The following is a 220,976-nucleotide window of genomic DNA, read 5'->3' as shown; positions in this document are numbered from 1 at the left end:
GAACAGGGCTTGCCAGTCCTGCACCAGCGGGCCGCTGATTTGCACCATGACCTCGTGCCAATCGCAGGTGTCCTGGCCTGGGGTCCAGAACTCATCGGTGACACCGGTGCCACCGACAACGGCAACGTTCTGATCGATCAACAGCAACTTGCGGTGGTCACGGTAGAGGTTGCGCATCCAGCGCCGCCAGCGCAGGCGATTGTAGAAACGCAACTCGACGCCGGCATCGGTCAAGCGTCGGCGCAGGCCCAGGGTAAAGGCCAGGCTGCCGTAGTCATCGAACAGGCAACGCACCCGGACCCCGCGCTCGGCCGCTTGCACCAGCGCCTGGACCATCGCCTCGGCACAGGCGCCCGCCTCCACCAGATACAGCTCAAGTTCCACCTGCTGTTCGGCGCGGGCAATGCCCACCAGCATCTGCGGGAAGAAGTTCGGCCCGTCGATGAGTAATTCGAAGCGGTTCGCGCTGCGCCAAGGGAACACCGCGCCGCCCATGTCAGCGCGCCGTGAAAATCAGCACCGCACCCACCGGCACCGACAGGCTGATCGCGTCAAGGCCGGCGACTTTGCGCAGGGTTTCCACACCGGCAAGCAAATCAAAATCCTTGGCATGCAGCACCAGCGGCTCCAGGGTCACCACCTGGAAACGTCGGTCATCCAGGCGCGTGGCGAGCAATTCGGCGTTGTAGACCTGGGTCTTGCCGTGCAGGGTGACCGACAGCGGCAGGCGCAACTCCAGCTGTGCGCCGGTGGCCAGGTCATTGATTGGTTGCAGGTTGATTTGCGCGTTGATCAGCGCATCGGGATGGGTCTTGATCTGGAACAGGTCGTTGCGCATGCGTTCATCGCGCAGCGGGATGCCGCTGTTGACCGACTCCAGCTCGACTTCCAATTGCGCCGCGCCTTTGTCATCGACCTTGCCGTGCAGCACCAGGAAGCGATGGACTTCGGACAGGTCGGTGTTTTTAGTGGTGACGAACGACAGCCGTGAGGATTCGTTATCCAGGTACCAGGCGGCCTGCGCAGGCACGGCGATGGCGGCCAGTAGCAGGAAGGCCAGGGGTTTGAAGACGGATACGTTGAACATTAAACACTCGCGCGGAGAAAAACCTGCTCGAACAGTAGCAAAGACCCTTTGTAGGAGCGAGCGTGCTCGCGAAAATCGTCAACGCTAACGCGTGCATCCTGGATGCTCGCGGTGTGCTCAGGTTTTTCGCGAGCACGCTCGCTCCTACAAGGAGGGTGCCGCTTCAGGCCAGTGCGTGCTGCACGCCTTGCACGGTCGCCTCCAGGCTCGCCAGGTGCAAATTCAACACCCGCTCCACCGGCGCCTGGTGCATCGGCCAATGCAACGCCATGCTCCCCACCAATCGTCCATTGGCCCGTATCGGCAGCGCCACCGCGCGGATCAGGAACGGCAAGCGCACCGGATACTCCCAATACCCTTCGGTACGCTGGCCAAACCCCTGGTGCTGGGATTGTTCGCAAGCACGGTACTGATCGTCGGCCGCCACGTGCTCGCGACTGGCCAGGCGCTGCACTTCATCGGCAGCCAACTCGGCCAGGCACGCCTTGCCCATGGCCGAATGGAACAGGCTGGCATGCTGGCCGACGATCTGGCAGTTGTTCGGGTACAGCTTGCGCAGCACCGTGGGGATTGCACTTTCCATGACTTCCAGGCGCTCGCCGTCGAAGTTCGACAAGTCCGTCACCAGCCCCGTGCGCTCGCTGAGTTCCAGCAACCAGGGCGCCGCGCATTCCACCAGGCGGCGCTTGAAGCGTTGCTGGGTATCGCCGAACAAGCGCTGGGCGCTGATGCGATAACGCCGGTCACTCAGGCCGCGATAGATCCAGCCCTGCTCCTGCAAGGTCAGCAACATCCGCGACACCGTGGCCTTGGGCAGGCAGGTCAGGTAATGCAGTTCCTCCAGCCCCAGCGCCTGGTGTTCACCCAGCAGCTCGATGATCGCCAGTGCCCGCTCCACTGAACGTACAGTCCCTGTGTCGGCGTTGCTGCCCATGGCTTGATCTCCCGGTGGCTGATGGATGATCGAATTTCACAGCAAGATACAGGCCGTGCCCGCTCAGGCGTTCGCCTTCAAGCATTCTGGAGGCCGGCGCTGCACCCAGTGCGTCAGTTGTTCATGGGCATACGCCAGTTGCAGCACGGCGCGATCGGCCTGGGCCGGGCCAATGATTTGCAGGCCCATGGGCAGTCCCTGGGGGTTGAAGCCCACCGGCACACTCATGCTCGGCAGCCCCGCCAATGTCGGGCCGATGACCACCTCCATCCAGCGGTGATAGGTGTCCATGGTTTGCCCTCCAACGACGCGCGGCCAGGGCTGCTGTGCATCGAAAGGGAACACTTGGGCACTGGGCAATAGCAGAAAATCGTAACGTTCGAACAACTTGGCCAAGGCGCGGTACCAATCGCTGCGCGCCAAGGAGGCTTGATACACATCCGCCGCACTCAGGTCCAGGCCGCCCTCCACTTCCCACTGCGCTTCAGGCTTGAGCAACCCACGTTTTTGCGGGTCGGCATACGCCGCCCCCAGCGCGCCCTGCACCAGCCAATGGCGATGCACCAGCCAGGTGTGCCACAGGCGCGCCATGGAAAAGTCCGGCTGGCAGCTTTCCACTGCGCAGCCCAACGCGCTGAAATCGCCGAGGGCTGATTCACACAGGCCCAGCACGCCGTCGTCCATTGGCAGATAGCCGTTGTAGTCTCCCAGCCACCCCAGGCGCGCGCCCTTGAAGTCACGGGCCAACGGCGCGCCGAATACGCCGGGATCATCCTTGAGCGACAACGGCACCCGTGCGTCAAAGCCCGCCTGGATGCTCAATAACCGCGCCACATCCGCTACGCTGCGGCCCATCGGGCCTTCGGTGGCCAGTTGCTGGACAAACACCTCCGGCGCCGGCCCATGGGGCACGCGGCCCTGGGACGGGCGCAGGCCGAACACGTTGTTGAACGCCGCCGGGTTGCGCAGCGAACCCATCATGTCGCTGCCATCGGCCACCGGCAGCATGCGCAACGCCAGCGCCACCGCCGCCCCGCCGCTGCTGCCGCCGGCCACCAAGGCCGGATCATAGGCATTGCCGGTGGTGCCGAACACGCTGTTGTAGGTCTGCGAGCCCAGGCCGAATTCGGGCACGTTGCTCTTGCCGATGATAATCGCGCCACTGGTCCGCACCCGCGCCACGGCGATGGCGTCTTCAGCGGGAATCTGTTCGGCGAACAGCGGCGAGCCCATGGTCGTGCGCAACCCCTTGGTCGCCGCCAGATCCTTGATCGCCTGGGGCATGCCATGCATCCAGCCACGAGAGCGGCCCTGATCCAGCTCCCGGTCACAGGCCCGGGCCTCGGCCAGCACGTGCTCTTCGTCGCGCAATGACACCAGGGCATTGACCGACGGGTTGAAACGCGCGATCTGCGCCAGATAGGCCTGCATCACCTCATGGCAGGACACCTGCCGGGCGTGGATCGCCTGGGACAACGCAATTGCATCGAGCTCAACAATCTTCAAGGCTTCACTCCCTTGGTAAAGCGCGCCGGCGCTGCAGCCCTCGGCGCTTCATGCATGCAGTAAGTGCCCAGCAGCGTCAGGACGCAAGCGAACAGCACATAAAACGCCGGAGCCACTGGTGTACCCAGCTCCTTGCTCAGCCAGGTGACGATCAGCGGGGCAAAGCCGCCGAACACCATCACCGCCACGTTGTAGGCCACCGACACCCCGGTGGAGCGCACCTCGATGGGAAACTGCTCGGCCAGGGCCGTCGGCGCCGGGCCAAAGAAGCCGCCGATGGCGATGCACAACATCACTTGCATCACCAGCAGCCGCTCGATGGACGGCGCCGCCGCGACCCACACGTACAACGGGTAAACCATCACGAAAAACGCCAGGGTGAAACCCATCAACACCGGCCGCCGGCCCAGGCGGTCGGACAACAGGCCAGACAGCGGAATCACCACGGTCATCAGCGCCACGGCGAACATCTGCACCATCAATACCTGGTCCAGGGGCAGGCCGAGGTTCTTGTGGGCGAAGGTCGGCATATTCACCAGCACCACGTAGAACGACACCGTCGCCCCGCAGGCCAGGCCCATGCTCACCAGGATGCTGCGCCGATGGTTGCGCAATACATCCATCAGGCTTGGCGCCGGGCCGGTGGCCTGTTTGCGCGCTTCGATAAACTCCTCCGGGTCTTCCATGTGCCGGCGAATCCACAAGCCCACCGGGCCGATCAACAGGCCGAACACAAACGGCAGGCGCCAGCCCCACAGGTCGAGGGTTTCGGGGGTAAAGAAGTGCGTGACCAATGCCACCATCGCCGCGCCGCCAAACACTGCCAGGCACTGCCCGACCAATTGCCAGGAGCCGTACAAACCCTTGCGGTGGGCCGGTGCGCTTTCTACCAGGAAGGCCGTGGCGCTGGCATATTCACCGCCCGTGGCAAAGCCTTGGAGCATGCGCGCCACCACGATCAACAGCGGCGCGCCCATGCCGATGGCGGCGTAGTTGGGGGCAAACACGATCAGCGCGATGGACACGGTCATCAAGCGAATAATCAACTGCATCGCCGCCTTGCGGCCTTTGCGGTCGGCGTACATGCCGAGCAGAATGCCGCCCACCGGGCGCATGAAGAAGCCGACGCCGAAGGTGGCCAGGGCCATCAGCAGCGACGAATACTCATCGTCCGAAGGGAAAAACTGCCGGGCGATGATGCTGGCCAGAAAACCGTAGACGATGAAGTCGTACCACTCCAACGCGTTACCCACCACCGCCGCAACCACTTGCCGGGTGCGGGACACACCTTTTATTGAAGTCTGCATGAGAACACTCCATTCAACCTGTTGAGGAAAGGTCCAGCGGCAGGAAAAAGGCAGGGAGTCAGGCCGGTTTGAGCCAGCTCTCGGTCATGGCGCCCCAGTAGGCGGCACCGGTCAGCAGGATGTCGTCGTTGAAGTCATAGGCGGGGTTGTGGACCATCGGCCGCGAAACACCGTTGCCGATAAACAGGTAGCTGCCAGGGCAGCGCTGGAGCATCCAGGCGAAGTCTTCGCTGCCCATCAACTTGGGCGTATTGGCGTCGACCGCCGCTTCGCCGAGCAAGGCAATGCCGACCTGACGGGCGAACTCGGTTTCTGCGGCATGGTTGACCAGCACCGGATAGGCCGGGCGATGTTCGATCTGCGCGGTACAGCCAAAGCTCTCGGCCTGGGTCAGGATGATCGCCTTGACCCGCTCCAGCATCTGCTCGCGCACCGGTGCGTTGAGGGCACGCAGGCTCAGGCGCAACACCGCTTGCTGAGGGATCACGTTGGCCGCTTGCCCCGCTTGCAGGGCGCCGACGGTGACTACCGCCGCTTCCTGGGCATTGATGTTGCGCGCCACCACCGTCTGCAAGGCCATCACCGTACTGGCGGCGGCTACCAGCGGGTCGACGGTCAGGTGCGGCATGGAGCCATGGCCACCGACGCCTTCGAGGGTCACGGTGAGCAGGTCCTGGGAAGCCATCATCGGCCCGGTCCGCAGGCCCAGGTGGCCGGCGGGCAAGCCGGGCATGTTGTGCATGCCGAACAGCGCGTCACAGGGGAAGCGCTCCAGCAAGCCATCGGCGAGCATCGCTTCGGCGCCACCCTGGCCTTCTTCGGCCGGCTGGAAAATCAGGTTGAGGGTGCCGTCGAACTGACGCGTCGCCGCCAGGTAACGCGCGGCGCCCAGCAACATGGTGGTGTGACCGTCGTGACCGCAGGCATGCATGCAGCCGGCGTGTTGGCTGCTGTAGGCGACGCCGGTGTTTTCGATGATCGGCAAGGCGTCCATGTCGGCCCGAATCCCCAAGGTGCGCGAGCTGCTGCCATTGCGCAGCACGCCGACCACGCCGGTGTGGCCGATGCCGGTATGCACTTCATAACCCCAACTGCGCAGGGATTGGGCGACCAGGGCCGAGGTGCGGTTTTCTTCAAACCCCAGTTCGGGGTGGGCGTGGATATCCTGGCGCACGGCGTGCAGGTCGCTGGCGACATCGCTCAGCCAATCCAGGATGTGCTGGTGTGGGCTCATGGTGATTCTCCTCGCAGGCGGGTATTCCCGTTCTTTTTTGTGGCACTGCCACAGATAACCGCGATGGGCGTGCGAGGACAATCAAAGGTGGTTCCACCCTGTGGAACCTCAGGGCAACAGGCGACAGCCCTGGCGTTCGCCCAGCCATTGGGCGCTGTGGGTGCGGCCCAGTCCGCTGGCGGTGACCAGGCGCGAATCCGGATGATCGGCAAAGGCGCTGGTGGGGACATATTGCTTCACGTAGCCCAGGCAATAGCCCGCCGGGTTGCCCGCCACGTAACGGCAGGAGCAATACTCCTTGGCGGTGTAGGCAGCGATGATGTCGGGGAAGGCTTGCAGGTTGACGCGCTCATGCCAGACCCACCCCAGCAAGGCGAGCAACAGCAAGAGAAACAGGCTGATAAACGGACGCCGACGGATCATGGTTGCACCGCCGCGAGCACGCGTTTGAGCAGTTCGTTGTGGCGATAGCTGCCGTCACGGTCATCGCCGTAGCGCACGATCACCAGCTTTGCCTCGGGCAACACATATAACGCCTGGCCCCAATGCCCCAGCGCCGCGAAGGTATCGTCGGGCGCATCTGGCCAGGGCCGTGGGGTGCCTTGTGCCTCGCGGTTGAGCCACCAATGGCCACCCGGCACAGCACTGTCCTGCCCGGCCTGGTATTGCGCGACAGGTTGCCGGTTGAACGCGACCCAGTCCTTGGGCAGCAACTGCCGCTCGCCCCAGCGCCCGTCCCGTGCCATCAACAAGCCAATCCGCGCCAAGTCGCGGGCGGTCATGTAGGCATAGGACGAGGCGACAAAGGTTTCATTGGCGTCACTTTCCCAGGTCGCACTGCGAATCCCCAGGGGCGTGAACAACGCGGTCCACGGGTAATCGACATAGGCCTTGTGCCCGAGCATGCCCTTGAGGGCGGCGGACAGCAGGTTGCTGTCACCGCTGGAGTAGCGAAACGCCTGGCCCGGCGCGGCGAAGGGGGTGGTATCAGCGGCAAACTGCGCCATATCGGCGCGGCCACGTGTGTAGAGCATGGCCACTACCGAGGATTTCAGCGGTGCGTATTCGTAGTCTTCCTGCCAGTCCAGGCCTGAGGTCCAGTTCAGCAGGTGTGCCAGGGTGATGTTCGGGTGCTGTTTCATCGGCGGATAAAAACGCGCGGCAGGGTCGCTCAGTTTGAAGCGGTTCTCGCCGTAGGCAACGCCCAACACCGTGGCCATCAGGCTTTTGCTGATGGACCAGGTCAAGTGCGGCGTGGTGGCGGTAGTGGGGGCGGCGTAGTGTTCATAAATGACTTCGCCGTCCCGAATCACCAACAGCGCGTCGGTGCGGATGCCTGCGCGGGTGATGTCATTGCGTGCCGGGAACGCATAGTCCTCCAGCGCCTTGACGGCAGGGCCGGCCAATTGCGCGCCCTGGGGCCAATCCTTCGCCGGCCAGGCCTGGGCATGTGCGTTAGCAGTGAACAGCAGTAAGGCGACGCACAGCAGGCCTTTGACCATGGGCAAGCACTCGGGGGCATTCAAACCGGCGAGCCTAATGCAGATAAATGACGGTTTGGCGACAAGCCCGCTCCCACACACGCTCATCCCACAGTCAGCGGGGGGGTGGGTTCAAGGCTTTTTCCAGGCGTTTGGCCCGGGCGCTGGCGGCGAGGTCCAGCACGGCCTGGTCGCGCTGCCACATAGCGGCCCACTGCCCAGCAGCCATCGCGTCATTAACCTGCGGCTTCAGCGCCTCGAACTGTGCAAACAAGCCCCCCAGCAACACATGCCCCGCCGCCGAGGCCGTGGGCTGGCGAATGACCTCGGCGCAGCCGGCCAGCAACGCCAATAGCTGCAAACGCAGGGCCTGGGGCCAATCACACTCCTGGCCGATGCCATGCAGCCAGGCGGTCATCGCGCTCAATACATAGGTGTCCTCCAGCGTGCGGAAGGGTTTGACGTAATCGTCCCAACCATCCCCCGGCAAACGCTCGCAGGCGGCATGGTCGAGGTGGACGCGCCCGTGACTGATGTCGGGCATCAACGGGATCGCAGGCAAGGGCTCCACACGTACGCCGGGCTCGCCGGCCAACACCACCGCCAGGCTCAGGCGTGGTTTTTCACCAGCGGCCTCGCAGCGCGCGGCGATCAGCAGCCAGTCGGCCGCATCGCCGGCGGTGACGAAGTCCTTGCGCCCACTCAGGCGCAGGTCATCCAGGCGTGTCTGCATGTCCAGCGGGCGCAGGCTGCGCTGTTCGGTCGCACATAAAGCACCCAGGCTGTGGGGCGCGCTTGGCCATAACGCGCGCAAAGCGGCTTGATAGCCCACCAGAAACGCCAGGCCAGGCGTGGCCATCAGGCGCGCGCCCTGTGTTGCCAGCTCAAAGGGCGCCACCGGCCCCAGACGCTGTAATAAAACGCTGTAGCCCTCGGCCAGGTTGGCGTGGACGGGCAGTCGGTCAGGTCGATCGAGCAAAGCGTGCCAGGGCATGGAAGGCTCCTTGGGGGCTGTCATCTAAGCGTCACCGTAGATTCATGGAGATGACACCGGGGGTACATAGCCTGACTTTGCACAACAAAGTCGACTGGCCGCAACCCTGGCCGGCACCTGGAGACTCGCCATGACTCAGATCGCCCGCATCAGTGACACCGGCAATGAACGCCGTCTGCAAGCCGAACGCCTGATCGGCGCCCAGGCCTTGCAGGAAGCCCAGGCCCTGCGTTTCACCGTTTTCAGTGGCGAGTTCAATGCCAAGCTGAAAGGTGCGGAGCTGGGCCTGGACATGGATGACTATGATGTTCACTGCAGCCACATTGGCGTACGGGACTTGAACACTGGGCGACTGGTTGCCACCACCCGGCTGCTGGATCACCAGGCGGCCAGCACCTTGGGCCGGTTCTATAGCGAAGAAGAGTTCAGCCTGCATGGCCTGCTGCACCTGCAGGGGCCGATCCTGGAGATTGGCCGTACCTGCGTCGACCCGGCCTACCGCAACGGCGGCACCATCGCCGTGTTGTGGGGCGAGTTGGCTGAAGTCCTCAATCAGGGTGGCTACAGCTACCTGATGGGCTGCGCGAGCATCCCGATGCACGACGGTGGCATCCAGGCCCACGCGATCATGCAGCGCCTGCGCGAACGCTATCTGTGCAATGAACACCTGCGCGCCGAGCCGAAAAAACCCCTGCCGTACCTGGACCTGCCGTCCAACGTCATCGCCGAAATGCCGCCGCTGCTCAAGGCTTATATGCGCCTGGGCGCGAAGATCTGCGGCGAGCCATGCTGGGACGAGGACTTCCAGGTGGCCGACGTGTTCATCCTGCTCAAGCGCGACGAGTTGTGCCCGCGTTATGCCCGCCACTTCAAGGCGGCCATGTGATGGGCCGCCTGCGGGTCTACGGGCGGATCGCCCGCGTGCTGCTGGTGGTCGGCCTGGGCTTGAGCATGGCCGGTGTGTTTGGCCTGTTCGAACGCCTGGGCGTGGCCAATTCCATGGTGCGGCGCCAGCGCTGGTCGCGGTTTTTCATGGCGCGCCTTGGCAATGCCCTGCCCTTTCGCGTCACGGTGCACGGTGAACTGCCGCAACAACCGATGCTGTGGGTCAGCAACCATGTGTCGTGGACCGATATCCCGTTGCTGGGTATGGTCGCGCCGCTGTCCTTCCTGTCCAAGGCCGAAGTGCGCACCTGGCCGGTGGCCGGTTGGCTGGCGGCCAAGGCCGGTAGCCTGTTTATCCGTCGCGGCTCGGGTGACAGCCAATTGATCCGCAAGCAGATGACCCGTCACCTGCTGCAAAAACATCCGCTGCTGATGTTCCCGGAAGGCACCACCACGGATGGCCGCAGCCTGCGTACTTTCCATGGCCGGCTGCTGGCCAGTGCGATAGATGCCGACGTAGCCCTGCAACCGGTGGCTATCCGTTATTTGCGCGCTGGGCAGGTTGACCCGCTGGCGCCGTTTATTGGCGACGATGATTTGCTCTCGCACCTGATGCGCCTGTTTGCCAATGATCAGGGCGATGTGGAGATTCACCTGCTCAAGCCGATTGCCTGCGCCGGGCAGGAGCGTGCGGCGCTGGCGTATCAGGCGCAGCAGGCGGTGCAGAAGGCGTTGTTCGGCGAGGTGGCCCTGCCAGCAGAACCAAGGCAAATAGGAACATTGGCAGCTGCATGAGCCTCCCTGTAGGAGCGAGCTTGGCTCCGGGCGGCGTTCCGACGAAGAACCTGAGAGCGCCGCGATAAACCAGATGTGCTGCGTTATCGTTGACGTTCTTCGTCGGAACGCCGCCCGGAGCCAAGCTCGCTCCTACATAGAGGCAGTGTGTTGGGCGGCAAATACCTGCAACTGGGGGTAGAACACCCGGAAATCCTCGCTCAACGGCTCATACAGCACCCGCAATTCCTGCATCGCCTGGCCCAGTTCCTCGGGTTGGCTCAGGCGCCGGGAAATCCCCCGCAGCACTTGCTCCATCACCGCAAACTCGCGGTAGGAGCCCAGCCAGTCATCAGCCGCCATGTACGGCGCAATCTGCGCCAGGCGCCCCGGCAGCTGCGGTTCGGCCGCCAGTACCTGATAAACCTGGGAAGTAAAGCGCTCCAGCGGTTGATCGGCATACAGCGCCCAATCCCGCGCCAGGCAATGGTCAAAAAACACGTCGAGAACGATCCCCGCGTAACGCCGCCGCGTCAGGCTAAAGCGCGACAACGCCTGCCCGACCCGTGGATGGCTGTCGGTAAATCGGTCGATTGAGCGATGCAGTTGAATGGCCGCCTCGATTTGCGGGCGGTACTGGCCCTGCAGGCGGCCTTTGACGAAATCGCCATAGAGGCTACCCAGCAGTTGTGCAGGAAGTTGGCCGCCGAGGTGCAGATGTGCGAGATAATTCATAGTGCGCAGTCTAGCACTGCCCACATCGTATCGTTATAACCCGATATACCGATTTATCTGGTAACAAGATCAAAATCGTATTGGTATATCGGGATATGGCGATTTAAAGTTCGCCTCATCGCGATATAACGTTTTACCCACACCGAGCCCTGCCATGTCCATTGACCTCGACGAAATAATAAAAGCCCTGGCACACCCAGTACGGCGAGACATTCTCAACTGGCTGAAAGACCCGAAAGTGCAGTTCCCCGAGCAAGTCCACAACCACGAGTACGGCATCTGCGCCGGCCAGATCGACCAGCGCTGCGGCCTGTCGCAGTCCACCGTGTCGGCGCACCTGGCCACCCTGCAACGGGCGGGATTGATCAGCAGCCAGAAAGTTGGCCAGTGGCACTTTTTCCGGCGCAATGAAGATGTGATCCACGACGTTATCCAAGCCATCACCCAAGAACTCAGCCCACCGCAGTAAAGGATCCCACAATGCCTCTCTCGCTACTCATACTGGCCTTAAGCGCCTTCGCCATCGGCACCACCGAATTCGTCATCATGGGCCTGTTGCCCGATGTGGCGGCCGACCTCGGTGTGTCGATCCCTGGCGCTGGCTGGCTGGTGACCGGCTACGCCCTGGGCGTGGCCATTGGTGCCCCCTTCATGGCACTGGCCACCGCCAAGCTGCCGCGCAAGGCGGCCCTGGTAGCGTTGATGGGCATTTTCATCATCGGCAACCTGCTCTGCGCCCTGGCCAGTGACTACAACGTGCTGATGTTTGCCCGGGTAGTCACCGCGTTGTGCCACGGTGCGTTCTTCGGGATCGGTTCGGTGGTGGCCGCCAACCTGGTGCCGGCCAACAAGCGCGCCTCGGCGGTGGCTCTGATGTTTACCGGATTGACCCTGGCCAATGTGCTCGGTGTGCCCTTGGGCACCGCACTGGGCCAGGAAGCCGGTTGGCGTTCGACCTTCTGGGCCGTGACGGTGATTGGCGTGATTGCGTTGATCGGCCTGATCCGCTTCCTGCCGGCCAAGCGCGATGAAGAAAAACTCGACATGCGCGCCGAACTGGCGGCCCTCAAGGGTGCCGGGATCTGGTTGTCGTTGAGCATGACCGCATTGTTTGCCGCGTCGATGTTCACCCTCTTCACCTACGTCGCGCCGCTGCTGGGCGATGTCACCGGCATCTCGCCCAAAGGCGTGACCTGGACCCTGCTGCTGATCGGCCTGGGCCTGACCGTGGGCAACATCATCGGCGGCAAGCTGGCGGACAAACGCCTGGCGGCCACCCTGATCGGCGTATTCATCAGCATGGCCGTGGTGTCCACTGCCTTGACCTGGACCAGCGTCGCCATTATCCCCACCGAAATCACCCTGTTCCTCTGGGCCACCGCTTCGTTTGCTGCCGTCCCGGCATTGCAGATCAACGTGGTGACCTTCGGCAAGGCCGCGCCCAACCTGGTGTCGACCCTGAATATCGGCGCTTTCAACATCGGCAATGCCCTGGGCGCCTGGGTCGGCGGCAGCGTGATTGCCCACGGCTTCGGCCTGACCAGCGTGCCGTTGGCGGCTGCGGCCCTGGCGATCCTGGCGCTGGTGGTCACGCTGATCACGTTCCGCCAGAGCGGCGATGCCGACCTGGCCCCGGCCACTAACTAATCACTTAGAACAGACGAGTGTTTGCGATGACGACTATTTTCGATCCGATCAAACTGGGTGATGTGCAGCTGTCGAACCGCATCATCATGGCCCCGCTGACCCGCTGCCGTGCCGACGCCGGCCGCGTGCCCAATGCGCTGATGGCTGAATACTATGTGCAGCGGGCGTCAGCCGGGCTGATCCTCAGCGAAGCCACCTCGGTGACGCCGATGGGCGTGGGTTACCCGGACACACCGGGCATCTGGTCCAACGACCAGGTGCGCGGCTGGGCCAACATCACCAAGGCCGTGCATGACGCAGGCGGCAAGATTTTCCTGCAACTGTGGCATGTGGGGCGTGTCTCCCACACGTCCTACCTCGATGGCGAGAGCCCGGTGGCACCGAGCGCCATCCAGCCGGCAGGCCATGTCAGCCTGGTGCGTCCGTTGGCCGAATACCCGATCCCACGCGCCCTGGAAACGGCGGAAATCGCCGATATCGTCGACGCCTACCGCGTGGGCGCCGAGAACGCCAAGGCTGCCGGTTTTGACGGCGTGGAAGTGCATGGTGCCAACGGCTACCTGCTCGACCAGTTCCTGCAAAGCAGCACCAACCAGCGCACCGACCAGTACGGCGGTTCCCTGGAAAACCGTGCACGACTGTTGCTGGAAGTGACTGACGCCGCGATCGAAGTCTGGGGCGCCGGTCGTGTCGGTGTGCACTTGTCACCCCGGGCTGACGCCCATGACATGGGCGATGACAACCTGGCCGAAACGTTCACCTACGTGGCCAGCGAACTGGGCAAGCGTGGCATCGCGTTTATCTGCGCACGCGAGAAAGAAGCCGGTGACAGCCTTGGCCCGCAATTGAAAGCCGCGTTCGGTGGACCGTACATCGCCAACGAACGCTTCACCAAGGACAGCGCCAATACCTGGCTGGCCTCGGGCAAGGCCGATGCAGTAGCCTTTGGCGTGCCGTTTATCGCCAACCCGGACCTGCCGGCGCGCCTGAAGGCCGATGCACCGCTGAATGAAGCCAACCCGCAGACGTTCTACGGTAAAGGCCCGGTCGGTTACATCGACTACCCGACCCTGGCGCTCTGACCCAGCCCCTGTAGGAGCGAGCTTGCTCGCGAAGAACGTAAACGATAACGCCGTGCATCTGGTTAATTGCGGCGCTCTCAGGTTCTTCGCGAGCAAGCTCGCTCCTACAGAAAAGCAGAAAAGCAAAAGCCCCGGCTCGCGAGAGCCGGGGCTTTTTTATGCGTGCGGTCCTGTGGGAAACATTCCTTCACAGCAATGCAACAATATTGCTACAAAATACTTAGCCGGCTACCTTTCAACCCAGCGCCAGCGCGTATATAAAGTCACCCCACAAATAAGCCGCAAGGACGATTGACCGTCATTGGGCTTTACTGTTGACACAAGCGGGCACAATTACGCATTTTGTATCAATTGCGCAGGCTGGGGCTCAAACGCAGCATGTCCAGCCCTATATCAACCAGACGCTCGGCCTGCTGATACAGCTCAAAGCTGTCAGGCACCAGTAGCCACTGGCCAACAAGCCCGTTGATGTAGGCATGAATGCACACCGCCCCGCGCGCGGTGTCGAGGTTTTCCGGGAGTTGCCCGCGGTGGACTGCATTGCGCAGTGTCAGGCCGATACGCAGGTTGCACTCAAGGCTGTGGGTCTGGCGCTGACGGCGCATGTCGCACATTTCGTCGGTAAATTCGCACTTATGAAACAGGATCTCATTGATGCGCCGAGTTTTCGGGTCCAGGGCCACCTGATGAAAAAGATGGATCAGCAGCTTGCGCATGCAGCCCAGCGGATCTACCTCATCCTCGCTTTCACTGGCCCTGGCCAATTCGTCCAGGGGTTCGTGCAGCGTGTCGAGCAGTGCCTGCAACAGGTCCGACTTGTTGCTGAAGTGCCAATAGATCGCGCCCCGCGTCACCCCCGCCCGCGCCGCGATATCCGCCAGCGTAGTGCGCGCAACGCCGCGCTCATAAAAGGCTTGCTCGGCAGCTTCAAGGATCTGGCTGCGCGTCTCCTGAGCTTCCTCTTTGGTACGACGAACCATGGCAGTAACACCTCAATCAGGACACGAGCGGTGGTTGATAACCACCATCTGAATAATTATGGGACGACGCCTTCATGGGCATCGAACGTACTAGAATCGAGGCTTACAGCGTTGCTTTGTAAGGAATCCGCGAAGCCTGTCAAGAGTTTACAAACAACCATGAACGTAAGTATATTGCCTAGCAAGCTACTTATCTACTCAATGCCTGTTTTTTACCCTTCCACACTTCTTGTGCGCATTGAGCGCGCCTGACCCGAGGATCTTCATGCAACTTAAGCCAGCTGTTACCGCTCTGGTCACTGCCGTCGCCCTGGCATCGCTGCTCAGCGGATGTAAAAAGGAAGAAGCGGCGCCGCCCGCTCAAACCCCTCAGGTCGGCGTGGTCACTCTTCAACCTCAAGCCTATACCCTGACCTCCGACTTGCCGGGCCGCACCACTGCATTCCGCATCGCGGAAGTACGTCCCCAGGTCAATGGCATCATTCTCAAGCGCCTGTTCAAGGAAGGCGGCGACGTCAAGGAAGGCCAGCAGCTCTACCAGATCGACCCGTCGGTCTATGACGCCACCCTGAAAAGCGCCCAGGCCAACCTGCAACAGACCAAGTCGATTGCCGACCGCTACAAGCTGTTGGTCAACGAGCAGGCGGTCAGCCGCCAGGAATACGACACCGCCGTCTCCAACCGCATGACCTCGGAAGCCAACCTGCAGACCGCCCAGATCAACGTGCGCTACACCAAGGTGTTCGCGCCGATCTCCGGGCGTATCGGTCGTTCTTCGGTCACTGAAGGCGCACTGGTCAGCAACGGCCAGACCGACGCCATGGCGGTGATCCAGCAACTGGACCCGATCTACGTCGACGTTACGCAATCCTCCGCCGAGATGCTGAAACTGCGTCGCGACCTGGAAAGCGGCCAACTGCAGAAAGCCGGCGAAAACGCAGCCATGGTCAAGCTGACCCTGGAAGACGGCAGCGAGTACACCCAGCAAGGCCGCCTGGAGTTCTCCGAAGTGTCGGTCGACCAGACCACCGGTTCGGTCACCCTGCGCGCCGTGTTCCCCAACCCTGATCACACCCTGCTGCCAGGCATGTTTGTCCACGCCCAATTGCAGGCCGGTGTGAACAGCAAGGCGATCCTCGCACCTCAGCAAGGCGTGACCCGCGACATCAAGGGCATCCCGACTGCGCTGGTTGTCACCGCCGATAACAAGGTCGAACAGCGCGTGCTGGTCGCCAACCGTACCGCCGGCGCCTACTGGCTGGTGGAAAAGGGTCTGAATGCCGGTGACCGCGTGATCACCGAAGGCTTGCAGTTCATCAAGCCGGGCATTGAGGTCAAAGCGGTTGAGGCCAGCAACGCCAAGCCTGCCGGTACTGCTCCTGCCGCCGCTGGCAAAGGGGAGTAATTCATGTCGAAGTTTTTTATCAACCGCCCCATTTTCGCCTGGGTAATTGCCCTGGTGATCATGCTGGTCGGGGCCTTGTCGATCCTGAAGTTGCCCATCAACCAATACCCGGCGATCGCACCCACCGCCATTGATATCCAGGTGACCTACCCAGGCGCGTCCGCACAAACCGTGCAGGACACCGTGGTGCAGGTCATCGAGCAACAGCTCAACGGTATCGACAACCTGCGTTATACCGCCTCGGACAGTAACTCCGACGGCAGCATGACCATCACCGCGACGTTCAACCAGGGTACCAACCCGGACATCGCCCAGGTGCAGGTGCAGAACAAGCTGAACCTGGCGACCCCATTGCTGCCGCAAGAAGTGCAGCAACAAGGGATCCGTGTGACCAAGTCGGTGAAGAACTTCCTGATGGTGATCGGCCTGGTGTCCGAAGACGGCACCATGACCAAGGATGACCTGTCCAACTACATCGCCTCCAACATCCAGGACCCGATCTCGCGGACGGCTGGCGTGGGCGACTTCCAGGTCTTCGGTTCCCAGTACGCTATGCGTATCTGGCTGGACCCGGCCAAGTTGAACAACTTCAAAATGACCCCGGTGGATGTCAGCACCGCCGTGCAGGCTCAGAACGTCCAAGTGGCCACTGGCCAACTGGGTGGCCTGCCAGCCCTGCCCGGCACTCAGCTGAACGCCACGATCATCGGCAAGACCCGTCTGCAAACCGCCGAGCAGTTTGAAAATATCCTGCTGCGCGTGAACACCGACGGCTCCCAGGTGCGCCTGGGCGATGTCGCCCGTGTCGAGTTGGGCGGCCAGAACTACAGCATCAGCGCGCAGTTCAACGGCAAGCCGGCTTCCGGCATGGCGATCAAGCTGGCATCGGGCGCCAACGCCCTGGACACTGCCAAGGCGATTCGCGCCACGGTCGCGTCCCTGGAGCCGTTCTTCCCGCCTGGCATGAAAGCCGTGGTTCCGTATGACACCACCCCGGTGGTGACCGAATCGATTTCCGGGGTAGTCGATACCCTCGTCGAGGCGATCATCCTGGTGTTCCTGGTGATGTACCTGTTCTTGCAGAACTTCCGCGCCACCATCATCACCACCATGACCGTACCGGTGGTATTGCTGGGTACGTTCGGCATTCTTGCGGCCTTCGGTTTCACCATCAACACCCTGACCATGTTCGGCATGATCCTGGCCATCGGCTTGCTGGTGGACGATGCGATCGTGGTGGTGGAGAACGTCGAACGGGTGATGGCCGAGGAGCACCTGTCGCCCAAAGAGGCGACGATCAAGTCCATGGACCAGATCCAGGGCGCCCTGGTAGGTATTGCCCTGGTTCTGTCGGCGGTACTGCTGCCAATGGCATTCTTCGGCGGCTCCACGGGGGTGATCTATAAACAGTTCTCCATCACCATTGTGTCAGCGATGGCCCTCTCGGTACTGGTTGCCCTGATCTTCACCCCGGCCTTGTGCGCCACCATGCTCAAGCCGATCGACCCTGAGAAGCACGGCCAACCCAAGCGTGGTTTCTTCGGCTGGTTCAACCGCACCTTCGACCGTGGCGTACTGAGCTACGAGCGCGGCGTGGGCAACATGATCAAGCACAAGGCGCCTTCGTTCCTGGTGTACCTGATCATCTTCGCCGGCATGATCTGGCTGTTCACCCGTATTCCAAGTGCATTCCTGCCCGAGGAAGACCAGGGTGTGATCTTCGCCCAGGTGCAGACGCCGGTCGGTTCTTCGGCAGAACGCACCCAGGTGGTCATCGACGACATGCGCGCGTTCCTGTTGAACGACAAGGAAGGCGAGCCAGGCGAAGGCAAGGCTGTGAAGTCGGTATTTACCGTGAACGGCTTCAACTTCGCCGGTCGTGGCCAAAGCTCGGGCCTGGCGTTCGTCATGCTCAAGCCATGGGATGAGCGCGATGCCTCGACGTCGGTATTCGAGGTGGCCAAGCGCGCCCAGGGTTACTTCTTCCAGACCTTCAAGGACGCCATGGTATTTGCCATCGTGCCGCCTTCGGTACTGGAGCTGGGTAACGCCACCGGCTTCGACGTGTTCCTGCAGGACCAGGGCGGTGTAGGTCACGAAGCGTTGATGAACGCACGTAACCAGTTCCTCGGTATGGCCGCGCAAAGCAAGATCCTGGCTGGCGTTCGTCCCAACGGCGTGAACGACGAGCCGCAATACGAACTGACCATCGATGACGAGAAGGCCAGTGCCCAGGGCATCAGCCTGTCGAGCATCAACCAGACCCTGGCAATTGCCCTGGGGGGTAGCTACATCAACGACTTCATCGACCGTGGTCGGGTGAAGAAGGTCTATATCCAGGGCGACGCCTCAAGCCGTATGTCCCCTGAAGACCTGAACAAATGGTTCGTTCGCGCCGACGACGGAAAAATGGTGCCACTATCAGCAATTGCCTCTGGTAACTGGATCTACGGCTCGCCGAAACTGTCGCGGTACAACGGTGTACCGGCGATGGAAATCCTCGGTACGCCGGCGCCGGGCTACAGCACCGGTGATGCGATGGCGGAAGTCGAGCGCATCGCCAAGCAACTGCCTGCAGGTGTGGGCTATGCCTGGACCGGCCTGTCATATGAAGAACGCTTGTCCGGCTCCCAGGCACCTGCGCTGTATGCCCTGTCGTTGCTGGTCGTGTTCCTCTGCCTGGCAGCACTGTACGAAAGCTGGTCGATCCCGATTGCGGTGGTACTGGTTGTACCGCTGGGTGTCATCGGGGCATTGATGGCTACCAGCCTGCGAGGTTTGTCCAACGACGTGTTCTTCCAGGTGGGCTTGTTGGTGACCGTGGGCCTGGCCTCGAAGAACGCGATCCTGATCGTGGAGTTCGCCAAAGAACTGCATGAACAGGGCAAGGGCCTCGTCGAGGCGGCCGTGGAGGCCTCCCGCATGCGTCTGCGACCGATCATCATGACGTCCATGGCGTTCATCCTCGGCGTACTGCCGCTGGCGATCTCCTCGGGCGCAGGTTCAGGCAGCCAGCACGCAATCGGTACCGGGGTAATTGGCGGTATGATCACCGCCACCGTCCTGGCGATCTTCTGGGTGCCACTGTTCTTTGTGACCGTGTCTGCCATTGGCAGCCGCAAAAAAACTGACAAGTCCGATACACCGCACACATCTAAAGAGGCTGGCTAATGCGCAAGTCGCTACTTTCCCTGGCAGTCACGGCATTCGTGCTCAGTGGCTGCTCGCTGATTCCTGATTATCAGCAGCCTGAAGCGCCGGTTGCCGCCCAGTTTCCACAGGGGCCGGCGTATTCGGCGGCCCAGGCGCCGAGCCAGGCTGCTGCCGAGCAAGGCTGGAAGCAGTTTTTCCACGACCCGGCCCTGCAACAGCTGATCCAGGTTGCACTGGAGAACAACCGCGACCTGCGTGTCGCGGCGCTGAACATCGACGCCTTTGCCGCGCAGTACCGCATCCAGCGCGCCGACCTGTTCCCGGCCGTCTCGGCCAATGGCAGCGGCAGCCGCCAGCGCACTCCGGCACGGGCTTCGCAAACCGGCGAATCGAACATTTCCAGCTCCTACTCGGCCACCCTCGGGGTCAGCTCGTATGAGCTGGACCTGTTCGGCCGGGTGCGCAGCCTGAGTGAAGAAGCGCTGCAAAAGTACTTCGCGACCGAAGAAGCACGCCGCAGCACACAGATCAGCCTGGTGGCCAGCGTGGCCAATGCCTACCTGACCTGGCAGGCCGACAAAGAGCTGCTCAAGCTGACCCAGGACACCCTGGCGGCCTACGAGCAGAGCTTCAAGCTCACCTCGCGCAGCAACGAAGTCGGCGTGGCCTCGGCCCTGGACTTGAGCCAGGCGCGGACCTCGGTTGAAAGCGCCCGCGTCCAACTGGCCCGCTACACCCGCCAGGTGGCCCAGGACGAGAACAACCTGACCCTGCTGCTGGGCACCGGCCTGCCGGCGAATCTCGCCACCCAGCCGCTGTCCGATGACCTGTTGAGCGAAGTTCCACCAGGCCTGCCATCTGACCTGCTGCAACGCCGTCCCGACATCCTGCAGGCCGAGTACAACCTCAAGGCTGCCAACGCCAACATCGGCGCGGCACGGGCTGCGTTCTTCCCGAGCATCAGCCTGACAGCCAATGCCGGCACCCTGAGCCCGGACCTCGGTGGTCTGTTCAAGGGTGGTTCGGGCACCTGGTCGTTCGCCCCGCAGATCAACATCCCGATCTTCAACGCCGGTAGCCTGCGCGCAAGCCTGGACTACTCGAAGATCCAGAAAGAGATCAACGTCGCGACCTACGAGAAGTCGATCCAGACGGCATTCCAGGAAGTCTCCGACGGCCTGGCAGCACGTGCGACCTACAACCAACAGTTGCAGGCCCAACGTGATTTCGTCGCGGCCAACCAGGACTACTACCGCCTGGCCGAGCGTCGCTACCGTATCGGGGTCGACAGCAACCTGACCTTCCTCGATGCCCAGCGCCAGTTGTTCAGTGCCCAGCAAACGCTGATCACCGACCGCCTGGCCCAACTGACCAGCGAAGTGACCTTGTACAAGGCCCTTGGCGGCGGTTGGAATGAGCAAACGGCGAAGAATGAACCGCTGAAAGAAGAAGCGCCGAAGCTCAAGTTGTTCTGATCGGCGTAGCGACACAGGAAGCCCACCTTTTGGTGGGCTTTTTCATGGGCATACAGTTCCGTTCGATCACCGCCCAGAACCCGCCCTCCCCCGATTGAACCGCCCCCGCAACGCCCCGCACCATGGCCCGCACCTGCATAACCCCAATAACAACAGGTCCCACGCCATGAGCACTTTTCATCCTTGCCGGCTATTGCTGGCTACCGCTGTTGCCAGCCTTGCCTTGCCAGCCATCGCCCAAGAACACGGCTTTCTCGAAGACGCCAGCGCCAACCTCAACCTGCGCAACTTCTTCATCAACCGCAACTTCACCAACCCGACCAAGGCCCAGGGCGGCGCGCAGGAGTGGACGCAGAGTTTCATTCTCGATGCCAAGTCCGGCTTCACCCAGGGCACCGTCGGTTTTGGCCTGGATGTACTGGGCATGTACTCGCAGAAACTCGATGGCGGCGGCGGTTCCGGCGGCACTCAGTTGCTACCGCTGGACTATGATGGCAAGCCGGCCGACAATTTCGGGCGCCTGGGTGTCGCGTTCAAGGCGCGGCTCTCCAAGACCGAATTGAAAGTCGGGGAATGGATGCCGGTATTGCCGATCCTGCGCTCGGACGACGGCCGCTCCCTGCCGCAAACCTTGCGCGGCGGGCAGATCACCTCCAAAGAGATCGACGGCCTGACCCTGTATGGCGGCCAGTTCCGCGCCAACAGCCCACGTGACGACAGCAGCATGACGGACCTGTCGATGTTCGGTAAAACCGCCTTCACCTCGGATCGCTTCAACTTCCAGGGCGCCGAATATGCGTTCAACGACAAGCGCACCCAAGTCGGTGTATGGAATGCCCAGCTCAAGGACATCTACCGCCAGCAGTACCTCAACCTGATCCACAGCCAGCCGATTGGCGACTGGACCCTGGGCGCCAACCTGGGCTTTTTCTACGGCAAGGACGACGGCAGCGCCCGCGCAGGCAACCTGGACAACAAGACCTGGTCCGGCCTGTTCTCAGCCAAATACGGCGGCCACACCTTCTACGTCGGCCTGCAAAAACTCACCGGCAACAGCGCCTGGATGCGGGTCAACGGCACCAGTGGCGGCACCCTGGCCAACGACAGCTACAACGCCAGCTATGACAACGCCGAGGAAAAATCCTGGCAACTGCGCCACGACTACAACTTCGCCGCGCTAGGCGTACCGGGCCTGACCCTGATGAACCGCTACATCAGCGGCAGCAACGTGCACACTGCCACCGTCAGTGACGGCAAGGAATGGGGTCGGGAAAGCGAAGTGGGCTACACCGTGCAAAGCGGCAGCCTGAAAAACCTGACCCTGCGCTGGCGCAATTCCAGCATGCGCCGGGACTACAGCAACAATGAGTTCGATGAGAATCGATTGATTGTCAGCTATCCATTAACCCTGTTGTAGAACCTGCACGCTGCCTGCCTTGCACGAAGAAATGGGCCGCCCCTTACGGTCCCGCTGTTGCTGACATTGCGCCAAAGAGCAGAAACAAGGCCGTTGCTGAGCAGCAGCCAGGCATACACTTTCAGGCTCAGGAATAGGTCATGCGCAACGGGACACCCATTTCTTCGTTCAGTGTATTTTCAGTCAATGGCTTGGGGTTGCTGGTCGTAGGTTCGGTCGAAGGGTCACCATCAAAATCAAAGGGGCATCCCGTGTTTTCGAGCCCCATCGCCTGCCGCTCACTGTTGGGGATCATTGCTGAGCGCCCGCGAGGAAACTCCAGCGTAAAACCGGGAATAAACGTGCCATTGGCACCGTTCCAGGCGTGAGCCATCTCATGGTAAAGGCTGACAATCGGCGAGTAGGCCACCCCGTTTAACTCAGCTATTTGCGCTCGGTTATAGGCGATGACGGCACGATCTGCACGGGAACCCGCAAGGCCATCCTTCATGAAGCCCCATCTCGGATCGTCACCGATGACAGGCGCCCTTTCGTTGTTAAAGAGCTGCTTGAGCTCCTGGCTACCAAAGAGGTAGTGACTGCCCTCATCGTGGATATCTTCGATGAGCGTGACCGGGGCACCATTGCTTCTCGCCATGGCATCCATGTGCGCGAGCATGGCCTGGCCTTGGGGAGAACTGCGCAATAGCTCCAGGTCATCCTCGACCCGCTGTTTGAACTCGACAGAACCACGCACAGCAAAGGCTTGTGAGCCAACATCCTTAGGCGTCACGGCGCAGAAAACCGAGCCGCGAGAAGGATTGATCAAATCACTGTGCTTGCCATAGACAAGATCTCCCAGGCCATTGCGCCGAATGCTATCGCGGCCCGCGCCCGTATAAAACGTGCTGCGATCGTGCCCCACCATGACGTCATCCCCGGCCCCACCGCTCAAGACCGTATGACCATTACCCGCATACAGATGGTCATCCCCGCTGCCGCCATCCAGATAGCTGCGCTTACTGCCGGCGCCGGCGTACAACCGGTCGCGGCCCGGGCCACCATACATGACGTTGTTACCCGTACCGCCGATGAGTATGTCATCCCCTTCATTACCTTCGACGTAACCATTTGCGCTGCAAAGGTTCAAGGTGTCATTGCCCTTGCCGCCGAACAACCGGGTGCTGCCACCTCCGGCCTGGACTCGATCATCGCCATCACCGGCTTCGATGCGCACGGCCTGGGTGACATTGGCATCAATCAGCACCTTGTCATCGCCACCGTTTGTCCGGATCAGTAATTCCATGGCGTTGCCGTGTTTGTCATGGCTGGCGAAGAGGTAATCCCGGCCATTGACCCGAATACTCAATTGACCATCGGCACCCTGGCGTACATGCACATTATCTGCCGCATCAGCGGTTTCCAGGACCAGGCTACTGCCGAGTCGGTATGGGTTGGACACAGGGTCCAACTCCCACGTCAGCCGTGAACTTGCTTTGAGATTGCCATCATTGAAAAACGGCTGGATACGGGTCTCGAAGCGATTGTCTGGATCGTATTTAAGATGAGGTTCAGTCTCGGGTTCATAGGCGCTGGCCTGAAACACTGGTGTCTCGGGCTGAGTCGAGGTATTCCCCGTAAAGGGAGGCAATGTAAAGGGCTGTATCATGGAGTTTCTCCGGGAGAGTGGGTCGTCGATTGCCCCTGTTGGCAGCGCTGTTCCTGACGGTTTTCGCACCCTCGCAGAGGTGTTGTTTCTTTGGTCTCCCGTGTGAAAAGGTTCCTGCCAGGCCCCCCTAACTGCAACGAAGCATTGAGTTCCTCGCCTACGCAAGCCCCGTGCCCATTGAGTCATGGGCTTTTTGCTGTATGTTGCACCGACTCAGCGCCACTGCTCGTATCACGATGGCAAGGACGACATCCCTGGAACCCGGCCTTCATGAAACTCATCACCATCGTCTTATCGAGTTTGCTGACGACCCTGAGCCTCAGCGGTTGCATCAGCGCGCCCATCGCCCTGACCGAGCGCACCGAGCAACGCCTGATCGCACAGGCGCCGATTCGCTTTCTGCTGACCTTTGATGACGGCCCCAGCGCCTCGGGTTATGCCAATCCGAGCCGCTCGGTGATCCAGGACCTGGCCCACAACCCAGTGCAGCCAGGGATCAAAGCGATTTTCTTTTTACAGACCGACGCCTGGCGCGCCGGCGGCAGCCCGCGTGGGCGCAAAACCATGCAACGCGAGCATGCCGCTGGGCACATCCTGGCCTTTCACACCGCCACGCGCTGGCATAGCAATCATCGCCTGCTGAACGATCAGGAGTTGGAGCGCACCCTGAATCTGGGCGCTGCCAGCATTGCCTCGGTCACCGGCGTCGCGCCCAGCCTGGTGCGCCCGCCCTTCTGGAATTACGACAAGCGCACCTTCGCCGCCTATCAGCGCCACGGCATGCACATCTTGTTGACCGACTTGAGCGCCAATGACGGCAAAATCTGGGGGTTCAACGCCAGCCCCCGGCGACGGGCCAACCTGCTGCGGCAGCTGTCACTGGTGCGCGAGCGCATTGCCCTGGGCGAGTTGCCGACCGTAGACGGGGTGATCCCCGTGATGGTGACCTTTCACGACATCAACCGCTACACCGCCCGGCACCTGCAGGAGTACCTGCAAATCCTGATGGAGAGCGCCCAGGCCAATGGCCTGAAGACGGCGACCGAGCCGTTCTACACCGACCGTGCAGCACTGGAGCGCGGCGCCCTGGCGCGGACGGTAAAAGATGCCAGCGAGAGGGTGTACCTGCCGGGAGTGTGGAGCTGGGTGTGGGACGCCGACGCCCACTGATAGTGATACTTCCCCGTGCTGCCTGGGACGACTAAAGAGCCGGTCGCTGGCGAACCTGCCGATGACACAGACACACCCTATTTCGAACGGCAGGCTGTCGGTCTGCCGACCGATGCCGAGCCGTTCGACTTTGACGATGACCCCCTCACCCCGCCGACCTCAACCAATCCCGAACCGTTCACAGAGAGCGCTTTGCGTAAAGAAATGGGGCTTGTCCAGCGCAATAGCTATAGCTGACGCTCACCCATGGCCTGCTTTAGAACAGAAGATTAGCTGCGGGACTCGACACCCAGTTCATCCCACACCGACTCCGCCAGGTGAAACGTCGCGTTAGCCGCCGGGATCCCACAGTAGATCGCGCTCTGCATCACTACTTCCTTGATCTCGGCGCGGCTCACGCCATTGTTGGCGGCAGCGCGCAGATGCAGCTTGAGCTCTTCATTGCGGTTCATGCCGATCAGCATGGCGATGGTGATCAGGCTGCGGGTGTGCCGTGGCAAGCCCGGCCGAGTCCAGATATCCCCCCAGGCGTGGCGGGTGATCATTTCCTGGAACTCGCTGTTGAACTCGGTCAAGGCATTGAGGCTGCGGTCGACATGCGCATCGCCCAGCACTTCACGACGCACCTTGAGGCCATCGGCGTAACGTTGTTTTTCGTCCACAAGAGCGTCCTCAGCGAGCCAGCAGGAAAGTCAGTACCCGATCGCTGAACGCAGCACCGGCTTGTACGTTGGACAGGTGCGCTGCGTGGAACTCGGCGTATTCGGCGCCGCTCACCTGTTCCTGGATAAAACGGCTGCCAGACGGCGGCGTTACCGCATCTTCGGTTCCGGCAATAACCAGGGTCGGCACGGTGATCGACGATACTTGCTCACGCAAATCAGCATCTCGCACCGCGCCACAGTTGGCGGCATAACCTGCCGGATCTGTCGCGGCGAGCATGTCGGTAATCCGCTTGGCCTGTTCGGGATGAGCCTGGGCAAAATCAGCCGTGAACCAGCGCGCAATCGACGCATCACGCAATGCCACCATGGCCGCAGGGCCATCGCGCAAGACCATTTCGATGCGAGGGTTCCAGATGTCCGGGGTGCCGATTTTCGCTGCGGTGTTGCACACCACCAGTTTGAGCAAGCGTTCGCCCGCATTGATGCCCAGCCACTGGCCAATCAGGCCGCCCATGGACAAGCCGCAGAAATGCGCGCGTTCGATGTTCAGCGCATCCAGCAGCACCAGCACATCCCGCCCCAGCTGTTCGATGCTGTAGGGGCCTGCGGTGACCAGGGATTTGCCGTGGCCACGGGTGTCCAGGCGCAACACCCGAAAATGTTCGGTGAACGCCGGCATCTGTGTGTCCCACATCCGCAGGTCAGTGCCCAGTGAGTTGGACAACACCAATACCGGTGCACCTTCGGGGCCTTCCAGTTGGTAATTCAGTTCGCCATCGGCGAGTTGTACAGATCCCACAGCAGCCTCCTCAGGCAGAAAATGCAACGTGTTCGGTCACTGCGCGGCTGACCCAGGTTTGGGCCTGCCCCAGGTAGTGGGCCGGGTCGAGCAGACGATCCAGTTCAGCCGCCGACAGCTGAGCCGTGACTTGTGCCTCATCGGCCAGTACGGCGCGCAAATGGCGCTGCTCGGCGACGGCGCGTTTGCAGCATTGCTCCAATAAGTGATGGGCGGTTTCGCGGCCCAGGCGCTGGGCGAGCACGATACTGACGGCTTCGGCCAGCACCAGCCCCTGGGTCAGGTCGAGATTGTTGCCCATGCGTTGCGCGTCGACTTCCAGGCCCTCGCTCACTAGCAACGCCTGATGCAAGGCACCGGACACCAGGCGGCAGATTTCAGGCAAGGTCTCCCACTCGGCATGCCACAGGCCCAGGCTGCGTTCGTGCTCCTGGGGCATGGCGCTGAACATCGTCGACACCAGGCCAGGTACACGGGTGGCAGCACTGATCAGTACAGCGGCGCCCACCGGGTTGCGTTTGTGCGGCATGGTGGAAGAACCGCCCTTGCCCAGTGCCGAGGGTTCGAACACTTCCGCCGCTTCGGTCTGCATCAGCAGGCTGATGTCCCGACCGAGCTTGCCGAGGCTGCCAGCGATCAGGCCAAGAACGCTGGCGAACTCCACCAGACGATCACGCTGGGTGTGCCAGGGTTGTTCCGGCAGCGCCAGTTGCAACTCCGTCGCCAGGGCTTGCGCCACCGGTATTGCCTGTTCGCCCAACGCCGCCAAGGTACCGGACGCCCCGCCGAATTGCAGGACCAGCAGGCGCGGCTTCAACTCCACCAGCCGTTGGCGACTGCGCGTCACCGCCCCCAGCCAACCGGCGATTTTCATCCCCAGGGTCACCGGCGTGGCGTGCTGTAACCAGGTGCGCCCGGCCAATGGCACATCGGCATAGCGCTGCGCCTGGGCGGCGAGCACCGCGCCCAGCCGGGCCAGGTCTGTCTCGATCAACTCCAGCGCCCGCCGCAGTTGCAGCACCAGGCCCGTATCCATCACATCCTGGCTGGTCGCACCCAGATGCACATAGCGCTCGGCGCCGGCGTCTTCACTGGCAATCAACTTGCCCAGCGCCTTCACCAACGGAATCGCCGAGTTGCCTGCCGTGGCAATCGCCACGCCGAGTGCGTCCACGTCATACAGCGAGGCCAGGCACGCCTGGGCAATCGGTGCGACAGCGGCCGTCGGGATCAGCCCAACCCGGGCCTGGGCCCGGGCCAATCCGGCTTCGAAATCCAGCATGCCCTGCAAGCGTCCCTGGTCACAGAACACCTCGGCCATGCTGTCAGCGGTGAAATAAGCGTCGAACAATTGGTTGCTCGTGCGCAGCGTCATAACTCTTCCCTTACAGATCGTGGTGCAAGTACTCAGCCTGTTTCGGCAGGCGCAGGCTGAACAGGAACGCAATAGCCATCATGCCGGTCACGTACCAGTAGAAGGTGTTTTCCAGGCCGATGGACTTCAGGCCCAGTGCCACGTATTCCGCCGAACCACCGAAGATCGCGTTGGCCACCGCATAGGCCAGGCCCACACCGAGGGCGCGCACTTGTGGCGGGAACATTTCCGCTTTCACCAGGCCGCTGATGGAGGTGTAGAAACTGACAATCGCCAGCGCCAGGGTAATCAGCACAAAGGCCAGGAACGGGCTGGTTACGGTTTTCAGGGTCATCAGGATCGGCACCGTGCACAGGGTGCCGAGGGCGCCGAACCAGAGCATCGAGTTACGCCGGCCGATCTTGTCCGAGAGCATGCCGAACAGCGGTTGCATGCACATGTAGAGGAACAGCGCGCCGGTCATGATGTAGCTGGCGGTCTTGGCGTGCATCCCGGCGGTGTTCACCAGGTACTTCTGCATGTAAGTGGTAAAGGTGTAGAAAATCAGCGAGCCGCCAGCGGTGTAGCCGAGCACGGTGATAAACGCGGCCTTGTGATCGCGAAACAGCGCCCTGATGCTGCCAGCGTCTTTGTTTTCACGCATTTCCTGGCTGGTGGTTTCTTTCAGGGAGCGACGCAGCAGCAGCGAGATCACCGCCGCGACAGCGCCGATCACAAACGGAATGCGCCAGCCCCAGGCCCGTAGCTCTTCTTCGGTGAGCAGTTGTTGCAGGATCACCACCACCGACACCGCCAGCAGTTGCCCGCCGATCAGGGTCACGTACTGGAACGAAGCGAAGAAGCCGCGCTGGCCCTTGAGCGCGACTTCACTCATATAGGTCGCCGTGGTGCCGTACTCGCCACCCACCGACAGCCCCTGGAACAGCCGCGCCATCAGCAGCAGGGCCGGGGCCCAGGCGCCAATGTCTTTATAGGTGGGCAGAAAAGCGATGACCAGGGAGCCGGCGCACATCATCAGCACCGAGATCATCATCGAATTCTTGCGCCCGTGCTTGTCGGCGACCCGGCCAAACAGCCAGCCGCCGATGGGTCGCATCAGGAAGCCTGCGGCGAACACGCCAGCGGTGTTGAGCAGTTGCACCGTGGGGTCGTCAGAGGGGAAAAACGCTGGGGCGAAGTAGATGGCACAGAACGCGTAGACGTAGAAGTCGAACCATTCGACCAGGTTGCCGGAAGAGGCCCCGACAATCGCAAAAATCCGTTTGCTGCGCTCTTCTCCGGTGTAGTGACTGGTAGTTGTTGTCATGTTGTTTTCACTCGTGGGGAACGGGTTAGAGTCTAGACATACTTTGCAACAACCTCGTTCCGCAAGCAGACCTTTGGGGGGTGGGTTGCCCCTGTAGGAGCGAGCTTGCTCGCGAAAGACCCAAGGACACCGCGTTTATCCAGGAAACCTGCGTTATCGTTGAAGATTTTCGCGAGCAAGCTCGCCCCTACACGGGGGGCATCAGTAATCGAAAAACACCGTTTCTTCATCTGTCCCTTGAAGAATCACATTCCACTGATACACCCCCGACGCATCCGTCTTGGCCACCAATGTATGCCGCCGCTCTGCCGGCACACACGCCAGCAACGGGTCATCGCCATTCGCTGCCTCACCGTCGAAATAAATCCGCGTCAGCAAGTGCTTCACCAAACCACGGGCAAACACCAGCACCACCAGATGCGGCGCCTGGGTCGTGCCCTTGAGGCCCGGCACGCTACCGGGCTTGATGGTGCTGAAGCGAAACCGCCCCTGCGCATCCACCGGCACCCGGCCAAAACCTTCGAAATTGGGGTCCAGGGCTTTGTCCTGGTCATCCTCGGGGTGGTCATATTTGCCGGCGGCGTTGGCCTGCCAGACTTCCAGCATGGCATCGTTGACCACATCGCCATTGCCATCCACCACTTGTCCGGTGATCGCCACGCGCTCGCCGAGGGTGCCCGCATTGGCCAGGTCTTCGCGGTTCAGCCAGGTCAGGCCGATGTGGTAGTACGGCCCGACGGTGTGGGACGTGGTCGCATTAAGGGTCATGTCATTTCTCCATCGGCGTGGCGTCGCGGCCGCGCAGGACGATGTCCCAGCGGTAGCCGAGGGCGTAGTGCGGCACGGTCTTTTCCAGGTCGAAACGGGCGATCAGGCGTTCCTTGGCCGAGGTATCCGGCACGCAGTTGTAGATCGGGTCATAGGCCAGCAGCGGGTCGCCGGGGAAGTACATCTGGGTCACCAAGCGCGTCAGCACGCTGGGGCCGAACAGCGAGAAGTGGATGTGCGCGGGGCGCCAGGCGTTATGGTGGTTACCCCACGGATAAGCGCCGGGCTTGATGGTCTGGAACTGGTACCAGCCATCGGCATCGGTGACGGTGCGGCCAGTGCCGGTAAAATTCGGGTCCAGGGGCGCGTCGTGCAAATCGCGCTTGTGGTTGTAGCGACCGGCGGCGTTGGCCTGCCAGATCTCGACCAGGATGCCCGGCACCGGCAGGCCGTTTTCGTCCAGGACCCGACCGTGAATGATGATGCGCTCGCCTTGCGGCTCGCCATCGTGCTGGGCGGTCAGGTCGTTGTCTTTCTCGGCAATGCGTTCGGCGCCGATGGTCGGGCCGGTGATTTCCGACAGCGAATGGGGCAGAAACACCAACGGCTTGGACGGCGAACGCAGGTTCGTCGACTGGTAGGCCGGGTGCAGGTAATCAGGCTGAGTACCCGCTTGCGGGCGCCGATATCCGGGCTTGTCACTCATGGAGCAATCCTCTTTATTCTTGTCAGTCTCAAACGCGTTCGATCGCCAGGGCCAGGCCTTGGCCAACACCGACACACATAGTCGCCAAGCCTTTGCTGCCACCGGTTTTTTCCAGTTGATGCAGCGCGGTCAAGACCAGGCGCGCACCACTCATGCCCAGCGGATGGCCCAAGGCAATCGCGCCACCGTTCGGGTTGACCTGCGCCGCGTCGTCCGCCAGGCCCAACTCACGCAGCACCGCCAGGCCTTGGCTGGCAAAGGCTTCGTTGAGCTCGATCACATCAAAGTCGCTGACGGCCAGGCCCAGGCGCTCGACCAACTTGCGCACCGCAGGCACCGGGCCGATGCCCATCACACGGGGCTCGACCCCGGCACTGGCCATGCCCAGCACGCGGGCGCGGGCAGTCAAACCATGCTTTTTCACGGCTTCGGCGCTGGCCAGGATCAAGGCCGCAGCCCCATCGTTGACCCCGGAGGCGTTGCCGGCGGTGACGGTCTTGTCCGGGCCATTGACCGGCTTGAGCCTGGCCAGGGCTTCGAGGGTGGTGTCGGCGCGTGGATGCTCGTCGTGTTCAACCAGGGTCTCGCCTTTTTTGTGGGCGACCCGTACCGGCACGATTTCTTCAGCGAAGAACCCGGCGGCCTGGGCAGCGGCCGTGCGTTGCTGGCTGCGCAAGGCGAAGGCGTCCTGGTCGGCGCGCGAGACTTTATAGTCATCCGCCACGTTGTCGGCGGTCTGCGGCATGGCATCGACGCCGTACTGGGCCTTCATCACCGGGTTGATAAAACGCCAGCCGATGGTGGTGTCTTCCAGCTTCATATTGCGCGAGAACGCAGCGTCGGCCTTGCCCATCACGAATGGCGCACGGGACATCGACTCGACGCCACCGGCAATCGCCAGCTCCATTTCGCCACTGGCGATGGCGCGGAACGCGGTGCCGATGGCGTCCATGCCCGAGGCACACAGACGGTTGAGGGTCACGCCAGGGATGCTCGATGGCAAGCCGGCCAGCAGCGAAGCCATGCGGGCCACGTTGCGGTTGTCTTCGCCGGCCTGGTTGGCACAGCCGAGGAACACCTCGTCCACCGCGTTCCAGTCCACCGACGGGTTGCGCGCCATCAGCGCCTTGATCGGCAAGGCCGCCAGGTCATCGGCGCGCACGGTGGACAGGCCACCGCCGAAGCGGCCGATGGGGGTGCGGATGGCATCACAAATAAACACGTCGCGCATCAGGCTTCTCCTGGGGTTTGGCCATGGGCGGCGGCGGTACGGGCTTCAAGGTCGCGCAAGGCGTTCAGTTCGACCTCGGTCGGTTCGGCGCTGGTACCGAGTTGATCGGCAAAACGCACCGCCCAACCGGTGGCGGCGATTACTTGTTCGCGGGTCACGCCAGGGTGCAAAGCCGTGACCACGAATTCATGAGTGCCCTCCTCCGGCTCCATGATGCACAGATCGGTGATGATCCCCACCGGGCCTGCGCCTGGCAGGCCGAGGCGCTTGCGCGAGTCGCCGCCTTCGCCATGGCCTACCGAGGTGATGAAGTCCAGTTTGTCGACGAACGAACGGGACGACTGCTTGAGGATGATCAGTACGCTCTTGGCGGAGCCGGCAATTTCCGGCGCGCCACCGGCGCCCGGCAAGCGGACCTTGGGTTGGTGATAGTCACCGACCACGGTGGTGTTGATATTGCCGAAACGGTCGACCTGGGCCGCCCCAAGAAAACCGACGTCAATGCGCCCGCCCTGCAACCAGTAGCGAAAAATCTCACCGGTGGGTACGACGGTGTCGGCGGTTTCCGCCAACTCGCCGTCACCAATGGACAACGGCAATACCGACGGCTTGGCGCCAATCGGGCCGGACTCGTAGATCAGCACCACATCGGGGGAAGATGTCAGGCGTGCCAGGTTGGCGGCCTTGGACGGCAAGCCGATGCCGACGAAGCACACCGAACCGTTCTTCAGGCGGCGCGCGGCGGCGACGGTCATCATTTCATTGGTCGAGTAAGCCATTACTTGGCCTCCTGCGCGGCAGCCAGTTTGGCCTGGAATTGACTGAAGTCAGCAGTGCCGTGGATGTATTCATCGATCCAGGCGGTAAATGTCCCACGATCCCGAGCGATCGGGTCCCAGGCTTGATAGAAGCGATTGTCGCGTTCGGTGTAACCGTGGGCGTAGGACGGATGCGCACCACCCGGCACATGGCACACGGCGGTCAGGGCCCAGGTCGGTAGCACGCAGGCGTTCATTGGCGCGTTAAGGTCATCGACGATTTCTTCGACGGTGACGATGCAACGCTTGGCCGCCAACGCCGCCTCTTTCTGCACCCCGAGAATCCCCCACAACAGCACGTTGCCCTTGCGGTCGGCCTTTTGTGCATGGATCACCGTAATGTCCGGGCGCACCGACGGTACCGCCGCCAGCACTTCACCAGTGAAGGGGCAGGTCACGGTCTTGATCAACGGGTTGACCTTGGGCAGGTCGGAGCCGGCATACGCCCGCAGTACCGCGAACGGCAGGCCGGAAGCGCCGGCCACGTAGGCGTTGGCCAGGTCGGCATGGCTGTGTTCTTCGATCTCCAACGGTTGCGGCCATTGCTTCTCGACCGCGTCCCGCAGGCGATGCAGGGAGCCCACGCCAGGGTTGCCACCCCAGGAGAAAATCAGCTTGCGCGCACAGCCGGCCCCGATCAGTTGGTCGTAGATCAGGTCAGGCGTCATGCGTACCAGCGTCAGGTCTTTCTTGCCCTGACGAATGATTTCATGACCTGCCGCTGTAGGGATCAGGTGGGTAAAGCCTTCGAGCGCGACGGTATCGCCGTCATTGACGAACTGCTTTACCGCATCAGCCAGCGAAAGGATTTCAGCCATGGGGTTGGGCTCCCGATATAGGTCGAAAAAGACGCTGGAGGCAGCGCCGAAGTGCTTGAAGAGTAAGCCGGGGCAATGGGCCAAACAATCCGATAATCGACTATCCGTTCGATAATCGAACGGATTGTTGCCTAGCTATCTTTCAAGACGAACACGGTCAAATGTGGGAGCGGGCTTGCTCGCTCCCACATTTTTGAACCGTGTCCGCTTTAAGTCTCAGGTGGCGTCGGCGTGGCTGACGATGCCCTTGATCACCACCGCCGTGGTAGCGAGTGCCGCCGGAATCACCAGCGCCGTCAGCACCTGCTCGAAGTTCCAGCCCAACCCCAGCAAGGTGGCGCCCATCCACGCACCGAGGATCGCGCCAAAGCGCCCGATCCCCAGCATCCACGAGACACCTGTGGCACGTCCCTGGGTCGGGTAAAACCGCGCAGCCAACGAAGGCATCGCCGATTGCGCACCGTTGACGCACATCCCGGCAATCAACACCAGGGTCGCCAAGAGGGTGATGTTGCCCAGGCTCTGGCCCACGGCGTAGGCAAATACCCCGGCCAATAGGTAGAACGCTCCGATGACCTTGTGCGGATTGAACCGGTCCATGGCCCAGCCCACACCCACGGCACTGAGTACGCCGCCGAACTGGAACAACGCGCCAATGAAAGCCGCCTGCTCCATGCTGGCGCCGCTGTCGCGCATCAGGGTTGGCAGCCAACTGGTCAGCAGGTACACAATCACCAAGCCCATGAAGTACGTCAGCCACAGCAACAGGGTGCCGGCGCTGTAGGTGCCGGAAAAGATCACCGCGAACACGTTGCGCGCCTTGACGGTTTTCTGTTCCGGGACACTGAAGCTTGAGGCCTGGGCGACGATGGCCGGGTCGATGGGCGCCAGGGCCTTGCGCACCTTGTCCGTGCCGCGATTGCGCACCACCAGGTAGCGCGCCGACTCCGGCAACCACAGCACCAGCACGCCGACCAGAATCAATGGCAGGATGCCGCCGATCAGCAGCAGGCTGTGCCAGCCGAACATCGGAATCAGCTTGGCCGAGATAAATCCGCCACCGGCCATGCCCAGGTTGAAACCGCAGAACATGCTGGTCACCAGCAACGACTTGTGACGCTCCGGCGTGTATTCGGACAGCAATGTCGTGGCGTTCGGCATACCGGCACCCAGGCCCAGGCCGGTCAGGAAACGCAACACCAATAACTGATCAACATTGGTGCTGTAGGCCGAGGCCAGGCTGAAGGCGCCGAACACCAGCACGGCGCCCACCAGCACCATCTTACGACCAAAACGGTCAGCCAAGGGACCGGAGCCCAGGGCGCCAAACACCATGCCGATCAGCGCGGCACTCATCACCGGGCCGAGGCTGGCACGGTCAATCCCCCAATCCTGGGACAGCGCCGGCGCAATGAAGCCCATGGCCGCGGTGTCCAGCCCGTCGAGGAAGACAATCAGGAAGCACAGGATCACCACCCGCCACTGATAGCGGGACAACGGTTGTGCATTGATAAAGGACTGCACGTCCAGACACGTACCAACAGAAGGTGAAGGCTGATTCATTATTTTTATTTCCACACCGATGGGCGGGCGAACGACGGCGAGTCGTCATTATTATTGGGGCGAAACCGATGCCGCGACGGTAGGCGTCGTCGCGGTCAATGACGCTGCCGCGACATTAATGAGCCAGGGGAAACACCGTCAATTGCCCAGGCTGGGATCTGTGCGGTCACCGAACAGCTTACGCAAACAACTGGGCGCTCAGTTCCTGGCTGGCGCTCAACATGCTCGGCAGGAAGCGCTGCTCCAACTCGCTGCGACTGACCCGGCCGGCGTGAGTGCTGACATTGAGCGCGGCCAATACCTGGCCCGACGCGTCGTACACCGGTACGGCGATGGAGCGCAGGCCCTGCTCCAACTCCTGGTCGACGATGCACCAGCCCTGTTGCCGCACTTGTTGCAGACACTCCAGCAGTTCGGCGGGCGTGGTCAGGGTGCGGCTGGTCTTGGTTTGCAGCTCGGCATGATCGAGGTAGTCCTGCAACGACGCATCATCCAGGGCGGCCAGCAGGATCCGGCCCATGGATGTGCAATAGGCCGGCAGCCGTCCACCCACCGAGAGGTCCACCGAGATCAGGCGCTGGGTCGTGGCGGAACGGGCGATATAGAGGATGTCGTCGCCTTCCAGGGTCGCCATGTTGCAGGCTTCGTGCAGTTGCTCGCTCATGCGATCCAGATAGGGCTGGGCAGAAACCGCCAGGGGCGTGGAAGACAGATAGGCGTGCCCCAGGGTCAGAACCTTGGGTAGCAGGGAGTAGGTGCGCCCGTCCGTGGTGGCGTAGCCGAGCTTGATCAAGGTATGCAGGCAACGCCTGACGGCAGCGCGGGGGATTTCCGTGCGATGGCTGATCTGCGCGATGGTCAGGTGACGCTTGCGTTCCTGGAACGCCTGCACCACAGCCAACCCACGGGCCAGGGAGGTCATGAAGTCGGGGTCGCCGGTAAATGCCTGGATACGCTTGGCCGGTGATGCAACGATCGGCGGCGCCACTGAGGCGAAAGAGTTGCGCAATTGATCGTTCATTTCAGGTCCTTTCTCTTATTGTCGATCACCATTACAAGCTGGCCGGCAACGGATACACAAGGCAAGGCCGCCAACATTGGGCGATTATCGGACGGTCATTCGATAATCGCAATTTACTCCTGTGGGGCTGTTGAGCCCTGCCGGGCATCGACAGCCCTCCAGAATTTTCAAGGTGCCCAATTAACTGATGGGTATTAGGCGCAACGGCGTTGATTTAATTAATGCCCATTTACATTCAACTGTCACACACAGACTATTAGGCAAGTGTGGCGTCAAGTTCTCGACACTATTGGGTCACAACACACAAACAAAGTTGACGATTTTTAACTTGTTGGCGATAGTCTTATTCAAATACGCCGCTATAATGCACCGTACGATAAGGTCGAGTCGGCACCGAGAACGATCCGTGACGCCAGCGAACCTCGCTGTTGCCTTGTCTTGGCCTTGGTCGCAATTAAAGGGTGCTCAGTTCCACTGTCAGCCCATTATTGTGAAATAACAGAAAACTGTTGCTACGACAGCTGTTCTTGCCTCGTACCGTGGCCGTGTGCGGTAACAAAGTGGCATCGCGTTTCACTGCAATCAACTCAACTCATTTAGGTAACAATGTGACGAAAGACGAACTGCGCGCGGAACTTGAGCGCCAGGAACAACGTTACAAGGATGTTTACGGCGGGGAAGTCACCACCTACGCCGCCCAACCAGAACCTGAGCGCAAACCGTGGCGCAAACGGGCCAGTCTGCTCGACCAGGCTTTTGCCCAGGAAATCCAAAAGATCGAAAAGGACCTCAAGGCCGAAGAGCCATAAGCGCTGTCGGACTGAGCCTTCCTGACAAGTCATCGCCCTGCCAGCACCTCCTGGCAGGGGCGCCTTGGCTATGCCCGCCAATCGGCACCTTTCGCACCATCACGAAATTTCATACAGCCGTTTCAGACCGCTCCTCCCAATTGTCGCACCCTCCATCGACACGCCTATTCTTTATAAATCAATGAGTTGCCAAACCACCGAAATATCTGGTAGCCACACCCATCCTCCAAACTAATTCGTTGAAGAATGTTACCGGCGAGCAGCTAGTGCATAGATTACTGAGGTTTTCTGGCATAATCGCGCCCCCTTACGACCGGGTCATAAAACCTTCATGATCGATTTATTCAGCGGACTAGATGCTTGGGTTCTTGTGAGCCTGCTGCTCGCCCTCGCCTTTGTCCTCGCCTTCGAGTTCATCAATGGCTTTCATGACACCGCTAACGCGGTGGCCACAGTCATCTATACCAAAGCGATGCCGCCGCACCTGGCCGTATTCTTTTCCGGGGTGTTCAACTTCCTTGGCGTGTTGCTCGGCGGGGTAGGCGTTGCCTATGCCATCGTGCATCTGCTGCCGGTGGAGTTGCTGATCAATGTGAATACCGGCCATGGTCTGGCCATGGTGTTTTCATTATTAGCCGCCGCCATCACCTGGAACCTTGGCACCTGGTATTTCGGGATCCCGGCATCCAGCTCCCACACCCTGATCGGTTCGATCCTCGGTGTCGGCCTGGCCAATGCCTTGATCAACGACATTCCACTGGCGGACGGGGTCAACTGGCAGAAGGCGATCGATATCGGCGCCTCGCTGGTGTTCTCGCCCATGGCCGGCTTCCTGGTCGCAGCCCTGGTGTTGATTGGCCTTAAATGGTGGCGCCCACTGTCCAAGATGCACAAGACGCCGGACCAGCGCCGCAAGCTCGACGACAAGAAACACCCGCCATTCTGGAACCGCCTGGTACTGGTGATTTCCGCGATGGCCGTGAGTTTCGTGCATGGCTCCAACGACGGTCAGAAAGGTATCGGCCTGATCATGCTGGTGCTGATTGGTATCGTGCCCGCACAGTTCGTACTCGATCTGGGCAGCACTACCTACCAGATCGAGCGTACCCGCGACGCCACCCTGCACCTCAACCAGTTCTACCAGCGCAACCACGAAACCCTCGGTGAATTCCTCGCCCTGGGCAAAAGTGTCAAAGACGACCTGCCTGGCAAGTTCCGTTGCAACCCGCAACAGACCGAGCCGACCATCAACGCCCTTCTCGGCACATTGAAGGGTGTCTCCGACTACCGTTCACTGACTTCCGACCAGCGTATTGAAGTACGTCGCTACCTGCTGTGCCTGGACGACACCGCGAAGAAAGTCGGCAAGCTGCCCGGCCTTGAAGCCCGCGAGAAGTCAGACCTGGAAAAACTGCGCAAAGACCTGACCGCCACCACCGAGTACGCTCCATTCTGGGTGATCCTCGCCGTGGCCCTGGCCCTTGGCCTGGGCACCATGGTGGGTTGGAAACGTGTGGTACTGACCATCGGTGAGAAGATCGGCAAACAGGGCATGACCTATGCCCAGGGCATGTCGGCGCAAATCACCACGGCCACCATGATTGGCTTTGCCAACATCTTCGCCCTGCCGGTATCCACCACCCACGTTCTGTCTTCGGGTGTGGCGGGGACCATGGTTGCCAACAAAAGCGGCCTGCAAGGCGGTACGGTGAAAACCATCCTGATGGCTTGGGTACTGACCCTGCCTGCGACGGTGAGCCTGTCGGCCGGCTTGTTCTGGCTGGCCTCCAAGGCGCTGGGCAGCTAACAGCCCGCGCAATTGAAAAAGGCGTGACCTGCGAGGGTCGCGCCTTTTTTATGCGCCGATTTATCGACCCCCCTTGTAGAAGCCGGCTTGCCGGCGAAAAACTGGAAAGCAACGCGGGCCACCGGACACACCGCGTTATCGTTGACGATTTTCGCCGGCAAGCCGGCTCCTACAGGAATGGCTTCAAAATCCGGGCAAAAAAAAGGGCGACCGAAGTCGCCCAAAATGCCTTGCGTGCTCATGTAACCCGGAAAAACCTATGGTTTTTTACGCTTATTCGCGTCTTTCCAGATAAAAAAACCAAACCCTACAAAAAACAGCACCATGAGGCCGACAGTCAGCACCCCGGCGAAAACCACATTATCGAAAAACATGACCGGCCTCCTGCTCTTGCCCTGTTGCGATGGGGCTAAGTTAACCAAGAAGTCGGGAGGAGAAATTGACGGGGATCAATGTCGCCCGCAACGGGGCGTAAAGAAGGGGAATAACTGACCTGAATCAACAGATTCAGGTCAGTTCAGCGCTTTTTCGGTTTGTTTTTCGACTTTTTCTTCGCTTTGCCCAAGGGCATGGCCTGCTCGAACGCCTGGCGCACTTCATTAAGGCGCTTGTCATTGAGGTCATGGACCCGTTTGGCCCGTTCAGCATTCAGGTCGATCAGCTTGTCATCACTCATGGCATGGCTTACGTGGTGGCTGGAATGGCTCAATAATGCGGCCTGGCCCGCCCAAGGGTCAAACCTCGACGTCCACCCACAACCCCTGGCGGGGCGCGTCCTCGATCAGCGGCGCCACAGGCACCGTGTTATCGGCGTTGAGCTCATCACCGGGAATGGCCAAGTGCTGCTCGGGATCTTCATCGGCCTCACGCCGGCGTTTCTGCTGTTCCTGTTGGCGCCGTTGTTCTTCGCGCAGCATTAAGGTCGATTGTTCGGCGTCACGGTGCTTGAGGTCGATGGTGCTTTCGTTGGAGCTCGGTTGCGCGGGGACCACCGGTGGAATATCGGGTTTTGGGCGCACGGGGTCGAGTTGCGACGTGACCGGCACAACACTCAAGGGCAAGATCGGTGGCAGCATAATTATGGGTCTCCTGTCAGCAGGCTGTCGGCTGCTGCACCAACGACTTGAGGCTGGGGCCGCCAACTTGTGACCCAGTCGTCAGTCAGCCGTGCCCTGCCACCCGTCGAATCGTCCGCTTTCATCCCTGCAAGCGGAGTAGTTTTTGTCAGAGTCCTTTGGCTGGGGGCCTTGTTCCGTTAGAATAGTCGGCTTTTTCACGGCGGGAGTCAGGCAGCATGGCGCAGCAGTATCAACCGGGGCAACGCTGGATTAGTGACAGCGAAGCAGAGCTGGGGTTAGGCACCGTTCTGGCACAGGACGGGCGCTTGTTGACCGTGCTCTATCCGGCCACTGGCGACACCCGCCAGTACGCGCTACGGAATGCGCCCCTCACTCGCGTGAGGTTCTCGCCGGGTGACACCATCACCCATTTCGAAGGCTGGAAAATGACCGTGCGCGAAGTCGACGATGTCGACGGCCTGCTGGTCTACCACGGCCTCAATGGGCAGAACGAGCAGGTCACCCTGCCGGAAACCCAACTGTCGAATTTCATCCAGTTCCGCCTCGCCAGCGACCGTCTGTTCGCCGGGCAGATCGACCCGCTGGCCTGGTTCTCCCTGCGCTACCACACCCTGGAACACACCAGCCGCCAATTGCAGTCCTCGCTCTGGGGCCTGGGTGGTGTGCGTGCGCAGCCAATTGCGCACCAATTGCACATCGCCCGTGAAGTGGCTGACCGTATCGCACCACGGGTTCTGCTGGCCGACGAAGTAGGCCTGGGCAAGACCATCGAAGCCGGCCTGGTGATCCATCGCCAGTTGCTGTCCGGGCGCGCCAATCGCGTGTTGATCCTGGTCCCGGAAAACCTGCAGCACCAATGGCTGGTGGAGATGCGCCGGCGCTTCAACCTGCAGGTTGCGCTGTTCGACGAAGAACGTTTTATCGAAAGCGATGCCAGCAACCCGTTCGAAGACACCCAGCTTGCGCTGGTGGCCCTGGAATGGCTGGTGGACGACGAGAAAGCCCAGGATGCGCTGTTCGCCGCCGGCTGGGACTTGATGGTGGTCGACGAAGCGCACCACCTGGTCTGGCACGAAGAAAAAGCCAGCGCGCAATACCAGTTGGTTGAGCAATTGGCCGAGACCATTCCCGGCGTGCTGCTGCTGACCGCAACCCCGGAGCAACTGGGCCAGGACAGCCACTTTGCGCGCCTGCGCCTGCTGGACCCGAACCGTTTCCACGACGTCAAAGCCTTCCGCGCCGAGAGCGAAAACTATCGCCCGGTAGCCGAAGCCGTGCAGGAACTGATGGACAAGGGCCGCCTCTCGCCAGCCGCGCACAAGACCATCCTGGGGTTCCTCGGCGACGAAGGCGAAGCTCTGCTGGCCGCCGTCAACGATGGCGACACCGAAGCCAGCGCGCGCCTGGTGCGTGAACTGCTGGACCGCCACGGCACCGGCCGCGTGCTGTTCCGTAACACCCGCGCCGCGGTGCAAGGCTTCCCCGAGCGCAAGCTGCACGCCTACCCGCTGCCGTGCCCGGACGAGTACCTGGAGCTGCCGCTGGGCGAGCACGCCGAGTTGTACCCGGAAGTCAGCTTCCAGTCGCAGCCGGACATCGAAGAAGAAAACCGCTGGTGGCGCTTCGACCCGCGCGTAGAGTGGCTGATCGACCAGTTGAAAATGCTCAAGCGCACCAAGGTCCTGGTGATCTGTGCCCACGCGGAAACCGCCATGGACCTGGAAGACGCCCTGCGCGTGCGTTCCGGCATTCCGGCCACGGTGTTCCACGAGGGCATGAACATCCTTGAGCGAGACCGCGCCGCCGCCTACTTCGCCGATGAAGAGTTTGGCGCCCAGGTGCTGATCTGTTCGGAAATCGGCAGTGAAGGCCGCAACTTCCAGTTCGCCCACCACCTGGTGCTGTTCGATCTGCCGTCGCACCCGGACTTGCTGGAACAGCGCATCGGCCGCCTGGACCGGATCGGCCAGAAGCATGTGATCGAGCTGCACGTGCCGTACCTGGAAACCAGCCCGCAAGAGCGGCTGTTCCAGTGGTACCACGAAGCGCTGAACGCCTTCCTTAATACCTGCCCGACCGGCAACGCCTTGCAGCATCAGTTCGGCCCGCGCCTGCTGCCGTTGCTGGAAAACGCCGACGATGGCGAATGGCAAGGCCTGATCGACCAAGCCCGCGCCGAGCGCGAGCGCCTGGAAGCCGAGCTGCACACCGGCCGCGACCGCTTGCTGGAACTCAACTCCGGCGGCGCTGGCGAAGGTGATGCGCTGGTCGAGGACATCCTGGAGCAAGACGATCAGTTCACCCTGCCGATCTACATGGAAACCCTGTTCGATGCATTCGGCATCGACAGCGAAGACCATTCGGAAAACGCGCTGATCCTCAAGCCCAGCGAAAAAATGCTCGATGCCAGCTTCCCCCTCGGCGACGACGAAGGCGTGACCATCACTTACGACCGCAACCAGGCGCTGTCTCGCGAAGACATGCAGTTCATCACCTGGGAGCACCCGATGGTCCAGGGCGGCATGGACCTGGTGCTGTCCGGCTCCATGGGCAACACCGCCGTGGCCCTGATCAAGAACAAGGCGCTCAAGCCGGGCACGGTATTGCTCGAACTGCTCTACGTCAGTGAAGTCGTGGCGCCGCGCTCGCTGCAACTGGGCCGCTACCTGCCACCGGCAGCCTTGCGCTGCCTGCTGGATGCCAACGGCAATGACTTGTCGGGCCGAGTGTCGTTCACCACCCTGAACGATCAGTTGGAAAGCGTGCCACGGGCCAGCGCCAACAAATTCGTGCAGGCCCAGCGTGACCAACTGACGCCACGGATCAACGCCGGCGAAGAGAAAATCGCCCCGCGCCACGCCGAGCGTGTGGCCGAGGCACAACGTCGCCTCGCGGCAGACACCGACGAAGAGCTGGCACGCCTGACCGCCCTGCAAGCGGTCAACCCGACCGTACGCGACAGCGAACTGGTTGCCCTGCGCCAACAACGCGAGCAAGGCCTGGCCATGCTCGACAAGGCGGCGCTGCGGTTGGAAGCGATTCGGGTGTTGGTCGCGGGTTGATCCGCGCACTGCTCTGTTGAACAAGAAGGCCCGCGCAATGCGGGCCTTTTTTATTCATGTTGGATGTGTGCTGTGAGTCAGGGCCTCATCGCGAGCAAGCCCATGCAGTCACCTCAGCCTCAAGCAGTCACCGCAGGGCCCGACACCTCCACCACCCCCAAGCCATCCTTCATCCGCTTGGCATCGCGCACAAAACACCGCGAAGCCTGGAACAGAAACAGCATGGTCAGGAACAGCGCCACCGGAATCAGGTACATGGCGTCATGCAAACCCACGGCCTTGAACGCTTCGGTCATTTGTTCGGCACCCGCCGCGTACATCGCCGCATGGGCAAAGTGATCGGACAACGCCCCCACCACCACTGGCCCCATACCGCCACCCAGCAGATACAGGCCGGCAAAGAACAGCGCCATGGCCGTAGCCCGCAGGCGGGGCTCCACCACGTCCTGAATCGCCGTGTACACACAGGTATAGAAGTTATAGGCAAACAGCCAGCCCACACTGAACACCGCGACAAACACGCCAATCTCGATACGCCCCGCGTGCAGGGCCCAGGCGGTGCAGACCGTGGAAATAATCAGGCTGAACGCGGCAAACAGCAGCCGGCCGTTGGGGATACGTTGGTGAATCTTGTCGGCCACCAGCCCGCCCAGGGTCAGGCCAAACAAGCCGGTCACACCAACAATCACCCCGGTTGCCACCGCAGCTTCTTGCAGCGGCATCAGGAAGTAGCGTTGCAGCATCGGCACCAGGAACGAGTTGCAGGCATAGGTGGCAAAGTTGAAGCACAACCCGGCAAGCACCAGCCACAGGAAAGTCGGCACCGCCAGCACACGCCGGATCGGCCGGTCGACTTTCTCCTGGGAGACTTGCACGGTCTCGGCGGCGCCGCGCTTGGGCTCCTTGATGTAGAACATGAACACCGCGAGGATCAGCCCCGGGATGGCCGCGATAAAGAACGGTGCACGCCAACTGTCGAACGCCTGGACCATCGCGCCGATGGTAAAGAACGCCAGCAACAGGCCCAAGGGCAGGCCCAGCATGAAAATCCCCATGGCTCGGGCGCGGCGGTGTGCCGGGAACAGGTCGCCGATCAGCGAGTTGGCGGCGGGTGCATAACTGGCTTCGCCAATGCCGATGCCCATGCGCACCAGCAGGAAAGTCCAGAAACTGCCAACCATGCCGTTGACCGCCGTCAGCGCACTCCAGCTCGCCAGGCCCCAGCCCATCAGTTTGCTGCGCGAGCCGGTATCGGCCAGGCGCCCCAGGGGCAAGCCGGCAATGGCATAGACGATGGTGAACGCGGTACCGATGATGCCGAGCTGGAAGTCACTGAGGTGCCATTCCATGCGGATCGGTTCGATGATGATCGCCGGGATGGTGCGATCAAAGAAGTTGAACAGGTTGGCCAGGAACAGCAGGAACAGAATGCGCCAGGCATTCGCCGCTTGGGTCGAGTTCTGCATGGGTCCGTCTCTTTATTGTTATAGAGGCTCGATGCCGACGCATCCTGCCCGGAACCTGCAATCTAGTCAGGCGCGACCCAGTTGTCTGTAATGATTCGTAAAGCTGATAGGACGTAATTCCATCTGCAACAACAGCGTTTCGCGCCGACAAAAAAATAAGCACTGGCCCCCCTTCCCAAGCGCCTTGGCAGGAATAGAATAGCGAGCCTTCCGCAGTTCCCCCCCTTACCTCTTATTGATGACGTGCCATGTCCGATGCCAGTCCGTGTCTGAGTTGCGGTGCCTGTTGTTCATACTTTCGCGTGTCTTTCTTTTGGGGCGAATGCGCTTCATCAGGCGGCACCGTGCCCGATGACCTTGTAGTACAGATCAACCCCAGTCGGGTGGCGATGATCGGCACCGACCAAAAACCCGCCCGTTGCTGCAGCCTGGAAGGTGAAGTGGGCAGCGGCACACGCTGTTCAATCTACGAGCAACGGTCAAGCGTGTGCCGAGACTTCGAGTCGTCGTGGAGCCAGGGGGAAGTGAACGTCGATTGCGACGCCGCACGCGCCGCGTTTGGCCTGGCGCCACTGGAGCAGCCGCCTTACGAGTTTGAGCTGCCCATCAGCGCTTAGCACCATTGGCTATGATTGGCATGCCAAAATCGAAGCAATCAAAATGCCATTACTGCTTGCGATTCCGTTGAGCCTTCTATACTCGATTCCATAGGTCATCGCCGCGCGCAGTGACACGAGATGACTCTGTAACGGGACATGCTATGGAATGGCTGGGTCTGCATTTTTTTACCCCCCTTCCCGAGAGCGGGCAGCTAATACTCAATTGCACCCATAACCCTTTCCTGGTGCTACTGGCCTACTTGGTCGCCTGCGCTGCGGGCTTCGGTACCCTGGACATGGCCGAGCGTGTCGGCCACGTTGGCAACCTGACAGCACAACGCCGCTGGCGCTGGATCGGCGCCGGTTGCCTGGCTGGCGGAATCTGGTCGACTCACTTCATCAGCATGCTGGCGTTCCAGGCGCCCATCGCCATCCATTACGAACTGTTCATGACCTTTGCGTCATTGCTGATCGCAATGATCGCGTCGTTGTTTGCCATGCAAACCCTCAGTCATGCCCAGCTGCGCTTTAATCGGTACCTGGTGGCGTCCATCTGGATGGGCCTGGGCATCGCCCTCATGCATTACGTAGGCATGTCCGCCATGCGTTCCGAGGCGCAGGTGTATTTTTCAACAGGGCTGTTTGTGTTATCGGTGGCGATCGCCATCGGGGCTAGCCTCGCGGCCTTGCTGCTGTCCAGCTACCTGCGCAATGGCAGCGGCATGTTCCACCAACTGCTCAAGTACGGAGCCAGCCTGGTACTCGGCGCCGGCATTATCAGCATGCACTTCACCGGCATGGCCGCTATGCAATTGCTGGTGCCCAACGGCGCCATGCCCTCATTGCCAATCGACGACAACCCAACACAACTGGGCCTGTCGGTGGCCGTCATCACGTTGCTGGTGATCGGCAGCAGCATCAGCGCGGCCCTCGCCGACAAGAAGTTGCAACACAAGGAGCGGGACCTGCGTCGGGTCAATGCCTTGCTGACCGAGCTGGACCAGGCACGTGCGTCCCTGCAGCAAGTCGCTCATTACGATGCCTTGACCAGCCTGCTCAATCGTCGGGGCTTCAACCAGATCTTCGCCGAAAAACTCGTGGAGAAAAACCAGACCGGGGGCATGCTCGCGGTCATCTTCCTCGACATCGATCACTTCAAACGGATCAACGACAGCCTGGGCCACGACGCCGGCGATGAGCTACTCAAAGTCCTGGCCGGCCATATCAAGAGTTCGGTACGTAGCCACAATGATGTCGTGGCCCGGTTCGGCGGCGATGAGTTCTGCATCCTGATCAACATCCATCATCGCGACGAAGCGCGGCACATGGCCCAGCGCATCATGCAGAAAATGAAAGAGCCAATCGAACTGGCCGGCCGACGCATGGTGATGACCACCAGCATCGGCATCAGCGTGTTTCCCGAGGACGGAACCACCTGCGAGGAACTGCTGAAAACCGCCGACCTGGCGCTCTATCAATCCAAGGATGGCGGGCGCAACAGCCTGAACTTCTTCAGTTCCAACCTGAAAACCCGAGCCTTTCTAGAACTGCAGCTGGAAGAGGAACTGCGCAATGCACTGCGCAACCAAAAGGAACTGGTCCTGCACTACCAGCCGATTCTGGACCTGCGCAAAGGCAAGGTCACACGACTCGAAGCGCTGGTGCGCTGGCAACACCCGCAACATGGGCTGCTGGCCCCCGAGCGGTTTATCGGCATTGCCGAAAACAACGGCCTGATTGCCGAACTGGACAACTGGGTGCTACGCCAAGCCTGTGCCGACCTGGGCTGGTTGACAGACCAGGGTCATCCGGACCTGATCATGGCCGTCAACTGCTCGGCCTTGAACCTGTCCCGCGACGAACTGGCCGATGAAATCGAATACGCCTTGCGCAGCAGTGGCATCGCCGCCAGCCGCCTCGAACTGGAAGTGACCGAAAACGCCTTGATGGGCAACATCAGCAGCACCCTGATCCTGCTGCGACAAATCCGCGCGCTGGGTGTTGCGCTGTCCATCGACGACTTCGGCACCGGCTACTCTTCCCTCTCCTACCTCAAGCGCCTGCCCCTCAACACGCTGAAGATCGACCGCTCGTTTATCCAGGATATTCCAAAATCCACCACCGATATGGAGATTGTCCAGGCGATCATCGGCATGGCCCACACCCTGCACCTGCAAGTCATCACCGAGGGGGTAGAAACCCCGCAACAACTGGAGCTGTTGATCAAACATGGCTGCGATTACGTGCAGGGGTACCTGCTCAGTGCCGCGGTGCCGGCCAGTGAAATCAGCGCGGTGATCATGGCGCTTGACCAGCACCACCCGCTGACACCGTTAAGCCTGGCGGGCGGCAAAGACACATCGGCGGTTGTACGTCCCATCCGTTGAAGTGCAGATGACTTGGCAAATCGCCATCATTTTGATTAAAGAACGCCGACGAACGGCCGATTCATGAGAGTCCAGCGTCGCTTTTCCCTAGAAACAATAAGGTTAAGACCGCTCGCTGAGGCCTAAACGCACTGTAAAAGTCGCGAACTCTCACTCGGTGATGGCTCTTTGATGCTTTCCAGCCATCCGTCCAGGCACATGGCGCACAATGACTTCTAAAAATAATCCTGTTACTGCGGTATCCGACGTGTTGCTCACAGCTCCTGCGGAAAAGCCCTCAGGCCCAAAGTCATTGAACGGTCAACGTGCGCTGGCCACCCAGCAATACCTGTACTTCACCGAAACCAATACTGATCGCATCCTCGATAACCTCGACGGCCTGCGCGACATGGTGTTCCCGCGCCCGCTCCACCTTGAGGGTGACAGCGAGTTGCGCAGCGAGCAGGAATTTCCCTCGGTGTGCCTGATCGGCCTCGGGCGCTGCGGCTCCAACATTGCCCTGGATGTCGCGGAGCTGGTGTACAACGCCCGCAAGTTCTACTTGAACGAGTTCAGCACCGAAGAAAAGTCCTACGCTGAAAAGGGCTACAGCCCGGCCCAGTGGATCCGCAACAACTTGCGCCTGGGGGCCAACAAGGCCAGTAAACCGGTGTTCCTGGTAGAACCCTTGGTGATGCTCGGCGACCTCGACAAAGACATCGCCGGGCGGATCCGCTTTTCGCGCAAGGGTGAGAAAAGCGGCTTTTTACGCGACTACAGCAAGATGAAAATCATGGACCTGTCGGAAGTCCATGCCGGTGGCGCCGGTAACGCACCGATCCTCGGCCAGTACCTGGCCAAGATCATCCTCAATAAAGACACCCAGCGGTTTTCCAGCCCCGACTGGAAGATGATCCATTCGTACCTGATCGACTCCTGCGGCATCAAAGCCAACCAGTCGCGCCTGTACTTCTCGATTTTCAGCGCCGGTGGCGGTACCGGCTCGGGCATGGCCTCGGAGTTTGGCCTGGCCCAGCAACACTCGTACATGAACAAGACCTTCGACACCAAGCCCGCCGACGAGCACGACAGCAAGAGCGGCCACGCCTTTGTGTTCGAGCCGATCTTCACCAGCGGCATTTGCGTGCTGCCGAATATCTCCGACCACCGCAGTGAAATGTCCGAGGCGCTGCACATCAACGCCGGACGGTTGCTGTGCAAGTACCTGTCGGAGGAATGGGACTTTTCGTACAACTTCGACAATGAAGACAGCAGCGAAGCCAGCGTCAAAGGGCGTATTCGCCCATGGAACGCCATGATGCTGATCTCCAACGACATCATGCGTTACGCCGAAGAAAGTGATGATGGCAACATCCAGAACATTGACGTCAATGCCATGGAAAAACACGCCAACCAGTACATCTCACAGCAGATCTTCAACATTCTGACGGCCCAGGCGGTCACCACCGACTACGACCAGAACTATTTCCGCCGCGCCGGCATCGACATCGGCGAAACCATTCGCCTGGACGCCAACGACCTGTTCATGAGCCTGGCCGGGCCGGTGGCGATTGCCTATGCCGAATCCGTGGTCCCGGAAACCCCGCCGCCGTCGAATGACAAGTTCAAGGTGTTCGAAAAAGAACCGCAGCGCTTGAACATCGACGACCTGTTCTTCCGCTCCATCGACCTGCCCCACTTCAACAAGGTCACCCAGGCCATCGAAGGCATCAGCCTGCTGCCGATCGAGTCCAAGCGCTATCGGGCGTCGCTGGAGCAGTACAAGAATTCCGGCTACGACGCAGCGGCCCTGCATGACCTGCACTTCTTCAAGAACTGCTCGTCGGTGGTGTCCATCGTCTCCCTGCCCAAGGACTACAAGCTGTCCTATATGGACCTGAACCGGCTCAAGACTCACCTCAACAGCCTGTTCCCCAACACCACCCTCAAGCGTTACGCATTGGTAATCGGTGCTTCAGCCAACCTGTCGCTGACCACGCTGATCGCCAAGAGCCCGTGCCTGTCGGATGACTTCCTGACGTTGATCGTGGCCTTTATCAAACGCTGCTTTGCCCGCAACCCGTACCGTTTCGACGAGACCCTGGACAACTCGATCCTGGACTTCATCATCCACGAAGACTTCGACGAGGACCGTATCGACGAGTTGCTCAACGAATTCGAAAACCCGGCAAAGATCCTCGATACCAACTGGTACGCGATCAAGCCGATGTATGAGAAGAAGTACCGCGAGCTGATCAATGACAAAGAGAAGTTTGTCTCGATCAACGACATCCGTCTGTCGCGCGATTGCGTGAAGAAGGCGATCAAGTACTTGCGTGAGATCTACCGTCACAGGATTGGCAAGACTAAGGTGATCTCGTTGAATAACCATACCGGGAAGACCGCCTAGACCGAGGCGCGCCCTTCGCGAGCAAGCCCGCTCCCACAGCTGACCGAGTTCCACCCTTGGAATGCGGCCGAATGTGGGAGCGGGCTTGCTCGCGAAAGCGGTCTTACAGGCAACAAACCTCTACAAGTTCGCCACACCAAGAAACAATTCCCCAGGCACTTCGCGGCCCGCAAAACTGTTCCCATGACGTTTACGTCACCCTCGCCTGTGACCTTTCTTCACGGCCAGTTGCCATCATGGTGAAAGCGGTTACTCCGCTACACACTTCTAACCGGGAAAAACACGCATCATTTCGGTGCGCACATTTAATTCGATGCCCTTTCCTGGATCAGAATCCACGGTGAAACCACCACTGCCCACAGGCTCGGATCACGCTCCAGCAAGTCCAATGCCCGCGTCGCAGACACTTCGCCAAGACTCCCCGAGGCCAGCCAGGCGGCCACTTTGTCACGTTTGTCTTCGGCCATGCCCTCGGCGGCCTCGATCAAATCCAGGCCAGCCTCGACCCACAATAGGGCACCCTTGGCGAAGAACGGCTCAAGCTCCTTCCAGGAAATTTCCGCGGTTTCGCCGAGCAGCTTGGCATAGAGGGTGCTAGGTTCTTGCGTCATGGGAACTCACCTGAGGAAAAAATCGGCGCAATGATACCGTCGAGACTTCCCCAGAAAAACCCAGTAGCAATTGAGGCACCGATTGAAAGTGTCAGGAATGCCAAGGATTGCCCGAAACTCTGGCATAAGCCCGCCGCAATTCTGTCTTTTTCTTTCATTTAAGCGACACACCCGGCGTTTGCCCCCAGCTGCCAGCTTTTCAAGCGATCAACCGGCGCTCTACACTGTACCGGTACAGTTGCCAGGCCGCCGCCGGGGGGATATCCGAGATATCTGATCCGGTTCTGCAGCTCACAAGGCCGCTAGAACTATAAAAAATACAACAGTAAGAGTGGAGCACTATGAATAAGGCTACTAAGCAGATTTCCAAACTGTTTGCCGCTATGGTCCTGGCTGGGGTTGCCGGCCATTCGTTCGCAGCTGACACCATCAAGATCGGTATTGCCGGCCCCAAGACCGGCCCTGTGACCCAGTACGGCGACATGCAGTTCATGGGCGCCAAGCAAGCCATCAAGGACATCAACGCCAAAGGCGGTGTCAACGGCAAGATGCTCGAAGCCAAGGAATACGACGACGCTTGCGATCCTAAACAAGCCGTTGCCGTAGCCAACAAAGTGGTCAACGACGGCGTCAAGTTCGTGGTCGGCCACCTCTGCTCCAGCTCCACTCAACCCGCTACCGACATCTACGAAGACGAAGGTGTGATCATGATCACGCCTGCCGCCACCAGCCCGGATATCACCGCCCGTGGCTACAAGCTGATCTTCCGTACCATCGGCCTGGACAGCGCCCAGGGCCCTGCGGCCGGCAACTACATCGCCGACCACGTCAAGCCGAAGGTCGTCGCAGTACTGCACGACAAGCAACAATACGGTGAAGGCATCGCGTCTGCCGTGAAGAAGACCCTGGAAGAAAAAGGCGTGAAAGTCGCCGTCTTCGAAGGCCTGAACGCCGGCGACAAGGACTTCTCCTCGATTATCCAGAAGCTCAAGCAAGCCAACGTCGACTTCGTCTACTACGGCGGCTACCACCCAGAACTGGGCCTGATCCTGCGCCAGTCCCAGGAAAAAGGCCTGAAAGCCAAGTTCATGGGCCCGGAAGGCGTCGGCAACGACTCCATCTCGCAAATCGCCCAGAAAGCCTCCGAAGGCCTGCTGGTCACCCTGCCGAAATCCTTCGACGCCGACCCTGCCAACAAGGCAATTGTCGACGCACTCAAGGCTGACGGCAAAGACCCAAGCGGCCCGTTCGTGTTCCCAGCCTACTCGGCAGTTGAAATCATCGCTGGCGGCATCACTGCCGCGAAAAGCGAAGACACCACCAAAGTGGCCGAGGCCATCCACGCAGGCACCTTCAAGACCCCGACCGGCGACCTGAGCTTCGATGCCAAGGGCGACCTGAAGGACTTCAAGTTCGTGGTCTACGAATGGCACTTCGGTCAACCAAAAACCGAAGTTTCCCCTCAGTAAGCCAGGCGTTACTGGACAACAAGCCCACTGTGCAAGCAGTGGGTTTTGTTTTACGAGGTTTATGGGCCACGCACCCGCGATCCGGGCGCTGGTTCACCTGAAAATCTTAAAACCGTCACCAGCGGTTCGCTGGCAAATGCTTGGTGCAAATGTGCTCACAGAACACAGCACCGGGCTGGAAGATGACTCCACCAGTGAAATGCGTATCGGGTTTTTAGGAGCGCTGTAATGCCTGAGATCTATCATTTTTTCCAACAGCTGGTTAATGGCCTGACCATTGGCAGCACCTATGCCTTGATAGCCATTGGCTACACAATGGTTTACGGCATCATTGGAATGATTAACTTCGCCCACGGCGAGGTGTACATGATTGGTTCCTACGTGGCCTTCATTGCCATTGCCGGGCTGGCCATGATGGGTATCCACTCCCTGCCGCTGTTGATGACTGCCGCGTTCCTTGCGTCAATCGTCGTAACCAGTGCCTACGGCTACAGTATCGAACGCGTTGCGTACCGCCCCTTGCGTGGCAGCAACCGCCTGATCCCGTTGATTTCTGCCATCGGCATGTCGATTTTCCTGCAGAACACCGTATTGCTGTCCCAGGACTCCAAGGACAAGTCCATTCCCAACCTGATCCCGGGGAGCATTTCCTTCGGCCCAGGTGGCGCACAAGAAGTGCTGATTTCCTACATGCAGATCCTGGTCTTCGTCGTCACCCTGGTGGCGATGCTGGGCCTGACCCTGTTCATCTCCCGCTCCCGTCTGGGGCGCGCCTGCCGGGCCTGTGCCGAAGACATCAAGATGGCCAACCTGCTGGGCATCAACACCAATAACATCATCGCCCTGACCTTCGTCATCGGTGCCGCACTGGCCGCTGTCGCCGCCGTGTTGCTGAGCATGCAGTATGGCGTGATCAACCCCAACGCCGGTTTCCTGGTGGGCCTCAAGGCCTTCACTGCGGCGGTCCTGGGCGGCATCGGCAGTATTCCGGGCGCCATGCTCGGTGGGCTGGTGCTGGGTGTGGCCGAAGCCTTTGGGGCCGATATCTTCGGCGACCAGTACAAGGACGTGGTGGCCTTCGGTCTATTGGTTCTGGTGCTGTTATTCCGGCCGACCGGCATCCTGGGCCGTCCGGAGGTTGAGAAAGTATGAGCAGATATCTTAAATCGGCGTTTTTCAGCGCCTTGCTGGTATGGGCCGTGGCCTTTCCGGTACTCGGGCTCAAGTTGAGCATTGTCGGGATCAACCTTGAAGTACACGGCACCGGGCCAGTAACCCTGACCATCATTGCCCTGTGCTCGGTGCTGATGTTCCTGCGGGTGCTGTTCACCCAGCAGGTCGGGGCGCTGCTCAAGTCCAATCGTGGCCCGCTGGTATCGCCCAAGGTCAGCCAGTTCCTGACCCTGCCGCGCACCCAGCGCTACATCATCATCGGCCTGATCGTGGCCGCGTTGATCTGGCCATTCTTCGGCTCCCGAGGTGCGGTGGATATCGCCACCCTGATCCTGATCTACGTGCTGCTGGGCCTGGGCCTGAACATCGTGGTGGGCCTGGCCGGCCTGCTCGACCTGGGGTATGTGGGCTTCTACGCGGTGGGTGCCTACACCTACGCGCTGCTCTCGCATTACCTGGGCTGGAGCTTCTGGATCTGCCTGCCACTGGCGGGCATGGCGGCGGCGACGTTCGGTTTCCTGCTGGGCTTCCCGGTGTTGCGCCTGCGTGGTGACTACCTGGCCATCGTGACCCTGGGTTTTGGTGAGATCATCCGTCTGTTCCTGCGTAACCTCACCGACATCACTGGCGGCCCCAACGGCATCAGCAGCATTCCCAAGCCGACGTTCTTCGGCTTGTCGTTTGACCGCTCCGCTGCAGAAGGCATGCAGACCTTCCACGAGTACTTCGGGATTGCCTACAACCCGGTGAGCAAGGTGGTGTTCCTGTATCTGGTCGCCCTGTTGCTGGCCCTGGCCGCGCTGTTCGTGATCAACCGCCTGCTGCGCATGCCGATCGGGCGTGCCTGGGAAGCATTGCGTGAAGACGAAATCGCCTGCCGTGCGCTGGGCCTGAACCCGACCGTCATCAAGCTCTCGGCCTTCACCCTGGGCGCCGCGTTCGCAGGTTTTGCCGGTAGCTTCTTCGCCGCGCGCCAAGGCCTGGTGACGCCGGAGTCGTTCACCTTCATCGAGTCGGCAATCATCCTCGCCATCGTGGTATTGGGTGGCATGGGCTCGCAGTTGGGCGTGATTCTTGCGGCCATCGTGATGATCCTGCTGCCGGAACTGATGCGTGAGTTCAGCGAGTACCGCATGTTGATGTTCGGCGCCATGATGGTGCTGATGATGATCTGGCGCCCTCAAGGCTTGCTGCCCATGCAACGTCCCCATATGGAGCTGCGCAAATGAGCCGCGAGATCCTGAAAGTCGAAAACCTGAGCATGCGCTTCGGCGGCCTGCTGGCGGTCAATGGCGTGGCCCTGACCGTGAAAGAGAAGCAGGTTGTAGCGCTGATCGGCCCCAACGGCGCCGGCAAGACCACGGTGTTCAACTGCCTGACCGGCTTCTACAAGCCGGCCGGTGGCAGCATCCTGCTGGACGGCCAGCCGATCCAGGGCCTGGCCGGTCACGAGATCGCTCGCAAGGGCGTGGTGCGGACCTTCCAGAACGTGCGGTTGTTCAAGGACATGACAGCAGTGGAAAACCTGCTGATCGCCCAGCACCGCCACCTGAACACCAACTTCTTCGCGGGCCTGTTCAAGACCCCGGCGTTCCGCAAGAGCGAGCGCGAGGCCATGGAGTACGCCGCGTACTGGCTGGACAAGGTCAACCTCACCGAGTTTGCCAACCGGCCGGCCGGCACCCTGGCCTATGGTCAGCAACGTCGCCTGGAAATCGCCCGCTGCATGATGACCCGCCCGCGGATCCTCATGCTCGACGAACCGGCGGCAGGCCTCAACCCCAAGGAAACCGAAGACCTCAAGGCGTTGATCGGTGTGCTGCGTGAAGAAAACAACGCCACCGTGCTGCTGATCGAGCACGACATGAAACTGGTCATGAGTATTTCCGACCATATCGTCGTGATCAACCAGGGTACGCCGTTGGCCAACGGGACGCCGGAGCAGATCCGCGACAACCCGCAAGTGATCAAAGCCTATTTGGGGGAAGCGTAAATGCTGCAATTCGAAAACGTTTCCACTTTCTACGGCAAGATCCAGGCCCTGCACGACGTCAACGTGGAAGTGCGCCAGGGCGAAATCGTCACCCTGATCGGCGCCAACGGTGCCGGCAAATCCACCTTGCTGATGACCTTGTGCGGTTCGCCCCAGGCTCACAGCGGCAGCATCCGCTACATGGGTGAGGAACTGGTGGGCCAGCATTCAGCGGCGATCATGCGCAAAAGCATTGCTGTGGTTCCGGAAGGCCGTCGGGTGTTTGCCCGCCTGACCGTGGAAGAGAACCTGGCCATGGGTGGGTTCTTTACCGACAAGGGCGACTACCAGGAGCAGATGGACAAGGTGCTGCACCTGTTCCCTCGGCTCAAGGAGCGTTTCAGCCAGCGCGGCGGCACCATGTCCGGTGGCGAACAGCAAATGCTCGCCATCGGCCGTGCGCTGATGAGCAAGCCCAAGCTGCTGCTGTTGGACGAACCTTCCCTGGGCCTGGCCCCGATCATCATCCAGCAGATCTTCGATATCATCGAACAACTGCGCAAGGACGGTGTGACGGTGTTTTTGGTGGAGCAAAACGCCAACCAGGCATTGAAGATTGCAGACCGTGCCTATGTGCTGGAAAACGGCCGGGTGGTGATGCAGGGCAGCGGCGAACAACTGCTGACCGATCCGAAAGTGCGCGAGGCTTACCTGGGCGGCTAAAAACGGTTGCTGGATAAACCGGGTCTAACTGTGGGTGGGCTTGTGTGGGAGCGGGCTTGCCCGCGATGGTGGTGGGTCAGTCAAATATTTATTAACTGACCCACCGCCATCGCGAGCAAGCCCGCTCCCACATTTGCTTTGTGTGGTCCGATAAATTTGCGTTGTTTTCAAGTTTTCTTCGATCCCCTTGTAACAATCCCCTCCCCCCTTTCTCTAGTGGGGTAAGCAAGCACAAACGCTTCCTTACCTACCTCACTGCTGGAGAAACACCATGACCACCCGTTCTCTGTCCGCCGCCACCCTCGTCCTGGCCCTGGGTTCTGCCTTGAGCCTGAGCACCTTGACCACTGTTGCCCATGCTGACGACGCGAAGATGGAAAAATGCTTTGGCGTCGCCCTCAAAGGCAAGAACGACTGCGCCGCAGGCGCCGGCACCACCTGTGCGGGCACCTCGAAAACCGACTACCAGGCCAACGCCTGGAATCTGGTCCCTGAAGGCACCTGCGTGAAGATGGAAAGCAAAACCTCGCCGACCGGTTTTGGCCAATTGGAAGCCTTCAAGGCCAAGTCCTGAGCCCCCCGCCTGAGTACTGACGATGACGCTTTCATCCCTACCCAATGTCGCCCAGGCTCAGGCGCCCGGCCTTCCACGCCGGGCTGGGCTGGGACTCAAGAGCGAGCACTTGGCAGAAGTGCTCGCGACCCTGCCCGATATTGGTTTTTTTGAAGTCCACGCCGAAAACTACATGGTGGCCGGCGGGCCTTTTCATCACTACCTGGGATTGATCCGCGAACAGTACCCACTGTCGCTGCACGGCGTTGGCCTGTCCATCGGCGGCGAAGGCCCGCTGAACCAGGACCACCTTGCACGCCTGGCGGTACTGATAGAACGCTATCAGCCCCAATCCTTTTCCGAACACCTGGCCTGGTCCAGCCACGGCCCGGTGTTTCTCAACGATCTGCTGCCCCTGGCCTATGACGACGCTGCCCTCAAGCGGGTGTGCGAGCACATTGACCAGGTACAAACCACCCTCAAGCGGCGAATGCTGCTGGAGAACCCGTCGACCTACCTGCAGTTCCAACGCTCCACCCTGGATGAAACCGACTTCATCAGCGAAGTCATCCGGCGCACCGGCTGCGGTTTGCTGCTGGACGTGAACAATGTGTACGTGTCCTGCATCAATCATCAGCAGGATCCATTGGCTTACCTTGACGCCTTGCCATTGCACGCGGTGGGTGAAATTCATCTGGCAGGCTTTGCCGAAGACTCCGACAGCCTCGGTGACCGCCTGCTGATTGATGATCACGGTGCGCCCATCGACAACGCCGTATGGCACCTGTATCAGCAGGCACTGCAACGGGTCGGGCCGGTGGCCACGCTGATTGAGCGTGACAACGATGTACCGGCATTACACGTATTACAGGCGGAGGTCCAGCAAGCTGACCGGCACCTGCTGGCCGTGGCGGTGCACTCATGAATCTGCAGGAGGATTTTGCCAAGGCTCTCCTGGCGCCAGACCAGCCCTGCCCCGATGGCCTGTTCAGCAACAATGGCGCCGATCCCGCCAGTCGTTTTGCGGTGTACCGCAACAACGTCCACAGTTCGTTGATCAACGCCCTGCTCGACAGCTACCCCGTGACCCGGCAACTGGTGGGCGATGGGTTTTTCCGGGCCATGGCCGGGCTGTACGTCCAGGCGTATCCGCCCACCAGCCCACTGCTCAACGAGTACGGCAGTGACTTGGCCGACTTTATCCAGGGGTTCGCCCCCGCCGCCACTGTACCGTACCTGGCCGACGTCGCCCGGCTGGAGCGCTTGCGGGTCAATGCGTATCACGCCGCCGACACCCCTGTCGCTGACCCACAGGCCGTCATCAATCAACTGCAACAACTGCCCAGCCTGGGCAGCGTAAGCCTGCAATTGCATCCATCCGTTGCCACCCTGCAATCGAACTATGCCGTGGTGGCGTTATGGGCCGCGCATCAAACCACCGATAGCGTCGCCAGCCTTGATCCATGGCATGGGCAAAGTGCGCTGGTCCTGCGCAACGGCCTGGAAGTCGAAGTGTTCTGCATCGACGCCGGTTGCGTGACGTTTATCAACAGCCTGAACAACGCCTGGCCTCTGGAAATGGCGGTGGCGTATGCCCTGGATGCGTCCAGTGAATTTGACCTGCACCAATGCCTGGGGCTGCTGATCAGCCACCGCGCCATCACCCATATCAAGGTACAACCATGAACACTACCGCCCCGAGTCTGATTGCACGCGTCATTCAAACCTTCGAGAAAATCCCCTACAGCCTGATTGCCCTTGTCGCACGCTTTTCCATTGCGGCGGTGTTCTGGAAGTCCGGCCAGACCAAAGTCCAGGGGTTTGCTGTCGATCTGGTAGACGGCACCTTCGAACTCGGCGTACCCCACCTGGCCAACTCCACCGTGCCGTTGTTTCAAAGTGAATACCGGATACCGTTTGTGCCTGCAGAAGTGGCCGCGTACCTGGCCACGTTCGCCGAGCATTTTTTCCCGATCCTGATTTTGCTGGGGCTTGCCACGCGTTTTTCAGCCCTGGCACTACTGGGCATGACGCTGGTGATTCAGCTGTTTGTCTACCCCGACGCGTACCCGACCCACGGCACCTGGATCGCTTTGCTACTGGTGTTGATGGCCAAGGGGCCAGGACGGGTATCGATTGATCACTGGATTGCCCGGCGCTGGCGCTAAAGCCGGTCCAGTGCCTCACCGTTGCGCTTGAACCAGCCCACCAGGTAATCGGCCAGCACCTGGGTACGACGTGGTAGCCCGCCCTGATACGGATGGACCAGGTACATCGGCATGCTGCGGGTCTGATAATCACGCAGGAGCCAACGAAGCCGGCCGTCAGCCAATTCCATCTGCAACAGATAGGATGGCAGCCGGGCGATACCGGCCCCCACCAGTGCGGCCTTTTTCAGCAGGTTGTAGTGGTTGGAGGCAAAGGTGCCATCCACCCGCACCCGCAACAACTCGTGCTGCTGGTGATACAACCACTCCTCACGCCCACTGTAGTGGCTGTTGAGCAAGCAACGGTGGCCAACCAGGTCGGCCGGCGTCAGCGGCTCACCGTATTGCTCCAGATAGGCCGGGCTGGCACAGGTCATTTCATGCCAGGCCAACAGTGGCTTGGCAACCAGGCGCTCATCGTTGGCCACCTCTGAGCGCACCGCCAGGTCAAAACCGTCCCGGGCCAGGTCGCGATAGCTGTTGTTGAGATCCAACTCGATCTGCACCTGCGGATACCGCCTGGAAAAATCCAGCAACAGGCCATCGAAAAAAGTCTCACCCAAGGACACCGGAACCGTCATACGCACAGGCCCGGCCAAATCGTCCTTGAGCCGCGCCAATGCCTGTCGGGCACGCTCGACCTGAATTACCAGTCCCTGCGCCTGGGGCAATAGCGCTGCACCTGCGGCCGTCAGGCTGAGTCGCCGGGTCGTGCGGTGCAACAACACCACCGAAAACTGCGCCTCCAACTGGCTGATACGCTTGGACAACTGGCCCTTGCTGCAGCCCAGTTGCTGGGCTGCCAAGGTAAAGCTGCCGGCTTCGATCAACACCGCAAACGCCGCCAGATCATCCATTTCGCTCATGGATTGTTTCCATTTGAAAACCAAAGGTTGCCTATTAGTGCGCTTATCCGCAGAAAAAACCACTCTAGACTCAAGGCTCATCTGAGTATCTGGAGGAACGACACCATGAAAATCCTGTTGATTGGCGCCAGCGGCACCATCGGTTCTGCGGTCAAGACCGAGCTGTCCCAACGCCATGAAGTGATCACTATTGGCCGCAAGAGTGGCGACTTTCAGGTCGATATCAGCGACAGCGCGTCGATCCGCCAACTGTTTGCGCAAACCGGCAAGTTCGATGCACTGGTGTGCGCCGCCGGCAGCGTCAACTTCGTGCCCCTGGGCGAAATGGACGCCAGCCACTTCGACCTCGGCCTGCAAGACAAGCTGATGGGCCAGGTCAACCTGCTGCTGATAGGCCGCGAGTTCGCCAACGACGGTGCGTCGTTCACTTTCACCAGCGGCATCCTCAATCGCGATCCGATCCGCACCGGCGCCTCTGCCGCGCTGGTCAATGGCGCCATAGACGCCTTCGTGAAGGCTGCAGCGATAGAGTTGCCACGGGGTCTGCGCATCAACTCGGTCAGCCCGAACGTGCTGGTTGAAGCCATGGGTAGCTATGCCCCTTATTTCAGGGGTTTTAAGCCGGTTCCTGCGGCGGATGTGGCATTGTCCTACGCAAAAAGCGTTGAAGGTTTACAGACAGGGCAGACTTACATCGTTGGATGAATTCAACCTGTATTCCAGGCTTGTGATGCAGCGCCAGCCTGCGTAACGTGGCGGCACTTATCAGGAGACCCGATAATGCTTGCCGCCCGTATCCTTGCTCTGTTTGCCCTGCTGCCCCTGTTCGCCGCCTGCCAGGTGTTTGAAAACGATCCGGAGACGTCCTCCACTGCGGGCCTGACTCGCATGCAGGGCGAGTTGACGGCCATCGGCGACAAGTTGCTGTTCCAGCCCTGCCATGATCAGCGCAACTACGTGGTCAGCGATACCGGCGGCACCAGCATCCTCCAGGAAGCAGCGTCCCTGGCCGGCCAGCAAGGGGCGTTGTTTGCCGACTTGCGCGGCAAGTTCTCCGGGGTCGCCAGCGGTACCCAGGGCCAGGTTGACCTGCAACAGTTGTACCGCGTCGAACGCTCGACCTCAGCCTGTGACGACCCGGACTTCAAGCGCATGATCCTGCGCGCCAACGGGCATAAGCCAGCCTGGGCACTGAATGTGACCAACAAGGGCATGGTCCTGCAACGCGAAGGCCAGCCACCGTTGCCGGTGCCTTATGTGGAAGAGCAACTGGGTGATGGCCGCTTCAACCTCACCACCGAAGCCAACGGCCAGCAAATTGAATTGTGGGTCGCGCCCCAGCGCTGCATCGACAGCGTCAGCGGCAGCCTGCAACACATGAGCGCCGAACTTCGGATCAACGGTCAGGTACAGCGTGGCTGCGCGGCATTTGGTGGCTCACGGGACGACTGATTCGACCCTGCGCTGTTTTAGCATGACGGGAAAGCGCCGTTGGGGCTTATAATCGCCGGTTTGCAAAACCGCCGGCCCTACCAAACGCCGCATATCGGATCCTGTCATGCTACGAATCACCGAACTCAAGCTGCCCATCGACCATCCCGAAGAAGACCTGCGGCCTGCCATCGTGCAGCGCCTGGGCATCGCCAGTGATGATCTGCTCGATTTCACCCTGTTCAAACGCAGCTACGACGCGCGCAAGAAATCGTCGGAGCTGTGCTTCATCTACACCGTCGACCTTGAGGTCAAGGGTGAAGCCGCCCTGCTGCTCAAGTTCGCCGACGACCGCAATATCAATGCCGCGCCCGATGTCAGCTACAAGGTCGTGGGCCAGGCGCCGGCAGGCCTGAGCGAGCGGCCCATCGTTGTCGGTTTCGGCCCTTGCGGGATCTTTGCCGGGTTGTTGCTGGCGCAGATGGGTTTCAAGCCGATCATCCTCGAACGCGGCCGCGAAGTGCGCCAGCGCACCAAGGACACCTGGGGCCTGTGGCGCAAAAGCGTACTCAATCCCGAGTCCAACGTGCAGTTCGGCGAGGGTGGCGCCGGGACCTTTTCCGACGGCAAGCTCTACAGCCAGATCAAGGACCCGAAATTCCACGGGCGCAAGGTCCTGCATGAGTTCGTCAAGGCCGGCGCGCCGGATGAGATCCTCTATGTCAGCAAACCGCACATCGGCACCTTCCGCCTGACCGGCGTGGTGGAAAACATGCGCCAGCAGATCATCGCCCTGGGCGGTGAGGTGCGTTTCGAACAGCGGGTCACCGACGTGCTGATCGAAGATGGCCAGTTGAATGGCGTGGTGGTCGATAGTGGCGAGCAGATCCTCTCCAAGCACGTGATCCTTGCCCTCGGCCACAGCGCCCGCGACACCTTCCGCATGCTCCACGGTCGTGGCGTGTACATGGAAGCCAAGCCGTTTTCGGTGGGTTTTCGCATCGAACACCCACAATCGCTGATCGACGCCGCACGCCTGGGCAAGTATGCCGGGCACCCGAAACTGGGCGCGGCCGACTACAAGTTGGTGCACCACGCCAAGAACGGCCGTTCGGTGTACAGCTTTTGCATGTGCCCGGGCGGTACGGTGGTGGCAGCCACCTCCGAGCCGAATCGGGTCGTGACCAATGGCATGAGCCAGTACTCGCGTAACGAACGCAATGCCAACTCCGGGATCGTGGTCGGCATCACCCCGGAAGTGGACTATCCGGGCGGCCCGCTGGCCGGGATCGAGTTGCAGGAGCGCCTGGAATCCCACGCGTTCATCCTTGGCGGCAGCAACTACGAAGCGCCGGCGCAACTGGTCGGTGATTTCATCGCCGGCAAGCCGTCCACCACCATTGGCACTGTAGAACCGTCCTACAAGCCAGGTGTAGCCCTCGGTGATTTGGCCCTGGCCTTGCCAGACTTTGCCATCGAGGCCATCCGCGAAGCGCTGCCGGCCTTTGAGAAGCAGATCAAGGGCTACTCGCTGCATGACGCAGTACTGACCGGGATCGAGACTCGCACCTCGTCGCCGCTGCGGATCACCCGTGACGCGTCGATGCAGAGTTTGAATGTCAAAGGCCTGTTCCCGGCAGGCGAAGGCGCCGGTTATGCCGGTGGGATCCTGTCGGCAGGCGTTGACGGGATTCGGATTGCCGAAGCCGTGGCGCGCAACATCCTCGGAATCGAGGCCTGACAGTTCACTCGTAAACGACCCCTCTCTATTGTGGGAGCCGGGCTTGCCCGGCTCCCACAATGGTTTCCATACACAGGTTTTAGATATTGGCGCGCAGGACGCTGTCCGGCAATGGCTCGCCCCGCTCGACAGTGGCAGCCACCGCGTCAATCAACTCTTCCAGTTCATACCCCTGCCCGACCAGCCACGCATCGTCGTAATAGGTCGTGGCATAACGCTCGCCCCCATCACACAGAATCGCCACGATAGACCCCGACTCCCCCGCCGCCTGCATCTGCTGCGCGGCAATCAATGCGCCAATCAGGTTGGTGCCGCTGGACCCCCCGACCCGCCGTCCCAAGCGTTGCGCCAGATAATGCATGGCCGCCAGCGACAAGGCATCTGGCACCTTGACCATCGCATCGATCACCTTGGGCAAGAACGATGCCTCTACTCGTGGCCGGCCGATGCCCTCGATCCGCGAACCGCAGTCCAGGCGCAAGCTGGCATCACCGCTCTGGTAGTACTCAAAAAACACCGAACGCTCGGCGTCGGCGCACAACACCCGGGTGCAATGCTGGCGATAACGCACATAACGCCCCAGGGTTGCGGTGGTACCGCCGGTACCCGGGCTGGAAATCAGCCAGCTCGGCTCGGGATGCCGTTCGAAGCGCAACTGCTGGAAGATCGATTCGGCAATATTGTTGTTCGCCCGCCAGTCGGTGGCCCGTTCGGCGTAGGTGAACTGGTCCATGAAGTGCCCGCCACTTTCCTGCGCCAGGCGTTCGGATTCGGCGTAGATCTGCGTGGGATCCTGCACCAGGTGGCTCTTGCCGCCGTAAAAGGCGATCTGCGCAATCTTTTCCTGGGAGGTGGTGGCCGGCATCACCGCAATGAACGGCAGGCCCAACAAGCGCGCGAAGTACGCCTCGGAGATCGCCGTCGAACCGCTGGAAGCTTCGATCACTGGCGCGCCCGGTTTGAGCCAGCCATTGCACAGGGCATACAGGAACAAGGAACGGGCCAGCCGGTGCTTCAGGCTCCCGGTGGGATGGCTGGACTCATCCTTGAAATACAACTCGATTCCCGGCAAGCCCGGCAACGGTAGTGGGATCAGGTGGGTGTCGGCGCTGCGCTGGAAGTCCGCTTCAATAATGCGGATGGCCTCTCGGGCCCACGGACGGTGGTCGTTCATGCTCAGGTTCCATTAAGTTTTCAGGCTTGATCTTAGGGTGTTTCCTACACTGCACACAGATACAGTCATGACTCAATTCGATACATAATTGCCAGGCGTTGACGCAATCCATACAACGGCGCTTTTATATAACAAAAAAGAATATAACTTTTGTTTTAACAACTAACAGTACGGGTTAGGGTACGCCCCTATTGAACTTTGATTGGAGAGCATCCCTTGCCTCTGCGTAGCACGTTTACCCGTTTCTTCCAGCTCGAAGCGGCCAGTGGTCTGTTACTGATCGCTGCAGCCGCCTTGGCCCTGATCATCAACAATTCACCGCTGTCCTCGTTCTATAACAGCTTTCTTGAAGTGCCCGTCGCCGTCCAGATCGGCGCCCTGCAAATCGCCAAGCCCTCGCTGCTGTGGATCAATGATGGCCTGATGGCCCTGTTCTTCCTGCTGATCGGCCTGGAGGTCAAGCGCGAGTTGCTCGACGGCCACCTGTCCAAACCTTCCCAGGTCGTGCTGCCAGGCGCTGCGGCCATTGGCGGCATGGTGGTGCCGGCGCTGATCTACTGGGCACTGAACAAGGATAACCCGGCCGCCCTGGGCGGCTGGGCCATCCCGATGGCCACCGATATCGCCTTTGCCCTCGGGGTATTGGCGCTGCTGGGCAAGCGTGTGCCGGTGTCGCTGAAGCTGTTCCTGATGACCCTGGCGATCATCGATGACCTGGGTGCCATCATCGTCATCGCGATTTTCTACTCCGGCGACCTGTCCACCGCGTCGCTGGCAGGCGCCGGCGCCTGTCTTGTCGCCTTGATCGCCATGAACCGCCTGGGGGTGGTGAAGCTCGGGCCGTATCTGATCATCGGCCTGATCCTGTGGGTCTGCGTACTCAAGAGTGGTGTTCACGCGACCCTGGCTGGCGTCACCCTGGCGTTCTGCATTCCGCTGCGCACCAAGAACGCCGAGCCGTCGCCCCTGCTGGGCCTGGAACATGCCCTGCATCCCTGGGTGGCGTACGGCATCCTGCCACTGTTCGCCTTTGCCAACGCCGGCGTATCCCTGACCGGCGTCAACCTGGAGAGCTTCACCCATCATGTGCCAATGGGTATCGCCGCTGGCCTGCTGGTGGGTAAGACCGTCGGTGTGTTTGGCCTGACCTGGCTCGCGGTGAAAACCGGCCTTGCGGCCCTGCCGACCGGCGCCAATTGGGGCCAGGTCATGGGCGTGGCCATCCTGTGTGGCATTGGCTTTACCATGAGTCTGTTTGTCGGCTCGCTGGCGTTCCTGCCGGGCAGTAGCGAATACGCCGGGATGGACCGGATGGGCATTCTCACCGGCTCGATCCTTGCGGCACTGATTGGTTATGCCGTGACGGCGATGGCCAGTCGCAAACAGGCGACGGTCAACGCGTAACGCGCTCTGTTCACCTGAGCGCGCAATAAAAAACCCCGCCCGGTCACCCGGTCGGGGTTTTTCTTTTACCGCCTGCCAACCCTTAACGGGTAACGCGGCTGGTCCCATCAACGGTCATGATGCGCACGCGGTCGCCGATGCGGAAGATTTCGTTTTCCTGCACAGCCTGGACGTAGGCGCGCATGCTGCCGTCGTCTTCGCGCACGGTGATTTCAACACCCTGGGTGCGAGTCAGGCCTTCTTCGGTGGCCGAGCCCAGCAGGCCGCCAGCCACGGCACCGATAACGGCTGTCACGATGCTGCCACGACCGCCACCGATGGCACTACCGCCCACACCGCCGATAACTGCACCCGCTGCACCACCGATTGGGGTCTTGGTGCCTTCGATCTTGACCGGACGCAGGGACTCGATGGTGCCCATGCGTACGCTCTGTACGCGACGGGCTTCGTCACGGGAGTACGAGTCGCCGGTCAGGCTGGAGGCGCAGCCACCCAGCAGCAACGACATGGTGGTAAAGCAGGCAACCAGCAGAACAGACTTACGCATAGCATCAACTCCAAAGGACATATCTTTATTAGACTCCGCTGCTTGACGCCTGTCACGACACGGCCCGGAGAAAATTGCTTTCATTCAGCCCCAGTACAGACAGGCTGTATCGCGAAAATCGACGAACGGTAGCACCTGCCCCCAGACAAGGAATTTCATGGACTACTTCATTATTGTAGCGACTACCGCCGCCGGCCTGTATTTCCACTGGTGGCTGTACCGGCGGATCAAGCGCTGGATAGACCGCGACCTTGCGTTGTCCCTGGCAGGAGACGATCAGCGCAAGCGCATCTTTATGCTGCAACAGTTGGACCGCGCCAAGGCGGAGAAGGTCAAGCGTAAGGATTTGCCGCAGTGGCTGCAGGATGCAGCCCGGCAATATGTGGTCAAAGCCACAGAGTAGAAACTTCTTAGTGAAGGACGTGTAGGAGCCAGCTTGCCGGCGCCTACACGTGTGATGTCTTCAGGGCGCCAGTCGCTCGCGGGTCCAGTCGGCCCCCTGCAAACGATAGTTCAAGCGATCATGCAAACGGCTGGTCCTGCCCTGCCAGAACTCGATGCGCTCCGGCAGCAGGCGATAGCCGCCCCAATGCTCAGGGCAATCCGGCTGGGTATCGCTGAAGCGTTGCTCGGTGGCCTTGAGCAGGTCCTGCAACTCTTCGCGATCCCGAATCACCCGGCTCTGGGGAGATGCCCAGGCACCAATCCGGCTGCCCAGCGGACGCACCTGATAGTAGGCGTCCGACTCCTGGGGCGTGACCTTGACCACCCGCCCCTCGATGCGCACCTGGCGCTCCAGGGTCGGCCAGAAGAACGTCATGGCAGCAAAGGGGCGTGCCGCCAATTGCTCACCCTTGGCGCTCTGGTAGTTGGTAAAGAAGGTAAAACCCTGGGCGTCCAGGCCCTTGAGCAGCAGGATACGGCAGTGCGGACGGCCCTCCTGGTCCACGGTCGCCAGGGTCATGGCGTTGGCCTCCACCGGCGGTTGCTCGGTCTTGACCGCATCGGCGAACCACTGGTGGAACAAGGCAAACGGCTCGTCCGGGGCCTGGGCCTCGCTCAAACCGTCCCGTGTGTAGTCACGGCGCATATCAGCCAGTGCCTGGGTCATGCGGCTTTATCCTTCTTGCTCAACTGCTCAGTTTTTCGCCTGGTCGTTTGCCGCTACTTTTTTCGCAGGTGCTGCAGCCTTGGCGGCAACCGGCTTTTTCGCGGCGGGCTTGGCGGCCGTTTTTTTCGCGGTGGGCTTGGCGGCAGCCTTCTTGGCAGGTGCTTTCTTGGCGGCAGTGGCTTTCTTGGCGACCGGCGCTGGGGCAACTACGTCCTGTACCGCAACCAGTTCAGGTTTCGGCGGGTTTGGCGAGTTGTACTTGCTCAGCAGTGCCAGCATGGTGGTGCGCTGGGTGAACATGATTTCCATGCGACGGTTCAAGGCGCGGCCCTGGGTACTGTCGTTGGCGGCGCGAGGCATCAGGTCACCCATGCCACGCAACATCAGGCGATCCTGCTTCAAGCCACTGAGGCTGAAGATCGACGCAATGGACTGGGCACGTTCCTTGGTCAGGGGCTGGTTTTGTACGGTGTCGATGTGGCCCAGTACCAGCACGGCGGTCTTGGGATCGCTTTCAACGGCCTTGGCTACACGGGTGAACGGACCCAGGGTCACTGGCAGCAGCATCGCCGGGCGTTTCGGGTTATAGGAACCATCGACCGGGGCAATCACCACCAACACGTTATCGCGACGTTCCAGTTGCAGGTTGCTGTCCTTGATCGCAGCCCGCAGGCGCGGCTCGTAGTCGTCCAGCCAGGCTTGGGTGATTTTCGGATCTGGCATCGGGATGTTGGTCACATCGACTTTGCTCAGGGGTTTTGGCTTGCTTTCGAACGGCCACCACCATTTGGTGTCGGTTTCAGTCTTGGCGACCACCGGGGCAGTCGTCGGGGCAGGTGTGGCCGCCTTCAGATCAGCCTTGAGGTCAGCCTTTGCATCAGCCGCCTTGGCATCGGTTTTGGCAGTAACATCCTTGGCCGCCGACTTGTCGAACCCGAATGCCCACCAATGCTCGCCAGACGCATCATTTTGTGGAGTTTGTGCACAGCCAGTAAGAGTGAGGCAGAGCGCCAGTGCCAAGGACTTGTTCGATAACATGAGATATCCACAAAATGAGAAAATACAGGGGCCTGAATGACCCGTTAAACAGACGCTTCACAAAGTTTAAAGTAACAATACTTTTCCAGCGCCTTTTGTAGGTGCCTTTTTAACAAAAAAACACCAGACAGCAAGCTATTTACAGACAACCGGCCAATATTCTTACCAACTTTTGCGCACGTGGGTCCATAAGTACATACGGCCCCAGAGTATTGGTCACAAAACCAAATGCTACATCATGTTCCGGATCGGCAAATCCCACCGAGCCTCCGGCCCCAGGATGCCCAAATGCACGTGGACCAAGGCCAAACGTTGCATTGGGTACGCCAGGCTGATCCAACATGCAGCCCAGGCCAAAGCGGGTTTGCGTCAATAAGGTTTTATCCGGCCCGATACTGTGCTCACGGGTCAATTGTTCAAGCATATCGGCTTCCAACAAACTTCCGTCCAACAAACCACTATAAAAACCGGCCAAACTGCGCGCATTGCCATGCCCATTTGCCGCAGGCTGCTGCATACGACGCCACTCGGGTTTGTTAGTGCTGGTTAGTATAGAAGGTGGATTGGTAAACGCCCGGGTGCTCATTGCCGCGGGTTCTCGCAGGGTGACCTGCAACAAGCGCTGGGCTGCCTCATCGCCCATATTGCCTTTGCTCCTGGCAATGTGGGCTACACGATAAAACTCTTCGTCCGCCAACCCGACATGAAAGTCCAGGCCCAGCGGCCGGGCAACCCGGGCCACAATCGACTCTCCCGGCCCCCGCCCATCAGCGCGACGCAGCAGCTCACCAACCAGCCAGCCATAGGTGATGGCGGCGTAACCATGGCCTTCACCGGGCGTCCACCAAGGGGACTCGGCAGCCAAGGCCGCCGTCATCAAGGGCCAGTCATACAAGGCCTCGGCGGGCAATGTTTCGCGCAGCGCTGGCAACCCGGCCTGATGGCACAGCAGTTGGCGCAGGGTGATGTTTTCCTTGCCGGCAGCGGCAAACTCCGGCCAGTCGTTGGCAACCGGGGCGTCCAACTGCAATTTACCTTCGGCAACCAGTTGCAGAGCGGCAACGGCGGTGAATGTCTTGGTGCAGGAGAACAAGTTGGCGATGGTGTCGCTATGCCACGCCTCGGCACCATCCTTGTCGGCAGTGCCGGCCCACAGATCGAGGACGGTTTCGCCGCCAATCTGCACACACAGCGCCGCGCCGCGCTCCTGAGGGTCGTCAAACAGTGCGGCGAAGGCTTCACGCACCGCTTCGAATTGAAGCTCGTAATGACCCTGAATCTGCACCTGCACCCCCCTCGGAAAAGACCTACGTAAAGTGGCGCCCATTGTTCCAGTCATTACTGGGTTTGGGAACCCGCCGCTGCCTTGGCTTTTTCGGCTTCCCGGCCCAGTTGCCGGATCGCCGCCAGGTTGCTTTTACGCACACTCTCGACGAAGCCCTGGAACGGCACGTCGGTGATTCCCACCAGGCCGAAGTGACCATTTTCACCATCCAGCAAACGCCCGGTCACCGGCTGGTCGAGGTACTGGAACCAGTGCACGCCGACAATCGACGGCTCGGCCATGGCCTGCTTGAGGAAGGTCGCATAGGCCGGGCCGCGCAACTCTTCCCTGGCCAATTGCGTCACACCGCCCCAGAACGGACCACGGTCGGCCGAGCCAACGTTGAACTCGGTGATCAACACCGGTTTGTCCAGTGCGCGCAAGGCCGCAAAGTCGTAGCCGTCCTGAGGGGTCAGGGTGTACATATTGAAGCTCAACACATCGCAATATTGGGCGCAGGACGCCACGGCCTCCGGGGTACTGACCGCATAGCGTCCCCCCAGCAGCAACTGGTTGGGCGCATGCCATTTCAGCGCATCGGAGATGGTCTTGAAGTAGGCATCGGCGAAGGTTTTCTGGAAATACTGGAAATCGGCCTCGATTTCCGGGTGCTCGGCGTTCGGAACCGGCGGTTCGAAACCGGGATCTTCCATCAATTCCCAGCCAGCCAGGTGGATGCCCCAGGCTTTGGAAAGGCCCTCTTCGTTGCGGTACTTGTCGCGCAGTTGCTTGAGGAACGCACGCTTGGCCGGGACATCCGTGGTCATGCGCAGGGTGCCGTAGGCCAAGGCGTAGCGGGATTTCGCATCGTCGCCGGGACCGGCCCACGCCAGCTCGTTATCGGCAAAGAAGCCGATCAACCAGGGGTCGTCGCGATGGTCACGGGTGGCGATCGCCACGGCCCGCTCGGTGGCCATGGCAAAGCGCGGGTCGAAGGGGTCGGGCATGCCGCCCCACCAATCGATACCGGTGCTGATGCTGGTGTAGTCGCCAATGATCGACAGGGGCATGGTGTAAGGCAGGCGATCAGCATCACCCAATTGCGGGGCGCTCCAGTTGCCGACCGTGTTGAAACCCCAGGCTTGCAGGCGGTCCAGGGTGTGGCCGAGCCAGCGAGCCTGGTCGAAACCTTCGGTGCCATAAGTACGTTGCAGGTTGGCACCGTAGAAATCGTACCAGCGCCCCACATTGAAGCCGCGCCCAGCATCGGCACCATTGCCGCCACGGTTGTCGCCGCTGCCGTAATACTTGTCGAAGGGCTCACCCGCCTTGGGCAGTGCGCCAAACATCCATTCGCGCCCCGCGACGTAAGTCTGGCTGTTGTCCGGGGTCACGGTGTTGACGCCCAGGGAGTAGAACGGATGCCCCAGCGGTGTCACCAGGTACCAGCGCCCGTCACGCTTCTGGGTGCGGAAGAAACCGCTGGCCTCAAAGGCCGGGCCCTTGGTGCTGCCGCCAAACTTGTCCAGGGCGGCCTTGTCATGTTCCGCAAGCCAGCCTTTGAGCTGTTGCTGCTCCTTGGCGGCAGTGGCTTTCAACTGCTCGTCGCTGCTGACTTTTTCCGGCCAGCGCGCACGGTTGGACTGCCCATAGGCATCGACCAGCTCACTGTAGGCGGCCTTGAGCACTGGTTCGCTGTCCTGCACGCCAAAGCGTTCCAGCAGGATGCTTTGCGCTGCAACCGGCTTGATCATCGACAGGGTGACCGAAACCACCTGGCTGCGATCGATTTCACCCGCACTGCCGGCCAGCATCACGCGCTGACCGTCCACGGTGATCGGCATCGGCGGCCCGGCCTTCATGCCCTGGCTCAAGGGCGAGTTGGCTTGCAGCGGCACCAGCAGGGTTTGCGCAGGCCCCGCAGGCAAATCAATACGGCTGACCAGAGTCTTGCCGTCGCTGCTCTGCACCTTGACGTACAACGTCAGCGCCCAGTCCATCGCGCTCTGGATACGCAGGCTCATGGCACTCGATTGCGACCAGTCCCACACGCCGTTCTGCGGGCTGAGCACCAGGCTCGGCTCCGCCGCCGGGTTGAAGGTGATGCGGCGCAACACCTCGCCTTCCGGAGTCTGTTCGGCATTGTATTGCGGCAGGCTGGCGTCCTGGGTCGCCACCTTGACCACGTCGGCCGGCCGGACAAAGTTGAACAGCGTCTGTTGCCCGACCGGCGCGGCCAGCAATGGCGCAGCGAACAACAGGGCAAAAAGAGCAGGCAGCGTGCGGATCATACGAACAAGGTTCTCCCAATTCGGCCGGTGAATGGCCTGATGACATACATGAGATAGACCACGAAGTGGGCGAAATCGCCCACTGTGGATTAAGAAATTTCGCGCCGGAAAGGCGGCAGGGCATTCAGGATAGCCTTGCCATAGCGCTGGGTAACTAGGCGGCGGTCGAGCAAGGTGATGGTGCCCCGGTCTTCTTCGGTACGCAGCAAGCGACCACAGGCCTGGACCAGTTTCAACGAGGCATCCGGCACCGAGATTTCCATGAACGGATTGCCTCCGCGGGCTTCTATCCATTCGGCCAGTGCGGCCTCGACCGGATCGTCCGGCACCGAGAACGGGATCTTGGCGATCACCACGTGTTCACAGTAAGCCCCGGGCAAGTCGACACCTTCGGCGAAACTCGCCAGGCCGAACAGCACGCTGGAGTCCCCACCATCGACCCGCGCCTTGTGCTTGTTCAGGGTTTCCTGTTTCGACAGGTTGCCCTGGATAAACACCTGCTTGCGCCAGTCGCGGTCAAGGCCGTCGAACACGTCCTGCATCTGTTTGCGTGACGAGAACAGCACCAGCGTGCCTTTGGAACCCTCCACCAGCGACGGCAGGTCACGAATGATTGCCGCTGTATGGGCCGGCGCATCCCGTGGGTCGGCCTTGAGGTCCGGCACCCGCAACACGCCAGCGTCGGCATGATGGAACGGGCTGGGCACCACGGCGGTGACGGCTTTTTTCGGCAGGCCGGCACGCATGCGGAACCGGTCGAAGGTCCCGAGGGCCGTCAGGGTGGCCGAGGTCACCAAGGCGCCGTAGGCCACGTTCCACAGGTTGCGCCGGAGCATTTCCGCCGCAAGGATCGGGCTCGCGTTGACTTCGATATCGAACAACGCACCACTCTCCGACAGCGTCAGCCAGCGGGCCATGGGCGGATTGTCTTCCGGGTCTTCGACGGTGAAGGCAGTCCACAACTCCCAGTTGCCCTGGGCACGGGACAGCAGGCTGCCAAACAGCGGATACCATTCCTCGGCCTGGTTGCTGGCGATGCCAATATTGACCTCGCCGTCCATGCCTTCCTTGAGCAGGTCGGTCAGACGAGTGAATAAATCGGTCAGGCGCGAAAAACCCTTCTTCAACTCGACGCCCATCTCGCGCATATGCTCGGGGATCAGCCCGCCAACGAAGCGATGGCGTGGCCGTTCTCGGCCTTCAACGTCTTCGCCGGGCTTGAAGTCCGCCACCTGCTCGCAGGCGCTGAACATGAACTGTTGCTGGGTCTTGATCTCCCGCGCCAGCTCCGGCACCTGTTCGATCAGCTTGCCCAGGTCGCCCGGCAACGGATGCTGGGCCAGCAGCTTGGTGAGGTTCTTGGCGGTGGTTTCCAGCCAATCGGCAGTGGAACGCAGGCGGGTGTAGTGAGCGAAGTGGCCGATGGCCTTGTCCGGCAGGTGGTGGCCTTCGTCGAACACGTACAGCGTGTCGCGCGGGTCAGGCAGCACCGCGCCGCCGCCAAGGGCCAGGTCGGCAAGGACCATGTCGTGGTTGGTGACAATCACGTCAACCTTGCCCATGCCTTCGCGGGCCTTGTAGAAGGCGCACTGGCCGAAGTTGGGGCAATGACGGTTGGTGCACTGGCTATGATCGGTGGTCAGGCGCGCCCAGTCGGCGTCTTCCAGGGCATTGGGCCAGCTGTCGCGGTCGCCATCCCATTTATTGCCGGCCAGTTTCTCGATCATGCTGGTAAACAGCTTCTGGCTGGCTTCGTCGACTTCGATCTTGAAACCTTCTTCTTCGAACAGCGAGGCCGTGGCGGTTTGCGCATGGCCTTCCTGCAGCAACACATCCAGCTTGGACAGGCACATATAGCGGCCACGGCCCTTGGCCAGGGCAAAGGTAAAGCTCAGGCCGCTGTTGCGCATCAGGTCCGGCAGGTCTTTGTAGACGATCTGCTCTTGCAGGGCCACGGTGGCGGTGGCAATCACCAGGCGCTTGCCGGCGGCCTTGGCGGTGGGAATCGCCGCCAGGCTGTAGGCCACGGTCTTGCCGGTACCGGTGCCGGCCTCGACGGCCACGACCGCAGGGTCGCCGCTGCGCCGGCCTTCGTCGTCGGTGTCGATATCCCCGAGGACCTTGGCCACTTCGGCGATCATCAGGCGCTGGCCGTAGCGCGGTTTCAAGCTCTTGGCTTCGAGAAAACGCGAGTAGGCGCCCTGGATCGTGGTTTTGAGTTCAGTGCTGATCATGGATAGTCGGGCGCAAAAAACGCTGGATAAATTTTCAGTGGTTCGGATCGGCCGCTATCATACCCCGCTAATTAATCCCGCGCAGAACGGAGTACCTCAATGACCGTCTTTAGCCTTGCCTACACCCTGCATGTATTAGCCGCCCTGATATGGGTCGGCGGTATGTTTTTCGCTTGGATGATCCTGCGCCCGGCCGCTGTGGCGGCGCTTGAGGGGCCGGCGCGGCTGAAACTGTGGGCGAATGTGTTTCCGCGTTTTTTCGTGTGGGTCTGGGTGGCGGTGCTGATCTTGCCGATCAGTGGCGTCGGACTATTGCAACTGCGCTTCAGCGGGTTTGAAACCGCACCGCGTTATGTGCAGGTGATGATGGGGTTGTATGTGGTGATGACGGCGCTGTTTATCCGGATCCAGGCGTTGCAACTGCCTGAACTGCGCACGGCTGTGGCAGCCGAGGACTGGGCGACGGGCGCGCAGGTGCTGGGAAGAATCCGAAAGTTGGTGGGGATCAATCTGATTGTCGGGTTGGTGGTGGTGGCGATTGCCTCGGCTCGGCCGATGTTCTGAGGGTGTTCTTCAGGGCCTCATCGCGGGCAAGCCCGCTCCCATATTTTGAAGGTATTCACAAATCAAAGTGTGGGAGCGGGCTTGCTCGCGATAGCGTCAGCCCCAGCGAATCAAAGCCGCTGGATGGTCACTGAACCGGCAGGCCCCGCCGGCCCCGACTGCCCTTCGAGCCCCGGCCTGCCCTTCTCGCCCCCATCGGCGCGGTACACCAGGCAGCCCTTGGACTGCCCGCCCTTGCCCGGCTTGCCGGCAACACCTGGCAAGCCGCCAGCACCGCCATCAACCCAGACTTTGATCTGCTCGCGCGGATAATCCTGCGGCAACTCGATGCGCACTGCCGCACCCGCAGCGCCTGGCAGCCCGTCGCCGCCGTTGTCACCATTGGCACCACGCCCGGCCGAACCCCAGGTGCAACCCGGGTCTTCGCCATTGGCGCCATCCAGGCCGGCATAGCCTTGGGCACCCGTGCCCCCACGGGCATCAACCGACAGTTCATCCGCGCTCAACTGGGTGATCCGCAAGGTCAGGTCACGCCCCGGCTTGGCCGGTTTTTCATGGGTACCAGGCGCGCCACGGGAAGTGATCTGGCTGCCATGCTCCAACTGCGCATGCCGCACCTGCAATTGCAGGGCCGAGGCGCTGGGCACGATGGCAATCCGTGCCTCTCGCCCCAGATGCAGTTCGTCGACAGTGACCTGTGTGATATTCGCCGGAATCAACAAGGTGCCGTAGTCGGCCACTTCCAGGCGCTCCAGCTGCAGCACGCTGGTGCTGTTGGGCAGGCGCAGCAACGAGTGAGTCTCGACACTGACGCTTTCGGCCAGGGCAATGGGGCTGACCAGCAGGACCAGGAAAAAAACCTTACGCATGATTGGCATCCTTGTTGTCTTGATCATCAACAGCCGTAGGCGCAGGCAGGCTCTTTATATGGAACATCCCCAGCAACAGGATCAGCAGGCGGTCACGCCAGGGGTGGGCACGATGTTTGACGCTGGCGTTGAATAACACCAACTCCAGCAGATGGGTCAGCAACAGCAGGCTGCCGACGAGGTTGACCAACAGATGAAATGGATTGGTCAGAGGTTTGAACAGATTGACCAATACAACCGCCCAGAACAGCAACGCCAGCAACTTCCCCACTCGCAAAAACAGCTTCATGCCCCATGCCCCCTTGCACATTATTCTTTGGGCGCACAGTAACGAGTTCTACAGGCGATTTGCCAGTGAAGGATTAAAAAACTTGAGAAACGTACAACTTGGCGTCCTGATCGCCGAGACTTGTCGGAATCAGCCGTCAGAAATGCCCTTGGAGTCACCCAAGGGCATATCGCAAATGCCCTAGCGGTTGATCTGGATTTCCACGCGGCGGTTCAGGGCTCGCCCGTCAGCGGTTTTATTGTCGGCCACCGGATGGCTCTCACCGGCCCCGGTCACGGACACAAAGTTGCTGCGGGGCACACCGGAGTGGACCAGGTACTCGGTCACCGAATGTGCGCGCTTTTGCGAGAGTTTCTGGTTGTAGGCGTCTTTACCGACGCTGTCGGTATGCCCACTGACCCGCAGTTGCGCACTCGGTGCTTCCTGTTTGAGGCGCGTGGCAATCGTGTCGAGCTTGGTTTTATCGGCCGCCGTGAGCCTGGCCGAATCGAACTCGAAGTGCACGTCACGGATCACGATGGTCTCTTCCTTGACCACCACTACCTCTTCCACGACGACCACCTCAGGTTCCGGCGGGCAGCCATTGGCATCGACCTGCACGCCTTTGGGCGTGCCTGGGCACTTGTCACGGCTGTCCGGTACGCCATCGCCGTCTTCGTCACCGTCGCCATGCACCCAGCAATAGGCGCCGGCCATCCCGCCAATCAACAACGCGCCGCCGCCAGCCCATGACGAGCTTTCGGTAGCGCCAAGCGCGGCACCGGTGACGCCGCCGAGGGCTGCACAGGTGGGCCAGTCGGTTTTTTGCAAGCCTGCGCAACCTGTCAATACTCCGGTTAGCAGAACCAAGGGTAGAGCTGTCCGCATGATGCTCATTTGATTTCTCCTGAGGGGATCGGCCGCAAGCCGATGGGTGGAGTAAAGACCGCTCTTTTCATCTACGCCAGCCCGTAAAAGCCCGTATTCATTGGCCCAGGCTGCTTTTACCGAGCAACAAGCCATCACCCGCGCTAGGCCCGCACGCTCAAGCAGGCTAGTCTTCACGGTTCTGATGTGAGGATCTTCGATGACCGCCGGCAATTCTTCCCGTACGCCGCAGCAAGCACTGGCTGCCCTGCTTGATCGACAAGCCCCCAAACGCCTGCTGGTGTTGGGTGCCGGCCACTTCCCGGCGCTGGATGCGTTCAAGCAGGCACACCCTGATACGGTCGTCTGCGTCGCAGGGCCAGGACCATTGCCTGGCGAACTGGCCGCCCAGCGATTTGACCTGGCCCTGGTGGTCGACTGCCTGGAGCACCTGTCAAAACGTGCAGGGCTGGAGTTACTCGGTGGGGTACGCAACCTGAACGCGAGCCGCATCGCCGTCCTCGCCGACCTGGCTGCCTGCGGCTGGAAGGACACCGACTTTTTCTCCCTGGCCCTACAGACCAGCGAGCACTTTTGCCGCGACAATCAGGTACTGACGCTATTTACCTACGATCTGCTTGAATACAAACAAGTACCGGATTGGTTGAACGCTCGGTTCTGGGCCAACCCGGAAAATTTCGGAAAGTATTGGTGGTAACCATGAGTACATCCATTTGCCCTTGCGGCAGCGGCAACCTGTTGGACGCCTGCTGCGGCCATTACCACACCGGCCACCCCGCGCCCTGCGCCACCGCGTTGATGCGCTCGCGCTACAGCGCCTATGTGCTGGGGCTGGTGGATTATCTGGTGGCGACCACGCTACCGGCGCAACAGAGCGGCCTGGACCGTGACGCCATCGGTGCCTGGAGCGCCCAAAGCACCTGGCTGGGCCTGGAAGTGGAAAGCTCCGAGGTGTTTGGCGGGCAGCCTGAACACGCCTTCGTCACCTTTACCGCGCGCTGGCATGACAGCACCGGAGAACACAGCCACCGGGAACAGTCATCCTTCGTACAGAACGATGGGCGCTGGTACTTCATTGATCCCACGGTACAAGTGAAGGCCAGTCGCAATGATGCTTGCCTGTGCGGCAGCGGGCAGAAGTTCAAGAAGTGCTGTTCCAGCTATCTGTAAAATTCCGCTTCTTTGTAGGAGCGAGCTTGCTCGCGAAGAACTAAAGGGCATCGCGTTTATCCAGGCTACGTGCGTTATCGTTAACGTCTTTCGCGAGCAAGCTCGCTCCTACAGGGACCACGCCATGGTTAGCCGGTTACTCGCGTATAGCTGCCTGCTCGCAGTGACCGTTGGCCTCTCGGGTTGCGCGTCCTGGTTCGCCGATGACACGCCGCCACCGCAGATCCATCTGGTCAAGGTCGAATTGGTGCGCGCCAAGCTGCTGGAGCAGAAATTCAAACTGCACTTTCGTGTGGATAACCGCAGTGACTCGGACCTGACCGTGCGCGGCCTGATCTACAAGATAAGCCTGGCCAATGTGGAACTGACCGAAGGCGAGTCCAACGAATGGCTGACCATTGCGCCCCATGGCCGGGGATTTTTCAAAGTCACGGTGCGCACCAACCTGTGGCCGCAGGTGCGGGAAATCGCCGACCTGCTGAAAAATCCGGATCGTCCCATCCCCTATCGCCTGGAAGGTGAGTTGAAAACCGGATTATTCATCGGTAACGACGTGCACGTGATGCGCAATGACGAGATAATCCCCGGCGATTTTATTCCGGAGCGACACCAATGACTCAGCAACCCCATGTCCATGGTCCTGACTGCAACCACGATCACGATCACGATCACCACGATCACGACCATGGTCATGTCCACGGCCCGAACTGCGGCCATGCCCACCAGGAACCCGTGCGTAATGCCCTGAAGGATGTGGGCCGCAACGACCCATGTCCATGCGGCAGCGCCAAGAAGTTCAAGAAGTGCCACGGTGTCTGACACACCCCACGGAGCCGGCTTGCCGGCTCCTACAGTTCTATCGATAGACCCAAATATTTCATTGAATTTTCGGTAGTCGAACATTACCTATACCTACAGGCACATCATCGGGCGTCCTGCCCGCTCAAGCATCACCAATCCTGGAGAGCTTCATGATCGACCTGTATTACTGGACCACACCCAACGGTCACAAGATTTCGTTGTTCCTGGAAGAAGCCGGCCTGCCCTACGAGGTGCACCCGATCAACATTGGCCAGGGCGACCAGTTCAAGCCAGACTTCCTGAAGATCGCGCCCAACAACCGTATTCCCGCCATTGTCGATCAGCAGCCGAGCGACGGTGGCGCACCGATTTCCCTGTTTGAATCCGGTGCCATCCTGTTGTACCTCGCAGAAAAGACCGGCCAGTTCCTGCCCAGGGACCTGCGCGGTCGCCAGGAAGCGCTGCAATGGCTGTTCTGGCAAATGGGCGGCCTGGGGCCGATGGCCGGGCAGAATCACCATTTCAGCCAGTTCGCCCCGGAAAAAATCCCCTACGCCATCAAACGCTACGTCGATGAAACCGCCCGCCTCTATGGCGTACTGGACCGACGCCTGGCCGATCGCAGCTTCGTCGCCGGCGAGGCCTACAGCATCGCCGATATGGCGATCTACCCGTGGATCGTTTCCCACAAATGGCAGAGCCAGCGCCTGGAAGATTTTCCCCACCTGCATCGCTGGTTCAACCTGATCAAGGAGCGTCCGGCGACGGTGCGGGCCTATGATTGGGTGCAGAAGGTCAACCCGCCAAAATCCTGATCGTGCCCTGTAGGAGCCGGCTTGCCGGCGAAGATCGTTAATGAAAACGCTGAGTGCCTGGATAAACGTGGCGCCGGGTAGTTTTTCGCCGGCAAGCCGGCTCCTACAGGGATTTGAAAAAATTAGCATCGCCTCCCGCTTGCGTCGGTTCGCCGCGCTCACTAACGTAGCGCCTTTACTGACGTTACCCCCCGCAGGAGCTTTGCCATGGCCTCGCCAGCCCTCTCACGTTTTCTTCCCCGGTTCGGCGTTGCCGCGGCAGTGGCCAGTGCCTTGGGCCTGGCCGGTTGCCAGTCACTGAACAGCCAGGACACCCTGCCTCCCGTCTCCGGCGTACAGCCGCTCAAGGGCCTGGCGCAAAATGTTTCCGTACGACGCAACAGCCAGGGCATGCCGCTGATTGAGAGCAGCACGTTCCACGATGCGCTGTTCACCCTCGGTTATGTGCACGCCAGCGACCGGATCAACCAGATGGTCACCCTGCGCCTGCTGGCCCAGGGCCGTCTGGCGGAAATGTCCGGGCCGGATGTGCTGGATGTCGACCGTTTCATGCGTGCAGTCAACCTGAAGAAAAGCGCCAGCGAGCTGTACAACGCCTCGTCGCCGCGCCTCAAGCGCTTCTTCGAAGTGTATGCACGCGGGGTCAACGCCTACCTGTTCCGCTACCGCGACAAGCTGCCGGCAGACCTGGCCCAGACCGGCTACAAGCCCGAATACTGGAAGCCGGAGGATTCGGCGCTGCTGTTCTGCCTGCTCAACTTCAGTGAGTCGGCCAACCTGCAGGAAGAACTGTCCGCCCTGGTACTGGCGCAAAAAATCGGCGCCGACAAACTCGCCTGGCTGACCCCAAGCTACCCGGACGAGCCGCTGCCTGCGGCGGAGTCCGACAAGCTCAAGGGCGTCAACCTCGGCCAGATTCCCGGTCTCGCCACGCTCACCAGCATCAACGAGCGCCTCGGCAGCCTCAACACCCTCGGGGTTTCCACCTCCAGCAACTGGGCCATCGCCCCGCAACGCAGCCGCAGTGGCCGCAGCCTGCTGGCGAACGACCTGTCGACGCCAATGCAGGCGCCGTCCCTGTGGACTTTCGTACAAATCCGCGCGCCGAAATACCAGGCGGCCGGGGTGTCGATTGCCGGGATTCCTACCCTGCTGTCGGGTTTCAACGGCAAGGTGGCCTGGAGCATGAGCCAGGTGTCCGGCGATACCCAGGACCTGTTCCTGGAGAAGGTCAAACGCCAGGGCAGCGCGCTGTACTACGAACACAATGGCAAATGGCTGCCGACCATCGTGCGTAACGAAACCTTCTTCGCCAAGGGCCAGCGACCGATCCGCGAGGCGGTGTACGAAACCCGCCACGGGCCGCTGCTCAACAGCGCCCAGTCGCTGACCAGCGGTTATGGCCTGGCCCTGCAAACCGCCGACTTCAAGGATGACAAGAGCCTGGATGCGTTTTTCGACCTGTCCCGGGCGCAGAACGTGGAAAAAGCCTCGGACGCCAGCCGCGAGATTCGTGCGATCCCCCTGAACATGGTGTTTGCCGACGCCAGCAATATCGGCTGGCAGGTCACCGGGCGCTTCCCCAACCGCCGCGAAGGCGAAGGCCTGCTGCCGTCGCCAGGCTGGGACGGGCGCTTTGACTGGGATGGCTACGCCGACGCGATGCTGCACCCCTATGACCAGGACCCGCCACAAGGTTGGGTCGGCACGGCCAACCAGCGCACCGTGCCCCACGGCTATGGCATGCAACTGTCCAACTCCTGGGCCGCGCCAGAGCGCAGCGAACGCCTGGGGCAACTGGCCGGTAACGGCAAGCACGACAGCCGTAGCGTAATCGCCATGCAGTACGACCAGACCACGCTGTTCGCTGCCAAGCTCAAAAGCATGTTCCAGGCGCCGGGTATGGCCCAGCCACTGAAACAGGCGATCGATGCCCTGCCTGCTGCCGATCGGGCCAAGGCGCAGGAGGCCCTGGGCCGCCTGATGGCGTTCGACGGGCGCCTGGCCGCCACGTCGAGCGATGCTGCGATCTACCAACTGTTCCTGCAGGAAAGCGCCAAGCAGATTTTCCTCGATGAACTGGGCCCGCAAACCAGTGCCACCTGGAAAGCCTTTGTCAGCAACGCCAACCTGTCCTACGCCGCCCAGGCCGATCATCTGTTGGGGCGCGAAGACAGCCCATTCTGGGACGACCTGCGCACTGCGCAAAAAGAAGACAAACCGGTGATCCTCGCCCGCAGCCTGGCCGCTGCGATCACCGCCGGCGACAGCCTGCTGGGCGCAGATCACAAGGCCTGGCAATGGGGCAAATTGCACAGCTACACCTGGAAGAACACCAGCGGCCAGACCCTGCGTGGTCCGGTGGCGGCAGGTGGCGATCACACCACCTTGAATGCATCGCCCTACAACTGGGGGCAGGACTTCGCCACCACTCAGGTCCAGGCCCTGCGCATGATTGTGGATTTCGGCCAGGTGGAACCGATGATGGGCCAGGGCGGTATCGGCCAATCCGGCAACCCCGCCAGCCCGAACTATGCCAATGGCATCGATCCGTGGCTCAAGGCGCAATACTTGAGCTTCCCGATGCAGCCGCAGAACTTTGACAAGGTGTACGGCAAGACTCGATTGACTCTGGTCCCTGGGAAATAACCCCATATAGGAGCTGACGAGCCAGCTCCTACAGTTCGTGACCCGCCCGCACTGCAATGGTGCTGAAGATCTGTAGCGCCCGATATCGGGCGCTTACCACGTTGCCCTTCGCGTAATCCTGCCAATTTAAAAGACTGTTCAGAACTATGGTGCAGAAATTGCTACCTGGGATACGTCTGACACCGTTCAGTAACAGTCCTAATCGCGCCACAAGCGCTTATCTTGGTTTCCAGGGATTACTTAATGAAAAAAGCATTGCTGACCCTTTCTGCACTCGCGCTGTGCATGGCCGCCGGTACCGCCTTGGCCAAGGAATACAAAGAATTGCGTTTTGGTGTGGATCCTTCCTACGCGCCGTTTGAATCCAAGGCCGCCGACGGCAGCCTGGTGGGCTTCGACATCGACCTGGGCAATGCCATTTGTGCGGAGCTGAAGGTCAAGTGCAAGTGGGTGGAAAGCGACTTCGACGGCATGATCCCGGGCCTGAAAGCCAAGAAATTCGACGGTGTGATTTCCTCCATGACCGTGACCCCGGCCCGCGAAAAAGTCATCGATTTTTCCAATGAGCTGTTTTCCGGGCCCACCTCCTATGTCTTCAAAAAAGGCTCGGGCCTGAGCGAAGACACCGCATCCCTCAAAGGCAAAACGGTGGGGTATGAGCAAGGCACCATCCAGGAAGCCTACGCCAAGGCCGTGCTGGATAAGGCCGGGGTGAAAACCCAGGCCTATCAGAACCAGGACCAGGTCTATGCCGACCTGACGTCGGGCCGCCTCGATGCATCGATCCAGGACATGCTGCAAGCCGAACTGGGCTTTTTGAAATCGCCACAAGGCGCGGACTACGAAGTCAGCAAGCCGGTGGACAGCGAACTGCTGCCCTCCAAGACCGCCGTGGGCATCGCAAAAGGTAACAAAGAGCTGAAAGCCCTTCTGGATAAAGGTATCAAAGCGTTACACGATGACGGCACCTACGCCACCCTCCAGAAAAAGCACTTTGGCGATCTGAACCTGTTCAGCGGCAAGTAATGCTGCGGTGCCCGCTCCGGCAAGGGGCGGGCGCACGACCGATGGCCAAAGGCATACCCTATGTTTGAAGACCTGTTGCAGACCCTCGGGCTTGGCGCGTTCAGCCTGAAAGGGTTTGGCCCGCTGTTGCTGCAAGGTACCTGGATGACCCTCAAGTTATCGGTGCTGTCCCTGGCCGTCAGCGTCGTGCTGGGGCTGATCGGTGCCAGCGCCAAGCTGTCCAGCCTGGCGTTATTGCGCATTCCCGCACAGCTCTACACCACCTTGATTCGCGGGGTGCCGGACCTGGTGCTGATGCTGCTGATTTTCTACAGCCTGCAAACCTGGCTGACCGGGTTCACCGACTACATGGAATGGGAGTACATCGAGATCAACCCGTTCGGCGCCGGGGTGATTACCCTGGGCTTTATCTACGGCGCCTATTTCACCGAGACCTTTCGTGGTGCGATCCTCGCCGTACCCCGTGGCCAGTTGGAAGCCGCCACCGCCTATGGCCTCAAGCGCGGGCAGCGTTTTCGCTACGTAACCTTCCCGCAAATGATGCGCTTCGCCCTGCCGGGCATCGGCAATAACTGGATGGTGATGCTCAAGGCCACGGCGCTGGTATCAATCATCGGCCTGGCCGACGTGGTCAAGGCCGCACAGGACGCCGGCAAGAGCACTTACCAACTGTTCTTTTTCCTGGTGGTCGCGGCCTTGATCTACCTGGTCATCACCAGCGCCTCCAACCTCGTCCTGCGCTGGCTGGAAAGCCGTTACTCCGCAGGCGTACGGGAGGCGGTGCGATGATCGAACTGCTGCAGGAGTACTGGCGCCCCTTCCTCTACAGCGACGGTAGCCACATCACCGGCCTTGCCATGACGCTGTGGCTACTCACGGCCTCGCTCTGCATCGGCTTCGTGGTGTCGATCCCGTTGTCCATCGCCCGCGTCTCGCCCAGCCGCTGGGTGCGCTGGCCGGTGCAGTTCTACACCTATCTGTTTCGCGGCACACCGCTCTATATCCAGTTGCTGATTTGCTACACCGGCATCTACAGCCTTGCCGCCATTCGCGCGCAACCGGTGCTGGATGCGTTCTTTCGCGACGCAATGAACTGCACCCTGCTCGCATTCGCCCTCAACACCTGCGCCTACACCACCGAAATATTCGCCGGCGCCATCCGCAGCATGGCCCACGGCGAAGTCGAGGCGGCCAAAGCCTATGGCCTGAGCGGCTGGAAACTGTACGCCTACGTGATCATGCCCTCGGCCCTGCGCCGCTCATTGCCGTACTACAGTAATGAAGTGATCCTGATGCTGCACTCGACGACGGTAGCCTTTACCGCGACGATCCCGGACATTCTCAAAGTGGCCCGGGATGCCAACTCGGCTACCTTCCTGACCTTCCAATCGTTCGGTATCGCTGCGCTGATCTACCTGACCGTGACCTTTGCCCTGGTCGGTCTGTTTCGTCTGGCGGAGCGTCGCTGGCTGGCCTTTCTCGGGCCGAGCCATTAAGGAGCCCCTATGCGGCAACAGATTTATCCCCTCCTGGCGCCCGTGCCGGGCACGGCACGGCAGATCCACAGCTTCCATTTCGGGCCCGAGCAGGCCGAAGGCAAAATCTACATCCAATCCTCGCTGCACGCCGATGAACTGCCGGGCATGCTGGTGGCCTGGCACTTGAAGACCCGCCTGGCAGAGCTGGCGGCCGCCGGGCGCCTGCGCAGCGAAATCGTGCTGGTGCCCGTGGCCAACCCGGTGGGCCTGGAGCAGGTGCTGATGGATATTCCCCTGGGCCGCTACGAACTGGAGAGCGGGCAGAACTTCAATCGCCTGTTTATCGACCTCAGCGAAGAGGTCGGCAACCAGGTCGAAGGCCTGCTGGGGGATGATCCAAGGCTTAACGTCGCATTGATCCGCGACAGCCTGCGCCAGGCTCTCGACCGCCATGCACCGGTCACGCAACTGCAATCCCAGCGCCTGGTGCTGCAACGCCTGGCCTGTGATGCCGATATGGTGCTGGACCTGCATTGCGACTTCGAAGCCGTCGCCCATCTGTACACCACACCCGAGGCCTGGCCCCAGGTCGAGCCGTTGGCCCGCTACATCGGCGCCGAAGCCAGCCTGTTGGCCACCGACTCCGGCGGGCAATCCTTCGATGAGTGTTTCACCCTGCTCTGGTGGCAGTTGCAGCAACGTTTTGGCGAACGCTTCGAGATTCCCCTCGGCAGCTTTTCCGTGACCCTGGAGTTACGCGGCCAGGGCGATGTCAATCACGGCCTGGCCAGCCTCGACTGCCAGGCGATCATCGACTACCTGATCCAGTTCGGCGCCATCAGCGGCGAGCCTGCCCCGCTGCCCGACCTGCCCTACCCCGCCACGCCACTGGCCGCCGTCGAGCCGGTAGCCACCCCGGAGGGTGGCCTGCTGGTGTTCCACGCATTGCCAGGGGAATACCTGGAAGCCGGGCAGTTGGTCGCCGAGGTCATCGACCCCATTCACGACCGCGTCACCCCCATTCACAACCGCCACGCCGGCCTGATGTATGCCCGATCGTTGCGGCGCATGGCCACGGCCGGCATGGTCATTGCCCATATCGCCGGGCTTACGCCCTATCGCAGCGGCTATTTACTATCGCCTTGAGGATGCACGCCCCATGTACAAACTGACCGTTGAAGGCCTGCATAAAAGCTATGGCGACCATGAAGTGCTCAAAGGTGTTTCGCTCAAGGCCAAAAGCGGTGATGTGATCAGCCTGATCGGCGCCAGCGGCTCGGGGAAAAGCACCTTCTTGCGTTGCATCAACTTCCTTGAACAACCCAATGACGGTGCCATGAGCCTCGACGGCCAGCCAATCCGCATGGTCAGCGACCGCAACGGCATGCGCGTGGCCGACGAAGATGAGCTGCAGCGCCTGCGCACCCGTCTGGCGATGGTGTTCCAGCACTTCAACCTGTGGAGCCATATGAGCGTGCTGGAAAACATCACCATGGCCCCGCGCCGGGTCTTGGGGTGCAGCAAAAAGGACGCCGAGGCGCGTGCCCGGCGCTATCTGGACAAGGTGGGGTTGGCCGCACGGGTGGCCGACCAGTATCCAGCGTTCCTCTCGGGTGGCCAGCAGCAGCGGGTGGCTATCGCCCGCGCCCTGGCAATGGAGCCGGAAGTGATGCTGTTCGACGAGCCGACCTCAGCCCTGGACCCGGAATTGGTCGGCGAAGTGCTGAAGGTGATCCAGGGCTTGGCTGAAGAGGGGCGGACCATGATCATGGTGACCCACGAGATGAGCTTTGCACGCAAGGTATCGAGCCAGGTGCTGTTTTTGCACCAAGGCCTGGTGGAGGAGCATGGCGCACCGGAAGACGTGCTGGGCAACCCGAAAAGCGAGCGGCTGCAACAGTTTCTGACGGGACACGTGTAGGCGTCAGGCCACAGGTGCGGGAGGAGGCTCGTCCGGCAGGGTCGGAACGCCAGGTTCGGAGGGTTGTTCCGGGGTGTCGGGGTCTGGCTGGCCTGGAATGCCGCCGGCGGCGGGGTCGGCCATCAGGGACCAGGCCAGAACACCAATCTGATTGGGTTCCAGCCGGGCAAGTTCGGCGCTGATTCGCGGGTCGATCTTCATAGGGTACTCCTCAAGCGTGGCTCGGCGCGCTGTGCACGCGCCGAGGCAGTACACCCAATAGAGTGCCTGCCCGCTGACAAATTCCCTTGATCTGTAAGACGTTTCTATCAGGTGCGTGGCAGAGTGACGCCGCGCTGGCCCTGGTACTTGCCGCCACGGTCCTTATAGGACACTTCGCACTCTTCATCGGATTCGAAGAACAGCATCTGCGCCACACCTTCATTGGCGTAGATCTTGGCGGGCAAGGTGGTGGTGTTGGAGAACTCCAGGGTCACGTGGCCTTCCCATTCCGGCTCAAGCGGCGTCACGTTGACGATGATGCCGCAGCGCGCGTAGGTGCTCTTGCCCAGGCAGATGGTCAGGACGTTGCGCGGAATACGGAAGAACTCGACAGTGCGCGCCAGGGCAAAGGAGTTTGGCGGGATGATGCACACGTCGCTCTTCACATCGACGAAGCTCTTCTCGTCGAAGTTTTTCGGATCGACGGTGGCCGAGTTGATGTTGGTGAAGACCTTGAACTCATCGGCGCAACGCACATCGTAGCCGTAGCTGGAAACCCCGAACGAGATCAGGCGTTCGGCGCCTTCACCGCGCATCTGGCGCTCGACGAAGGGTTCGATCATGCCGTGCTCTTGCGCCATGCGGCGAATCCACTTGTCCGATTTGATGCTCATGGCGGGTGTCCTGAATAGCGAGGTGGAAAATTCTGTTGGGCATCTTACCGGGGCTGGCCTCGCGGTTCAAAGGACGCGGGGGTTTTTCTTGATTAAGTTGCGCCCGGTCACTGTCAGCCGTGTAGACCGGGCCCTGGCCCTGAATTGATGGCACGCGGGCCTGTAAAGGGCACCGCCAGTCACGAAAATAGAGAAACCTTCGGAAATACCATTGGCACGTTCCGGAAAAAGGGTTAAGGTGGCGCCACTGTGCTGCTTGTGTCACTGAGAATCTCTACACGATGTTGAATTTCGATCCAACCATCTCCAAGAATTTTTCCTGCTCTTTGCACTCAGTCTCGGCCAGGGCTTTTCCTGAGTCGCAGTTAACTTTGTCCAAGGAGATACACCATGTCTAATCGCCAAACTGGTACCGTTAAGTGGTTCAACGATGAAAAAGGCTTCGGCTTCATCACTCCACAATCCGGTGACGACCTGTTCGTTCACTTCAAAGCTATCCAATCCGACGGCTTCAAAAGCCTGAAAGAAGGCCAACAGGTTTCTTTCATCGCTACCCGCGGTCAGAAAGGCATGCAAGCTGAAGAAGTTCAAGTTATCTAACTTGTACTGACTTAGTCGAAAGAACCCCGCCCTTAAAAGCGGGGTTTTTTTATGCCTGCCATTCGACCGTTATGGTCGAGCATAAAAAATGTGGGAGCGGACTTGCTCGCGAATGCGGTGGATCAGTCAGTACATCTGTCGACTGATACTCCGCGTTCGCGAGCAAGCCCGCTCCCACATTGGGTCAAGCGTCGCTATTGAAACAACGACTCGCTCGACAGACCATTCTTCTCCAGGATCTCCCGCAAGCGCTTGAGACCCTCCACCTGGATCTGCCGCACCCGCTCACGGGTCAGGCCGATCTCCAGGCCAACATCTTCCAGGGTGCTGCTTTCATGGCCGCGCAGCCCGAAGCGGCGAATCACCACCTCACGCTGCTTGTCCGTCAGCTCTGAAAGCCACTGGTCGATACTTTGCGACAGATCATCGTCCTGCAACAGCTCACAAGGATCTGTTGGACGATCATCCGTCAGGGTGTCCAGCAGGGTTTTATCCGAATCCGGACCCAGCGAGACATCGACCGAAGACACACGCTCATTGAGACCCAGCATGCGCTTGACCTCGCCCACTGGTTTTTCCAGCAGGTTGGCGATCTCTTCAGGCGAAGGTTCATGATCAAGTTTCTGGGTAAGCTCACGCGCTGCCCGCAGGTAGACGTTAAGCTCCTTGACGACATGAATCGGCAACCGGATGGTCCGGGTCTGATTCATGATTGCCCGCTCGATGGTCTGGCGAATCCACCATGTCGCGTAGGTCGAGAAGCGGAAACCCCGCTCAGGGTCGAACTTCTCGACTGCCCGGATCAAGCCGAGGTTGCCCTCTTCGATCAGGTCCAACAGGGAAAGCCCACGATTGACGTAGCGTCGGGCGATTTTCACCACCAGTCGCAAGTTGCTTTCAATCATGCGCTTGCGCCCAGCCGGATCGCCCTTCTGCGACAAGCGCGCAAAAAAGACTTCTTCTTCGGGAGTGAGCAAGGGGGAAAAGCCGATTTCATTGAGGTACAACTGGGTCGCATCAAGCGCCCGGGTGTAGTCAATATACTTATGCTGTTTTAACGCTGTGGAGTTTTTGGACTTGGTGCGAACTGAAGGTACAGCGGGTCCCTCATTCGACATCGATTCCGTCCCGATGCCGGTCTCCATAAGGAGAACCTCATCGTCGATGTCAAACTCCGGCGCTTCTTTACTGAGAGCCATTGTTATAGTCCTTTGGTGAGTTCGACCTCAAGCTCAAGCGACGCCTTTATCCTTGGCAACGCTGGAGCCTGTTCCTTCTACGTGAGGGAACAGGCTGGCAACACATCAACGACGGGGTAGGAATTGCAGCGGATCTACAGGTTTCCCTTGGCGGCGAATCTCAAAGTGCAGTTTCACCCGGTCTGTACCAGTTGACCCCATTTCGGCAATTGTCTGTCCGACTTTGACCTGCTGCCCCTCCCGAACCAACAACCTGCGGTTATGACCGTAGGCACTGACGTAGGTATCGCTGTGTTTGATGATGACTAATTCGCCGTAGCCCCGTAAACCACTCCCGGCGTATACAACCGTCCCATCAGACGCAGCTAAAACAGGCTGTCCCAAATCCCCGGCGATATCAATGCCTTTATTCAAACTACCGTTTGAGGAGAATTTCCCAATAAGGATGCCATTTGAGGGCCATCCCCACCCCTTCGGTGCAGGCCCGGCAGGTGGCAACGGCGCGGGTGCCGGCTTGCTCGCAGCAGCCGGCGCAGCAGTGCCGGCGGGGCGCGTAAAGACCGTGGTTTTGCTGGAAGAGGAAGGCGAGGAACCGGATTTTGTCACAACTGCCGTAGGCGTTGAACCGGTGCGGCCATCGAAGCGAATGGTCTGCCCAGGATGTATCGTATAAGGCACAGGAATGTTGTTACGCGCGGCGAGCGCCTTGTAGTCCCAGCCATACCGGAAGGCGATCGAGAACATCGTATCGCCCTTGCGCACCACGTATTGCCCGGTCGTCACTGTAGGCCGTTGCGGTGCCGCATTATTGCGGTCGACGACCCGCGCCCCGCTGCCCGTGCTGGAGCAGGCGGCCAACAAGGAACTCAAGACAAGGCCAATCACCAGTCGCTGAAAGCTCGTTTTACTCATACGCTGCGCAATGACTGTGAGACTCACCCGCCGCTCCCTTTGTGGTGGCTGAAACATGAACGCCTGTATCAGGCTTGAAATATGCTGCAAGTATAACTGGCTGCCGGACTTTAACCGGCAACAAGGTAGAAACGAAAAATTCATCTCGTTTAATAACTACCCAACTTGATGTTGACTCAATGAACCCCGCTGTAAGACACATACCCAAGGATAGAATTCAGTATGCCGTCATAAATGATCAGGCCAATGGGCCATTGAGTAACGGAACGAAACGCACCGCCCCCAGAACATGCCGGGAAAAGCCTTCTTCTTCACGCACGATCAACATCAACTGTTGCACTTCGCCCGCCCCCACCGGAATCACCAGGCGCCCGCCCGGAGCCAATTGGTCGAGGAGCGCCTGGGGCACATCGGTGGCCACGGCCGTCACGATAATACCGTTGTAAGGCGCCAATGCCGGCCAGCCTTCCCAGCCGTCGCCCCAGCGAAAGACCACGTTGCGCAGGTTCAGCTCCACCAGGCGCTCCTTGGCCCGATCCTGCAGAACCTTGATCCGCTCGACGGAAAACACCCGCTCAACCAATTGCGAGAGCACAGCGGTCTGGTAGCCGGAGCCCGTACCAATTTCCAGCACTTTGTCCAATGGCCCCGCGGCCAACAACAGCTCGCTCATCCGCGCCACCATATAGGGCTGGGAGATGGTCTGGTTATGGCCAATGGGCAACGCGGTGTCTTCGTAGGCGCGATGGGCCAGGGCCTCATCGACAAACAGATGGCGCGGGGTTCGACGGATGACTTCCAACACCTGGGCGTTGGACAAGCCCTCTTCGTAGAGCCGCTGGATCAAGCGTTCACGGGTGCGTTGAGAGGTCATGCCGATGCCCCGGCGCAACAGGTCGTCCTGTTCACGAGCCATCAGCGCAGCCCCTCCAGCCAGGGATCGAGACCACCGAAGGCATCATTGAAGGTGCGATCAAGCTGTAACGGAGTAATCGAAACATAACCTTGCATCACCGCATGAAAGTCCGTGCCCGGCCCGCCATCCTCGGCGTCGCCCGCTGCGGCAATCCAGTAGCCCTCCCTGCCACGCGGATCGACCACCTTCAACGGTGCCGCCGCGCGCGCGCGATGGCCCAGGCGGGTCAACTGGATGCCGCGAATATGGTCCAGGGGCAGATTGGGGATATTGACGTTGAGCACCGTACGCGGCGGCAACACCAGAGTGCCGTGGGCCTCGACCAGCTTGCGCGCGAAATACGCCGCGGTCGCCAGGTTATCCACCTGCCGCGACGCCAGCGAAAAGGCGAATGCCGTGCGTCCCAGGAAGCGCCCTTCAAGGGCCGCCGCCACAGTGCCGGAGTACAACACGTCATCGCCCAGGTTGGCGCCCAGGTTGATCCCGGAAACCACCAGGTCCGGCTCATCGGCCAGCAAGCTGTTGATCGCCAGGTGCACGCAATCGGTCGGCGTGCCATTAACGCTGATAAAGCCGTTGGCCAGCGTCTGCGGGTGCAAAGGACGGTCGAGCGTCAGCGAACTGCTGGCGCCACTTTTGTCCTGGTCCGGGGCAACCACCACGCACTCGGCGTAATCCGCCAGCGCAGCATGAAGCGCGGCAAGGCCGGGTGCGGTGACCCCGTCGTCGTTAGATATCAGAATACGCATGGGCTGTCCGTCTGCCCCACCGGCACCAGATCAACAAGCTCGCGCACCAAGACAGTGGCGAAGCATCCGGCCGGCAGGACGAATTCCAATTGCAGAATGTCCAGCGAGGGATAATGCCACGTCAACCCGCCAATGGGCAGCCGCAGAATGCGACGTTCCTGGCTCATGCCGGCTTTGGCCAGCCAATCGCACAGGTCTGCTTCGCTCGCAGCGATGGCTTGCTCCAGTTCATGAGTGGCGCCAGTGGCGGGCGAATCGCCTTCACCCCATTGCGGGCCGGTGGGATGCAGGTCGAGGATCGCCAGGCGTGGATCGCTGCACTCCGCCTCCCCGGCCGGGAAGAAACTGCGACTGTCGGTGAATGCCAGCAGGTCACCGACCTGGGCCTGCTGCCACGAACCATCGGCAACCCGCGCCGCCAGCACTTTATTGAACACAAAACTGCGCGCCGTCGACAGCAGGCGCGAACGCACATTGCGCTGCTCCGGCAACGCCTTGCGGGCCGCCCAGTCGCGGGCATCGACGACGTTGCCGCCGTTATGGCCAAAGCGCTGGGAGCCGAAATAGTTGGGGATACCGTGCTTGGCGATCAATTGCAGGCGCGCATCGATCGCAGCCTGGTCGCCCGCCAGTTGGGTCAGGCGCAGGGTAAAACCGTTGGCCGCATGCGCGCCACGCTGCAACTTGCGTTTGTGGCGGGCGGTCTTGAGGATCTTCAGGGTGTCGTTTTCCGCGCCACTGAGGTCTGGATCGGCCTTGCCCGGCAGCTGCACGCTGAACCACTGGCGCGTCAGTGCCTGGCGATCCTTGAGGCCGGCATAGCTCACCGTGCGCAAAGGCACGCCGGCAGCCTTGGCAATGCGTCGCGCAGCCTCTTCGGTGTTCAGGCCGCGCTTTTCCACCCATAACCACAGGTGTTCACCCTCGCCGGTCAGCGGGATATCCAGCACTTCATCCACCTGGAAGTCTTCAGCAGTCGCCTTGAGCACCGCACTGCCCAGTGCCTCGCCATAGGCCCGCGGGCCCAACAGTTGCGCCTCGTTCATGCGCGCAGCAACAAAGCGACGGAGTGCACCGCGATGCCCTCTTCACGACCGGTAAACCCGAGTTTTTCGGTAGTGGTGGCTTTCACGTTGACTTGATCCAGTTCTATTTGCAGGTCAGCGGCAATCAGTGCGCGCATCGATTCGATATGCGGGGCCATTTTCGGCGCCTGGGCAACAATGGTGTTATCGACATTGCCGACCTTCCAGCCCTTGGCATGGATCAGGCCGACCACATGGCGCAGCAGCACGCGGCTGTCTGCGCCCTTGAAAGTGGGGTCAGTGTCCGGAAAGTGTTTGCCGATATCCCCCAACGCCGCCGCGCCGAGCAAGGCATCGCTCAAGGCATGCAGCACAACGTCGCCGTCGGAATGAGCCAGCAACCCATGGTGGTGTGCAATACGCACGCCGCCCAGGGTGATGAAGTCGCCTTCGGCGAAACGGTGCACATCATAGCCGTGGCCAATACGCATAAAAAAACGCCCCGATTTAATTCAGGGCGTGATTCTACCTACTTTTGCCGGACATTAACCGAGCAAAGCACGTCCATGATGACGCAAGTGGTCCTCGATGAAGCTGGCGATAAAGAAGTAGCTGTGGTCATAGCCCGGTTGCAGGCGTAACTCCAGCGGGTGGCCGGCAGTCTTGGCAGCTTGCTGCAAGGCCTCGGGCTTGAGCTGGTTGGCCAGGAAGTCGTCGCGATCGCCCTGATCCACCAGCAATGGCAGTTTTTCCGAGGCTTCGCTGATCAACACACAGGCGTCCCATTCGCGCCACTTGGAGCGCTCTTCTCCCAGGTAGCGAGAAAAGGCTTTTTGGCCCCAAGGGCAATCCATCGGGTTATTGATCGGCGAAAATGCCGACACCGACTGATAACGTCCCGGGTTACGCAAGGCACACACCAGTGCGCCGTGGCCGCCCATGGAATGACCACTGATGCCGCGTTTGTCGGAAGCCGGGAAATGCGCCTCAACCAATGCCGGCAATTCCTGCACTACATAATCATGCATCCGATAATGCTTGCTCCAAGGTTCCTGCGTGGCATTCAGGTAGAACCCGGCACCCAGGCCAAAATCCCAGGCATTGTCCGGGTCACCCGGCACACCCGGCCCACGGGGGCTGGTATCCGGCGCGACGATGATCAACCCCAACTCGGCAGCCATGCGTTGCGCGCCGGCCTTCTGCATGAAGTTCTCATCGGTGCAGGTCAGCCCCGACAGCCAGTACAACACCGGCAACTTGCCGCCCTGCTCCGCCTGGGGCGGCAGGTAGACGGCGAAGGTCATGTCGCAGCCCAGCACCTCGGAATGATGCTTGTAACGCTTGTGCCAGCCGCCGAAACTCTTCTGGCATGACAGATTTTCCAGACTCATGGCCGACCTCAGAAATGAATGACGGTACGAATGCTCTTGCCTTCATGCATCAGGTCGAACGCCTTATTGATATCTTCCAGGCCCATGGTGTGGGTGATGAAGGTATCCAACGGGATTTCGCCGGTCTGAGCCATCGCCACGTAGCTTGGCAACTCGCTGCGGCCACGCACGCCACCGAATGCCGAACCGCGCCAGACGCGGCCGGTCACCAGTTGGAACGGACGGGTGGCAATTTCCTGGCCGGCACCGGCGACACCGATGATCACCGACTCGCCCCAGCCTTTGTGGCAGCACTCAAGCGCTGCGCGCATCAGCTGTACATTGCCGATGCACTCGAAGGAAAAGTCCACGCCGCCGTCGGTCAAATCGACAATCACATCCTGGATCGGACGATCGTAGTCTTTCGGGTTGATGCAGTCGGTGGCGCCCAGTTGCCTGGCGATCTCGAACTTGGCCGGGTTGATATCGATGGCGATGATACGACCGGCCTTGGCTTTCACCGCACCGATCACAGCCGACAAGCCAATCCCGCCCAGGCCGAAGATAGCCACGGTATCGCCCGGCTTGACCTTGGCGGTGTTGATCACTGCACCGATCCCGGTGGTGACACCACAGCCCAGCAGGCAGACCTTTTCCAGCGGCGCTTCTTTAGGAATCTTGGCCACGGAGATTTCCGGCAGCACGGTGTACTCGGAAAAGGTCGAAGTCCCCATGTAGTGGAAAATCGGCTGCCCCTTGTAGGAAAAACGCGTAGTGCCGTCCGGCATCAGGCCTTTGCCCTGGGTCGCACGGATGGCCTGGCACAGGTTGGTCTTGCCCGACAGGCAGAATTTGCACTTGCCGCATTCCGGGGTGTAGAGCGGGATCACGTGGTCACCCACCGCTACCGAGGTCACACCCTCGCCAATCGCTTCGACCACTGCGCCGCCTTCGTGGCCGAGGATCGACGGGAAGATGCCTTCCGGATCCGCGCCCGACAGGGTGTAGGCATCGGTATGGCAAACCCCGGAAGCGACCACCCGCAGCAGGACTTCGCCAGCCTTGGGCATGGCGACATCCACTTCCACGATCTCCAGCGGTTTCTTGGCTTCAAAGGCGACAGCGGCGCGTGACTTGATCATCCGGGTTTCTCCAGGGGCTTGAAAAGTGAGACGGGCAGTGTAAAACATGGCCCACTGATTAATAATCCAGGCAAAAGCAAAACATTATTGCTACACAGGGATAATCAACATGCTGGAGAACCGCTGGGAAGGCATCGATGAATTCGTCGCCGTGGCCGAATGCAGCCAATTCACCGCCGCTGCCGAGCGCCTTGGCGTGTCCTCATCCCATATCAGCCGCCAGGTGGCACGCCTGGAAGAACGCCTGCAAACCCGCTTGCTCTATCGCAGTACCCGGCGCGTGACGCTGACCGAGGCCGGGCAGACCTTCCTACAGCATTGCCAGCGCCTGCAAGACGGGCGCGAAGAAGCCCTACGCGCCGTGGGCGACCTGACCAGCGAACCCAAAGGCATGTTGCGCATGACCTGCGCCGTGGCTTATGGCGAACGCTTCATCGTGCCGCTGGTCACCCGCTTCATGGGGCTGTATCCGCAATTGCGGGTGGACATCGAACTGAGCAATCGCCCGCTCGACCTGGTGCATGAAGGCCTGGACCTGGCGATTCGCCTGGGCCGCCTGCAGGATTCGCGGATGGTCGCCAGCCGCCTGGCACCCCGGCGCATGTACCTGTGCGCGTCGCCGTCCTACCTGGAGCGGTATGGACGCCCACATAGCTTGTCGGAGCTGAGCCGGCATAACTGCCTGATCGGCAGCTCGGATATTTGGCAGTTGGCCCAGGATGGGCGCGAGTTTTCCCAAAGGGTGCAGGGAAACTGGCGCTGCAACAGTGGGCAGGCGGTGTTGGATGCGGCGTTGCAGGGGGTCGGGTTGTGCCAGTTGCCGGATTATTACGTGCTGGAGCACTTGCACAACGGGGCGCTGGTTTCGCTGCTTGAGGCCCATCAACCGCCGAATACCGCAGTGTGGGCGCTATATCCGCAGCAGCGGCATTTGTCGCCGAAGGTGCGCAAGTTGGTGGATTACCTGAAGGAAGGGTTGGCTGGGCGAGCGGAGTATGGCGGGTGATCTGCTGGGGTGTCAGGCCCGGCCTCATCGCAGGCAAGCCAGCTCCCACACTTTGGACCGCATATACTTGGTGGGATGCGGTCAAGTGCCTGCGATAGAGTCAACTCGGTGTAACTGACTAGCGACGATTCGCCCACCGCAACCTGAGCCACTCCAAGTCTTCCGGCCGGGTCACCTTGATATTGTCCGCTCGCCCTTCAATCAGGCGTGGCGCCTGGCCGGACCATTCCATGGCCGAGGCTTCGTCGGTGATGACCGCATCGGCCACGAGGCTATCGGCCAAGGCACGGTGCAAGGCCCCAAGGCGAAACATCTGCGGCGTATAGGCTTGCCAGATCAGGCTGCGGTCAATGGTTTCCACGACCCGCCCGTGCTTGTCGACACGCTTGAGAGTGTCGCGGGCCGGTACGGCCAGCAAACCACCGACTGGATCGTCCGCCAGCTCCGCCAGCAACTTGTCGAGGTCCTCGCGGCTCAGGTTCGGCCGTGCAGCATCATGCACCAGCACCCAGTCGTCATCGCTGGCGCCCAGGGCATTGAGTTGCAGCAACGCATTGAGTACCGAGCCTGAACGCTGCGAACCACCGTCTGCGCGCTGGATACGCGGGTCGCCAGCGCATGCCAGGCTTGGCCAGTAAGGATCATCGACAGCCAGACTGACTACCAAACCCTTGAGGCTCGGATGGTCGAGAAAACAGCCAAGGCTGTGTTCGAGAATAGTGCGCCCGCCCAGTTGCAGATATTGCTTGGGACGGTCAGCAGCCATACGGGCACCGACGCCCGCGGCAGGAATCACGGCCCAGAAGGCCGGCAAACAGAAACTCATTGGGCCAACTGGTAGAGGGTTTCGCCCTCCTTGACCATGCCCAACTCATGACGAGCCCGTTCTTCAACGGTCTCCATGCCTTTTTTCAACTCAAGCACTTCGGCATCGAGCACACGGTTGCGCTCCAGCAACACCTCGTTCTCGGCGTGCTGTGCGGCAATTTGCTGGGTCAGGTCGGTTACCTGCGCCAGGCTGCCATTGCCCACCCAAAGGCGGTACTGCAGGCCAGCCAGCAGCAAGAGCAAGACGAGGAACAACCAATTGGGACTGCGCATCGAATATCGGGTATCCAGTGAAAAAAGACAGCCATGCAAAACTTTTGAAACAACTGATAGCACGAAGCCTGGAAGAACCAGGCTTGTGCTTGATAGGCATCAGATTAGTGCGCAAATTCACTCTACAGTGAGTTTTCCGACACAATCTGTTGTCTTTTTACCATCAACTACTCAGCCGCGAAACTCACCGCGACCGTTGTATTTGGCTTTACCGCCCAATTGCTCTTCGATACGCAGCAGTTGGTTGTACTTGGAAACGCGGTCGGAACGGCACAGCGAACCGGTTTTGATCTGGCCCGCCGAGGTGCCCACAGCCAGGTCGGCAATGGTCGAATCTTCGGTTTCGCCGGAGCGGTGCGAGATCACAGCCGTGTAGCCGGCAGCCTTGGCCATCTGGATGGCTTCCAGGGTTTCGGTCAGGGTGCCGATCTGGTTGAACTTGATCAGGATCGAGTTGGCAATCTTCTTGTCGATGCCTTCTTTCAGGATCTTGGTGTTGGTCACAAACAGGTCGTCGCCTACCAGTTGGACTTTTTCGCCGATCTTGTCGGTGAGGATCTTCCAGCCGTCCCAGTCGGACTCGTCCAGGCCATCTTCAATGGAGATGATCGGGTAACGTTCGCTCAAGCCTTTGAGGTAGTCAGCAAAACCTTCGGCGGTGAACACCTGGCCTTCGCCGGACAGGTTGTACTTGCCATCTTCGTAGAACTCGCTGGCCGCGCAGTCCAGGGCCAGGGTCACGTCGGTGCCCAGCTTGTAGCCAGCGTTGGCCACGGCTTCGGAGATCACTTTCAGTGCATCTTCGTTGGACGCCAGGTTCGGTGCGAAACCACCCTCATCGCCTACGGCAGTGCTCAGGCCACGGGCCTTCAGCACAGCTTTCAAGTGATGGAAAATCTCGGTGCCCATGCGCAGGCCTTCGGAGAAGGTCTTGGCGCCAACCGGCTGTACCATGAATTCCTGGATATCAACGTTGTTATCCGCATGCTCGCCACCGTTGATGATGTTCATCATCGGCACCGGCATCGAGTAGACACCCGGAGTACCGTTCAGGTTGGCAATGTGCGCGTACAACGGCAGGTCCTGATCCTGCGCAGCCGCCTTGGCAGCCGCCAGGGACACAGCAAGGATCGCATTGGCGCCGAGGCTGCCTTTGTTTTCAGTGCCGTCGAGCTTGATCATCGCGTGGTCCAGGGCTTTCTGGTCCAGCGGGTCCTTGCCCAGCAACAGGTCGCGGATCGGACCGTTGATGTTGGCTACCGCCTTGAGGACACCCTTGCCCAGGTAACGACTCTTGTCGCCATCACGCAGTTCCAGCGCTTCGCGCGAACCGGTGGAAGCACCGGACGGCGCGCAGGCGCTGCCGATGATACCGTTATCGAGAAGCACGTCGGCTTCGACGGTGGGGTTGCCACGGGAGTCGAGAACTTCACGACCTTTGATGTCGACGATTTTTGCCATTGTTGTAAACACTCCAAAGTTGACGAAAACGACGCAGCTGAAGGAAATCTTTTGACCGACCGCAAGGGTGGAACAACGGGGCAGGCTTGCAGACGACAAGGCTCAGGCCCTAAGGCCTGAGCATAAAGCGCGGAAAGTTTACCGGAGAAACGCGGGTTACGCGGTTTCTACCGTCGGAAAACTCTTGACCAGTTCGTCCAACTGCTTGAGCTGGGCCAGGAATGGCTCCAGCTTGTCCAGGCGCAGGGCGCATGGGCCGTCGCACTTGGCGTTGTCCGGATCGGGATGGGCTTCCAGGAACAGGCCGGCCAGGGACTGGCTGATGCCCGCCTTGGCCAGGTCCAGCACCTGGGCACGTCGCCCACCAGCAGAATCTGCGCGACCACCCGGCATTTGCAGCGCGTGGGTCACGTCGAAGAATACCGGGTACTCGAACTGTTTCATGATGCCGAAACCGAGCATGTCCACCACGAGGTTGTTGTAGCCAAAGCTCGAACCACGCTCGCAGAGGATCAACTGGTCGTTACCCGCTTCCACGCACTTGTTCAGGATGTGTTTCATTTCCTGGGGTGCAAGGAACTGGGCTTTCTTGATATTGATCACAGCGCCGGTCTTGGCCATCGCGACAACCAGGTCGGTCTGGCGCGACAGGAAGGCCGGCAACTGGATGATGTCACACACCTCGGCGACCACCGCAGCCTGCTCAGGCTCGTGGACGTCGGTGATGATCGGCACGCCAAAGGCTTGCTTGATGTCCTGGAAGATCCGCATGCCTTCTTCAAGGCCCGGGCCGCGATAGGAGGTCACGGACGAACGGTTGGCCTTGTCGAAGCTGGCCTTGAATACATAAGGGATACCCAGTTTCTCGGTAACCTTTACGTACTCTTCACAGACCTGCATCGCCATGTCGCGGCTTTCCAGTACGTTCATGCCGCCAAACAGCACCATGGGCTTGTCGTTGGCAATCTCGATGTCGCCTACGCGAATGATCTTCTGGGCCATCAGGTTTACGCCTTCTTCTGATGTTGCGTCAGTGCAGCCTTGACGAAGCCGCTGAACAACGGGTGACCGTCGCGTGGAGTCGAGGTGAACTCAGGGTGGAACTGGCACGCGACGAACCATGGATGATCCGGTGCCTCGACCACTTCAACCAACTTGCCATCACCGGAGCGACCGGAGATTTTCAGGCCAGCTTCCTTGATCTGCGGCAGCAGGTTGTTGTTCACCTCATAACGGTGACGGTGACGCTCGACAATCACGTCCTTGCCGTAGCAGTCGTGCACCAGCGAACCGGACTCCAGCAGGCAATCCTGTGCGCCAAGGCGCATGGTGCCGCCCAGGTCGGAGGTTTCGGTACGGGTTTCAACAGCGCCGGTGGCATCTTCCCACTCGGTGATCAGGCCCACGACCGGGTGGCCGCTGGTGTGATCGAACTCGGTGGAGTTGGCGTCTTTCCAGCCCAGCACGTTACGGGCGAACTCGATAACAGCCACTTGCATGCCCAGGCAGATACCCAGGTACGGCACTTTGTTCTCACGAGCGTACTGCACGGCGGTGATCTTGCCTTCCACGCCACGCAGGCCGAAACCGCCTGGAACGAGGATCGCGTCAACACCTTCGAGCAGCGCGGTGCCCTGGTTCTCGATATCTTCGGAATCGATGTAGCGCAGGTTGACCTTGGTCCGGTTGCTGATGCCGGCGTGGCTCATCGCTTCGATCAGCGACTTGTACGCGTCCAGCAGTTCCATGTACTTGCCGACCATGGCGATGGTCACTTCGTGCTCAGGGTTGAGCTTGGCGTCAACCACCGCTTCCCACTCGGACAGGTCCGCGCCATTGCACTGCAAGCCGAAACGCTCGACCACAAAATCATCCAGGCCTTGGGAATGCAGGATGCCCGGGATCTTGTAGATGGTGTCGGCGTCTTCCAGGGCAATCACCGCACGCTCTTCAACGTTGGTGAACTGGGCGATCTTGCGACGCGAGGAAATGTCGATCGGGTGATCGGAGCGGCACACCAGCACGTCCGGTTGCAGGCCGATGGAACGCAGTTCCTTGACCGAGTGCTGGGTTGGCTTGGTTTTGGTTTCGCCGGCAGTGGCGATGTACGGCACCAGCGTCAGGTGCATCAGCATCGCGCGCTTGGCGCCGACTTCGAAACGCAACTGGCGGATGGCTTCGAGGAACGGTTGCGATTCGATGTCACCCACGGTGCCACCGATCTCGACCATCGCTACGTCGGCATCGCCTGCACCCTTGATGATGCGGCGCTTGATTTCGTCGGTGATGTGCGGGATCACCTGGATGGTTGCACCCAGGTAGTCACCACGGCGCTCTTTGCGCAGCACGTGCTCGTAGACACGGCCAGTGGTGAAGTTGTTGTTCTGGGTCATGGTCGTGCGGATGAACCGCTCGTAGTGGCCCAGGTCCAGGTCGGTCTCGGCGCCGTCGTGGGTGACGAACACTTCACCGTGCTGGAACGGGCTCATGGTGCCCGGGTCGACGTTGATGTACGGGTCCAGCTTGAGCATGGTGACCTTAAGTCCCCGCGCCTCCAGGATGGCCGCCAACGAAGCGGAGGCAATGCCTTTCCCCAATGAAGAAACAACACCGCCCGTGACGAATATGTAGCGCGTCATGAAAAACCCTAGAAGTCTGCGTTAAAGCGGTCGGAGCCGCCGGGGAAAGCGAAGGAAGGCCGAAGCCCCCGATCACCTGCATTAATCACAGTGCACCTTTCAAAAAAACCGCCGCGTTGTGACAGACCAGCAATGGAACACCGGTACGTTGATCGCTACACATTTTTTGGAATCGCCCAGCAAAGACTGCTTGGTAATCGGCAACGACTGTGTTTCAGGAGAATCCACAGAAGTTGTATCAAGAAGGGAGCGTAGTCTACCGGAAAGGCGCTATCAGCTCAAACCTTGATCGCAGGTTGGTGGCGTCCAATGTAATTGCCAGTCATCCCCCTGCCCTGTCGAGGCCCTGGCCAGGTTGGCCACAGCCAGCAAACGGGAGCCTTGGTACAGCAGCGGCAATCTGCCACGGACAAAGCCCGGCACCGCACTTTCGTTGAGCAAACGCTTGAGGTCACGCCGGCCACGGCCTGGTACTTCCATGACTTCACCGCCCAGGCGGTAGCCAATGCTCAAAGGCCCATCAGGGGCACATCCGCTGAAATGCAGTTGGCCGTTGCCGGGTAACTGTAGTGGGTTTTGCGGGCGCGACCAGCTCAATGGACTGTCGGAAAACTCTGACCACTGGGTAGGCAACCACCAAATGCGATCGTTGCAACGGTGCAATTGGCCGTCGGCCAAACGCCAGATGGGTTGTGCATCCGCCTTGGCATCACGTAAGGCACTCCAGCCAACCCAGTGCTCGCTATCGGGCAAGCGTGTCAAAGGCGCCAGCCAGTACCGCAAGGCGTTGCGCTGCCGGGCGTCGGAAAGAGTGCGCAACGGTGCAATGCTCAACGATGGCAGCGCCAGCCACGAAAGCCCCGACGGCTGGTTGGCGGCCTGTACATCCAGTTGCGCCAACTCATCGAGCAGCCCCTGGGCCTCTGCCAAATGCCCGGTGGTACGCGCCAGGGCATTCACAGCCTGAGGCCAGCGTGCGGTGAGCAGCGGGAACAGTTGATGGCGCAGGTAATTGCGCGAGAAGCGTGGATCGCTGTTGGACGGGTCTTCGATCCAGGTCAACTGATGGTCGCGGGCGTAGGCTTCCAACTCGGTTCGCGATACGTCCAGCAACGGCCGCGCCAGCCCCCCCGCGCCCAAGGGACGCTGCGCCGGCATGCCGGCCAGACCGCGCACCCCAGCGCCTCGCAGCAGACGGAACAACAGGGTTTCAGCCTGATCATCACGGTGCTGGCCTGTGAGTAGCAACTCCCCTGGGCTGATCGCCTCGGCGAACGCCTGGTAGCGCGCATCACGAGCCGCACGCTCAAGACTTGCACCAGGCAGCACTTGCACATGCATGACGCGCAGCGCCACCCCTGCGGCACCACAGACCGCCTGGCAATGGGCTGGCCACGCGTCAGCCGCAGCCTGAAGGCCATGATGAACATGGATAGCCCGCAGTGGCGGCAGGGGTTGGGTTTTTGCCAGGTCGACGAGCAGGTGCAGCAGGACAGTGGAGTCGAGTCCACCGGAGTAGGCGATATGCCAGGCCGGGGCGTTGCGCCAGGGGGCGAGGGATTGCAGGAGTTTGGCGGGTAGAGCTGGTTTCATCGCACGTTACCGCCGCAAAACTGAAATACGGTAGCCAAGCATACACAAAGCAAATGTGGGAGCGGGCTTGCTCGCGATAGGGGTGTATCCGTCAGTTAATCTGGCACTGACACACTGCTATCGCGAGCAAGCCCGCTCCCACACAAACCCGAATCCATATGGCTATGCGGTACCTTACAGGCCGTAGCTCATCAAGCGCTCGTAGCGACGAGCCAGCAGCGCTTCGTTGTCGAACTTCTTGAGCATAGCCAGCTGTTCGCAGAGTTCGGCGCGAATGGTTGCAGAAACAGCGGCCGGGTCGCGGTGAGCGCCGCCCAGTGGCTCGGCAATCACTTTGTCGACAATGCCCAGGCCTTTGAGGCGATCAGCGGTGATCCCCATGGCTTCGGCAGCATCCGGGGCCTTTTCTGCAGTTTTCCACAGGATCGAGGCGCAGCCTTCCGGCGAGATCACCGCGTAGGTGGAGTATTGCAACATGTTCAACTGGTCGCAGACGCCGATGGCCAGCGCACCGCCGGAACCGCCTTCACCGATCACAGTCGCGATGATCGGGGTTTTCAGGCGCGCCATCACCCGCAGGTTCCAGGCAATCGCTTCGCTCTGGTTACGCTCTTCGGCGTCGATGCCAGGGTAGGCGCCCGGGGTGTCGATAAAGGTCAGGATCGGCATTTTGAAGCGTTCGGCCATTTCCATCAGGCGACAGGCCTTACGGTAGCCTTCCGGACGTGGCATACCGAAGTTGCGACGCACTTTCTCGCGCACTTCACGGCCTTTCTGGTGACCGATCACCATCACGGGCTGGTCGTCCAGGCGGGCAATACCGCCGACAATCGCCGCGTCATCGGAGAAGTGACGGTCGCCATGCAACTCGTCGAACTCGGTGAAGATGTGATCGATGTAGTCCAGGGTGTACGGACGGCGCGGGTGGCGGGCCAGGCGCGCGATCTGCCAGCTGGTCAGCTTGCCGAAGATGTCTTCGGTCAGCGTCTTGCTCTTGTCTTGCAGGCGCAAGATTTCATCGCCGATATTCAGCGAATTGTCATTGCCGACCAGGCGCAGCTCTTCGATCTTGGCTTGCAGGTCAGCGATCGGCTGTTCGAAATCAAGAAAATTCGGGTTCATAAGCGTCCGTCTTGGGTCGACGGCCAGGGAGTGCCAGGCCTGCCGGTGGTCTATTCGCGCCCTACCTTAAGGGAGAGGCGCGTCAAGGTCGAGATTAAATGTTGAGTCGAGGTCAGGGGCAAAACAATGGCCCTGACCGTCAACGGTATTGGAGGAAGACGTTGTCACGCCCGAACTGGTCACGCAATGCTTGAATCAAGCCATCGGCCGGGTCAATTCGCCACGTCTCGCCAAACTGCAACATCGCCTTGGCATCGCTGCCGGTGTACTCCATGGTCACCGGGCACGCGCCACGGTGGCGCTTGAGCAGATCCCCCAGCCAGCGTAGCTGATCGCCCTTGAGGGCTTCGGTTTTAACCTTCAGGCGCAGGCTTTCGGCCAGGTTGGTACGGGCATCTTCCATGCTCATCACGCGCTTGATCCGCAGGCGCAGGCCGCCGGAGAAGTCATCATTGCTGACCTCCCCCTCCACCACCACCATCGCGTCGGTCTGCAACAGCGACTGCGCGGAGTGGAAGGCGTCGGCAAACAGCGACGCTTCGATACGGCCCGAGCGGTCGTCGAGGGTGATGAAACCCATCTTGTCGCCCTTTTTGTTCTTCATCACCCGCAGGGCAATGATCATCCCGGCAACGGTCTGGGTATCGCGCGCCGGCTTCAGGTCGATGATGCGCTGGCGGGCAAAACGACGGATCTCGCCTTCATATTCGTCAATCGGGTGACCGGTGAGGTACAGGCCCAGGGTGTCTTTCTCACCCTTGAGGCGTTCCTTGAGGGTCAGTTCCTTGGCCTTGCGGTGATTGGCGTACACATCGGCATCTTCTTCGACAAACAGCCCGCCAAACAGGTCGGCATGCCCGCTGTCGTGGGTACGGGCGGTTTGTTCGGCAGCCTTGATCGCTTCTTCCATGGCGGTCAGCAGCACCGCGCGGTTACGGTCGATATTGGCCTGGTAGGCCTTCGGCTCGTCATGGAAATACGGCCCGAGGCGATCCAGAGCACCGCTGCGGATCAGGCCATCGAGGGTACGTTTGTTGATGCGCTTGAGATCGACCCGAGCGCAGAAATCGAACAGATCCTTGAACGGGCCGTCCTGGCGCGCCTCCGTAATCGCCTCGACCGGGCCCTCGCCCACGCCCTTGATCGCGCCCAGGCCATAGATGATGCGGCCCTCGTCGTTCACCGTGAACTTGAACTCCGAGGCGTTCACATCCGGCGCGTCGAGGCGCAGTTTCATGGTCCGCACTTCTTCGATCAAGGTCACGACCTTGTCGGTGTTGTGCATATCCGCCGAAAGTACCGCCGCCATGAACGGCGCCGGATAGTGGGCTTTCAGCCAGGCAGTCTGGTACGACACCAGGCCATAGGCGGCGGAGTGGGATTTGTTGAAGCCATAACCGGCGAATTTTTCCACCAGGTCAAAGATGTTACCGGCCAGGTCAGCGTCGATGTTGTTGGTGGCGCAGCCTTCAATGAAACCGCCGCGCTGCTTGGCCATTTCCTCGGGCTTTTTCTTACCCATGGCGCGACGCAGCATGTCTGCACCGCCGAGGGTGTAGCCGGCCATGACCTGGGCGATCTGCATCACCTGTTCCTGATACAGGATGATGCCGTAGGTCGGTGCCAGTACTGGCTTGAGGCCCTCGTACTGGTAATCGGAGTGCGGGTAGGCCAGTTCGGCGCGCCCGTGCTTACGGTTGATAAAGTCATCAACCATGCCCGATTGCAGCGGGCCCGGACGGAACAGGGCCACCAGTGCGATCAAGTCTTCCAGGCAGTCGGGCTTGAGCTTTTTGATCAGCTCCTTCATGCCGCGCGATTCAAGCTGGAACACCGCGGTGGTCTCGGCTTTTTGCAGCAGGGCGTAGGTTGGCTTGTCGTCCAGCGGGATAAACGCGATGTCCAGCGGCGCCTCATCGACCTTGGCCCGCTCGCGGTTGATCGTCTTGAGCGCCCAATCGATGATCGTCAGGGTCCGCAGACCGAGGAAGTCGAACTTCACCAGGCCGGCCGCCTCCACGTCATCCTTGTCGAACTGGGTTACCAGGCCACCGCCTTCTTCGTCGCAATAGATCGGCGAAAAGTCTGTCAGCTTGGTCGGCGCGATTACTACACCACCGGCGTGCTTACCGACGTTACGTACCACGCCTTCGAGCTTGCGGGCCATGTCCCAGATTTCGGCAGCTTCTTCATCGATCTTGATGAAGTCGCGCAGGATTTCTTCCTGCTCGTAGGCCTTTTCCAGGGTCATGCCGACTTCAAAGGGAATCATCTTCGACAAACGGTCCGCCAGGCCGTAGGACTTGCCCTGCACCCGCGCCACGTCGCGGATGACCGCCTTGGCCGCCATGGAACCGAAGGTAATGATCTGGCTTACCGCGTTACGCCCGTATTTTTCGGCCACATATTCGATGACCCGGTCGCGACCATCCATGCAGAAGTCGACGTCGAAGTCGGGCATCGATACCCGTTCCGGGTTCAGGAAGCGTTCGAACAGCAGGTCATATTCCAGCGGATCAAGGTCCGTGATCTTCTGCACATAGGCCACCAGCGACCCGGCACCCGACCCCCGGCCAGGCCCCACCGGCACGCCGTTGCTTTTGGCCCACTGGATAAAGTCCATTACGATCAGGAAGTAACCGGGGAACCCCATCTGGATGATGATATCCAGCTCGAAATTCAGCCGGTCGACATACACCTGGCGCTTGGCTTCGTAATCTTCAGTGGTGTCCTTGGGCAGCAGAACGGAAAGACGCTCTTCCAGGCCATCAAAGGACACCTTGCGGAAATACTCATCGATGGTCATGCCATCGGGAATCGGGAAGTTGGGCAAGAAGTGCTTGCCCAGCTTCACTTCAATATTGCAGCGCTTGGCAATTTCGACGGAGTTTTCCAGCGCCTCGGGCAGGTCACTGAACAGCTCGGCCATTTCTTCGGCACTTTTGAGGTATTGCTCTTCGCTATAGTTCTTCGAGCGACGTGGATCGTCCAGCGCCCGGCCTTCACCGATGCAGACGCGGGTTTCGTGGGCCTCGAAGTCTTCTTTCTTGATAAAGCGCACATCGTTGGTGGCCACCAGCGGCGCACCCAGCTTTTCGGCCAGGGCCACGGCGGCATGCAAGTGTTCTTCGTCGTTGGGGCGGTTGGTGCGCTGCACTTCCAGGTAGAAGCGGCCCGGGAAGACCTGCATCCACTCGCTCGCCAGTACCTCTGCCTCGTGCGGATTACCGCCGAGCAGCGCGATCCCGATCTCGCCCTCTTTAGCCGCCGACAGCATGATCAGGCCTTCGCTGGCCTCGGCAACCCATTCACGCTCGATGATGATCGAGCCATTGCGCTGGCCGTCGATGAAACCACGGGAAATCAGTTCAGTCAGGTTGCGATAACCCACGCCATTCATCGCCAACAGGCTGATACGGCTCAGGGCGTTGTCCGGGTCTTTGTTGGACAGCCAGAGGTCGGCACCGCAGATCGGCTTGATCCCGGCGCCCATGGCATTTTTGTAGAACTTGACCAGGGAACACATGTTGTTCTGGTCAGTGACCGCAACGGCAGGCATGTTCATGCCCACCAGGGTTTTGACCAGCGGTTTGATCCGTACCAGGCCGTCGACCAGGGAATATTCAGTGTGCAGGCGCAGGTGAACGAATGAAGCCGGCATAGTGATCCTGTCTAGATACGTGTGAAAACAACAAGGCCCGGATTGTACCGGGCCTTGAGTAAAACATCAGCCTGCGCCTAACGCTCGGCCAGGTTTTCGCGCGCCTCATAAGCCAGGCGTACCGGGGCAAACGAGCGGCGGTGGATCGGTGTCGGGCCCAATCGGGCCAGGGCTTCCAGATGAACGGGCGTCGGGTAGCCTTTATGGCCGCCAATGCCGTAGCCCGGATAGATCAATTCGAACGCCGCCATTTCACGGTCACGACTGACCTTGGCCAGGATCGAGGCGGCGGCAATCGCCGGAACCTTGCTATCACCCTTGACCACCGCTTCGGCCGGCATTGCCAGCTTCGGGCAGCGATTACCGTCGATCATCGCCAGTTTCGGGGTAATGTGCAGCCCCTCGACGGCGCGCTGCATGGCCAGCATCGTGGCGTGCAGGATATTCAGCTCGTCGATTTCCTCGACTTCGGCCCTGGCGATATACCAACTGAGGGCCTTTTCGCAAATTTCGTCAAACAGCTTTTCCCGACGGGCCTCAGTCAGTTTCTTCGAGTCGTTGAGGCCGAGGATCGGACGATTCGGATCCAGAATCACCGCCGCCGTGACCACCGCGCCGCACAGCGGGCCACGCCCTACTTCATCGACACCGGCAACCAGTTCGTGGGTTTGGGCAACCAGGCTGAAATCCAGGCCGATTTGCGTCTTCATAGGGTTTCCTGCTGGCGGCCGATCAAGGTCAACACGGCATCTGCTGCCTGGTTCGACGCATCACGGCGCAAGGTACGGTGAATTTCGTCAAACCCACGGGTCTGCTCTTCGCCACCGTCGATCAACGGCGCAATGGTCTGGGCCAATGCTTCGGGCGTTGCCGCGTCCTGCAACAACTCCGGCACCAACAAACGCTGGGCCAGCAGGTTGGGCAAGGAGATGTAGGGACTTTTGACCATGCGCTTGAGAATCCAGTAGGTCAGCGGCGCCAGGCGATAAGCCACGACCATCGGGCGTTTATAGAGCAAGGCCTCAAGCGTGGCGGTACCGGAAGCGATCAACACCGCATCGCAGGCGGCCAGGGCCAGGTGCGAGTGACCGTCGAGCAGTGTCAACGGCAGGTCGCGCCCCACCAACAAAGCCTCGATTTGTGCGCGTCGCTGCGGGCTGGAGCACGGCAGCACAAAACGCACCCCAGGCTTCAGGGCCTGCAGGCGTTCAGCCGCATCAAAGAACAGTGCGCCCAGACGACCGACCTCACCGCCACGACTGCCGGGCATCAACGCCACCAGCGGCCCCTCGGGCAAGCCCAGCTCGGCGCGGGCTGCGGCACGATCGGCCTGCAACGGGATGGTATCGGCCAGGGTATGGCCGACAAACCTTACCGGCACGCCCTTTTCTTCATAGAACCGTGCCTCGAAAGGCAGCAGGGTCAGCATCAGGTCGCAGCCTTCACGGATCTTCAAGACACGCTTCTGTCGCCACGCCCACACGGACGGGCTGACGTAATGCACGGTCTTGATCCCGGCCTGACGCAGCTTGAGTTCGATATTGAGGGTGAAGTCCGGTGCATCGATACCGATAAAGACATCCGGTTTCTCTGCAATCAGGGTCTGGATCAGCAGTTTGCGTCGAGCGAGCAGCTCGCGCAGGCGCCCGAGCACTTCCACCAGCCCCATGACCGACAAACGCTCCATGGGAAAGTAGGAAGTCAGGCCTTCGGCCTGCATCAATGGGCCGCCGACCCCGATGAACTCCACCGATGGATGCTGCGCCTTGAGCGCGCGCATCAGGCCAGCGCCCAATATATCGCCGGAAGCTTCTCCGGCCACCAATGCAATACGCAGTGTGACCATGATCAGCGGGTGATGCCGCGAGTCGATGCCTGGATCGAATCACGGAATATGGCAACTTCAGGAAACAACGCCGCCGGCTCAGCCAGCTCTGCCAGCGCCTGGTCAACCGTCAGGCCCTGGCGATACACCACCTTGTAGGCGCGACGCAGGGCATGGATTGCATCTTCGCTGAAACCTCGGCGGCGCATGCCTTCGAAGTTCATGCTGCGGGCTTCGGCAGGATTGCCAAATACCGTGACGAACGCCGGCACATCCTTACCAATAGCAGTACCCATGCCGGAAAAGCTGTGGGCGCCGATATGGCAATACTGATGCACCAGGGTGAAACCGGACAGGATCGCCCAGTCGTCAACGTGTACATGGCCGGCCAATGCAGTGTTGTTGACCAGGATGCAGTGGTTGCCAATCACACTGTCATGGCCGATGTGCGCATAGGCCATCACCAGATTGTGATCGCCCAGGGTGGTTTCTGCCCGGTCCTGCACAGTGCCACGGTGAATGGTCACGCCTTCACGAATGATGTTGTGATCACCGATTACCAGGCGGGTTTCTTCACCCTTGTACTTCATGTCCGGCGTATCTTCGCCTACCGAGGAAAACTGGTAGATACGATTGTGTTTGCCGATGCGGGTCGGACCCTTGAGGATCACGTGCGGCCCGATGACTGTTCCCTCGCCGATTTCCACACCTGCGCCGATGATCGACCACGGGCCGACCTCAACGTCGGCGGCCAGCACGGCCGTCGGATCGATGATTGCGCGAGGGTCAATCAAACTCATAGTTTGCGTTCCGCGCAGATAATTTCGGCGGAGCACACAGGTTTGCCGTCAACCGACGCCTGGCACTCGAATTTCCAGATCTGGCGCTTGCAGCTCACGAACTTGGCTTCCAGGATCAACTGGTCACCCGGGGTAACCGGGTTGCGGAAACGCAGTTTGTCGGAGCCCACGAAATAGTAAAGCGTGCCATCGGCAGGCTTCAGGTCGAGCATTTTAAAACCCAGGATACCAGCAGCCTGCGCCATTGCTTCGATGATCAACACGCCCGGCATGATCGGATGCGCCGGGAAGTGGCCATTGAAGAAGGGTTCGTTGATGCTGACATTCTTGTAGGCACGAATGCGCTTTTCCTCAACATTGAGCTCCACTACACGGTCCACCAGCAGGAACGGGTAACGGTGAGGCAGGTATTCGCGAATCTCGTTGATGTCCATCATTTCGGGGGGAAGCCTGTAATAAAGATTGGGAGCGCGCGGACTAAGGCACGCCCCTCTAGCAAATCAAGAAGGCAGTCTAGCTGCTGTGCACACTTGATATGGAAATGGTATCAGCCATCTGATGAAACATTACTGCCAGGGGTCACGTCCCCAACACGCTTTTCCAGATGTTTCAGGCGCCGCGCCATGTCGTCGAGCTGCCTTAAACGGGCCGCGCTCTTGCGCCACTCGGCCGCGGGTTGCATCGCCGTGCCGGAAGAATAGGCCCCAGGCTCGGTAATCGAATGGGTCACCATGGTCATGCCGGTAATGAAAACGTTGTCACACACATCGATATGGCCCACCAGACCGACACCGCCGGCCAGCATGCAGTGCTTGCCGATCTTGGTGCTGCCGGAAATGCCGACGCACGCAGCCATAGCCGTATGATCGCCAATCTGTACGTTGTGGGCGATCTGGATCTGGTTGTCGAGCTTCACACCATTGCCAATCACGGTATCGGCCAAAGCCCCGCGATCGACAGCAGTGTTGACGCCAATCTCCACATCATCACCAATCAGCACACCGCCAACCTGGGCAATCTTCTGCCAGATGCCCTTCTCATTGGCGAAGCCGAAGCCTTCGCCGCCGATCACGGCACCGGACTGAATCACCACACGCTGCCCGATACGCACATCGTGGTAGAGGGTCACGCGTGGTGCGAGCCAACCGCCTGCACCGATTTCACTGCGCGCACCGATAAAGCAATGAGCCCCTACCGTTACACCGGCGCCAATGCGCGCACCACTCTCGATCACCGCAAAAGCACCGATGCTCGCCGCAGGATCTACCTGTGCGTCATCGGCGATGACCGCAGAAGGATGTATGCCTGGAGCGGCCTTGGGTTTCGGGTCAAACAGGTGGGACACCCGCGCGTAAGCCGCATAAGGATCTGCCACCACCAGCGCATCCCCGGCAAACGTCTCGGCGTCAGCGGCCTTCAGCAATACTGCTGCGGCCTGGCTGTCGCCCAGGTATTTACGGTATTGGGGGTTTGCAAGGAAGCTCAACTGAGCTGGGCCAGCCTCCTGCAAGGTGGCTAGCCCAGTGATTTCTTTCTCCTTGGAGCCACGTAAGGTGGCCCCCAGGAACTCGGCCAACTCGCCGAGTTTGATAGTCGCGGTCATGGTTTACTTCAGCTGGTTCATGCGCTCGATCACCTGGCGGGTGATGTCGTATTGAGGCTTGACGTCGATCACGGCGCCACGCTCGAAGACCAGGTCAAAGGCACCTTTCTTGATGACTTCTTCCACAGCGCTGTCGAGTTTTGGCTTCAGTTGCTTGAGCATTTCACGGTCAGCAACAGCCTTGGCCTCGTTCAGCTCCTTGGACTGGAACTGATAGTCACGGGCCTTTTGCTTGAATTCAAGCTCCAGACGCTCGCGCTCGCCTTGCTGCATTTTATCGCCACCGGCGACCAGACGATCCTGAATACCCTTGGCACTGCTTTCCAGTGTCTTGAGCTTGGTCAGTTGTGGGCCGAATTTTTTCTCGGCATCCACGGCGTACTTCTTGGCCGCGTCGGATTCCAGCAGGGCCATCTGATAGTTCAGGACGGCGATTTTCATTTCGGCAAACGCCGGGGTTGCGACCAGCACGGTTGCCAGAAGAACCAATTGAGTCAACTTACGCACGATGCACTCCTACAGAATCCGTTGTCGTTATCTTGGGTCGGACGCTTAGAACGTCTGGCCGAGGGAAAATTGGAAAATCTGGGTTTCAGCGTTATCCGGTTTCTTGATCGGCATCGCCAAGGCGAAGCTCAATGGACCCAGGGCAGTAATCCAGGTCACACCTACACCCACGGAACTGGCCAGGTTACTCAGGCTGACATCGTTGCACTGAGTGTTGGACTTGATACCCGATGGGTTCCGGACCTGCTCGCACTTGGAGTCGAATACGTTACCCACATCCCAGAAGACCGAAGTACGCAGGGAACGCTGATCCTTGACGAATGGCAGCGGGAACAGAATTTCCGCACCACCTTGAATCAATACGTTACCACCGAACGGCAGCGGGTCGTTGTCGGAGTCAGCTACGGTGCCGGTATTACCGGTAATGCCAACACCACGGCTCGGCGTACCACGAGGGCCCAGGGTGCTGTCCTTGAAACCACGTACCGAGTTGAAGCCACCCGCGTAGTAGTTCTCGTAGAACGGCAGGCCGTCGGTCGAACCGTAGCCATCACCATAGCCCAATTCCGTGTGCAGGCGCATGGTGTAGTTATCGCTCAACGGCGTGAACAACTGGCCACGGTAGTCGAGCTTGAAGAACGACAGGTCGCTACCTGGGGTGGTGGCTTCCAGGGTCAGGCTCTGGGAGTGACCACGGGTGGCCAGCACGCCTTTGTTCAGGGTGGACTCGGACCAACCGGCCGAGGCCTTAAAGTTGAGGAACTTGTCACCTTCACGGCGGGTGAAGTCGAAGATCTCGTCCACGGTGTAGACACCGGTCTTGATTTCATCCTGCTGCGCAGTCAGGCCGAAGGTCAGGCGCGAGGTCTCACTGATCGGGTAGCCCACGTTGACACCGGCACCCAGGCTGTCGATCGCATAGCTTGCAACGTCGACGTCGAGGTCTTTGTAGTCGGTGGTGCGATAGAAGGCGTTGTAGCCCAGGCTCACGCCATCAGCAGTCCAGTAGGGGTCCACATAACCGAAGTTGTAGCGGCTCTGGTATTCGCTGCGGGTCAGGCCGATGGAAACCTTGTTACCGGTACCCAGGAAGTTGTTCTGGGTAATCGAGCCACCGAGGATCAGGCCGGCACTCTGTGCAAAACCGACGCTGGCGGTGATCGAACCGGACGCTTGCTCTTCCACGGCGTAGTTCACGTCAACCTGGTCATCCACACCCGGTACGGCCGGGGTCTCGACGTTGACTTCCTTGAAGAAGCCCAGACGCTCAAGACGAGTCTTGGACTGGTCGATCAGGTAGGTCGAAGCCCAGCCACCTTCCATCTGGCGCATTTCACGACGCAGCACTTCGTCCTCGGACTTGGTGTTGCCACGGAAGTTGATGCGGTTGACGTAGGCACGCTTGCCCGGATCGACGACAAAGGTGATGTCCACGGTATGGTCATCATCATGGGGGGTCGGCACGCCGTTGACGTTGGCGAAGGTATAGCCTTCGTTACCCAGGCGACGGGTGATCAGTTCAGAAGTGGTGGTCATCAGCTTGCGCGAGAACACCTGGTCCTTCTCAACCAGCAGCAGGGACTTGACCTGGTCTTCAGGCACTTTCAGGTCGCCGCTGAGTTTCACGTCACGTACGCGGTACTTCTCGCCTTCGTTGACGTTGACGGTGATGTAGACGTGTTTCTTGTCCGGCGTGATGGACACCTGGGTCGAAGCGATATCCATGTTGATATAGCCACGGTCCAGGTAGTAGGAGCGCAGACGCTCCAGGTCACCGGAGAGTTTTTCACGAGCGTACTTGTCGTCGTTCTTGAAGAACGACAGCCAGTTGGTGGTCTTGAGTTCGAACAGGTCGATCAGGTCTTCGTCGGCGAACTTGGTGTTGCCCACCACGTTGATGTGCTGGATCGCCGCCACGGTGCCTTCGTTGATGTTGACCTTCAGGCCGACACGGTTGCGCGGCTGCGGTACCACTTCGGTTTCCACGGAAGCGGAGTAACGGCCCTGGGCAACATATTGGCGTTGCAGCTCGTTACGTACGCCTTCGAGGGTGGCACGCTGGAAGATCTCGCCTTCGGCCAGGCCGGATTGCTTGAGACCCTTCATCAAGTCTTCAGTGGAGATCGCCTTGTTGCCTTCGATCTCGATACTGGCGACAGAAGGCCGCTCCACGACAGTGATGACCAGGACGTTGCCTTCACGACCCAGTTGGATATCTTGAAAGAAGCCGGTTTTGAACAGCGCACGAGTGGATTCCACCAGGCGACGGTCGTCAGCCTGTTCCCCAACGTTCAACGGCAAGGCGCCAAACACGCTACCCGCGGAAACCCGCTGGAGGCCGTTGACGCGAATATCGGAGATGGTGAAGGACTCGGCGTGAACTTCGGCGATCATCAATACGGTGAGAACCGCAGTTAGCAGCAGACGTTTCATGAAGTCCTTTCTTATTCCAACTGGCAATAAACAAACTGCCGCAAAATGCGGCAGATTCGCAATTCAGCGAAGCGTTACAGTCGTCCCAGATCGTTGACCAAGGCTAACAACATCACCCCGACCACCAAACTGATACCGATCTGTATCCCCCAACCCTGCACCCGATCCGACAAGGGGCGACCACGCACCCACTCGACGAGATAAAACAACAGATGCCCCCCATCCAATACTGGAATGGGCAACAAATTCAGAACCCCAAGGCTAATACTCAGATAAGCCAGGAAATTCAGGAAATCAGCAACACCCGACTGGGCAGAAGCGCCCGCCACTTTAGCAATGGTTATCGGTCCACTCAAGTTTTTTACCGAGAGCTCGCCGAACAACATTTTCTTCAGGGAATCGAGGGTCAGCACACTCATGGTCCAAGTGCGTCGCGCGCCCTCGCCAATGGCTGCCAACGGCCCGAAACTGACCTCCCTCACCATCGATGGCGGCCATTCGACACCTTTGACCCCGGCGCCCAGATACCCGCCGGCCGCCTTGGCCTCCCCACGCACCGCAAGCGTGACAGGGACGTCGATTTGAGCACCATCGCGCTCAACTTTCAGCACAATTTTCGTATCAGGACGTACACGAACCAGATCGACCACTTGCTGCCAGTCACCCAGTGCCTGGCCATCCAGGGCCAGCAAGCGGTCGCCGGTCTTCAGGCCGGCAGCCTGGGCTGGGCCCTTGGGATCGAGTTCTGCCAATACTGGCGGCAGTGCCGGGCGCCACGGACGAATGCCCAGGGACTTGATCGGATCAGGCTCGTCGGCGCCCTTGAGCCACTTGTCCAGCACCAGTTCACGCGGTGTCTCGGCTGTCGAGTCCTGCTCGCGCACCACCAGTTGCACCGTGCCGCTTTCGCCCAGGCGCCGGACCAATTGCAGATTGACCGCGCCCCAACCCGTGGTCGGCTCACCATCAATGGCAACGATTTCCTGGCCGGCGCTCAATCCGGCCTTGGCGGCAATACTGCCCGCCTCGACCGCACCGATGACCGGGCGCACCTGCTGGCTGCCCAGCATGGCCAGGACCCAGAAGAACACCATGGCCAGCAGGAAGTTGGCGATCGGACCAGCCGCCACGATGGCGATACGCTGACGGACGGTCTTGCGGTTAAAGGATTGATCCAGTTGATCAGCCGGCACTTCGCCTTCGCGCTCGTCGAGCATCTTGACGTAGCCGCCCAGGGGAATGGCTGCAATCACGAATTCGGTGCCGCGCCGGTCATGCCAGCGCAGCAGCGGCATACCAAAGCCCACGGAGAAGCGCAGGACCTTGACGCCACAACGGCGCGCCACCCAGAAATGACCAAATTCGTGGAAAGTGACCAGCACACCCAGAGCAACCAGGGTGCCGACAATCATATAGAGCGCACTCATCTAATCTCTCCGCATTCCAATCCAGCGCCTGGCGACTAACCCGCGTGACGCTTCAACCATTGCTCGGCCAAGACCCGGGCCTTGGCATCCGCCTCGAACACGGCGCCCAAATCATTCACGGCAACCACGGGCTCCAGGCTCAAAATTTCCTCGATGATACGCGCGATCTGTGGAAAACGGATGCGTCGATCCAGAAACGCGGCAACCGCCACCTCATTTGCCGCGTTAAGCATCGCCGGCGCGCTGTTGCCCGCCTCTGCTGCCTCACGCGCCAGGCGCAGGCAAGGGAAGCGCTGCTCATCCGGCGCTTCGAAATCCAGACGCGCAATGGCAAACAGGTCCAGGGGCGCAACACCGGAGTCGATACGCTCGGGCCAGGCCAGGGCATTGGCGATAGGCGTGCGCATGTCGGGGTTGCCCAACTGGGCCAGAACCGAACCGTCCACATAATCGACCAGGGAATGAATCACGCTTTGCGGATGAATCACCACCTCGACCTGTTCAGCCCGGGCATCGAACAACCAGCAGGCCTCGATCAGCTCCAGGCCCTTGTTCATCATGCTCGCCGAATCCACCGAAATCTTGCGCCCCATCGACCAATTGGGATGAGCACAAGCCTGATCCGGAGAAACGTGCTCCAGTTCAGCCAACGGTGTCTGACGGAACGGGCCGCCGGAGGCGGTCAGCAGGATGCGGCGCACGCCCACCTGGCTCAGGCCGCGGGCGAAATCGCCAGGCATGCATTGAAAAATCGCGTTGTGCTCGCTGTCCAGCGGCAACAGCACGGCACCGCTCTTGCGCACGGCTTGCATAAACAGCGCGCCGGACATGACCAGCGCTTCTTTATTGGCCAACAGGATCTTCTTGCCAGCATCGACCGCCGCAAGGGTTGGACGCAAGCCGGCGGCGCCGACAATGGCCGCGACCACGGTATCCACTTCAGAAGCGGCAGACACCTGGCACAAGCCCTCCTCGCCGACCAGCACCTGGGTCGACAACCCTGCTGCCCGCAGATCATCCTGCAAGCCACGAGCAGCAACGGCATCCGGTACCACTGCGAACTGCGGCACATGCCGAACGCACAGCGCCAACAGCTCGCTCAAGCGACTGAAGCCGGTCAGGGCAAACACCTGATAGCGCTCAGGGTGACGGGCAATCACATCCAGCGTGCTCAACCCGACCGAGCCAGTGGCCCCCAGCACGGTAACCTGCTGCAAGCGGCTCACGAGGTAGCCATCCACAACAGCACGGCAAAGACCGGGATCGCCGCCGTCAGGCTGTCGATGCGATCCAGCACACCGCCATGCCCGGGCAGCAAATTACTGCTGTCTTTGATACCTGCCTGGCGCTTGAACATGCTTTCGGTGAGGTCGCCGACCACCGAGATCAGCACCACCACTGCCGCCGCAATCAGCGCCAGAAGTATCTGTTTGACGCTCCAATCACGTACGACGCCGACAACAGCGGTAATCACCAGTGTCAGCACCAGACCGCCGTACACCCCTTCCCAGCTCTTGCCGGGACTGACTGCCGGGGCCAGCTTGCGCTTGCCAAAGGCACGGCCGGAGAAGTACGCGCCAATATCCGCGCCCCAGACCAACACCATCACCGCCATGATCAACCAGTTACCCAGGGCCATGTGCTTGATATAGACCAGTCCCTGCCAGGCCGGCAGTAGAATCAGCAGACCGATCACCAGCTTGCAGGCGACGCTGGACCACTGGCCACTGGTACGCGGGTAGGTCAACACCAGGAACGTCGCCAACGCCCACCACAGTACCGCAGCCCCCAGCACCCAAGGGGCGACATCCGGCAGGATATACATCAGGAACAGCAACAGCGCGACAATGGCGGCGTACACCACACGCGGCAATTGCTCGGCAAACCCTGCCAGGCGCGCCCATTCCCAGGCGCCCAAGGTCACGACCAGACCGATGAACAATGCAAAGCCTGCACCTTCGAGCAGGAAAAACCCGCACAGGGCGATTGGCAGCAGGATCAGTGCCGTGATGATTCGTTGTTTAAGCATTAAACCCGGGCTCCAGCTTCGATCTGCTCGCTCGTTTTACCGAAGCGACGCTGACGGGAAGCGAAATCGGCCAGCGCATTGCGCATGGCATCGTGTTTGAAGTCCGGCCAGAACAGGTCGGAGAAGTACAGCTCGGTATAGGCCAACTGCCACAACAGGAAGTTGCTGATGCGGTGTTCGCCACCGGTACGGATGCACAGGTCCGGCAACGGCAGGTCGCCGGTCACCAGGCAGGTTTGCAACAGCTCGGGCGTGATGTCTTCCGGGCGCAGATGGCCGGCCTGCACTTCACGCGCCAGGCGCTGTGCTGCCTGGGCGATATCCCATTGGCCACCATAATTGGCGGCGATTTGCAGGACGAAGCGGTTGCTGCCAGCCGTGATTGCCTCGGCTTCACGCATGGCCGCCTGCAGTTCCGGATGGAACCGCGAGCGGTCGCCGATGATGCGCAGGCTGATGTTGTTGTCGTTCAGGCGCTTGGCCTCGCGACGCAAAGCCTTGAAGAACAGGTCCATCAAGGCGCTGACTTCGTCGGCCGGCCGCTGCCAGTTTTCACTGGAGAAGGCAAACAAGGTCAAGACCTCGACCTTGGCCTCGGCACACACCTCGATCACGGCCCGTACAGCATCGACACCCGCTTTATGCCCGGCAACACCTGGCATAAAGCGTTTCTTCGCCCAGCGATTATTCCCATCCATGATGATCGCGACATGGCGCGGCACCACAGAGGGTACAGTCTGCTTGGTCTTTTCCATGAAGGCGTCCTGACCCCTTATACGGCCATCAGGTCCTTTTCTTTCTCTTCCGTGGCCTTGGTGATCTGGGCCTCGGCGTCCTTGGTCAGCTTGTCGATATCGGCGACGGCACGGCGCTCTTCGTCTTCGCTGATTTCCTTGTCCTTGACCAGCTTCTTCAGGTCACCCAGGGCATCACGACGGATGTTGCGCACGGCAACACGGGCATCTTCAGCCGCGCTGCGCGCCTGCTTGGTGAAGCCCTTGCGGGTTTCTTCAGTCAGGGCAGGCATGGAGATCAGCAGCAACTCACCCAGGTTGGTTGGGTTGAGGTTCAGGCCAGCGCTCTGGATCGCCTTGTCGACAGCGGCCAGCATGTTGCGCTCGAACGCCACGACCTGCAGGGTCCGGGAGTCCTTGACGGTAACGTTGGCAACGCCGCTCAGCGGAGTGTCGGAGCCGTAGTAAGGCACCATCACGCTACCCAGGATGCTTGGGTGGGCCTTGCCGGTACGAATCTGGCCAAATGCGTGGGCCAGAGACTCCAGGGTTTTTTGCATACGCGCCTGGGCGTCTTTCTTGATTTCGTTGATCATTGTTCGCCTTCCTCGATCAGAGTCCCTTCTGCGCCGCCGTGTACGATATTCAGCAGGGCGCCGGGCTTGTTCATGTTAAATACGCGCAGCGGCATCTTGTGGTCGCGGCACAGGCAGATTGCCGTCAGATCCATCACGCCCAGCTTGCGATCCAGCACTTCATCATAAGTCAGATGATCGAACTTCTCGGCATGCGGGTCCTTGAATGGATCAGCGGTGTAGACACCATCAACCTTGGTGGCCTTGAGCACTACGTCGGCATCGATTTCGATGGCGCGCAGGCAGGCAGCAGAGTCGGTGGTAAAGAACGGGTTGCCGGTGCCGGCAGCAAAGATCACCACCTCTTTGGCGTTCAGGTGGCGCATGGCTTTGCGACGATCGTAATGATCGGTCACACCAACCATGGAAATGGCCGACATCACGATGGCCGAGATATTGGCACGCTCCAGGGCGTCGCGCATGGCCAGGGCGTTCATCACAGTGGCCAGCATGCCCATGTGGTCGCCGGTGACCCGATCCATGCCAGCAGCACTGAGCGCTGCGCCACGGAACAGGTTGCCCCCCCCAATCACCAGGCCGACCTGGACACCGATGCCGACCAGTTGGCCGACTTCCAGTGCCATGCGGTCAAGCACCTTGGGATCGATCCCGAACTCTTCCGAGCCCATCAGGGCCTCGCCGCTAAGCTTGAGTAGAATGCGTTTATAGCGAGCCTGATAACCACTGCCCTGCTGAGCCATTGCGAATCTCTCCTGCGGCGTATTTTTAAAAAATTCTTGGCGAGCCGTTTACGGCTTGCGTTCACTCTAGCTGGACGCTGTCACAGCGCCATCGGAACACGGCTTTGTAAGCCAGTTCCAAAGGGAAGCCAAATAAAATTGAACATCCCATTTGAAAAGAGGCTGCGCGCGTGAGCGGGCAGCCTCTCTTGGGCGACAGTTGAAAACTGTCTTACTGCTTGGCGGCAGCCAGCTGGGCAGCAACTTCTTCAGCGAAGTTGTCGACCGGCTTCTCGATGCCGTCGCCTACTTTGAAGTAGGTGAAGGAAACGATTTCAGCACCGGCTTTCTTGGCCAGTTCGCCAACCTTGATTTCAGGGTTCTTGACGAACGCCTGCTCAACCAGGCTTGCTTCAGCCAGGAACTTGCTGATACGGCCTTTGACCATGTTCTCAACAATGTTTTCTGGCTTGCCTTTGATTTTTTCTTCGTTCAGCTGCAGGAACACAGCTTTTTCGCGCTCGATCGCTTCGGCAGAAACTTCCGAAGGCAGCAGGAACTCAGGGTTGCTGGCCGCTACGTGCATAGCGATGTCTTTGGCCAGCTCAACGTTGCCGCCCTTGAGGACAACTGCAACACCGATCTTGTTACCGTGCAGGTAACCACCAACAACATCACCTTCAACACGTACCAGGCGACGGATGTTGACGTTTTCGCCAACCTTGCCGACCAGTACCAGGCGATCGGCTTCTTGAGCGGCGATCAGCGGAGCGGCGTCAGTCAGTTTGTCGGCGAACGCTTTTTCAACGCTAGCAGCAACAAATGCCTTGAAGTCGTCCTGCAGGGCCAGGAAGTCGGTCTGCGAGTTCACTTCCAGCAGAACGGCGGACTTGCCGTCTTCTTTCAGAGCGATAGCGCCTTCAGCAGCGACGTTGCCTGCTTTCTTGGCAGCCTTGATCGCGCCCGAAGCACGCATGTCATCAATGGCTTTTTCGATGTCGCCGTCAGCCTTTTCCAGGGCTTTCTTGCAATCCATCATGCCTTCGCCAGTACGCTCACGCAGTTCTTTAACCAACGCTGCAGTAATTGCTGCCATTTTCAAATTCCTCTTGGATAGGTTTTCAACCATTCCACCCGACTTGTACGGGCGTTCAATTCTTCCCGAACCACCCTTGTTAACCGCTGCACGTTACAGATGCTGTAGCTGTGCCGCTCACAAATGGTTTTCGAGGTGGCAAAAAGGGGGCCAAGCCCCCTTTTTGCTTACTGAGTCAACGCCAGGGCGTCAATTACTCAGCTGCAGCGACCGGTGCTTCTTCAGCAGCGAACTCTACGGTGCCGCCGCCAACATTGTTGCGGCCACGGATTACAGCGTCAGCCATCGAACCCATGTACAGCTGGATAGCGCGGATTGCGTCATCGTTGCCTGGGATGATGTAGTCAACGCCTTCCGGGCTGCTGTTGGTATCGACTACGCCGATAACCGGGATGCCCAGCTTGTTGGCTTCGGTGATCGCGATGCGCTCGTGATCAACGTCGATAACGAACAGTGCGTCAGGCAGACCGCCCATGTCCTTGATACCACCCAGGGAACGATCGAGCTTTTCCAGGTCACGGGAGCGCATCAGCGCTTCTTTCTTGGTCAGCTTGGCGAAAGTACCGTCTTCGGCTTGCACTTCAAGGTCACGCAGACGCTTGATGGAAGCACGGATGGTTTTGAAGTTGGTCAGCATGCCGCCCAACCAGCGGTGATCGACGTACGGCGAACCGCAACGTGCTGCTTCTTCAGCAACGATCTTGCCAGCGGAACGCTTGGTGCCGACGAACAGAATCTTGTTTTTGCCCTGGGCCAGGCGCTCTACGAAAGTCAGAGCTTCGTTGAACATTGGCAGGGTTTTTTCAAGGTTGATAATGTGGATCTTGTTACGCGCGCCGAAAATGTACTTACCCATTTTCGGGTTCCAGTAACGGGTCTGGTGACCGAAGTGCACACCGGCCTTCAGCATATCGCGCATGTTGACTTGGGACATGATAGTTCCTTAATAAGTCGGGTTTGGCCTCCACGTATCCCAATGACCAACCAGCGGCATCAAGGCCTCCGGCACCCAGGTCATCGTGTCGACACGTGTGTGGATTTAAGCTTTGCGGGGTATCCCCGGAAAGCGGCGCATTTTATACCACAGCAACGACAAAAACGAAACCCGCAATCGCACTTACCTCCCGTCGTCGCCACCCAAGCCATTGAATCGGGTGAAAATACCCACACCTAATAGAGAGAAGCGATAGCCAGACACTCATGGTTTGCACCTTGCGTCTGTTAGAATCGCGTTTTTTGGGCTTGTGCGAACGTTGCACCTTTTTGTCGCACTCCCGTAAACCGTACTGATTTCAGCGCGTCGCGCTAGAGAGAGCCTGTATGACCGTTACCCTGAAAACCGCCGAAGATATCGCAGGCATGCGCGTTGCCGGCAAACTGGCTGCCGACGTTCTGGAAATGATTGCCGAACATGTCAAACCCGGCGTGACCACCGAAGCCCTGGACCGCATCTGCCACGACTATATTGTTGACGTGCAGAAAGCCATCCCTGCGCCACTGAACTACAAAGGCTTCCCCAAGTCGATCTGCACCTCGATCAACCACGTGGTCTGCCACGGGATCCCAGGCGACAAGCCGCTGAAAGACGGCGACACCCTGAACATCGACGTCACCGTGATCAAGGACGGCTACCACGGCGATACCAGCCGCATGTTCCACGTCGGCAACGTGCCGGTATGGGCCGAACGCCTGTCCCAGGTCACCCAGGAATGCATGTACAAGGCCATTGAACTGGTCAAGCCGGGCTGCCGCCTGGGCGATATCGGTGAAGTGATCCAGAAACACGCCGAAAAGAACGGTTTCTCGGTCGTCCGCGAATTCTGCGGCCACGGCATCGGCAAAGTGTTCCACGAAGAGCCACAGATCCTGCACTACGGCCGTGCTGGCACCGGTATGGAGCTCAAGGCAGGCATGACCTTCACCATCGAGCCGATGATCAACCAGGGCAAGGCCGACACCAAGGTACTGGGCGACGGCTGGACCGCCATCACCAAGGACCGCAAGCTCTCGGCACAGTGGGAACACACCCTGCTGGTCACCGAGACCGGCTACGAGATCTTCACCCTGCGCGCCGATGACACGATTCCCCGCGTTTCGGCCTGATGCTTGCAGCGGGCTTTCCAGATAGCAACGCTGTGACCTCCAGATAGATAGAAAGGAAAGCCGATCGATGCCCCAGGTGGATCCCGAACTCTTCGACCGTGGCCAGTTCCAGGCGGAACTGGCACTGAAGGCAAGCCCGATTGCCGCCTTCAAGAAGGCCATCCGCCAGGCCCGCGAGGTGCTCGACGAGCGCTTTCGCAGCGGTCGGGACATCCGCCGGCTGATCGAGGATCGCGCCTGGTTCGTCGATAACATCCTGCAAAAGGCCTGGGAGCAGTTCGACTGGAGCGAGGACGCCGATATTGCCCTGGTGGCCGTCGGCGGCTATGGCCGGGGCGAACTGCACCCCTACTCCGATATCGACCTGCTGATCCTGCTGGACAGTGCCGACCACGAGATCTTTCGCGATTCCATCGAGCGTTTTCTGACGCTGTTGTGGGATATCGGCCTGGAAGTCGGTCAGAGCGTTCGCTCAGTGGATGAATGCGCCGAAGAAGCCCGCGCCGACCTGACGGTGGTCACCAACCTGATGGAAAGCCGCACCATCTGCGGCCCCGAGCGCCTGCGCCAGCGCATGCTGGAAGTCACCAGTACCGCGCATATGTGGCCGAGCAAGGAGTTCTTCCTGGCCAAGCGCGCCGAGCAGAAAGCCCGGCATCACAAGTACAACGACACCGAGTACAACCTGGAACCCAACGTCAAGGGCTCGCCTGGCGGACTGCGGGACATCCAGACAATTTTGTGGGTGGCCCGTCGTCAGTACGGCACCCTGAACCTGCGGGCCCTGGCCGGCGAAGGCTTTTTGGTAGAGAGCGAAAACGCCCTGCTGGCCTCGTCCCAGGAGTTCCTCTGGAAAGTGCGTTATGCCCTGCATATGCTGGCCGGACGCTCCGAAGATCGCTTGCTGTTCGACCACCAGCGTTCCATCGCCGCCCTGCTGGGCTTCGAGGGCGAGGACGCGAAGACCAGCATCGAAAGCTTCATGCAGCAGTACTACCGGGTGGTCATGAGCATCGCCCAGCTCAGCGACCTGATCATCCAGCACTTTGAAGAAGTGATCCTGGCCCCCGAAGACGAAGCGCCGCCGCAACCGATCAACGCACGCTTCCAACTGCACGACGGCTATATCGAGGCGCGCAACGACTACGTGTTCAAGCGTACGCCATTTGCCATGCTGGAAATCTTCGTGTTGATGGCCCAGCAGCCGGAAATCAAGGGCGTGCGCGCCGACACCATTCGTTTGCTGCGGGAAAACCGTCATCTGATCGATGACGAGTTCCGCCACGACATCCGCAATACCAGCCTGTTTATCGAACTGTTCAAGTGCAAGATCGGCATCCACCGCAACCTGCGCCGGATGAACCGCTACGGCATCCTTGGGCGCTACCTGCCGGAGTTCGGCTTTATCGTCGGGCAGATGCAACACGACCTGTTCCACATCTATACGGTCGACGCCCACACCCTGAACCTGATCAAGCACCTGCGTAAGCTGCAATACACCCAAGTGTCAGAGAAATTCCCGCTAGCCAGCAAGTTGATGGCCAAGCTGCCCAAGCCTGAGCTGATCTACCTGGCCGGCCTGTACCACGATATCGGCAAGGGCCGGCATGGCGACCACTCGGAAATCGGCGCAGTGGACGCCGAAGCCTTCTGCCAGCGCCACCAACTGCCGCAGTGGGACAGCCGCCTGATCGTGTGGCTGGTGCAGAACCACCTGGTGATGTCCACCACCGCCCAGCGCAAGGACTTGTCCGACCCGCAGGTCATCCACGACTTTGCACAGATCGTCGGCGACGAAACCCGCCTCGACTACCTGTACGTGCTGACCGTCTCCGACATCAATGCCACCAACCCGACCCTTTGGAACTCATGGCGCGCCAGCCTGTTGCGCCAGCTTTATACCGAGACCAAGCGCGCGCTGCGCCGGGGCCTGGAAAACCCGGTGGATCGCGAAGAGCAGATCCGCCGCACCCAGAGCGCGGCCCTGGATATCCTGGTACGCGGCGGCAATGACCCGGATGATGTCGAACAGCTCTGGTCCCAACTGGGCGATGACTATTTCCTGCGTCACACCGCAGGTGACGTGGCCTGGCATACCGATGCCATCCTCCAGCAACCGGCCGACGGCGGCCCGCTGGTGTTGATCAAGGAAACCACTCAGCGCGAATTCGAAGGCGGTACGCAGATCTTCATCTATGCCCCGGACCAGCATGACTTCTTCGCCGTGACCGTGGCCGCAATGGACCAGCTCAACCTGAACATTCATGACGCACGGGTCATTACCTCCAGCAGCCAGTTCACCCTCGACACCTATATCGTGCTCGACACCGAAGGCGAGTCCATCGGCGACAACCCCGAGCGCGTGAAAAAGATCCGCGAAGGCCTGACCGAAGCCCTGCGCAACCCCGACGACTACCCGACTATCATCCAACGTCGGGTACCGCGCCAGCTCAAGCACTTCGCCTTTGCGCCACAGGTGACAATCCACAACGACGCCCAGCGCCCCGTGACGGTACTGGAACTCAGCGCACCGGATCGCCCTGGCCTGCTGGCACGGATCGGCGGGATTTTCCTGGAGTTCGACCTGTCGCTGCAGAACGCCAAGATTGCCACCCTGGGCGAGCGGGTCGAAGACGTGTTCTTTATTACCGACGCCGACAACCAACCCCTGTCCGACCCTGAATTGTGCCGCCGCTTGCAGGACGCCATCGTCGCGCAATTGAGCGTGAACCAGGAGCCCGGAGTCGAGCTGACGCGCCTGACCCTATGAACACCCGGCCAGTCCAGTGGAACCTGGCTTATGTGGGAGCGGGCTTGCTCGCGAATGCGGTGATTCAGTCAATGAAGCATCGACTGACACTCTGCTTTCGCGAGCAAGCCCGCTCCCACATTTGAATGGCTTTGCCTGGCAAGCCGCATGCTTTCAACCGAATTGAACGAGATTTGCGATGAACAACGCCCTGAACCAGCTGCAACCCTACCCGTTCGAGAAACTGCGTGCCCTGCTGGGTAGCGTCACGCCGAACCCGGACAAGCGCCCGATTGCCCTGTCCATCGGCGAACCCAAGCACAAATCCCCGGATTTCGTTGCCCAGGCCCTGGCCACCAACCTCGACCAGATGGCGGTGTACCCGACCACCCTGGGCATTCCCGCATTGCGCGAGGCGATTGGTGCCTGGTGCGAACGACGCTTCAACGTGCCCAAGGGCTGGCTGGACCCGGCGCGCAGTATCCTGCCGGTCAATGGCACCCGTGAAGCGCTGTTCGCCTTCACTCAGACCGTGGTCAACCGCGGCGACGATGCCCTGGTGGTCAGCCCGAACCCGTTCTACCAGATCTACGAAGGCGCAGCGTTCCTCGCCGGGGCCAAGCCGCATTACCTGCCGTGCCTGGATGAGAACGGCTTCAACCCGGATTTCGATGCGGTGACGCCGGATATCTGGAAACGCTGCCAGATCCTGTTCCTGTGCTCCCCAGGCAACCCGACCGGTGCCCTGATCCCCGTCGCAGTCCTGAAAAAACTGATCGCCCTGGCCGACCAATACGACTTCGTGATCGCCGCCGACGAGTGCTACAGCGAGCTGTACTTCGACGAACAGACTCCGCCGCCAGGTCTGCTCAGCGCCTGTGTGGAACTCGGTCGCCAGGATTTCAAGCGCTGCGTGGTGTTCCATAGCCTGTCCAAGCGCTCCAACCTGCCGGGCCTGCGTTCCGGGTTTGTGGCCGGCGATGCCGAGATCCTCAAGGCCTTCCTGCTGTACCGCACCTATCACGGCTGTGCGATGCCGGTGCAAACCCAACTGGCGAGCATTGCCGCGTGGCAGGACGAGGCCCATGTACTGGCCAACCGTGATCTGTACCGGGAAAAATTCGCGGCCGTTCTGGCGATTCTCAAGCCGGTGCTGGACGTACAGAACCCTGACGGTGGCTTCTACCTGTGGCCGAACGTCGAGGGTGACGACGCCGCATTCTGCCGCGACCTGTTCGTGGAAGAACACGTGACCGTGGTGCCGGGCTCGTACCTGTCGCGGGAAGTGGACAGTTTCAATCCAGGTGCCGGCCGAGTGCGCTTGGCACTGGTTGCGCCACTGGCCGAGTGTGTTGAAGCCGCAGAGCGAATTCGCAACTTCATCCAGCGTCGTCGTTGATCACCAGGGCCGCTCCCGTGCGGGAGCGGCCAACATCTGCACACCTTTGAGTTGGAACACAAAGGCTTGAAGCCCCCACCAATGGCTAACTGTTTTCAGCTGCTTGGTGCACGCTCATGACATTTACCATCTCGCCCGCCACGCCCTCCCAACAACCTCTCGGCGAACAATCGCAACTCACCGAGCCCCCTCTCACCAGAAACAAGCGCGGTGTCGCCAGCCCGGACAAAACCTGGCCGCAACATTCAGTGCTGAAGATCTCTTTGCTGAACATGACCGCAGAACAGAAGCAGGTCACCAAAGAGAACATCAACAAATGGGCGCCACACACCAACCTGTTCTTCAAGTTCACCGACAAGCCCGACGGTGATATACGCATCACTGCCAACAATAAAACCAAAGCCGCATGGTCACGGATCGGTACCGATGCGCAGCGCATACCCGCTCCAGAACCGACCATGAGCATTGGTTTTGACAGGCCGCCAGCCTCGGTGGCTACCACGATACAGCATGAGTTCGGCCACGCCCTGGGCTTGAAGCATGAGCACCAACACCCTGACCGCACGCTGGAACTCAATAAAGCGCAGATTTACAAAAAGTATAAGTCACTAGAAAAAGAACGATACGAGGCTAATCACGACATCATCAGGCCGTTCCCACGCCGCGAGGTCAAGCTCTCCACCTACGACCAAAACTCCATCATGCATTACGGTTTTTCCGAGTCATTAGTCAACGACGCAAAAGCGATTTCCAAGCCCACACAACTGTCCGAGAGCGATAAAAACTTTATCCAGTCACTTTATCCCGCAGATAACTCATTGCTGGGCAAGCTGCTCAATACCACCATCAGGAAACTGGTGAGTTCCTGACTCAATTGATATGCCCCACTTTTAACTCCCCCCGACAACCCTTCGGCGAGTAAAGAACATGAGCCTGATAACCCCACTATCTCCCAATATTCCCATCCACCACCCTGCCCGCCTCAGCGACAACACACCTCCCGAACGTGCAGCGCGAAAGAAAAGAGGCGTCGCAGACATCTCCGCACGCTGGCCGGCCGGCATTATTACAGTGGCCTTGGACTTGAAGGATAAAAAAAGCAAAGCCCTGGTAGTCGATGCACTCAAGGAGTGGGCCCATCACACGCCCGACCTGCGCTTTGAAGTCGTCGACGGGAAACAGGGGGATATTCGTGTCTCGGATGACGAGAACATAAAAGGCAACTGGTCCGACATCGGTACAGACGCATTATGGCGAGATAAAAACGAGCCCACCTTGCACCTGGACAGAACGGAAAACTCGAAGCAGTTTCGCGCAAATGCCTTGCATGAGTTCGGCCATGCCCTGGGCTTGCTGCATGAGCATCAACACCCGCAAAACACCCTGCAATGGAACAAACAAGCGGTGCATGACTATTTTGTCAGCGACGCCTACCCCGAAGAGATCGTTCAGAGACAAGTACTCGACCCCGTTTCCGGTCCCAACTTACAGATCACGCCTTACGACCCCAAGTCAGTGATGCACTATGCCTTCCCTGCACAATTGACCGAGAACGGGCATACAGGCTCTGAGAACATATCCCTTTCCAAAGGTGACCAGGAGGCGATCAGAAGGCTGTACACCCCCCAAATAACCGGGGCGAATTGAACAAGGCCGTTCGTGACTATTTCTGAGTACCCAGATTGGCCTCGCTCATATCCAGGTCTGCCAACACTTCCCGTAGCACGTCATCACCAATCTGGTGATGACGGCTCAGGCTATACAGCTCCAAGCGTTGCGCCCGCAGTGCCTTGAGGCGCAACTTGCGTTCCAGTTGGTCCATCTGCAGCGCCAGCGCCTGGGCTTCGGCCGAGTCGTTGAACACGTCAAGTTGATGGCGATACTCCGACATGATCCGCGCTTTGAGTTCGGCAGCCAATGCAGCCTGGGCAGCATCCTGGGGCTCGCTGGCTTCTTCGGCCTCCAGCGCATGAATGGCGGCCTCGGCGGTTTTTTTCCAGGCATCGCGGATCTCTCCGCGACGCTTGTCGTCCGGGCTTTTTTCAATCCCTCGCAGCAACAGCGGCAATGCAATGCAGGCCGCCACCAGTGACAGCAGAATCACCCCGGCGGCGATGAAAATCAGCAGATCGCGCTCCGGAAAAGCCTCGCCTGGCGCCAGCAGCAACGGCACCGACATCACACCGGCCAGGGTCACCGCCCCACGCACGCCGCCCACGGTCAACAGCCAGCAGGAACGCGCCGTCGGTACCAACGTCAACTCGCTTTTACCACGCAGGCGTCGCAGCAGGCCCGACAGGCGCCAGATGCTCTGCACCCAGATAAACCGCAACACCAGCAGCACCAGGAAAATTGCGACCACATCCAGGCAGCGATAGAACAAGGTCGGCCACAGGGTTGGCTCATGACTGACCACTGCCTTGATGATGTCCGGCAATTGCAGGCCCAACAGCAGGAAGATCAAACCGTTGAAGGCAAACTCCAGCAGCGACCAGACACTGCGGTTGAGCAAACGTGTACTGGTCTGGCGGGGCAACAGGTCCAGCCAGCTTTGCATCATGCCCGCCGCGACGGCCGACAGAATCCCCGAAGCGCCCAGACGCTCCGCCAGCACATAAGCGGCAAATGGCAACAGCAACATGAACACCACGTGTGTTGCCGGGTCATCCCAGCCCCGGGCAATCATCCAGGCCCGCAGGCGACCGACCAGCCAGCTCAACGCCACGCCCACCGCCAGGCCGCCTACCGCCACCAACACAAAAGTCAGGCTGGCATCGGCCAGGGAAAACACCCCGGTCAACGCTGCCGCAAGGGCGAACTTGAACGTCACCAGGCCCGACGCATCATTCATCAAGGCCTCGCCTTGAAGCATATGCATCAGGGGCGTGGGCAAACGGTTCTGAGAAATAGCCGACACCGCCACGGCATCCGTCGGTGACAATACGGCCGCCAGGGCGAAGGCCACCGGCAAAGGGATGCTCGGCAGCAACCAATGAATGAAGTAACCGGCACCCACCACAGTAAACAGTACCAAGCCCACCGCCAACGTCAGGATTGGCCCGCGCAGGCGCCACAGTTCGCGCTTGGGCATGCGCCAGCCATCGGAAAACAGCAGTGGCGGCAGGAACAGGAACAGAAACAACTCGGGGTCCAGGGCCACATGCAGCCCCAGGGTTGGCCAGGCCAGCAAGGCACCAGCGGCAATCTGCACCAACGGCAACGGCAGTGGGATAACACGCCCTACCAGACGCGAAACGCTGACCAGCATCAGCAGGATAAGAACGGTGTAGGCGGTTTGCATAACGCGGAGTTCCCAGACAATCGACTTACTACGACACACATCAGGCAACGGCGCGCCTTTGAAGTGCCATATTAGCCGCCTATGCTGCCGGCTGACCGTTGCACATAAGTCGCACCCGATCACGTAAGGCGTGACGAGCGGCACCGAAACCCTTCGGTCATGGCATAATCCGTGATCCTACGTTTCCATCAGCCCAAAGGGGGCAGTTCCTTGACCGATTCAAGTAAAACCTTGCACCTTTTCGGCATCAAAGCCTGCGACACCATGAAAAAGGCGCGCACCTGGCTTGATGAACACGCTGTCAACTATGAGTTTCATGACTACAAGACGGCCGGTATCGACCGCGAACACTTGACCCAATGGTGCAACGAGCACGGTTGGCAGGTGGTTTTGAACCGTGCAGGCACGACCTTTCGCAAACTCGAAGACGAACGCAAAGCCGATCTCGACCAGGCGAAAGCTATTGAACTGATGCTCGCACAACCCTCGATGATCAAGCGCCCGGTGCTCGATCTCGGTGACAGAACCCTGATTGGCTTCAAGCCAGATAGTTATTCGGCGGCCCTCAAGTAGGCCAGCCATTTCATTTTTGTAGAGGTAACAACATGTCCAATTCCCTGTTCAGCCTGGGCTTCGGCGTCGGCACCCAGAACCGCCAAGGTGCTTGGCTGGAAGTGTTTTACGCGCAACCGTTGCTCAATCCTTCGGCTGAAATCGTGGCCGCCATCGCGCCGATCCTCGGCTATAGCGAAGGCAACCAGGCCATCACTTTCACCATTGCCCAAGCCTCGCAACTGGCTGACGCCCTGAAAAATGTAGATGCCACCCAAGCCGCCCTGCTGACGCGCCTGGCCGAAAGCCACAAGCCGTTGGTCGCCACGCTGCTGGCCGAAGATGCTGCACTGACCTCTACCCCCGAGGCCTACCTCAAGCTGCATCTGCTGTCCCACCGCTTGGTCAAGCCTCACGGCCTGAGCCTGGCCGGTGTGTTCCCGCAACTGCCGAACGTGGCCTGGACCAGCCAGGGTGCGATCGACATCGGCGAACTGGCCGAGCGTCAACTGGAAGCGCGCCTGCGTGGCGAGCTGCTGGAAGTGTTCTCGGTGGACAAGTTCCCGAAAATGACCGACTACGTGGTGCCGGCTGGCGTGCGTATCGCCGATGCCGCGCGCCTGCGCCTGGGCGCTTACGTGGGTGAAGGCACCACCGTGATGCACGAAGGTTTCGTCAACTTCAACGCCGGTACCGAAGGCCCGGGCATGATCGAAGGTCGTGTATCGGCCGGCGTATTTGTCGGCAAGGGTTCGGACCTGGGCGGCGGTTGCTCCACCATGGGCACCCTGTCGGGTGGCGGCAATATCGTGATCAAGGTGGGCGAAGGCTGCCTGATCGGCGCCAACGCCGGTATCGGCATCCCGTTGGGCGATCGCAACACCGTGGAGTCCGGCCTGTACGTGACTGCCGGCACTAAAGTGGCGTTGCTCGATGAGCAGAACCAACTGGTCAAGGTGGTCAAGGCCCGCGAATTGGCCGGTCAACCAGACCTGCTGTTCCGTCGTAACTCCGAGACCGGTGCCGTGGAGTGCAAAACCCACAAGTCGGCCATCGAACTGAACGCAGCGCTGCACGCTCACAACTAAGCAGCGACTCGATGCCACCGGAACAGGCCGCGCTCGAAAACGCGGCCTGTTCATATGAGTCTTGAAACCATGCTTGTGCCCTCGCCCTGGCGCGCCGACTTCCCGGCTATCGCTACCTTGCAACGGCAAGACCAGACCTACCTGGACAACGCCGCCACCACGCAAAAACCTCAAGCCCTGCTGGACGCCCTGAACCATTACTACGCCAATGGCGCAGCCAATGTGCATCGCGCCCAGCATCTGCCGGGCGCCCATGCGACTCAAGGGTTCGAGGACAGTCGCAGCAAAGTGGCGCAATGGCTCAACGTCGGTGACAGCGGGCAGATCATCTTTACCCACGGCGCGACATCTGCGCTGAACCTCCTGGCCTATGGCCTTGAGCCCCTTTTCAACCCGGGCGATGAGATTGTCATCAGCGCCCTGGAGCATCACGCCAACCTGCTGCCCTGGCAGCAACTGGCCAAGCGTCGCGAGCTGAAGCTGGTGGTGCTGCCCCTCGATGACGAGGGTTTGATCGACCTACAAGCCGCAGCCCAGCTTATCGGCCCGCAGACCCGCTTGCTGGCGGTGAGCCAACTGTCCAATGTACTGGGCGTCTGGCAACCCCTGCCGCAACTGTTGGCGCTGGCCAAGGCCCACGATGCACTGACCGTGGTCGATGGCGCCCAGGGCATTGTCCACGGGCGCCACGACGTGCAGGCGCTGGGCTGTGATTTCTATGTATTTTCCAGCCATAAGCTCTATGGCCCGGACGGCGTCGGCGTGCTCTACGGCCGCACCGAAGCCTTGCATTTGCTCCGCCACTGGCAGTTTGGTGGCGAGATGGTGCAACAGGCGGATTACCACAGTGCCAGCTTCCGTCCCGCCCCCCTGGGCTTCGAAGCCGGTACGCCGCCGATTGCCGGGGTGATTGGCCTGGGCGCGACCCTGGATTACCTGAGTTCCCTGGATCAATCGGCGGTGATCGCCCATGAAGCCGCGCTGCACGACTATCTGCTGCGCGGTTTGCGGGCACGCAATGGCGTGCGCCTGCTGGGTGCGCCCCAAGTGGCCCTGGCCAGCTTCGTCGTCGAGGGCGTACACAACGCCGACCTCGCCCACTTGCTGACCGAACAAGGCATCGCCGTGCGCGCCGGCCATCACTGTGCGATGCCGCTGCTCAAACGCCTGCAGCTCTCGGGGGCAATCCGGGTGTCCTTGGCGCTGTACAACGATTCCGACGACCTGGAGCGCTTTTTTGAAGCGCTGGATCAGGCGCTGGACATGCTGCGATGAACTTGCCAGTGGATGCGCTGGCCGCGCTGCAAGCCTTTCAGGCCGTTGGGAGTTGGGAGCAACGCGCGCGAATGCTGATGCAATGGGGTGAGCGGCTGCCGGCATTGGCTGATGCCGATAAGGTCGACGCCAATCTGGTACAAGGCTGTGAAAGCCTGGTGTGGCTGGTGGGGCGACTGCACGACGGCCATTGGCAGTTTGCTGCCAGCAGCGAAGCGCGCTTGATTCGCGGGTTGGTGGCCTTGCTACTGGCGCGGGTCAATGGGCTGTCGGCCGACGAGTTACAAGCGGTCGACCTGCCCGACTGGTTCAACCAACTGGGGCTTTCCCGCCAGTTGTCGCCGTCGCGCAGCAATGGCCTGAACGCAGTCCTGCAACGCATGCGCGACTTGAGCCATACACAACACTAAATGTGGGAGCAAGCCCGCTCCCACATTTTTGACTGATGCAGGGTCGTGATATTTATGCAGGCTTGACCCGTTCCGAAGGCCTGCGCACCCCGGCCACAATCTTGTCCACCGCCTTGGTCGCCGCCACCATGCCGAACGTCGCGGTGACCATCATCACCGCGCCAAATCCGCCGGCGCAGTCCAACTTCACGCCATCACCGACAAAACTCTTCTGCAAACAGATGCTGCCGTCCGGCTTGGGGTAGCGCAGCTGTTCGGTGGAAAACACACACGGCACGCTGTAATGGCGGGTCACGGTGCGCGAGAACCCATAGTCGCGACGCAAGGTGGAGCGCACTTTCGAAGCCAGCGGGTCATTGAAGGTACGGTTCAGGTCGCACACCTGAATCAGCGTCGGATCAATCTGCCCGCCCGCGCCGCCGGTGGTGATGATTTGGATCTTGCGACGCTTGCACCAGGCAATCAGCGCCGCCTTGGCGTTGACCGCGTCGATGCAGTCGACCACGCAATCAATGTCAGGCGTGATGTACTCGGCCATGGTGTCGCGGGTCACAAAATCCGCCACCGCATGCACGGTGCAATCGGGGTTGATCGCGCGCAGGCGTTCGGCCATTACCTCGACCTTGGGCTTGCCCACCGTACTGTCCAGGGCATGCAACTGACGATTGCTGTTGCTGACGCACACATCGTCCAGGTCAAACAGCGAGATTTCGCCCACACCGCAACGGGCCATGGCTTCCGCCGCCCACGAGCCGACACCGCCCACGCCGACGATGGCCACATGGGCCGCTTTCAAGCGCTCCAGGCCGTCAATGCCATAGAGACGGGCGACGCCTGCAAACCGTGGATCTTCTGTACTCATGACCATTACCCCAAAAACCGGCGCGCATTATAGGGCTACGCAGCGATAAGTTCTAAGCTACAAGCTATAAGTAAAGAACTTACTCGTGCTTTCGCTGCCCAATGCCCGGTTTTTCCCGGCTTGCTGTACGGTCAGGGAAGGGCCGGTGTAGGATGCGCGCCGTTCGACACCTCCATTCGTTCCACACCCTTTGGAACCCGAAACAGCTATGTCATCGCGTAAATTTGGACTCAACCTGGTGGTAGTGCTAGCGATTGCCGCGCTGTTCACCGGTTTCTGGGCGCTGATCAACCGCCCGGTCACCACCCCCAACTGGCCACAGCAAATCTCCGGTTTTTCCTACTCGCCGTTCCAGCAAGGCCAGTACCCGCAGAAAGACCAGTACCCGACCGACGAGCAGATGCGTCAGGACCTTGCGATCATGAGCAAGCTGACGGACAACATCCGGACCTATTCGGTCGACGGCCCGCTGGGGAATATCCCCAAGCTGGCGGAAGAATTCGGCCTGCGGGTGACCCTGGGGATCTGGATCAGCCCGGACCTTGAGCGCAACGAGCGGGAAATCCAGCGCGCCATCGAGATTGCCAACAGCTCGCGTAGCGTGGTCCGCGTGGTGGTAGGTAACGAGGCGATCTTCCGCAAGGAGATCACCCCCGAAGAGCTGATTGTCCTGCTGGACCGGGTGCGCGCCGCCGTCAAAGTGCCCGTGACCACCTCCGAGCAGTGGCACATCTGGGAACACAACCCGCAACTGGGCAAGCATGTCGACCTGATCGCCGCGCACGTCCTGCCGTATTGGGAACATGTGCCGATGGCCCAGGCCGGGCAATTCGTCCTTGACCGCGCCAAGGATCTGAAGAAGACCTTCCCGAAAAAGCCGCTGCTGCTGTCGGAAGTCGGCTGGCCGAGCAATGGCCGGATGCGCGGTGGCGCGGACGCGTCCCCTGCCGACCAGGCGATCTACCTGCGTACCCTGGTGAACAAGCTGAATCGCCAGGGCTACAACTACTTCGTGATCGAAGCCTTCGACCAACCCTGGAAAGCCAGTGATGAAGGCTCGGTCGGCGCCTATTGGGGCGTGTTCAACGCCGCGCGCCAGCAGAAATTCAACTTCGAAGGCCCGGTGGTGGCGATTCCGCAATGGCGGGTGCTGGCCATCGGCTCGGTGGTGCTGGCGCTGTTGTCGCTGACCTTACTGATGATCGACGGCTCGGCCCTGCGCCAGCGTGGCCGCACCTTCCTGACCTTTATCGCGTTCCTGTGTGGCTCGGTGCTGGTATGGATCGGCTACGACTACAGCCAGCAATACAGCACCTGGTTCAGCCTGACAGTGGGTTTCCTCCTGGCACTCGGTGCGCTCGGGGTGTTTATCGTGCTGCTGACCGAGGCTCATGAGTTGGCGGAAGCGGTCTGGACCCACAAGCGCCGGCGTGAATTCCTGCCGGTTGAGGGGGATTCGGACTACCGCCCGAAAGTGTCGATCCATGTGCCCTGCTACAACGAGCCCCCCGAGATGGTCAAACAGACCCTCGACGCCCTGGCCGCCCTCGATTACCCGGACTACGAAGTCCTGATCATCGACAACAACACCAAGGACCCTGCCGTGTGGGAACCGGTGCGCGACTACTGTGAAACGCTAGGCCCGCGCTTCAAGTTCTTCCACGTCGCGCCCCTGGCCGGTTTCAAGGGCGGCGCGCTGAACTACCTGATCCCGCATACCGCCAAGGATGCCGAAGTGATCGCGGTGATCGACTCCGACTACTGCGTATCGCCGAACTGGCTCAAACACATGGTGCCGCACTTCGCCGACCCGAAAATTGCCGTGGTGCAATCGCCCCAGGATTATCGCGACCAGAACGAAAGCACCTTCAAGAAGCTGTGCTACGCCGAATACAAGGGCTTCTTCCATATCGGCATGGTCACGCGTAACGACCGTGACGCGATCATCCAGCACGGCACCATGACCATGACCCGGCGCTCGGTGCTCGAAGAACTGGGCTGGGCCGACTGGTGCATCTGTGAGGACGCCGAGCTGGGCCTACGGGTATTCGAGAAAGGTCTGTCGGCTGCGTACTACCACACCAGCTACGGCAAGGGCCTGATGCCCGATACCTTTATCGACTTCAAGAAACAGCGCTTCCGCTGGGCTTATGGCGCGATTCAGATCATCAAGCGCCACACCGCCAGCCTGCTGCGCGGCAAGGACACCGAACTGACCCGTGGCCAGCGCTATCACTTCCTCGCGGGCTGGCTGCCGTGGGTGGCCGATGGCATGAACATCTTCTTCACCGTCGGTGCCCTGTTGTGGTCGGCGGCGATGATCATTGTGCCAACGCGGGTTGATCCGCCGTTGCTGATTTTCGCGATCCCGCCGTTGGCGTTGTTCGTGTTCAAGGTCGGCAAGATCATCTTCCTCTACCGTCGCGCCGTTGGCGTGAACCTCAAGGATGCGTTCTGCGCGGCCCTGGCCGGATTGGCGTTGTCCCATACCATTGCCAAGGCGGTGCTGTATGGTTTCTTCACCACCAGTATTCCGTTCTTTCGTACACCGAAAAACGCGGATAACCACGGCTTCTGGGTCGCGATTTCCGAAGCCCGCGAAGAAATGTTCATCATGTTGCTGCTGTGGGGCGCAGCACTGGGGATTTACCTGGTGCAAGGCCTGCCGAGCAATGACATGCGCTTCTGGGTGGTGATGCTGCTGGTGCAGTCGCTGCCGTATGTCGCCGCGCTGATCATGGCGTTCCTGTCATCGCTGCCCAAGCCGGCAGCGGTGGTGGAGCCCGCCCCAGCGGCGTAAAAACTTGCGCAATCCACTAAACGGCGGCCTCTGGTCGCCGTTTTGCTATAAGATAACGGCCCTTTTGCAGAGCATGGCTCAGGCCCGCTCCCACATTGGATTTACGCCGCTTTACCACATTCGTCCTGCGCCCATAACACGCTTTCGGAGCTTCCCCATGACGGCCCACGCCGACCTTTCGCCGACCCTCCAACTCGCTATCGACCTGATCCGTCGCCCGTCGGTGACACCTGTCGACGCTGATTGCCAGAAGCTGATGATGCAGCGCCTGGGCGACGCCGGCTTTGCGCTTGAGCCAATGCGCATCGAAGATGTGGATAACTTCTGGGCCACCCACGGCAAGCACGAAGGCCCGGTGCTGTGCTTCGCCGGCCATACCGATGTGGTCCCGACCGGCCCGGTGCAAGCCTGGCAGAATGACCCGTTCGACGCGCTGATCGACGAGCACGGCATGCTCTGCGGACGTGGCGCCGCCGACATGAAAGGCAGCCTGGCCGCCATGCTCGTCGCCTCCGAGCGCTTCGTGAAGGACTACCCGGATCACAAGGGCTCGGTAGCCTTCCTGATCACCAGTGATGAAGAAGGCCCGGCCCACCACGGCACCAAGGCCGTGATCGAGCGCCTGGCCGCGCGCAAGGAGCGCCTGGACTGGTGCATCGTTGGCGAACCGTCGAGCACCACCCTGGTGGGCGACGTGGTGAAGAACGGTCGTCGTGGCTCCCTCGGTGCCACCCTGACCGTACGCGGCGTACAAGGCCATGTGGCCTATCCGCACCTGGCCAAGAACCCGATCCACCTGGCCGCCCCGGCCCTGGCCGAACTGGCCGCCGAACATTGGGACGACGGCAACACCTTCTTCCCGCCGACCAGTTTCCAGATCTCCAACCTCAATTCCGGCACCGGCGCGACCAACGTGATCCCGGGCGACCTGACGGCGGTGTTCAACTTCCGGTTCTCCACCGAGTCCACCGTCGAAGGCCTGCAACAGCGGGTCGCGGCGATTCTCGACAAACATGGCCTGGACTGGCATGTGGAGTGGGCGCTGTCGGGCCTGCCGTTCCTCACCGAGCCGGGCGCGTTGCTCGACGCGGTGTCGGCCAGCATCAAGGCCATCACCGGGCGCGAGACCAAGGCGTCCACCAGTGGCGGCACCTCCGACGGGCGCTTTATCGCGACCCTCGGCACCCAAGTGGTGGAACTGGGCCCGGTCAACGCGACAATCCATCAGGTCAACGAACGCATTCTGGCCAGCGACCTCGATGTGCTGACCGAAATCTACTACCAGACCCTGATCAAGTTGCTCGCCTGATGCTCGCTTGCCCCATTTGCAGCGCGCCACTCAATGAAGTGGACAACGGCGTGGCCTGCCCGACCGGGCATCGTTTCGACCGGGCTCGCCAGGGTTACCTGAACCTGTTGCCGGTGCAGCACAAGAACAGCCGTGACCCAGGCGATAACCTGGCGATGGTTGAAGCGCGCCGCGACTTTCTCAATGCCGGGCATTACGCCCCCGTGGCCAAACGCCTGGCGGCACTTGCCGCCGAGCGCAAGCCCCAGCGCTGGCTGGATATCGGCTGTGGCGAAGGTTATTACACCGCGCAAATCGCCGACGCCCTGCTGCGCGCCGATGGTTATGCCCTGGATATCTCCAAGGAAGCGGTCAAGCGCGCCTGCAAGCGCAACCCGACACTGACCTGGCTGATCGCCAGCATGGCCCGTGTGCCGTTGGCCGATGCCAGCTGCCAATTCCTCGCCAGTGTGTTCAGCCCGCTGGACTGGCAAGAAGCCAAGCGCCTGCTCAGCCCGGGCGGCGGTTTGATGAAGGTCGGCCCGACCAGCGGCCACCTGATGGAGTTACGCGAACGCCTGTACGACGAAGTGCGCGAATACACCGACGACAAGCATTTGGCCCTGGTACCGGATGGCATGAGCCTGCAACACAGCGAAGTCCTGGAGTTCCAACTCAGCCTGGCCGAGCCCAGGGACCGCGCCAACCTACTGGCGATGACGCCCCACGGCTGGCGTGCCAGTGCCGAGCGCCGCGCCCAGGTGATCGAGCAGGACGAACCGCTGCTGGTCACCGTATCCATGCGCTACGACTATTTCGTGCTTCAATAACCGACTTTCCGGGCATTCAATGCCCAACCTGAATCCGCGAATGGATTTTCGAATCCCGCAACGAGGAACATCCATGCGCCAACCCGATATCGAGATTTACCTCAAGGACGCCGACGTCGACTACAAGGCCATCGCTGCCTGGCTCGGCGCCGCCCTGGGGCCGTGTACTGACTGGGTACAAAAGGGCCAGACCTACAAGTGCAAGGCCGGCAACGTGCCTGTGACCTGGCTGCCCAAAGCCGTGGGCAAATGGAACAGCCTGTACCTGGAAAGCGACCAGACCCCGTGGGACGACGACATCGCCTGCGCGCGTGCCGCCTTTGCCGCACTGAACGTTGAAGTGCGCTGCGCGCCGGGGACGTGGGTCGAAGAGGAAGGTGAAGAAAGCGCCGATACCTGGATCCGCATCAGCGAAGACGGTGAAGAACAGATCACCTGGAAAACTGCCTGATCCTGACCTGTGAACCCAATCAAATGTGGGAGCGGGCTTGCTCGCGATAGCGGTCAATCAGTCAACCTCTACAGTGACTGACTCACCGCTATCGCGAGCAAGCCCGCGCCCACATGGATTCAGCAGCGGTGCAGAAATCTGCTTTAAAGACCGACTACATCCTCTGCCTGCAAGCCCTTCTCGCCGGTCACCACGGCGTACTCCACCTGCTGGCCTTCTGCCAAGGAGCGGTGGCCTTCACCACGAATGGCGCGGTAGTGTACAAACACATCCTTGCCATCTTCACGCTGGATAAAGCCATAGCCCTTGGCGTCGTTGAACCACTTCACATTACCGGTTTCGCGCGTTGTCATCTGTTTACTCCCACATGCTTTTTATTGTTGAGTCGCTCGCATTGAACTGCCGAGTATAAGACAGGCTCAAAAACGATCAACTCAAGTTTACATCGCTGCTTTTTTGCCGATTTTCGGCGAATACGGCACACTACCCGCCCGAGCGCCTGCTCGGTTTTTTCCACTCAAAGCAGCACGCCTATGACCCGCTCCCCGTTCCGCCGTCTGGTATTTGGCACCTTGCGCCGACTGTTGTACCTCTGGGTTCGCTCCGAGACGATCAACCAGTCGTCCCTCACCCTTAACCTGGACCGCAGCCGGCCGGTGTTCTACGTCCTGCAATCGCCCTCCCTGACCGAACTGGCCGTAGTGGATGCCGAGTGCACCAAGGCAGGCTTGCCGCGCCCGGTGCTGCCGGTGTCCGTTGGCCCATTGATGGAGCCGGCGGCATTCTTTTACCTGACCCCCGACCCGGACTGGCTCGGTCGCCAGGACAAGCGCGGCGCACCGCCGACCTTGACGCGCCTGGTCAACACCTTGACCGAACATGCCGAAGAAAATGCGCAGATCATCCCGGTCAGTGTGTTCTGGGGCCAGTCGCCAGCCAGTGAGTCGAGCCCCTGGAAACTGCTGTTCGCCGACAGCTGGGCCGTCACCGGGCGCCTGCGCCGTCTGTTGAGCATCCTGATCCTGGGGCGCAAGACTCGGGTGCAATTCTCCGCGCCAATCAACCTGCGTGAATTGATCGAGCACAATAAAGGCCACGAACGCACGGTGCGCATGGCCCAACGGATCCTGCGGGTGCATTTTCGCAACCTGAAGACCGCGGTGATCGGCCCCGATCTGTCCCACCGACGCAACCTGGTCAAAGGCCTGGTCAATATGCCGCTGGTGCGCCAGGCGATCCTCGATGAAGCCGAACGGGAAAATATCGCCCCGGAAAAAGCCAAGGCCCAGGCCCTGCGCTATGGCAACGAAATCGCCTCGGACTACACCTACACCGCGATCCGCTTCCTCGAAGTGGTCCTGAGCTGGTTCTGGAACAAGATCTACGACGGCATCAAGGTCAACAATATCGAGGGTGTACAAAAGGTCGCCCAGGGTTACGAAGTGATCTACGTGCCCTGCCACCGCAGCCATATCGACTACTTGCTGCTGTCGTACCTGCTGTTCAAGAACGGCCTGACTCCGCCGCACATTGCCGCTGGGATCAACCTCAATATGCCGGTGATCGGCAGCCTGCTGCGCCGTGGCGGGGCGTTTTTCATGCGCCGTACGTTCAAGGGCAACCCGCTGTACACCTCAGTGTTCAACGAATACCTGTACACCCTGTTCACCAAAGGCTTTCCGGTGGAGTACTTCGTCGAGGGCGGACGTTCACGGACCGGGCGCATGCTGCAACCCAAGACCGGGATGCTGGCGATCACCCTGCGCAGCTTTTTGCGCTCCTCACGCATGCCGATTGTGTTTGTACCGGTGTATATCGGCTACGAGCGGGTGCTGGAAGGCCGTACCTACCTGGGCGAGCTGCGTGGCGCGACGAAAAAGAAAGAGTCGATCTTCGATATCTTCAAGGTCATTGGCGCCTTGAAACAGCGTTTTGGCCAGGTGGCGGTCAACTTTGGCGAGCCGATCAAGCTGGCTGAGTTCCTCGACCAGGAACAACCAGACTGGCGCGCCCAGGAACTGGCACCGAACTACAAGCCGGCCTGGCTCAATGAAACCACCAACCGCCTCGGCGAGCGCGTGGCCCAGCACCTCAACGAGGCCGCCGCGATCAACCCGGTGAACCTGGTGGCGCTGGCGCTGTTGTCTACCAGCCGCCTGGCCCTGGACGACCAGGCCATGGCGCGGGTGCTGGACTTGTACCTGGCGCTGCTGCGCCGGGTGCCCTACTCGCCCCACACCACGCTGCCCGAGGGCGATGGCCAGGCCCTGATCAAGCACGTCAAGGACATGGACCTGCTGTCGGAACAGAGCGATGCCCTGGGCAAGATCCTGTATCTGGACGAGCAAAATGCGGTCCTGATGACGTATTACCGCAACAACGTGCTGCACATCTTCGCCCTGCCTGCGCTGCTCGCCAGCTTCTTCCAGAGCAGCTCGCGCATGAGCCGCGAACAGATCCTGCGCTACACCCGCGCGCTCTACCCGTACCTGCAGTCGGAACTGTTTATCCGCTGGTCCCTGGACGAGTTGGACGCCGTGGTCGATCAATGGCTCCAAGCCCTGGTGGAACAAGGCCTGCTGCGTTTTGAAAACAACATCTACCTGCGCCCGGCCCCCAGCTCACGCAACTTTGTACTGCTGACCCTGCTGTCCAAGAGCATTGCCCAGACCCTGCAACGCTTCTACATGGCCATTTCCCTGCTGCTCAACAGTGGCCAGAACAGCATCAGCGCCGAAGAGCTGGAAGACTTGTGCACGGTCATGGCCCAGCGCCTGTCGATCCTGCATGGTTTGAATGCCCCGGAGTTCTTCGATAAGAGCCTTTTCCGACATTTCATTCAGACGTTGCTGGAGCAAGATGTGCTGCGCCGCGATGAAGCCGGTAAGTTGAGTTACCACGACCTGCTCGGCGAGTTGGCCGAAGGCGCGGCCAAACGGGTGTTGCCGGCGGAAATTCGCCTGTCGATTCGCCAGGTGGCGTTGCACCGCAACGAGGAAACGTCCGCGCCGGACGCCGAGCCGGTCGAAACCCGCTAGATTTACCCAGGCGCCAGGGTGTTTCTGGCGCCGTTGACAAGGAGCTGTACCATGAAAAAAATCATTCTCCTGGGCCTGACCGCCCTGCTGGGAGCCTGTCACTCGATGAACCCTGCCCCTAAAGCCAGCCTTGATGGCGAAGTGTTCTACCTGCAACGCATAGCCCTGCCACCTACCGCGACCCTGAGCGTGAGCCTGCAAGATGTTTCGCTGGCCGATGCACCGGCCGTCACCCTGGCCGAGCAAAAAGGCCCGGTCAATGGCAAGCAGGTACCGCTGCCCTTCCACCTGAGCTACGACCCTGCACAGGTCAAGCCTGGCCACAGCTATTCGGTCAGTGCTCGCATCGAGCTGGATGGCAAGCTAATGTTTATCACCACCGAGCGCCATTCGGTGCAGTTGAACGGCCAGGATCCGCAGCCGCTTCGCCTGCGCGTTGACGCCGTTGCCCACTGATCCCGTCGACTAAAAGGAAGCGCCCATGCTCCGTACCTCTCTTCGCCTCACCACCTTGTGTGCCGGCCTGCTGCTCGGCGCAAACGCCATGGCCCTGTCCCTGGGCGATCTGTCCCAGGGCGACGCAACCGGTGGCCTCAAGGACGCACTGACCCAGGGCGCGCAGATTGCCGTCAAGCAACTGGGAGCTCCTGGTGGTTTCAGCAATAACCCCGAGGTCAAGATCGGCTTGCCCGGCAAGTTGGAAAAAGCCTCCGGCGCCCTGAAAATGCTCGGCATGGGCGATCAGATCACCCAACTTGAAGCCAGCATGAACAAAGCGGCCGAATCCGCCGTGACCCAGGCCCAGCCGATTCTGGTGAATGCCGTGAAAAACATGAGCGTGAACGATGCCAAGGGCATCCTCAGCGGCGGCCAGGACTCGGCGACCCAATACCTGGACAAAAGCAGCCGTGAGCAGATCCGCGCCAAGTTCCTGCCGATCGTCAAGCAATCCACGGACAAGGTCGGTGTCGCCCAGCAGTACAACGCACTCGCCAAAAAAGCCCCAATGGGCTTGCTCGGTGGCAAGGCCGACAGCGTCGAAAACTACGTGACTGAACAAGCGCTGGACGGTTTGTTCAAGATGATTGCCCAACAGGAAGAAAGCATTCGCCAGAACCCGGCAGCCGCCGCGACCAGCCTGGCAAAAAAAGTGTTTGGCGCGCTGTAAGTACGCTGCACCCAGCCTGCCGGACACAAAACACAAACGCCCCGAATAATCGGGGCGTTTGTGTTACTGCACGAGGGGTATGCACCTGGCCATCATCAGCCGTAGGTGATTTTTCCCTCGAACTTTACGCTATTAGAAAACGGCGGTTGAGCGTGGTGGTGGTGATGATGGCAGGGCGGAGGCTTGGATTTGCCCTTGCCCTTGCCGAAACCTTTCCCCATTTTGAAGCCCATCATCGGCATCATACCGATACCAATACCTATTCCACCCATCGCAAATAAGCCCATAGGTAACTCCTCACGGTTTAATAGAACCTAGTCCTGTGGCAACTCCGTCACCCAGAAAAAGGTACCTGCATTCCAGGTTTCCCTGAGTGGCAGATCCGCAAGAAACAGTTCCTAATCCTGTAGCCGATTTACGCAGGCTTATACCGACTTCGGCTTGACCCGGAACCACGCCGCATAAAGCGCCGGCAAAAACAGCAAGGTCAACGCCGTCGCCACAATCAACCCGCCCATGATCGCCACCGCCATCGGCCCGAAGAACACGCTGCGCGACAACGGGATCATCGCCAGCACCGCCGCCAGCGCCGTCAGCACAATCGGCCGGAAGCGCCGCACGGTGGCCTCGATAATTGCCTGCCACGGATCCAGGCCGGCCTTGATGTCTTGCTCGATCTGATCCACCAGGATCACCGAGTTACGCATGATCATCCCCGACAGCGCGATAGTCCCCAGCATGGCCACAAAACCAAACGGCTGGCGGAATACCAACAGGAACAGCGTCACGCCGATCAGCCCCAGCGGCGCGGTAAGGAACACCATGGCCGTGCGCGAAAAACTGCGCAGTTGTAGCATCAGCAAGGTCAGTACGACCACGATGAACAGCGGCACACCGGCCTTCACCGAGTTCTGCCCTCGGGCGGAATCCTCCACGGTGCCACCTACGTCCAACAGATAACCGTCCGGTAGTTCGGCACGCACCTCGGCCAGGGTCGGCAGGATCTGCTGGACCAGGGTCGCGGGTTGCTCCTTGCCGTAGATATCGGCACGCACAGTCACCGTCGGCAGGCGATTGCGATGCCAGATAATGCCTTCCTCGAAACCATACTCCAGGGTGGCAATCTGCGACAGCGCCACGCTGGTGCCGTTGTCGGTCGGTACCGCCAAGCTCGGCAGCAGCGACAACTCGGTGCGCTCATGCACGGTGCCGCGCAGGAGGATCTCGATCAACTCGTTGTCCTCCCGGTATTGGCTGACGCTGGAACCGGTCAGGGAACTCTGGAGGAATTTCGACAGGTTGGCCGTGCTCACGCCCAGGGCACGAGCACGGTCCTGATCGACATTGAGGTAGACGATCTTGCTCGGCTCTTCCCAATCCAGATGCACATTGGCCACATGAGTGTTTTCACGGACCTTGGCTGCAACTTTACGCGCCAGGGCCCGCACTTCTTCGATGTGCTCGCCAGTCACGCGAAACTGCACCGGATAACCAACCGGTGGGCCGTTTTCCAGGCGGGTAACCCGCGAGCGCACATCGGGGAATTGCTCGTTGAGGGTCTCAATCAACCAGGTGCGCAGGTTTTCACGCTCCTCGATGGTCTTGGCCAGTACCACAAACTGGGCAAAGCTGGCCGCCGGCAGTTGCTGGTCCAACGGCAGGTAGAAACGCGGTGAGCCGGTGCCGACATAGGCCACATAGTTGTCGATCCCCGCATGTTCCTTGAGCAAACCTTCGAGGCGCTTGACCTGCTCGGCGGTATTGCTCAGGGAGGTGCCTTCAGCCAGTTTCAGGTCGACCATCAGCTCCAGGCGTCCGGAGGCCGGGAAGAACTGTTGCGGGACAAAGCGGAACAGCGCCACCGAGCCGATAAACAGCAACACCGTCAGCACGATCACGGTTTTGCGGCGGCGCACGCACCATTCCACCCAGCGCCGTACGCGCTGATAGAACGGCGTGCCGTAGGGATCCGGGCCATCGGTGCCGTGCTTGGCTGCATGAATCTTCGCCAGATCTGGCAGGAGCTTTTCCCCAAGGTAAGGCACAAACACCACGGCCGCCACCCACGAGGCCAGCAGCGCAATGGTCACTACCTGGAAGATCGACCGAGTGTATTCGCCGGTACTCGATTGCGCGGTAGCAATTGGCAGGAAGCCGGCCGCAGTGATCAACGTGCCGGTCAGCATCGGAAACGCTGTACTGGTCCAGGCGAAACTGGCGGCTTTGAGCCGGTCGTAGCCTTGCTCCATCTTGATCGCCATCATTTCCACGGCGATGATCGCGTCATCCACCAACAAGCCCAGGGCCAGGACCAAGGCGCCAAGGGAAATCTTGTGCAGGCCGATCCCCAGGTAATACATGCAGGCAAAGGTCATCGCCAACACCAGCGGAATCGCCAGTGCCACCACCATGCCGGTACGCACGCCAAGGGAGAAGAAACTCACCAGCAACACAATCGCCAACGCTTCGGCCAGCACCTGGACGAATTCGCCCACACTGGTCTTCACCGCCGCTGGCTGATCCGACACCTTACGCAGTTCCATCCCGGCCGGAAGGTTCTTCTGCAGACGTGCGAATTCACCTTCCAGAGCCTTACCCAGCACCAGGATGTCACCGCCATCGCGCATGGCCACGGCCAGGCCGATCGCGTCGTCCCCCATGTAGCGCATACGCGGCGCGGGAGGATCGTTGAAGCCACGGTGAATCTCGGCCACATCGCCAATACGGAAGGTGCGATCACCCACGCGGATCGGGAAATTGCGGATTTCTTCGACCGTCTTGAAGTTACCCGACACCCGCAGTTGCACGCGCTCGCTCGGGGTTTCAAAGAAGCCGGCGGTGGACACCGCGTTCTGCTCCTGCAACGCCTGCTGCACCGCCGCCAGGGGCAGGCCGAGAGTGGCGAGCTTGAGGTTGGACAGTTCGATCCAGATCTTCTCGTCTTGCAACCCGAGCAACTCGACCTTGCCTACATCCGGCACCCGTTGCAGCTGGATCTGGATGCGGTCGGCGTAGTCCTTGAGCACTGCGTAGTCGAAACCCTCGCCGGTCAAGGCGTAGATATTGCCGAAGGTGGTGCCGAACTCATCATTGAAAAACGGGCCCTGGATATCCGGCGGCAGGGTCTGGCGGATATCGCTGATCTTCTTGCGCACCTGGTACCAGAGGTCAGGAATCTGCGCCGAGTGCATCGAGTCCCGGGCCATGAACGTAACCTGGGATTCGCCCGGACGGGAGAACGAGACAATGCGTTCGTACTCCCCGGTTTCCATCAATTTCTTTTCAATACGCTCGGTGACCTGGCGCGAGACTTCCTGGGCTGTAGCACCGGGCCAGTTGGTCTTGATCACCATGGCTTTGAAGGTGAACGGCGGGTCTTCGCTTTGCCCCAGTTTGGTGTAGGACAACGTACCGACAACAGCCAGCAACAGCATCAGGAACAGCACGATCTGGCGATTTCGCAACGCCCATTCGGAAAGATTGAAACCCATCGGGGACTACTCCTTGTTGGCCGCCAGATTCACCACCCGGTTGGAACGATCCACCGGGCGCACCTGCTGGCCCTCATGGAGCACATGGACACCGGCGGCAATCACCCAGTCGGACGGGCTCAGGCCTTCCAGCACCGGCACGTTTTTCTCACCGAACGCGCCGATACGCACGGCTGTGCGCTTGAGGGTGTTGTCCGGCTTGACCAACCAGACGTAGGACGCACCGTTCTCTGCACTGAGGGCAGACAACGGCACCGACAGGGGAATGACACCGTCGGCCTGTATGAAGACCCGCGCGCTTTGCCCCAGCTCTGCCGGGACTTTGCCGGCGTTGAAGGCCACACGGGCGGCAAAGGTGCGCGATTTGGGATCCGCCGCTGGCGACAGCTCGCGAATGCGCCCCTCGAAACGCTGTTCGGGTTGGCTCCACAACTCCACCGAGACCGGCTGGCCCACCTTGAAGCGGCCGAAGCTTTGTTCCGGGAAACTGATCAGTACTTCACGCTCGCCATCGGTGGCCAGGGTGAACACGGTTTGCCCGGCAGACACCACTTGCCCGACTTCCACCGCACGCTTGGCCACCACTCCGTCCTGGGGGGCGCGCAGCACGGCATACCCGGCCTGGTTGTTGGCCACGTCGAATTCGGCCTTGATCTGCTGCAAGCGCGCGACACCTGCGCGGTAGAGGTTTTCGGAATTATCGTACTGGGAACGACTGACCATCTGACGGTCCATCAGGGTCTTGTAGCGATCACGCTCGGCCCGCACCAGGCTCAGGTTGGCCTCGGCTGCCGTGACCTGGGCCCGCGTGGCCTGCAGCTGCAAGCGCACATCCTGGGGATCGAGCTCTGCCAGCGGTTGGTTGGCCTTGACGCGCTCGCCCTCCTCCACCAGCCGTCGACTGACTTTGCCAGCAATGCGAAAGGCCAGGTCCGGCTCATAACGGGCACGCACCTCGCCAGGATAGCTGTCCATTGCCAGCGCCGAGGGCTGCGGCTGCACCACCATCGCCGGGCGCACGGTGGTTGGGGGCACTTCTTCATGGCCGCAGGCGGCCAATAAAAAAGCCAGGCTGACAGGCAACGCGAGGGGCAGGAAAGTGCTGCGCATGCTGAAGGACCTTTCGCAAATGGTGCTTGGAGTAATTATACTGGTCAGTATGTTATTAATACCAAACTCACCAGTCCAGTATTAAAGTGAAAATGTCTGACAATCCTGTAAACACCAATAGCCCCGGGCGTCCCAAGGACATGGCAAAACGCCAGGCAATCCTCGACGCAGCGAAAATCCTGTTCTTGAGCAACGGTTATGCAAGCACCAGCATGGATGCCGTGGCCCTTGAGGCGGGCGTGTCAAAGTTGACGGTCTACAGCCACTTCACCGACAAAGAGACACTGTTCACCGCCGCCGTCGAGGCCAAGTGCGAAGCACAACTGCCGGTGATGTATTTCGAGCTGCCAGACGGCGTGCCGGTGGAGAAGGTGCTGCTGAACATCGCCCGTGGCTTTCACCTGCTGATCAACAGCGATGAATCAGTGAACCTGCATCGCCTGATGATGACGTCGGGCAATCAGGATCCCAAGCTGTCGCAGATTTTCTTCGAAGCCGGCCCCATGCGGATGTTGCAGGGAATGGAGCGCTTGCTGGGCAAGATCAACCAGAGCGGGGCGCTGAATATCGACAAACCGTTTACCGCTGCCGAGCACTTCTTTTGCCTGCTCAAGGGCACGGCGAATTTCCGCTTGCTGTATGGCTGTGGCGAACGCTTGAGCGAAGCGGCCGCCGAGGAGCACGTGCAGGAAGTGGTGGGGTTGTTTATGCGGGCTTATAGGGCTGACGCAGCGGCAAGCGTTTAGCGGCAAGCGCTTGTAGCTTAATTCTTGAGCGCTTTTTTAGGATAAATATCGTACCGGCTGGATTTGCCATCCAGCGCATGGCTCGGCTTGGGCCCATCGATGCACGGTGCCTTGCGCGGGCGCTTGACCACCACCCGATGGCTGGCCAGGGCCAATGCCGCGGCCAGCAGCGCCGGGGCATCCGGGTCGTCGCCCACCAGCGGGCGAAACAGGCGCATTTCCTTCTTCACCAAAGCGGTTTTCTCACGATGGGGAAACATCGGGTCCAGGTAGATCACTTGCGGTGGCTCACCTTCCCAGTTGCGCATGACCTCGATGGAGTTGCCCTTGAGCAAGGTCATCCGCGCCACAATCGGCGCCACTTCAAAATCATCTGCCGCACGCGCCAAGCCATCCTCAAGCAAGGCACCAATCAACGGCTGACGTTCGATCAGGCTCATCTCGCAACCCAGGCTGGCCAGCACAAACGCGTCCTTGCCCAGGCCAGCCGTGGCATCCAGTACTCGCGGGCGCACGCCTTGAGACACCCCCACGGCCTTGGCGATCATCTGCCCACTGCCCCCGCCATAGAGCCGGCGATGAGCTGCGCCGCCTTCGACAAAATCCACCCGCACCGCACCCGGTGCATCAGGCCCCAGCTGTTGCAGTTGCAAGCCATGCTCCCCCACTTGCAGGGAAAAATCGGCGTCTGCCAACTGTAAGGGCAGACCCAACTGCTCGGCCCAGTGCTCGGCACGGGCCTGGAAACCATCGGCCAGGGCCTCGACCCGAATGCGGCTGGCCGCAGGTTGTTCGCTCATCGTTTACTACGCTCAAAAATATTAAGGATCGGCAAACAGCGGCCGATAAAAAAGGATCAGGCATTTTGCCAGACCCTGAGCGTCGACCGAGAGAAATGTCAGACATTCATTCCCTATTCACCGGTGTACTGCCGACCCACAACCACTTCGGCCTGCGCAATACCCAAGCGCTGGCCGGCGTCAGTCATGTGTGGCAGGACTTCTTCGCCCGGGCGCTGGCCGAGCAGCTTGGCCAGGAGCCAGGTGCGCAGGTGGCCGCAGATCCGGTGCCGGTGGACGCCTCGGTCGAACCCAGCGCCGGCAGCGACCTGCTGACGCAAATCGTTACCCAGCGCCATTGCGATGTTCAGGACACCGAGATCGCCCCGCCTGAACCGCTGTTCCTGCCAATTGCCGAGTTCGAACTGCAATTGCTGCCACCGGCGGCCGTGCCGTTCCCCGAGGATGAAATCGTCGCCCAGCAGCGCCAGCAGAACTTCGAAAGTGGCTGGGTGCGGCCAATCGTGCTGACTGCCGGCCAGCCACTGCCCGAGCCCGGCCCTGCGCCGCAACCCAAGCCGCTGTTTCTGCCAATTGCCGAATTCGAACTGGACCTGCTGCCACCTGCGGCCAAACCGTACCCGCAAGAAGAATTGGTGCAGCAGCAAAAGGCCCTGGACTTCGACTGCGGCTGGGCGCGCCCGCTGATCCTGCAGAACCTGCGCCTGGCGGCTTGATCAGGTTACGCCTTCGCGTAGCACTCGCCATCCAGGTGATCTCACTCCACCCGCTAGACCGTGCAAGATGGCTTACGACCGCTTCGCGGCAAAACGCTGGCTCGCCCAAGCTCGGTAACGGCGACGACACTTACGTACTCGGCGCTTCCCCCTTGAACAACTGATTGGCCTGGCTGAACGGCATCGAGCGTTCGGTAAAGGTAAAGGTTCCCAGCTCCTGAACCTCCCGTGCGGCCCTGAAGAACTCGCCATAGGCAGCCAGGGCCATAGCCGAGCCGACGCTGATGCGCTTGACGCCCATCTCGCTCAATTGCACCACCGAGAGCTTGAGGCCACCGGACATCAACACATTCACTGGTTTGGGTGCCACCGCCCGCACCACCGCCAATACTTCCTCGGCACTGCGCAGGCCGGGGGCATATAGCACGTCGGCGCCCGCTTCAGCGTAGGCCTGCAAACGGCGAATGGTGTCGGGTAAATCCAGGCGACCATGCAGGAGGTTTTCCGCACGGGCCGTCAGCATGAAGGGGAATGGCAAGCTGCGCGCGGCGACGACGGCCGCTTCAATCCGCTCAACGGACAGGTCAAAAGGATAGATTGGATCGACCGCAATCCCGGTGGCGTCTTCTATGGAGCCACCAACGATGCCGGTAGCGGCGGCGCGCAACAGGCTCTGGGCGCAACCCTGAGGCGTATCGCTGAAGCCGTTTTCCAGATCCGCTGCCACCGGTAACGCGGTAGCCTGGACGATCATCTCAGCGTTGCCCAGGGTATCTTCCAGCGAAAGCGCACCCTCGGCATCCGGACGCCCAAGACTGAAGGCAAACCCCGCACTGGTAGTGGCCAAGGCTTCAAAGCCGAGGCTGGCGAGCATCTTGGCGGAGCCGGCGTCCCAGGGATTGGGCATCACGAATGCACGATCACGCTCGTGCAGGGCTCTAAAGGATTCGGCGCGAAGGGTTTGGGCATCCATGACTGACTCCAGGCACAAAAGAATCCTAGAGTAACCCCAACTGCTCCACCGCGGGCTCCCGATGCAGTTGCGCCAACGCCGGCAACCCCGGCAAACGCGCCATCAATTGCTGATGAAAGCGCATCGCCAACTGGGCCGCCAGGCGATTATCCGAGGTGTGCAGGAACACGTAGGGCGTTCGCCCCTCCTCGATCCAGCCCGCAACTTTCTCAACCCACGGCACCAGGAACGGATCGTTGGCCTCCAACTCTGGATGGCCGATAAAACGCACCTGGGGAAACTGCGTCAACGCGGCCGGACGCGGTGGCACCTTGGGCTTTTTCGATTGGGCATGGAGCACGGCGGCCGAGGTTGAAGTGCAACTGAACAAGGCCCGAGGGTCCAGGCAGATGCGCTCCACTCCACGGTCACGCAGCAGGCGGTTGAGGCTGCGCTCGGCTTCACCCTTGGCAAAGAAGTCGCGGTGACGCACTTCCACCGCCAGCGGGCGCTCCAGGCCGTCAATAAAGCCTGCCAACTCACCCAGGCGCTGTGGGGTGAAGCTGGCCGGCAGTTGCAGCCACAGCGGTGAAACCCGCCCGCCCAGCGGGCTCATCAAGCCGAGGAAGCTTTCGGCAGCGGGTAGTTGTTCGCGCAGGTCAGCGCTGTGGCTGATATCACCGGGAAACTTGGCGGTAAACCGAAAGTGCGCGGGCATGATCTCGGCCCAGCGCTGCACCGTCGCGACCGAAGGCCGCGCATAGAACGTGGTGTTGCCTTCGCAGGCATTGAACACCTGGCAATACAGGCCGAGAAAATCCGTGGTGCGGGCGTCCTGTGGGTACAGGTACTCGCGCCAGGCGTTTTCACTCCAGGACGGGCAACCGAGGAAATAAGGCAGCAACATCAGATGTGGATATCGAGCCCCAGCACTTCCATATCCCATTCGACAAAGCCGGCTGTGGTCAGGTAGCTGGCCAGGGCCGTGGCGACGTTCTTGCTCATGGAGCGCGGGAAGACCATGTCTTGCTGGCGGGCCGGAACGCCGCCGATACGCGCACCGCTGGCCCCTTGGGAACGTGCGGAAAGCGCCGCGCCCTGGGATGTTTCGGGCTGGACTTCAATAAAGTCGGGGGATTCTTCGACGGACTCATCTACCGTCACGTTCGCCTTGCGTGGCTTGCGCTTGAGGGGGTAGGACTGGGAGGAAAAGCCGTCTATACGCATGCATGCAGATCCGCGATCAATGATGGCAATTTAGCGGCACTTTCCTTGGCACGCAAATGCTCTGGTGATAACTAGAACACATAAATGAAGAAAGGTTTAAACACCCGGCCAAATTCTGACGATTGGTGAAATTCGCCGCTAAATCCCCGTTTTTTTGACGTCAAACAATCCCACGTTCGGCCTTGGTCTGCGCCACTTTATCGCGCAGGTATACCGGCGCGGCCTGGTCGGCGGGAATCGCCTCGCCGCGTTCCCAGGCAAAACGCGCCAGGGTCAGCAGGTCTTCGGCATGGGGCAGCATCGCGGCATCCTGGCCGACCGTGGGTACGGCGATGCGCTCGCCATAACCCCAACCTGTGCCGGCGCCAAACCAGTCACCCGTGGCCTCGGCCGGCAATGCAGTGGCCTCGGGTGGCTGCACGGCTTCGATACCCACCAGGCGCATCTCGCCGGCGGTCTCGCGGTAGCAGCCCCAATAGACCTCATCCATCCGCGCATCAATGGCTGCCGCGACTTGCTGCGCGCCATGCTCGCGCAGCGCGCGCTGGGCCAGCACGGCCAGGTTGGACACCGGCAATACCGGCCGCTCCAGGGCGAACGCCAGCCCCTGCACTACGCCAATAGCAATACGCACCCCCGTGAACGCACCCGGGCCGCGGCCAAAGGCGATGGCGTCCACCGCCGACAAAGTGGTGCCGGCATCGAGCAGCAACTGCTTGATCATCGGCAACAGCTTTTGCGCATGCAGGCGCGGGATCACCTCATAGTGGCTCGTGACCTTGCCGTCATGCAGCAGGGCAACGGAGCAAGCTTCAGTCGCGGTGTCCAGGGCCAGCAGGGTGCTCATCGGTGTGGGTGTCCAAATCGAAAAAAAGTTCGCCAGTATAAACAACAACGGCCCGCAAGCGGGCCGTTGAACATCAAGCCAATCGTCAGATCAGCTCAACGCTTGCATCACCTTGGCAGTGATGGCTTCAACCGAGCCCACGCCTGGGATGTGGCTGTACTTCGGCTTGCCCTGGGCTGCCGACAGCTTCTGGTAGAACTCCACCAGTGGCTTGGTCTGGGAGTGGTAGACCGACAGGCGATGACGCACGGTTTCTTCGGTGTCGTCTTTGCGCTGCACCAGGTCGTCACCGCTCACATCATCCTTGCCAGCCACTTTTGGCGGGTTGTAGACGATGTGGTAAACGCGGCCCGAGGCTTCGTGCACGCGACGACCAGCGATACGCTGGACGATCTCTTCATCTTCAACCGCGATTTCGATCACGGCATCCAGCTCAACGCCGGCTTTCACCAAGGCTTCGGCCTGGGGAATGGTGCGTGGGAAACCGTCGAACAGGAAACCGTTCTTGCAGTCGTCCTGGCTGATGCGTTCCTTGACCAGGTTGATGATCAGGTCGTCGGAGACCAGGCCACCGCTGTCCATCACGCTCTTGGCGATCAGGCCCAGTTCGGTGCCGGCCTTGACGGCTGCGCGCAGCATGTCGCCAGTGGAGATTTGTGGAATGCCGAACTTTTCAGTGATGAACTTTGCCTGAGTACCTTTACCGGCCCCGGGAGCTCCCAGCAGAATGACGCGCATCGATGTGCTCCTCAATTTTTTATAGAGATGACGCTCGGATTCGCCGCATGGGGCCAATCTCGTAGAATATGCTCGTAAAAATACGAATCCAGGCCGCCCAAACGGCCAAAGGCTGATCAAGATACACAGCGAGCCCTAACCACACAAGCCGCCAAAAGTCGGAAGAACCCGCACCACACAAGCCTTTTGGTCGCGGTATCCCTTGGTGCAACCCCGACACAAAACCGCCGGCACAGCCCTTTCGGGTCAGCCGGCGGTTTTGTCTGCAAGCCCTTGAGAACACGCGACAAATGTCAGCCGGTGTTACGCAGCCCGGCGGCAATACCGGCCACGGACACCAGCAGCGCCTGTTCCAGAGGGCTGTCCTGTGTCGCTTCCTGTTGGCGGGACCGGGCCAGCAGCTCGGCCTGCAACAGGTGCAACGGGTCGAGGTAGGTGTTGCGCAGGCGGATGAACTCCAGGGTATCGGGACTGTGGGCCAGCAACTGCGACTGGCCGGTCAGGCCAAGCACCACGGCGCACGCCTGCGACAATAGGTCGCGTAAATGCGCACCCAATGGCAGCAGGTCGGGCTGTACCAGACGCTCGTCATACAGCCGGGCGATATCCGCGTCAGCCTTGGCCAGGACCATTTCCAGCATGTCGATACGGGTGCGGAAGAACGGCCATTGTTCACGCATCTGCCCCAGCAACTCACCTTCGCCCCGCTCCAGCGCCTTGCTCAACGCCGCTTCCCAACCCAGCCAGGCCGGCAGCATCAAGCGGGTCTGGGTCCAGCCGAAAATCCATGGGATCGCCCGCAGGCTCTCGATCCCCCCGGCACGGCGCTTGGCCGGACGACTGCCCAGGGGCAGACGGCCCAGTTCCTGCTCGGGCGTGGACTGGCGGAAGTACTCGACGAACTGCGGATTTTCCCGCACCACCGCACGATAAGCACGGACGCCATCAGCCGCCAATTCATCCATCAAATGCCGCCAGGCCGGCGCAGGTGGCGGTGGTGGCAACAAGGTCGCCTCCAGCACTGCGGCCAGGTACAGATTGAGATTCTGCTCGGCGATATCCGGCAAGCCGAACTTGAAGCGAATCATCTCGCCCTGCTCGGTGGTACGGAAACGCCCTGCCACCGAACCCGGCGGCTGCGACAGAATCGCCGCGTGGGCCGGGCCGCCGCCACGGCCAACGGTGCCGCCGCGACCATGGAACAACAGCAGTTCCACTTGCTGCTCGCGGCAGATATCCACCAGGCGTTCCTGGGCCCGGTATTGCGCCCAGGCCGCAGCGGTGGTGCCTGCGTCCTTGGCCGAGTCGGAATAACCGATCATCACCTCCTGCGGACCTTGCAACCGCGCACGGTAGCCAGGCAACAGCAACAGGCGTTCGATCACCGGGCCGGCGTTGTCCAGGTCGGCCAGGGTCTCGAACAACGGCACCACGCGCATTGGCCGCTGCACCCCGGACTCCTTGAGCAACAACTGCACCGCCAGCACATCGGACGCCGCGCCCGCCATGGAGATGACATAGGAGCCAAGGGAGGCCGCCGGCGCGGCGGCAATTTCCTTACAGGTATTGAGCACTTCAGCGGTATCGGCCGAAGGCTTGAAATAGCCCGGCAACAAGGGGCGGCGGTTGGCCAGCTCCTTCATCAGGAAGGTGATGCGCGCATCCTCGTCCCAGTCTTCATAGCGACCCAGGCCCAGGTAATCGGTGATCTCGGTCATCGCCGCCGAATGCCGGCTGGAATCCTGGCGCACATCCAGGCGCACCAGGAACAGACCGAACGTTACCGCGCGACGTAGGCAATCAAGCAGCGGGCCGTCGGCAATTACCCCCATGCCGCAGGCGTGCAAGGACTGATAGCACAGTTCCAGCGGCTCCAGCAGGTCACGATTGTTTTGCAGTACATCGGCCGGCGCCGGGAGGCTGCTGGTCAACGCCGCATGCGCCCAATTGCGGGTGGCACGCAGGCGTTCGCGCAATTGCTTGAGCAACGCCCGGTAAGGCTCGACGCTATCACCGACCTTGGCCTGCAACTCGGGGCTGGCCCGCTGCATCGACAATTCGGACGCCAGGTGATCGATATCACGCAAGTACAGATCTGCCGCCATCCAGCGCGCCAGCAGCAGCACTTCGCGGGTGACCGGTGCGGTGACGTTGGGGTTGCCGTCACGGTCGCCGCCCATCCACGAAGCGAAACGGATCGGTGCCGCCTCCAGGGGCAGGTGCAAGCCAGTGGCGGCATGCAAGGCTTGATCGGCCTTGCGCAGATAGTTGGGGATGGCATGCCACAGCGAATGCTCGATTACCGCAAAACCCCACTTGGCCTCGTCCACCGGCGTGGGCCGGGTACGACGGATTTCTTCGGTGTGCCAGGCTTCTGCGATCAGGCGTTGCAGGCGTTGGCGAATCTGCTCGCGCTCGGCGCAGGTCAAGTCACGGTGGTCCTGCAGGGCCAATTGTGCGGCGATGGCGTCGTATTTCTGGATCAGGGTACGGCGCGCAACTTCGGTGGGGTGGGCGGTGAGCACCAGTTCGATGTCCAGGCGCGCCAACTGCCGGGCCAGGGACTCACTGCTATGGCCTTCACGTTGCAAACGCGCTAACAACTCGGGCAGCACCCGCGATTCGAACGGCGCCGGCTGGGATTCATCGCGTCGATGAATCAGTTGGTACTGTTCGGCGATATTGGCCAGGTTAAGGAACTGGTTGAACGCACGCGCCACTGGCAGCAGTTCGTCTTCCTGCAACTGATTGAGGCTGGCGCTGAGCTCTTCGCCAGCCGCCGCCTCCGTTGCCCCGCCACGGCGATCGGCCTTGGCGCCCTTGCGAATCTGCTCGATCTTGTCGAGAAACTCATCACCGTATTGTTCTCGAATCGTATTGCCCAGCAGTTCACCCAGCAGGTGAACATCTTCACGCAAACGTGCATCGATATCGCTCATCAGCCAATCTCCAGCCAGGAATCCGGGATGCTTTGACCTTCAAGAGTGCCGATCAAGGCGCGGTCTTACAAGCAATGTTCGGCAAGCCGGCTCCGACAACTTTGTGGGTTGCAGCTAGTCTCAAGGTTACGTCGACGCGTTATCCACGCCGCGACCGGTCACTCATCACCGCCCGCTACCCTGGGCTTTACTGAGGTTGCCATGAAAATCCGAGAACTGGCCCAGCAATGGGAAGAGACCGCCAAGGGTCGATTGACCAAGACCGAATATGCCATCCACCTGGATGTAGAGGCCGCCGCACGGCTGGCGGCCATCCGCGAGATGTACCCCAAGCGCAGCACCGAGGAATTGCTCGGCGAACTGATCGGCGCCGCCCTGGAAGAGCTGGAAGCCAGCTTTCCGTATATCCAGGGCCGGAACGTGGTGGCCACCGATGAAGAAGGTGATCCCTTGTATGAAGACGTAGGCCCGACGCCGCGTTTCCTGTCGCTGTCACGGCGCTATCTGCACGACATGTCGGCCATGCCTGACGATCAGAAGCACTGATAAACATCTGTTAAAACCACCAACCCCTTGAACTCCGGGCCTTTTATAGGCCCGGCATACCGCTGCACGTGGCAAAAGTTCCGTTTTTTAAACGCCGACCTCTTAGTCAGATTTGTTCAGATGTTTTTTCGGGCAAATCGCCATCTTTCGCTGAACTATTCAAAAAAGCCTCGGGTCACAGCCAGTAAGCCATCACTTGGAACAGGCGTTTGAAAAGGCATGCTGAGCTTCACCGCCAAACGCAGACGCTGAACACCGTAGATGGATTTGATGTTTTTCAGGAGTTATCCAATGGAGTTGAAGACGATGAAGACCAGCACTGCCAAATCCTCGTTTAACCATCTGCGCGGGCTCAAATTGGCCGCGTTGGCAATCGGTACCAGCTTCGTCCTGGCGGGCTGTGCCGGCAACCCGCCGACCGAGCAGTACGCCGTGACCCAATCGGCTGTGAACAGCGCCGTAAGCGCTGGCGGTACCGAATACGCGGCCGTGGAAATGAAGGCAGCCCAGGACAAGCTCAAGCAAGCCGAGCTGGCCATGCATGACAAGAAGTACGACGAAGCCCGTCGTCTGGCCGAACAGGCTGAATGGGATGCGCGCGTTGCAGAGCGCAAGGCCCAGGCGGCCAAGGCCGAGCTGTCGGTGAAGGATTCCCAGAAGGCTGTCGAGGAGCTGCGTAACGAAGGCATGCGCCCTGCTGTGATCCAGCAGAAGTAAGCACCGCCCTTGTTTGCATCGCACCCGAAATCGAATTGAAAGGACGACACCACTATGCGTAAACAATTGATGATCCCTGCCCTGCTGGCGATGAGCGTTGCACTGGCGGCTTGCTCCACCCCGCCGAACGCGAACCTGGAAAATGCACGGACCAACTTCTCGGCCCTGCAAGCCAACCCGCAAGCGACCAAAATCGCCGCCCTGGAAACCAAGGACGCCAGCGAATGGCTGGACAAGGCCGACAAGGCCTACCGTGACAAGGAAGACGAGAAGAAGGTCGACCAACTGGCCTACCTGACCAACCAGCGTGTTGAAGTAGCCAAGGACACCATCGCCCTGCGCGAGTCCGAAGCCAAGCTGAAAAACGCCGGTGACCAACGTGCCCGTGCCCTGCTCGAAGCCCGCGATGCGCAGATCAAGCAACTGCAAAACAGCTTGAATGCCAAGCAGACTGAACGCGGTACCCTGGTGACTTTCGGTGATGTGCTGTTCGCCACCAACAAGGCCGACCTGAAATCCAGTGGCCTGGTGAACATCAACAAACTGGCGCAATTCCTCCAGGAAAACCCGGATCGCAAAGTGATTGTTGAAGGTTACACCGACAGCACCGGCAGCGCGGCCTACAACCAGACCCTGTCTGAGCGCCGTGCCACTTCGGTACAGGTTGCGCTGATCAAGATGGGCGTTAATCCAAGCCGCATCGTGACTGCCGGCTACGGCAAGGAATACCCGGTTGCCGATAACGCCAGCGTTTCGGGCCGTGCCATGAACCGTCGCGTTGAAGTGACCATCTCCAACGACAACCAGCCGGTCAAGCCACGTTCTTCGGTGCAATAACCGACTGACGTCTACTGGCCTGAAAGCCTTGCCTGTGTCCCAGGCAAGGCTTTTTTTGCAAAAAAACACCTGTCGGCAGATTTCTTGCGATTAGCCGAAGTTGATCTTACTGTCGTTCTCTTGAGGCATCTGCATGCCTTGCTGTCCCTCGCCACTCATCTGCTTGCTCATAGGGCCTTGATCACCCTCCTCGCCGCCACCACTGCCGCCACTGCCCTGGGATCCGCCTGCGCCACCCGCACCGCCCAACAGTTGCGCCAGGAGTTTCTTCAGCGCTTCAGGGTCAATACCGCCCTGCTGTTGACCACCCTCGGCGCCCTTGCCGACCATATTGCCGGAATCACCCATGCCGGCGCCGCCGAAGTTGCCAAACCCGCTACCACCACCTACGCCACCAATACTCATAGTGATACTCCACTGAATTAAAGGGTTACTTGTCAGCAACGCTGACAACCCAATCAGTGGTGTCATACAGGATATGGTTCCAAAAACTACCGACCGGCTTACTCCTGCAATTGCGGGGTTTCCTGGCCCATGCAACGCACCGCCTGCTTCTTGTTATTCACCAGCACGCCCGTCAGGCCTTTTTGCTCGGTATCGAACAACACCAGCACACCGTCAACGCACTGCGCCACCTGGGGAGCCGGCGTGAGGGAGACTTTATAGTCCTCGCCAGGAACGGTCTTGAGCATGGTGAAGTCGCTGAGCAGCAACGCATCCTCGGGCTTGGCGAAGTGCAGGTAGCCGTAGTACCACAGGCAGCCGACGGTGCCGATGATGGTGCCGATGCCAGTGAGGATCAGGGGGATCATGTTGCGTTCTTCGCTCATTGCGGGCTCTCTGATGATTCAATGTTGGAATTGGGCGCCGCCGGGTAATTGGGAATTTCCCCCAGGCGACGCAAGCCATTGAAATGCTGCGGGTCGTCAAGATAACGCAGCATCACGGTTTGCCAGGTCTTGTCGGCAAAAGTCTGCACATGCCCACCCCGGGTCAGTTGCAGCACCCTGGGTGGCGGCGCAGCTTGATACAGGCGGATGCCGTTGGAAAGCGGCACGATCGGGTCATCCAGACTGTGGAACAGCAGTTTCGGCACGCCAGTCAGCTGTGGCATGGCGTGGATCGCACTGTCGGCGTCCGGTACCAGCCACGATAACGGCACCTGAAACGGCCATGTTAACCAGGAAGTGCTCAGGGCGAATTGCCCTACATCACGATAACTGGCGGGTACACCGTCCAATACCAGCGCCTTGAGCCGAGGCTGGCGCTCGGGATGGGCAGCCAGGTAATGCACGGCCAACGCCCCGCCCAGGCTCTGGCCGAGGACTATCAGCGGCTGGCCCTGGGTTGCGGGGGCCTGGTCGAGCCACTGGAAGGCCGCGTCCAGGTCCAGGTAGATGGCCGGCAACGAAGGTTTGCCTTCTGATACGCCATAGCCGCGATAGTCCAGCATCAGCACTTGATAGCCCTGGGCTGGCAGCCACCAACTGCCACCCAGGTGCCCGGCCAGGTTGCCACCGTTGCCGTGCAGGTGCAGCACCGTGCCCTTGAGCGGCACGCCAGGCTTGGCCGGCAGCCACCAGGCCCGCAATTTCAAGCCATCGGCGGTGGTCAGGGTGATGTCGCGGTATTCCAGGCGCGCCTGCTGTGGGGTAAACGGCAGGCCGGGCTCGGGGTAGAACAGCAGCGAGCTGCAGCCGTTGAGGGTCAGGAGCAGGCATAGAATGCCGAGGAGTCTCATCCGTTGAAACCTCGCAAATGGGGTTGGAAATCGACAGGCCGATGAAAATCAAAAGTGGGAGCGGGCTTGCTCGCGCCCACATTTTGACTTGGCCTCCTTCAGGGATATTGCTTAGAGGATATTGGAGTAATCCGCCTCGATCCGGTCCAGGCTCAGGTGGTTGAGGAAGTTGGAGAAGCACATCCACGCCGACAGCGCGTTCATATCGCGGAACTGGTCCGGCAGGTATTTGGGCGGGACCACCAGGCCTTCGTCCACCAACTGGCGCAAGGTGCGCATGTCTTCCAGGGTGGTCTTGCCGCAGAACAACAGCGGCACCTGCTCCAGCTTGCCTTTGCGCACGGCCAGTTGGATGTAGTTGTAGACCATGATAAAGCCCTTGAGGTAGGACAAATCCTTGGTAAACGGCAGGCCCGTCGGCGTCGAGCCACGGAACACCCGGCTGGCGTTGCCATAGCTCTCGGCCATTTCAAAGCCCTGTTCGCGAAAGAACTCGAACACCTGCAAGAAATCCGCGCCCTCTTCCACCATATGGATCGCACGGGTGCGATTGGTCAGCTTGCGCAGGCGGCTGGGGTAGGAGGCAAAGGTGATGATCTCCATCAGGATCGCCAGGCCTTCCTGAGTCACGGTCGAGGACGGCGGGCCCTTGGACAGGAACGTGCAGATCGGCTGGTTCTGGCCATTGAGCGTGGTGCCGACGTGGACCAGGCCTTCGTGGACTTCCAGGGCCCGCACATCGCGCTCGTTGAACATCGCATCGGCGCGGATCTTGATGTAGTCGGCCCCCGCCGCCGCGTCCGCGACGATACCGTCGGACTCAAATACGCGGATGGTTTCCTCGGCCTCGCCAAACACCTTGTTCAAGCGGCTTTGCAGCAGGCTCACGGCGTCCTTGGCAGTCAGGGTCTTGGCTTCGTCCTTGAGATCGCCACGGCCGTCGATGTTGTTCAGGTAATCGGAAAGCATCAGGCCCAGGTCGGCCAGGGTCGGGTCGCCGGCATGGAATGCATCGGACGCGGCGCCGTAGAGTTCCTGGGAAATCAGGCCGAAGTCCTCGGTGCCACGGGCTTCGAGCATGCGCACCACCATGCGGTACTCCTTGCACATGCGCCGCATGATTTGCCCGACCGGGTTGAACTGGCCCAACTGGCGGGTGATATCGCGCTCGATGTTCTGGAACTCCAGCTTCACCTTGCTCGAATCGAACGACAATGGCCGGTTCAGGTAATAGTCGCGGTCCACCGCCGGCATGTGCTTGCCTTTGCCCTGCAGGAACCCCTTGCGAATGTTGTCGTCCCACTTCACGGCGTCGAGGACGCGAATCGGTGTTTGCGCCAGCACAATGCGATCGGACAAGGTGCGTATCGTCTGCTGGTAATCGTCCACCCGGTGCTTCCTCTTTAAACGTTATTTGCCCACGCGCTGATAGCGCACGGCTTCGACAAACACATCGGCGTTGGCCGGGTCGTCCAGGTAAGCCAAGACCTGATTCATGGGGCTGTCGATCAATGTCCCGTCACCCTCGGCGGTTTCCACGCTGCTGCCAATCAGGATTTTCTGCGCGATGGCCTGGTTGACCGCCTCGGGATCGAGGTTATAGACCACCAGTTCGCGGGCATCATTCAATTCGAAGCCGGCAAGGATAAAATGCCCGCCGAGCTTGTCTGGCAGCGGCGCCGACAGGTACCAGCGGCTACCGTGGCGGGACACGCTGAACTCATACTCATCGCGCTTGACCGGCTCGGCCTGCGAGGTGCTCACCGCCTTGTAGCGATGCTGGCCCGTCCGGCTGATCTGCAGGTCGAGCGGCTCGCCCCAGGCATTGCGGCTGGCCCACTTGCCCAGCAGCGCGTCAGGGGCGGCCTCGCTGGCCGGCAAGGGCTCCTTGAAAGTCACCAAGCAGCCACTGAGCAACAGGAACGACATTGCGATCACCAGTACACGCCAAGCTTTCATCGGATACTCCAGCAATGAGCGATCGTCTGTAGGAGCGAGCTTGCTCGCGAAAAGCCTGAGGGCAACGCGGGGAGTCAGGTTCCCCGCGTCATCGTTAACGCCCTTCGCGAGCAAGCTCGCTCCTACATGGGTAGGTCCATAGTGCGGCAAAAACCTCAGACCGAAGCCAGCACCAAGTGCATGTAGCGCTTGAGAATTTCCAGCATCTCTTCACCGGTCAGCGCCTCGGGCTCGAACAGCAGGCCCTGATATTCCATCCGACTGATAATCGCCGTCAACACTTTGGCATCTTGCTGAGGTTCGCGGGAGCCCAGGACCTGGAAGAACTGGCAAGTGCCCTGCAACAAAATCTGCTGGTGAGAGCGCACCAACTCGCCCAGGCGCGGGTTCAACAAAGCCTCCTGGCGAAACGCCTGTTCGGCCATCAAGTACTCGCGACGGTTAAGCAGTTGGCGCAGGACGTAATCGGCGGTCAGGCGCGCAATATCATCCGCCAGTTGCGAGCGCGACTCGGCACTGCCGTCACCGTAGGCCACCATCTCGCGCAACAGGCCCTCGTTGCGCACCCACAACTTGCCCATGAACGCCGCACTGCGTTCCACATACTGGGCAAACGTGTCGGTAAGCAGATCGTCGATGTCCTTGAAATAGTAGGTGGTGGCCGACAACGGCACACCGGCCTCCGCCGCCACTGCCCGATGGCGCACCGCACGCACGCCATCGCGCACGACAATGCGCATGGCCGCGTCGAGAATATCCTGGCGACGCTGTTCACTGCCCTGGCGGCTGGCCTTGCGTCCCTGGTACTGAACACTTTCAGCCACGGCAGCCGCAATGCCAGCGGCGCCTTCTTGAGCCATTACGCGCTTCACGAAAGATCGTCCTCTCACTCAACAATAGTCTGGCGCCGTACGCTTGACGTTAGTACAGGCCACACAAAAAAGCCGCCTTATAAAAGGCGGCTTCGGGATTCGCTAAGGTTACGCTTGCGGCCGCATGTGCGGGAACAAGATCACATCGCGAATCGATGGGGAGTTGGTCAGCAGCATGACCAGACGGTCGATACCGATGCCCTCACCGGCTGTCGGCGGCATGCCGTACTCCAGCGCGCGGACGAAGTCAGCGTCATAGTGCATGGCTTCGTCGTCACCGGCGTCCTTGTCAGCCACCTGGGCCATGAAACGCTCGGCCTGGTCTTCCGCGTCATTCAACTCGGAATAGGCGTTGGCGATTTCGCGACCACCGATAAACAGCTCGAAACGATCGGTGACGTTCGGGTTGTCATCGTTGCGACGGGCCAGCGGCGAGACTTCGAACGGGTACTGGGTAATGAAGTGCGGCTGTTCCAGCTTGTGCTCCACCAGCTCTTCGAAAATCATCACCTGCAACTTACCCAGGCCTTCGAAGCCCAGCACCTTGGCGCCGGCTTTCTTGGCGATAGCACGGGCCTTGTCGATGTCGTTCAGGTCGTCAGCGGTCAGCTCAGGGTTGTACTTGAGGATCGAGTCGAACACCGACAGGCGCACGAACGGCTCGCCGAAGTGGAACACCTTGTCGCCGTACGGCACGTCGGTGCTGCCCAGGACCAACTGCGCCAGCTCGCGGAACAGCTCTTCGGTCAGGTCCATGTTGTCTTCGTAGTCGGCGTACGCCTGGTAGAACTCCAACATGGTGAATTCTGGGTTGTGACGGGTCGAGACACCTTCGTTACGGAAGTTGCGGTTGATCTCGAACACCTTTTCAAAGCCACCAACCACCAGGCGCTTGAGGTACAACTCCGGCGCGATACGCAGGAACATTTCCAGGTCCAGTGCGTTGTGGTGGGTTTCGAATGGCTTGGCTGCCGCGCCACCCGGAATGGTTTGCAGCATTGGGGTCTCGACTTCAAGGAAGTCGCGCGCCATCAGGAAGCTGCGAATGTGCGCGATCACTTGCGAACGCACGCGGAAAGTCTGGCGCACTTCTTCGTTGACGATCAGGTCGACGTAGCGCTGGCGATAGCGCTGCTCGGTGTCGGTCAGGCCGTGGTGCTTGTCCGGCAGCGGGCGCAGCGACTTGGTCAGCAGGCGCACGTTGGTCATTTCCACGTACAGGTCGCCCTTGCCGGAGCGGGCCAGGGTACCTTCGGCGGCAATGATGTCGCCCATGTCCCAGGTTTTCACCGAGGCCAGGGTTTCTTCCGAAAGGGTCTTGCGGTTGACGTAGACCTGGATGCGCCCGGTCATGTCCTGGATCACCATGAACGAACCACGGTTGAGCATGATGCGACCTGCCACCTTGACCGGGATCGCAGCTTCTGCCAGCTCTTCCTTGGTCTTGTCCGCGTATTGCTTCTGCAAGGCATCGCAGTAGTTTTCGCGGCGGAAGTCGTTGGGGAAGGCGTTACCCTTGGCGCGCTCGGCAGCAAGCTTTTCCTTGCGCAGGGCGATCAGGGAGTTTTCTTCCTGTTGCAGGGCTTGCGGATCGAGTTGTTGGTCGCTCATGTCTTTAAATATTCCATCTGGTTCGTTGTCCCCGGCCTGCGGCCGGGGATCGCGGGCAAGCCCGCTCCCACAGGGGTCGAGGAGTGTCAGCCAATCCCGCGTTGCATGTATTACAGGCCTGATTTCAGGCTGGCTTCCAGGTATTCGTCGATGTCACCGTCGAGCACCTTGTCGCAATCGCTGCGTTCGATGTTAGTGCGCAGATCCTTGATCCGCGAGGCATCGAGCACATACGAACGGATCTGGTGACCCCAGCCGATATCCGACTTGGTGTCTTCCAGCGCCTGGGACGCGGCGTTGCGTTTCTGCATTTCCTGCTCGTACAACTTGGCCCGCAGCATTTTCATGGCGGTGTCCTTGTTGGCGTGCTGGGAACGTTCGTTCTGGCAGCTGACCACGGTGTTGGTCGGTACGTGGGTGATACGTACGGCCGAGTCGGTGGTGTTTACGTGCTGGCCACCGGCACCCGAGGAGCGGTAGGTGTCGATGCGCAGGTCGGCCGGGTTGATCTCGATTTCCACCTTGTCGTCGATCTCTGGCGAGACAAAAACGGCGCAGAACGAGGTGTGGCGACGGTTGCCGGAGTCGAACGGGCTCTTGCGCACCAGGCGGTGTACGCCGATCTCGGTGCGCAGCCAGCCAAAGGCGTATTCACCCTTGATGTGCACGGTCGCGCCCTTGATACCGGCGACTTCACCGGCCGACAGTTCCATGATGGTTGCTTCGAAACCGCGCTTGTCAGCCCAGCGCAGGTACATGCGCAGCAGGATGTTGGCCCAGTCCTGGGCTTCGGTGCCACCGGAACCAGCCTGGATATCCAGGTAGGCGTTGTTCGGGTCCATTTCGTGGCTGAACATGCGGCGGAATTCAAGCTTGGCGAGGTTTTCCTCAAGACGGGCCAGCTCGGCGACGACATCGCCCACTGCGCCTTCGTCGTTTTCTTCGACGGCCATGTCCAGCAGGTCGCGGCAATCGCCCAGACCAGTGTTCAATTCGTCGAGGGTATCCACGATCTGCGCCAGCGCAGCGCGCTCGCGGCCCAGTTCCTGGGCGTATTCAGGTTTGTTCCAGACAGCCGGATCTTCAAGCTCGCGATTGACTTCGGTCAGACGCTCATGCTTTTGATCGTAGTCAAAGATACCCCCGAATAGTTTCGGAGCGCTCGGACAGGTCCTTGATGGTGTTAAGGATCGGGTTGATTTCCATGGCGGGCAGCACTCGTTGGCGAACTTTTGAAAGCCGGCGAGTATAACGGCAAAAGGCCGAAAACGGCAGTCCGCTTGGCCGAAAAGGCGGGGTTTGTGCGATATCCACAGCCCGATAAAGAGCAAATGTGGGAGCTGGCTTGCCTGCGATGCAGACGCCTTGGTGTATCAAGTAGACCGAGGAGACGCCATCGCAGGCAAGCCAGCTCCTACATTGGGTTGGCGGTGTTCTGTGGGTTATTCAATCCCCACCTGGTTGCGCCCATTATGCTTGGCCAGGTACAACCCCTTGTCCGCCGCCGAGATCAACTGCCGACAATCGGTCCCCAGCAGTGGCGTCATGGTCGCCAAACCAATGCTGATGGTCAGACTCGCACCATCGGCCGGGGCTATGTGCGGGATCTTCAGTGCCGCGACGGCCTGGCGCAGTTTCTCGGCCACCAGTCGCGCACCGCCAGGCGAAGTATTGGGCAGCACCAGGGCAAACTCCTCGCCCCCGTAGCGCGCCGGCAGGTCAGAAGGACGGCTGCTGGCATCGCGAATGGTCGCCGCTACCTTGCGCAATGCTTCGTCACCTTCCAGGTGGCCAAAGCTGTCGTTGTAGGTCTTGAAGAAGTCCACGTCGATCATCAGCAACGACAACTGGGTCTGGTCACGCATGGCGCGCCGCCATTCCAGCTCCAGGTACTCGTCGAAGTGCCGGCGGTTGGACAACCCGGTCAAACCGTCGGAATTCATCAAGCGTTGCAGCACCAGATTGGTGTCCAGCAACTGTTGCTGGCTGACCCGCAGCGCGCGATAGGCCGCGTCCCGCTGCAGCAGGGTCATGTACGAGCGCGAGTGGTAGCGGATGCGCGCCACCAGCTCGATATTGTCTGGCAGCTTGACCAGGTAGTCATTGGCCCCGGCGGCAAACGCGGCACTCTTGATCAGCGGGTCTTCCTTGGTGGAAAGCACGATGATCGGGATGTTCTGGGTCGCCGGGTGGTTGCGGTATTCACGCACCAGGGTCAGGCCGTCCAGCCCGGGCATGACCAGGTCCTGCAGGATCACCGTCGGCTTGATGCGGATCGCCTGGGAGATGGCCTGGTGGGGATCGGCACAAAAGTGGAAGTCGATATTCTCCTCATGGGCCAGACCGCGCCGCACGGCTTCGCCGATCATCGCCTGGTCGTCGACCAGCAACACCATGGCGGCGTTTTCATCGGTTTTGAAGTCGTCGAGCTGTAAATCATTCATTTGCGGTCACCTGAATTACTACGTGCAGGCCAGGACAGCGAGTTATATCGGTCATTTTGCGAATACCTCCAGCAATCGTGGCGCAATTCTGTCCAATGGGCGAATCTCAACAGCGGCATCAATCGCCGCCGCCGCTTTGGGCATGCCGTAAACTGCACAGCTCTGCTGATCCTGAGCGATGGTCAGATAGCCCTGCTGACGCATCAATTTGAGTCCCTGGGCTCCGTCGCGTCCCATGCCGGTCAGCAATACGCCGACGGCATCGCCGTTCCAGTGGCTGGCGACGCTCTCGAAAAACACGTCGATGGACGGCCGATAAATCTCGTTCACGGGCTCCGCCGTGTAGGCCAGCGTGCCGTTTTTCAGCAGCCGGATATGATGATTGGTGCCGGCCAGCAATACCACGCCGCTTTGTGGTGGTTCTCCCTCGCGCGCCAGACGCACCGGCAGGCCCGAGGCGCTGCTCAGCCACTCGGCCATGCCGGCGGCGAACACCTGATCCACATGCTGCACCAGCACAATGGCTGCCGCAAAGTCCCGAGGCAAGCCCTTGAGGAGGATTTCCAGCGCCGCCGGACCACCTGCCGAAGAGCCAATGGCCACCAGGCTGCGGCGCTTGCCCGTACTTCGCGGATGCACCGGTTCGGCCCGCACCCGGCTGCCGCGCTGGCCAATCAGCCAGCCAATGTTGAGGATCTTGCGCAGCAAGGGCGCTGCCGCCTCCTTGGCATCACCAACGCCCAGCGCCGGGGTGTCCACCACATCCAGCGCGCCATGCCCCATGGCTTCGAACACGCGGCTGACATTCTGCTGGCGATCCACGGTAACGATAACAATAGCGCATGGCGTCTCGGCCATGATCTGCCGAGTCGCCTCCACACCATCCATCACCGGCATGATCAGGTCCATCAGGATCAGATCCGGGGTCAACTCGGCGCAGCGTTGCACGGCTTCCAGGCCATTGGTGGCAACCCACACCACTTCATGGGCCGGCTCGAAGCTCAAGGCCCGACGCAGAGCCTCGACCGCCAGAGGCATGTCATTGACGATGGCGATCTTCATGCCCGGGCGCCTCCAATCAACTCCACCACTGCGTCCAGCAGGGCATCGTCATGGAAGCTGGCCTTGGCCAGGTAATAATCGGCACCGGCATCCAGGCCACGACGCCGATCTTCTTCACGATCCTTGTAGGACACCACCATCACCGGCAGCGATTGCAGGCGAGTGTCACGGCGCAACAGTGTGACCAATTCAATACCGTCCATGCGAGGCATATCAATGTCAGTAATCAGCAGGTCGAAGTCTTCGGAACGCAGAGCATTCCAGCCATCCATGCCATCGACGGCGACCGCTACGTCATATCCACGGTTAAGTAATAGCTTGCGCTGCAATTCGCGCACGGTCAGCGAGTCATCTACCACCAGAATGCGCTTGCGCGCGGCCTCGACGGTTTGCTGGGCGCGCCGGGCAATGCGCTCCAGGCGACCGGTGTTGAGCAACTTGTCCACCGAACGCAGCATGTCCTCGACATCGACGATCAACACCACCGAGCCGTCATCGAGCAGCGCACCGGCAGAAATGTCCTGCACCTTGCCCAGGCGATCGTCCAGCGGCAGCACCACCAGCGTGCGCTCACCGATAAACCGCTCCACGGCAATCCCGTACACCGCATCCCGCTCGCGGATCACCACGACCTTGAGGGTGTCCTGACTATTTTGCCCTGGCGGGCGCTGCAACAACTGGCTGGCTGCGACCAGACCGACATGCCGGCCCTCGTGCCAAAAATGCTGGCGGCCTTCCAATTGCACGATTTCGTCGGGTTCCAGGTCACACATGCGCTCTATATGGGCCAGGGGAAAGGCGTAGGCTTCTTCGCCGACTTCAACCACCAGGCTGCGCACTACCGACAAGGTCAGTGGTACTTCCAAGTGAAAGCGGCTGCCCTGCCCCGCCGTCTGCTCCAGCACCACTGCACCGCGCAATTGGCGGACCATGTGCTGCACCGCATCCAGGCCGACGCCGCGTCCGGAGACCTCAGTAACCTTGTCGCGCAGGCTGAAGCCCGGCAGGAACAGGAACGTCAACAGTTCCTCTTCGCTCAAGCGCAAGGCTGTTTCCAGCGGCGAGAGGTTGCGTTCGACAATACTGGCGCGCAGGCGTTCCAGGTCGACACCGTTGCCGTCATCGCTCAACTCCAGCACCAGCAGACCCGCCTGGTGCGAGGCGCGCAGGCGGATCAGGCCCTCGGCCGGCTTGCCCGCCAGCAGGCGCTGCTCGGGCATCTCGATGCCGTGATCGACGGCATTGCGCAACAAATGGGTCAGCGGCGCTTCAAGTTTTTCCAGTACATCGCGGTCAACCTGGGTCTTCTCGCCCTCGATTTCCAGACGCACTTGCTTGCCCAGGCTGCGGCCCAGGTCGCGCACCATACGCACCTGCCCCGCCAGCACATCGGCAAACGGCCGCATCCGGCACGCCAGCGCCGTGTCATACAGCACCTGGGCGCGTTGCCCGGCCTGCCAGCCGAACTCATCGAGCTCGGCGGTCTTTTCTGCCAGCAGCAACTGCGCTTCGCTCAGCAGGCGGCGGGCGTCGGCCAGGGCTTCCTGGGCTTCGAGGTTCAAGTCGAGGGTCTTGAGCTGCCCATCGAGGTTATCCAGGGCCCGGGCGCCGTTGCTTTGGATACGCTTGAGGCGTTGCAGGCTGGACAGGTACGGCTTGAGCCGCTGGGTTTCCACCAGGGATTTGCTGGACAGGTCCAAGAGACTGTTCAAGCGCTCGGCCGTGACCCGCAAGACGCGCTCGCCACCTTCGGTCATGTGTTTGCTCTGGCGTGGCGCATCACTGTGGATGGGCGCAGCAGCCTCCGGCTCCAGGGGCAGTAACAGCGATTCCTCAAGGGACGGCAGCGGTTGCGGAATAGGTGCGGGCGCAGGCACAACCTTGGCGGTCGGCTGTGACGGATCGAGCAAGCGCTCCATCAGCGCCACATACGCCTCGATATCGGCCGGGCCCACGGTATTGCCCGGCGTGGCGATGCGCATCAGCAGGTCAGTGCCCTGCAACAATGCGTCGATATGTTCGGGTTGCAGGTAGAGCCGGCTCTCCTGGGCGCTGACCAGGCAGTCTTCCATCACGTGGGCCACGCTGACGCCAGCGTCGACCCCGACAATCCGCGCCGCGCCCTTGAGCGAATGTGCCGCACGCATACAGGCTTCAAGCTGATCGGCCTGGGTCGGGTTGCGTTCCAGGGCCAGCAGGCCGGCGCTGAGCACCTGGGTCTGGGCATCGGCTTCCAGGCTGAACAGCTCCAGCAGCGAGGCATCGCGCATCTGGTCGGGGGTCATGTGAGGCTCCGGGTCACGGCAGACAACAGTTGCGCCTCGTCCAGCCAGCGCAGGCTGCGGCCCTTGAACTGCAACACGCCCTGGGTGTAGCGCGCACTGGCCTGGGTACCGGAGGCAGACGCCGCGCTGAGGGTGCGCTCATCAATGGCATGGATGCCATCCACTTCATCCACCGGCACCACCACCGGCCCATCCTGCGCAGCGATGATCAACATGCGCGGCATGATCCGCCCGCCACTGGGGCCGCCGGCGGTGCTGTCGAGCCCGAGCAACTCCACCAGGGACAAGCAAGCCACCAGTGCTCCGCGCACATTGGCAACCCCGAGCAGCGCCCGGGAGCGCTGGTGGGGCAAGGAATGGATCGGCTGCAACGGCGCCACTTCCACCAGGCAACGGGTGGCGATACCCAGCCACTCCTCGCCCAGGCGGAACATCAGCAATGAACGGGTGGCAATCTCATCGTCGGCTTCTGTGCTGGCGTTGGGGTGACGGTCTTCCTGCTGCAAGGCGTAACGATCCAGCAGGCGAGTGGCCGCTGCGGAATACACCGCACAGTTGCGACAGTGGATATGCTCGGCCAGCAACGGGCAGGATTTATCGCCATGGATCCCAATGCGGTTCCAGCAATCGTCGATGGCCTGGGTATCGGCTACCGTCAGGTCCAGGTCGGTGTCCGGGGATGCGGAGCTACTCATCGTTTACGCTCACTGTCAGCGGCTCGCTCGCTACGGGCGGCACGGGCTTGCAAGCGCCGTGCCCCCGCCGTATCGCCCTGGGACTCCAGCAACGCGGCCAGGTGCATCAAGGCCTGCGGATGCTGGGGTTCCAGGTACAAGGCTTTTCGATAATACCCCTGGGCTTCCAGGGCGCTACCCGCCACATCACTGAGCAAGCCCAGCCAGTAGAACACCTGGGCCGCCGGTGGATGGTTCTGCAGGTAGCGCTCGCAGGCAGCACGGGCCTCAAGGCTTTTGCCTTCATTGGCCAGGGTCGCGATCTGACCAAGCAGATCGGCGGCATCCGAGTGCTCGGGCGCAGGCTTGATCGGTACCACCGGCGCCGCGAATGCACTGAACGGTCGGGGTTTGGTGGGGATCGGTGCAGCACTGCGCTGGGGTACCGGAGGCGGTATTGGGGCAAAGACCGGCTCAGGCGCGACTTCGGCATGACGACTGAAGGCAAACGACTGCGGCACACCAATCGAGCGCATGCCCAGGCGCCCCAGCAGGCTGCCTTCGGCTGGGCCGATAAACAGCACACCCTCAACGTGAGTCAGGCCCTTGAGCACTTCAAACACCTGCTTCTGGGTTGGCTGATCGAAGTAGATCAACAGGTTGCGGCAAAACACGAAATCATAGGTCGGCTCATTGGCCAGCAATTGCGGGTCCAGCAGGTTACCCACTTGCAGCCGCACCTGTTCACGCACCCGGTCGGCGACGTGGTAGCCGTCCTCCTCAGCGCAAAAGTGCCGCTCACGAAACTCAAGGTCCTGGCCACGAAAGGAATTCTTGCCATACACCCCGCGCCGCGCCCGCTCCACCGACAGGGGGCTGACGTCCATGCCTTGCACCTTGAACTGGTGGGGCGAAAGGCCCGCATCGAGCAGGGCCATGGCGATGGAATAGGGTTCCTCACCGGTAGAGCACGGCAGGCTGAGAATGCGCAAGGCGCGCATGTGCTTGATCTCGCCCAGCCGCGTCACCGCCAGCCGCGCCAGGGTGGCAAAGGACTCGGGATAACGGAAAAACCAGGTCTCGGGGACGATGACCGCTTCGATCAGCGCCTGCTGTTCCTCACCACTGGTTTGCAGGCGCTGCCAGTACTGATCGGCACTCAGCCCCTGCAACGCCTGGCTGCGCTGGCGCACGGCACGCTCGATAATCGCTTCGCCCACCGAGGCGACGTCCAGGCCGATGCGCTCCTTGAGGAAGTCGAAAAAACGTTGGTCATTGCTCATCTCGCCTCCCCAACGCTCAGGTCGGGGGCAAACAGCAAGGCGCGGACCTCGGCGGTGAGCAAGTCACCCACCCCGATCCACTGCATCAGCCCCCGTTCGTCTTCGCGCACCGGCCCCAGGTAGGGCGCCTGGCGATTATCCAGGCCATAGGCCTGGAAATCCGCCGGATCGCAGCGCAGGGTGTCGGTGGCCTGTTCGAGGATCAGCCCCAGCCAACGCGACTCCAGCCAGGTTTCAGGCTGATAGTTGACCAGCACCAGCCGCGTACTGGTGCGGGCCTGGGCCAGCGTGCCAAAGGTCAGGGCGCTGAGGTCGATCACCGGCACCATGTTGCCGCGATGGGCAAAGATCCCGGCGACCCACATCGGCGCATGGGCGATGGGCTTGAGCGGCAGGCGCGGCAACACCTCGGCCACTTCCGTGGCCTTGAGGGCGTAGCGCTCGCTGCCGATATGAAACACCAGGAACAAGGCTTTTTTGGCTGCCGTCACGGCGCCGCGTTTCGCCGCTGGATCACTCATCAGACTTTGAAACGCGACACGCCGCTGCGCAGACCGACCGCAACCTGGCTCAATTCATCAATGGCAAAGCTGGCCTGGCGCAGGGACTCCACGGTCTGGCTGCTGGCATCGCCCAACTGCACCAGCGCATGGTTGATCTGCTCGGCACCGGTAGCCTGGGCCTGCATGCCCTCGTTGACCATCAGCACGCGCGGCGCCAGGGCCTGCACCTGGTGGATGATCTGCGACAGTTGCTCGCCCACTTGCTGCACTTCGAACATGCCGCGACGCACTTCTTCGGAGAATTTGTCCATGCCCATCACGCCGGCCGATACCGCCGACTGGATCTCGCGCACCATCTGTTCGATGTCATAGGTCGCCACGGCGGTCTGGTCGGCCAGGCGCCGCACTTCAGTGGCAACCACGGCAAAGCCGCGTCCATATTCACCGGCCTTCTCGGCCTCGATGGCGGCGTTGAGGGACAGCAGGTTGGTCTGGTCGGCCACTTTGACGATGGTCACCACCACTTGGTTGATGTTGCCGGCCTTCTCATTGAGGATCGCCAGCTTGGCATTGACCAGATCGGCGGCGCCCATCACCGAGTGCATGGTTTCTTCCATGCGGGCCAGGCCTTGCTGGCCGGAACCGGCGGCAACCGAGGCCTGGTCGGCGGCGGTGGACACTTCGGTCATGGTGCGCACCAGGTCCTTGGACGTGGCGGCGATTTCCCGCGAAGTGGCGCCGATTTCGGTGGTGGTGGCCGCCGTTTCGGTGGCGGTCGCCTGTTGCTGCTTGGAGGTGGCGGCAATTTCGGTCACCGAGGTGGTGACCTGCACCGACGAACGCTGGGCCTGGGATACCAGGGCAGTCAGCTCGGTCATCATGTCGTTGAAGCCGGTCTCGACCGCGCCGAATTCGTCCTTGCGCTCCAGGTTCAGACGCTTGCTCAGGTCGCCGGTGCGCATGGTTTCGAGGATATCGACGATGCGTTTCATCGGCGCCATGATTGCGCGCATCAGCAGCAGCCCGCACAGGGCGGCGGCGAGGACTGCCAGGAGCAGCGAAACGCCCATGCTGATTTTCGCCGCAGCCACGGCGTCATCGATGGCGGCGGTGGCTTCATCCGCGACCTTTTTGTTCTCGTTGATGATGTCGTTGAGCTTCAAGCGCCCTGCGGTCCAGGCCGGGGTCAGTTGCTCGTCGAACATCTTGACGGCCTCGGTTTCCTTATTGGCCATGTGCAATTCCAGCACCTGGGCCAGCACCTTGTTGTAGTTCTGGTGCAGGGCTTCGAAGGTATCGAACTCGGTGCGATCCTGATCGAGATTGATCGTACTGGCATAACTGGCCATGTGCTGCTCAAGGCGCTGCTCAAACGACTTGTATTCCTGCTTGTCGGCGTCAGAAACCCCCAGGTGCTCACGCAACCCGATCAGTTCCTGAGTCTGCAGGTAGCTGTCGACCCAGGCGCTGCGGATCATCGAACTGAAAAACACCCCTGGCACTGCGTCGTCGCGCACCTGGTTTTCACTCGCTTCAATCTTCAGCAACCGTGAGTACGAGACCACAACCATCAGCAGCATGATGGCGATAATGACCGCAAAGCTCGCCAAGATGCGTTGGCGCAAGGTCCAGTTCTTCACAGTATTTCCTCAAGGGCCGATCAAATGCCGAGGAGTATAGCTGAGGCAGTGCCATCATTTATCAATGGGTTGTGGGCCAGTTCTCAAGGAATACAAAAACACCCCGCAGCGCAGGCGCATACGGGGTGTCGGTAGAGCATGCTGCCGTTCACACGGTGGCTTGGCGCACCTGTTTTTCCAACTCGGCCTTGAGGCCGGGTTCCAGCTTGAGTTGACGGGCCAGCTCGTCAAGGTAGGACTTCTCCATGAAGTTCTCTTCGTCCACCAGCATGACGCTGGCGATATACATTTCGGCGGCCATTTCCGGCGTGCTCGCGGCGCGGGCCACATCCGTGGGGTCCAGGGGTTTGTTAAGTTCGGCATGCAGCCAGTGCTGCAGTTCCTGGTCATTGTCCAGCTTGACGAACTCACCTTCGATCAACGCGCGCTCGCGCTCGTCCACATGCCCATCGGCTTTGGCCGCTGCCACCAGGGCCTTGAGAATGGCCTGGCTATGCAGCTCGACCTGGGCCGGTGGCAGGCGGTCGAGGGTTTGCGGCTCGCCTTTGGGCGCGCCGGCCTGCTGGGCCTGCCAGTTGCCGTAGGCCTTGTAGGCAATCACGCCTAATGCTGCAAGACCACCATAGGTGAGGGCTTTGCCGCCAAACTTGCGGGCTTTTTTATTGCCCAGCAACAGGCCCATGGCCCCGGCGGCCAATGCCCCGCCACCCGCGCCGCCCAACAGGCTGCCAAGGCCGCCGCCACCAAGCAGGCCGCCGAGTGCACCTTTGTCATCGCCTTTACGTTGACCGCCAGCCTTGTTTTGCAGCATGTCCTGGCCGGACTTGAGCAACTGATCAAGCAATCCACGGGTATTCATTCATAGCCTCCAGAGACTTGGGTTCATAGGATCAATAGGCTCTCAGCGTAAAACTAAGTGCCAATATTCCTGGATATAGAGTGCTTCCAGATGTAACTCAACTGGGGTTGGGGTTGGGTACATATCCCCCTTTACCCCCCTGCTGACACGTCTTGTTTCATATGCAACGCCATCATCCCGCTATCAATCAATTTTCCTTCCCCATCGAACCCCTTAAGCTATCGGGTATCTGTTTAAAGTCCGCTGCGTTTGGCCGAAGGCATGTCCGAACCGTTATTTCTGATCCAGCACGCGCCAGGAACGGCCCGGGATTGCTCACCACAGGTTGTATTTATGCACCGCAGGAATTTGCTCAAAGCGTCCATGGCCATCGCGGCCTACACCGGGCTGTCGGCCAGTGGCCTGTTGGCCGCCCAGGCCTGGGCCGGTAATCGTGCAGCCGATGGCGACGCCAAGGCGTTCGACTTCGATTGGCTGAAGAGCCAGGCCAAGCAACTGGCCGGCAAACAGTATCAGGACACCAAGCAGGTACTGCCGCCCACCCTGGCGACCATGACCCCGCAAAATTTCAATGCCATCGGCTACGACGGTAATCATTCGCTGTGGAAAGACCTCAAAGGCCAGTTGGACGTGCAGTTTTTCCACGTCGGCATGGGCTTCAAGACCCCGGTGCGCATGCACAGTGTCGACCCCAAGACCCGCCAGGCGCGGGAGGTGCATTTCCGCCCGTCGCTGTTCAACTATGAAAAAACCACAGTCGATACCCAGCAGCTCAAGGGTGACCTGGGTTTTTCTGGTTTCAAGCTGTTCAAGGCCCCGGAGCTGGATCGTCACGATGTGGTGTCTTTCCTTGGCGCCAGTTATTTCCGCGCGGTGGATAACACCGGCCAGTACGGCCTTTCGGCCCGCGGCCTGGCCATCGACACCTACGCCAACAAACGCGAAGAGTTCCCCGATTTCACCCAGTTCTGGTTCGAGACGCCGGACAAGGACAGCACCCGTTTCGTGGTCTACGCCCTGCTCGACTCGCCCAGCGCCACCGGCGCTTACCGCTTCGACATCGACTGCCAGGCCACGCAGGTGGTGATGGCCATCGACGCCCATATCAATGCGCGTACCGCTATCCAGCAGATGGGCATCGCGCCGATGACCAGCATGTTCAGTTGCGGCACCCATGAACGGCGCATGTGCGACACCATCCACCCACAGATCCACGACTCCGACCGCCTGGCGATGTGGCGTGGCAACGGTGAGTGGATCTGCCGCCCGCTGAACAACCCGGCAAAGCTGCAATTCAATGCCTTCGCCGATAAAGACCCGAAAGGTTTCGGCCTGGTGCAGACCGACCATGAATTCGCCAGTTACCAGGACACCGTCGACTGGTACAGCAAGCGCCCGAGCCTGTGGGTAGAACCGACCACCGCGTGGGGTGAAGGCTCTGTCGACCTGTTGGAAATCCCTACCACCGGCGAGACCATGGACAACATCGTCGCCTTCTGGACCCCAAAGAAACCGGTGGCCGCCGGCGACTCCCTGACCTTTGGCTACAAGCTCTACTGGAGCGCCCTGCCCCCGGTCAGCACGCCGCTGGCACAGGTCAATGCCACCCGTTCCGGCATGGGCGGTTTCACCGAAGGCTGGGCGCCGGGCGAGCATTACCCGCCGGTCTGGGCCCGCCGTTTTGCCGTGGATTTCAAGGGTGGTGGCCTCGACCGCCTGCCCGCAGGCACCGGGATCGAGCCGGTGGTCACCTGTTCCCATGGTGAAGTGAAAGACTTCAGCGTGCTGGTACTCGACGACATCAAGGGCTATCGCATTCTCTTTGACTGGTACCCGACCAGCGACAGCGTGGAGCCGGTGGAAATGCGCCTGTTCATTCGCAGCAATGACCGGACCTTGAGTGAAACCTGGTTGTACCAGTACTTCCCGCCAGCCGCGGACAAGCGCAAGTACACCTGATGCATGCGTTCCCACGCTGGTTACGGCGTGGGAACGCCCCACCCGATTCAGAAACGCGAAATGCTCTTCATTGCCCCGATCAAATAGCGCATTGCCACTTGATCGTTTTCGGTCAAGGCACGGTACTGCTCAAGCAGTTGCGCCTCATCCGAGCTCAGCCGGCGGCCATGCAATGACAATTTGCGGCTGAAAAAAAGCGCCAGAACCCCTGCGACACCAATGGACTTGGCCATGGAATGTTTCTCCGTTTAATAAACAACAACTCCCGCCCCACAACTCTGTCCGCGAAGTGCAATACCTCAGCGAGCAAACTGACTGACTTCCTGGGCCAGAAGCCGTCTTACTTCAAGCGTAGAAACTATCCAGACGCTTGTGAGATTTTTTTAGAGCATTCACTTAAATAATTGCCTTGAAGCAAAAAGCTTGCAGAAAATTCTTACACCTCATAAATTGAGTGACCACTCAATTAATTAATGAGACCCAGCGTGCGCACCATTGATCCCCAGCAACGCGAAAGCAAACGCATGGCCCTCCTGGACGCCGCGTCCCAGTGTTTTGCCGAGGCGGGTTTTGTCGCCACGCGTACCGCTGACATCTGTGCCCTGGCCGGCATGAGCGCCGGCAATCTGTTCCACTATTTCGCCAGCAAGCACGAGGTGTTGCTGGCGCTGGTGGCCCGCGAAGGTGAAGAGATCCAACAGGCCATGGCACCGCTGGCCAAGGCGGCGGATCCAATGGCGCAGCTGCTGGCCTTCCTCGATCAGGTCTGCCAACTGGCCTGCGACCGCCACTACGCAGGCCTGGCGCTGGAGATCTCGGCCCTGGGGCATCGCGACGAAGCCGTGGCGCGCCTGGTGAAGGCCAATGACCGCGCCTTGCGTGACGGCCTGCAGGCACTGGTACTGGCGGCGGATAAGGCCGGGCAATTGCAGACCTCATTGAGCGCGCCAGAAGCCGCCAATTGGCTCGCCGCCCTGATCGACGGCATGTTCGCTCGCGTGGCTGCCGACCCGAACTTCCACCCCGCGCAACAGACCACGGTCCTGCAAGGCTTGGTGGTTCACCTTCTACAGGGGCGTTGAACATGCCATCAGTAACCAATGCACGCTTGATACAAGTCGACGCGTTACGCGGGTTTGCCCTGCTGGGCATTCTCAGCGTCAATATCTGGGCCTTTGCCGATCCCTATTACGCCTCGATCTCCAGCAACCCGGCCTACACCCGTTCACTCGATCATGGGGTGCGCCTGCTGGTGGCCTTGCTGTTCGAAACCAAGTTCTACCTGCTGTTCTCCTTTCTGTTTGGCTACAGCTTCACCCTGCAAATGGCTGCCGCCGAGCGTGCCGAGGCTGCATTTGTCCCGCGTATGCTGCGCCGGCAACTGGCACTGTTGGCGCTGGGCCTGGCCCATGGCGCCCTGCTGTACTACGGGGAGATTCTCTCCACTTATGCGCTGTTGGGCCTGGTGCTGCTGGCCGCGCGCAACCTGTCACCGGCCCGCGCCCGACGGTGGGCGATCAGGCTGGTGGTAGTCGCCTGTTCGACCTGGATGATCCTGGGGGTTTTGCAGGGATTGGCGGGCGAGGCCAGCAGCGCCACCAACGGTGACGCCTCGGACAAACTGGCAGCCTTTTCCGGCAGTGCCTGGCAGACCTTGCAGTTTCATAGCCTGCATCTGTGGGAAACGTTGCCGGCGTTGTGGCTGCTGCAAGGGCCGAGCGCCCTGGCGATGTTCCTGTTCGGCTATGCCGCCGGACGGCAACACTGGCTCGCCTCGCCGCCGGCCTGGAAGCTGCAACGCTTGCTGAAAGTCACTGCTCCCGTGGGCCTGTTCGGCGCCTTGATCTACGCCCTGGCAGCCGCCTACGCGCCCGGCGGCGGCCTGGAAACCTTTGCCTTCGGCCTCGGCCAACTGACCGCCCCGTTGCTCACCGCCACGTATTGCTTGTTGATGCTCGCACTGTTCAACACGCCTGGCGGCGCGCGACTGTGCACACTGCTGGCCCCCCTGGGCAAGATGGCCTTGAGCAATTACCTCCTGCAGTCGGCCGTGCTGGGGCTGCTATTCACCGGCTATGGTGCAGGCTGGATCAACCAAATCGAGCCATGGCTGCTGCTGCCAATCGCCGGTGTGATTTTTATCGGGCAGATGTGGCTGAGTGCGCGCTGGCTGCGCCGCCATCCCTACGGACCGTTCGAATGGTTGTTGCGAGCCGTGACTTTGCTGGCCTGGCCGAGCTGGCGGCGCAGCGAATAAACCTCAGGGGAGCGGGCGATGATAGGCAAGAAAAAACCCACCGCGATCAACGGTGGGTTTGGCTGACAAGCGCAAACAGTCAGTCGCGCAAGTCAGACTCATGGATCGGCTGGTCGCGGTGGGTGGCCCGCTGGTATTGCGCCGGCCAAATCGCCTTGCGCCCGCCCAGGTCGTCATCGGCATGCAGTGGCCAATACGGGTCACGCAACAGTTCCCGGGCAAGAAAGATGATATCGGCCTGATAGGTGCGCAGAATATGTTCGGCCTGGGCCGGTTCGGTAATCATCCCCACGGTGCCCGTGGCCATGCCGGACTCCTTGCGCACGCGTTCAGCGAAGCGCGTTTGATAACCAGGCCCGATAGGAATTTCTGCGTTGGCCGCCGTGCCACCGGAGGACACGTCGATCAGGTCGACGCCCAAGTCTTTCAGGCGGCGCGCCAGCTCCACGGTTTCGTCCGGGTTCCAGCCATCCTCCACCCAGTCGGTGGCCGAGACACGCACAAACAGCGGCAGCTCTTGCGGCCACACCCCGCGCACAGCCTCGGTAACTTGCAGCACCAGGCGGATGCGGTTTGCAAAGGAGCCGCCGTATTGATCCTGCCTCTGATTGCTCAGGGGCGAGAGAAACTGATGCAGCAGGTAGCCATGAGCCGCATGGATTTCCACCACTTTGAACCCGGCGCTCAAGGCACGCTTGGCGGCGGCCACGAAGTCAGCAATCACCTGTTGGATTTGCCCTTCATCAAGCTGTTTCGGCGCCGTGTGCTGCGGGTCGAAGGCTATCGGCGAGGGCCCAACGGGTACCCAGCCACCGTCTTCGGGCTTGACGCTGCCATGCTTGCCGAGCCACGGCCGATGGGTGCTGGCCTTACGCCCGGCGTGGGCCAGTTGAATGCCTGCCACCGCCCCTTGGGCGCTGATAAAGCGGGTAATGCGCTGCAGGGGTTCAATCTGGGCATCGTTCCACAGCCCCAGGTCCTGGGCGGTGATCCGGCCATCGGCGGTCACGGCGATCGCTTCGCTGAAAACCAACCCGGCGCCCCCGACAGCGCGGCTGCCCAGGTGTACCAGGTGCCAGTCATTGGCCAGGCCATCGACGGCGGAGTACTGGCACATCGGCGACACGGCAATGCGGTTGAGCAGGGTCAATTGGCGCAGGGTATAGGGTTCAAGCAACAGACTCATGGGGCACCTCTTCTCGTATCCGGTGGGCATTGGCTCCAGGGTTCTGTCTGACCGGTGCACGTGACGAGAAGATGAAAGGCCCGTCCCCTTCGGGCTAAAAACAGACGAGGTCACCAGACCAATCACACAGTGCTTAGAGACTAGTCGACAACCGGGGATTGCACAGGGTTCAGCGTGGTTCGATGTGGGCAATCATCAATTGCACGGTTTCCTGGCCACGGAATTCATTCACATCGAGCTTGTAGGCCAACTCTACCCAGCGAATGGTCGGGTTCGGCCAGACTTCGCGGTCGATACCAAAGGCAATGCCATCGAGTTTCACCGCGCCACACTCGCTCTTGAGCACCACCTTGAGGTGACGCTCGCCCACCACCCGCTGCTCCACCAGTTGAAACACCCCGTGAAACAGCGGCTCGGGAAAATGCTGGCCCCAAGGCCCGGCATTGCGCAGGGCGCGAGCCAGTTCCAGGTGAAACTCCTCCACCGCCAGGGTGCCATCGGACAACAGGCGCCCGGTAAGGTCTTCTTCACGCAGTTGCCGGCGTACTTCGGCGTCGAAGGCTTCGGCGAACAGCGGGAAGTTCGCTTCAGGCAAGGTCAAGCCCGCCGCCATGGCGTGGCCGCCGTATTTGGCGATCAGGTTCGGGTGCTGGCTGGCCACCACCGCCAGGGCATCGCGGATATGGAACCCCGGCACCGAACGCCCGGAGCCCTTGAGCAGACCGTCACCGGCATCGGCAAAGGCGATGGTCGGGCGGAAATAGCGCTCTTTCATACGTGAAGCCAGAATCCCGATCACGCCCTGGTGCCACTCCGGGTCGAACAGGCACAGGCCAAATGGCATCGACTCCACCGGCAAGTCCTTGAGCTGGGCCAGGGCTTCACGCTGCATGCCCTGCTCGATGGCCTTGCGGTCCTGGTTCATGCCATCCAGTTGCGCGGCCATTTCCCGGGCCTGGGCAAAGTCGCTGGTGAGCAGGCACTCGATGCCCAGGCTCATGTCATCCAGGCGCCCGGCCGCATTGAGTCGTGGGCCAAGAATAAAACCCAGGTCGGTGGAGGTGATACGTGCATGGTCGCGCTTGGCCACTTCGAGGATCGCCTTGATGCCTGGCCGTGCACGCCCGGCGCGGATACGCTCCAGGCCCTGATAGACCAGAATGCGGTTGTTGGCATCCAGCGGTACCACGTCGGCCACACTGCCCAGGGCCACCAGGTCGAGCAGCTCGCCGATGTTGGGCTGTGGCTGCTTGTCGTACCAACCCAGGCTGCGCAAGCGCGCACGCAAGGCCATCAGCACGTAGAAAATCACCCCCACGCCGGCCAGGGCCTTGCTGGGGAACGTGCATCCAGGCTGGTTCGGGTTGACGATGGCATCGGCCGCCGGCAGTTCATCGCCGGGCAAGTGGTGGTCGGTGACCAGCACCTTGAGCCCCGCCGCCTTCGCCGCCGCCACGCCTTCGACACTGGAGATGCCGTTGTCCACAGTGATCAGCAACTGCGGCTCACGCTGCAAGGCCACGGCAACGATTTCCGGGGTCAGGCCGTAGCCGTATTCGAAGCGGTTGGGCACCAGGTAATCGACATGGGCAGCGCCGAGCAAGCGCAGGCCAAGGGTGCCCACGGTGCTGGCGGTGGCGCCGTCGGCGTCGAAGTCGCCGACGATCAGGATGCGCTGGCGCTGCTCCAGGGCCGTCACCAGCAAGTCCACGGCAGCCTCGATCCCCTTGAGCTGCTGATACGGAATCAGCCGCGCCAGGCTTTTATCCAGCTCATCCTGCGAGGTCACGCCACGGGCGGCGTAAAGACGGGTCAGCAACGGTGGCAATTCACCGAGGAACGGCAGGACGGCGGGCAATGGGCGGGGATCGATACGCATGGGGTGATGGGGGCTTCTCTAGCTATAGATAAAAATGCTCATCCTGTAGGAGTGAGCTTGCTCGCGAAGAACGCATGGGCACCGCATTCATTCTGGATACCCGCGTTATCGTTGATGCCCTTCGCGAGCACGCTCGCTCCTACAGAGGGCGGTGTTGAGTATTAGCCGCGTTCGCCGACCAGCCACTGCAGCTGCACTTCGTGCTGGCCGCGGTCATCGGTGACGAAGATCGTGCCTTCGCTGATCATCACGTCCCACTTGATCACCCGCGGCATGTCCTTGGCCAGGGTTTCCAAAACTTCCTGGGGCACCGCAGCGATGTGTACGTTCTTCAGGTTATTGGCCACCGGCACCACCTTGCCTTCCCACACTCGCAGGCTGCCATAGGCCAGCAGACTGGTACGCTCGGTGCGACGCGAACACCAGGTCAGGCGGTCAGCATCGGGCTGGCCGACTTCGATCCAGTGCAAAACCCGATCATCCAGGCTTTTTTCCCACAGGGCTGGTTCGTCTACATCTGACAGTCCGCGACCAAACGACAACTGCTCGTTGTACCAAAGGGCGTAGGCCAGCAAACGCACGGTCATGCGTTCTTCGGTTTCCGAGGGGTGACGGGCGATGGTTTGCTTGACGCTCTCGTACACCGAACGATCGAGGTCGGTCAGGTTGAGTTCAAACTTGTAGGTCGTGGACGGCTGGGCCATGAACGGGCTTCTAGAGACAGGAAAAGGCGGCCAGTCTAACCGATGGCGAGGTCATTCAACGAATCCTGCGCTGTATCATCCTTATCCCTGCACCGCTCGCCTATGTTAAAAGGCAATACACACCTGCCCTGCGCTTGTAAGGATCCTCATGTCGTTTACCGCCAAACCGCTTGCCGGCCTGAAAGTCATCGAACTGGGCACTTTGATCGCCGGCCCGTTCGCTTCGCGCATTTGCGCCGAGTTCGGCGCTGAAGTGATCAAGGTCGAATCCCCCGACGGCGGCGACCCGCTACGCAAATGGCGCAAGTTGTATGAAGGCACGTCACTGTGGTGGTTTGTGCAGGCGCGCAATAAAAAGTCCCTGACCCTGAACCTCAAGCACCCGGACGGCCTGGCGATTCTCAAGCAACTGCTGGCAGATGCCGACATCCTGATCGAGAACTTCCGCCCCGGCGTGCTGGAAAAGCTCGGCCTGGACTGGAACACCCTGCACGCCCTGAACCCCAAACTGGTGATGGTACGGCTCTCCGGTTTTGGCCAGACCGGGCCAATGAAGGATCAACCGGGGTTCGGTGCGGTCGGTGAATCCATGGGCGGCCTGCGCTACATCACCGGTTTCGAGGACCGCCCGCCGGTGCGCACCGGGATTTCCATCGGCGACTCCATCGCCGCGCTGTGGGCAGTGATTGGCGCACTCATGGCCTTGCGCCATCGCGAGGTCAACGGCGGCCTCGGCCAAGTGGTGGATGTGGCGCTGTATGAAGCCATCTTCGCCATGATGGAAAGCATGATCCCCGAGTTCGATGTGTTCGGGTTTATCCGCGAGCGCACCGGCAACATCATGCCGGGGATCACCCCGTCATCGATCCATACCACCGCCGATGGCAAGCATGTACAGATTGGCGCCAATGGCGATGCGATCTTCAAGCGTTTCATGCAGGCCATCGGCCGTGAGGACCTGGCCAATGACCCGCAACTGGCCAGCAACGATGGTCGCGACAGCCGGCGTGACGAGTTGTATGGCGTGATCGACCGCTGGGTCAACGGCTTGCCACTGGCGCAAGTGGTGGAACAGTTGAACCTGGCCGAAGTACCTGCCAGCCGGATCTACAGCGCCGAAGACATGCTCGGCGACCCGCAATACCTTGCCCGGGAAATGTTCCTCAAGGCCCAATTACCCGACGGCAAGGATTTCAAGATGCCCGGCATCGTGCCCAAGCTTTCGGATACACCCGGCAGTTGCGAGTGGGTCGGGCCGGAACTGGGCGAGCACAATGGCGTGATCCTTCAATCATTGGGCTACGACAGTACCGCCGTGGCCCGTTTGCGCAAGGATGGCGCGATCTGATGCGGTTCGGAGCACGCTCAAGATAATGGCCGGCCGCTTCATCAGGGCGCTGCGGCGCTTGTGGCTCATCGCCCCGCTGCTCGGGGCCTGGCCGCTATCGAGCCTGGCACAGGAGACGTTGACCTGGGTGGTGCGCGACCTGCCGCCGATGACCATTTTCGAGGGTCCGAAACAAGGCCAGGGCAGCGTGGACAAACTGCTGGCGTTGTTGATCGAACGTCTGCCGCTTTACCACCACCAGATCCAGCACGTCAACCGCGCCCGTGGCATGCAAATGCTCCACGCGCCCTCCCTCACCTGTGATCCGTCGTTGCTGTGGACACCGGCGCGGGCCAAGACCATCGTCTTTTCCACCCCGGCCTTCGCCGTGTTGAGCAATGGCATTGCCATTCGCCGTAGCCAACTGGATGCCATGGCGCCGTATGTGGCTGACGGCACGTTCGATCTGGCGAAATTTCTTGATGGGCAGCAGTCCCGTCTTGGGGTGATCGCCGAACGCAGCTACGGCTCCGGCATTGACGAGCAGTTGAGCCACGCCGCACCGCTCAAGGTGACGCCCCACTACGGCAACGAAGCCCTCGGCAGTCTGTTGCAGATGCAGCGCCTGGGTCGGTTGGAGGCCGTGCTGGGGTACTGGACGGAAATCCGTTATCAGGCTGCACAACAGGGCCTTGATCCCCAGGACCTGCTGTTTTATCCCATCAGCGGCACGCCGCGTTATCAGCGCATCCATATCGCTTGCTCGAACTCCCCGCTGGGGCGTCAGGCCATGAGCCATATCAACCGCGAATTACAGAATATTCCACAGGAACCGTTACTCCAGTCCTACGCCAACGGGCTGGACCCGCTGATGCGCGAGCAATACCTCAGGGACAACCCGAGGTTTTTCAACGAAACGTCGCAACCTTGATAAATCCCAGGCAAAAAGAAACCCCGAACAGTGGGGAGACAACTCGGGGTTAAACGTGGCCTACAAAGACCAGTACAACAAGCTACAAGCACCGGAGCACAATGCTTGATCTTGTTGTTACATCGTCTGACTCACCCTCCTGTAGGAAGGTTCCAAAGATAAAAATTTCTTCATGCCTGGGCGGTGATGCGCGTCTGGGCAGCGTTGCGCAAGGCCGCAATCACCGAGGGTTCCAGGCGCCCTTCAGCGATTTTCAGGTCGCGGTGCAGGCAATCCACCACGTCCACCAGGGCGCGTTTGTCGCTCAATTGTGCGCGATCCACTTCGCGCTCGACCACGATAGCCCCCGTAGGGTTCTTCACCGTCACCAGACACTCGCCGTGTACACCCGAGGCAGTCAGCGTGACCTGATAAGGGCTCAGCGCTTCACCGAGCAATAGGCTGATACTTTCCATCTCGATCACCACTCAATCATGGGAGAAATAAATAACCACTACTGTAGGAGCGAGCTTGCTCGCGAAAGATTCAACAATAATGCGGGCATCTTGAATGAACGCGGTGTGTTTGAGTTTTTCGCGAGCAGGCTCGCTCCTACAGGTAAATGACCTTCGTGCGAAGCACAAAGTTCGCCTTTGAGCTGAGCCTATCGAGCATGCATGGCAAAGATGACAGAGAGAAAACAGCCGCCGACAGGCTAGAATCCCCTGATTATTGCCGGAGTCCACCGTGAGAGACGCGTCTGAACAGCCCTTGCGCATTATCATCGCCGACGATCATCCGATTTTCCTGATTGGTTTGCGTGCAGTGCTCGAACGCGACGCGCAGGTGCGCATCGTCGGCGAGGCCAACTCGCCCCAGGCCCTTACCGCCCTGCTGCAACACTGCCCCTGCGATGTACTGGTCACCGATTTCATGATGCCCGCCGAACCCCAGGCCGATGGCCTGCGCCTGATCGAACACCTGCGCCGGCATTACCCGGACCTGCCTATCGTGGTCGTGACCATGCTCAATAACGCCGGCCTGTTTCACTCGATCCTGGAGCTGGGGGTCATGGGTCTGTTGAGCAAGGCCAGCCTGGCCGATGAGCTGCCCGACGCCATCGCTCAGGTGCGCCAACAGCGGCCTTATGTCGCGCGCACGATCAATCAGGCGCTGGCCCTGGCCGGCCAGGTGGGAGCTGATCGCCTGCACTCACAGCAGCAATTGTCGCCTCGGGAGCTGGAAGTGATCCGCCTGTTGGCGGGGGGCAAGACGGTGGGCGAGATTGCCGCCCATCTCAATCGCAGCAAACAGACCGTCAGCGCGCAGAAAGTCAGCGCCATGCGCAAGCTAGGGCTGATCAGCGATGCCGCGTTATTCATCTATGTGCAGGAACACGGGCTGGCCTGAGATCAAAACATCACGGTAGGCGCCGCCGATTGCGCAACCCACGGTTGCAGCGCCTGGGCGCTCATTGGCCGGGCGATCAGGCAACCTTGCAGCCAGGCCGGCCCCAGTGCACAGACCGCATCACGGTCGGCAAGGGTTTCAATGCCGGTCACTACCACCCCCACCCCCAAATGCCCGGCCATGCTCATGGCCCCGGCAACCACCGCACACTTGCGCTCGTCGCCGGCCATCCCGCTGGCAAATGCCGGGGGGATTTTCAACTCGGTGAATGGCAACTCCAGCAAGCGTTGCAGGCTGGTGCCGCCGATGCCGAAATCGCCAATGGACAGCTTGCAGCCGATCATCCGCAGGCGCAGCAAACCCGTGAAGTGGGCACTGTCAGTCTTCAGGCGCGAGGTTTCCACCAGTTCCAGGGTCAGGTTGTGGGCGGGTACAGCGAAGCGTTGCAGCAGGCCTTGCAGGGTCAGTGCGAAGTGATCCAGCTCCAGCAGCCGCCCGGGAATATTGACCGCCACGGGCAAGTCCTTGCCTGTGTCCTGGGACATTTGAGCGCACAGGCGCAACGTCTCTTCCAGTACATACCAGGTGAAGGCTTCTTCCAGGCCGGCCAACTCCAGCACCGGCAGGAATTCGTGGGGCAACAACTGGCCTCGCTCGGGGTCTTGCCACCGTGCCAGCGCCTCCACGCCTTGCAAATCACCAGCCTGGCTGACGATGGGCTGGAACCACACACTGGCGTAGCGCTTGATTGCAGCCTCGCCGACCTTGGGCGCCAGCGGTGGTGCCTCGAACTCATTCATCCCAAGCATCTGCCGCACGCGCTCCCAGCCCAATGCCTGTGGGCTTGGCCGCAGGCGTTGCTGGCACGCAGCGAGCATTTGCCCAATCAACGTCGCCGAAGCCGGCTTGGGTGCGCAGCCCAGCACATTGAGCCCGGCCTGACGGGCCATGTTCGCCACCCCTTCCAATACATCAGGCTCGGCGTTGCTCAACAGGATCAACACCTGAGCCTGTCCGCGCTCGCCCAATTCGCGGATCAGTTCCAGGGAGTCACCTTGCTCCAGGTACAGATCGCAGATGGCAATATCCACCGGTCCCTTGCTCGCCAAAGACTGACGGGCAGCGTCAACGCTTTCGGCCGTCAACACGTTGAACACGTCATTGGCGTTAAGCATCTGGTGCAAGGCCATCAGCTGGAACGGATGATCTTCGAGGATCAGGACTTTAAGTGAGCGCATGGGAAACTTCTGTGAGCACGAGCGAGATTGCCCACACTACGCAATAGTTGGAGAGTTCCCCATAGGACGCGTCCTATTCTTGCACCTTCAGATAAGGCCGGATCTGCTGCTGCAATACCTGGATTGCCGTCGACAAGGCTTGCCAGCGCTGCGCCAGTTCATCATCCCGGTGTTCTCGCGCACTGGCCTCAAGGGCGATGCAGGCCTTGGCCAATGGCAACGCATCTACCAGGCAGCAAATGCCCTTGAGGCGGTGCAGGCTGGCCCGCAACTGCGTCAGGTCGTGCTCGGCCATGGCGCTGCCCAGCAGGTGGTGCTCATGCTCAAGGTTGTTCGAAAGCTCCTGCAACATGCTTTGCAGGATCGGCCCGTCGGCCTGGGTCATCTTGCGCAGGGCCTGCAGATCGAAAGCCCGCACAGCCGTGACCCGGGCCAGCACCTGAGTCCATTGCTCCAGCGTCACGGGCTTGACCAGCAGCACATCCAGCCCCGCCAATTGGCTGCGCCGGTCTTCGCCTTCCTGGGCGTCGGCGGTGCAGCCAACCAACGCGCAACGCGGGCGCTGCTCCTGGGCTTCTATCTGGCGAATGGCTTCGGCCAGGGCATAACCGGACATGCCCGGCATATGACAATCGGTCACCAGTACGTCAAACGCCTCGCTGCGCCAGCGCTGCAAGGCGGCCTCGGCGTTATCGAGGGCCACCACCTGATGCCCGAGGAATTGCAACTGCTGGGCCAGTACCAGGCGGTTGGCCGGCAGGTCGTCGACAATCAGCACCGACAATGCCCTACCCGCCGGCAGCAACGGCACGACGGCCGCAGGCTCAGGCAGATCATCACTGCCGACCCGGTCCAGGCGCAGGTCGATGCACACGGTGGTGCCTTCGCCCAGGGCACTGTGCAGGGTGATGTGCCCGCCCATCAGGTCCACCAGTTGCTGGCAGATGCTCAAGCCCAACCCGGTGCCGCCATGCTCGGCGGCTGTCAGTGGGCTGCCCTGGATGAACGGCTTGAACACCCGCGCCTGCTGTTCGACGCTGATGCCGGGGCCGGTATCTTCGACGCACAGGTGCAAGTATTCATGCCCCTCCCCATCCACTTGGCAGGCGACACGCAAACGCACCTCTCCGTGCTGTGTGAACTTGAGCGCATTGCCCAAAAGGTTATGCATGACCTGGCGCAGGCGCAGTGGGTCGAACCAGTAAAAGCCTTGCGCCTGGGGGTCGAAAGCCAGGGTCAGGTGCAAGCCCTTTTTCTGCGCGGTGGCTTCAAACAGCCGCTGGATACCCTCGAAGAAACCTTGCAGGTCGGTAGTCTGTGGCGCCAGTTGTAGGTGGCCAGCTTCGATCTTCGCCAGGTCCAGGCTGTCGCCCATCAAGGCGATCAGCTCGTGTGCCGAGCGGTGGGCAACCTGCAGCGCCTCGGAGACGGGAGTGCCCGAGGCCAGCGCACGCTCCTGTTCCAGCTCTAGCAGGCCGATGATCGCCGTCATCGGTGTACGAATCTCATGGCTGAGGTTCGACACAAAGGCACTCTTAGCGAAATTCGCGTCATCGGCGGCGCGGCGCGCATCCATCAGTTGGGTCTCCAGGACCTTGCGCTCGTTGATATCGACCCAACCACCGAGCAGCCCCTGCAACCGCCCCTGGGCATCATAGAACGGCACGGTCCACTGATAGACATGGGCGGTGCCGCCGTTGAAGTCCAACTGACGGTCGATAAACAGCGATTGCTGCGTGACCAACTGCTCCATGTGCCCCACATGCAGGCGCAAGGCCGTGGCGGCGGGCAGTATTCCACTCTCCGGCAGGGTCAGGCCCTGGATCTGCTCAAGCCGGGTGGCCAACTGCTGCTCATAACTTTTGTTGCACGTGACCAGACGGCCTTCGAGGTCACGCACAAACACCGGGTTGGGCATGCCATCGAGCAGCGCACGCTTGAACGCCAACTGGTCATTGAGCCGCTGCTCGGCCTCGACGCGCTGGCGAATCTGGCGCTTGAGCCGGCTGTTCCAGACCAGCGACACCAGGACAAACAGGATGGCCGTGGCGACCGTCCAATAGGCCCACGGCGGCACCCGCTGCCAGGCCGGCACCGGGACGGCCACTGCGCCCATCCAGCGCAAGCGCAGGGCACTCAACTCCGCCACCGGCATTGCTTCAAGGGCCTTGTTCAAAATACTCAGCAGCTCGGGATGGTCCTTGCGTACCGACAGGCTGTCGCTGGACCACTTGCCATCGACGCTGCGACCGGCGCGTAACTCATCGGCCGGATAACTCTGCACCTCCACTTCACTCTGGATAGTCGCTGCCGCATCACCCCGGGCCACCAGGGCGCGGGCCTCGGTGTAGTTGGGCACCAACCGCAGCCGGATCCCGGGGTATTCGCGACGGATATACGCTTGCAGCACATGCCGCGCCGGCAGCGCCAATACCTCGCCCGTCAGTTGGCTAAGGCTGGTCAGCGGCGGCGCATCCAGACGTTCGACAAACACCCAGCCGGCACCGCCAAACCCATGGCTGAAATCGAGAAAGCGCCGACGCTCGGTGTTTTCCACCAGGGTGGTACTCATGTCTGCGCCGCCCGTTTCCAGGAGTGCGAGGTTTTGCGCGGTGGAAAACACTTCCTCCATGACGAACTGCAAACCGGTCATGCGCGAGAGACGGTTGAGCAAATCGACGTTCAATCCGACCCAGCGGCCATCCTTGTCCTTGAACACATAGGGCGAGTATTGCTGGGACGCCACCACGACATGGGGATGGTGCAGTACCCAGGCCTGCTCGGCTGCCGATAAGGGGATGCGTTCGCCGGCAACGTCAACCCCAAGGCCGGTGGTCCAGCGGGCCAGGATCTCGCGGCGCACCGAGTCATCGATGCTCTGCAGCGCGCGGTCCATCATCTGGCCCAGCAAGGGGTCGGCCTGGCGCGTGGCAAAGGCAAAGCCAATTGGCGCCAGGCGGCTTTGCTCCTTGATCTGCATGCTCAGGTAAGGGCGCAGGGACTTGTAGGCACGCACGATCACTTCATTGCCGATAAAGGCATCCACATCGCCCTGCTCCAGGGCTTCCAGGCCGCTGTAGAGGTTGGGGGCCAGCATGATGTGGCTTTGCGGGTAGGCCGCATGCACGTTCTTGACGTTCGCGTAGCCGTCGAGCAACACCACCTTCTTGTCCTGGAGCGCGTCGTTCTGCGCGGCGTCGTCACCGCGCATCACCACCACCGAGCGGTCGGGCATATAGTCTGCGGTAAAGGCCAGGCCGGGCACGTCACGTTCGTAGCCATTGGCGCTGGTGAGGATGTCGATGCTACCGGCGCGCAAGGCCTCCACGGCCTGGGCCCGCTCGGCAAAGCCCATCACCTGCATCGGTACGCCGAGCCGGGCACCCACCAGGCTCAAGTAATCAGCGCTGATGCCCTGGTAGCGATTGCGATCGCGGGTGATATCAATCGGTTGGTAATCATCGATGGAGATCCCCACTTTCAACGTGCGGTGACGCGCCAGCCATTGCTGTTCGGCCGGGGCCAGGGTCATGGGTGACAGGGCGATAAACGCCGGCACCAGATTGAACGGCAGGCTGACGGCGGCCAGGCTGGCCGGCAGGTGGCCGAGTAGCAGCATGCTCAATAGGCACTGGTGCCATCGAATCGTGAACCGCACTGCGGGGGTTTCCTTGTGGGTTATTTGACGCGAAGCTCCCACAGGGGGAGTGCGGTGAGCGATGTACCCCAAATAAAAACGACGCTTCCCATTACTGGGTAAACGCCGTTTTTTCAAGCGAACAGCATTGGATCAGCCAGCTCTCAGAGCGGTTTCCCACGATTGCCATGTTGGCTGACAAACGCCTGGATGGCTTTCAGGTCGTTAGGCAGCACGGTGCAACGCTCTTCACGCTCGAACAGGTCCGCCAGGTGCGTCGGCAGTTCCAGGGCCTTGCCGACACCGGCCTTCTGCACCGCCTCGGGGAATTTCACCGGGTGGGCGGTGCCGAGGATGACCATCGGGATATCCAGGCTGCGGCGGCATTCACGCGCGGCCTTGACGCCAATGGCGGTGTGCGGGTCCAGCAGCTCGCCGGTCTGGGCGTAGACTTCGGCAATGGTCTCGCAGGTCTGGGCATCGTCCACGGCCAGGGAGTCGAACAACTTGCGGGTTTCGGTCCAGCGCTCCTGGTCGACGCTGAAACCGCCACCTTGCTTGAAGCTGTCCATCAGGCCGGCCAGGGCTGCACCGTTGCGACCATGCATGTCGAACAGCAAACGCTCGAAGTTCGACGAGACCATGATGTCCATCGACGGCGACAGGGTCGCGTGCAGGGTTTCCTTGACGTACTGGTTGCCGCTCATGAAGCGGTGCAGGATGTCGTTGCGGTTGGTGGCGACGATCAACTGGTTGATCGGCAGGCCCATGTTGCGCGCCAGGTAACCGGCGAAGATATCGCCGAAGTTGCCGGTTGGCACCGAGAACGACACCGAACGTGCCGGCCCGCCCAACTGCAGCGAGGCGTGGAAGTAGTAGACGATCTGGGCCATGATCCGCGCCCAGTTGATCGAGTTCACCGCCACCAGGCGCGTGCCCTTGAGAAAGCTCTGGTCGGCGAAGCTGGCCTTGACCATTTCCTGGCAGTCATCGAAGTTGCCTTCGACGGCGATGTTGTGGATGTTCTCGCCAAAGAGGGTGGTCATCTGCCGGCGCTGCACGTCCGACACACGGTTGTGCGGGTGCAGGATGAAGATATCGACGTTTTCGCAGTGCTTGCAGCCTTCGATGGCCGCCGAGCCGGTATCACCGGAGGTGGCACCGATAATCACCACGCGCTCGCCGCGTTTCTCCAGCACGTAGTCCAGCAGGCGACCGAGCAGTTGCAAGGCGAAATCCTTGAACGCCAGGGTCGGGCCGTGGAACAGCTCCAACACCCATTCGTTGCCATTCAACTGGCGCAACGGGGCGATGGCGTTGTGGGAGAACACGCCGTAGGTTTCTTCGAGAATCTTCTTGAAATCGGCATCGGGGATACTGCCGGTGACGAACGGGCGCATGACCCGGAACGCCAACTCGTGGTACGGCAGGCCGGCCCAGGAGGCGATTTCTTCCTGGGTGAAGCGGGGCAGGTTTTCCGGCACGTACAGGCCGCCGTCAGTGGCGAGGCCTGCGAGCAGGACGTCTTCGAAATTCAGGGCCGGTGCCTGGCCGCGGGTGCTGATGTAGCGCATAAAAGCAAACCTTCGGTTTGGGCTTCAAGCTTCAAGCCTCAAGCTGCAAGTTAGAGCGATTCGGCTCTTGCTTGCAGCGTGTGGCTGATAGCTTGCAGCTGCATTAATTAAGATGTTCGACGCGAATCCGTACCACCGGCCCGACCACGCCTTGCAGGGCTTCCAGTGCGGCGATGGCATCGTTCATGCGCTGTTCCAGCACGCGGTGGGTCAGCAGGATCATCGGCACCAGGCCGTCGTGTTCCTCGACTTCCTTCTGCATGATCGACTCGATGTTGATGCCGCGCTCCGAGAGGATGCTGGCCACCTGGGCCAACACGCCCGGATGATCCTTGGCCTGGATCCGCAGGTAGTAGGAGCTTTCGCAGGCTTCGATCGGCAGGATCGGGTGGGCCGACAGCGAGTCCGGCTGGAACGCCAGGTGCGGCACGCGGTTTTCCGGGTCGCTGGTCATGGCGCGGACCACGTCCACCAGGTCGGCAATCACCGACGAAGCGGTCGGTTCCATGCCGGCGCCGGCGCCGTAGAACAGGGTCGAACCAGCGGCATCACCGTTGACCATCACCGCGTTCATCACGCCATTGACGTTGGCAATCAGGCGATCGGCCGGAATCAGGGTCGGATGCACACGCAGCTCGATGCCCGCCTCAGTACTACGCGCTACACCCAGGTGCTTGATGCGGTAGCCCAGGGCTTCGGCGTAGTTCACGTCAGCAGTGGTCAACTGGGTGATGCCTTCGGTGTAGGCCTTGTCGAACTGCAGCGGGATGCCAAAGGCGATGGACGCCAGAATCGTCAGCTTGTGCGCTGCGTCGATGCCCTCGACGTCAAACGTCGGGTCGGCTTCGGCGTAACCCAGGGCCTGGGCTTCGGCCAGCACGTCTTCAAAGGTACGGCCCTTCTCACGCATTTCGGTGAGGATGAAGTTGCCGGTGCCGTTGATGATCCCCGCCACCCAGTTGATGCGGTTGGCCGACAGGCCTTCACGGATCGCCTTGATCACCGGGATGCCACCGGCCACTGCCGCTTCAAACGCAACGATCACGCCCTTCTCACGGGCCTTGGCGAAGATTTCATTGCCGTGCACGGCAATCAGCGCCTTGTTGGCGGTGACCACGTGCTTGCCATTCTCGATGGCCTTGAGTACCAGCTCACGGGCGACGGTGTAGCCGCCGACCAGTTCAATGACGATGTCGATTTCAGGGTTTGTGGCCACGTCGAAGACATCGTTGGTAATCGCAATACCGGTTGTTTGGTACTGAGGCTTTGGCGTACGCATGGCAATTTGTGCCACTTCAATCCCACGCCCTGCACGGCGGGAAATTTCCTCAGCGTTACGCTGAAGTACGTTCAAGGTACCGCCACCGACGGTCCCTAACCCACAGATGCCTACTTTGACCGGTTTCACTGAAGCACTCCCCATGAAACGGCCGACTCAAGGTCGGCCGTGAAAACAGCCGCACAACTGCGGCTCGCTATTGATGACCCGTTGATTTGTCGCGGGTCTGACCGTCAAAGGCTCGACGATACTGCTTATTTGGCACCCAACGCCAGTTTGGCGATTTGTGGTGCCGGCTGGTAGCCCGGAATGACCTGGCCGTCAGCCAAAACGATGGCCGGCGTACCGTTCACGCCAATCGACTGGCCCAGGGCGAACTGCTTGGACACCGGATTGGCACAGGCGGCAGCCTTGATGTCCTTGCCATCGACCATCTTGTCCATGGCGGCTTTCTTGTCAGCCGAACACCAGACCGCTTGCAACTGCTTGTCGCCCGGCGAACCCAGGCCCTGGCGCGGGAACGCAACGTAGCGTACTTCCACACCCATCTTGTTCAGCTCAGGCACTTCGGCGTGCAGCTTGTGGCAGTACGGGCATGTGGTGTCGGTGAATACGGTGATGTGGGTCTTGGTTTCGCCAATGGCCGGGTACACCACGGTTTCTGCAACCGGAATACCGTTGATCAACTTGGACACGCCCAGGCGTTCGGCCTTCTCGGTGAGGTTGACCGGTTTGCCGTCTTTCAATTGGAACAGGTAGCCCTGGACGATGTACTGGCCGTCGGCACTGGCGTAGAGCACGCGGCTGCCCTTGAGCTTGACTTCATACAGGCCGGCCATCGGGCTGGCGCTGATGCTTTCGACCGGGGTTTCGAGTTGGAGGCTTTCCAGACTCTTACGGATTGTCTTCTCGGCGGCGTCATCGGCGACGGCAAAGGTTGAGACCAACGCAATAGCTGCGGCGGCAAAAATCTGGGTCAAGCGCATGGGAACTCCTGAAGGCAGATGCAGGGACGAAGGCCAGGACGCCGATCTGGAAACACGGCTCGGGACCGTCCCCTTTGCAAACCGGCAAAGCCTACCACAATTGGGCGCCAGGGCAGACGCCAGCGGCCAAATTGGGACCTGTCAGCCCCGCGGGTGATGTTTGGCATGCAGGTCCTGCAACCTTGCACGTGCCACGTGGGTATAAATCTGCGTGGTGGACAAGTCGCTATGACCCAGCAACATCTGCACCACGCGCAAATCCGCGCCATGGTTGAGCAGATGCGTGGCAAAGGCATGGCGCAGGGTGTGGGGGGACAGCGACTTGCCGATCCCGGCCACCCTGGCCTGGTGCTTGATGCGGTGCCAGAAGGTCTGGCGGGTCATCTGTTCGCCGCGCAGGCTGGGGAACAGCACGTCACTGGGGCGCCCGCCGAGCAGTTCACTGCGGGCGTCGCGCATGTAGCGCTCGACCCACACAATCGCCTCTTCGCCCATGGGTACAAGGCGCTCCTTGCTGCCCTTGCCCATCACCCGCAGCACGCCCTGGCGCAGGTTGACCTGTTCCAGGGTCATGCTGATCAATTCGGTGACGCGCAGGCCGCAGGCGTACAACACCTCCAACATGGCGCGGTCGCGCTGGCCGATGGCTTCGCTCAAGTCCGGGGCGGCCAGCAGGGCTTCGACATCAGCCTCCGACAGGGATTTAGGCAAAGGCCTACCCAGTTGTGGCATATCGACTTGTAGAGTGGGGTCGACGGCTATCAGCTTTTCACGCAATAGATAGCGATAAAAGCCACGCACTCCTGAGAGGAATCGCGCAGTGGAGCGTGGTTTGTAGTTTTGCTCTACGCGCCAGGCCAGATGATCGAGGATCAAGTCGCGCCCGGCATGGCTCAGCTCCAGGTTTCTCTCCAGCAGCCAGCCATTGAACAAGGCCAGGTCGCTGCGATACGACTGGCGGGTGTTGTCCGACAGGCCTTTTTCCAGCCAGAGGGCATCGAGGAAACGGTCAATCAGAGGATGGTCGATAGCAGGCATGGGCACTCAGGCAGCGCTGGCACGGGGCTTTGCGCAAAATATTCGTGAACTGTTACGTAGACCACTAGTCTTTCATAGCCTGCAACTTCAAGGAACAGGGAGCTTCAATGAACGAACAACAGATTCTGTTGGCCTTTGGCGGTATTGGCGCGGCGGCATTGGGCTGCCAATGGCTGGCCTGGCGCCTGAAACTGCCGGCGATCCTGTTTCTACTGCTGACCGGAATCCTCGCCGGCCCGGTGCTGGGCTGGCTCGACCCGCAGGAAATGTTCGGACCGTTGTTAATGCCGCTGGTGTCCCTGGCGGTCGCGCTGATTTTGTTTGAGGGCAGCCTGACCCTGCACCTGTCGGAGTGGAAAGAGATCGGCAGCGTGGTACACCGCCTGGTCACCGTCGGCGCGCTGTCGACCTGGGCGGTGATCACCGTCGCGACCCATTGGCTACTGGGTTTTGACTGGATGCTGGCCTTGCTGTTCGGCACGCTGACCCTGGTGACCGGGCCGACGGTGATCGTACCGATGCTGCGGGTGGTCCGGCCGAAAGCCTCGATCGCCAATATCCTGCGCTGGGAAGGCATTGTCATCGACCCGATTGGTGCGCTGCTGGCGGTGGTGGTCTACAGCTTTATCATCGCCCGTGCTTCCGGCGACGGCTTGAGCCATAGCCTGCTGACCTTTGCCGGGGTGATTGCCTGCGGCAGCGCGTTCGGCATTGCCGGCGGCTGGGCGCTGGGGCAGATCATGCGCCGGCAATGGCTGCCCGAATACCTGCACAACCTGGCAACCCTAGCTGCGGTGCTGGGGATCTTCATCGCGTCCAATCAAGTGATGCACGAATCCGGCCTGCTGGCGGTGACGCTGATGGGCATGTGGATGGCCAATATGAAGGGCGTCGACGTGCGGCATATCCTGCACTTCAAGGAAAACCTCAGTGTCTTGCTGATTTCCGGGCTGTTTATCTTGCTGGCCGCGCGCCTGGACCTCAACGCCCTGATTGCCCTGGGGCCATTCGTGTTGATCCTGCTGCTGATCATTCAGTTCATTGCTCGCCCCTTGAACGTGGCACTGTCGACCTTTGGCTCGAACCTGAACTGGCGGGAACGGGCATTGCTGGCGTGGATTGCCCCGCGTGGGATTGTGGCGGCGGCGGTGTCGGCAATTTTTGCAATCCGCCTGGATGAAGCCGGCCATGAAGGTGCATTGCTGCTGGTGCCACTGACCTTCGCGGTGATTATCGGCACGGTGGTGCTGCAAAGCGCCACTGCACGGCCATTGGCGCGCCTATTGAAAGTGGCTGAGCCGGCGCCGAGTGGCTTTCTGATTGTCGGTGCCAATGCTCCTGCGCGCATCCTGGGCAAGGCACTCCAGCAGTTGGGCAGCCGGGTGCTGCTGACCGACTCCAGTTGGGAAAACATCCGTGCCAGCCGCATGGAAGGCCTACCCACTTACTTCGGCAACCCGGCCTCGCAACATGCCGAATCCCACTTGGACCTGGTGGGCCTTGGCCACCTGCTGGCGCTGTCACCCTCGGGCGAGCTGAACACCTTGGCCGCCATGCGTTTTCGTCATGAATTCGGTCATCGGCTGTTTGCCCTGGCGAGCAGCCAGGAAAGCCGACGCACCGACAAACACCGGGCCAGCGGTGAGCATCGCGGGCAGCTACTGGGCAGCCAACCGCTGAGCTACACCAAACTGGCGAGCTTGTTGGGGCAAGGTGCCGAGCTGTACAGCACTAACCTGACCGAGGGTTTTGGCTGGGATGACTATCAGACGCTGCATGGCGAGCGAGCGACGTTGCTGTTTGCCCGCGATACCAACGGCTGGGTGCATGTGGTGACCCCAGAGAGCAGCTTGAAGCCGGTGGCGGGCTGGACGTTGTTGGCGGTAATCCAGCCAAGTTGAACACGCTGTAGGCGCTGCCAAGCCTCGCCGAGGCTCGACAGCGCCTACATGTGAATGTCGTCAATTCGAGCAATGAATTTGCCACAGATTTTTGTCAAATCGCAGGCACAAAAAAGCAGCCCGTAGGCTGCTTTTTTCTGCATCGGGAAGCTGGACTTAAGCCAGTTTTTCCTTGATGCGAGCTGCTTTACCGGACAGGTCACGCAGGTAGTACAGCTTGGCTTTACGTACGTCACCGCGACGTTTAACGGCCATGCTGTCGATTTGCGGGCTGTAGGTCTGGAAAGTACGCTCTACGCCAACACCGTTGGAGATTTTACGAACAGTGAAAGCACTGTTCACACCACGGTTACGCTTGGCGATAACGACGCCTTCGAACGCTTGCAGACGCGAACGGTCGCCTTCCTTCACTTTCACCTGAACGACAATGGTGTCGCCCGGGGCAAAGGTAGGGATCTCTTTGGTCATCTGCTCTGCTTCGAGTGCAAGGATGATTTTGTTAGTCATGCTGTGCTCCTAAGGTAAATCGTCGGATTTACCATCGATACGTTGTTAACTATCGTCCCGCCCGAGGATGTATTCCTCAAGCAGCTTCTTCTCTTCTCCAGAAAGCGAGCGGCTTTCCAGAAGATCGGCGCGTCGTTCATAGGTCCGACCAAGGGACTGCTGTAAACGCCAACGCCGGATGTGTGCGTGATTGCCACTTAGCAATACGTCGGGAACACGCTGATCCGCATACACCTCCGGTCGGGTGTAGTGCGGGCAATCCAGCAAACCATCCGTGAAGGAATCTTCCTCCGCGGAGTCCGCATGCCCTAAAGCTCCAGGCAGCAGTCGTGTAACCGCATCTATCAGGACCATCGCCGGCAGCTCACCGCCAGACAAGACATAGTCCCCAATCGACCACTCTTCATCGACATGAGCTTCAATAAAACGCTCGTCAATGCCTTCATAGCGACCGGCAATCAGGATCAATGCTTCCTCATTCGCCAGACCGCGTACCGCCGACTGATTAAGCTGGCGGCCTTGAGGGGACAGGTAAATTACCTTCGCCTTCTCCCCGGCTGCTGCCTTGGCCTGAACCAGGGCGTCTTCCAGGGGCTTGATCTTCATCACCATGCCCGGGCCACCGCCAAATGGGCGATCGTCCACAGTGTGATGTCGATCCGTCGTGTAGTCTCGCGGGTTCCAACAGGTAAGCTGCAAGAGCCCCTGTTTCACCGCCCGACTGGTGATGCCGTACTCGCTGATGGCGGAAAACATCTCGGGAAACAAACTGATCACTTCAACGCGCAAGTTAGCCACGCTTAGAAGTCCGCATCCCATTCCACCTTCATCTCGCCCGCTGCCAGGTCGACGGCCAACACGCATTGCTCGGTATAGGGCAACAGGCGTTCGCGATCATCCAGGCTGCCAGCGCAAGGCTTGACCACCATTACATCATTGGCGCCGGTTTCCAGAAGATGATCGATTTTCCCGAGCAATTGCCCAAGTTGATCAATGACCTTCAGACCTTCCAGCTGGTACCAGTAGTACTCGCCATCGGTCAATTCAGGGAACAGGTTGCGCGGCACGCAGATCTCATAACCGGCCAGAAGACGCGCTTCTTCACGATCATCGAGACCCTTGAGCTTTGCGACCAGGAACTTGTCGTTCCCGCGTCCACTGACCAGCTCGACCTGTTTCACACTACCTTCGCGCTTGAGCGTCCAGGTCTTGTACTGCAACAGGTTTTCAGTCGGATCAGTAAAGGAATACACCTTCACTTCGCCGCGAACGCCATGAACAGAATAAATCTTGCCGATAACGATCAAATCATCAGCAACAGCTGGCGTCGCGTTCATATTGCTCAGGCTGCGGCCTTAGCCGAGTCCTTCAACAACTTGGCAACACGCTCGGAAGGCTGTGCACCAACGCTCAGCCAGTAGGCTACGCGCTCTTGGTTCACGGACAGACGAACTTCTTGACCACGAGCAACAGGGTTGAAGAAACCAACCTGTTCCTTGTGCGAACCGTCACGCGGGTTGCGGCTGTCGGTTACGGTCAAGTGGTAAAACGGGCGCTTTTTGGAGCCGCCAAGGGCAAGACGGATTGTTAGCATGTGAACATCGTTCCTGTAGTCGGTGCTGCAAATCTAAATGCACAGCGGGCATGGGTGCCCGAAAGGCCGCATATTCTAAGGAATATCCGGACTTTTGCAAATGTCTTTTTCCGGCACCTGACCGCGCGCCATTCAGATCTGCTATAGAGCCGTCGGTTAAAACGGCGAGTCAGCTCCCGCCAACGGCGGGTTTGCTGGAGATCCCACATCCCTGTGGGTCTGCGCAAGAGCAAGCCCTTGCGCGAATTCTTTACATTTTAGGCATGCCACGGCCGGGCATCATGCCACCCATGCCGCGCATCATTTTGGCCATGCCGCCTTTGGCCGAGAATTTCTTCATCATCTTCTGCATCTGCTTGTGCTGCTTGATCAAGCGACCGATGTCCTGCACCTGGGTGCCGGAACCCATGGCGATCCGACGCTTGCGCGAACCGCTGATCAGCTCAGGGTCGCGGCGCTCGGCCGGGGTCATGGAGTTGATGATGGCTTCCATCTGCTTGAACTGCTTCTCTGCCGCACCCTGGGCATTGCCCATTTGCGCCAGGTTCACACCGCCCATGTTCGGCAGCTTGTCCATCAGGCCGCCAAGGCCGCCCATGTTCTTCATCTGTTGCAACTGGTCGCGGAAGTCTTCGAGGTCGAAGCCCTTGCCCTTCTTCAGCTTCTTGGCCAGTTTGTCGGCCTTGTCCTTGTCGAGGGTCTGCTCGGCCTGCTCGATCAGGCTGAGCACGTCGCCCATGCCGAGGATCCGCGAGGCAATCCGCTCAGGGTGGAACGGTTCGAGCGCTTCGGTCTTCTCGCCCATGCCGATGAACTTGATCGGCTTGCCGGTGATTGCGCGCACCGACAGTGCGGCACCGCCACGGGCATCACCGTCGACCTTGGTCAGGATCACGCCGGTCAGCGGCAGTGCATCGCCAAAGGCCTTGGCGGTGTTGGCCGCGTCCTGGCCGGTCATGGCGTCGACCACGAACAGGGTTTCTACCGGGTTGATCGCGGCATGCAGCGCCTTGATCTCGCCCATCATCTCTTCATCGATGTGCAGGCGACCGGCGGTATCGACGATCACCACGTCGATAAACTTGAGCTTGGCTTCTTTAATAGCAGCGTTGGCGATGTCGACCGGCTTCTGGCTCAGGTCGGACGGGAAGAATGTCACGCCGATTTCACCGGCGAGCATTTCCAGCTGCTTGATCGCGGCCGGACGGTATACGTCGGCCGAGACCACCATCACGGATTTTTTCTTGCGCTCTTTAAGGAAGCGCGCCAGCTTGGCAGCGGTGGTGGTTTTACCCGCACCCTGCAAACCGGCCATCAGCACAACGGCCGGCGGCACGGCGCTGAGGTTCAAATCTTCGTTGGCCGCGCCCATCAGGCTTTCGAGTTCGGCCTGGACGACCTTCACAAAGGCCTGGCCCGGCGTCAGGCTGCGGGACACTTCAGTGCCGACCGCACGTTCCTTGACCGAGTTGACGAAGTCCTTGACCACAGGCAAGGCGACATCGGCTTCCAGCAACGCCATGCGCACTTCGCGCAGGGTGTCTTTAATATTGTCCTCGGTCAGCTTGGCCTTGCCGGTGACATGGCGCAGCGTCTGCGAGAGACGGTCAGTCAAATTTTCAAACATGCGCGATCCTTTCAGGCCCTATTCATCGAAATGCATTGGTAGACCGAGGTAATGGCGGCCCAGGCTGTGATAAATCGCTATTAAAAACAGCGCTCGGCGAGCCTGCGGCGTGGGCAGGTCGCGGATTATAGCGAAGACTGTCGCCATGCACACCCGCTGTCTGGCCCGCTGGTCTTTCGTGGAACGCAGGTGTGTGCCAAACTCATCGGCTTTCGGGCTTGCCTAACAGGATTTATGCTCCCTTTGTCACCCAGTTTGCTACCCAGTCTCGCCGCCGCACTCTTGTATGCCGCTGCGACCCTCTATCAGGGCACCCGCCTGGCCCAACGCGCCAGGGCGGACAAACGCCTGCTGGCCGGGCTTGGCGTGCTCGCCCTGCTGGCCCACGCTGCCAGCCTGTTCACCCACCTGATGACCCCGGTGGGCCTGGGCCTGGACTTTTTCAGCGCCGCCAGCCTGATTGCCGCCGCCGTGATTGCCTTGACGCTGCTGGCCTGCGCGCGGATCCCGGTAGAAAACCTGCTGTTGTTGCTGTTCCCCCTGGGCATGCTGACGGTGCTGCTGGCGCAATTCGCCCCCACCGGCACGGTGCAGGTGATTGACGAGGAGCCGGGCATCCTCGCGCATATCCTGCTGTCGATCCTGGCCTATGGCATGTTCACCATTGCGGTGTTCCAGGCCTTGCTACTGCTGTTGCAGGATCACCAGCTCAAGCACAAGCACCCGTCCGGGCTGATCAAGAACTTCCCGCCGCTGCAGACCATGGAAAGCCTACTGTTCGGCTTCCTCTGGGCCGGCTGGACGCTGTTGTCGCTGTCGCTGATTTCCGGCTGGCTGTTCGTCGAGAACCTGTTCGCCCAGCATCTGGTACACAAGACCCTGCTGGCATGCCTGGCCTGGGTGGTGTTCAGCGTGCTGCTGTGGGGCCGTAACCGCCTCGGCTGGCGTGGGCACAAGGCAATCCGCTGGACCCTGGCCGGCTTCTGCCTGTTGATGCTGGCGTATTTCGGCAGCAAGCTGGTTCGCGAATTCATCCTGCATATCTGACGGGCAGCGATTATGGACAATTTGCCCCTTGAGCCCATGCTCGCGGTAGTGGCCCTGCTGGTCTTATGGTCGGCACTGTTTACCGCCATCGAAGCGGCCCAGCACCACTTGCTGGCCTTGCGCCCCGGCACGCGCCAGGGTGACAAGGCCGCCGCCCGCCTCAGCTTCCCCCGCAACAGCCTGATCCTGTGCAATACCCTGTGCCGTGCGGTGGTGGTGATCCTCTGCACCCTGTTGGCGATCTATGCCTGGGCCGAAAACGGTCCCTGGCTCGGCTGGCTGATCTCCAGTGCGCTGCTGCTGGTGCTGGCCGACTACCTGCCCCGCACCCTCGCCACCCGCTATCCACATGCAGTGCTGGGGTTTGGCAATACACTGCTGGGCATACCGCTGAAAATCCTCTACCCCCTGGCCTGGCTCCTCAATGGCATCAGTTTGCTGCTGCTGCGCCCTTTCGCCCGCAAGTCCGGGGTCGTCAAGAACAGCGACGAGCCACAGCCCGACCACGCCGACGAGCAGGCCACGGACGACAGCGAAGACCGTGCCCCGGGCATGCCTGGCATCCATGCCCTGGACAACATCACCGTCAATGACATCCTGGTGCCGCGCAGTGAAGTCGACGGCATCAACCTCGACGACCCCATCGAAGACATCATCGAACAACTGCGCACCTCCCAGCGCACACGGCTACCGGTGTTCCACAGCGATATCAACCAGGTCGAGGCGGTGCTCAACACCCGGCAGATCCAGCATCTGTTGCCCGATGCCAGCCTGACCAAGGACGCCCTGCTGGCAGCCTGCCATGAACCGTACTTCGTCCCGGAAAGCACGCCACTGCAGCTGCAGCTGCTCAATTTCCACAAACAGCAACGCCGCCTGGGCATGGTGGTGGACGAATACGGCGAAGTGCTGGGCATCGTCACCCTGGAAGACATCCTGGAAGAGATCGTCGGCGAATTCGAAAGCGAACAGAGCCTGGACAACCCGCTGATCCAGGCCCAGCCAGACGGACGTTATGTGATTGACGGCGCGGTATCGATCCGTGAATTGAACAAGTGCCTCGGTTGGCACCTGCCCAGCGATGGCCCCAAGACCCTCAACGGCCTGGTGACCGAAGCCCTGGAGACCATTCCCGATTGCGCGGTGTGCCTGAAAATCGGTCGCTACCGCCTGGAAATCCTTGAGACCGAGGACAACCGGGTGAGCAAGGTGTTGATCTGGCATATCGGTTCGGCACCGATAGCCAACTGACTCACCGTGGATGGGCCCGCTCCCACATTTGATCTCTTTACCCCCAAAGACCGCGCTCCAGCCCTTGTTTGCAGCGCAAACCCCTTCCTATAATCGATCCAGCTTACCCAAGCCCCGCCCGACCGCGTGCTATCCGCACTGAGCGTGTCCAGGCATCGTTTTATCGAGTCTGACCGGCACTCGCTCCCATCCCGAGTCGATGCCGCGCACTGCCCTGATCCCTGGGTGCAAGACCAATAACAATCCGCGCCAAAGGCGCAATGACCATCAGGGATACCTCAATGAGCACCACCTATGACGAGGCCGCGCCCGCCGCCCCGACCAACTCGACCAGCCGGGTCGCGACCGCGAGCATCATCGGCACGGCCATCGAGTTCTACGACTTCTATATCTATGCCACGGCCGCCGCACTGGTAATCGGCCCGGTGTTCTTCCCGCAGAGCTCCGGCACCGCGCAGATGCTGGCAGCGTTCCTGACCTTCGGTATCGCGTTTATCGCCCGGCCACTGGGCTCGGCGCTGTTCGGGCACTTCGGTGACCGTATCGGGCGCAAGTCGACCCTGGTCGCCTCTCTTTTGTTGATGGGCGTCTGTACCACGTTGATCGGCTTGCTGCCCGGCTACGACTCCATTGGCGCCTGGGCGCCGATCCTGCTCTGCGTATTGCGTTTCGGCCAGGGCCTGGGCCTGGGCGGCGAATGGGGTGGCGCGGCCTTGCTGGCCACCGAGAACGCGCCCAAGGGCAAGCGCGCCTGGTTCGGCATGTTCCCGCAATTGGGGCCTTCCATTGGTTTCCTGGCGGCCAACGGGCTGTTCCTGATCCTGGCCATGAATCTGGACGACGAACAATTTCGCAGCTGGGGCTGGCGCATTCCGTTCCTGCTCAGCGCAGCGTTGGTGATGGTCGGCCTGTATGCGCGCCTGAAGCTGCATGAAACCCCGGTGTTCGCCAACGCGGTCGCCAAGGAAAAACCGGTGAAAGTGCCGCTGGTGGAACTGTTCAGCCAGCATTGGCTGCAGGTGCTGCTGGGCGCGGCGGCGATGGTGGTGTGTTATGCGCTGTTCTACATCACCACGGCATTTTCCCTGAGTTACGGTGTGAGCACCCTGGGCTACAGCCGCGAAACCTTCCTCGCCCTGCTGTGCTTTGCCGTGTTGTTCATGGGCGCCGCCACGCCGCTGGCAGCCCTGGCCAGTGACCGTTATGGGCGCAAACCGGTGTTGATAGTCGGTGCGGTGCTGGCGATTCTTTCCGGCTTTACCATGGAACCGCTGCTGACCCATGGCTCGACTTGGGCGGTGGCGTTGTTCCTGTGCCTGGAACTGTTCCTGATGGGTGTGACATTTGCACCGATGGGAGCGTTGTTGCCGGAATTGTTCCCGACACGCGTGCGTTATACCGGGGCTTCGGCGGCGTATAACCTGGGCGGGATCGTAGGGGCTTCGGCCGCACCGTTTTTCGCGACCAAACTGGTGGCGATGGGTGGGCTGAGTTATGTCGGCGGGTATGTGTCGGCGGCAGCGTTGCTCAGCTTGATTGCGGTGCTGTGCCTGAAAGAGACGCGGGATAATGATTTGAACAAGGTCGCCTGATAGACCGCTATCGCGGGCAAGCCCGCTCCCACATTGGGAATGTATCCAAATGTGGGAGCGGGCTTGCCCGCGATGCTTTTAGAGCTCTACAACCACCGCCTGTGAGGCACGGGTCGCCTTGGCCCGGGCAGCCTCGATCGACTCATCCCGCGCCAACGCCACGCCCATGCGGCGCTGGCCATTCACTTCTGGCTTGCCGAACAGACGCAGCGCGGTATCCGGCTCGCTCAAGGCGGCACCGAGATTGGCGAACGCAGTCTGGGTCGATTGCCCTTCCACCAGAATCACCGCCGACGCCGACGGCCCGAACTGGCGGATCAACGGAATCGGCAGGCCGAGGATCGCCCGCGCGTGCAGGGCAAACTGCGACAAGTCCTGGGAAATCAAGGTCACCAGGCCCGTGTCATGCGGGCGCGGCGAGACTTCGCTGAACCACACCTGGTCGCCCTTGATGAACAACTCCACACCAAACAGGCCACGACCGCCCAACGCCTCGGTCACAGCCTTGGCGACGCGCTCGGATTCGGCCAGGGCCACCGGGCTCATGGCCTGGGGCTGCCAGGACTCTTGATAGTCGCCCTTCTCCTGACGGTGACCGACAGGTGCGCAGAAAGTGGTGCCGCCGACGTGACGCACGGTCAGCAGAGTGATTTCGTAGTCGAAGTCGATAAACCCTTCGATAATCACCCGGCCCTTGCCGGCACGCCCGCCTTCCTGGGCGTAGTCCCAGGCTTTCTGTACATCGTCGGCACTGCGCAACAGGCTCTGGCCCTTGCCCGACGAACTCATCACCGGCTTGACCACGCAAGGGAAGCCCAGGTCTTCGACGGCCTTGCGGTAGTCTTCCACGGTGTCGGCGAAGTGGTACGGCGAGGTCGGCAGATCCAGCTCTTCAGCAGCCAGGCGACGAATGCCTTCACGGTTCATGGTCAGCAGCGCCGCACGGGCGGTAGGGATCACGGTGAAACCTTCGGCTTCCAGCTCCACCAGGGTACCGGTGGCGATGGCTTCGATTTCCGGCACGATGAAGTGCGGTTTTTCAGCCTCGATCACCGCCCGCAGGGCCGCGCCGTCGAGCATGTTGATCACATGGCTGCGATGCGCCACTTGCATGGCCGGCGCGTTGGCGTAGCGATCCACGGCAATCACTTCAACGCCCAGGCGCTGCAGTTCGATTACCACTTCCTTGCCCAGTTCACCGCAGCCACACATCAATACGCGGGTCGCGGTTGGCGACAATGGAGTTCCGATTCGGGTCATCTCAGGTCCTCAGGGGAGCGGATCAGGGGGAGAAAGGCCGGCATTTTACATGAACGGCAGCAATTGGCCTCAGTTGGCGAGCCGCTGGCGACGCAAACGCCAGGCCATCGCCAGCCACACCACGGTGACCCCGGCAAATTTCGAGGCCAGTGCAGTGCCGACCACCGCTGGCGTCAGGGCGCCAATCAGGCCGAAAAAGATAAAGGTATCGAGGGGAATGCTCAGTGCCGAGCTGATCCACAGGCGGTCATGCAACGGTCGCTTGGTGATGCTGAAGACCAGCCAGTCAATGCACTCGGACACTGCGAACGCCGTGGCGCTGGCCAGGGCGATGGACGGATCGGAGGTGAGGTAGGACAGCACCAATGCCGCGAGCATGGCGATGATCGCCCCGTGGCCGAAGCGCGTTTGCACCATGTCCCGCAGGATAAACACCAGGCCACCCCAGGCGGACCAGATGACGTCCAGGTGCGGGGCGGTGGAAAAGGCGAAGTTGATCAGCACGACGCTGCTGATGTAGGCGATCAGGAAGAGCATGGGGCGAGGGACCTGTGGGTAATGCGCACAGGGTACACAATTAAAGGGATGTCGTCTGGAAGGGCCCCTTCGCGAGCAAGCCCGCTCCCACATTTTGAAATGCATTCCAATGTGGGAGCAGGCTTGCTCGCGATAGCGGTCTATCAGCCGCCAGATTTACCAGGAATCATCCATACTACCCCGCTGGCCAGCGCCCGCTCATGACACAACCCCAGTACCACCCGCCGCTCGGCGTTGTCCATGCGGCTCCAACGGGTGATTTCGTCGACATTGCGCTGGCAACCGGTGCAGATATCGTCGTCATCCAACGCACAAATGCTCACGCAGGGCGAGGCGACAGGGCGTTCGACTGCACTCATTCTTCCTGCTCGACCAGATCACGGGCATAGCGCTGGGAGTTATGCACATAGTGCGCAGCACTGGCCTCAAGCATGTTTTTCTGCTGCTCGGTCAATTCCCGCACCACCTTGCCGGGCGAGCCCATCACCAGCGAGCCGTCAGGGATTTCCTTGCCCTCGCCGATCAACGAATTGGCGCCGATGATGCAGTGCCGGCCGATTTTTGCACCGTTAAGAATCACCGCGTTGATGCCGATCAGGCTGTAGTCGCCAACGGTGCAACCATGCAGCATCGCGTTGTGCCCCACCGTCACCCCAGTGCCCAGGGTCAGCGGGTAACCCATGTCGGTGTGCATCACGCTGCCGTCCTGCACGTTGCTGTTCTTGCCGATCAGGATCAGTTCGTTGTCGCCACGCAACACCGCGTTGAACCAGACGTTGGCCCCCTCCTCCAGCTTGACCTTGCCTACCAGCGTGGCATTGGGCGCCACCCAACTGTGCGGATGGGTCTCGACGCGGGCATCGCCCAGGCGGTATTTCATGGTCTTCCCTCACGGCTTGCCATTCAAACGATGGCTTAAGTATTGATAAAGCTTTTTGGCGGACGGTGCAGGCTGATGTCGGCATCGTCATAGAGCAGGTTGATCAACTCGACGATCATGATCGCCGTCAGTCCCCAGATCTTGTACTCACCGAACCGATAGCTGGGCACATACCAACTGCGGCCCTGGTAATCGATACGGTGGGTATGCTCGCGTGGGTCCTGGCGGAAAAACTCCAGGGGCACGCTGAATACCGCGGCAATCTCGGCATCGTTGGCCAGGTACTCGACGTAATCGGGAATCACCCCCACATACGGGGTCACGCGGATGCCGTGCAGGGAGATCAGCGGGCTCAAGGGGCCGATCACTTCCACCAGGCCCGGTGGCAGGCCGATTTCCTCTTCGGCCTCGCGCAACGCGGTGAACACCAGATCAGGGTCTTCGGGGTCGCGGCGCCCACCCGGGAACGCCACTTCGCCGCCATGGGTCGACAGGCCGCTGGCACGCAGGGTCAGGATCAGCTCGGGTTCGTCACTGCGGGTAATCGGCACCAGTACGGCGGCCTCAGGGAAACGGCCGTCAGTTTCCAGCGTGCGTGGTGTGTGATTGCTTACCCGGCGAAGTAGCTCGTCCAGCATGAGTCATCTCGATCTGTTGGCTACCTTGCATCATGCACCAAAGCGTACGGGTGCCCAACCCCAAAACCCTGGCGGTGTCGCTAAACGACAACTTGCAGGCCACTGCCCTGCACGCCAAGATAGGCGCAGTCCCCAGGAACCCAAGCATGAACTTCTGCAGCCAGTGCGGTAAACCGGTCACCCAGCGCATTCCCGAAGGCGACGCACGCCTGCGTTATGTGTGTGACCACTGTCAGACCATTCACTATCAGAATCCCAATATCGTCGCCGGCACCCTGCCGGTCTGGGGCGACCAGGTGTTGCTGTGCCGGCGCGCCATCGAACCGCGCCTGGGCTTCTGGACCCTGCCCGCAGGTTTTATGGAGAACGGCGAGACCGTCGAACAGGGCGCCATGCGCGAAACCCTGGAGGAAGCCTGCGCCAGGGTGCGCAACCTGAATATCTACACGCTGATCGATGTCCCGCACATCAGCCAGGTGCATATCTTCTACCGGGCCGAACTGATCGACCTGGACTTTGCCGCCGGCCCCGAGAGCCTGGAAGTCAGGTTGTTCGACGAAGCCGACATCCCTTGGTCCGAGCTGGCTTTCCGCACGGTCAGGCGTACCTTAGAATGCTTTTTCGCCGACCGTCGGCAACAGGTGTTCCCCGTGCGCAGCGAATCGGTGCCGCCCCTGACTCAACCGGCGCAATAAGCCTTTATACGGATATCGTTCCAATGCGTTGGTTGCTTGCCCTGCTCTGCCTGTCGTTCGCCAGCCTGTCGTGCGCCACCACCCTGCAAACCCTGGGCGGTAAACCCGTCGAGAAGATCCTGGTGCTCAAGTCTGCCCATCAGTTGCAACTGATCAACGACGGCAAGCCACTCAAGACCTACCGCATTTCCCTGGGCAAGAACCCCAAGGGCCACAAGCTGATCGAAGGCGACCGCCGCACCCCGGAAGGCTTCTACTGGATCGACTGGCGCAAGACCAGCGACCGCTTCAACCTCTCCATGCATATCTCCTACCCCAACATCAGCGATGCCGCCCGCGCCCGTCGCGAGGGGGTCAAGCCCGGCAGCATGATCATGATCCACGGCACGCCAGACAGTGAGGAATACCCCGAACAGTGGTTCCACACCCTGGACTGGACCGACGGCTGCATCGGCATGCGCAATGTCGACATGCGCGAAGTGTGGAACCTGGTCAAGGACGGCACGATGATCGAGATCCGCCCGTAACCTTCGACCGTTCGTAAAATAATTCAAAAAAAACCTGCCTCCCCCACAGCCCCTGCCGGTGAATACCATTTCACTGCCAGGGGCTGCGTCTTTCTGCGCGCGATAAAGACCTCTCTAATACCACTTGATACCAGGCACCTTTAAGGTGCTTGAAAACAGGCATCTGCGCGCTTTTGGCAGCATTGACATGGTATTTAAGTGGTATTAATTTCCGGCCAATACCGGGCGACAACACTCCAATAACCGCATCGGAAACCTACAGATGAATCCTATCCAGGCCCTGCGCCCCGACGACAAACAATCCACGCCGCTTTATCTGCAACTGGCCCGCAGCCTGGAAGCAGCGATTCATGCCGGGCAATGGAAATCCGAGCAGGCCTTGCCCTCGGAACGCGTGCTCAGCGAGCAACTGAGCATTTCCCGGGTGACTGCCCGCAAAGCCCTCGAAGTGCTGTTCGCCCAAGGGCTGATCCGTCGCAACCAGGGCTCCGGCACCTTTATCACGCCGCGCCTGGAACAACCGCTGTCGCGCCTTTCGGGGTTCAGCGAGATGCTGCGGCTCAAGGGTTTTGTCCCCGGCTCCCAGTGGCTGGAGCGCGAAATCACCCCGCCGACCCACGAAGAGCTGATCCGCCTGTGCCTGTCGCCCACCGACAAAGTGGCGCGCCTCAAGCGCCTGCGCAAAGCCGATGACACCGTCATGGCCATCGAGATGAGCGCCCTGCCGGCCTCGCTCATTCCCAAGCCCCAGGCCATCGGCTGCTCGCTCTATGAACACCTGGAATCTATCGGCAAACCGGTGGTGCGCGCCCTGCAGCATATCCAGGCAATCAACGCCTCGGACGAATTCGCCGCCCTGGTGGGCATCGCCCCCGGCACCGCCATGTTGCTGATGACCCGGGTCGGCTACACCGCCGACAACACGCCGATCGAGATCACCGACACCTACTGCCGCAACGATTACTACGACTTTGTCGCAGAGCTGCGTCGATACGACTTTGCCGCCGAGTTGCGGCCTTAGAGAACTGCCATGTCCGAAGACAATATCCTCACGCCCCACGGCTGGATTCGCGGCCGCCTGGTGCACCACGAAGGCAAAGTCAGCGCCGTCGAAGGCGTGCCTTGCGATCCGGCCGACAACGATCTGCCCTACTTGCTGCCGGGTTTTATCGACCTGCATGTGCACGGCGGTGGCGGCAAGGACATCATGGAAGGCCGCAGCGCCTTCGAGACCATCACCCGCACCCATGTGCGTTTCGGCACCACTTCGCTGCTGGCCACCACCATGACTGCCCCGGTCGAAGAAATCTCCCGGGTGCTCGGCGAGCTCGGCCAGTTCTGCGAACAGCGCCCGGCCGGCAGCGCCCGCGTGCTGGGGGTGCATCTGGAAGGCCCCTACATCAACCCGGGCAAACTCGGCGCACAGCCCAACTTCGCCCACACCGCGTTGATGGCCGAGGTCGAGGAGTATTTGCGCCTGGCACCGATCCGGGTGATCACCATTGCCCCGGAAATCGCCGGCCATGACGGCCTGATCCGCGCCCTCAGCCAGCGCGGGGTGCGCATGCAGATCGGCCACACCCTGGGCAGCTATGAAGAAGGCGTCGCCGCCCTGGCCGCCGGCGCGACCAGTTTCACCCATTTATACAACGCCATGAGCCCGCTGCATCACCGCGAGCCGGGCATCGTCGGCGCGGCATTGGCCCATGCGACCTACGCAGAACTGATCCCGGACCTGCTGCACGTGCACCCCGGCGCCATGCGCGTAGCCCTGCGCTCGATCCCATGCCTGTACTGCGTCACCGACTCCACCGCCGCCGCCGGTATGCCCGACGGTGAATACAAGCTGGGCAGCCATACCGTGACCAAATGCCTGGGCGGCGTACGCCTGGCCGACGGCACCCTGGCCGGCAGCACCCTGACCATGGATCAGGCGCTGCGCAACCTGGTGAAGATCGGCCTGCCTATCAACGAAGCCTCACAGCGCCTGTCGCAATTTCCTGCGGACTATCTGGGCCTGGAACAACGCGGCCGCCTGCAACCCGGCAGCTTTGCCGACTGCGTGCGCCTGGACCGCTCCCTGCACCTCACCGACGTAATGGTCGAAGGAGAAACCATTGACTTCAAAAATGCTTGAAGAGGCCCTGTCCTCCTGTGAGGCCGTCGCGGCCCAATTGCAATGCCTCGACCCGCTGCTGGCCGAGGTCGCCGGCCGCCTGCGCCGCCAGCCACCGCAAGTGGCAATGACCGTCGCCCGTGGCAGTTCGGACCACGCTGCCAGTTACTTCGCCTACCTGGCCATGCAGCACGTGGGCATTCCGGTGGCGTCGTTGCCGATGTCCGTGGTGACGCTGTCGCAGGCGCCGCTGAAGGTCAGCGGCCAGGCGGCCTTCGGTTTTTCCCAGTCGGGGCAGAGCCCGGACCTGGTCAACAGCCTGCGCCTGCTGCGCAAACGCGGCGCGTTGAGTGTGTCGCTGGTCAACGCCGAGGACTCGCCCCTGGAGGCCGCGTGTGAGTTCCATGTACCGCTGTGCGCCGGCCCCGAGCGCAGCGTGGCCGCGACCAAGAGCTTTATCGCCACCTTGAGCGCCAGCGCCCAGTTGGTCGGGCACTGGAATCAGGAAGATGGTCTGCTCGAAGCCTGTCACGCCTTGCCCGCCGGCCTGCGCGAAGCGGCGACCCAGGACTGGAGCCTGGCCATCGACGCCCTGCGCGACTGCCAACGCCTGATGGTCATCGGCCGTGGCGCCGGGTTTGCCATCGCCCAGGAAGCCGCGCTCAAGCTCAAGGAAACCTCGGCGATCCAGGCCGAAGCCTTCAGCAGCGCCGAAGTGCGCCACGGGCCGATGGCGTTGATCGATGACAACTACCCGCTGCTAGTGTTCGCCCCACGCGGCGCCGAACAGCCGGGCCTGCTGACCCTGGCCACGGAAATGCGCCAACGCGGGGCCCGGGTACTGCTGGCCGCGCCCGACGATATCGCCGAACGCGATCTGACCTTGAGCCGCGCCGAACACCCGGCCCTGGACCCGATCCTGGCGATCCAGAGTTTCTATGTGATGGCTGCAGGTTTGGCCCAGGCCCGGGGCATGGACCCGGACCAGCCCCGCCACCTGAGCAAAGTCACTCGCACCCATTGAGTTGATTGCCGCGTTTTCCTGATGAGTACCGTGCCCATGTCCAACAATAACAATGACCTCACCCTCAGCGCCCCCCTTAGCGGACCGGTGCTGACCCTGGGCAACGTTCCAGATGAAGTGTTCGCCAGCGGCGCCATGGGCGACGGGATTGCCATCGACCCCCTCAACGACTGCCTGCATGCGCCGTGCACTGGCGTGGTGATCCATGTTGCCCGTACCGGCCACGCCCTGACCATCCGCGCCGACAATGGCGCCGAGGTGCTGCTGCACGTGGGCATCGACACCGTCCAACTGCAAGGCGAAGGCTTTGCCTTGCAGGTCAAGGAAGGTACGCGGGTGAGCAACGGGCAAGCCCTGGTGCGCTTTGATCTGGACCGCATCGCCCGCCAGTGCAAAAGCCTGGTCAGCTTGATCATCCTCACCAATGGCGACCAGTTCGAAGTGCGCCCGGTGGCGTTGAATACAGTGAAGGTCGGCGAGGCATTGCTACGCATCGTCGCGCGTCAGGCTGGCGTCGTGCAGGCCGCGGTGGCCGACACCTCCCAGGCGCATGCCAGCGCCAGCGTGCGCATCACCCATCGCGGCGGCCTGCATGCACGCCCCGCCGCCCTGATCCGCAAGACCGCCCAAGGTTTCAGCAGCCAGTCGCAGCTGCATTTCGCCGGCAAATCAGCGTCGTGCGACAGCCTGATCGGGTTGATGGGCCTGGGCATCGGTGAGCAGGACGAGGTACAGGTCACCTGCCTGGGCAAGGATTGTGATGCGGCGTTGCAGGCACTGCTCGCAGCGTTATCCGTCGCCCCCCACGAAGCAGTGCATGCCCCGGTGATCGTCACGGCGCGCCCGGTCAACCGCGAAGCCGGCGTATTGCAGGGCGTCTGCGCCGCTCCTGGCCTGGTCTGCGGGCCGCTGTTGCGGCTCAACACCATCGAGTTGCCGCAAGACCCGGGCAACCACGTGCGTGATGAACAATTGCAACACCTGGACAGCGCCCTGGAACAGGTACGCGGCGAAATCCGCAACACCCTGGAGCACGCCCGCCAGCGCAAGGCCGTCGAGGAAGAAGAGATCTTCGCCGCCCATCTGGCCCTGCTGGAAGACCCGACACTACTGGACGCCGCCACTGGCGCCATCGAACAAGGCAGCGCCGCCACCCATGCCTGGCGCAATGCAATCCAGGCCCAATGCGCAGTGTTGCTGGGCTTGGGCAAACCCTTGTTTGCCGAGCGCGCCAACGACCTGCGGGATTTGCAGCAACGAGTACTGCGCGCATTGCTGGGCGAGGCCTGGCATTTCGAGTTGCCAGCAGGCGCCATTGTCGTCGCCCATGAATTGACTCCCTCGGACCTGCTGCAACTGAGCGCGCAAGACGTGGCCGGTATCTGCATGGCCGAAGGCGGCGCCACCTCCCACGTGGCGATCCTGGCCCGGGGCAAAGGTTTGCCGTGCGTAGTGGCATTGGGCGGCGAAGTGCTGGATGTACCGCAAGGCCAACGGGTGGTGCTGGACGCTGCCAATGGCCGCCTCGAACTGCACCCTGACGAGGCACGACACGCCGAAGTCCATCAGATCCGCGATGCGCAAAAACTCAAGCGCCAGCAGCAACAGACCCTGGCCCGGACGCCGGCCCAGACCCTCGACGGCGTGGGTGTCGAAGTCGCCGCCAATGTGGCTTCCAGCAGCGAAGCACAGCTTGCCTTTGCAAACGGCGCCGACGGCGTTGGCCTGCTGCGTACCGAGTTCCTGTTCGTTGACCGCCACACCGCGCCCGATGAACAGGAACAACGCCTGGCCTATCAGGGCGTGCTGGATGCCATGGGCGACAAGTCCGTGATCATCCGCACCATCGACGTCGGCGGCGACAAGCAACTCGATTATCTGCCGCTGCCCGCCGAGGCCAATCCGGTGCTGGGCCTGCGCGGTATCCGCATGGCCCAGGTGCGCCCGGAACTGCTCGACCAGCAACTACGCGCACTCCTGCAAGTCAGCCCTCTGGCCCGCTGCCGGATCCTGCTGCCGATGGTCAGCGAAGTCGACGAGTTGCTGCACATCCGCCAGCGCCTGGATGAACTGTGCGCCGAACTGGAACTGACCCAACGCCCGGAACTGGGAGTGATGATCGAAGTACCGGCCGCCGCGCTGATGGCCGAACAACTGGCCGAACATGCGGACTTTTTGTCCATCGGCACCAATGACCTGTCGCAATACACCCTGGCCATGGACCGTGACCACGCCGGCCTGGCCGCCCGGGTCGATGCCTTGCACCCGGCGCTGTTGCGCCTGATTGCCCAGACCTGCGCAGGCGCGGCGAAGCATGGCCGGTGGGTCGGTGTGTGTGGCGCCCTGGCCTCTGACCCGCTGGCCACGCCGGTGCTGGTTGGCCTGGGGGTGCGCGAGCTGTCCGTGAGCCCGCCACAAATTGCCGAAATCAAGGATCGCGTACGCCATCTGGACGCCGCGCAATGCCGGCAACGGAGCCAGGAATTGCTCAACCTGAGCAGCGCCAAAGCCGTTCGCCAAGCCTGTCACCACCACTGGCCGTTGAGCTGACAACAACAAGAAAAAGGAGACTCGCCATGTACCAACTGTTTATCGAAGGCCTGCAACGCCTTGGCCGTGCGCTGATGCTACCCATCGCGATCCTGCCGATTGCCGGCCTGCTGCTGCGCCTGGGTGACACCGACCTGCTGAACATCGCGGTGATGCACGATGCCGGGCAAGCGATCTTCGCCAACCTGGCGCTGATCTTCGCCATCGGCATCGCCGTGGGTTTTGCCCGCGACAACAACGGCACGGCCGGCCTTGCCGGAGCCATCGGTTACCTGGTGATGGTCTCCACGCTCAAGGTGATGGACAGCACCATCAACATGGGCATGCTGGCCGGGATCGTCAGCGGTCTGATGGCCGGCGCGCTGTACAACCGCTTCAAGGACATCAAGCTGCCGGAGTACCTGGCGTTCTTCGGCGGGCGGCGGTTTGTGCCGATTGTCACCGGGTTTTCGGCGGTGGGCCTGGGAGTGATTTTCGGGCTGATCTGGCCGCCGGTGCAGCACGGCATCAATAGCTTCGGCGTGCTGCTGATGGAAAGCGGCAGCCTCGGCGCCTTTGTGTTCGGCGTGTTCAACCGCTTGCTGATCGTCACCGGGCTGCACCATATCCTCAACAACATGGCCTGGTTTGTATTCGGCAGCTTCACCGACCCGGTCACCGGCGCGGTGGTCACGGGCGACCTGACCCGCTACTTTGCCGGCGACCCGAAAGGCGGCCAGTTCATGACCGGAATGTTCCCGGTGATGCTGTTCGGCCTGCCCGCCGCGTGTCTGGCGATGTACCGCAACGCCCTTCCAGAGCGGCGCAAGATCATGGGCGGGATCTTCCTGTCGATGGCCCTGACCTCATTCCTCACCGGGGTCACCGAGCCGATCGAATTCGCCTTCATGTTCCTCGCACCGTTCCTGTACCTGCTACATGCGCTACTCACCGGGTTGTCGATGGCCGTCACCAACCTGCTGAATATCCACCTGGGCTTTACCTTCTCCGGTGGGTTTATCGACATGGTGCTGGGCTGGGGCAAGTCCACCAATGGTTGGCTGGTCTTCCCGGTGGGCCTGGCTTACGCGGTGATCTACTACAGCGTGTTCAACTATTGCATCCGTCGCTTCAACCTGAAAACCCCTGGCCGTGAAGATATCCAGGTGGCGCAGGCCGAAGCCATGACCGACAACCAGCGCGCTACCGCCTACATCCGTGCCCTGGGCGGTGCCGACAACCTGCTCAGCGTCGGCGCCTGCACCACACGCCTGCGCCTGGATATGGTCGATCGCAGCAAGGCGGTGGATGCAGAACTCAAGGCCCTGGGCGCGATGGCAGTGGTGCGTCCCGGCAACGGCGGCAGCTTGCAAGTGGTGGTGGGGCCAATGGCTGACAGCATTGCCGATGAAATTCGTCTGGCCATGCCTGCATCCAGCCAGCTCGCGTCGCCATCCGTCGCTCCTCTCCCTCAAGCCAGCACCGTTACACCGTCACACGCCGAGCAATGGCTAAATGCACTGGGCGGCGCAGACAATGTGTTGCTGTTGGATTGTGTAGCCATGACCCGCATTCGCCTGCAACTGGCCGATGACCAGATGCTGTCAGAGCAGCAACTCAAGGCCCTGGGGTGCCAGGGTATCAGCCAGCTCGACGACGGTATCTGGCACCTGCTGGTGGGCGAATCGGCACAGGGTTTGAGCACTGCACTCAAGGCCCTGGCCAGCCGCAACACGGTGCGCACCGGCGCCTGACGCCGCTACTTATCTACTGCCCTGCCAAAGGCGCGACTCCCCATGCTGCGGGTTCTTATCCCCAGCATGGAGAACGTACTTGTGAGCACATCAACCCAAGCCTTTGAAGGCATCAAAGGCAACCTCAATCAGATCGGTCATCACCTGCTCGACGTCAAAGCATCACTGTTGCCCGCACATAAACCATCAGTCGAACTGGCTTATCTGGAAAAAACCAACGCCATCCTGACGAACTACCGGCAGCAGTTCCTGCGCAAGGGCCGGGCTCTTTATCAATCACTCAAACAAAGTGACCTGCCCCAACAGCTGGCTTCGCTCAAGACCACGCTCAACGCACACCTGCAACAGCTCGACCTCTACGAGCAAATCGATGGAAAACCCTGCAAATCCTTCATGACCTTTGAGGCAGGCTTCACCGCCCTGGCCAATGAGACGACCCTCAGCACCCAGGACCGGCTGTTGCACCCACACCAGCAAGCCATGCTGGAGCGCGTGCCGCTGGGCAGCACCCTGCGCCCTGGCTTCTACGCCTTGACCTTGCGCTATCAGGAGCGGCCCATCGAACTGGCCGGGGCCTTTGTCCTGACCGAAAAATCCAGCCCGCAAATCACCGACCTGTCGCCCATGCCGGCCGTTGGCGAAGTCATGCTGTTCACCCCTACCCGTGGGATTGAAGCCTTTGGCTCTCTGCCTCAATTGAATACGCATTTACAGCGGGGCATGGACGACTCAGCGCAGCGGCACGCCTTCATGCAACTGTTACCGGTGCGCTACCACGACATCACACCCGGTGCGATCTGGCCGCTGGAGCTGACGCCCATCAACGACAGGCCTTTGTTCGAACACACCTATAACGCCCTGATCAACAAGCGCACCGAAGACATCGACCACGCGCTGAACCTCGTGGGCAACCCCGAACAGGCCATGGATAAGTTGATCAACGCACTGGATCAAGCCATCGTGGCCTCGCTGCCCGACCTGACTTCACGCCTGGCGTGGCGCGCCCAACGCCTGCTGGAACGTTACCTGCGCCATAGCGCCCCAGACTGGTACCGCAGCGCCAGCGATGCTCGCCGAATCACGCTCGCCGGCCACCTGGCGGAGTACAACGCAGCCCGCGAGAACCTGCTTGATCTGCTGGGCCCGGTCACCACGCCACAAACCCTGGCCCGTTATCAAGTCCTCGAACGACTGAGCGACGAGCTGGATATCCACGACCT

Annotated in this window: 206 protein-coding genes and 3 pseudogenes (1 of these 209 only partly in view); 85 read left to right on the top strand and 124 right to left on the bottom strand. The window is 60.7% G+C overall.

Translation table 11 applies throughout. From position 1 onward, the window contains the following. The 9 genes from BFQ03_RS14270 to BFQ03_RS14230 form a co-directional block, all read right to left on the bottom strand. On the bottom strand, positions 1–495 hold a 495-nt coding region (locus BFQ03_RS14270; protein ID WP_239695245.1), incomplete at its 3' end, for a phospholipase D-like domain-containing protein. Between the two features lies 1 nt (position 496). Then, positions 497–1,087 carry a YceI family protein gene (locus tag BFQ03_RS14265; protein ID WP_032857995.1) on the bottom strand — a complete coding sequence of 197 codons (591 nt, stop codon included), beginning with the start codon at positions 1,085–1,087 and terminating at the stop codon, positions 497–499. 163 nt (positions 1,088–1,250) lie between these two features. After that, positions 1,251–2,021, bottom strand: a complete 771-nt coding sequence (locus tag BFQ03_RS14260; protein ID WP_065943378.1) for an IclR family transcriptional regulator — start codon at positions 2,019–2,021, stop codon at positions 1,251–1,253. A gap of 63 nt (positions 2,022–2,084) precedes the next feature. Further along, positions 2,085–3,527: an amidase gene (locus tag BFQ03_RS14255; RefSeq protein WP_065943377.1), complete on the bottom strand. Its 1,443-nt coding sequence runs from the start codon at positions 3,525–3,527 to the stop codon at positions 2,085–2,087. Further along, positions 3,524–4,834: a citrate-proton symporter gene (locus tag BFQ03_RS14250; protein WP_032858001.1), complete on the bottom strand. Its 1,311-nt coding sequence runs from the start codon at positions 4,832–4,834 to the stop codon at positions 3,524–3,526. Before BFQ03_RS14250 ends, BFQ03_RS14255 begins: the two co-directional genes overlap by 4 nt. A 58-nt stretch (positions 4,835–4,892) precedes the next feature. After that, on the bottom strand, positions 4,893–6,068 hold the full coding sequence (locus BFQ03_RS14245) for a M20 aminoacylase family protein (RefSeq protein ID WP_065943376.1): 1,176 nt from the start codon (positions 6,066–6,068) through the stop codon (positions 4,893–4,895). 108 nt (positions 6,069–6,176) lie between these two features. After that, positions 6,177–6,491 carry an amidase gene (locus tag BFQ03_RS14240; RefSeq protein WP_065943375.1) on the bottom strand — a complete coding sequence of 105 codons (315 nt, stop codon included), beginning with the start codon at positions 6,489–6,491 and terminating at the stop codon, positions 6,177–6,179. After that, positions 6,488–7,570 carry a serine hydrolase domain-containing protein gene (locus tag BFQ03_RS14235; protein ID WP_032858009.1) on the bottom strand — a complete coding sequence of 361 codons (1,083 nt, stop codon included), beginning with the start codon at positions 7,568–7,570 and terminating at the stop codon, positions 6,488–6,490. Before BFQ03_RS14235 ends, BFQ03_RS14240 begins: the two co-directional genes overlap by 4 nt. Before the next feature lie 94 nt (positions 7,571–7,664). After that, positions 7,665–8,543 (bottom strand): acyl-CoA dehydrogenase middle domain-containing protein, encoded by an 879-nt coding sequence (locus tag BFQ03_RS14230; RefSeq protein WP_065943374.1) that lies wholly within the window; start codon positions 8,541–8,543, stop codon positions 7,665–7,667. 130 nt (positions 8,544–8,673) lie between these two features. Here BFQ03_RS14230 and olsB point away from each other — a divergent pair, with 130 nt between their 5' ends. Both olsB and BFQ03_RS14220 read left to right on the top strand, forming a co-directional pair. Then, positions 8,674–9,429 (top strand): L-ornithine N(alpha)-acyltransferase, encoded by a 756-nt coding sequence (olsB, locus tag BFQ03_RS14225; protein ID WP_032858013.1) that lies wholly within the window; start codon positions 8,674–8,676, stop codon positions 9,427–9,429. Then, on the top strand, positions 9,429–10,223 hold the full coding sequence (locus BFQ03_RS14220) for a lysophospholipid acyltransferase family protein (RefSeq protein WP_032858015.1): 795 nt from the start codon (positions 9,429–9,431) through the stop codon (positions 10,221–10,223). The genes olsB and BFQ03_RS14220 overlap by 1 nt, the downstream gene beginning before the upstream one ends. A 132-nt stretch (positions 10,224–10,355) precedes the next feature. Here BFQ03_RS14220 and BFQ03_RS14215 read toward each other — a convergent pair whose 3' ends face one another. After that, the gene (locus tag BFQ03_RS14215) at positions 10,356–10,937 is read right to left on the bottom strand and encodes an acyl carrier protein phosphodiesterase (protein WP_032858018.1); all 582 of its coding nucleotides are present in this window, start codon (positions 10,935–10,937) and stop codon (positions 10,356–10,358) included. A gap of 154 nt (positions 10,938–11,091) precedes the next feature. Between BFQ03_RS14215 and BFQ03_RS14210 the strand changes: the two genes are divergently transcribed. From BFQ03_RS14210 to BFQ03_RS29820, 4 genes and pseudogenes are all read left to right on the top strand, one after another. After that, a complete protein-coding gene (locus BFQ03_RS14210; RefSeq protein WP_032858020.1) occupies positions 11,092–11,406 on the top strand; it encodes an ArsR/SmtB family transcription factor in 315 nt (104 codons plus the stop codon). Positions 11,407–11,417: 11 nt separating this feature from the next. Continuing rightward, positions 11,418–12,584, top strand: a complete 1,167-nt coding sequence (locus BFQ03_RS14205; protein ID WP_032858023.1) for an MFS transporter — start codon at positions 11,418–11,420, stop codon at positions 12,582–12,584. A gap of 26 nt (positions 12,585–12,610) precedes the next feature. Beyond that, a complete protein-coding gene (locus BFQ03_RS14200; protein WP_065943373.1) occupies positions 12,611–13,666 on the top strand; it encodes an alkene reductase in 1,056 nt (351 codons plus the stop codon). Between the two features lie 22 nt (positions 13,667–13,688). Continuing rightward, positions 13,689–13,775 (top strand): annotated as a pseudogene (locus BFQ03_RS29820) (outer membrane lipoprotein carrier protein LolA); the annotation flags it as partial. A gap of 238 nt (positions 13,776–14,013) precedes the next feature. Here BFQ03_RS29820 and BFQ03_RS14195 read toward each other — a convergent pair. Then, a complete protein-coding gene (locus tag BFQ03_RS14195; RefSeq protein ID WP_032858025.1) occupies positions 14,014–14,646 on the bottom strand; it encodes a TetR family transcriptional regulator in 633 nt (210 codons plus the stop codon). A 265-nt stretch (positions 14,647–14,911) separates the two neighbouring features. Here BFQ03_RS14195 and BFQ03_RS14190 point away from each other — a divergent pair, with 265 nt between their 5' ends. From BFQ03_RS14190 to BFQ03_RS14175, 4 genes are all read left to right on the top strand, one after another. Continuing rightward, the gene (locus BFQ03_RS14190) at positions 14,912–16,051 is read left to right on the top strand and encodes an efflux RND transporter periplasmic adaptor subunit (protein ID WP_065943372.1); all 1,140 of its coding nucleotides are present in this window, start codon (positions 14,912–14,914) and stop codon (positions 16,049–16,051) included. 3 nt (positions 16,052–16,054) lie between these two features. Then, on the top strand, positions 16,055–19,222 hold the full coding sequence (locus BFQ03_RS14185) for an efflux RND transporter permease subunit (RefSeq protein ID WP_032858028.1): 3,168 nt from the start codon (positions 16,055–16,057) through the stop codon (positions 19,220–19,222). Then, positions 19,222–20,679: an AdeC/AdeK/OprM family multidrug efflux complex outer membrane factor gene (gene adeC / locus BFQ03_RS14180; RefSeq protein WP_032858031.1), complete on the top strand. Its 1,458-nt coding sequence runs from the start codon at positions 19,222–19,224 to the stop codon at positions 20,677–20,679. The genes BFQ03_RS14185 and adeC overlap by 1 nt, the downstream gene beginning before the upstream one ends. A gap of 166 nt (positions 20,680–20,845) precedes the next feature. Continuing rightward, positions 20,846–22,096, top strand: a complete 1,251-nt coding sequence (locus BFQ03_RS14175; RefSeq protein ID WP_065943371.1) for an OprD family porin — start codon at positions 20,846–20,848, stop codon at positions 22,094–22,096. Positions 22,097–22,223: 127 nt separating this feature from the next. On the opposite strand, the gene BFQ03_RS14170 is transcribed toward BFQ03_RS14175, so the two are convergent. Then, positions 22,224–23,744, bottom strand: a complete 1,521-nt coding sequence (locus BFQ03_RS14170; protein WP_083204850.1) for a M91 family zinc metallopeptidase — start codon at positions 23,742–23,744, stop codon at positions 22,224–22,226. 270 nt (positions 23,745–24,014) lie between these two features. Between BFQ03_RS14170 and BFQ03_RS14165 the strand changes: the two genes are divergently transcribed. Both BFQ03_RS14165 and BFQ03_RS29040 read left to right on the top strand, forming a co-directional pair. Further along, entirely contained in the window at positions 24,015–24,914 is a 900-nt protein-coding gene (locus tag BFQ03_RS14165; RefSeq protein WP_065943370.1) for a polysaccharide deacetylase family protein, read from the top strand. Positions 24,915–24,938: 24 nt separating this feature from the next. Beyond that, positions 24,939–25,151 (top strand): annotated as a pseudogene (locus BFQ03_RS29040) (M91 family zinc metallopeptidase); the annotation flags it as partial. Between the two features lie 32 nt (positions 25,152–25,183). Here BFQ03_RS29040 and pcaC read toward each other — a convergent pair. The 11 genes from pcaC to pcaR all read right to left on the bottom strand — a co-directional run bounded on the left by pcaC (position 25,184) and on the right by pcaR (position 35,984). Beyond that, positions 25,184–25,576 carry a 4-carboxymuconolactone decarboxylase gene (pcaC, locus tag BFQ03_RS14160; RefSeq protein WP_065943369.1) on the bottom strand — a complete coding sequence of 131 codons (393 nt, stop codon included), beginning with the start codon at positions 25,574–25,576 and terminating at the stop codon, positions 25,184–25,186. Between the two features lie 10 nt (positions 25,577–25,586). Then, positions 25,587–26,378, bottom strand: coding sequence for a 3-oxoadipate enol-lactonase (gene pcaD, locus BFQ03_RS14155; protein WP_065943368.1), 792 nt, complete (start codon positions 26,376–26,378; stop codon positions 25,587–25,589). 10 nt (positions 26,379–26,388) lie between these two features. Next, positions 26,389–27,753 (bottom strand): 3-carboxy-cis,cis-muconate cycloisomerase, encoded by a 1,365-nt coding sequence (locus BFQ03_RS14150; RefSeq protein ID WP_065943367.1) that lies wholly within the window; start codon positions 27,751–27,753, stop codon positions 26,389–26,391. Positions 27,754–27,763: 10 nt separating this feature from the next. Beyond that, positions 27,764–29,059 carry an MFS family transporter gene (locus BFQ03_RS14145; protein WP_065943366.1) on the bottom strand — a complete coding sequence of 432 codons (1,296 nt, stop codon included), beginning with the start codon at positions 29,057–29,059 and terminating at the stop codon, positions 27,764–27,766. Between the two features lie 201 nt (positions 29,060–29,260). Next, positions 29,261–29,827: a protocatechuate 3,4-dioxygenase subunit alpha gene (pcaG, locus tag BFQ03_RS14140; protein WP_032858045.1), complete on the bottom strand. Its 567-nt coding sequence runs from the start codon at positions 29,825–29,827 to the stop codon at positions 29,261–29,263. 1 nt (position 29,828) lies between these two features. Further along, positions 29,829–30,533, bottom strand: a complete 705-nt coding sequence (gene pcaH / locus BFQ03_RS14135) for a protocatechuate 3,4-dioxygenase subunit beta (RefSeq protein WP_032858047.1) — start codon at positions 30,531–30,533, stop codon at positions 29,829–29,831. Between the two features lie 28 nt (positions 30,534–30,561). After that, the gene (pcaF, locus tag BFQ03_RS14130; protein WP_175403902.1) at positions 30,562–31,767 is read right to left on the bottom strand and encodes a 3-oxoadipyl-CoA thiolase; all 1,206 of its coding nucleotides are present in this window, start codon (positions 31,765–31,767) and stop codon (positions 30,562–30,564) included. After that, positions 31,764–32,543 (bottom strand): CoA-transferase subunit beta, encoded by a 780-nt coding sequence (locus BFQ03_RS14125; protein ID WP_032858050.1) that lies wholly within the window; start codon positions 32,541–32,543, stop codon positions 31,764–31,766. Before BFQ03_RS14125 ends, pcaF begins: the two co-directional genes overlap by 4 nt. Further along, the gene (locus BFQ03_RS14120; protein WP_029297076.1) at positions 32,543–33,400 is read right to left on the bottom strand and encodes a CoA transferase subunit A; all 858 of its coding nucleotides are present in this window, start codon (positions 33,398–33,400) and stop codon (positions 32,543–32,545) included. Before BFQ03_RS14120 ends, BFQ03_RS14125 begins: the two co-directional genes overlap by 1 nt. Positions 33,401–33,616: 216 nt before the next feature. Beyond that, positions 33,617–34,963, bottom strand: coding sequence for a 4-hydroxybenzoate transporter PcaK (locus tag BFQ03_RS14115; RefSeq protein WP_032858057.1), 1,347 nt, complete (start codon positions 34,961–34,963; stop codon positions 33,617–33,619). Positions 34,964–35,141: 178 nt separating this feature from the next. Then, entirely contained in the window at positions 35,142–35,984 is an 843-nt protein-coding gene (gene pcaR, locus BFQ03_RS14110) for a pca regulon transcriptional regulator PcaR (RefSeq protein ID WP_032858059.1), read from the bottom strand. Between the two features lie 608 nt (positions 35,985–36,592). Between pcaR and BFQ03_RS14105 the strand changes: the two genes are divergently transcribed. Continuing rightward, complete coding sequence (locus tag BFQ03_RS14105) at positions 36,593–36,793, top strand: hypothetical protein (protein ID WP_029297082.1); 201 nt, start codon at positions 36,593–36,595, stop codon at positions 36,791–36,793. A 331-nt stretch (positions 36,794–37,124) separates the two neighbouring features. After that, positions 37,125–38,600, top strand: a complete 1,476-nt coding sequence (locus BFQ03_RS14100) for an inorganic phosphate transporter (protein WP_032858061.1) — start codon at positions 37,125–37,127, stop codon at positions 38,598–38,600. On the opposite strand, the gene BFQ03_RS31085 is transcribed toward BFQ03_RS14100, so the two are convergent. From BFQ03_RS31085 to BFQ03_RS14095, 4 genes are all read right to left on the bottom strand, one after another. Continuing rightward, the gene (locus tag BFQ03_RS31085; protein ID WP_139115692.1) at positions 38,597–38,842 is read right to left on the bottom strand and encodes a hypothetical protein; all 246 of its coding nucleotides are present in this window, start codon (positions 38,840–38,842) and stop codon (positions 38,597–38,599) included. The two genes, BFQ03_RS14100 and BFQ03_RS31085, sit on opposite strands and share 4 nt — an antisense overlap. A gap of 15 nt (positions 38,843–38,857) precedes the next feature. Next, positions 38,858–38,974 carry a cytochrome c oxidase subunit CcoM gene (ccoM, locus tag BFQ03_RS31080; RefSeq protein ID WP_029297086.1) on the bottom strand — a complete coding sequence of 39 codons (117 nt, stop codon included), beginning with the start codon at positions 38,972–38,974 and terminating at the stop codon, positions 38,858–38,860. Positions 38,975–39,117: 143 nt separating this feature from the next. Then, on the bottom strand, positions 39,118–39,276 hold the full coding sequence (locus BFQ03_RS30250; RefSeq protein ID WP_175403900.1) for a hypothetical protein: 159 nt from the start codon (positions 39,274–39,276) through the stop codon (positions 39,118–39,120). Positions 39,277–39,334: 58 nt separating this feature from the next. After that, complete coding sequence (locus tag BFQ03_RS14095; RefSeq protein WP_029297088.1) at positions 39,335–39,676, bottom strand: hypothetical protein; 342 nt, start codon at positions 39,674–39,676, stop codon at positions 39,335–39,337. Between the two features lie 218 nt (positions 39,677–39,894). Between BFQ03_RS14095 and rapA the strand changes: the two genes are divergently transcribed. Further along, on the top strand, positions 39,895–42,741 hold the full coding sequence (gene rapA, locus BFQ03_RS14090; RefSeq protein ID WP_032858064.1) for an RNA polymerase-associated protein RapA: 2,847 nt from the start codon (positions 39,895–39,897) through the stop codon (positions 42,739–42,741). A gap of 119 nt (positions 42,742–42,860) precedes the next feature. Here the strand turns inward: rapA and BFQ03_RS14085 are convergent, their stop codons facing one another. Next, entirely contained in the window at positions 42,861–44,207 is a 1,347-nt protein-coding gene (locus tag BFQ03_RS14085) for a spinster family MFS transporter (protein WP_065943365.1), read from the bottom strand. 248 nt (positions 44,208–44,455) lie between these two features. Between BFQ03_RS14085 and BFQ03_RS14080 the strand changes: the two genes are divergently transcribed. The 3 genes from BFQ03_RS14080 (at position 44,456) to BFQ03_RS14070 (ending at position 49,582) form a co-directional block, all read left to right on the top strand. Then, entirely contained in the window at positions 44,456–44,824 is a 369-nt protein-coding gene (locus BFQ03_RS14080) for a YkgJ family cysteine cluster protein (RefSeq protein WP_032858069.1), read from the top strand. Positions 44,825–44,967: 143 nt separating this feature from the next. Beyond that, on the top strand, positions 44,968–47,193 hold the full coding sequence (locus BFQ03_RS14075) for a putative bifunctional diguanylate cyclase/phosphodiesterase (RefSeq protein WP_065943364.1): 2,226 nt from the start codon (positions 44,968–44,970) through the stop codon (positions 47,191–47,193). Positions 47,194–47,401: 208 nt separating this feature from the next. Then, entirely contained in the window at positions 47,402–49,582 is a 2,181-nt protein-coding gene (locus BFQ03_RS14070; RefSeq protein ID WP_032858072.1) for a hypothetical protein, read from the top strand. A gap of 305 nt (positions 49,583–49,887) precedes the next feature. Here the strand turns inward: BFQ03_RS14070 and BFQ03_RS14065 are convergent, their stop codons facing one another. Both BFQ03_RS14065 and BFQ03_RS30245 read right to left on the bottom strand, forming a co-directional pair. After that, positions 49,888–50,193, bottom strand: a complete 306-nt coding sequence (locus BFQ03_RS14065; RefSeq protein WP_032858075.1) for a DUF2288 domain-containing protein — start codon at positions 50,191–50,193, stop codon at positions 49,888–49,890. Beyond that, positions 50,190–50,351 (bottom strand): hypothetical protein, encoded by a 162-nt coding sequence (locus tag BFQ03_RS30245; protein WP_167360813.1) that lies wholly within the window; start codon positions 50,349–50,351, stop codon positions 50,190–50,192. The genes BFQ03_RS14065 and BFQ03_RS30245 overlap by 4 nt, the downstream gene beginning before the upstream one ends. A 183-nt stretch (positions 50,352–50,534) precedes the next feature. Here BFQ03_RS30245 and BFQ03_RS14060 point away from each other — a divergent pair, with 183 nt between their 5' ends. The 9 genes from BFQ03_RS14060 (at position 50,535) to BFQ03_RS14020 (ending at position 58,251) form a co-directional block, all read left to right on the top strand. Then, positions 50,535–51,662 (top strand): branched-chain amino acid ABC transporter substrate-binding protein, encoded by a 1,128-nt coding sequence (locus BFQ03_RS14060; protein WP_032858077.1) that lies wholly within the window; start codon positions 50,535–50,537, stop codon positions 51,660–51,662. 228 nt (positions 51,663–51,890) lie between these two features. Continuing rightward, positions 51,891–52,814 carry a high-affinity branched-chain amino acid ABC transporter permease LivH gene (livH, locus tag BFQ03_RS14055; protein ID WP_032858079.1) on the top strand — a complete coding sequence of 308 codons (924 nt, stop codon included), beginning with the start codon at positions 51,891–51,893 and terminating at the stop codon, positions 52,812–52,814. Then, complete coding sequence (locus BFQ03_RS14050; RefSeq protein WP_032858082.1) at positions 52,811–54,064, top strand: high-affinity branched-chain amino acid ABC transporter permease LivM; 1,254 nt, start codon at positions 52,811–52,813, stop codon at positions 54,062–54,064. Before livH ends, BFQ03_RS14050 begins: the two co-directional genes overlap by 4 nt. Further along, positions 54,061–54,828, top strand: coding sequence for a high-affinity branched-chain amino acid ABC transporter ATP-binding protein LivG (gene livG / locus BFQ03_RS14045; protein ID WP_032858084.1), 768 nt, complete (start codon positions 54,061–54,063; stop codon positions 54,826–54,828). The genes BFQ03_RS14050 and livG overlap by 4 nt, the downstream gene beginning before the upstream one ends. Further along, positions 54,829–55,530: an ABC transporter ATP-binding protein gene (locus tag BFQ03_RS14040; protein WP_029297115.1), complete on the top strand. Its 702-nt coding sequence runs from the start codon at positions 54,829–54,831 to the stop codon at positions 55,528–55,530. A 271-nt stretch (positions 55,531–55,801) separates the two neighbouring features. After that, positions 55,802–56,104 (top strand): BufA1 family periplasmic bufferin-type metallophore, encoded by a 303-nt coding sequence (locus tag BFQ03_RS14035; RefSeq protein WP_032858087.1) that lies wholly within the window; start codon positions 55,802–55,804, stop codon positions 56,102–56,104. 22 nt (positions 56,105–56,126) lie between these two features. Beyond that, complete coding sequence (locus BFQ03_RS14030) at positions 56,127–57,008, top strand: MNIO family bufferin maturase (protein WP_065943363.1); 882 nt, start codon at positions 56,127–56,129, stop codon at positions 57,006–57,008. Further along, on the top strand, positions 57,005–57,769 hold the full coding sequence (locus BFQ03_RS14025) for an HvfC/BufC N-terminal domain-containing protein (protein ID WP_065943362.1): 765 nt from the start codon (positions 57,005–57,007) through the stop codon (positions 57,767–57,769). Before BFQ03_RS14030 ends, BFQ03_RS14025 begins: the two co-directional genes overlap by 4 nt. Beyond that, the gene (locus BFQ03_RS14020) at positions 57,766–58,251 is read left to right on the top strand and encodes a DoxX family protein (RefSeq protein ID WP_032858094.1); all 486 of its coding nucleotides are present in this window, start codon (positions 57,766–57,768) and stop codon (positions 58,249–58,251) included. Before BFQ03_RS14025 ends, BFQ03_RS14020 begins: the two co-directional genes overlap by 4 nt. Here the strand turns inward: BFQ03_RS14020 and BFQ03_RS14015 are convergent. Next, positions 58,248–59,156, bottom strand: coding sequence for a LysR family transcriptional regulator (locus BFQ03_RS14015; protein ID WP_032858096.1), 909 nt, complete (start codon positions 59,154–59,156; stop codon positions 58,248–58,250). The genes BFQ03_RS14020 and BFQ03_RS14015 overlap by 4 nt on opposite strands. Before the next feature lie 105 nt (positions 59,157–59,261). On the opposite strand from BFQ03_RS14015, the gene BFQ03_RS14010 reads away from it, so the two are divergent. The 3 genes from BFQ03_RS14010 (at position 59,262) to BFQ03_RS14000 (ending at position 62,328) form a co-directional block, all read left to right on the top strand. Continuing rightward, positions 59,262–59,861 (top strand): short chain dehydrogenase, encoded by a 600-nt coding sequence (locus BFQ03_RS14010; RefSeq protein WP_032858098.1) that lies wholly within the window; start codon positions 59,262–59,264, stop codon positions 59,859–59,861. Positions 59,862–59,936: 75 nt separating this feature from the next. Then, positions 59,937–60,608 (top strand): COG3650 family protein, encoded by a 672-nt coding sequence (locus BFQ03_RS14005; RefSeq protein WP_032858100.1) that lies wholly within the window; start codon positions 59,937–59,939, stop codon positions 60,606–60,608. Positions 60,609–60,714: 106 nt separating this feature from the next. Continuing rightward, positions 60,715–62,328: an NAD(P)/FAD-dependent oxidoreductase gene (locus BFQ03_RS14000; RefSeq protein WP_065943361.1), complete on the top strand. Its 1,614-nt coding sequence runs from the start codon at positions 60,715–60,717 to the stop codon at positions 62,326–62,328. A 79-nt stretch (positions 62,329–62,407) separates the two neighbouring features. Here BFQ03_RS14000 and BFQ03_RS13995 read toward each other — a convergent pair whose 3' ends face one another. Then, positions 62,408–63,502 (bottom strand): PLP-dependent cysteine synthase family protein, encoded by a 1,095-nt coding sequence (locus BFQ03_RS13995; protein ID WP_065943360.1) that lies wholly within the window; start codon positions 63,500–63,502, stop codon positions 62,408–62,410. Positions 63,503–63,718: 216 nt separating this feature from the next. Here BFQ03_RS13995 and nhaA point away from each other — a divergent pair, with 216 nt between their 5' ends. Continuing rightward, on the top strand, positions 63,719–64,906 hold the full coding sequence (gene nhaA / locus BFQ03_RS13990) for a Na+/H+ antiporter NhaA (RefSeq protein WP_032858105.1): 1,188 nt from the start codon (positions 63,719–63,721) through the stop codon (positions 64,904–64,906). An 82-nt stretch (positions 64,907–64,988) separates the two neighbouring features. Here the strand turns inward: nhaA and BFQ03_RS13985 are convergent, their stop codons facing one another. Further along, positions 64,989–65,453, bottom strand: coding sequence for an outer membrane lipoprotein (locus BFQ03_RS13985; protein WP_029297142.1), 465 nt, complete (start codon positions 65,451–65,453; stop codon positions 64,989–64,991). 157 nt (positions 65,454–65,610) lie between these two features. Between BFQ03_RS13985 and BFQ03_RS13980 the strand changes: the two genes are divergently transcribed. Continuing rightward, positions 65,611–65,856 (top strand): hypothetical protein, encoded by a 246-nt coding sequence (locus BFQ03_RS13980; RefSeq protein ID WP_032858107.1) that lies wholly within the window; start codon positions 65,611–65,613, stop codon positions 65,854–65,856. A gap of 60 nt (positions 65,857–65,916) precedes the next feature. Here BFQ03_RS13980 and pdxH read toward each other — a convergent pair whose 3' ends face one another. The 5 genes and pseudogenes from pdxH to dinG form a co-directional block, all read right to left on the bottom strand. After that, the gene (gene pdxH, locus BFQ03_RS13975) at positions 65,917–66,564 is read right to left on the bottom strand and encodes a pyridoxamine 5'-phosphate oxidase (RefSeq protein ID WP_065943359.1); all 648 of its coding nucleotides are present in this window, start codon (positions 66,562–66,564) and stop codon (positions 65,917–65,919) included. A gap of 27 nt (positions 66,565–66,591) precedes the next feature. Next, positions 66,592–67,602, bottom strand: a complete 1,011-nt coding sequence (locus tag BFQ03_RS13970; RefSeq protein ID WP_065943358.1) for an OmpA family protein — start codon at positions 67,600–67,602, stop codon at positions 66,592–66,594. 139 nt (positions 67,603–67,741) lie between these two features. Then, positions 67,742–68,887, bottom strand: coding sequence for a serine hydrolase domain-containing protein (locus BFQ03_RS13965; protein ID WP_065943383.1), 1,146 nt, complete (start codon positions 68,885–68,887; stop codon positions 67,742–67,744). 77 nt (positions 68,888–68,964) lie between these two features. Beyond that, positions 68,965–71,157, bottom strand: a pseudogene (locus BFQ03_RS13960) (beta-galactosidase); the annotation flags it as partial. An 89-nt stretch (positions 71,158–71,246) separates the two neighbouring features. Beyond that, positions 71,247–73,391 (bottom strand): ATP-dependent DNA helicase DinG, encoded by a 2,145-nt coding sequence (gene dinG / locus BFQ03_RS13955; protein ID WP_032858113.1) that lies wholly within the window; start codon positions 73,389–73,391, stop codon positions 71,247–71,249. Positions 73,392–73,490: 99 nt separating this feature from the next. Here dinG and BFQ03_RS13950 point away from each other — a divergent pair, with 99 nt between their 5' ends. Further along, complete coding sequence (locus tag BFQ03_RS13950; RefSeq protein ID WP_032858115.1) at positions 73,491–73,955, top strand: CopD family protein; 465 nt, start codon at positions 73,491–73,493, stop codon at positions 73,953–73,955. A gap of 110 nt (positions 73,956–74,065) precedes the next feature. On the opposite strand, the gene BFQ03_RS13945 is transcribed toward BFQ03_RS13950, so the two are convergent. From BFQ03_RS13945 to BFQ03_RS13935, 3 genes are all read right to left on the bottom strand, one after another. After that, positions 74,066–74,824 carry a collagen-like triple helix repeat-containing protein gene (locus BFQ03_RS13945; protein WP_065943357.1) on the bottom strand — a complete coding sequence of 253 codons (759 nt, stop codon included), beginning with the start codon at positions 74,822–74,824 and terminating at the stop codon, positions 74,066–74,068. After that, positions 74,817–75,113 (bottom strand): DUF1145 domain-containing protein, encoded by a 297-nt coding sequence (locus BFQ03_RS13940; protein ID WP_032858117.1) that lies wholly within the window; start codon positions 75,111–75,113, stop codon positions 74,817–74,819. The genes BFQ03_RS13945 and BFQ03_RS13940 overlap by 8 nt, the downstream gene beginning before the upstream one ends. Positions 75,114–75,293: 180 nt before the next feature. Beyond that, the gene (locus tag BFQ03_RS13935) at positions 75,294–75,989 is read right to left on the bottom strand and encodes a PA1041 family peptidoglycan-binding anchor lipoprotein (RefSeq protein ID WP_065943356.1); all 696 of its coding nucleotides are present in this window, start codon (positions 75,987–75,989) and stop codon (positions 75,294–75,296) included. A 190-nt stretch (positions 75,990–76,179) separates the two neighbouring features. On the opposite strand from BFQ03_RS13935, the gene BFQ03_RS13930 reads away from it, so the two are divergent. The 11 genes from BFQ03_RS13930 to BFQ03_RS13880 all read left to right on the top strand — a co-directional run bounded on the left by BFQ03_RS13930 (position 76,180) and on the right by BFQ03_RS13880 (position 85,840). Next, complete coding sequence (locus BFQ03_RS13930; RefSeq protein WP_032858119.1) at positions 76,180–76,677, top strand: DUF6231 family protein; 498 nt, start codon at positions 76,180–76,182, stop codon at positions 76,675–76,677. A 2-nt stretch (positions 76,678–76,679) separates the two neighbouring features. Beyond that, a complete protein-coding gene (locus BFQ03_RS13925) occupies positions 76,680–77,150 on the top strand; it encodes a YchJ family protein (protein ID WP_032858120.1) in 471 nt (156 codons plus the stop codon). Between the two features lie 124 nt (positions 77,151–77,274). Then, complete coding sequence (locus tag BFQ03_RS13920) at positions 77,275–77,766, top strand: LEA/WHy family protein (protein WP_032858121.1); 492 nt, start codon at positions 77,275–77,277, stop codon at positions 77,764–77,766. Continuing rightward, on the top strand, positions 77,763–77,969 hold the full coding sequence (locus BFQ03_RS13915; protein WP_065943355.1) for an SEC-C metal-binding domain-containing protein: 207 nt from the start codon (positions 77,763–77,765) through the stop codon (positions 77,967–77,969). The genes BFQ03_RS13920 and BFQ03_RS13915 overlap by 4 nt, the downstream gene beginning before the upstream one ends. 152 nt (positions 77,970–78,121) lie before the next feature. After that, on the top strand, positions 78,122–78,766 hold the full coding sequence (locus BFQ03_RS13910; RefSeq protein WP_065943354.1) for a glutathione S-transferase N-terminal domain-containing protein: 645 nt from the start codon (positions 78,122–78,124) through the stop codon (positions 78,764–78,766). Between the two features lie 207 nt (positions 78,767–78,973). Continuing rightward, a complete protein-coding gene (locus BFQ03_RS13905; RefSeq protein WP_032858124.1) occupies positions 78,974–81,415 on the top strand; it encodes a penicillin acylase family protein in 2,442 nt (813 codons plus the stop codon). Positions 81,416–81,658: 243 nt separating this feature from the next. Beyond that, entirely contained in the window at positions 81,659–82,441 is a 783-nt protein-coding gene (locus tag BFQ03_RS13900; RefSeq protein ID WP_032858125.1) for a transporter substrate-binding domain-containing protein, read from the top strand. A gap of 60 nt (positions 82,442–82,501) precedes the next feature. Next, positions 82,502–83,230, top strand: a complete 729-nt coding sequence (locus tag BFQ03_RS13895) for an ABC transporter permease (protein ID WP_065943353.1) — start codon at positions 82,502–82,504, stop codon at positions 83,228–83,230. Beyond that, complete coding sequence (locus tag BFQ03_RS13890; RefSeq protein WP_032858129.1) at positions 83,227–83,937, top strand: ABC transporter permease; 711 nt, start codon at positions 83,227–83,229, stop codon at positions 83,935–83,937. The genes BFQ03_RS13895 and BFQ03_RS13890 overlap by 4 nt, the downstream gene beginning before the upstream one ends. Before the next feature lie 9 nt (positions 83,938–83,946). Beyond that, the gene (locus BFQ03_RS13885) at positions 83,947–85,065 is read left to right on the top strand and encodes a succinylglutamate desuccinylase/aspartoacylase family protein (protein ID WP_065943352.1); all 1,119 of its coding nucleotides are present in this window, start codon (positions 83,947–83,949) and stop codon (positions 85,063–85,065) included. Between the two features lie 13 nt (positions 85,066–85,078). Beyond that, positions 85,079–85,840, top strand: coding sequence for an ABC transporter ATP-binding protein (locus BFQ03_RS13880; protein ID WP_032858133.1), 762 nt, complete (start codon positions 85,079–85,081; stop codon positions 85,838–85,840). Positions 85,841–85,843: 3 nt separating this feature from the next. On the opposite strand, the gene BFQ03_RS13875 is transcribed toward BFQ03_RS13880, so the two are convergent. Together BFQ03_RS13875 and dcd are read right to left on the bottom strand one after the other, a co-directional pair. Beyond that, positions 85,844–86,041, bottom strand: a complete 198-nt coding sequence (locus BFQ03_RS13875) for a hypothetical protein (protein ID WP_032858134.1) — start codon at positions 86,039–86,041, stop codon at positions 85,844–85,846. A 107-nt stretch (positions 86,042–86,148) separates the two neighbouring features. After that, positions 86,149–86,715, bottom strand: a complete 567-nt coding sequence (gene dcd / locus BFQ03_RS13870; RefSeq protein ID WP_003219273.1) for a dCTP deaminase — start codon at positions 86,713–86,715, stop codon at positions 86,149–86,151. Between the two features lie 390 nt (positions 86,716–87,105). Here dcd and BFQ03_RS13865 point away from each other — a divergent pair, with 390 nt between their 5' ends. Beyond that, positions 87,106–87,315 carry a cold-shock protein gene (locus tag BFQ03_RS13865; RefSeq protein ID WP_002554837.1) on the top strand — a complete coding sequence of 70 codons (210 nt, stop codon included), beginning with the start codon at positions 87,106–87,108 and terminating at the stop codon, positions 87,313–87,315. A 194-nt stretch (positions 87,316–87,509) separates the two neighbouring features. Here the strand turns inward: BFQ03_RS13865 and rpoS are convergent, their stop codons facing one another. The 8 genes from rpoS to BFQ03_RS13825 form a co-directional block, all read right to left on the bottom strand. Further along, the gene (rpoS, locus tag BFQ03_RS13860; RefSeq protein ID WP_032858137.1) at positions 87,510–88,514 is read right to left on the bottom strand and encodes an RNA polymerase sigma factor RpoS; all 1,005 of its coding nucleotides are present in this window, start codon (positions 88,512–88,514) and stop codon (positions 87,510–87,512) included. 105 nt (positions 88,515–88,619) lie between these two features. Next, positions 88,620–89,453 carry a peptidoglycan DD-metalloendopeptidase family protein gene (locus tag BFQ03_RS13855; protein ID WP_032858339.1) on the bottom strand — a complete coding sequence of 278 codons (834 nt, stop codon included), beginning with the start codon at positions 89,451–89,453 and terminating at the stop codon, positions 88,620–88,622. A 211-nt stretch (positions 89,454–89,664) separates the two neighbouring features. After that, on the bottom strand, positions 89,665–90,300 hold the full coding sequence (locus BFQ03_RS13850; protein ID WP_175403901.1) for a protein-L-isoaspartate(D-aspartate) O-methyltransferase: 636 nt from the start codon (positions 90,298–90,300) through the stop codon (positions 89,665–89,667). Positions 90,301–90,341: 41 nt separating this feature from the next. Continuing rightward, on the bottom strand, positions 90,342–91,091 hold the full coding sequence (surE, locus tag BFQ03_RS13845) for a 5'/3'-nucleotidase SurE (protein ID WP_029297237.1): 750 nt from the start codon (positions 91,089–91,091) through the stop codon (positions 90,342–90,344). Next, positions 91,079–92,137 (bottom strand): tRNA pseudouridine(13) synthase TruD, encoded by a 1,059-nt coding sequence (truD, locus tag BFQ03_RS13840; RefSeq protein ID WP_065943350.1) that lies wholly within the window; start codon positions 92,135–92,137, stop codon positions 91,079–91,081. Before truD ends, surE begins: the two co-directional genes overlap by 13 nt. After that, the gene (ispF, locus tag BFQ03_RS13835; protein WP_012722614.1) at positions 92,134–92,607 is read right to left on the bottom strand and encodes a 2-C-methyl-D-erythritol 2,4-cyclodiphosphate synthase; all 474 of its coding nucleotides are present in this window, start codon (positions 92,605–92,607) and stop codon (positions 92,134–92,136) included. The genes truD and ispF overlap by 4 nt, the downstream gene beginning before the upstream one ends. Positions 92,608–92,661: 54 nt before the next feature. After that, the gene (fghA, locus tag BFQ03_RS13830; RefSeq protein WP_065943349.1) at positions 92,662–93,507 is read right to left on the bottom strand and encodes an S-formylglutathione hydrolase; all 846 of its coding nucleotides are present in this window, start codon (positions 93,505–93,507) and stop codon (positions 92,662–92,664) included. An 8-nt stretch (positions 93,508–93,515) separates the two neighbouring features. Further along, on the bottom strand, positions 93,516–94,628 hold the full coding sequence (locus tag BFQ03_RS13825; RefSeq protein ID WP_032858146.1) for an S-(hydroxymethyl)glutathione dehydrogenase/class III alcohol dehydrogenase: 1,113 nt from the start codon (positions 94,626–94,628) through the stop codon (positions 93,516–93,518). A 109-nt stretch (positions 94,629–94,737) separates the two neighbouring features. Between BFQ03_RS13825 and BFQ03_RS13820 the strand changes: the two genes are divergently transcribed. After that, positions 94,738–95,634 (top strand): LysR substrate-binding domain-containing protein, encoded by an 897-nt coding sequence (locus tag BFQ03_RS13820; protein WP_032858147.1) that lies wholly within the window; start codon positions 94,738–94,740, stop codon positions 95,632–95,634. A 118-nt stretch (positions 95,635–95,752) separates the two neighbouring features. On the opposite strand, the gene ispD is transcribed toward BFQ03_RS13820, so the two are convergent. From ispD to rpsB, 23 genes are all read right to left on the bottom strand, one after another. Then, entirely contained in the window at positions 95,753–96,460 is a 708-nt protein-coding gene (gene ispD / locus BFQ03_RS13815) for a 2-C-methyl-D-erythritol 4-phosphate cytidylyltransferase (protein WP_032858149.1), read from the bottom strand. After that, the gene (gene ftsB, locus BFQ03_RS13810; RefSeq protein ID WP_029297251.1) at positions 96,457–96,735 is read right to left on the bottom strand and encodes a cell division protein FtsB; all 279 of its coding nucleotides are present in this window, start codon (positions 96,733–96,735) and stop codon (positions 96,457–96,459) included. The genes ispD and ftsB overlap by 4 nt, the downstream gene beginning before the upstream one ends. A gap of 171 nt (positions 96,736–96,906) precedes the next feature. Further along, a complete protein-coding gene (eno, locus tag BFQ03_RS13805) occupies positions 96,907–98,196 on the bottom strand; it encodes a phosphopyruvate hydratase (RefSeq protein WP_032858151.1) in 1,290 nt (429 codons plus the stop codon). A 156-nt stretch (positions 98,197–98,352) separates the two neighbouring features. Continuing rightward, positions 98,353–99,198 (bottom strand): 3-deoxy-8-phosphooctulonate synthase, encoded by an 846-nt coding sequence (gene kdsA / locus BFQ03_RS13800; protein ID WP_010212442.1) that lies wholly within the window; start codon positions 99,196–99,198, stop codon positions 98,353–98,355. Between the two features lie 5 nt (positions 99,199–99,203). Next, entirely contained in the window at positions 99,204–100,835 is a 1,632-nt protein-coding gene (locus BFQ03_RS13795) for a CTP synthase (RefSeq protein WP_029297256.1), read from the bottom strand. Between the two features lie 273 nt (positions 100,836–101,108). Continuing rightward, positions 101,109–102,428 (bottom strand): tRNA lysidine(34) synthetase TilS, encoded by a 1,320-nt coding sequence (gene tilS, locus BFQ03_RS13790; RefSeq protein ID WP_065943348.1) that lies wholly within the window; start codon positions 102,426–102,428, stop codon positions 101,109–101,111. Positions 102,429–102,602: 174 nt separating this feature from the next. Beyond that, positions 102,603–103,550, bottom strand: a complete 948-nt coding sequence (locus BFQ03_RS13785; protein ID WP_032858155.1) for an acetyl-CoA carboxylase carboxyltransferase subunit alpha — start codon at positions 103,548–103,550, stop codon at positions 102,603–102,605. A gap of 139 nt (positions 103,551–103,689) precedes the next feature. Beyond that, positions 103,690–107,211, bottom strand: a complete 3,522-nt coding sequence (gene dnaE / locus BFQ03_RS13780; RefSeq protein ID WP_032858156.1) for a DNA polymerase III subunit alpha — start codon at positions 107,209–107,211, stop codon at positions 103,690–103,692. Positions 107,212–107,288: 77 nt separating this feature from the next. Further along, entirely contained in the window at positions 107,289–107,921 is a 633-nt protein-coding gene (gene rnhB / locus BFQ03_RS13775) for a ribonuclease HII (RefSeq protein WP_065943347.1), read from the bottom strand. Beyond that, positions 107,918–109,060, bottom strand: a complete 1,143-nt coding sequence (gene lpxB, locus BFQ03_RS13770; protein ID WP_162237634.1) for a lipid-A-disaccharide synthase — start codon at positions 109,058–109,060, stop codon at positions 107,918–107,920. Before lpxB ends, rnhB begins: the two co-directional genes overlap by 4 nt. Beyond that, positions 109,060–109,836 carry an acyl-ACP--UDP-N-acetylglucosamine O-acyltransferase gene (gene lpxA, locus BFQ03_RS13765; RefSeq protein ID WP_032858160.1) on the bottom strand — a complete coding sequence of 259 codons (777 nt, stop codon included), beginning with the start codon at positions 109,834–109,836 and terminating at the stop codon, positions 109,060–109,062. Before lpxA ends, lpxB begins: the two co-directional genes overlap by 1 nt. Then, complete coding sequence (gene fabZ / locus BFQ03_RS13760; RefSeq protein ID WP_029297270.1) at positions 109,833–110,273, bottom strand: 3-hydroxyacyl-ACP dehydratase FabZ; 441 nt, start codon at positions 110,271–110,273, stop codon at positions 109,833–109,835. The genes lpxA and fabZ overlap by 4 nt, the downstream gene beginning before the upstream one ends. A 110-nt stretch (positions 110,274–110,383) precedes the next feature. Then, the gene (lpxD, locus tag BFQ03_RS13755) at positions 110,384–111,439 is read right to left on the bottom strand and encodes a UDP-3-O-(3-hydroxymyristoyl)glucosamine N-acyltransferase (RefSeq protein ID WP_032858161.1); all 1,056 of its coding nucleotides are present in this window, start codon (positions 111,437–111,439) and stop codon (positions 110,384–110,386) included. Between the two features lie 3 nt (positions 111,440–111,442). Beyond that, a complete protein-coding gene (locus tag BFQ03_RS13750) occupies positions 111,443–111,946 on the bottom strand; it encodes an OmpH/Skp family outer membrane protein (protein ID WP_003219314.1) in 504 nt (167 codons plus the stop codon). A 45-nt stretch (positions 111,947–111,991) separates the two neighbouring features. Continuing rightward, on the bottom strand, positions 111,992–114,379 hold the full coding sequence (bamA, locus tag BFQ03_RS13745; protein WP_032858162.1) for an outer membrane protein assembly factor BamA: 2,388 nt from the start codon (positions 114,377–114,379) through the stop codon (positions 111,992–111,994). Between the two features lie 74 nt (positions 114,380–114,453). Further along, positions 114,454–115,806 (bottom strand): sigma E protease regulator RseP, encoded by a 1,353-nt coding sequence (gene rseP, locus BFQ03_RS13740; RefSeq protein ID WP_029297276.1) that lies wholly within the window; start codon positions 115,804–115,806, stop codon positions 114,454–114,456. 35 nt (positions 115,807–115,841) lie between these two features. Beyond that, the gene (ispC, locus tag BFQ03_RS13735) at positions 115,842–117,032 is read right to left on the bottom strand and encodes a 1-deoxy-D-xylulose-5-phosphate reductoisomerase (RefSeq protein WP_032858163.1); all 1,191 of its coding nucleotides are present in this window, start codon (positions 117,030–117,032) and stop codon (positions 115,842–115,844) included. After that, entirely contained in the window at positions 117,029–117,835 is an 807-nt protein-coding gene (locus BFQ03_RS13730; protein WP_032858164.1) for a phosphatidate cytidylyltransferase, read from the bottom strand. Before BFQ03_RS13730 ends, ispC begins: the two co-directional genes overlap by 4 nt. Further along, positions 117,835–118,590 (bottom strand): polyprenyl diphosphate synthase, encoded by a 756-nt coding sequence (gene uppS, locus BFQ03_RS13725; protein WP_029297283.1) that lies wholly within the window; start codon positions 118,588–118,590, stop codon positions 117,835–117,837. Before uppS ends, BFQ03_RS13730 begins: the two co-directional genes overlap by 1 nt. 17 nt (positions 118,591–118,607) lie before the next feature. Next, entirely contained in the window at positions 118,608–119,165 is a 558-nt protein-coding gene (gene frr, locus BFQ03_RS13720) for a ribosome recycling factor (RefSeq protein ID WP_065943346.1), read from the bottom strand. Continuing rightward, on the bottom strand, positions 119,162–119,905 hold the full coding sequence (gene pyrH / locus BFQ03_RS13715; RefSeq protein WP_019692086.1) for a UMP kinase: 744 nt from the start codon (positions 119,903–119,905) through the stop codon (positions 119,162–119,164). Before pyrH ends, frr begins: the two co-directional genes overlap by 4 nt. Positions 119,906–120,116: 211 nt before the next feature. Continuing rightward, complete coding sequence (gene tsf / locus BFQ03_RS13710; protein WP_003172264.1) at positions 120,117–120,980, bottom strand: translation elongation factor Ts; 864 nt, start codon at positions 120,978–120,980, stop codon at positions 120,117–120,119. 193 nt (positions 120,981–121,173) lie between these two features. Then, positions 121,174–121,914, bottom strand: a complete 741-nt coding sequence (rpsB, locus tag BFQ03_RS13705; protein WP_029297291.1) for a 30S ribosomal protein S2 — start codon at positions 121,912–121,914, stop codon at positions 121,174–121,176. A gap of 386 nt (positions 121,915–122,300) precedes the next feature. Between rpsB and map the strand changes: the two genes are divergently transcribed. From map to BFQ03_RS13680, 5 genes are all read left to right on the top strand, one after another. Then, entirely contained in the window at positions 122,301–123,083 is a 783-nt protein-coding gene (gene map / locus BFQ03_RS13700) for a type I methionyl aminopeptidase (protein WP_032858167.1), read from the top strand. A gap of 67 nt (positions 123,084–123,150) precedes the next feature. After that, positions 123,151–125,853, top strand: a complete 2,703-nt coding sequence (locus tag BFQ03_RS13695; protein ID WP_032858169.1) for a [protein-PII] uridylyltransferase — start codon at positions 123,151–123,153, stop codon at positions 125,851–125,853. 178 nt (positions 125,854–126,031) lie between these two features. Next, on the top strand, positions 126,032–127,231 hold the full coding sequence (dapC, locus tag BFQ03_RS13690) for a succinyldiaminopimelate transaminase (RefSeq protein WP_032858171.1): 1,200 nt from the start codon (positions 126,032–126,034) through the stop codon (positions 127,229–127,231). 116 nt (positions 127,232–127,347) lie between these two features. After that, positions 127,348–128,100, top strand: a complete 753-nt coding sequence (locus BFQ03_RS13685) for a M12 family metallopeptidase (RefSeq protein ID WP_050593309.1) — start codon at positions 127,348–127,350, stop codon at positions 128,098–128,100. Between the two features lie 58 nt (positions 128,101–128,158). Then, positions 128,159–128,878 (top strand): M12 family metallopeptidase, encoded by a 720-nt coding sequence (locus BFQ03_RS13680; RefSeq protein ID WP_065943345.1) that lies wholly within the window; start codon positions 128,159–128,161, stop codon positions 128,876–128,878. A 16-nt stretch (positions 128,879–128,894) separates the two neighbouring features. On the opposite strand, the gene BFQ03_RS13675 is transcribed toward BFQ03_RS13680, so the two are convergent. Continuing rightward, a complete protein-coding gene (locus BFQ03_RS13675; protein WP_032858173.1) occupies positions 128,895–130,532 on the bottom strand; it encodes a Na+/H+ antiporter in 1,638 nt (545 codons plus the stop codon). Positions 130,533–130,796: 264 nt separating this feature from the next. On the opposite strand from BFQ03_RS13675, the gene BFQ03_RS13670 reads away from it, so the two are divergent. From BFQ03_RS13670 to BFQ03_RS13655, 4 genes are all read left to right on the top strand, one after another. Then, positions 130,797–131,105, top strand: a complete 309-nt coding sequence (locus BFQ03_RS13670; RefSeq protein WP_229689212.1) for an arsenate reductase — start codon at positions 130,797–130,799, stop codon at positions 131,103–131,105. Positions 131,106–131,137: 32 nt separating this feature from the next. Next, entirely contained in the window at positions 131,138–132,172 is a 1,035-nt protein-coding gene (dapD, locus tag BFQ03_RS13665; protein WP_032858174.1) for a 2,3,4,5-tetrahydropyridine-2,6-dicarboxylate N-succinyltransferase, read from the top strand. Positions 132,173–132,241: 69 nt separating this feature from the next. After that, on the top strand, positions 132,242–133,447 hold the full coding sequence (locus BFQ03_RS13660; RefSeq protein ID WP_065943344.1) for an aminotransferase class V-fold PLP-dependent enzyme: 1,206 nt from the start codon (positions 132,242–132,244) through the stop codon (positions 133,445–133,447). Then, positions 133,444–133,857, top strand: coding sequence for a SufE family protein (locus BFQ03_RS13655; RefSeq protein ID WP_065943343.1), 414 nt, complete (start codon positions 133,444–133,446; stop codon positions 133,855–133,857). The genes BFQ03_RS13660 and BFQ03_RS13655 overlap by 4 nt, the downstream gene beginning before the upstream one ends. A gap of 52 nt (positions 133,858–133,909) precedes the next feature. Here BFQ03_RS13655 and tcdA read toward each other — a convergent pair whose 3' ends face one another. Further along, complete coding sequence (gene tcdA / locus BFQ03_RS13650) at positions 133,910–134,725, bottom strand: tRNA cyclic N6-threonylcarbamoyladenosine(37) synthase TcdA (protein WP_065943342.1); 816 nt, start codon at positions 134,723–134,725, stop codon at positions 133,910–133,912. A 202-nt stretch (positions 134,726–134,927) separates the two neighbouring features. Between tcdA and BFQ03_RS13645 the strand changes: the two genes are divergently transcribed. The 4 genes from BFQ03_RS13645 (at position 134,928) to BFQ03_RS13630 (ending at position 140,088) form a co-directional block, all read left to right on the top strand. After that, on the top strand, positions 134,928–137,519 hold the full coding sequence (locus tag BFQ03_RS13645) for a glycosyltransferase (protein WP_065943341.1): 2,592 nt from the start codon (positions 134,928–134,930) through the stop codon (positions 137,517–137,519). A 157-nt stretch (positions 137,520–137,676) separates the two neighbouring features. Continuing rightward, positions 137,677–138,828, top strand: a complete 1,152-nt coding sequence (gene dapE, locus BFQ03_RS13640) for a succinyl-diaminopimelate desuccinylase (protein WP_029300128.1) — start codon at positions 137,677–137,679, stop codon at positions 138,826–138,828. Continuing rightward, complete coding sequence (locus BFQ03_RS13635) at positions 138,828–139,637, top strand: putative RNA methyltransferase (RefSeq protein ID WP_065943340.1); 810 nt, start codon at positions 138,828–138,830, stop codon at positions 139,635–139,637. The genes dapE and BFQ03_RS13635 overlap by 1 nt, the downstream gene beginning before the upstream one ends. A 73-nt stretch (positions 139,638–139,710) precedes the next feature. Next, positions 139,711–140,088 (top strand): hypothetical protein, encoded by a 378-nt coding sequence (locus BFQ03_RS13630; protein WP_012722582.1) that lies wholly within the window; start codon positions 139,711–139,713, stop codon positions 140,086–140,088. A 143-nt stretch (positions 140,089–140,231) separates the two neighbouring features. Here the strand turns inward: BFQ03_RS13630 and BFQ03_RS13625 are convergent, their stop codons facing one another. Continuing rightward, positions 140,232–140,441: a cold-shock protein gene (locus BFQ03_RS13625; protein WP_003189131.1), complete on the bottom strand. Its 210-nt coding sequence runs from the start codon at positions 140,439–140,441 to the stop codon at positions 140,232–140,234. Between the two features lie 180 nt (positions 140,442–140,621). Here BFQ03_RS13625 and plsB point away from each other — a divergent pair, with 180 nt between their 5' ends. From plsB to BFQ03_RS13610, 3 genes are read left to right on the top strand one after another with little or no spacing between them, the layout of a single operon-like run. Further along, positions 140,622–143,126, top strand: a complete 2,505-nt coding sequence (plsB, locus tag BFQ03_RS13620; RefSeq protein ID WP_065943339.1) for a glycerol-3-phosphate 1-O-acyltransferase PlsB — start codon at positions 140,622–140,624, stop codon at positions 143,124–143,126. 51 nt (positions 143,127–143,177) lie between these two features. Then, positions 143,178–143,582 carry a YbaY family lipoprotein gene (locus tag BFQ03_RS13615; protein ID WP_029300136.1) on the top strand — a complete coding sequence of 135 codons (405 nt, stop codon included), beginning with the start codon at positions 143,178–143,180 and terminating at the stop codon, positions 143,580–143,582. Between the two features lie 25 nt (positions 143,583–143,607). Then, positions 143,608–144,294: a DUF4197 domain-containing protein gene (locus tag BFQ03_RS13610; protein WP_065943338.1), complete on the top strand. Its 687-nt coding sequence runs from the start codon at positions 143,608–143,610 to the stop codon at positions 144,292–144,294. A gap of 95 nt (positions 144,295–144,389) precedes the next feature. Here the strand turns inward: BFQ03_RS13610 and BFQ03_RS13605 are convergent, their stop codons facing one another. The 3 genes from BFQ03_RS13605 to BFQ03_RS13595 all read right to left on the bottom strand — a co-directional run bounded on the left by BFQ03_RS13605 (position 144,390) and on the right by BFQ03_RS13595 (position 148,895). Beyond that, positions 144,390–144,581, bottom strand: a complete 192-nt coding sequence (locus BFQ03_RS13605) for a hypothetical protein (RefSeq protein ID WP_065943337.1) — start codon at positions 144,579–144,581, stop codon at positions 144,390–144,392. Between the two features lie 138 nt (positions 144,582–144,719). After that, a complete protein-coding gene (locus BFQ03_RS13600; RefSeq protein WP_032858185.1) occupies positions 144,720–147,785 on the bottom strand; it encodes an efflux RND transporter permease subunit in 3,066 nt (1,021 codons plus the stop codon). Positions 147,786–147,791: 6 nt separating this feature from the next. After that, positions 147,792–148,895, bottom strand: a complete 1,104-nt coding sequence (locus BFQ03_RS13595) for an efflux RND transporter periplasmic adaptor subunit (protein WP_065943336.1) — start codon at positions 148,893–148,895, stop codon at positions 147,792–147,794. A gap of 92 nt (positions 148,896–148,987) precedes the next feature. On the opposite strand from BFQ03_RS13595, the gene BFQ03_RS13590 reads away from it, so the two are divergent. Beyond that, positions 148,988–149,641: a TetR/AcrR family transcriptional regulator gene (locus BFQ03_RS13590; RefSeq protein ID WP_065943335.1), complete on the top strand. Its 654-nt coding sequence runs from the start codon at positions 148,988–148,990 to the stop codon at positions 149,639–149,641. A 17-nt stretch (positions 149,642–149,658) separates the two neighbouring features. Here BFQ03_RS13590 and BFQ03_RS13585 read toward each other — a convergent pair whose 3' ends face one another. Next, positions 149,659–150,441: a class I SAM-dependent methyltransferase gene (locus BFQ03_RS13585; protein ID WP_032858188.1), complete on the bottom strand. Its 783-nt coding sequence runs from the start codon at positions 150,439–150,441 to the stop codon at positions 149,659–149,661. 95 nt (positions 150,442–150,536) lie between these two features. Between BFQ03_RS13585 and BFQ03_RS13580 the strand changes: the two genes are divergently transcribed. Continuing rightward, complete coding sequence (locus BFQ03_RS13580) at positions 150,537–151,157, top strand: energy transducer TonB (RefSeq protein ID WP_065943334.1); 621 nt, start codon at positions 150,537–150,539, stop codon at positions 151,155–151,157. A 130-nt stretch (positions 151,158–151,287) separates the two neighbouring features. Here BFQ03_RS13580 and BFQ03_RS13575 read toward each other — a convergent pair whose 3' ends face one another. From BFQ03_RS13575 to ppc, 6 genes are all read right to left on the bottom strand, one after another. Next, entirely contained in the window at positions 151,288–152,130 is an 843-nt protein-coding gene (locus tag BFQ03_RS13575) for an isocitrate lyase/PEP mutase family protein (RefSeq protein ID WP_032858190.1), read from the bottom strand. Positions 152,131–152,155: 25 nt separating this feature from the next. Beyond that, on the bottom strand, positions 152,156–153,016 hold the full coding sequence (locus BFQ03_RS13570) for a DUF72 domain-containing protein (protein ID WP_032858191.1): 861 nt from the start codon (positions 153,014–153,016) through the stop codon (positions 152,156–152,158). Continuing rightward, positions 153,016–153,336: a hypothetical protein gene (locus BFQ03_RS13565; RefSeq protein ID WP_032858192.1), complete on the bottom strand. Its 321-nt coding sequence runs from the start codon at positions 153,334–153,336 to the stop codon at positions 153,016–153,018. The genes BFQ03_RS13570 and BFQ03_RS13565 overlap by 1 nt, the downstream gene beginning before the upstream one ends. Positions 153,337–153,496: 160 nt before the next feature. Next, positions 153,497–154,183, bottom strand: a complete 687-nt coding sequence (tsaB, locus tag BFQ03_RS13560) for a tRNA (adenosine(37)-N6)-threonylcarbamoyltransferase complex dimerization subunit type 1 TsaB (RefSeq protein WP_032858193.1) — start codon at positions 154,181–154,183, stop codon at positions 153,497–153,499. A gap of 90 nt (positions 154,184–154,273) precedes the next feature. Continuing rightward, complete coding sequence (adk, locus tag BFQ03_RS13555; protein ID WP_032858195.1) at positions 154,274–154,921, bottom strand: adenylate kinase; 648 nt, start codon at positions 154,919–154,921, stop codon at positions 154,274–154,276. Positions 154,922–155,214: 293 nt separating this feature from the next. Further along, the gene (ppc, locus tag BFQ03_RS13550; RefSeq protein ID WP_065943333.1) at positions 155,215–157,860 is read right to left on the bottom strand and encodes a phosphoenolpyruvate carboxylase; all 2,646 of its coding nucleotides are present in this window, start codon (positions 157,858–157,860) and stop codon (positions 155,215–155,217) included. A 201-nt stretch (positions 157,861–158,061) separates the two neighbouring features. Between ppc and BFQ03_RS13545 the strand changes: the two genes are divergently transcribed. From BFQ03_RS13545 to BFQ03_RS13535, 3 genes are all read left to right on the top strand, one after another. Then, positions 158,062–158,406 carry a hypothetical protein gene (locus BFQ03_RS13545; RefSeq protein ID WP_032858198.1) on the top strand — a complete coding sequence of 115 codons (345 nt, stop codon included), beginning with the start codon at positions 158,062–158,064 and terminating at the stop codon, positions 158,404–158,406. 291 nt (positions 158,407–158,697) lie between these two features. Next, positions 158,698–159,123, top strand: coding sequence for a DUF4398 domain-containing protein (locus BFQ03_RS13540; protein ID WP_032858199.1), 426 nt, complete (start codon positions 158,698–158,700; stop codon positions 159,121–159,123). A 54-nt stretch (positions 159,124–159,177) separates the two neighbouring features. Further along, positions 159,178–159,960: a lipotoxin F family OmpA-related lipoprotein LptF gene (locus tag BFQ03_RS13535; protein ID WP_032858201.1), complete on the top strand. Its 783-nt coding sequence runs from the start codon at positions 159,178–159,180 to the stop codon at positions 159,958–159,960. A gap of 90 nt (positions 159,961–160,050) precedes the next feature. Here the strand turns inward: BFQ03_RS13535 and BFQ03_RS13530 are convergent, their stop codons facing one another. The 16 genes from BFQ03_RS13530 to BFQ03_RS13450 all read right to left on the bottom strand — a co-directional run bounded on the left by BFQ03_RS13530 (position 160,051) and on the right by BFQ03_RS13450 (position 176,893). Next, positions 160,051–160,365, bottom strand: a complete 315-nt coding sequence (locus BFQ03_RS13530; protein WP_050593310.1) for a hypothetical protein — start codon at positions 160,363–160,365, stop codon at positions 160,051–160,053. A gap of 98 nt (positions 160,366–160,463) precedes the next feature. After that, positions 160,464–160,790, bottom strand: a complete 327-nt coding sequence (locus BFQ03_RS13525) for a PA3694 family proteiin (RefSeq protein WP_032858203.1) — start codon at positions 160,788–160,790, stop codon at positions 160,464–160,466. Then, complete coding sequence (locus BFQ03_RS13520) at positions 160,787–161,701, bottom strand: alpha/beta hydrolase (protein ID WP_032858204.1); 915 nt, start codon at positions 161,699–161,701, stop codon at positions 160,787–160,789. The genes BFQ03_RS13525 and BFQ03_RS13520 overlap by 4 nt, the downstream gene beginning before the upstream one ends. 111 nt (positions 161,702–161,812) lie before the next feature. After that, the gene (locus BFQ03_RS13515) at positions 161,813–163,090 is read right to left on the bottom strand and encodes a flavohemoglobin expression-modulating QEGLA motif protein (RefSeq protein WP_029300170.1); all 1,278 of its coding nucleotides are present in this window, start codon (positions 163,088–163,090) and stop codon (positions 161,813–161,815) included. Between the two features lie 21 nt (positions 163,091–163,111). Beyond that, on the bottom strand, positions 163,112–163,660 hold the full coding sequence (locus BFQ03_RS13510; RefSeq protein WP_065943332.1) for a hypothetical protein: 549 nt from the start codon (positions 163,658–163,660) through the stop codon (positions 163,112–163,114). Between the two features lie 155 nt (positions 163,661–163,815). Beyond that, positions 163,816–164,532: a TetR/AcrR family transcriptional regulator gene (locus BFQ03_RS13505; RefSeq protein WP_029300174.1), complete on the bottom strand. Its 717-nt coding sequence runs from the start codon at positions 164,530–164,532 to the stop codon at positions 163,816–163,818. Between the two features lie 108 nt (positions 164,533–164,640). Beyond that, entirely contained in the window at positions 164,641–166,143 is a 1,503-nt protein-coding gene (gene lysS, locus BFQ03_RS13500) for a lysine--tRNA ligase (RefSeq protein ID WP_032858210.1), read from the bottom strand. A gap of 110 nt (positions 166,144–166,253) precedes the next feature. Next, positions 166,254–167,349, bottom strand: a protein-coding gene (gene prfB / locus BFQ03_RS13495) for a peptide chain release factor 2 (protein WP_139115691.1) whose coding sequence is annotated in 2 segments (ribosomal slippage) — positions 166,254–167,276 and positions 167,278–167,349 — 1,095 coding nt in all. Because the reading frame shifts where the segments join, the coding sequence is not laid out codon by codon here. Positions 167,350–167,585: 236 nt separating this feature from the next. Then, positions 167,586–168,587: a diguanylate cyclase domain-containing protein gene (locus tag BFQ03_RS13485; protein WP_032858211.1), complete on the bottom strand. Its 1,002-nt coding sequence runs from the start codon at positions 168,585–168,587 to the stop codon at positions 167,586–167,588. Positions 168,588–168,638: 51 nt separating this feature from the next. Further along, positions 168,639–169,649, bottom strand: a complete 1,011-nt coding sequence (locus tag BFQ03_RS13480; RefSeq protein ID WP_032858213.1) for a chemotaxis response regulator protein-glutamate methylesterase — start codon at positions 169,647–169,649, stop codon at positions 168,639–168,641. Continuing rightward, positions 169,646–171,934: a hybrid sensor histidine kinase/response regulator gene (locus tag BFQ03_RS13475; RefSeq protein ID WP_032858214.1), complete on the bottom strand. Its 2,289-nt coding sequence runs from the start codon at positions 171,932–171,934 to the stop codon at positions 169,646–169,648. The genes BFQ03_RS13480 and BFQ03_RS13475 overlap by 4 nt, the downstream gene beginning before the upstream one ends. Continuing rightward, entirely contained in the window at positions 171,931–172,629 is a 699-nt protein-coding gene (locus BFQ03_RS13470; RefSeq protein WP_032858216.1) for a chemotaxis protein CheW, read from the bottom strand. Before BFQ03_RS13470 ends, BFQ03_RS13475 begins: the two co-directional genes overlap by 4 nt. After that, the gene (locus BFQ03_RS13465; protein ID WP_032858217.1) at positions 172,626–173,891 is read right to left on the bottom strand and encodes a CheR family methyltransferase; all 1,266 of its coding nucleotides are present in this window, start codon (positions 173,889–173,891) and stop codon (positions 172,626–172,628) included. The genes BFQ03_RS13470 and BFQ03_RS13465 overlap by 4 nt, the downstream gene beginning before the upstream one ends. Beyond that, on the bottom strand, positions 173,888–174,412 hold the full coding sequence (locus tag BFQ03_RS13460; protein WP_032858218.1) for a chemotaxis protein CheW: 525 nt from the start codon (positions 174,410–174,412) through the stop codon (positions 173,888–173,890). Before BFQ03_RS13460 ends, BFQ03_RS13465 begins: the two co-directional genes overlap by 4 nt. Next, complete coding sequence (locus BFQ03_RS13455) at positions 174,412–176,034, bottom strand: methyl-accepting chemotaxis protein (protein ID WP_065943331.1); 1,623 nt, start codon at positions 176,032–176,034, stop codon at positions 174,412–174,414. Before BFQ03_RS13455 ends, BFQ03_RS13460 begins: the two co-directional genes overlap by 1 nt. A gap of 148 nt (positions 176,035–176,182) precedes the next feature. Continuing rightward, positions 176,183–176,893: a tellurite resistance TerB family protein gene (locus BFQ03_RS13450; RefSeq protein WP_032858220.1), complete on the bottom strand. Its 711-nt coding sequence runs from the start codon at positions 176,891–176,893 to the stop codon at positions 176,183–176,185. Positions 176,894–177,226: 333 nt separating this feature from the next. Between BFQ03_RS13450 and BFQ03_RS13445 the strand changes: the two genes are divergently transcribed. Next, positions 177,227–178,852, top strand: coding sequence for a glucan biosynthesis protein D (locus BFQ03_RS13445; RefSeq protein ID WP_032858221.1), 1,626 nt, complete (start codon positions 177,227–177,229; stop codon positions 178,850–178,852). A 47-nt stretch (positions 178,853–178,899) separates the two neighbouring features. Here BFQ03_RS13445 and BFQ03_RS13440 read toward each other — a convergent pair whose 3' ends face one another. Beyond that, a complete protein-coding gene (locus BFQ03_RS13440) occupies positions 178,900–179,085 on the bottom strand; it encodes a hypothetical protein (protein WP_032858222.1) in 186 nt (61 codons plus the stop codon). A gap of 252 nt (positions 179,086–179,337) precedes the next feature. Between BFQ03_RS13440 and BFQ03_RS13435 the strand changes: the two genes are divergently transcribed. Together BFQ03_RS13435 and BFQ03_RS13430 are read left to right on the top strand one after the other, a co-directional pair. Next, the gene (locus tag BFQ03_RS13435) at positions 179,338–179,934 is read left to right on the top strand and encodes a TetR/AcrR family transcriptional regulator (protein ID WP_032858224.1); all 597 of its coding nucleotides are present in this window, start codon (positions 179,338–179,340) and stop codon (positions 179,932–179,934) included. A gap of 2 nt (positions 179,935–179,936) precedes the next feature. Further along, a complete protein-coding gene (locus BFQ03_RS13430; RefSeq protein ID WP_032858226.1) occupies positions 179,937–181,109 on the top strand; it encodes a DUF418 domain-containing protein in 1,173 nt (390 codons plus the stop codon). 79 nt (positions 181,110–181,188) lie between these two features. On the opposite strand, the gene BFQ03_RS13425 is transcribed toward BFQ03_RS13430, so the two are convergent. The 3 genes from BFQ03_RS13425 to BFQ03_RS13415 all read right to left on the bottom strand — a co-directional run bounded on the left by BFQ03_RS13425 (position 181,189) and on the right by BFQ03_RS13415 (position 184,878). Beyond that, positions 181,189–182,295, bottom strand: coding sequence for an NADH:flavin oxidoreductase/NADH oxidase (locus BFQ03_RS13425; RefSeq protein WP_032858228.1), 1,107 nt, complete (start codon positions 182,293–182,295; stop codon positions 181,189–181,191). 169 nt (positions 182,296–182,464) lie between these two features. Continuing rightward, positions 182,465–184,174 carry a single-stranded-DNA-specific exonuclease RecJ gene (gene recJ / locus BFQ03_RS13420; protein WP_065943330.1) on the bottom strand — a complete coding sequence of 570 codons (1,710 nt, stop codon included), beginning with the start codon at positions 184,172–184,174 and terminating at the stop codon, positions 182,465–182,467. Between the two features lie 161 nt (positions 184,175–184,335). Further along, positions 184,336–184,878: a YaeQ family protein gene (locus tag BFQ03_RS13415; protein WP_032858231.1), complete on the bottom strand. Its 543-nt coding sequence runs from the start codon at positions 184,876–184,878 to the stop codon at positions 184,336–184,338. Between the two features lie 148 nt (positions 184,879–185,026). Here BFQ03_RS13415 and BFQ03_RS13410 point away from each other — a divergent pair, with 148 nt between their 5' ends. Further along, a complete protein-coding gene (locus tag BFQ03_RS13410) occupies positions 185,027–186,226 on the top strand; it encodes a CaiB/BaiF CoA transferase family protein (RefSeq protein WP_032858232.1) in 1,200 nt (399 codons plus the stop codon). Positions 186,227–186,251: 25 nt separating this feature from the next. After that, entirely contained in the window at positions 186,252–187,136 is an 885-nt protein-coding gene (locus BFQ03_RS13405; protein ID WP_032858233.1) for a TIGR02285 family protein, read from the top strand. Between the two features lie 170 nt (positions 187,137–187,306). Here BFQ03_RS13405 and BFQ03_RS13400 read toward each other — a convergent pair whose 3' ends face one another. Continuing rightward, positions 187,307–187,591: a DUF3509 domain-containing protein gene (locus tag BFQ03_RS13400; protein WP_032858347.1), complete on the bottom strand. Its 285-nt coding sequence runs from the start codon at positions 187,589–187,591 to the stop codon at positions 187,307–187,309. Between the two features lie 271 nt (positions 187,592–187,862). Between BFQ03_RS13400 and BFQ03_RS13395 the strand changes: the two genes are divergently transcribed. Then, entirely contained in the window at positions 187,863–188,525 is a 663-nt protein-coding gene (locus tag BFQ03_RS13395) for a response regulator (RefSeq protein ID WP_032858234.1), read from the top strand. Between the two features lie 2 nt (positions 188,526–188,527). Here the strand turns inward: BFQ03_RS13395 and BFQ03_RS13390 are convergent, their stop codons facing one another. From BFQ03_RS13390 to xerD, 6 genes are all read right to left on the bottom strand, one after another. Then, complete coding sequence (locus BFQ03_RS13390) at positions 188,528–189,763, bottom strand: EAL domain-containing response regulator (RefSeq protein ID WP_032858236.1); 1,236 nt, start codon at positions 189,761–189,763, stop codon at positions 188,528–188,530. A gap of 73 nt (positions 189,764–189,836) precedes the next feature. Then, the gene (locus BFQ03_RS13385; RefSeq protein WP_083204847.1) at positions 189,837–193,382 is read right to left on the bottom strand and encodes an ATP-binding protein; all 3,546 of its coding nucleotides are present in this window, start codon (positions 193,380–193,382) and stop codon (positions 189,837–189,839) included. Between the two features lie 182 nt (positions 193,383–193,564). Beyond that, positions 193,565–194,974: a threonine synthase gene (thrC, locus tag BFQ03_RS13380; RefSeq protein ID WP_032858238.1), complete on the bottom strand. Its 1,410-nt coding sequence runs from the start codon at positions 194,972–194,974 to the stop codon at positions 193,565–193,567. A 103-nt stretch (positions 194,975–195,077) separates the two neighbouring features. Beyond that, positions 195,078–196,382 (bottom strand): homoserine dehydrogenase, encoded by a 1,305-nt coding sequence (locus BFQ03_RS13375; protein WP_032858239.1) that lies wholly within the window; start codon positions 196,380–196,382, stop codon positions 195,078–195,080. 125 nt (positions 196,383–196,507) lie between these two features. Next, a complete protein-coding gene (gene dsbC, locus BFQ03_RS13370; protein WP_032858241.1) occupies positions 196,508–197,239 on the bottom strand; it encodes a bifunctional protein-disulfide isomerase/oxidoreductase DsbC in 732 nt (243 codons plus the stop codon). 141 nt (positions 197,240–197,380) lie between these two features. After that, a complete protein-coding gene (xerD, locus tag BFQ03_RS13365; RefSeq protein ID WP_065943328.1) occupies positions 197,381–198,277 on the bottom strand; it encodes a site-specific tyrosine recombinase XerD in 897 nt (298 codons plus the stop codon). A gap of 107 nt (positions 198,278–198,384) precedes the next feature. Here xerD and BFQ03_RS13360 point away from each other — a divergent pair, with 107 nt between their 5' ends. Beyond that, the gene (locus BFQ03_RS13360) at positions 198,385–200,178 is read left to right on the top strand and encodes a cation:proton antiporter (RefSeq protein WP_032858244.1); all 1,794 of its coding nucleotides are present in this window, start codon (positions 198,385–198,387) and stop codon (positions 200,176–200,178) included. Between the two features lie 156 nt (positions 200,179–200,334). Here BFQ03_RS13360 and rplS read toward each other — a convergent pair whose 3' ends face one another. The 5 genes from rplS to ffh form a co-directional block, all read right to left on the bottom strand. Then, positions 200,335–200,685, bottom strand: coding sequence for a 50S ribosomal protein L19 (gene rplS, locus BFQ03_RS13355; protein WP_003175895.1), 351 nt, complete (start codon positions 200,683–200,685; stop codon positions 200,335–200,337). Between the two features lie 45 nt (positions 200,686–200,730). After that, positions 200,731–201,504, bottom strand: coding sequence for a tRNA (guanosine(37)-N1)-methyltransferase TrmD (gene trmD, locus BFQ03_RS13350; RefSeq protein ID WP_174553279.1), 774 nt, complete (start codon positions 201,502–201,504; stop codon positions 200,731–200,733). Further along, positions 201,486–202,022, bottom strand: coding sequence for a ribosome maturation factor RimM (gene rimM / locus BFQ03_RS13345; protein ID WP_010565276.1), 537 nt, complete (start codon positions 202,020–202,022; stop codon positions 201,486–201,488). Before rimM ends, trmD begins: the two co-directional genes overlap by 19 nt. A gap of 5 nt (positions 202,023–202,027) precedes the next feature. Then, positions 202,028–202,279, bottom strand: a complete 252-nt coding sequence (gene rpsP, locus BFQ03_RS13340; RefSeq protein WP_003175899.1) for a 30S ribosomal protein S16 — start codon at positions 202,277–202,279, stop codon at positions 202,028–202,030. A gap of 250 nt (positions 202,280–202,529) precedes the next feature. Continuing rightward, positions 202,530–203,906 (bottom strand): signal recognition particle protein, encoded by a 1,377-nt coding sequence (gene ffh / locus BFQ03_RS13335; protein ID WP_032858245.1) that lies wholly within the window; start codon positions 203,904–203,906, stop codon positions 202,530–202,532. 243 nt (positions 203,907–204,149) lie between these two features. Between ffh and ccsA the strand changes: the two genes are divergently transcribed. The 3 genes from ccsA (at position 204,150) to BFQ03_RS13320 (ending at position 207,796) form a co-directional block, all read left to right on the top strand. Further along, positions 204,150–204,953 (top strand): cytochrome C assembly family protein, encoded by an 804-nt coding sequence (gene ccsA / locus BFQ03_RS13330; RefSeq protein ID WP_169852259.1) that lies wholly within the window; start codon positions 204,150–204,152, stop codon positions 204,951–204,953. A gap of 12 nt (positions 204,954–204,965) precedes the next feature. Further along, positions 204,966–206,204: a transporter associated domain-containing protein gene (locus tag BFQ03_RS13325; RefSeq protein WP_032858247.1), complete on the top strand. Its 1,239-nt coding sequence runs from the start codon at positions 204,966–204,968 to the stop codon at positions 206,202–206,204. A 281-nt stretch (positions 206,205–206,485) separates the two neighbouring features. Then, entirely contained in the window at positions 206,486–207,796 is a 1,311-nt protein-coding gene (locus tag BFQ03_RS13320; RefSeq protein WP_065943327.1) for an MFS transporter, read from the top strand. 78 nt (positions 207,797–207,874) lie between these two features. Here BFQ03_RS13320 and purT read toward each other — a convergent pair whose 3' ends face one another. From purT to BFQ03_RS13295, 5 genes are all read right to left on the bottom strand, one after another. Next, positions 207,875–209,056: a formate-dependent phosphoribosylglycinamide formyltransferase gene (purT, locus tag BFQ03_RS13315; RefSeq protein ID WP_032858251.1), complete on the bottom strand. Its 1,182-nt coding sequence runs from the start codon at positions 209,054–209,056 to the stop codon at positions 207,875–207,877. A 69-nt stretch (positions 209,057–209,125) separates the two neighbouring features. Continuing rightward, the gene (locus BFQ03_RS13310; RefSeq protein WP_032858252.1) at positions 209,126–209,593 is read right to left on the bottom strand and encodes a VUT family protein; all 468 of its coding nucleotides are present in this window, start codon (positions 209,591–209,593) and stop codon (positions 209,126–209,128) included. A gap of 143 nt (positions 209,594–209,736) precedes the next feature. Next, positions 209,737–209,952, bottom strand: coding sequence for a DUF1289 domain-containing protein (locus BFQ03_RS13305; RefSeq protein WP_032858253.1), 216 nt, complete (start codon positions 209,950–209,952; stop codon positions 209,737–209,739). Continuing rightward, positions 209,949–210,473 carry a gamma carbonic anhydrase family protein gene (locus BFQ03_RS13300; protein WP_032858254.1) on the bottom strand — a complete coding sequence of 175 codons (525 nt, stop codon included), beginning with the start codon at positions 210,471–210,473 and terminating at the stop codon, positions 209,949–209,951. The genes BFQ03_RS13305 and BFQ03_RS13300 overlap by 4 nt, the downstream gene beginning before the upstream one ends. A gap of 35 nt (positions 210,474–210,508) precedes the next feature. Beyond that, complete coding sequence (locus BFQ03_RS13295) at positions 210,509–211,111, bottom strand: CoA pyrophosphatase (protein WP_029296164.1); 603 nt, start codon at positions 211,109–211,111, stop codon at positions 210,509–210,511. A gap of 146 nt (positions 211,112–211,257) precedes the next feature. Here BFQ03_RS13295 and BFQ03_RS13290 point away from each other — a divergent pair, with 146 nt between their 5' ends. From BFQ03_RS13290 to BFQ03_RS13255, 8 genes are all read left to right on the top strand, one after another. Then, positions 211,258–211,806 carry an NUDIX hydrolase gene (locus BFQ03_RS13290; protein ID WP_032858255.1) on the top strand — a complete coding sequence of 183 codons (549 nt, stop codon included), beginning with the start codon at positions 211,258–211,260 and terminating at the stop codon, positions 211,804–211,806. A 23-nt stretch (positions 211,807–211,829) separates the two neighbouring features. After that, positions 211,830–212,333: a L,D-transpeptidase family protein gene (locus tag BFQ03_RS13285; protein ID WP_029296160.1), complete on the top strand. Its 504-nt coding sequence runs from the start codon at positions 211,830–211,832 to the stop codon at positions 212,331–212,333. Positions 212,334–212,595: 262 nt separating this feature from the next. Beyond that, positions 212,596–213,354, top strand: a complete 759-nt coding sequence (locus BFQ03_RS13280) for a GntR family transcriptional regulator (protein WP_032858256.1) — start codon at positions 212,596–212,598, stop codon at positions 213,352–213,354. 9 nt (positions 213,355–213,363) lie between these two features. Further along, positions 213,364–214,470, top strand: a complete 1,107-nt coding sequence (gene nagA, locus BFQ03_RS13275; protein ID WP_065943326.1) for an N-acetylglucosamine-6-phosphate deacetylase — start codon at positions 213,364–213,366, stop codon at positions 214,468–214,470. Next, complete coding sequence (locus tag BFQ03_RS13270) at positions 214,451–215,473, top strand: SIS domain-containing protein (RefSeq protein ID WP_090290559.1); 1,023 nt, start codon at positions 214,451–214,453, stop codon at positions 215,471–215,473. The genes nagA and BFQ03_RS13270 overlap by 20 nt, the downstream gene beginning before the upstream one ends. 36 nt (positions 215,474–215,509) lie before the next feature. Next, positions 215,510–218,023: a phosphoenolpyruvate--protein phosphotransferase gene (gene ptsP, locus BFQ03_RS13265; RefSeq protein ID WP_065943324.1), complete on the top strand. Its 2,514-nt coding sequence runs from the start codon at positions 215,510–215,512 to the stop codon at positions 218,021–218,023. A gap of 26 nt (positions 218,024–218,049) precedes the next feature. After that, positions 218,050–219,756: an N-acetylglucosamine-specific PTS transporter subunit IIBC gene (gene nagE / locus BFQ03_RS13260; protein WP_032858263.1), complete on the top strand. Its 1,707-nt coding sequence runs from the start codon at positions 218,050–218,052 to the stop codon at positions 219,754–219,756. 81 nt (positions 219,757–219,837) lie between these two features. Beyond that, on the top strand, positions 219,838–220,976 hold the start of the coding sequence (locus BFQ03_RS13255) for a membrane-targeted effector domain-containing toxin (RefSeq protein ID WP_065943323.1). 4,591 nt of this gene lie beyond the right edge of the window; only the first 1,139 of its 5,730 coding nucleotides appear in the window; it begins with the start codon at positions 219,838–219,840; its stop codon lies beyond the right edge, outside the window.

It is taken from the genome of Pseudomonas sp. 25 R 14 (assembly GCF_900004755.1).
GTDB classification, from domain to species: Bacteria; Pseudomonadota; Gammaproteobacteria; order Pseudomonadales; family Pseudomonadaceae; genus Aquipseudomonas; species Aquipseudomonas brenneri.
Note: the sequence above shows the minus strand (reverse complement) of the source record. Positions and strands in the feature narration are given on the sequence as shown.

What these genes read in the sequence shown, in the direction of transcription:
- BFQ03_RS13605 (WP_065943337.1), bottom strand. Translation starts at nt 144,581, where the DNA reads ATGGGCTTATTTGCGATGGGTGGAATAGGTATTGGTATCGGTATGATG.
- BFQ03_RS14220 (WP_032858015.1), top strand. Translation starts at nt 9,429, where the DNA reads ATGGGCCGCCTGCGGGTCTACGGGCGGATCGCCCGCGTGCTGCTGGTG.
- dapC (WP_032858171.1), top strand. Translation starts at nt 126,032, where the DNA reads ATGAACAACGCCCTGAACCAGCTGCAACCCTACCCGTTCGAGAAACTG.
- BFQ03_RS14000 (WP_065943361.1), top strand. Translation starts at nt 60,715, where the DNA reads ATGCTACGAATCACCGAACTCAAGCTGCCCATCGACCATCCCGAAGAA.
- BFQ03_RS13470 (WP_032858216.1), bottom strand. Translation starts at nt 172,629, where the DNA reads ATGAGTAGCTCCGCATCCCCGGACACCGACCTGGACCTGACGGTAGCC.
- BFQ03_RS31085 (WP_139115692.1), bottom strand. Translation starts at nt 38,842, where the DNA reads ATGAGCACGCAAGGCATTTTGGGCGACTTCGGTCGCCCTTTTTTTTGC.
- BFQ03_RS14265 (WP_032857995.1), bottom strand. Translation starts at nt 1,087, where the DNA reads ATGTTCAACGTATCCGTCTTCAAACCCCTGGCCTTCCTGCTACTGGCC.
- BFQ03_RS13850 (WP_175403901.1), bottom strand. Translation starts at nt 90,300, where the DNA reads ATGACCTCTCAACGCACCCGTGAACGCTTGATCCAGCGGCTCTACGAA.
- BFQ03_RS14145 (WP_065943366.1), bottom strand. Translation starts at nt 29,059, where the DNA reads ATGACAACAACTACCAGTCACTACACCGGAGAAGAGCGCAGCAAACGG.
- nagE (WP_032858263.1), top strand. Translation starts at nt 218,050, where the DNA reads ATGTACCAACTGTTTATCGAAGGCCTGCAACGCCTTGGCCGTGCGCTG.
- map (WP_032858167.1), top strand. Translation starts at nt 122,301, where the DNA reads ATGACCGTTACCCTGAAAACCGCCGAAGATATCGCAGGCATGCGCGTT.
- BFQ03_RS13530 (WP_050593310.1), bottom strand. Translation starts at nt 160,365, where the DNA reads ATGAGTATTGGTGGCGTAGGTGGTGGTAGCGGGTTTGGCAACTTCGGC.
- BFQ03_RS13510 (WP_065943332.1), bottom strand. Translation starts at nt 163,660, where the DNA reads ATGAAAGCTTGGCGTGTACTGGTGATCGCAATGTCGTTCCTGTTGCTC.
- BFQ03_RS13820 (WP_032858147.1), top strand. Translation starts at nt 94,738, where the DNA reads ATGCTGGAGAACCGCTGGGAAGGCATCGATGAATTCGTCGCCGTGGCC.
- pcaH (WP_032858047.1), bottom strand. Translation starts at nt 30,533, where the DNA reads ATGAGTGACAAGCCCGGATATCGGCGCCCGCAAGCGGGTACTCAGCCT.
- BFQ03_RS14060 (WP_032858077.1), top strand. Translation starts at nt 50,535, where the DNA reads ATGAATAAGGCTACTAAGCAGATTTCCAAACTGTTTGCCGCTATGGTC.
- BFQ03_RS13890 (WP_032858129.1), top strand. Translation starts at nt 83,227, where the DNA reads ATGATCGAACTGCTGCAGGAGTACTGGCGCCCCTTCCTCTACAGCGAC.
- trmD (WP_174553279.1), bottom strand. Translation starts at nt 201,504, where the DNA reads ATGGGATGCGGACTTCTAAGCGTGGCTAACTTGCGCGTTGAAGTGATC.
- BFQ03_RS13865 (WP_002554837.1), top strand. Translation starts at nt 87,106, where the DNA reads ATGTCTAATCGCCAAACTGGTACCGTTAAGTGGTTCAACGATGAAAAA.
- BFQ03_RS13410 (WP_032858232.1), top strand. Translation starts at nt 185,027, where the DNA reads ATGTCGTTTACCGCCAAACCGCTTGCCGGCCTGAAAGTCATCGAACTG.
- BFQ03_RS14260 (WP_065943378.1), bottom strand. Translation starts at nt 2,021, where the DNA reads ATGGGCAGCAACGCCGACACAGGGACTGTACGTTCAGTGGAGCGGGCA.
- rnhB (WP_065943347.1), bottom strand. Translation starts at nt 107,921, where the DNA reads ATGAAGACGCAAATCGGCCTGGATTTCAGCCTGGTTGCCCAAACCCAC.
- tilS (WP_065943348.1), bottom strand. Translation starts at nt 102,428, where the DNA reads ATGAAACCAGCTCTACCCGCCAAACTCCTGCAATCCCTCGCCCCCTGG.
- BFQ03_RS13935 (WP_065943356.1), bottom strand. Translation starts at nt 75,989, where the DNA reads ATGAGCATCATGCGGACAGCTCTACCCTTGGTTCTGCTAACCGGAGTA.
- BFQ03_RS30245 (WP_167360813.1), bottom strand. Translation starts at nt 50,351, where the DNA reads ATGAAAGAAAAAGACAGAATTGCGGCGGGCTTATGCCAGAGTTTCGGG.
- BFQ03_RS14085 (WP_065943365.1), bottom strand. Translation starts at nt 44,207, where the DNA reads ATGCAGAACTCGACCCAAGCGGCGAATGCCTGGCGCATTCTGTTCCTG.
- rpoS (WP_032858137.1), bottom strand. Translation starts at nt 88,514, where the DNA reads ATGGCTCTCAGTAAAGAAGCGCCGGAGTTTGACATCGACGATGAGGTT.
- BFQ03_RS14025 (WP_065943362.1), top strand. Translation starts at nt 57,005, where the DNA reads ATGAATCTGCAGGAGGATTTTGCCAAGGCTCTCCTGGCGCCAGACCAG.
- BFQ03_RS14175 (WP_065943371.1), top strand. Translation starts at nt 20,846, where the DNA reads ATGAGCACTTTTCATCCTTGCCGGCTATTGCTGGCTACCGCTGTTGCC.
- BFQ03_RS13925 (WP_032858120.1), top strand. Translation starts at nt 76,680, where the DNA reads ATGAGTACATCCATTTGCCCTTGCGGCAGCGGCAACCTGTTGGACGCC.
- BFQ03_RS13795 (WP_029297256.1), bottom strand. Translation starts at nt 100,835, where the DNA reads ATGACGCGCTACATATTCGTCACGGGCGGTGTTGTTTCTTCATTGGGG.
- recJ (WP_065943330.1), bottom strand. Translation starts at nt 184,174, where the DNA reads ATGCGTATCGATCCCCGCCCATTGCCCGCCGTCCTGCCGTTCCTCGGT.
- ftsB (WP_029297251.1), bottom strand. Translation starts at nt 96,735, where the DNA reads ATGCGCAGTCCCAATTGGTTGTTCCTCGTCTTGCTCTTGCTGCTGGCT.
- BFQ03_RS13325 (WP_032858247.1), top strand. Translation starts at nt 204,966, where the DNA reads ATGGACAATTTGCCCCTTGAGCCCATGCTCGCGGTAGTGGCCCTGCTG.
- BFQ03_RS14235 (WP_032858009.1), bottom strand. Translation starts at nt 7,570, where the DNA reads ATGGTCAAAGGCCTGCTGTGCGTCGCCTTACTGCTGTTCACTGCTAAC.
- BFQ03_RS13895 (WP_065943353.1), top strand. Translation starts at nt 82,502, where the DNA reads ATGTTTGAAGACCTGTTGCAGACCCTCGGGCTTGGCGCGTTCAGCCTG.
- BFQ03_RS13945 (WP_065943357.1), bottom strand. Translation starts at nt 74,824, where the DNA reads ATGCGTAAGGTTTTTTTCCTGGTCCTGCTGGTCAGCCCCATTGCCCTG.
- truD (WP_065943350.1), bottom strand. Translation starts at nt 92,137, where the DNA reads ATGAACGAGGCGCAACTGTTGGGCCCGCGGGCCTATGGCGAGGCACTG.
- BFQ03_RS14020 (WP_032858094.1), top strand. Translation starts at nt 57,766, where the DNA reads ATGAACACTACCGCCCCGAGTCTGATTGCACGCGTCATTCAAACCTTC.
- BFQ03_RS13305 (WP_032858253.1), bottom strand. Translation starts at nt 209,952, where the DNA reads ATGAGTGCAGTCGAACGCCCTGTCGCCTCGCCCTGCGTGAGCATTTGT.
- BFQ03_RS13485 (WP_032858211.1), bottom strand. Translation starts at nt 168,587, where the DNA reads ATGAATGATTTACAGCTCGACGACTTCAAAACCGATGAAAACGCCGCC.
- BFQ03_RS13460 (WP_032858218.1), bottom strand. Translation starts at nt 174,412, where the DNA reads ATGAGTGATCCAGCGGCGAAACGCGGCGCCGTGACGGCAGCCAAAAAA.
- BFQ03_RS13545 (WP_032858198.1), top strand. Translation starts at nt 158,062, where the DNA reads ATGAAAATCCGAGAACTGGCCCAGCAATGGGAAGAGACCGCCAAGGGT.
- BFQ03_RS14245 (WP_065943376.1), bottom strand. Translation starts at nt 6,068, where the DNA reads ATGAGCCCACACCAGCACATCCTGGATTGGCTGAGCGATGTCGCCAGC.
- BFQ03_RS13575 (WP_032858190.1), bottom strand. Translation starts at nt 152,130, where the DNA reads ATGGATGCCCAAACCCTTCGCGCCGAATCCTTTAGAGCCCTGCACGAG.
- fabZ (WP_029297270.1), bottom strand. Translation starts at nt 110,273, where the DNA reads ATGATGGACATCAACGAGATTCGCGAATACCTGCCTCACCGTTACCCG.
- BFQ03_RS13625 (WP_003189131.1), bottom strand. Translation starts at nt 140,441, where the DNA reads ATGACAACGCGCGAAACCGGTAATGTGAAGTGGTTCAACGACGCCAAG.
- BFQ03_RS14210 (WP_032858020.1), top strand. Translation starts at nt 11,092, where the DNA reads ATGTCCATTGACCTCGACGAAATAATAAAAGCCCTGGCACACCCAGTA.
- rpsB (WP_029297291.1), bottom strand. Translation starts at nt 121,914, where the DNA reads ATGTCCCAAGTCAACATGCGCGATATGCTGAAGGCCGGTGTGCACTTC.
- BFQ03_RS13570 (WP_032858191.1), bottom strand. Translation starts at nt 153,016, where the DNA reads ATGTTGCTGCCTTATTTCCTCGGTTGCCCGTCCTGGAGTGAAAACGCC.
- BFQ03_RS14005 (WP_032858100.1), top strand. Translation starts at nt 59,937, where the DNA reads ATGCTTGCCGCCCGTATCCTTGCTCTGTTTGCCCTGCTGCCCCTGTTC.
- adeC (WP_032858031.1), top strand. Translation starts at nt 19,222, where the DNA reads ATGCGCAAGTCGCTACTTTCCCTGGCAGTCACGGCATTCGTGCTCAGT.
- surE (WP_029297237.1), bottom strand. Translation starts at nt 91,091, where the DNA reads ATGCGTATTCTGATATCTAACGACGACGGGGTCACCGCACCCGGCCTT.
- BFQ03_RS13465 (WP_032858217.1), bottom strand. Translation starts at nt 173,891, where the DNA reads ATGAGCAATGACCAACGTTTTTTCGACTTCCTCAAGGAGCGCATCGGC.
- ispF (WP_012722614.1), bottom strand. Translation starts at nt 92,607, where the DNA reads ATGCGTATTGGCCACGGCTATGATGTGCACCGTTTCGCCGAAGGCGAC.
- BFQ03_RS13320 (WP_065943327.1), top strand. Translation starts at nt 206,486, where the DNA reads ATGAGCACCACCTATGACGAGGCCGCGCCCGCCGCCCCGACCAACTCG.
- BFQ03_RS13310 (WP_032858252.1), bottom strand. Translation starts at nt 209,593, where the DNA reads ATGCTCTTCCTGATCGCCTACATCAGCAGCGTCGTGCTGATCAACTTC.
- frr (WP_065943346.1), bottom strand. Translation starts at nt 119,165, where the DNA reads ATGATCAACGAAATCAAGAAAGACGCCCAGGCGCGTATGCAAAAAACC.
- BFQ03_RS13885 (WP_065943352.1), top strand. Translation starts at nt 83,947, where the DNA reads ATGCGGCAACAGATTTATCCCCTCCTGGCGCCCGTGCCGGGCACGGCA.
- BFQ03_RS13645 (WP_065943341.1), top strand. Translation starts at nt 134,928, where the DNA reads ATGTCATCGCGTAAATTTGGACTCAACCTGGTGGTAGTGCTAGCGATT.
- BFQ03_RS13880 (WP_032858133.1), top strand. Translation starts at nt 85,079, where the DNA reads ATGTACAAACTGACCGTTGAAGGCCTGCATAAAAGCTATGGCGACCAT.
- BFQ03_RS14040 (WP_029297115.1), top strand. Translation starts at nt 54,829, where the DNA reads ATGCTGCAATTCGAAAACGTTTCCACTTTCTACGGCAAGATCCAGGCC.
- ptsP (WP_065943324.1), top strand. Translation starts at nt 215,510, where the DNA reads ATGTCCAACAATAACAATGACCTCACCCTCAGCGCCCCCCTTAGCGGA.
- rimM (WP_010565276.1), bottom strand. Translation starts at nt 202,022, where the DNA reads ATGAACGCGACGCCAGCTGTTGCTGATGATTTGATCGTTATCGGCAAG.
- ccoM (WP_029297086.1), bottom strand. Translation starts at nt 38,974, where the DNA reads ATGTTTTTCGATAATGTGGTTTTCGCCGGGGTGCTGACTGTCGGCCTC.
- BFQ03_RS14050 (WP_032858082.1), top strand. Translation starts at nt 52,811, where the DNA reads ATGAGCAGATATCTTAAATCGGCGTTTTTCAGCGCCTTGCTGGTATGG.
- tsaB (WP_032858193.1), bottom strand. Translation starts at nt 154,183, where the DNA reads ATGAGCACCCTGCTGGCCCTGGACACCGCGACTGAAGCTTGCTCCGTT.
- kdsA (WP_010212442.1), bottom strand. Translation starts at nt 99,198, where the DNA reads ATGGCCCAGAAGATCATTCGCGTAGGCGACATCGAGATTGCCAACGAC.
- BFQ03_RS13280 (WP_032858256.1), top strand. Translation starts at nt 212,596, where the DNA reads ATGAATCCTATCCAGGCCCTGCGCCCCGACGACAAACAATCCACGCCG.
- BFQ03_RS14190 (WP_065943372.1), top strand. Translation starts at nt 14,912, where the DNA reads ATGCAACTTAAGCCAGCTGTTACCGCTCTGGTCACTGCCGTCGCCCTG.
- BFQ03_RS13670 (WP_229689212.1), top strand. Translation starts at nt 130,797, where the DNA reads ATGAAAAAGGCGCGCACCTGGCTTGATGAACACGCTGTCAACTATGAG.
- livG (WP_032858084.1), top strand. Translation starts at nt 54,061, where the DNA reads ATGAGCCGCGAGATCCTGAAAGTCGAAAACCTGAGCATGCGCTTCGGC.
- BFQ03_RS13445 (WP_032858221.1), top strand. Translation starts at nt 177,227, where the DNA reads ATGCACCGCAGGAATTTGCTCAAAGCGTCCATGGCCATCGCGGCCTAC.
- tcdA (WP_065943342.1), bottom strand. Translation starts at nt 134,725, where the DNA reads ATGGTCATGAGTACAGAAGATCCACGGTTTGCAGGCGTCGCCCGTCTC.
- BFQ03_RS13285 (WP_029296160.1), top strand. Translation starts at nt 211,830, where the DNA reads ATGCGTTGGTTGCTTGCCCTGCTCTGCCTGTCGTTCGCCAGCCTGTCG.
- BFQ03_RS14100 (WP_032858061.1), top strand. Translation starts at nt 37,125, where the DNA reads ATGATCGATTTATTCAGCGGACTAGATGCTTGGGTTCTTGTGAGCCTG.
- BFQ03_RS14075 (WP_065943364.1), top strand. Translation starts at nt 44,968, where the DNA reads ATGGAATGGCTGGGTCTGCATTTTTTTACCCCCCTTCCCGAGAGCGGG.
- BFQ03_RS13360 (WP_032858244.1), top strand. Translation starts at nt 198,385, where the DNA reads ATGAACGAACAACAGATTCTGTTGGCCTTTGGCGGTATTGGCGCGGCG.
- BFQ03_RS13905 (WP_032858124.1), top strand. Translation starts at nt 78,974, where the DNA reads ATGGCCTCGCCAGCCCTCTCACGTTTTCTTCCCCGGTTCGGCGTTGCC.
- BFQ03_RS13915 (WP_065943355.1), top strand. Translation starts at nt 77,763, where the DNA reads ATGACTCAGCAACCCCATGTCCATGGTCCTGACTGCAACCACGATCAC.
- BFQ03_RS14120 (WP_029297076.1), bottom strand. Translation starts at nt 33,400, where the DNA reads ATGGCTGAAATCCTTTCGCTGGCTGATGCGGTAAAGCAGTTCGTCAAT.
- BFQ03_RS14205 (WP_032858023.1), top strand. Translation starts at nt 11,418, where the DNA reads ATGCCTCTCTCGCTACTCATACTGGCCTTAAGCGCCTTCGCCATCGGC.
- BFQ03_RS14250 (WP_032858001.1), bottom strand. Translation starts at nt 4,834, where the DNA reads ATGCAGACTTCAATAAAAGGTGTGTCCCGCACCCGGCAAGTGGTTGCG.
- BFQ03_RS13685 (WP_050593309.1), top strand. Translation starts at nt 127,348, where the DNA reads ATGACATTTACCATCTCGCCCGCCACGCCCTCCCAACAACCTCTCGGC.
- BFQ03_RS13450 (WP_032858220.1), bottom strand. Translation starts at nt 176,893, where the DNA reads ATGAATACCCGTGGATTGCTTGATCAGTTGCTCAAGTCCGGCCAGGAC.
- BFQ03_RS13295 (WP_029296164.1), bottom strand. Translation starts at nt 211,111, where the DNA reads ATGCTGGACGAGCTACTTCGCCGGGTAAGCAATCACACACCACGCACG.
- lpxA (WP_032858160.1), bottom strand. Translation starts at nt 109,836, where the DNA reads ATGAGTTTGATTGACCCTCGCGCAATCATCGATCCGACGGCCGTGCTG.
- BFQ03_RS14195 (WP_032858025.1), bottom strand. Translation starts at nt 14,646, where the DNA reads ATGGTTCGTCGTACCAAAGAGGAAGCTCAGGAGACGCGCAGCCAGATC.
- BFQ03_RS13675 (WP_032858173.1), bottom strand. Translation starts at nt 130,532, where the DNA reads ATGCAAACCGCCTACACCGTTCTTATCCTGCTGATGCTGGTCAGCGTT.
- tsf (WP_003172264.1), bottom strand. Translation starts at nt 120,980, where the DNA reads ATGGCAGCAATTACTGCAGCGTTGGTTAAAGAACTGCGTGAGCGTACT.
- dapE (WP_029300128.1), top strand. Translation starts at nt 137,677, where the DNA reads ATGACGGCCCACGCCGACCTTTCGCCGACCCTCCAACTCGCTATCGAC.
- BFQ03_RS13660 (WP_065943344.1), top strand. Translation starts at nt 132,242, where the DNA reads ATGCTTGTGCCCTCGCCCTGGCGCGCCGACTTCCCGGCTATCGCTACC.
- BFQ03_RS13585 (WP_032858188.1), bottom strand. Translation starts at nt 150,441, where the DNA reads ATGAGCGAACAACCTGCGGCCAGCCGCATTCGGGTCGAGGCCCTGGCC.
- BFQ03_RS14150 (WP_065943367.1), bottom strand. Translation starts at nt 27,753, where the DNA reads ATGACGCTGCGCACGAGCAACCAATTGTTCGACGCTTATTTCACCGCT.
- BFQ03_RS14215 (WP_032858018.1), bottom strand. Translation starts at nt 10,937, where the DNA reads ATGAATTATCTCGCACATCTGCACCTCGGCGGCCAACTTCCTGCACAA.
- BFQ03_RS13480 (WP_032858213.1), bottom strand. Translation starts at nt 169,649, where the DNA reads ATGAAGATCGCCATCGTCAATGACATGCCTCTGGCGGTCGAGGCTCTG.
- xerD (WP_065943328.1), bottom strand. Translation starts at nt 198,277, where the DNA reads ATGCCTGCTATCGACCATCCTCTGATTGACCGTTTCCTCGATGCCCTC.
- bamA (WP_032858162.1), bottom strand. Translation starts at nt 114,379, where the DNA reads ATGAAACGTCTGCTGCTAACTGCGGTTCTCACCGTATTGATGATCGCC.
- BFQ03_RS13910 (WP_065943354.1), top strand. Translation starts at nt 78,122, where the DNA reads ATGATCGACCTGTATTACTGGACCACACCCAACGGTCACAAGATTTCG.
- pcaG (WP_032858045.1), bottom strand. Translation starts at nt 29,827, where the DNA reads ATGACCCTTAATGCGACCACGTCCCACACCGTCGGGCCGTACTACCAC.
- rapA (WP_032858064.1), top strand. Translation starts at nt 39,895, where the DNA reads ATGGCGCAGCAGTATCAACCGGGGCAACGCTGGATTAGTGACAGCGAA.
- dinG (WP_032858113.1), bottom strand. Translation starts at nt 73,391, where the DNA reads ATGATCAGCACTGAACTCAAAACCACGATCCAGGGCGCCTACTCGCGT.
- lysS (WP_032858210.1), bottom strand. Translation starts at nt 166,143, where the DNA reads ATGAGCGACCAACAACTCGATCCGCAAGCCCTGCAACAGGAAGAAAAC.
- fghA (WP_065943349.1), bottom strand. Translation starts at nt 93,507, where the DNA reads ATGAGTCTGGAAAATCTGTCATGCCAGAAGAGTTTCGGCGGCTGGCAC.
- ffh (WP_032858245.1), bottom strand. Translation starts at nt 203,906, where the DNA reads ATGTTTGAAAATTTGACTGACCGTCTCTCGCAGACGCTGCGCCATGTC.
- BFQ03_RS13600 (WP_032858185.1), bottom strand. Translation starts at nt 147,785, where the DNA reads ATGGGTTTCAATCTTTCCGAATGGGCGTTGCGAAATCGCCAGATCGTG.
- BFQ03_RS13520 (WP_032858204.1), bottom strand. Translation starts at nt 161,701, where the DNA reads ATGAGACTCCTCGGCATTCTATGCCTGCTCCTGACCCTCAACGGCTGC.
- BFQ03_RS13475 (WP_032858214.1), bottom strand. Translation starts at nt 171,934, where the DNA reads ATGACCCCCGACCAGATGCGCGATGCCTCGCTGCTGGAGCTGTTCAGC.
- ispD (WP_032858149.1), bottom strand. Translation starts at nt 96,460, where the DNA reads ATGAGTTTCTGTTTGCCGGCCTTCTGGGCCGTGATTCCTGCCGCGGGC.
- BFQ03_RS14185 (WP_032858028.1), top strand. Translation starts at nt 16,055, where the DNA reads ATGTCGAAGTTTTTTATCAACCGCCCCATTTTCGCCTGGGTAATTGCC.
- BFQ03_RS14095 (WP_029297088.1), bottom strand. Translation starts at nt 39,676, where the DNA reads ATGCTGCCACCGATCTTGCCCTTGAGTGTTGTGCCGGTCACGTCGCAA.
- BFQ03_RS30250 (WP_175403900.1), bottom strand. Translation starts at nt 39,276, where the DNA reads ATGAGTGATGACAAGCTGATCGACCTGAATGCTGAACGGGCCAAACGG.
- BFQ03_RS13615 (WP_029300136.1), top strand. Translation starts at nt 143,178, where the DNA reads ATGAAAAAAATCATTCTCCTGGGCCTGACCGCCCTGCTGGGAGCCTGT.
- BFQ03_RS13565 (WP_032858192.1), bottom strand. Translation starts at nt 153,336, where the DNA reads ATGCGTATAGACGGCTTTTCCTCCCAGTCCTACCCCCTCAAGCGCAAG.
- BFQ03_RS14080 (WP_032858069.1), top strand. Translation starts at nt 44,456, where the DNA reads ATGTCCGATGCCAGTCCGTGTCTGAGTTGCGGTGCCTGTTGTTCATAC.
- BFQ03_RS13980 (WP_032858107.1), top strand. Translation starts at nt 65,611, where the DNA reads ATGGACTACTTCATTATTGTAGCGACTACCGCCGCCGGCCTGTATTTC.
- BFQ03_RS13970 (WP_065943358.1), bottom strand. Translation starts at nt 67,602, where the DNA reads ATGTTATCGAACAAGTCCTTGGCACTGGCGCTCTGCCTCACTCTTACT.
- BFQ03_RS14015 (WP_032858096.1), bottom strand. Translation starts at nt 59,156, where the DNA reads ATGAGCGAAATGGATGATCTGGCGGCGTTTGCGGTGTTGATCGAAGCC.
- BFQ03_RS13655 (WP_065943343.1), top strand. Translation starts at nt 133,444, where the DNA reads ATGAACTTGCCAGTGGATGCGCTGGCCGCGCTGCAAGCCTTTCAGGCC.
- BFQ03_RS13290 (WP_032858255.1), top strand. Translation starts at nt 211,258, where the DNA reads ATGAACTTCTGCAGCCAGTGCGGTAAACCGGTCACCCAGCGCATTCCC.
- BFQ03_RS14030 (WP_065943363.1), top strand. Translation starts at nt 56,127, where the DNA reads ATGACGCTTTCATCCCTACCCAATGTCGCCCAGGCTCAGGCGCCCGGC.
- BFQ03_RS14010 (WP_032858098.1), top strand. Translation starts at nt 59,262, where the DNA reads ATGAAAATCCTGTTGATTGGCGCCAGCGGCACCATCGGTTCTGCGGTC.
- rplS (WP_003175895.1), bottom strand. Translation starts at nt 200,685, where the DNA reads ATGACTAACAAAATCATCCTTGCACTCGAAGCAGAGCAGATGACCAAA.
- rseP (WP_029297276.1), bottom strand. Translation starts at nt 115,806, where the DNA reads ATGAGTGCGCTCTATATGATTGTCGGCACCCTGGTTGCTCTGGGTGTG.
- dsbC (WP_032858241.1), bottom strand. Translation starts at nt 197,239, where the DNA reads ATGCGCTTGACCCAGATTTTTGCCGCCGCAGCTATTGCGTTGGTCTCA.
- adk (WP_032858195.1), bottom strand. Translation starts at nt 154,921, where the DNA reads ATGCGCGTCATTCTGCTGGGAGCTCCCGGGGCCGGTAAAGGTACTCAG.
- BFQ03_RS13385 (WP_083204847.1), bottom strand. Translation starts at nt 193,382, where the DNA reads ATGCTGCTACTCGGCCACCTGCCGGCCAGCCTGGCCGCCGTCAGCCTG.
- dcd (WP_003219273.1), bottom strand. Translation starts at nt 86,715, where the DNA reads ATGAGCATCAAATCGGACAAGTGGATTCGCCGCATGGCGCAAGAGCAC.
- BFQ03_RS13595 (WP_065943336.1), bottom strand. Translation starts at nt 148,895, where the DNA reads ATGCGCAGCACTTTCCTGCCCCTCGCGTTGCCTGTCAGCCTGGCTTTT.
- BFQ03_RS13300 (WP_032858254.1), bottom strand. Translation starts at nt 210,473, where the DNA reads ATGAAATACCGCCTGGGCGATGCCCGCGTCGAGACCCATCCGCACAGT.
- uppS (WP_029297283.1), bottom strand. Translation starts at nt 118,590, where the DNA reads ATGGAAAAGACCAAGCAGACTGTACCCTCTGTGGTGCCGCGCCATGTC.
- BFQ03_RS14165 (WP_065943370.1), top strand. Translation starts at nt 24,015, where the DNA reads ATGAAACTCATCACCATCGTCTTATCGAGTTTGCTGACGACCCTGAGC.
- eno (WP_032858151.1), bottom strand. Translation starts at nt 98,196, where the DNA reads ATGGCAAAAATCGTCGACATCAAAGGTCGTGAAGTTCTCGACTCCCGT.
- dnaE (WP_032858156.1), bottom strand. Translation starts at nt 107,211, where the DNA reads ATGCCGGCTTCATTCGTTCACCTGCGCCTGCACACTGAATATTCCCTG.
- BFQ03_RS13875 (WP_032858134.1), bottom strand. Translation starts at nt 86,041, where the DNA reads ATGAAGATCGACCCGCGAATCAGCGCCGAACTTGCCCGGCTGGAACCC.
- BFQ03_RS14070 (WP_032858072.1), top strand. Translation starts at nt 47,402, where the DNA reads ATGACTTCTAAAAATAATCCTGTTACTGCGGTATCCGACGTGTTGCTC.
- rpsP (WP_003175899.1), bottom strand. Translation starts at nt 202,279, where the DNA reads ATGCTAACAATCCGTCTTGCCCTTGGCGGCTCCAAAAAGCGCCCGTTT.
- BFQ03_RS13985 (WP_029297142.1), bottom strand. Translation starts at nt 65,453, where the DNA reads ATGCGTAAGTCTGTTCTGCTGGTTGCCTGCTTTACCACCATGTCGTTG.
- pyrH (WP_019692086.1), bottom strand. Translation starts at nt 119,905, where the DNA reads ATGGCTCAGCAGGGCAGTGGTTATCAGGCTCGCTATAAACGCATTCTA.
- BFQ03_RS14240 (WP_065943375.1), bottom strand. Translation starts at nt 6,491, where the DNA reads ATGATCCGTCGGCGTCCGTTTATCAGCCTGTTTCTCTTGCTGTTGCTC.
- BFQ03_RS14115 (WP_032858057.1), bottom strand. Translation starts at nt 34,963, where the DNA reads ATGAATCAGCCTTCACCTTCTGTTGGTACGTGTCTGGACGTGCAGTCC.
- BFQ03_RS13995 (WP_065943360.1), bottom strand. Translation starts at nt 63,502, where the DNA reads ATGAACGACCACCGTCCGTGGGCCCGAGAGGCCATCCGCATTATTGAA.
- BFQ03_RS14170 (WP_083204850.1), bottom strand. Translation starts at nt 23,744, where the DNA reads ATGATACAGCCCTTTACATTGCCTCCCTTTACGGGGAATACCTCGACT.
- BFQ03_RS13940 (WP_032858117.1), bottom strand. Translation starts at nt 75,113, where the DNA reads ATGAAGCTGTTTTTGCGAGTGGGGAAGTTGCTGGCGTTGCTGTTCTGG.
- BFQ03_RS13580 (WP_065943334.1), top strand. Translation starts at nt 150,537, where the DNA reads ATGTCAGACATTCATTCCCTATTCACCGGTGTACTGCCGACCCACAAC.
- BFQ03_RS13630 (WP_012722582.1), top strand. Translation starts at nt 139,711, where the DNA reads ATGCGCCAACCCGATATCGAGATTTACCTCAAGGACGCCGACGTCGAC.
- livH (WP_032858079.1), top strand. Translation starts at nt 51,891, where the DNA reads ATGCCTGAGATCTATCATTTTTTCCAACAGCTGGTTAATGGCCTGACC.
- nagA (WP_065943326.1), top strand. Translation starts at nt 213,364, where the DNA reads ATGTCCGAAGACAATATCCTCACGCCCCACGGCTGGATTCGCGGCCGC.
- BFQ03_RS14065 (WP_032858075.1), bottom strand. Translation starts at nt 50,193, where the DNA reads ATGACGCAAGAACCTAGCACCCTCTATGCCAAGCTGCTCGGCGAAACC.
- pcaR (WP_032858059.1), bottom strand. Translation starts at nt 35,984, where the DNA reads ATGAACGATCAATTGCGCAACTCTTTCGCCTCAGTGGCGCCGCCGATC.
- BFQ03_RS14035 (WP_032858087.1), top strand. Translation starts at nt 55,802, where the DNA reads ATGACCACCCGTTCTCTGTCCGCCGCCACCCTCGTCCTGGCCCTGGGT.
- BFQ03_RS13635 (WP_065943340.1), top strand. Translation starts at nt 138,828, where the DNA reads ATGCTCGCTTGCCCCATTTGCAGCGCGCCACTCAATGAAGTGGACAAC.
- BFQ03_RS13430 (WP_032858226.1), top strand. Translation starts at nt 179,937, where the DNA reads ATGCCATCAGTAACCAATGCACGCTTGATACAAGTCGACGCGTTACGC.
- ppc (WP_065943333.1), bottom strand. Translation starts at nt 157,860, where the DNA reads ATGAGCGATATCGATGCACGTTTGCGTGAAGATGTTCACCTGCTGGGT.
- dapD (WP_032858174.1), top strand. Translation starts at nt 131,138, where the DNA reads ATGTCCAATTCCCTGTTCAGCCTGGGCTTCGGCGTCGGCACCCAGAAC.
- BFQ03_RS13930 (WP_032858119.1), top strand. Translation starts at nt 76,180, where the DNA reads ATGACCGCCGGCAATTCTTCCCGTACGCCGCAGCAAGCACTGGCTGCC.
- BFQ03_RS14200 (WP_065943373.1), top strand. Translation starts at nt 12,611, where the DNA reads ATGACGACTATTTTCGATCCGATCAAACTGGGTGATGTGCAGCTGTCG.
- BFQ03_RS13900 (WP_032858125.1), top strand. Translation starts at nt 81,659, where the DNA reads ATGAAAAAAGCATTGCTGACCCTTTCTGCACTCGCGCTGTGCATGGCC.
- plsB (WP_065943339.1), top strand. Translation starts at nt 140,622, where the DNA reads ATGACCCGCTCCCCGTTCCGCCGTCTGGTATTTGGCACCTTGCGCCGA.
- BFQ03_RS14125 (WP_032858050.1), bottom strand. Translation starts at nt 32,543, where the DNA reads ATGGCTTACTCGACCAATGAAATGATGACCGTCGCCGCCGCGCGCCGC.
- BFQ03_RS13950 (WP_032858115.1), top strand. Translation starts at nt 73,491, where the DNA reads ATGACCGTCTTTAGCCTTGCCTACACCCTGCATGTATTAGCCGCCCTG.
- BFQ03_RS13440 (WP_032858222.1), bottom strand. Translation starts at nt 179,085, where the DNA reads ATGGCCAAGTCCATTGGTGTCGCAGGGGTTCTGGCGCTTTTTTTCAGC.
- BFQ03_RS13785 (WP_032858155.1), bottom strand. Translation starts at nt 103,550, where the DNA reads ATGAACCCGAATTTTCTTGATTTCGAACAGCCGATCGCTGACCTGCAA.
- BFQ03_RS13525 (WP_032858203.1), bottom strand. Translation starts at nt 160,790, where the DNA reads ATGAGCGAAGAACGCAACATGATCCCCCTGATCCTCACTGGCATCGGC.
- lpxD (WP_032858161.1), bottom strand. Translation starts at nt 111,439, where the DNA reads ATGACCGCGACTATCAAACTCGGCGAGTTGGCCGAGTTCCTGGGGGCC.
- BFQ03_RS13400 (WP_032858347.1), bottom strand. Translation starts at nt 187,591, where the DNA reads ATGGAAAGTATCAGCCTATTGCTCGGTGAAGCGCTGAGCCCTTATCAG.
- BFQ03_RS13540 (WP_032858199.1), top strand. Translation starts at nt 158,698, where the DNA reads ATGGAGTTGAAGACGATGAAGACCAGCACTGCCAAATCCTCGTTTAAC.
- purT (WP_032858251.1), bottom strand. Translation starts at nt 209,056, where the DNA reads ATGACCCGAATCGGAACTCCATTGTCGCCAACCGCGACCCGCGTATTG.
- BFQ03_RS13425 (WP_032858228.1), bottom strand. Translation starts at nt 182,295, where the DNA reads ATGAGTCTGTTGCTTGAACCCTATACCCTGCGCCAATTGACCCTGCTC.
- pdxH (WP_065943359.1), bottom strand. Translation starts at nt 66,564, where the DNA reads ATGACCCAGGCACTGGCTGATATGCGCCGTGACTACACACGGGACGGT.
- BFQ03_RS13390 (WP_032858236.1), bottom strand. Translation starts at nt 189,763, where the DNA reads ATGCGCTCACTTAAAGTCCTGATCCTCGAAGATCATCCGTTCCAGCTG.
- BFQ03_RS13405 (WP_032858233.1), top strand. Translation starts at nt 186,252, where the DNA reads ATGGCCGGCCGCTTCATCAGGGCGCTGCGGCGCTTGTGGCTCATCGCC.
- BFQ03_RS13920 (WP_032858121.1), top strand. Translation starts at nt 77,275, where the DNA reads ATGGTTAGCCGGTTACTCGCGTATAGCTGCCTGCTCGCAGTGACCGTT.
- olsB (WP_032858013.1), top strand. Translation starts at nt 8,674, where the DNA reads ATGACTCAGATCGCCCGCATCAGTGACACCGGCAATGAACGCCGTCTG.
- BFQ03_RS13535 (WP_032858201.1), top strand. Translation starts at nt 159,178, where the DNA reads ATGCGTAAACAATTGATGATCCCTGCCCTGCTGGCGATGAGCGTTGCA.
- BFQ03_RS13415 (WP_032858231.1), bottom strand. Translation starts at nt 184,878, where the DNA reads ATGGCCCAGCCGTCCACGACCTACAAGTTTGAACTCAACCTGACCGAC.
- BFQ03_RS13695 (WP_032858169.1), top strand. Translation starts at nt 123,151, where the DNA reads ATGCCCCAGGTGGATCCCGAACTCTTCGACCGTGGCCAGTTCCAGGCG.
- thrC (WP_032858238.1), bottom strand. Translation starts at nt 194,974, where the DNA reads ATGCGCTACATCAGCACCCGCGGCCAGGCACCGGCCCTGAATTTCGAA.
- BFQ03_RS14230 (WP_065943374.1), bottom strand. Translation starts at nt 8,543, where the DNA reads ATGCCCTGGCACGCTTTGCTCGATCGACCTGACCGACTGCCCGTCCAC.
- BFQ03_RS13590 (WP_065943335.1), top strand. Translation starts at nt 148,988, where the DNA reads ATGTCTGACAATCCTGTAAACACCAATAGCCCCGGGCGTCCCAAGGAC.
- BFQ03_RS13680 (WP_065943345.1), top strand. Translation starts at nt 128,159, where the DNA reads ATGAGCCTGATAACCCCACTATCTCCCAATATTCCCATCCACCACCCT.
- BFQ03_RS13825 (WP_032858146.1), bottom strand. Translation starts at nt 94,628, where the DNA reads ATGATCAAGTCACGCGCCGCTGTCGCCTTTGAAGCCAAGAAACCGCTG.
- BFQ03_RS13610 (WP_065943338.1), top strand. Translation starts at nt 143,608, where the DNA reads ATGCTCCGTACCTCTCTTCGCCTCACCACCTTGTGTGCCGGCCTGCTG.
- BFQ03_RS13730 (WP_032858164.1), bottom strand. Translation starts at nt 117,835, where the DNA reads ATGCTTAAACAACGAATCATCACGGCACTGATCCTGCTGCCAATCGCC.